Consider the following 224126-nt stretch of genomic DNA (forward strand, 5'->3'; position numbering starts at 1 on the left):
TTCGAGCGCAACAAGCCGCATGTGAACATCGGCACGATCGGTCACGTCGATCACGGCAAGACGAGCCTGACGGCGGCGATCACCAAGTATTTCGGCGAGTACAAGGCCTACGACCAGATCGACGCGGCGCCCGAGGAGAAGGCCCGCGGCATCACGATCTCGACCGCCCACGTCGAGTACGAGACGACGGCCCGCCACTACGCGCACGTCGACTGCCCCGGCCACGCCGACTACGTGAAGAACATGATCACGGGCGCGGCGCAGATGGACGGCGCGATCCTCGTCTGCTCGGCGGCCGACGGCCCGATGCCGCAGACCCGCGAGCACATCCTTCTCGCCCGCCAGGTCGGCGTTCCCGCGATCGTGGTCTTCCTGAACAAGGTCGATCAGGTCGACGACGCCGAGCTTCTCGAGCTCGTCGAGCTGGAGGTCCGCGAGCTTCTGTCGATGTACGARTATCCGGGCGACGACATTCCGATCGTCAAGGGCTCGGCTCTGGCCGCTCTCGAGGATAGCGACAAGAAGATCGGCGAGGACGCCGTGCGCGAGCTGATGGCCGCCGTCGACGCCTACATCCCGACGCCCGAGCGTCCGATCGACCAGCCCTTCCTGATGCCGATCGAAGACGTGTTCTCGATCTCGGGCCGCGGCACGGTCGTGACCGGCCGCGTCGAGCGCGGCATCGTGAAGGTCGGCGAGGAAGTCGAGATCGTCGGCATCCGCGACACCAAGAAGACGACGGTGACGGGCGTCGAGATGTTCCGCAAGCTGCTCGACCAGGGCCAGGCGGGCGACAACATCGGCGCGCTGGTTCGCGGCGTGGACCGCGAGGGCGTGGAGCGCGGTCAGGTTCTGTGCAAGCCCGGCACGGTGAAGCCGCACACGCGCTTCATGGCCGAGGCCTACATTCTGACGAAGGAGGAGGGCGGCCGCCACACGCCGTTCTTCACGAACTACCGGCCGCAGTTCTACTTCCGCACGACGGACGTGACGGGCGTCGTCACGCTGCCCGAGGGCACGGAGATGGTCATGCCCGGCGACAACGTCACGATGGACGTCAAGCTGATCGTGCCGATCGCGATGGAAGAGAAGCTGCGCTTCGCCATCCGCGAAGGCGGCCGCACCGTCGGCGCCGGCATCGTGAGCTCCATCGTCGAGTAAGCTGATCGTGCCGATCGCGATGGAAGAGAAGCTGCGCTTCGCCATCCGCGAAGGCGGCCGCACCGTCGGCGCCGGCATCGTGAGCTCCATCGTCGAGTAAGACGAGACGTACTACACCGCCTGCCGGTTCAGGCAGGCGGTGTGTTGCCCGGAAGGGCGGTGTGCCGATGTCGGCATGCTCACTGAATTGGCTGAAGACTGCTTAGGCGCTCGGAACTCCGGCGGCCCCAACCCGCGATTCCGACGAGAGGACGATTTCCATGAACGGCCAGAATATCCGTATCCGCCTGAAGGCGTTCGATCATCGGGTTCTCGACGCTTCGACGCGTGAGATCGTGTCGACCGCCAAGCGGACGGGTGCGAATGTACGCGGTCCCATTCCGCTTCCGACTCGCATCGAGAAGTTTACCGTGAACCGCTCGCCGCACATCGACAAGAAGTCGCGCGAGCAGTTCGAAATGCGCACGCACAAGCGGCTCCTCGACATCGTCGACCCGACCCCGCAGACGGTCGATGCGCTCATGAAACTCGACCTCGCCGCCGGCGTCGACGTCGAGATCAAGCTCTGATCGACGAGCTCGGGAAGGATAACGCCCCATGCGTTCAGGTGTGATTGCACAGAAGATCGGCATGACCCGCGTCTATAATGACGCCGGCGAGCATGTTCCGGTCACCGTTCTCCGCGTTGAGAACTGCCAGGTCATCGCGCAGCGGACCGAAGATCAGCACGGCTACACCGCCGTGCAGCTCGGTGCCGGCCTCGCGAAGGTCAAGAACACGTCGAAGTCCATGCGCGGCGTGTTCGCGCAGGTCTCCGTCGAGCCCAAGAAGAAGCTGGTCGAGTTTCGCGTCTCCGCCGATCAGATGATCGACGTCGGTGCCGAGCTGACCGCCGAACACTTCGTCCCCGGCCAGAAGGTCGACGTGACGGGCACTTCGGTCGGCAAGGGCTTCCAGGGTGTCATGAAGCGCCACAACTTCGGTGGTGGCCGCGCGACCCACGGTAACTCCGTCTCGCACCGTTCGCACGGTTCGACCGGTCAGCGCCAGGACCCCGGCAAGGTGTTCAAGGGCAAGAAGATGGCCGGCCACATGGGCGCGGTCCGCGTGACGACCCAGAACCTCGAGATCGTGCGCACCGACGCCGACAAGGGTCTGATCCTCGTCCGTGGCGCCGTCCCCGGCTCGAAGGGCGGCTGGATCATGATCCGCGACGCCGTAAAGGTCGCGGTTCACAAGGATGCCCCGATGCCCGCCGGTCTGCGCGCCAAGGGCGGTGCAGAGACCGCTGCAGCTTCCGAGGGAGCGGAGTAATGGACGTCACGATCAAATCCCTCGACGGCAAGGATGCCGGCAGCCTCACGCTTGCCGACGACATCTTCGGCCTGGAGCCGCGCGAGGACATCCTTCAGCGCATGGTCCGCTGGCAGCTCGCCAAGCGCCAGCAGGGCACGCACCAGTCGCTCGGCCGCGCCGAGATCGCCCGCACCGGCGCCAAGCTCTACAAGCAGAAGGGCACCGGTCGCGCTCGTCACGGCTCCGCCCGCGCCCCGCAGTTCCGTGGCGGCGGCAAGGCTCACGGCCCGGTCTCGCGCAGCCATGCGCATGACCTGCCGAAGAAGGTGAGGGCGCTCGCGCTTCGTCACGCTCTCTCGGCTAAGGCCAAGACCTCCTCGATCGTCGTCATCGACGATCTGTCCTCCTCCGAGGGCAAGACCAAGACGATGGTGACGACGCTGGAAGGTCTCGGCCTGACCAACGCGCTCTTCATCGGCGGCGCGGAGCTGGATGCGAACTTCTCGCGTTCGGCCCGCAACATCCCGAACATCGACGTGCTGCCCATCCAGGGCATCAACGTCTACGACATTCTGCGCCGTCACACCCTCGTTCTGTCGAAGGCCGCGGTCGAGGCTCTCGAGGAGCGTTTCAAATGAGCGACCTTCGCCACTACGACGTCATCACCTCGCCGGTGATCACCGAGAAGTCGACCCTGTTGTCGGAAAACAACCAGGTCGTCTTCAATGTCCCGAACAAGGCGACCAAGCCGCAGATCAAGGCGGCGGTCGAGTCGCTGTTCGGGGTCAAGGTCACCGCGGTCAACACCCTGAACCGCAAGGGCAAGGTCAAGCGCTTCCGCGGCCGGATCGGTCGCCAGAGCGACCAGAAGAAGGCCATCGTGACGCTCGCCGAAGGCCAGTCGATCGACGTGTCGACCGGTCTCTGATAGCGCGCGGAGGATATCAGTCATGGCATTGAAGAACTTTAAGCCGAACACGCCGAGCCAGCGCCAGCTGGTCATCGTCGATCGTTCGGGCCTCTGGAACGGCAAGCCGGTCAAGATGCTGACCGAGGGCCTCAGCCAGAAGGGCGGACGCAACAACACGGGCCGCGTGACGGCCCGCTACCAGGGCGGCGGTCACAAGCGCTCCTACCGCATCATCGACTTCAAGCGTCGCAAGTTCGACGCCGTCGGTACGGTCGAGCGTCTGGAGTACGATCCGAACCGCACCGCGTTCATCGCCCTCATCAAGTATGAGGACGGCGAGCTGGCCTACATCCTGGCGCCGCAGCGCCTGGCCGCCGGCGACAAGGTCGTCTCGGGTCTTTCCGGGATCGACGTCAAGCCGGGCAATGCGATGCCGCTGGCCTCGATGCCGGTCGGCACCATCATCCACAATGTGGAGATGAAGCCGGAGAAGGGTGGCCAGATCGCCCGCTCCGCCGGCACCTACGCACAGCTGGTCGGCCGCGATGCCGGCATGGCGATCCTGCGCCTCAACTCGGGTGAGCAGCGTCTGGTCTCCGGCCAGTGCTTCGCCACGGTCGGCGCGGTGTCGAATGCCGATCACGGCAACATCAATCTCGGCAAGGCGGGTCGTTCTCGCTGGCTCGGCAAGCGCCCGCACGTTCGCGGTGTCGCCATGAACCCGGTCGATCACCCGCACGGCGGCGGCGAAGGCCGCACCTCCGGCGGTCGTCACCCGGTTTCGCCTTGGGGCCAGCCGACGAAGGGCAAGCGGACGCGTCAGAACAAGTCCACGGACAAGTTCATCATGCGCTCGCGCCATCAGCGTAAGAAGTAAGAGAGGGTTTCTTCATGACACGTTCCGTCTGGAAGGGTCCGTTCGTCGATGGCTACCTGCTGAAGAAGGCCGACAAGGTTCGCGAAGGCGGCCGCAACGAGGTGATCAAGATCTGGAGCCGTCGCTCCACGATCCTGCCCCAGTTCGTCGGCCTGACCTTCGGTGTCTACAACGGCTCGAAGCACATCCCGGTCTCCGTCAACGAGGACATGATCGGTCACAAGTTCGGTGAGTTCTCTCCGACCCGGACCTATTACGGCCATGGCGCCGATAAGAAGTCGAAGAGGAAGTAACGATGGGCAAGCCGAAGCTCGAACGTCAGCTCAAGGACAACGAGGCTCGCGCGGTCGCCCGCACGATCCGCGTCAGCCCGCAGAAGCTGAACCTCGTGGCCGCGATGATCCGCGGCAAGAAGGTCGGAGCGGCCGTCGCCGATCTCACCTTCTCGCGCAAGCGCATCTCGGAAACGGTTCTGAAGACGCTGCAGAGCGCCATCGCCAATGCCGAGAACAACCACGATCTCGACGTCGACTCGCTCGTCGTCGCCGAGGCCTACGTGGGCAAGTCGATCACCATGAAGCGCTTCCACGCTCGCGGCCGTGGCCGTGCGAGCCGCATCGAGAAGCCGTTCGCGCACCTGACCATCGTCGTGCGCGAAGTCGCGGAAGCCGAGGAGGCCGCCTGATGGGTCAGAAAATCAATCCGACCGGCTTCCGGCTCGGCATCAATCAGACCTGGGATTCGCGCTGGTATGCGAACACCGGCGAATACGGCAAGCTGCTCCACGAGGATCTCGCGATCCGCAAGTACCTCATGGACGAGCTGAAGCAGGCGGCGATCTCCAAGGTAGTCATCGAGCGCCCGCACAAGAAGTGCCGCATCACGATCCACTCGGCTCGCCCGGGCATCGTGATCGGCAAGAAGGGCGCCGACATCGAGAAGCTCCGCAAGAAGCTGACCTCGATGACTGCGGCCGAGACGCACATCAACATCGTCGAGGTGCGCAAGCCCGAGACGGACGCGACCCTCGTCGCGCAGTCGATCGCTCAGCAGCTCGAGCGTCGCGTCGCCTTCCGTCGCGCCATGAAGCGCGCCGTCCAGTCCGCCATGCGCCTCGGCGCGGAAGGCATCCGCATCAACTGCGGCGGTCGTCTCGGCGGTGCCGAGATCGCGCGTATGGAGTGGTACCGCGAAGGCCGCGTTCCGCTGCACACGCTGCGCGCGGACATCGACTACGGCGTTGCCGAGGCCCATACGGCCTATGGCGTATGCGGCGTTAAGGTCTGGATCTTCAAGGGCGAGATCCTCGAGCACGATCCGATGGCGTCCGAACGCCGGGCGATCGAGGGCGATGCGTCGGGCGGCAATCAGCGCCGTCGCGAACACGCCTGAACCTAGGGTTTCGGAGTCAATTCAATGTTGCAGCCAAAGCGCACGAAATTCCGGAAGGCGTTCAAGGGACGCATTCACGGAAATGCGAAGGGCGGTACCAATCTCGACTATGGGACCTTCGGCCTGAAGGCCCTGGAGCCCGAGCGCGTCACGGCGCGGCAGATCGAGGCGGCCCGCCGCGCGATCACCCGCCAGATGAAGCGTCAGGGTCGTGTCTGGATCCGCATCTTCCCCGACGTTCCGGTGACGGCGAAGCCGACCGAAGTCCGAATGGGCAAGGGCAAGGGTTCCGTCGAGTATTGGGCGGCCCGCGTCCATCCCGGCCGTATCATGTTCGAGATCGACGGCGTATCCGAGGAACTGGCGCGCGAGGCTCTTCGCCTCGGAGCCGCCAAGCTTCCGATCCGCACGCGCTTCATCCAGCGCATCGCCGAGTAAGGAGACATTCCGATGAAAGCCTCCGACGTCATTTCGATGACCCCCGACCAGCTCACCGACGAGCTGGGCAAGCTGAAGAAGGAGCAGTTCAACCTGCGCTTCCAGGGTGCGACGGGCCAGATCGAGAACACCGCTCGCATCCGCCAGGTTCGCCGGGCCATCGCGCGCATCAAGACAATCGCCCGCCAGAAGGCGGCTACGGCCAAGGCCTGAGGTAGAACACCATGCCGAAACGCGTTTTGCAGGGGACTGTGGTCTCCGACAAGAACGACAAGACCGTCGTCGTGCTCGTCGAGCGTCGCTTCACGCATCCTCTCTTCAAGAAGACCGTGCGGCGTTCGAAGAAGTACAAGGCCCATGACGAGGGCAACCTTTGCAAGGTCGGCGACGTCGTCTCCATCGAGGAGACCCGTCCGATCTCGAAGGACAAGACTTGGATCGTCCTCCGGGACGGCGAAGCAGCCCATTGATATAGGTGCCGGAAGACGCTAATCCCCGCGTCTTCCGGGTAAGAGTTTGAAGGCGGCCTGACATGATTCAGATGCAAACAAACCTCGACGTGGCCGACAATTCGGGCGCTCGTCGTGTCATGTGCATCAAAGTGCTCGGCGGCTCGAAGCGGAAGTATGCCTCGGTCGGCGACATTATCGTCGTTTCGATCAAAGAGGCGATCCCGCGCGGCCGCGTGAAGAAGGGCGACGTGATGAAAGCCGTGGTGGTGCGCACCGCGAAGGACATCCGTCGCGCCGACGGTTCGGTGATCCGGTTCGACCGGAACGCCGCCGTTCTCATCGACAACAAGAAAGAGCCGGTCGGCACGCGCATCTTCGGACCGGTCCCCCGCGAGCTTCGTGGCCGTAACCACATGAAGATCATCTCGCTGGCGCCTGAAGTGCTGTAAGGAACCGGACGATGCAGAAGATCAAGAAGGGCGACAAGGTCGTCGTTTTGGCCGGTAAGGACAAGGGTCTTTCCGGCGAAGTGCTCCAGGTCATGCCCAAGGACGACAAGGCTGTCGTGCGCGGCGTGAACATGGTCAAGCGCCACACCCGCCAGACGGCGAGCCAGGAAGCGGGCATCATCTCCAAGGAAGCCCCGATCCACCTGTCGAACCTGTCGGTCGCCGATCCCAAGGACGGCAAGCCGACCCGCGTCGGGTTCAAGGTTGTCGGAGAAGGCGAGACCGCCCGCAAGGTGCGCGTCGCCAAGCGTTCGGGAGAACAGATCGATGTCTGAGACGTCCTATACCCCGCGGCTGAAGACGGTCTACCAGACCGACATCCGCAAGGCGATGCAGGAGCAGTTCTCCTACGACAACGTCATGATGGTGCCTCGTATCGACAAGGTCGTCATCAACATGGGCGTCGGTGAGGCCACCGGCGATTCCAAGAAGCCGACCGTCGCTGCGGACGACCTCGCCAAGATCGCCGGCCAGAAGCCGGTCATCACCAAGGCCCGCACCTCGATCGCCGGCTTCAAGGTTCGCGAGAACATGCCGATCGGCGCGAAGGTCACGCTTCGCAAGGACAAGATGTACGAGTTCCTGGATCGTCTGATCCAGATCGCTCTGCCGCGCGTCCGCGATTTCCGCGGCCTCAACCCCAAGAGCTTCGATGGCAATGGCAACTTCGCCATGGGCATCAAGGAACATATCGTTTTCCCCGAGATCAACTACGACAAGGTCGATCAGATGTGGGGCATGGACATCATCGTCTGCACGACGGCGAAGACGGACGACGAAGCACGGGCGCTCCTGAAGGCGTTCAACTTCCCGTTCCGCCAGTAACGACAGGCGAGCAAAGGACAATTTAGATGGCCAAGAAAAGCTCGATCGAGAAGAACAATCGTCGCGTGAAGCTGGTGGAGAAGTTCGCCGCCAAGCGTGCCGCTCTCAAGGTCGTGACGAAGGACCAGGATGCCAGCATGGAAGAGCGCTTCCGCGCTCAGCTGGAACTGGCCGAACTGCCGCGCAACAGCTCGAAGGTGCGCATCCGCAACCGCTGCGAAGTGACCGGGCGCCCGCGCGCCTACTATCGCAAGCTGAAGATGTCGCGTATCGCGCTCCGGGACCTTGGCAATAACGGCCAGATCCCCGGTATCGTGAAGTCGAGCTGGTAAGGAGAGACCGCCATGGCACTGTCAGATCCGCTCGGCGATATGCTGACCCGCATCCGCAACGCGATCATGCGCAACAAGTCGTCGGTCATGACCCCGGCTTCGAAGCTTCGTGGCCGCGTGCTCGACGTCCTCAAGGACGAGGGCTACATCCGCGGCTACACCGAGACCGCCTTCGAGAACGGCAAGTCCGAGTTCGAGATCGAGCTGAAGTACTACGAGGGCGCTCCGGTCATCCGCGAGATCGCCCGCGTGTCCAAGCCCGGCCGCCGCGTGTACGTGTCCGCCAAGACCATTCCGCACATCGCGAACGGTCTCGGCATTTCGGTCCTCTCCACGCCCAAGGGCGTGATGGCCGATCACAATGCTCGCGAACAGAACGTCGGCGGCGAGATCCTCTGCCGCGTCGTCTGACGCGCAGAGTGGTCTCACCCGAATAGAAACGGACAGGTTGCACGATGTCTCGTATTGGTAAGAAGCCGGTGTCGCTGCCGGACGGCGTGACCGCTTCCGTCGACGGGCAGACCGTCACCGCGAAGGGTCCGAAGGGCGAACTCAAGTTCGTCGTGAACGACGAGGTTCTCGTCAAGATGGAAGACGGCGCGATCGCCGTCGATCCTCGTGACGAGACCAAGACCGCGCGCTCCAAGTGGGGCATGTCGCGGACGATGATCTCGAACATCCTGACGGGTGTTAAGGGTGGCTTCGAGAAGAAGCTCGAGATCTCCGGCGTCGGCTATCGCGCCTCGCTTCAGGGCAAGAACCTGCAGCTGGCCCTTGGCTACAGCCACGAGGTGCTTTATCCGATCCCGGAAGGCATCCAGATCACGGTTCCCAAGCCGACCGAGATCCTGATCTCGGGCATCGACAAGCAGCGCGTCGGCCAGGTCGCCGCGGAGATCCGCGAGTATCGCGGCCCCGAGCCCTACAAGGGCAAGGGTGTGAAGTACGCGGGCGAAGCGATCGTCCGTAAGGAAGGCAAGAAGAAGTAAGGACGGACCATGGCTACCCAGAAAGAGACTCTGCGGCGCCGCGCCTCGCGCGTCCGTCGTTCGCTGAAGAAGATCGCCAATGGCCGCCCGCGGCTTTCGGTGCATCGCTCGTCGAAGAACATCTACGCTCAGGTCATCGACGACGCGGAAGGCCGGACGCTCGCCGCCGCCTCCACGCTCGACACGGGTCTGCGCGGAGAGCTGAAGACGGGTGCCGACAAGGACGCTGCGGCGGCCGTTGGCAAGCTGGTCGCCGAGCGTGCGCTCGCTGCCGGCGTGAAGGACGTCGTGTTCGATCGCGGCTCGTTCATCTACCACGGCCGCGTCAAGGCGCTGGCCGAGTCCGCCCGTGAAGGCGGCCTGAACTTCTAAACTGGTCCCGCTTTACGCGGGTCCCCACTCTCGGACGCCTCCGGAAAAAAATAAGGATAGGATCATGGCGCCAAGAAACGATCGCAACGATCGCAACAACCGCGAAGAGCGCGACGACGGCTTCGTCGACAAGCTCGTTCACATCAACCGCGTCGCCAAGGTCGTGAAGGGCGGACGCCGGTTCGGTTTCGCCGCTCTCGTCGTCGTCGGCGATCTCAAGGGCCGCGTCGGCTTCGGCCATGGCAAGGCCCGCGAAGTGCCGGAAGCCATCCGCAAGGCGACGGAAGCCGCCAAGCGCGACCTGATCTTCGTGCCGCTGCGCGAAGCCCGCACGCTGCATCACGACGTCGAAGGCCGTCACGGCGCTGGCCGTGTTTTGCTGCGTTCGGCCGAGGCTGGTACCGGCATCATCGCTGGCGGCCCGATGCGCGCCGTGTTCGAGGCTGTCGGAATGCACGACGTCGTGGCCAAGTCCCTCGGTTCCTCGAACCCCTACAACATGGTGCGTGCGACATTCGACGCGCTCAAGGGTTCGATGCATCCCAAGGACGTCGCGTCCCGTCGTGGCATCAAGTACTCGACGCTCCAGGCCCGTCGCCGCGATCTCGTCGGCGCCGAAGATTGATGGGGCAGGGCGGGCGGCCATATGGGTCCGCCTGCCTGCTGATTGAGGAGTTTTCCCATGTCCGCCACCCCTTCCACGGGCAAGTACGTCACGGTCGAGCAGGTCGGTAGCCCGATCCGCCGCCCCGTCGAGCAGCGCCAGACCCTCATCGGTCTCGGCCTCAACAAGATGCACCGCCGCAGCACGCTTCTGGACACCCCGTCCGTGCGTGGCATGATCGCCAAGGTCGCCCACCTCGTCCGCGTCGTGGACGAGGTCTGATCCGGGCCGTCGAGGAGTCACACCTATGAAACTCAACGAACTCTCCGATCTGCCGGGCGCCCGTCATTCGAAGAAGCGTCTCGGACGCGGCATCGGTTCCGGCTCGGGCAAGACCGCCGGTCGCGGCGTCAAGGGTCAGAAGTCCCGTTCGGGCGTCGCGATCAACGGCTTCGAGGGCGGCCAGATGCCGCTCTACCGTCGCCTGCCGAAGCGCGGCTTCACGAACATCTTCGCCAAGGACTTCAACGTCGTTTCCGTCGGCCGCATCCAGGCCGCGATCGACGCCGGCAAGCTCGACGCCGCCGCAACGATCGATTCGGCCGCTCTGAAGGCCTCCGGCATCCTGCGCCGCTCCAAGGACGGCGTTCGTCTGCTCGGCGACGGCGAGCTGACCGTTAAACTTTCGATTTCTGTGGATGGCGCTTCCAAGTCTGCCATCGAGAAGGTCGAGAAGGCGGGCGGCACGGTAACGCTACCTGTCAAGGCAGAGGCTCCGGCAGACGCCGAAGCCTGAACCTGACCGATCTCGAAGGGCCGCTTTGCGGCCCTTCGGCATGATGGCGCCCCTTTTTTCCCAGACGGTTCCCGACACTAAGCTTTGCTTGATCGGAGAGGCCGCGGCGCCTATCTCTCGGGCTCCTTCGGGGGAGGGGGCTGACCTCCAAGACCCTAGGGGCAACCCGGAGATTTCTGATCTATGGCATCGGCTGCGGAACAACTCGCCGCTAATCTGAACTTCGCGTCCTTTTCCAAGGCCGAAGATCTCAAGAAGCGCATCTGGTTCACTCTTGGCGCGCTTCTCGTCTATCGCCTGGGGACGTACATCCCCATGCCGGGCATCAACCCGGAGGCGCTTGCGCAGGCCTTCGCGCAGCAGTCGACCGGTATTCTCGGCCTCTTCAACATGTTTGCGGGCGGCGCCGTCGGGCGCATGGCGATCTTCGCCCTCGGCATCATGCCGTACATCTCCGCGTCGATCATCATCCAGCTCATGACCTCCGTCGTGCCCTCGCTCGAGGCGCTGAAGAAGGAGGGCGAGCAGGGTCGCAAGGTCATCAACCAGTACACGCGCTACGGCACGGTGCTTCTCGCTCTGATCCAGGCCTACGGCATCGCCGTCGGTCTCGAATCGTCGGGCAACATCGTCTCCGACCCCGGCCTCTTCTTCCGCATCTCAACCATCCTGACGCTGACCGGCGGCACGATGTTCCTCATGTGGCTCGGCGAGCAGATCACCTCGCGCGGCATCGGCAACGGCATCTCGCTGATCATCTTCGCCGGCATCGTCGCCAATCTCCCCCATGCGATCGCCAACCTCCTCGAGCTCGGCCGCACCGGCGCCCTGTCGGCGACCATCATCCTTCTGGTCGTCGTCGTCGCCATTGCCTGCATCGCCGGCATCGTGTTCTTCGAGCGCGCGCAGCGCCGCCTTCTGATCCAGTATCCGAAGCGCCAGGTCGGCAACCGCATGTTCCAGGGCGACACGTCGCATCTGCCGCTGAAGCTGAACACGGCAGGCGTCATCCCGCCGATCTTCGCGTCCTCGCTCCTCCTGCTGCCGGTGACGGTCGCGAACTTCGCGAACACGTCGGAGCTTCCGGGCTGGGCCACGGCGATCGTTGCCTCGCTCGGCCATGGCCGTCCGCTCTACATGATCCTCTATGCCGCGATGATCGGCTTCTTCGCCTTCTTCTACACGGCGGTCGTCTTCAATCCGAAGGACACGGCCGACAATCTGAAGAAGCACGGCGGCTTCGTGCCGGGCATTCGTCCGGGCGACCGCACGGCGGAGTACATCGACTACGTGCTGACCCGCATAACGGTCATCGGCGCTATCTATCTTGTGATCATCTGTCTATTGCCCGAATTCCTTATTTCGTGGGCAGGCGTGCCGTTCTATCTCGGCGGTACCTCGCTGTTGATCGTCGTCAGCGTGACGATGGACACGGTCGCTCAGGTCCAGGGTCATCTTCTGGCGCATCAATACGAAGGGCTCGTCAAAAAGGCGAAGCTCCGTGGGGGGAAACGGGGAACTCGATGAGGCTGATACTGCTGGGGCCGCCAGGGGCGGGTAAGGGCACACAGGCCAAGCGCCTCATCGACCGACACGGCATTCCGCAACTCTCGACCGGCGACATGCTGCGTGCGGCGGTCGCCGCGGAGACCGAAGTCGGTCTTCAGGCGAAGGCCGTCATGGCATCGGGCGGTCTCGTCTCCGACGAGATCGTCAACCGGATCGTCTCGGACCGGATCGAAGCCGAGGATTGTGCGAAGGGGTTCATCCTCGACGGCTATCCGCGGACGCTCGTCCAGGCGGATTCGGTCGAGGCGATGCTCGCCGAGAAGGGCCTGAAGCTCGATCATGTGATCGAGATGCGGGTCGACGACGACGTCCTGGTCCATCGCGTCTCCGGTCGCTTCACCTGTGGCGACTGCGGCGCCGTCTATCACGACGAGGATATGAAGCCGAAGGTCGAGGGCGTCTGCGACGTCTGCGGCCATTCGAACTTCAAGCGTCGCGCGGACGACAATGCCGAGACGATGCGCACGCGGCTTCGCGCCTACTACAAGGAGACCTCGCCGCTGGTGGGCTACTACCACTGCAAGGGCATCCTCTCCTTCGTCGACGGCATGAACTCCATGGACGAGGTCTCCGCCGACATCGAGCGGATCATCTCTTGACGATGGCGCCATAGGCGCGAATCGCACTTGTCAAGCCGCCCGTTGACTTCGGGCGGCCTCAACTTTATACCTCGCACCACTTCGCGAATCCTCAGCGATCGGCGCGGGCTCCCTGAAACGGGGCGCGGACCGGTCGCTTTGACATATCGGTCCAGCCCTTCGACTTCGACGGGCCCCTGGGCCCCACCTAACAGGAGCACGGCTTTGGCCCGTATCGCTGGCGTCAACATTCCGACCAACAAGCGCGTGATCATCGCGCTTCAGTACATTCACGGCATCGGCGCGTCCTACGCGCAGGAGATCGTGGAGAAGGTTCACCTCGGCCCCGAGCGTCGCGTCAACGACCTGACGGATTCCGAGGTTCTTCAGATCCGCGAGATCATCGATCGCGACTATCAGGTCGAGGGCGATCTTCGCCGCGAGACCGCGATGAACATCAAGCGTCTCATGGATCTCGGCTGCTACCGTGGCCTTCGCCATCGTCGTGGCCTCCCGGTCCGCGGCCAGCGCACGCACACGAACGCCCGCACCCGCAAGGGTCCGGCCAAGGCGATCGCCGGCAAGAAGAAGTAAGATCCGCGGCGCCGTTCTGGCGCCGAGATCGAAACCTGCCGCGATGTCGCGGCAGGGGTGGAGCCGCTGGAATTACGGCGGTGTGGATATCTAGGAAAGTCGAGTTATGGCCAAGGAACAGCGCATTCGCCGTCGCGAGCGCAAGAACATCTCGTCGGGCGTCGCGCACGTCCAGTCGTCGTTCAACAACACGCTGATCACCATCACGGATGCCCAGGGCAACACGATTGCCTGGTCTTCGGCTGGCGCGCAGGGCTTCAAGGGTTCGCGTAAGTCGACCCCCTTCGCCGCGCAGATCGCCGCCGAGGATTGCGCCAAGAAGGCGCAGGAGCATGGCATGCGGACCCTGGAAGTCGAGGTCTCCGGACCCGGCTCGGGCCGCGAGTCGGCTCTTCGCGCGCTTCAGGCCGCTGGCTTCGTGATCACCTCGATCCGCGACGTGACGCCGATTCCGCACAACGGTGTTCGCCCGCGCAAGCGTCGCCGCGTCTAAGGCCGGTTTTGCGATGCGCCGTGGCCTCTCTCCTCCGGGTGGGCGGCCGCGGCGCATGTGCCGTTTTTGAGGGGAGGGTCCACCCTCCTCGAATCAGACCTATCGCCACGATTGGATGGTGGCGAGGTAACTGAAGGGCAAGTGCCATGATTTCCAGCAATTGGCAGGACCTGACCAAGCCGAACCAGGTCGTCTTCAAGAGCGGCGGAAGCCGCACGAAGGCGTCGCTGACGGCTGAGCCGCTGGAGCGCGGCTTCGGCCTGACGCTCGGCAACGCGCTCCGCCGCGTGCTTCTCTCCTCGCTCCAGGGCGCGGCCGTCACCGCGATCCAGATCGACGGCGTTCTGCACGAGTTCTCCTCGATCGCGGGCGTGCGCGAAGACGTCACGGACATCGTCCTCAACGTCAAGGAAATCGCGATCGGCATGCAGGGCGAAGGCCCCAAGCGCATGGTGCTTCGCAAGTCGGGCCCCGGCGTCGTCAAGGCCGGCGACATTCAGACGGTCGGGGATATCGAGATCCTGAACCCCGATCACGAGATCTGCACGCTCGACGAGGGCGCCGAGATCCGCATGGAGTTCACGGTCAACACCGGCAAGGGCTACGTCCCGGCCGACCAGAACCGCGCCGAAGACGCGCCGATCGGGCTGATCCCGGTCGACTCGCTTTTCTCGCCGGTGAAGAAGGTGTCCTACAAGGTCGAGAACACCCGCGAGGGTCAGGACCTGAACAAGGACAAGCTGACCATGCAGATCGAGACCGACGGCTCGATCACGGGTGAGGACGCGGTCGCCTATGCCGCCCGCATCCTGCAGGACCAGCTTTCGATCTTCGTCAACTTCGAGGAGCCGCAGCGCGAGACGCGCGGTGCCGAGGAGCACATCGCGGAGCTGGCGTTCAACCCGGCGCTTCTCAAGAAGGTCGACGAGCTGGAGCTTTCGGTCCGTTCGGCGAACTGCCTGAAGAACGACAACATCGTCTATATCGGCGACCTCATCCAGAAGACCGAGGCGGAAATGCTCCGCACCCCGAACTTCGGACGCAAGTCGTTGAACGAGATCAAGGAGGTCCTCGCGTCGATGGGCCTGCATCTCGGCATGGAAGTCAGTGCCTGGCCGCCGGAGAACATCGACGATCTGGCCAAGCGCTACGAAGACCAGTACTAAACCGACAAGGGCCGTCGCCTCCGGGCGGCGGCCTTCGCATGCCAATTGTTCGAAGGCTTCGATCCTTCGAAACCCAATCATTCAAAGGCACATGCGCCCGTTCTACGGATCGGGATAGCGAGGATGCCGACCCCCGGCAAAGTCCGGCGATTTCAAGAGGAACGAACCCATGCGTCACGGCAATCGCGGCCGCAAGCTGAACCGCACCCACGAACACCGCAAGGCGATGTTCGCCAACATGGTGGCGTCGCTGATTGTGCATGAGCAGATCGTCACCACGCTCCCGAAGGCGAAGGATCTTCGCCCGATCATGGAGAAGATGATCACGCTCGGTAAGCGCGGCGATCTCCATGCCCGTCGTCAGGCCATCAGCCAGGTGCGCGACGAGACCTGCATCAAGAAGCTCTTCGACACGCTCGCGCCGCGCTACGCCGAGCGCCAGGGTGGATATTGCCGCGTGCTCAAGGCCGGCTTCCGGCGCGGCGACAACGCTCCGATGGCCGTCATCGAGTTCGTCGATCGCGACCCCAACGCCCGCGGCCAGATCGACCGCGACCGCGTTGCCGCCGAGGGTGGCGACGAGGCGTAATCGCTTCTTCTCAGAGATTAATGCGCGAAGGGCCCCTCGGGGCCCTTTTTGCGTTTGGGTGCCTGTTCGATGTCGGCACTTTGGAACATATGGCCCGTCGAGGTCGAGGGAGAGGCGGCATGGCGAAGGATCGCGTCCTGGTCACGGGTGTGTCGGGCTTCATCGCCAAGCATGTCGCAGGGCTCCTTCTTGACTCCGGTTTCGCCGTTCGCGGAACGGTGCGGTCGCGGGATCGCGCGGACGAGGCGCGGGCGGTGCTGATAGACGGCGCGCGCGATCCGTCAGGGCTGGAGATCGTGGATGCGGATCTCGACCGGGACGACGGTTGGGACGAGGCGATGCGCTGTGTTCGCTACGTCCTCCACACGGCGTCGCCCTTTCCGGCGGGCACACCGAGGGATCGTCATGCGCTGGTGCCGACCGCGAAGGGCGGGGCGCTGCGTGTGGTCGCGGCGGCCGATCGCGCGGGCGTCGAGCGGCTGGTGCTGACCTCCTCGGTCGCAGCCGTCTATTATGGGCACGAGGGACGGCTGGACCCGCGTTACACCGAGGCCAACGTCTCGAACGTCGAGAGTCCCTCGATCTCCGCCTATGCGATTTCGAAGACGCTCGCCGAGCGAGCGGCCTGGGATGCGGTTTCGGATTCGCGCCTCGAACTGGCGACCGTCAACCCGGCGCTGGTGCTGGGGCCGCTGGCCGACCAACGGGTGGGATCGTCGATCAGCCTCCTAAGGATGATGATGCAGGGGCGCCTGCCGGTCGTCCCTGACGTCAATATTGGCATCGTGGATGTCCGGGACGTGGCAGAGGCTCATCTGCGGGCGATGCTCGTGCCAGAAGCGGCAGGGCGACGCTTTCTTCTTTCGGCGGGTTCGCGAAGCCTCCGCGAGATCGGGAGGGCCGTCGCGAAGGATTTTCCTGACTTTCGCCGGCGCATGCCGAGGGCCACGATTCCTGACGGGCTCGTTCGCATCGCCGCGCGATTCGTGCCGCTGGCGGCGAGCGTCGCGCCCGAGCTCGGGGTGACGAAGATCCTCGATACGACGCCGGCGGAGGAGCTTCTCGGTCTTCGTTTCCACTCCCCGGAGGAGGCGATCCGGGCGACGGGCGAGGACCTGATCCGGTTCGGTCTCGTCAGACGTTGAAGGGGAAAGGGTGAGGGACCGGAGCTTTCCTGTGGGTGTTGCGCAGGCGCGATAGCGGTCAATCTGCAACACATGCGATAGGCATCGCATCGAAGCGGTTATTCGTGGTCGAGCAGCGCAACCTTCGGCGCCTGATGGCATTTCCATGGCGATGAGGGGACGCGTCGCCGGGAATTGTGGCGTGATTTACGTGGATGAAATGAATCAAATGCAAGATGCTGCCACCGACAACAACACGAGCAAGCTCTCCATGCGCCGCACCCTGCTGACCCTTCTCGGAGCCCTCGGCGCCTTCGGCGTTCTGACGGCGAGCTATGCCACGGCCGAGCTGCCGAACGGCTCGATGCAGCCGCTGGCGCCCGTGTCGTCCACGGTGGATGCCCGCTGAGGCGAGGCCTCTTTTCCACCGATCTGATTTCGAAGAGGGGTCGCGTCGGCGGCCCCTTTTTCGTTGGCGGTTTCAGGGACGCTTCTGGCGTCGGACGCCGTCGAGGCCTATGTCGGGGCGGAAATCGCAATCGATCAAGGCTTCCTTCCATGATCCGGAAATCCTTTCTCTTCGGCACGGCGGCCATCGCGCTGCTCGCCGGGGCGCCTCTCGCGACGACGTTCTTCGGCGCAGCTCCGGGCGCCGTCGCTCAGGCCCAGACTGCTCCCGTCCCGATCGCCCCCGCGACTTCGCCGACGGCGGTCCCGCAGGATGCCGCCGAGATCAAGCTTTCCTTCGCGCCGCTCGTGAAGACGAGCGCGCCGGCCGTGGTCAACGTCTATGCCGCGCGCAAGCTCGTCGCCCGGTCGCCCTTCGAGGGCGATCCCTTCTTCGAGCAGTTCTTCGGCCAGCGCTTTCGTCAGCAGCCGCGAATCGAATCCTCGCTCGGCTCCGGGGTGGTCGTCGATGCGAGCGGCCTGATCGTGACGAACAACCACGTCATCAAGGATGCCGACGAGGTGAAGGTCGCGCTGTCCGATGGGCGCGAGTTCACCTCTCGCATCCTCATGAAGGACGAGCGCGCCGATCTCGCCGTTCTCAAGATCGACGGCGACGAGCCGTTTCCGGCGCTGAAGCTGGCCGACTCCGACGAGGTGGATATCGGCGATCTCGTGCTCGCCATCGGCAACCCTTTCGGCATCGGCCAGACCGTGACGAACGGCATCGTTTCGGCGCTTGCGCGGACCCATATCGGCGTCAATGATTTCGGCTACTTCATCCAGACCGATGCCGCGATCAATCCCGGCAATTCCGGCGGCGCGCTGATTGACATGCGTGGCGAGCTGCTCGGCGTGAACACGGCGATCTATTCGCGCTCGGGCGGTTCGAACGGCATCGGCTTCGCCATCCCGTCCAATATGGTGCGCGTCTTCGTCGAGGCGGCGCGCAACGGCGGGCGCTTCGAGCGGCCCTTCATCGGCGCGACCTTCGCGCCCGTGACGTCCGACATCGCGGAGGCCGTGGGGTTGGAGCGCCCGGCGGGATCGCTCGTCGAATCGCTCTATCCGGGCGGCCCGGCGGAGAAGGCGGGCGTCGAGCCCGGCGACGTCGTCATGTCGATCGATGGGTTCGCCATCGGCAATCCCGATACGCTGGGCTACCGTCTGGCGACCGCCGGAATCGGCAAGTCGGTGCAGCTCGAGGTGAACCGCAACGGCGCCTCGAAGACCCTGACGCTTTCGCTGGCCGCGCCGCCGGAGGTCCCGGCGCGGGAGGCCAAGCATATCGGGGGCGAGACGCCCTTCTCGGGCGCCACCGTCGCCAACCTGTCGCCACGGCTTGCCGATGAACTCGACATGACGCAGACGCTGAAGGGCGTCGTCGTCACCGAGGTCGAGCCGCGGTCCTTCGCCGCCCGCTTCGGCCTGCAGGCGAAGGACATCGTCGTTTCGGTGAACGGGCGCGCGGTGGACACGACGGCGGCGCTGGACAAGCTGGCGGCCGACGGGCGCCGAGGCTGGGTCTTCGAGATCGAGCGTGACGGCAAGCGTCTGACGCAGCGCGTGCGCTGAGCGGAAGGGCAGGGCGATGGCGGACCTTTTCGGCGAAGCGCCGCCGACCGAGCGCCGGGATCGGAATGCCGCGCCGGATGCGTCCCGCCCGCTCGCCGACCGGCTGCGGCCGCGGCTTCTGTCCGAGGTCGTCGGGCAGGAGCATCTGACCGGCGAGAACGGCGTGCTCTCGCGGATGCTGGCGAGCGGCACGCTCGGTTCGATGATCTTCTGGGGCCCGCCCGGCACGGGCAAGACGACCGTGGCGCGGCTTCTCGCCAACGAGGTCGACTTCGCCTTCGAGCAGATTTCCGCGATCTTCTCCGGCGTCGCGGACCTGAAGAAGGTGTTCGAGACGGCCCGGATGCGGCGCGGGAACGGGCGACAGACGCTGCTCTTCGTCGACGAGATCCACCGCTTCAACCGCGCGCAGCAGGACAGTTTCCTGCCCGTGATGGAAGACGGGACCGTCGTGCTCGTCGGCGCGACGACGGAGAATCCGTCGTTCGAGCTGAACGCCGCTCTCCTGTCGCGTGCGCGCGTTCTCACCTTCCACCCGCATCAGGCCGAAAGCCTCGGCCGACTCGTCGTTCGGGCGGAGGAGGTGGAAGGCAAGCCGCTGCCGCTCGACGAGGAGGCGCGCGCCGTTCTGCTTCGGCTGGCCGACGGGGACGGGCGGGCCGTTCTGACGCTGGCCGAGGAGGTCTGGCGCGCGGCCAAGCCCGGCGAGACCTTCGACGCCGTGGAGCTTCAGACGATCGTCCAGCGCCGGGCGCCGGTCTACGACAAGGGCCAGGACGGCCACTACAATCTGATCTCGGCGCTCCACAAGTCGGTGCGCGGATCGGACCCGGACGCGGCGCTCTACTACCTCTGCCGCATGCTCGATGCGGGCGAGGACCCGCTCTATCTCGGGCGCCGGCTGGTGCGCATGGCGAGCGAGGATATCGGCCTCGCCGATCCGCAGGCGCTCGTCGTCGCCTCCGCCGCCAAGGACGCCTACGATTACCTCGGCTCTCCCGAAGGCGAACTCGCGCTGGCCGAAGCGACGGTCTATCTCGCCACCGCACCGAAATCGAACGCGCTCTACACCGCCTACAAGGCCGCGATGCGGGCGGCCAAGGAGAACGGCTCGCTCCTGCCGCCCAAGCACATTCTCAATGCGCCGACGAAGCTGATGAAGGGCGAAGGATACGGCACGGGCTATCGCTACGACCACGACCAGCCCGACGCTTTTTCCGGCCAGGACTATTTTCCGACCGAGCTCGGCCGCCAGAGCTTCTATCGCCCGGTCGAACGGGGCCTCGAGGCGACGCTCGCCAAGCGCATGCGCCATTGGCAGGCGCTGCGCGAGGAGCGGGCGGCGGAGGCGGACGAGCCATGATGCGGCAGATCGCCCTCGTCGCCTTCGGCGGTGCGGTCGGGTCGGTGCTCCGCCATCTCGTCGGTCTCGGCGCCGCGAGACTTTTCGGCCCCGCCTTTCCCGCGGGAACGCTTGCGGTCAATCTCGCCGGGTCCTTCGCGATGGGTCTGCTGGTCGAGGTTCTCGCGCGCCGGTTCGGCGGGTCGCCGGACCTGCGACTGCTTCTCGCCACCGGGCTCCTCGGCGGCTTCACCACCTTCTCGTCCTTCACGCTCGACGTGGCCGCGCTGGCGGAGCGCGGAGAGCTTGGGCTCGCCTTCATCTACCTTGCCGCATCGATCCTTCTCGGGCTCGGAGCGCTCTTCGCCGGGCTTGCCCTCGCACGTCACCTCGCCTGATGCTATGGCCTTCCCGAGCGAGAAGGGAATGTCGATGTCGGTAGTTGAACAGGTGAAGGTGGAGCCGGACGAGGCGGGATTGCGTCTCGATCGCTGGTTCAAGCTCCATTATCCCGGACTCGGCTTCGGCCACCTCCAGAAGCTGCTGCGCTCCGGGCAGGTTCGCGTCGATGGCGGCCGGGTGAAGTCGGACACGCGGATCGCGCCCGGCCAGATGATCCGCGTGCCGCCGATCGGCACGGATGCGGCGCGCGTGAAGACCGGCCCGCTGACCATGGGCACGATGCGCAACCGCGAAGACGGCGACGTGCTCTCGCAGATGCTTCTCTACGAGGACGAGAAGGTGCTCGTCTTCAACAAGCCGGCGGGCCTTGCCGTGCAGGGGGGCTCCGGCGTCGCGCGTCATGTCGACGACATGCTGGAAGCCTGGCGCAACAAGAAGGGCGAGAAGCCGCGTCTCGTGCACCGGCTGGATCGCGACACGTCCGGCGTTCTCGTCGTCGCCCGCACGCGGCTCGCCGCCGTGTCGTTGACCAAGGCCTTCCGCGAGCGCGACACGAAGAAGACCTATTGGGCGCTGGTGAAGGGCGTTCCCTCGCCGAAGGAAGGCCGGATCTCGACCTATCTGGTGAAGGAGCAGACCGAGGATGGCGACCGCATGCGCATCGCGCGGCATGGGGACGAGGGCGCCGATCATGCGGTGTCGAACTATCGCCTGATCGACCAGCTCGCCCAGCAGTTCGCCTGGATGGAGTTCGAGCCCTATACCGGGCGCACGCACCAGCTGCGCGTCCATGCCGCCCATATCGGCCATCCCATCCTCGGCGATCCGAAGTATTTCGAGCACGACACGAACTGGGACTTCCCGAGCGGCGTCCAGAAGCGGCTGCATCTCCATGCGCGGCGCATCGTCATTCCGCATCCGGCGGGCGGCGTCATCGACCAGACCGCGCCGCTGCCGCCGCACATGGTTCAGACCTGGAACCTCTTCGGCTTCGACGAATCCTTGACGGGCGACTGATGCACCTCATCCTTTTCGACTGCGACGGGACGCTGGCCGACAGTTTCGGCCTGATCTCCGAGACCATGCGCCGAACCTTTCGCCTGAGCGGCTTCGAGCCGCCGGTCGAGGCCGCGATCCATGCCGTGATCGGCCTCTCCCTCGGCGAGGCGATCCAGAGGCTTCGGCCGAGCGTGGACCCGGCGGACCTGCCCGCCATGGTCGAGGACTATCGCACGAGCTTTCGCAGCATTCGCGAGGATCAGGCGTTTCGCGAAACGCTGTTTTCGGGCATTCCGGAGCTGCTCTCGCGGCTGCATGCGGAGCCGTCGATCCAAATCGGCATGGTCACGGGCAAGACGCGGCGCGGGGTCGATGCCGTCGTCGCCACTCACGAGCTGGACGGCGTCTTCTCCGCCATCCGCACCGCCGACGACTGCCCCTCCAAGCCGCATCCGGCCATGGTGCTGGAATGCTGCGCGGAAACCGGCATTCCGCCCGAGCGCACCATCGTCATCGGCGACGCGATCTTCGACATGGCGATGGCCCGCAATGCCGGCGCCGCCGGCCTCGGCGTCGCCTGGGGAGCCGGCTCCGGCCCGGACCTGATCGAGGCGGGCGCCGCGGCGATCGCCGCCGATGTCGCGGAGCTCGGCGGTCTGATCGACCGCTGGATCGCGGCGGCTGCAAATGCAGAACCCGAGCGGACCAGCGCGGTGCTGTCGTGAGTGATCTTCCGCAGCGGGTCGAGCTTCCCAAGCGATTCTATACGGCGGTCGAGGTCGTTCCGGCGGCGGGTGGTTTCACCGTCCATCTCGACGGGCGAGGGGTGAAGACACCGGCTCGCCGCCCGCTCGTCGTGCCCGCCGAGCCAGTGGCGGCCGCGATGGCGGCGGAATGGGAGGCGCAGCGCGAGCGCATCGATCCCGCGACCATGCCAATGACGCGGCTCGTCAACACGGTGATCGACGGCATCGCGGAGACGGCGGAGGAAACGCGGGCCGATCTCGCGCGCTATGTCGAGACCGATCTTCTCTTCTACCGCGTCGGCGAACCCGCGCGCTTTGTGGCGCGGCAGCAGGCGATCTGGGACCCGATCCTGAAGGGCGCGGAAGTCTCGCTCGGGCGACGGTTCGTTCTTGGCGAGGGCGTGATGCATGTCGCGCAGCCGGCGGAATCGATCTCGGCCTTTCGCGAGCGAATCGAGCGCGTGAACGACCCCTTCGCCATCGCGGCGCTTCACCAGATCACGACGCTGACGGGCTCGGCGCTGATCGCGCTCGCACTGCTCGAGGGCCGGCTCGACGCGGAAGCCGCCTGGGCTGCGGCGCATCTCGACGAAGACTGGAACATCGAACTCTGGGGCGCCGACGCGGAGGCGAGCGCTCGCCGCGCGGCTCGGTTCGTCGATATGGAGACGGCGGCCGAGCTTCTCGCTGCCGTGACCGAGGCGCCGACGCCGCAGGCGATGTGATCGGCGCAGCTGATCGGCGCCGGGACGGCGATCGCCACGGCGCCTTGAGTCTCGATACGCCGCAGGACGCTCCGCAACGCGATTCGCGCCGAATGTGTCAGATTCCGGCGAACCAGTCGTAGCCGTTGTCTTCCCAATAGCCGCCCCGGCCGCCGCCGAAGCGATCGAGGCTGTCCGTCAGTTCGATGCCGGCGATGTATTTGGCCATCTTGTAGCCGAGCTGCCGCTCGATCCGGACGCGCAGCGGCGCGCCGTTGGCGACGGGCAGCGCCTCGTCGTTGCAGCCATAGGCGAGGATGGTCTGGGCATGCCGGGCGTCCACGAGATCGATCGATTCGTAGTACTTCACCGGAGCGGTGAAGCCGCCGCCGTAGGAATCCATGCAGGAGAAGACGGCGAAGCGGGCGCCCGAGCGCACCCGGGCCCGATCCAGCACGAAGGCCAGCGGCACGCCCGTCCATTTCGCGATGCAGCTCCAGCCCTCCACGCAGTCGTGCCGCGTGATCTGCGTGCGCGAGGGCATGGCCTGAAGCTCCGCCAGCGAGAGCGAGAGCGGCGTCTCGACGAGGCCCGTGACCTGCAGCCGCCAGTCGGCGAAGCCGTTCGCGGCGAGTTTCAGATAGTCGGCATCCTGCGGATCGATCGTGCCGTTGGGGCGTGCGCCCTGGCGGATCTCGGTCGCAGAGAACTCCTTGGCGAGACTGTCCGTGCCGAGCAGCATGCGCTGGACGCGGTAGGTCAGCGAGTTCGCGGTCTCGAGCACGCTGCGCACGGCGCTCGTGCGATCTCCCGCGGCGTCGAAACAGCCGGTGAGGGAGAGGCCGGCCGCGGTCACGGCGGAACCAGTAAGGAAGCGGCGCCGGGAGAGTTCGATTTTCGCCATCACTCGGTCTCCGCATCGGTGCGATACCAGCCGGTGACGATCGAGCGCAGCTCGTTCAACGGCCCGGCCGCGAGCACCATGACGATGTGCACCACGAAGAAGCCGACGAGCGCCAGCATGGTGATGAAGTGGATCGTGCGCGCCGTCTGGCGTCCGCCGAAGACGTCCGTGATCCAGGGGACGAGCGCATTCGTGCCCGGCGACATGGCGAGGCCCGTCGCGATCATCAGCGGCAGCGCGACGCAGAGGATCGAGAAATAGCTGAGCTTCTGCAAGACGTTGTAGTCGCGCTTTCGATCGAATTCCAAGCGGGCATGCGCCCGGACATCGGTGCCGAACTCGCGGAGATCCTCGCGTCCAGGAAGGATGTCGCGTTTCAGGTGCCCGTTGGCGAGGCTGGCGACGAGCCAGACGAGAAGCGTAGCGGCCAGCGCCCAGGCGAAGAAGAAGTGGACGACGCGGCCGGAGCCGAGATCGCGATAGCTCGGGATGGTCATCCAGGTCGGGAAGGTGCGCGGCTGGAGGGTGCCGTTCACCCAGATCGCGCCGAGCCAGCCCGTCGTGTCGAAACGCCACCCGAAAAGGTCCACGAAGCCCCGCCGCGCGCCGTCGGTGATGGCGGAGCCGATCGTCAGGACCGCATTGTCGAACTCGAAGCCGGACTGATGGCCGATATAGAGATCGGGCCGCGCCATGAAGATCTGCAGCCCGGACAGGAGCAGGAAGAACAGGCATATCGCCCAGGCCCAATGCGTCACGCGCGTCGCAAGGCGCTGCTTGTAGATCAAAGCGCCGCCGCGCTCCGCGTCCGTCGTCATGGATCGCCTCCTCCCGCGCCGACCGGCCTACCGGCAGCGTGATATGGGACCCGTTCTACCATGCCGTTTGCCGGGCAGGAGGCCCGCCGTCGTCGCGGTCATCAAGGCTTCGTGCAGTGAAGGTTATTCCGCGGCACGCACCGCCTTGCGCAATGCGATGTCGAGCCGCTGGCGAAAGCGGGAGCGGTCGGCGGGCGTGTAGCTCTTGTTGTAGCCCTTGCTCTCGCCGGTCTCGCGCAGGTGCTGTTTGAACGCGCGCATGGAAAGCGCGGTGCCGATCGACTCCGGCGTGAAGTCGCGTCCGTCGGAGTTGAGGACGAGCGCCTGCTTCTCCAGCGCCCGGGCGGCCAGGGGAATGTCGGCGGTCACGACGACGTCGCCGGCCTCGAGCGCCTCCACGATCCAGTTGTCGGCGACATCGGCGCCTTCCGAGACCGTGACGATCCGCGCGCCGGGATAGCGCGAGGGGCGCATGCCGCCGTTGGAGACGAGGACGCAAGGCGTGTCGTGGCGGCCGGCGATCTCGATCGCCTCGTCTTTGACGGGGCAGGCATCGGCGTCGATGTAGAGCGTGGTCAAATCGTTTCCCTCCAAGCGTGCGGCGTCATAGCGCGGCCATGGTCGATCTGCCATGTCGGGTCATGAGCACAACGGCCCGTTTCGGAATCGCGTCTTCGCAGTCCCCGGCGCGGGGCGTCTCGCTGATGGTGGCCGGCTCGCTGCTCGTGCCGCTTCTGGACACGGCCGCAAAACTGCTCGGCGAGAATCACGGAATGCCGGCCGGGCAGATTTCCTTTGCGCGATTCGCGCTCCAGACGATCATGGTCCTGCCGGTGCTTCTGGCCCTTCAGGGGCGGGCGGGACTGCGGACGGTCCAGCCGGTGCTGAACCTTCTTCGCGGCGTTCTGCTCGCGGGCGGCACGATCGCCTTCTTCATCGCCCTCAAGGCGATGCCGCTGGCCGATGCGATCGCCATCTTCTTCGTCGAGCCGATGATGGTGACGGTTCTCTCCGTCCTGTTCCTGCGCGAGCGAATGGATGCTCGGCGCATCGCCGCAGTCGTCGTCGGGTTCGGCGGAGCGCTTCTGGTGATTCGGCCGAATTTCGTGGCGCTCGGTCCCGTCGCGCTTCTGCCGCTTCTCACCGCCGTCGTCGTCTCGATCTATCTCGTGCTCGGGCGGCACCTCTCGAAGACCACGTCTTCTTTGACGTTGCACTTCTACACCGGCCTCGGCGGAATGCTGACGATCACGGCGGTGCTGGCGGCGGCGTCGGGAACGGGCGTCCGGGAGCTGCAGCTGATCGAGCCAATCGGCTGGACCGTCTGGGGGCTCCTCATGGTGATCGGACTGATCGCCACCGTCGCGCATCTCATGTTCATCCAGGCCTACAGCCTTGCGCCCGCGTCGCTTCTGGCGCCCTTCGGCTATATGGAGATTGTGTCCGCGACCCTCTTCGGCTTCCTGTTCTTCGGCGACTTTCCCGATCCGATGAAGTGGCTTGGAATCGGCGTCATCGTCGCCTCGGGAATCGCGCTTGTCTGGACGGATCGGCCGGCGCGCCGCGAAGAGCTGCCGCCGACCGATCCGATCTGAAGCCAGCAGGCGCTAAGCGGCGAGCTTGGCCGCGTGGTAGCGCAGGTGGTCGTCCATGAAGGTCTGGATGAAATAGTAGGAGTGGTCGTAACCCTCCCGCCGGTTCAGAACCAGTCCGATGCCCGCCTTGGCGCAGGCTGCCTCCAGCCGCTCCGGCTGAAGCTGCGCTTCGAGGAAGCTGTCGCCGAGACCCTGGTCGACCAGGAATTCGGGGAAGCGCGCGCCATCCTCGATGAGGGCGCAGGCGTCGTAGCGGCGCCACGCAGCCTTGTCCTCGCCGAGGTACTTCGGAAGAGCCTTCTGGCCCCAGGGAACTTCGATCGGCGCGACGATCGGCGCGAAGGCCGATGCCGAGCGGTAGAGGTCCGGGTTCTTCAGCGCCAGCGTCAAGGCGCCGTGGCCGCCCATCGAATGGCCGAAGATCGAGTGCTGGTCGATGTTTACGGGGAAGTTCTCGGAGACGAGGCGAGGCAGCTCGTCTCGAATGTAGGTCTCCATCCGGAAGTGCGGAGCCCAGGGGGCCTCGGTGGCATCGAGGTAGAACCCCGCGCCCTGGCCCATGTCCCAGCCTTCCTCGTTTGCCACGCCTTCGCCGCGCGGGCTCGTGTCGGGGCAGACGACGACGAGGCCGAGCTCGGCGGCCATGCGCCGATACTCGCCCTTGTCCATGACATTGGCATGCGTGCAGGTCAGGCCCGACAGGTAGGTCACGACCGGGCAGGGCGCGGACGCGGCATGCGGAGGCACGAAGACCGCGAAGGTCATCTCCGTGCCCGTCGCCTCGGAGGCGTGGGCGTAGACGCCCTGCACGCCGCCGTGGGACTTCGTTTCCGAAATCGTCTTCATCGTCACGTCCTAGAACAGCACGACGGAGCGGATCGACTCGCCGGAATGCATGAGGTCGAAGGCCTTGTTGATGTCTTCGAGCGGCATCGTGTGCGTGATCATCGGGTCGATCTGGATGTGGCCCTGCATGTACCAGTCGACGATCTTGGGAACGTCCGTGCGGCCGCGCGCGCCGCCGAAGGCCGAGCCGCGCCAGACGCGGCCGGTCACGAGCTGGAAGGGACGGATGGAGATTTCCTGGCCGGCACCGGCGACGCCGATGATGATCGATTCGCCCCAGCCCTTGTGGCAGCATTCCAGCGCCTGGCGCATGACCTTCGTGTTGCCGATGCACTCGAAGGAATAGTCCGCGCCGCCGCCGGTCAGCTCGACGAGATGGTTGGTGAGGTTCTCCATGCCGACCGTCGCGGGATTGACGAAATGCGTCATCCCGAAGCGCTCGCCCCATTCCTTCTTGTCGTCGTTGAGATCGACGCCGACGATCATCTCGGCGCCGACCATCTTGAGGCCCTGGATGACGTTGAGGCCGATTCCGCCGAGGCCGAAGACGACGCCCTTGCAGCCGGGTTCGGCCTTGGCCGTTTTGATGACGGCGCCGATGCCCGTCGTCACGCCGCAGCCGATGTAGCAGACCTTGTCGAAGGGCGCGTCGGGCCGGATCTTGGCGAGAGCGATCTCGGGCAGGACCGTGTGGTTCGAGAAGGTCGAGCAGCCCATGTAGTGATGGATCGCCTGGCCCTTGTAGGAGAAGCGGCTCGTGCCGTCCGGCATCACGCCGCGCCCCTGCGTCGAGCGGATGGCCTGGCAGAGGTTCGTCTTCGGGTGGAGGCAGTACTCGCACTCGCGGCATTCCGGCGTGTAGAGCGGAATGACGTGGTCGCCCTTCTTCAGATGCTTCACGCCAGGGCCGACGTCGACCACGATGCCCGCGCCCTCATGGCCGAGAATGGCGGGGAAAAGCCCCTCGGGGTCGGCACCCGAGCGGGTGAACTCGTCGGTGTGGCAGACGCCCGTCGCCTTGATCTCGACGAGAACCTCGCCCTCCTTCGGACCTTCGAGGTCGACCTCGACGATCTCGAGAGGTTTTCCGGCTTCGAAGACGACGGCTGCTCTGGTTTTCATGGGGAATGGCTCCAAGGGCTGACGGTGCTCCGCCCCGTCCTTTCCATCCTTCGCGCCGGCCCGCAAGCCGTCCAGGCGTCACGCCTGCGTCTTTCGCGGCGCCTGCCGGCGCGGAAAGCGCGGGGCGGGACCGGCGGGCGAGAGGCCGACGATGCAGTCCGTCCCGGCCGAGCCACACCGCTCATCGTGGGATGGCAGGCGTCCGCCCGATGGCTCAGAGCCCGCTTCACCTAAGTCCCGTAACGCCCTGGTCCCAAAGGCTTCAGTCGTCGATCGTCTTGCCGAAGATCGCCTCGAATCGCTCGCGCAGCATCGTGTCGACCTCCGGCATGGAGACGGGAATGCCGAGATCGACGAGGCTGGTGACGCCATAGGCGCTGATTCCGCACGGGACGATGCCCGAGAAATGGCCGAGATCGGGATCGACGTTGAGGCTCACGCCATGGAACGTAACCCAGCGGCGTAGGCGGATGCCGATGGCGGCGATCTTGTCCTCGGCGGGCGAGCCGTCCGGCAGCGCGGGACGATCCGGGCGTCGAACCCAGACGCCGACACGGTCCTCCCGCCGCTCGCCGCGCACCTGCATCTCGTCGAGCGTGCCGATGATCCAGGCTTCGAGCGCCGCCACGAAGGCGCGCACGTCCGGCCGCCGGCGCTTGAGGTCGAGCAGGACGTAGGCCACGCGCTGGCCGGGCCCGTGATAGGTGTATTCGCCGCCGCGCCCGCTCGCATGGACGGGAAAGCGCGACGCATCCACCAGATCCTCCGGCCGCGCGCTGGTGCCGGCCGTATAGAGCGGCGGGTGTTCGACGAGGAGCACGCGCTCCGGCGCGATGCCGTCCGCGATCTCGCCGACCGTCCGCTCCATCAAGGCCACCGCTTCGTCATAGGGCGTCAGCCCCGGCAGGATCGTCCAGGCCACGGGCGGCGATTCCTCGCCGGGCAGGAAGGTCTCGGCACGGACCGACAGGCGTGGCGGCGACGGCGTGGGGGCAGGGGCGTTAGACATGGTTCCGATGTAGGCCGCCGGCACGCGCGGCGAAAGCTTTATGCGCCGAGTTCGTTTTGCGTGGTCGAAAGGGCTTGTGCGCTTCGAGAAGTCTTGTTACATCGCCGCCACCGGTCGAGAGAGACCGGCACACGGCGTGCGGTCGTGGCGGAATTGGTAGACGCGCAGCGTTGAGGTCGCTGTGGGGCAACCCGTGGAAGTTCGAGTCTTCTCGACCGCACCAGCCTTGTTTCAGAGGCTGGGTTCATCTTTGGATCTTCTCTGAAACCCACGCCTTCTACCAGGGCGCGGTGTTCAACTTCTCTCCCATTGACGTGCTTGTCTTCGTTCGGCCGGTGCTCTTTGCGCTGTGCCGCCGGATGATTGTGGTGCGCGCCCGGCCTTTGACGCCAGCGGGTCTGCAGGACGCAGAGCCTCACCGTCGGCTCTACGGGCCGCCCGACGCATCGAATTTCAGCTCATCCTCCCATGGACTCGCCATGCTTCATCCGAAGCATTGGGGCGCTTGCGAGTCGCTGCGTTCGGCGGTTCAGTCGGGAGCGGGCGCAGCCCTCGGGGTGGCTGCTCGCCAACGATGCTTCGAGTCACGAATCGCGGGATGCTCGGATGACGGATCAGCCGGTGCTGGAGGACGTGGCGCTCGAGGAGAGCCAATTGCGGTGGCCGGCCTTCGATGCCGACACGGCTTGGCGGCTCGGCAGCTGGATTCACGATCGCGCCAAGCGGGACGGCCTCGTCATTGCGATCGAGATCAGTCTGGCCGGCCATGTGCTCTTCGTCTCCGCGCTGCCGGGCGCGACGCCGGACAATGCGGAATGGATTCGCCGCAAGCGGAACACCGTCATGCGCTTCCACCGCTCCTCCCTCGCCATGCGCCTTCTCTGCGAGGCGAAGGGCGTTCCGCTCGCCCAGCGCTATGGGCTCGCTGAGGCCGACTATGTCGCGAGCGGCGGCGGGGTGCCGATTCTGATCGAGGGAACCGGCTGCGTCGGCGCGGTGGTGGTCAGCGGTCTGCCCGACGTTCGGGATCACCGGCTCGTCGTGGAGGCGATGCGCAGCCTGATCGGCCCGCAGCCGACGTGATTCTGAGGCTTCGGGGGCAGCGATTCCGGTAGAAAAGCGTCGTCCGTGCGCCACCGAATCGAGGCTTTCGGGCGAACTTCTTTGCGCTTTCATGTAACCGTCTGAAATCGAACGGTGAAATACGGGCGCTCGGCGTCGTCCGGATTTGCTCGCGCTGCCCTTGGCGACTATACACGGGCAACGGTTTTGGAACTTTCAGGGTCCTTCTTTGGCAGACGACGATATCGGCACACCGCCGCCGGAGCGCTCGCGCGGCATCGAAACCATTTCGATCGTCGAGGAGATGCAGCGCTCCTATCTCGATTACGCGATGAGCGTGATCGTCAGCCGTGCGCTTCCCGACGTGCGCGACGGACTGAAGCCGGTTCACCGGCGCGTGCTCTATGCGATGCACGAGATGGGCCTCGTCTGGAACCGGCCTTTCCGCAAGTCGGCCGGCGTCGTCGGCGAGGTCATGGGCAAGTTCCACCCGCATGGCGACGCATCGATCTACGATGCCCTCGTGCGCATGGCGCAGGACTGGTCGCTTCGCGCGCCGCTGATCAACGGACAGGGCAATTTCGGCTCGATCGACGGCGATCCGCCGGCGGCCATGCGCTACACCGAAGCCCGTCTCCAGAAGGTGTCCGACGCGATTCTCGCTGACATCGACAAGGAGACGGTGAACTTCCAGGAGAACTACGACGGCCGCGAGATGGAGCCGGTCGTGCTTCCCGCGCGCTTTCCGAACCTCCTCGTCAACGGCTCCGGCGGCATCGCCGTCGGCATGGCGACCAACATCCCGCCGCACAATCTCGGCGAGATCGTCGACGGCTGCATCGCCATGGTCGACAATCCGGCGATCACGCTGGAGGAGATGATGGAGTTCGTGCCCGGGCCGGACTTCCCGACGGGCGCGATCGTGCTCGGACGCGCCGGCATTCTCAGCGCCTACTCGACCGGTCGCGGATCGATCCTCATGCGCGGCAAGGTGCATGTCGAGCCGATGCGAGGAGATCGCGAAGCGATCGTCGTCACCGAGGTTCCCTATCAGGTGAACAAGGCCTCGATGATCGAGAAGATGGCCGAGCTCGTGCGCGACAAGCGCGTCGAGGGCGTCTCCGACATCCGCGACGAGAGCGATCGCGACGGCTATCGCGTCGTCGTCGAGCTGAAGCGCGACGCGCAGTCCGACGTCGTGCTCAACCAGCTCTATCGCCTGACGCCGCTCCAGACCTCGTTCGGCGCCAATATGGTGGCGCTGAACGGCGGCAAGCCTGAACAGCTGACGCTGCTCGACATGCTGGGCGCCTTCATCGCCTTCCGCGAGGAGGTGATCAACCGGCGCACCAAGTATCTCCTGCGCAAGGCGCGCGAGCGGGCCCACGTCCTCGTCGGCCTAGCCATCGCCGTCGCCAATATCGACGAGATCATCAAGCTCATCCGGCAGGCGCCGGACCCGCAGACCGCGCGCGACCAGCTGATGGAGCGCGAATGGGAGGCCAAGGACGTCGCGCCGCTGATCCGGCTCATCGACGACCCGCGCCATCGCATCAGCGAGGCCGGTACCTATCGCCTGTCCGAAGTGCAGGCCCGCGCGATCCTCGATCTCCGCCTTCAGCGCCTCACGGCGCTCGGGCGCGACGAAATCGCCGACGAGCTGAACAAGATCGGCGTCGAGATCGCCGACTATCTCGACATTCTCTCCTCGCGAATCCGCGTCCGCGAGATCATCAAGGCCGAGCTGGCCGCGGTGAAGGACGAGTTCGCGACGCCGCGCCGGACCGAGCTCGTCGAGGGCGCGGCCGACATGGACGACGAGGACCTGATTCCTCGCGAGGACATGGTCGTCACCGTCAGCCATGGCGGCTACATCAAGCGCGTTCCGCTCGGCACTTATCGGGCGCAGCGCCGGGGCGGCAAGGGCCGCTCGGGCATGAGCCTGAAGGACGACGAGGATTCGGTGACGCGCCTGTTCGTGGCCAACACGCACACGCCGATCCTGTTCTTCTCCTCGCGCGGTATCGTCTACAAGGAGAAGGTCTGGCGCCTCCCGCTGGCGACGCCGCAGTCGCGCGGCAAGGCGCTGGTCAATCTCCTGCCGCTGGAGAAGGGCGAGCGGATCACCTCGATCATGCCGCTGCCGAACGACGAGGCGCAGGCCGCCGAGCTGAACGTCATGTTCGCGACCACCAAGGGCACGGTCCGCCGCAACAAGCTCGCCGACTTCCTGCAGGTAAACCGCAACGGCAAGATCGCGATGAAGCTGGAGGAGGCGGAGGATGAGATTCTCGCCGTCGCCACCTGCAGCGAGAGCGACGACGTGCTGCTCGTCGCGTCCTCCGGCCTCTGCATCCGCTTCCCCGCGACCGACGTGCGCGTCTTTGCCGGCCGAAACTCGGTCGGCGTGCGCGGCATGGCGCTCGGAGCCGACGACAAGCTGATCTCGATGGCGATCCTGCGCCATGTGGATGCGACGCCGGCGGAGCGGTCCGAATACATTCGCCGAAGCCGAGCCGTCGAGGGAGAGGCCGTCGAGGACGTCGCGGTGGACGAGGATGCTGCGAGCGGGGAGAGCGTCGCGCTCGACGTCGAGCGCTACGGCTATCTCAGCGCCAACGAGGAGTTCGTCCTGACGCTCTCCGAATACGGTTACGGCAAGCGCTCCTCGTCCTACGACTTCCGCGTCAGCGGCCGAGGCGGCAAGGGTATTCGGGCAACGGATATTTCGCGGGCGTCCGAAATCGGCCAGCTCGTCGCGGGCTTCCCCGTGGAGACCGGCGACCAGATCCTGTTGATCTCCGATCGCGGTCAGATGATCCGCGTGCCGGTCGAGGGCATCCGCATGGCGAGCCGCGCGACGAAGGGCGTGACGATCTTCAAGACGGCCGGCGGCGAACGGGTCGTTTCCGTGGAGCGCATTCCGGATCAAGGCGCCGAGGAGATCGAGGTCGACAGTCCCGAAGGACCCGCGCCCGACTCGACCGGCAACGCGGACGAGTAGACATGAGAAAGCCCCGCCTGCAGGTGCGGACGGGGCTCGTGGACGGTTTCGATAGCGCAGTACGCCGTCGAAATGGTCAGTGCATGATGCGGCTTTTCTTTGCCACGACCCGCACGCGGGATGCTTCGGCTTCCGCGTGAAGCGTTACTGCCGTTGCCGTCACGAGGCCGGCGACCATGGCAAGGGACAGCGCTAGAATCATCATAGAAGCGTCTCCAAGTGTTGCCATATCAATCGCCTAGCGGTTTCTTCGTTCCAGGCTGCGCTCAAATATCTTGCGATTCCATAAACTCTGCCGAACGGACGGGAGGCGAACTCTCTTCCGCAAGGGTAAGTCTCTCAGCCTGAAACGTCGGAGCGGACGACATGCGCATCGCCCTCTATCCCGGCTCGTTCGATCCGATGACGCTCGGGCACCGCGATATCCTGCGCCAGGCCATGGCGCTGTTCGACCGCGTCACGGTCGCGATCGGCATTCATCCCGGCAAGGTGCCGCTCTTCGACTTCGACGAACGGGCGCGCATGATCCGGGAGGAGACCGAAGGGCTCGTCGCATCCAGCGGCTGCGAGGTTCGGGTCATCGCCTTCGAGGGCCTGGTCGTAGCGGCCGCGAAGCGGGAGGGGGCATCGGCGCTCGTGCGCGGCCTGCGCGACGGCACCGATCTCGACTACGAGATGCAGATGGCCGGCATGAACGGCACGCTCGAGCCCGGCATCGTCACGCTGTTTCTGCCGTCGAGCCCCGCGGTCAGGCCCATAACCGCCACATTGGTTCGCCAGATCGCGGCCATGGGCGGGGATGTCTCGCCCTTCGTTCCACCCGGCGTCGCGAAGGCTCTTCGCGAGCGTCTGGCCCAGGCTTGAGGCCCCGCCCGGGACCTGGCAACGGCCACCCCCGTCTTCTTCGGAGATCTTCATGATTGCCCTGAAACGCTTCGCCCTCGCGGCCTTCATCGGTGCATCCGCTCTCGCCGGATCGCTCGCGGCGGCCGAGGCGGCCGACACGATGGTGATCACGACCAAGGACGGCGACATCGAGATCGCGCTCCGCCCGGACCTCGCTCCCAATCACGTCAAGCAGATCGAGGCGCTCGCCAAGAAGGGCTTTTACGACGGCGTCGTCTTCCACCGCGTGATCGACGGCTTCATGGCCCAGACCGGCGATCCGACCGGCACCGGCATGGGCGGCTCCGACCTGCCCGACCTGAAGGCCGAGTTCTCCAAGGAGACCTTCGACCGCGGGACGATCGGCATGGCGCGCTCGTCCGATCCGAACTCGGCCAACTCGCAGTTCTTCATCATGCTTGCCGACGGCGACTTCCTCGACGGCCAGTACACGGTCGTCGGCGACGTCGTGAAGGGCATGGACGTGGTCGACAAGATCAAGAAGGGCGACTCGGCCGCGAACGGCGAGGTGAAGAACCCCGACAAGATGGTGAAGGTCGTCATCAAGGACGGCGCTTCCTGACATCCAGCTGGTTTTCGGGCTCCGGTCTTGTTTCCCGGGGCCCGATCGTCCATGTGCAGGCCATCGCGACGGTCCGCCGGGAGGCAGGACCGTTTTTCGTACCGGGCGGCTCGGCCGTCCATTCCCGATCAGAGGAGGCTGACTTGGCCTACGAGAATCCCGAAGACACGCTCGTCCTGGAAACCACGAAGGGCACGGTCGTCATCAAGCTGCGGCCGGATCTGGCGCCGAACCACGTCGCCCGCATCAAGGAGCTCGCCCGCGAGTCCTTCTACGACGGCGTCGTCTTCCACCGCGTGATCGACGGCTTCATGGCCCAGACGGGCGACCCGACGGGCACCGGTGCCGGCGGCTCCGACAAGCCGGACCTCAAGGCCGAGTTCTCCGCCGAGCCGCACAAGCGCGGCACGGTCTCGGCCGCGCGCACGGGCAACCCGAACTCGGCCAACTCGCAGTTCTTCATCTGTTTCGAGCGCGCACCCTGGCTGGACAAGCAGTATTCGGTCTGGGGCGAGGTCATCGAGGGCATGGACGTCGTCGACAAGATCAAGAAGGGTGAGCCCGTTCGCGACCCCGACAAGATCACCACGCTGCGCGTCGCCGCTGATCTCTGAGCGACCGTTCGTCGAACGAGGATATGTCCGCCCGGCCCGCAACGGCCGGGCGGTTTCATGATGGGGTGGTCGCGATGCGGGTCGACGATTTCGATTTCGAGCTGCCGGAGGAGCGGATCGCGCTGCGGCCCGTCGTTCCGCGCGAGGCCGCGCGCCTGCTCCGCGTCGGTCCCGACGCCGGCTTCGGCGATCTCCATGTCGCCGATCTCGTGGCCGAGCTTTCGCCGGGCGATCTCCTCGTCTTCAACGACACCAAGGTCATTCCCGCGCAGCTGCAGGGGCTGAGGATCCGGCCGAACAACGCGCCGGGCGAAGGCACCGCGAGGATCGACGCGACGCTCCACATGCGCATTTCGCCGGAGCGCTGGAAGGCCTTCGTCCGGCCGGCGAAGCGTGTCGCCGCCGGAGACCGCATCGCCTTCGGCCATACGGGCGGCGCCTGTCTTCAGGGCGTGCTCGATGCGACGGTCGAGGAAAAGGGCGAGGCCGGAGAGGTGACGCTCCTCTTCGATCTGGCTGGGCCCGCGCTCGACGAGGCGATCGCCGCCGCCGGGTCGATCCCGCTGCCGCCCTACATCGCCTCGAAGCGGCCGCAGGATGCGCAGGACCGGGCGGACTATCAGACGATCTATGCGCGGGAGGAAGGCGCCGTCGCCGCGCCGACCGCCGGCCTGCACTGGACACCGGACCTTATCGCCGCCATCGAGGCGAAGGGCGTCGGCACGGCCTTCGTGACGCTTCATGTCGGGGCCGGCACGTTTCTGCCAGTGAAGGCGGAGACGACGGAGGAGCACCGGATGCATGCCGAGATCGGCACGCTGGACGCCGAGACCGCCGAGACGATCAACGCCGTGCGCCGGGCCGGCGGGCGCATCGTCGCGGTGGGCACGACCTCGCTGCGGCTTCTCGAAAGCGCGGCCGGCGAAGACGGGGTGCTGCAGCCCTATCGGGATGCGACGGATATCTTCATCACGCCGGGCTACCGGTTTCGCGTGGTCGACCGCCTCATGACCAATTTCCATCTGCCGCGCTCGACGCTCTTCATGCTCGTCTGCGCCTTTTCCGGGACGGAGCGCATGAAGGCCGCCTACCGACACGCGATCGACACGGGCTATCGCTTCTATTCCTACGGGGACGCCTGCCTTCTCGACCGGGCGGAGCCGAGCCGATGAGCGAGAGCTTCGCATTCAAGGTTCTGGCGACGGACGGCCTTGCCCGGCGCGGCGAGATCACCATGCCGCGAGGCACGATCCGCACGCCGGCCTTCATGCCGGTCGGCACGGCGGGCACGGTCAAGGCCATGTATCCCGATCAGGTTCGCGCGCTCGGGGCGGACGTTATTCTCGGCAATGTCTACCACCTGATGCTGCGGCCGGGCGCCGAGCGCGTCGCGCGGCTGGGCGGGCTTCATGAATTCGCGCGCTGGCCGCATCCGATCCTGACCGATTCCGGCGGGTTCCAGGTCATGTCGCTCGCGAACCTTCGCAAGCTGGACGAAAAGGGCGTCACCTTCCGCTCCCATGTCGACGGTGCCGCGCATTCGCTGACGCCGGAGCGTTCGATCGAGATCCAGGGCCTGCTCGACAGCGACATCCAGATGCAGCTCGACGAGTGCATTCGGCTGCCGGCCGAGCGCGCGGAGGTCGAGCGCGCCATGGAGCTTTCGCTGCGCTGGGCCGAGCGCTCGGCGAAGGCCTTCGGCGAGCAGAAGGGCAAGGCCATGTTCGGCATCGTGCAGGGAGGCGACCAGCCGGACCTGCGCGTGCGGTCGGCCGAGCGGCTGGCGGCGATGGATCTCAAGGGCTATTCGGTCGGCGGTCTGGCCGTCGGCGAGCCGCAGGCGGTCATGCTGCAGATCCTCGGCGAGACGTTGCCTGCCCTGCCGGTCGAGAAGCCGCGCTATCTCATGGGCGTCGGCACGCCCGACGACCTCCTGAAATCGGTCGCGCTCGGCATCGACATGTTCGACTGCGTCATGCCGACGCGGGCCGGGCGCCACGGGCTCGCCTTCACCCGTTTCGGCCGCATCAATCTCAAGAACGCGCGCCACGCCGACGACCATCGGCCGCTCGACGAGGAGAGCGACTGCCCGGCCTCGCGGGACTACACCCGCGCCTATCTCCACCACCTCGTCCGCTCCGACGAGCTGCTCGCGGCGATGCTGCTGACCTGGAACAACCTCGCCTACTACCAGAGCCTCATGGCCGGCATGCGCGGCGCCATCGAGGCCGGGCGCTTCGACGACCATTCGACCGAGGTGCAGGACAGCTGGGCGCGCGGCGATCTGCCTCCGCTCTAAGCAGAGATGTCGTTGCCCTTGCGGATCGAGCATCCGGTGATCTTCAGCGATCCGTCCGGCTGACGCTCCAGCGTGTAGCTCGCGATGTGGCTCTGTCCGTTCGGATCGGTCAGGAAGACCTCCTGGCGGAAACTGGCGCCTTCCTCCTTCATCTCGCCGAAGACGGCGTTGGATGAGCGGAAGACCGGCGCATAGCCGCCTTCGACCATCGTCATGAACATCTGCGCGCTGGGAAACATCTGCCGGATGTTCGGCGCGGCGTAGGAATAGGCGGCGACGCCGTCGTTGCGCTTGAAGGCTTCGAGCTGGGCGGCGACGACCGCCTTGATGTCAGACGAGTCGTCGGCCTGGACCGGCAGAGCGTAGAGGAGCGAGAGGGCGAAGGCGGCGGTCGCGGGAAGACGCATCGGGCGGAAACTCCTTTCGATCTTCGAGAACCGAAGCTTCCGCCCATCGCCGTCGCGCCGCCATTCCGGTAGGCTTCAATCCTGCGTGATCCCGTCACGAAAGCTTATGGGACGCGGCATGGGCGCCCGCTGCGCGGGCCCTAGTTGTGTCAAGAAGAAATTGTTTCTGGAGGAGTAGCAGCGATGAGCAGAACACCGATCTTCCTGACGCTGGGCCTCGCCCTCGCCACGCTCTCGGGCTGCGTCGATGCGGGCGGTCCCGGCTATGTGGAATCGCGTCTCGTCAACGAAGGCCCGGTCGGGTCCCGCGGCTATCGAGCCGCGCCGGTCTATCAGGCCGCGCCATCCTATCGCACCGGCCCGGTCTACCGCACGGCGCCGTCCTATCGGAGCACGGTCGTCGTCAGCGGCGGGCCACGCTATTCGAGCCGCGACGACTACCGGGAGCCCGGCTATCGCGATCCCCGCTATTCGCCGCGCCAGAACCGCTACGATCGCGACCCCTATTACGATCGCAACACCTACAGCCGGTCCGATCGCAGCCGCTACTGCGCCGATGTCGGCTACGACGATCCGCGCTGCGACTGATCAGGGAGCTTTCTGGAGAAAGCGTGAGGGGCTTTCCGATCAAAAGGTTGGCCGGTTTCGCTTCACCGCGACCGGCCGGCCATCGTGAACCAGAGCCTCCCGCATTCGGCGACCATGTCGCACGCAACCTTCCGCCGCCATTTGCCGTTCGTTCAAGAGATGAACATCGGATGAACGGGAGACATGCGATGCCCACAGCGACTCGTACGACACGCATTTTCGACCGCTCCAGCATCGTCGCCTATGCGGGCGCCGGGGCCGCCATCGCCTTTATCGCTGCGATGACCTTTGGTGCGATCGACGCGCCTTCGGAGCATGGCCACTGGGTTGCCGAACGCAATGCACCCGAGGCGACGCAGATGGTGTCGGCAACGCCGTCCGCGGACGGTGCCCAGATCCGCTAAGCTGCCTCAGCGTGTCCCCGCCGCGTCGGCTTCTCGCAGAAGCGTCTCGGCGGGAACGGGCGCGGTGGCAGTATCCCGCCTCCCGCTCGCATCCGGGGCTCGAGCGGCGCCAAGGCGCTGCAGTCGAAGCCATCCGACGACGCCGGTCGCGGACACTTCCACCTTCTTCCAATCCCCTTCGCCGCCGAGAATACGAATGGTCCGGAGATCGCCGACATAGGCGACCGCCGGTGCCGTCGTGAACGGATACCGCCGGATCGCCATGTCGCCGGGACGCGCGGTCGGCGCGCGGGCGGGTACGTCCTTGCGAATGGCGGCGGTCGTGAAGGGAATGGCGGCGGGTACGGGAGGCGGCGGCAGAAGGGCCGGCTCCGCTCCCGCCGGAGCGGTTCTCACCTGAGGCTTTGGAATCGCCAAGCTGGGCTTCGCCTCGGCCTTGCGTACGATCTCGGAGATCGTGTCGGCCTTGATCGGCGGCAGAAGCGGCTTCTTCGGCGCGGCGGTCGCGGTGGCTGCAGGAGGCGACGCGGTGCGGGTTTCCACCTTCTCGGGCAAAACGGGCGGAACGCGGGGCGGCACGTCGGCCCGCCGCGGGGGGGCGCTGTCCTCCCGCGACGCCATCTGGCGGAGTTGCTGCAGAGAGGGGACGCGGTCGAAGACGTCGTCGGACCAGAGGCCGAACTGCGGTCCGGCCCATGCGGCGCCGAAGCCTGCCGCGACGATCCATCCCGAGAGCGCGAGACCGGAAACGGATCGGGCCGGGGCCTTCCGCTTCGGGGGACTCCTGCGCTTTGTCGCCTTCGCCATGAACCGCATCTCCCGTCTGGATCGCACTGGCGACCCTGGATGGGAACTATTCGACGAGTCGTTTTGACAATTCGTTCACGCTGGCCTCTCGTTCACAGCGTGAACGCGGATCGCTGTCGATCGCAGATCGTCGCCCTCAACGGGCGACGCTTCGTCCACGACGCTCGGGACCCTGCTCCGGGGCATCCACGCCCTCGATCTCACGCGACGCCTGAGCCCAGAATTCGTGCTCGCGCCCGCTCGGACGGCCCGCTTCTTCCCAGAGAAGATAGGCGCGGTCCCTGACCTCTTCATCGCGATCCGGCTTCGTCATGTCGTTGTCTCCTTCAATCGGAAACATCATCCATTACAATTAATTTTCTAGTACTGCGCGAAACGAGACGCGAAAAATGAACGCAGGGACCCTTTGCCAGCAAAATAATGTCAGCTGTGGGTTGTGTCCGCCCGCCGGATCGGCGGCAGGCCCCGATTGGCCTCTTCGGGGTCCGGCTCGATCGCCGGATGGTCCCCGTCGGGTTCGCGGATGGAGTCGTCGCCCACGCCGCCGTCCTCGGGATCGATCTCCGGGACGATGACATCGGGGGACGGCGGAATGCCGGTGGGATCGATGATGTTCGGCTCGATGTTCGACATGTCGTCTTCCTCTCGCTGACGGAGTTCAGACCTGCGGCGTGATGCGGTCGAAGGCGCGGTCGGGCAGGTCGGGCTGATCGGCGGCCTGCCGGCGCGCGCGGTCCTCTTCGAGGCGTTCGGCCTCCGCCAGATCGGACGTGTCGCCGATGTCGGCCGGCGCGTCCGTGACGTCCGGCACGGCACCGTCGGACGCTGCGGTCTTCGGATCTCCGGCTGGGCTTCGATGTCCGCTCATGATCAGGTCTCCCGATACGCTCCGGTATCGGGAGACAAGGCGAAGGCCGGGGACATCGTTCCCGTCGGCCGAGCCTTTGCAGCTCAGTGCAGCGGAAGCGTCGCGCCGTCCTTGTCGTGGGCGGCGAAGCGCTCGACCATGGTGGCGCTCGCCTCGTTCAGGCCGGAGACTTCGACGGTCCGCCCGTTGCGCCGCGCCTTCATCACCACGCGATCCAGCGCTCCGATCGCCGAGATATCCCAGAAATGGGCCGCGCCGACATCGATGACGAGATGGTCCACCGGCTCGGTGACGTCGATCGCGTCGGCGAAGGTCCCGGCCGATGCGAAGAAGACCTGGCCCTCGACGCGGTAGGTTCGCGTGCGCCCGTCCGCCGAGAGGCTGGAGGAAACGCGGCTGAGCCGCGCCACCTTGCCCGCGAAGAAGACGCCGGAAAGGAGGACGCCGACGAGGACGCCTTTGGCGAGGTCGGCCGTCGCGACCGTCGTGGCGACCGTCGCCAGCATCACCGCCGAGGAGGCGACGGGATTCGAGCGCAGCTTGACGAGAGAGGACCAGGAGAAGGTGTTGACCGACACCATGATCATCACGGCCGTCAGCGCCGCGACCGGCACGACCGCCAGAAGATCCTGAAGCGCGACGAGGAGGACGAGAAGGAAGGCGCCGGCGACGAGCGTCGAAAGCCGTCCGCGCCCGCCGGAGGAGACGTTGATCACCGACTGGCCGATCATCGCGCAGCCGCCCATGCCGCCGAAGGCGGCCGAGGCCATGTTGGCGACGCCCTGGCCGACGCATTCGCGGCTCTTGTTGCTCGGCGTATCCGTCATGTCGTCGACGATCTGCGCCGTCAGGAGCGATTCCAGAAGGCCGACCGCGGCGAGCGTGAGGGCGACGGGGAGGAGAATGCGCAGCGTCTCGAACGTGTAGGGCACGTCGGGCAGTCCGAGCGTCGGCAGCGCGGAGGGAAGCTCGCCGAGATCCGACACGGTCCGCACATCTATGCCTAGCGCCCAGACGAGTGTCGTCAGAACCGCGATCGCGACGAGCGGCGAGGGCACGACCTTGGTGATGCGGGGCAGGCCGTAGATGATGACGAGGCCACCGGCGATCAGGGCGTAGGTGGCAGGGGGAACATTGATCAGCTCGGGCAACTGCGCGGCGAAGATCAGGATCGCCAGCGCGTTGACGAAGCCCGTCATCACCGACTGGGAGACGAAGCGCATGAGGCGCCCGAGCTTCAGGATGCCGGCGAGGATCTGGACGATCCCCATCAGGATCGTCGCCGCGAAGAGATACTGGATGCCGTGATCGCGCACGAGATCGGTCATCAGGACGGCGGTCGCCGCCGTCGCGGCCGAGATCATGGCGGGGCGGCCGCCGACGAAGGCGATGACGCAGGCGATGACGACGGAGGCGTAGAGGCCGACCTTCGGATCGACGCCGGCGATGACCGAGAAGCCGATCGCTTCGGGAATGAGCGCCATGGCGACGACCATGCCGGATAGAATATCGCCGCGCAGGTTCGAGACCCAGTCGCGGCGGATCGTGGACGAGATTGTCATGGAGAGGTCCGCAAGACATGACGGCCCGGCGGCCTTCGCGGCCGCGGTTCGGTGAGGCTTCGTCATTTGCGTTGTCCGGCGGATCGGCGGCCGGAAGAGCCACCCGGGATCTCACCGGGTCCTGTCGAATGCGTCCCTCATAGACCGTCCGGCCCCGGCAGTGCAACCGCGGCACGGCGGCCCGTCCAGCGGGGATAGAGGATGCCGAAGGCAAGGCCCGAAAGAACCAGCACGGCCGCGGCGATCTTCCAGCCGGGCAGCGGCTCGCCGAGAAGAAGCGCGGAGGTCGTCATGCCGAAGACCGGCACGAGCAGCGCCATCGGCGTGATCGTCGCGGCGGGATGGCGCGACAGGAGCCAGCCCCAGACGGCATAGCCGAAGAGCGTGTTTCCGACCGTCTGCCAGACCACCGCGGCCCAGGTCGCCAGATCGGCTCTCGCGATGCCGCCCGCGATCGCGTCCCACCCTTCCACGAGGAAGGACAGGACCAGAAGCGGCGGCGCGGAGAAGAGGCTGCCCCAGACGATGTAGGGGAGAAGGCTGGTCACGCCGCTCTTCTTCGCCGCCATGTTGCCGCCGGCCCAGCACAAGGCGGCCGAGAGCACCATGACGAGGCCGAGCGGGGTCGTCGTCGTGTCCGTGTTCGCTGCGATCACCACGATGCCGGAGACGGCGAGGGCCAGGGCGAACCACTGAAACGGCCGGACGCGCTCGCCCGTCAGCCAGATGGACAGGCCGATCGTGAAGAAGACCTGCATCTGCAGAACGAGGGAGGCGAGCCCCGGCGAGATCTCGCTGCGCATCGCCATGAGGAGAAGGCTGAACTGGCCCGAGCCGATCAGAAGGCCGTAAGCCGCGAGGTTGCCGAAGGAAACCGCAGGGCGGGGGACGAAGAAGACGGCGGGCAGGCAGACGAGAAAGAACCGCAGCGCGCCGAAAAGAAGCGGCGGCAGATGGTCCAGACCAATGCGAATCACGACGAAATTCGTGCCCCAGACCGCGACGACGGCGAGTGCGAGGAGCATATGGCGAACTGGAAGGACCGCGTTCATGCCGCGGCTTGTTCCAGATCGTCGCGATCCTGCCAAGTCCCGACAATCGAGGATAGTCGGAATTCCGCCTTGAGTTGTCGATTCGCGTGTGTCTGGCTCTTCGAACGGGCTCTTCTTCCGGATGCTTGTCGATAGCGTCGATACAACCCATCTATTTCAGAAAAGATGTAGTCATGCGTTGCCAAGCCGCAGTCGAAGTGGTGTAAGGATGTGATACTGAATGAAATGAACTCTCAACCCATGGCGGATCGAAGACCAAGATGAAATCTGACGCTGAAACATTGCCGGTTCCCATCGAGCACGCGGCGACCATCGTCGCAGCCTATGTGGGGAACAACCATGTTGCTTCCACGAACCTGCCAGCCCTGATCGAGTCGGTTTTCCAGGCCCTGACGTCCCTGACCTCGGTCGAGCCGAAGGCCGTCGAGCCGCCGCCGCTGGTGCCGGCCGTTCCGGTCAAGAAGTCGGTGACGGACGATTACATCATCTGTCTCGAGGACGGCAAAAGCTTCAAGTCGCTGAAGCGCCATCTGATGACCCATTACGATCTGACGCCCGAAGCCTACCGCGCCAAGTGGAAGCTGCCGGCGGACTATCCGATGGTCGCTCCTAATTATGCCGCCGCACGGTCCGCGCTTGCCAAGACGATGGGCCTTGGCCGCAAGGCGGCCCCGGCCGACGAAACCCCGGTCGCCCAGGACGAAGCGCCCAAGCGCCGCGGTCCCCGCAAGGCGAAGGAACAGGACGCGGTCTGAGAACCGCCGTCTGAGGTTTCGGAAAGGTCTGCGAGGTCTGTAACCCCTCTTGGAGCCCCGGCCGCTGCGAAAGCTGCGGCCGGCTGACGGCGATGGGCGGAGCCGCCATGGTGGCCGGTTGCGATCGTCCGAAGTGGAGGATCGCTCGCCACCGAGATGCTCGGCGGCCCGAGACCGTTCGTATCGGTCGCGGACAAGCTTCGCGTATTGTTTCGGGACGATCGTACTCGTAGGCGAGCATGTAGATATGCTCCGCGCCGCTAAAGATGTTTTGACTGCCGGTTCTGGTGGGTGTTTCGCGGACCGGTGGCACTCGACAAGATCGGCGGTCTCGCCGGTCTATCGTGTCCGTTGAAGCCGGGGTGGCAGCACTCCGGCTTTTTTCATGTCCGCCGAAAGACGACGACGTCGAAAGCCGCGGACTTGCCGCGCTGGGCAGGAAGCCGAGCCGAGGACGGCGAGGCGCATTGCCTTATCGTCGGCCGCCGTCACCACTGAAGCGGACGACGTCGCGTCGGCCGGAGGGGCGGCGATTTGGATCGTCTGCGAAAAGCGGGAGCCGGTCTCGTCGATAATGAAACCGCGGCTCGCCGGAGAGGCCCGCAACGGCGACCCGAGAGCCTGCGCTCCATCGGATCGTTCGGTCTCTGTCCCCGTGCACAGCGGGTCGGCAGATGGGCCAAGTCATGCAGACCGGACCCTTAAAATGAAAAGGCCCCGTGGAAGCGGGGCCAAATCGATCTCGAAGTCGAAAAACTGCAGAAGCCTTAGACGGCGCGCAGGTTGACGGCCTTGGGGCCCTTGCCGCGCGGGTCAGGCTGGGTCTCGAAGGAGACCTTCTGGTTATCCGACAGGGTCGACATGCCAGACTGCTCGACGGAAGAGATGTGGACGAAGACATCCGGGCCGCCGTTGTCGGGCGAGATAAAGCCGAAGCCCTTGTCGGAATTGAAGAATTTCACGGTACCAGTAGGCATGGAGAACCTGTTCGTTTGTGCTGCCGGACACCCCGGAGGGTGTGAGCAACCATTGTCCGCATCGCATTCGAATGCAAGCCGCTCGATGTTTCAGTGACACAAGTTAGAGGCTTTGTCGCCTAATTCTTTGAGTTCGGCCCGAGAAAGATCGCGCTGCCTATGAATGGACCGTTGTGCCTGAAAGAGTTGCGGCGACATTCTACCGCTTCGCTGCCTGTAAACCTGCCGCGGATGCGATCGACTCCGGCGGTTTCAGCGTTGATCTTCGAGGCGCTTGCGAAGATCGCCGGCGAAGGCCCGCAGTGCAGCATCGACATCGGCGAGATGGCGATCCTCCCCCTCGTATCCGACCCGCTCCAAGCCCTCCAAAGACGTCGCCAGAGCCAGGATCTCTTCTTCCGCCTCGACGGGAAAGGTCTCGCGCTGCGTGGCGCGCTCGACGTAGAGCGCCTTCAGAAGAAGATCCTGGGCGTCGGTGCGGGCCTGCAGCTTCATGATGGCGCCGGCCATCATGCGCAGGGGTTTGTCGGTGGAGGACATGGCTTCGATCCTTCGCGGGCCGCGAGGCCGGGAGCGGCTCGGCGGCCTTTTCAACGCGGTCCGGGTGAACCGCCTTCGATGGGACAAAGCCATGCCGAACGGCGCGATCCCTGTCCATGCCGGCCGCCGCCTCCCGTTTCGCCATGTCGTCGGGAATCCGTTGCCTCCTCGGTCGAGGAGCTTAGACTGGATGGCAAGTTCAAGATCAACGGAGACGAATCGATGCGGTCTTTCCGAGCAAGCCGGCTGGCGACCTTCCTTTCGGCGACGGCGATCCTGGCCGTGACGGGGTTGACGGCCCTTCCGGCCTTCGCCGAGACCGTTCTTCGTCGCGGCAATGCCGGCGAGCCGCAGACCTTCGATCAGGCGCATACGAGCATCAACATCGAGACGTTCGTGCTGAAGGACCTCTACGAGGGCCTGACGATCTACGATGCGACCGGCACGATCGTGCCCGGCGCCGCCGAGAGCTGGACGGTCTCCGACGACGGCACCGTCTATACGTTCAAGATCAGGGACGCCGCCAAGTGGTCTGATGGTTCGGACGTGACGGCCGAGGACTTCGTCTTCTCGTATCGCCGCGTGGAGAACCCGGCGGAGGCGGCGAACTATGCCAACATCCTCTATCCGATCAAAAATGCCGAGAAGGTCAACAAGGGGAGCCTTCCTCTCGACCAGCTCGGCATGCGCGCCGTCGATGCCAAGACGCTGGAGATCACCCTGGAGCGGCCGACGCCGTTCTTCCTCGAACTCCTCGCCCATCAGACCGCGCTCCCGATCTCCAAGGCGAGCTTCGAGACGAACGGCGCCGAGTTCATCAAGCCGGGCAAGCTCGTGTCGAACGGCGGCTACATGCTGACCGAGCATGTCGCCAACGACCACCTGACGATGGCGAAGAATCCCAACCACTGGGACGCCGCGAACACGAAGATCGACAAGGTCATCTTCTATCCGCTCGAGGACCAGGCCGCGGCCGTTCGCCGCTACGAGGCCGGCGAGCTCGACGTGAACTACAACTTCTCGGCCGACCAGATCAAACGCCTGCAGGAGCAGTATGGGTCGGAGGTCCACATCTCGCCGGCGCTCGCCACCTATTACTACGTGTTCGACACGCGCACTGCGCCGATGGACGATGTGCGCGTGCGCCGGGCGCTCTCCATGGCGATCGATCGCGACTTCCTCGGCCGCGAGATCTATGCCGGCTCGCAGCAGCCGAGCTACTCCTTCGTGCCGCCGGATCTTCCCGGCTATGGCGAGCCTTCGAAGGCCGATTTCGCCGCGAAGGACCAACTCGACCGCGAGGACGACGCGCTCGCGCTGATGAAGGACGCCGGTTTCGGGGAGGGCGGGAAGCCGCTGTCGATCGAGATCCGCTACAACACCAACCCGAACCACGAGCGGGTCGCCACCGCCGTCGCCGATATGTGGAAGACGGTGTTCGGGGCGAGCGTCAGCCTCGTCAATCTCGACGTCTCCTCCCACTACGCCTACCTGCAGGAGGGCGGCGCCTTCCAGGTGGCGCGCGCAGGCTGGACGGCCGACTACGGCGATGCCGAGAACTTCCTCGCGATGAACACGACGGCGAACAAGAGCTTCAACTACGCCAAGTGGAGCAATGCCGATTTCGACGCGCTGATGGCGAAATCCTACGACGAGCGGGACCCGGCCGCCCGCGCCAAGCTCCTCCACGAGGCCGAGGCGATCCTGATGCAAGAACAGCCGGTCGCGCCGCTTCTGGCGCAGAACGAACTCTGGCTCGTGTCGAAACGCGTGCAGGGATGGCAGGACAATGCCAACAACGCGCATCTGTCGCGCTTTCTCAGCATCGCCGAGTAGAAGCTCCGATCCTCCCGAGGCCCGTCCCTTCTTGGAGCGAGCCGCTTCGGAGCCATGCCCATGTTGCGATTCGTCTTGAAGCGGCTGGCGAGCGCGGTGCCGACGCTCTTCATCGTCGTCACGCTCTCCTTCTTCCTGATGCGCTTTGCGCCGGGCGGGCCCTTCAATCTGGAGCGCCCGCTGCCGCCGCAGACGATGGAGGCCATGATGCGGGCCTACGGGCTCGATCTGCCGCTCTGGCGGCAATACGTCGTCTATCTCGGAAATGTCGTCACGGGCGATTTCGGGCCGAGCTACGTCTATCGCGACAACACGGTCGCCCAGCTGATCGGCGCGGGTCTGCCCTATTCGCTGAAGCTCGGCGGGCTGGCGCTGCTCTTCGCGCTCGTCGGCGGCGTTGCGGCTGGAACGATCGCGGCGCTGCGCCAGAACGGATGGATCGACATTCTCGTCATGTCGATCTCCACGATCGGCGTCACCGTGCCGAACTTCGTCGTCGGGCCGGTCGTGACGCTGGTCTTCGCCGTCTTCCTGGCCCTCCTGCCAGCCGGCGGCTGGGGCGACGGGTCCTGGCGCTTTCTTCTCCTGCCGGTGATCGCGCTCGCGCTGCCGCAGCTCGCCGTCTTCGCCCGGCTGACGCGCGGCTCCATGATCGAGGCGCTGAGAGCCGACCATGTGCGGACGGCGCGAGCCTACGGCCTTCCCAGCCGCACGGTGGTCGGCACGCACGCCATGCGCGCGGCCCTCCTGCCTGTCGTCTCCTATCTCGGCCCCTGCGCGGCCGGCCTGCTCACGGGTTCGGCCGTCATCGAGAGCCTCTTCACCATTCCCGGCATCGGCCGCTACTTCGTCCTCGGAGCGCTGAACCGCGACTATACGCTGGTCATGGGCACGGTCGTTCTCGTCGCCGTCTTCGTGATCCTCTTCAATCTCATCGTCGACATCCTCTACGGGCTGCTCGATCCGAGGGTTCGCTACGAATGACGATCGCCAAGACCGAGCCCGCGTCATGAGTGACCTTGCAGCTCCCGGCTCCGCCGATCCCGGCCCGCTTCCCGGGACCCGTCCGCTGAAGCCGGGCGAGACCCGCGGCCGCAGCCTCCTTCAGCTCGCCATGCTGCGGCTCAAGCGAAACCGCGCCGCCATGGCCGGGCTTGCCGTGCTTCTGCTCGTCACGCTCTTCTCGTTCCTCGGGCCGCTCTTCAGTCCCCATCGCTACGACGAGGTCTTTCCCGCCTATGTCTCGGTGCCGCCCAGCCTGGAGGCGCGGCCGGGCGCCGGCGAACTCCAGGGCGCCGCCGAGTCGGCGGCCTCCCGAGCCCGCGTGACGCTCCGGACGTTCGAGGTGGACGGCCAGAGGTTCACCGCGACGCTTGGCGCCGAGACCCCCATCGATCCGCGCGTTCTGCGCTACTTCGACCGGGGCGGCGCCTTCAGCGGAACGGTGGTTGACGAGACGCGCGACGAGGGGCGCTCGATCGCCATTTCGGGCACGGTCGATCGAACCTACTTTCCCTTCGGCACGGATGCGAACGGGCGCGATCTCCTGGTGCGCATCATGCTGGGCGGGCAGATCTCTCTGGCCGTCGGCGTTCTGGCGAGCCTCGTCTCGCTCGTCGTCGGCGTCGCCTACGGGGCAGTGGCCGGCTATCTCGGCGGGCGGGTCGACGGGGTCATGATGCGCCTTGTCGAGATCCTCTATTCGCTGCCCTTCGTGTTTCTCGTCGTCATGCTGGTCGTCTTCTTCGGCCGCAGCTTCATCCTGATCTTCCTCGTCATCGGCGCGGTCGAGTGGCTGGACATGGCGCGCATCGTGCGCGGGCAGACGTTGGCGCTGAAGCGGCGCGAGTTCGTCGCGGCGGCCGAGGCGATGGGCCTGACCGACCTCCAGATCGTGCGCCGCCACATCATCCCGAACACGATCGGCCCGGTCATCGTCTACGTCACGATCGTGGTGCCGAAGGTCATCCTTCTCGAGAGCTTCCTGTCCTTTCTCGGCCTCGGCGTCCAGGCGCCGCTGACGAGCTGGGGCGCGCTGATCTCGGACGGCGCGGCCCGCATGCAGTCGGCGCCCTGGATGCTGATCGCGCCCGCGATCTTCTTCGTCGTCACGCTCTTCGCGCTGAACTTCGTCGGCGACGGCCTGCGCGATGCGCTCGATCCGAAGGACCGCTGACATGGAGCGCATCGGCGATACGAAGCCCGACGAGACGCCCGGTCCGATCCTCTCCGTGCGCGGGCTGAAGGTCGGGTTCGACACGCCGGACGGGGCGGTCGAGGCGGTGCGCGGCATCGACTTCGACGTCGCCGCCCACGAGACGCTCGCGATCGTCGGCGAGTCCGGCTCCGGCAAGAGCCAGACGGTGATGGCGATGATGGGGCTTCTGGCCGGCAACGGGCAGGCGTCCGGCTCCGCGCGCTACCGCGGCACGGAGCTTCTCGGCCTGCCCGCCAAGGCGCTGAACGAGATCCGGGGCGATCGCATCGCCATGATCTTTCAGGAGCCGATGACCTCGCTCGATCCGCTCTATCGGATCGGCCGCCAGATCGCCGAGCCTCTGCGCCATCACCGCGGCCTCACGGGCAAGGCGGCGCGAGCGCGCGTGCTGGAGCTTCTGACGCTGGTCGGCATACCCGAGCCCGAGCGGCGGATCGATTCCTTCCCGCACGAGCTTTCCGGCGGCCAGCGCCAGCGCGCCATGATCGCCATGGCGCTCGCCAACGAGCCGGACATCCTGATCGCGGACGAGCCGACGACGGCGCTTGACGTCACCGTCCAGGCCCAGATCCTGGAACTGCTCTCGTCGCTTCAGGCACGGTTCGGCATGGCGATCGTGCTGATCACGCACGATCTCGGACTGGTGCGGCACGTCGCCGATCGCGTCGCCGTCATGCGGCGGGGCGAGATCGTGGAGACCGGACCGGTCGCGAGCGTCTTCACCGCGCCCGCCGCCGACTACACGCGCATGCTTCTCGAAGCCGAGCCGAAGGGTCGCAAGAGCGCCCCGCAGATGACGGCCGAGACCGTTTTGGAGGCGAAGCGCGTCACGGTGGATTTCCGTTACGGCGGAGGGTTCTTTGCGGGTGCGGCGAAGACGTTTCGCGCGGTGGACGGCGTCTCGCTTCGGCTGCGCGAAGGGCAGACGATCGGGATCGTCGGCGAATCCGGCTCGGGAAAATCGACGCTCGGACGGGCGCTGCTACGCCTCCAGGAGAGCGGCGGGGAGATTCGCCTCGAAGGGGCCGACGTCACCGGAGCGGACCGGGCGCGGATGCGCCCGCTGCGCCGACGCTTCCAGCTCGTCTTCCAGGACCCCTACGGCTCGCTCTCGCCGCGGCTGACGGTCGGCGGCATCATCACCGAGGGTCTCGCGATCCACGAGCCGCATCTCTCACGAGCCGAACGCGACCGGCGCGCGATCCGGGCTCTCGAAGAGGTCGGTCTCGATCCCGGGAGCCGCAACCGCTATCCGCACGAGTTCTCGGGCGGTCAGCGGCAGCGCGTCGCCATCGCCCGCGCGCTGATCCTGAAGCCCCGCGTCATCGTCCTCGACGAGCCGACCTCCGCCCTCGACCGCTCGGTCCAAGGCCAGGTGATCGATCTCCTGCGCAAGCTGCAGAACGAGCATGGCCTGTCCTACATCTTCATCAGCCACGACCTCTCGGTCATCCGCGCCGTCGCCGATCATGTGCTCGTCATGAAGAACGGCCGCATCGTCGAGGAAGGTCCGACCGACGCCATCTTTGACTCACCCCGCGAGCCCTACACGAAAGCCCTCATCGGCGCCGCCTGGGGCGCAGCGGATGCGGTTTGACGGGCGAGGCGGATAGATGGGAAGGCGATGATGTGGTGAGCGCGTCGGGGCTCGAACCCGAGACCTACAGATTAAAAGTCCGTTGCTCTACCAACTGAGCTACGCGCTCGTTTCGCGGCGGCGAGCGCCTTGCGAAATCGGGCGGACCATAGAAATCGAACCGCGCGGGGTCAATGCTGAATCGGGCGCGGGGCGGTGCGCAATTCGACGCGAGAGGAAGATTGCCGGTTTGCGGCTGTCGGGGCGAGGGAGTAAGCGGACGGCTCGATGATGGGGAAGGGGCGGATTTTGGGTCGGGACCGGGGCGGGCAGGGCGAGGAAGCGGTGCGATGATCGGGGAATTGTCCTATCCGGCGGCGGTCCTGGCGGGTGCGCTCTCCTTTCTGTCCCCTTGCGTCCTGCCGCTCGTGCCGCCCTATCTCTGCTACATGGCCGGCGTTTCCGTCGAGGAGCTTCGCGCGGGCCGCCAAGTGGATGCGGGGCGGGCGGGATCTAGGCGGGTGCTCCTCAGTGCCGCGATCTTCGTTCTCGGCTTTTCCACCGTCTTCGTGCTGCTCGGCGCGGGCGCGAGTTCGGCGGGCCGCCTGTTGCGGCAGAATCTCGACTGGCTCGGCATCGTGGCCGGCCTTGCAATCATCGTGATGGGCCTCAATTTTCTCGGCGTCTTCCGGATCGCGCTTCTGTCGCGCGAGGCGCGGTTCCGGGCGCCGGACCGGCCGCGCAGCCTCGTCGGCGCCTATCTGATGGGTCTCGCCTTCGCCTTCGGATGGACGCCCTGCATCGGGCCGGTGCTCGGCGCGATCCTCGGCCTTGCCGGCACGCGGGACACGGTGGGCGAGGGCGCGACGATGCTGGCCTTCTATTCGGCCGGGCTCGGCATCCCGTTTCTTCTCGCTGCCGGCTTTTCCGGGGCGTTCCTCTCGGCGATGTCGCGGTTTCGCCGGCATTACGGGCGGATCGAGAAGGCGATGGGCGGGCTTCTCGTCGTGACCGGCATCCTGTTCCTGACGGGGGGCATGCAGAGCCTGTCCTTCTGGCTGCTGGAAACCTTTCCGGCGCTTCAGATGATCGGCTGAGCCGCGGGTCCTTCGCTGCGAACCCTTCATTGAATGCTCAGCACTCGGTGGTAAAAGGCACGCTCGATTTCAAGCTGCCACAAGGCCCATCCATGTCCCGATCCTGCCTCTCGATCATTCTCGCGGCCGGTGAAGGCACCCGAATGAAATCGGGCAAGGCGAAGGTTCTGCACGAGGTGGCGGGCCTGTCCATGGTCGGCCATGTCGCGAAGACGGCGGCGGCGGCGGGCTCGACGCGCACGGCGCTCGTCGTCGGTCGCGAGGCGGGCGCGGTCGAGGCAGCCGTCCGCGCGGTCGCGGGCGAGGTCACCGTCCATCTCCAGGTCGAGCGGCTCGGGACGGGCCATGCGGTTCTGGCGGCCCGCGAGGCGATCGCGGAAGGCTTCGACGACCTCATCGTCCTCTTCGGCGACACGCCGCTCGTGCGGGTCGAGACGCTGGCGCGAGCCAGGGCCGCGCTATCGGCGGGGGCAGAGATCTGCGTCGTCGGTTTCCGCACGCCGAATCCTGCGGGCTACGGGCGGCTTCTGGAAGAGGGTGGCGAGCTGATCGCCATTCGCGAGGAGAAGGAGGCGAGCGAGGTGGAGAAGCTCGTCGACTTCTGCAACGGCGGCGTCATGGCGATCCGGGGCGAGCATGCGCTGGAGATGCTGGAGGCGATCGGCAATGCCAACGCCAAGGGCGAATACTATCTGACCGATCTCGTCGAGATCGCGCGCCGCGCCGGACGCAGCGTGCGGGCGATCGAGGCGGATGCGTCCGAGGTGCTCGGCGTCAACACGCGCGTCGAACTCGCGGCCGTCGAAGCCATCTGGCAATCGCGCCGGCGGCGGGAGGCGATGCTCTCCGGCGTGACGCTGCAGGCGCCCGAAACGGTGTTCTTCGCGCATGACACCGAGATCGACAGCGATGTCGTGATCGAGCCGAACGTCGTCTTCGGGCCGAAGGTCCGGGTCGCCGGCGGCACCACGATCCACGCCTTTTGCCACATCGAAGGCGCGACGATCGGTGCGGATGCGGCGATCGGTCCTTTCGCACGGCTGCGGCCGGGAACGGAGATCGCCGAGGAGGGGAAGGTCGGCAATTTCTGCGAGACGAAGAACGCGAGGCTCGGGCCGGGCGCCAAGCTCAATCATCTCAGCTATATCGGCGATGCCGCGATCGGCGCCCACACCAATATCGGCGCCGGCACCATCACCTGCAATTACGACGGCGCCTTGAAGCACCACACCGAGATCGGCGCCAATGCCTTCATCGGTTCGAACACCTCGCTCGTCGCGCCGATCACGGTCGGCGCGGGCGCCTATGTCGGCTCGGGCAGCGTGCTGACCGACGACGTGCCGGCGGATGCGCTGGCGATCGCGCGGGGGCGGCAGGTGGTGAAGGAAGGGCGCGGACGCGAGATCGCGGATCGCAACCGGGCGGCCAAGGCGGCGAAGGCGGCTGCTCGGGGTGGCAACGGCCACTGAGGCCGAAGGCCCGGGCTTTCATTTCATATCCGCCGGCCATCAACCGTGTCTCGCATCCGGGGGCTTCGCCCGCTATGCGAGGCCGTCACGAGTTTCGACCAGGGAACGCTTTCCATGTGCGGCATTATCGGAATCGTCAGCAACGAACCCGTCGCGGGCCGCCTCGTCGACTCGCTGAAGCGGCTGGAATATCGCGGCTACGACTCCGCCGGCATCGCCACGATCGAGGATGGACACCTCGCCCGCCGGCGGGCCGAGGGCAAGCTCGTCAACCTCGAACGGGTGCTTGCCGCCGATCCGCTGCCCGGAACGGTCGGCATCGGGCACACGCGCTGGGCGACGCATGGCGTTCCCAACGAGACCAACGCCCATCCCCATTTCGTTGACGGCGTGGCGGTCGTGCACAACGGCATCATCGAGAATTTCGCGGAGCTGAAGGCCGAGCTGATCGCGGGTGGGGCCGTCTTCGCCAGCCAGACCGACACGGAAGTGGTGGCCCATCTCCTCGCCCGGCATCGTCGCGCCGGCCTCTCCGGCCGCGAGGCCATGCAGGCGATGCTCGGCGAGGTTCGGGGCGCCTATGCGCTAGCCGTGATCTTCGAGGACGAGCCGGCGACCATCCTCGGCGCCCGCAACGGACCGCCGCTCGCGATCGGCCATGGCACCGGCGAGATGTTCCTCGGCTCGGACGCGATCGCGCTTTCGCCCTTCACGGATGCGGTCTCCTATCTGGAGGACGGCGACTGGGTCGTCCTCGCGCATGACGGCGTGGAGATCTTCGATGCGTCGGGGGCCCCGGTCCGGCGCGCTATCAGGCGCTCGGTCGGCAAGGCTTTCTATGTGGACAAGGGCAATCATCGCCACTTCATGCAGAAGGAGATCTACGAACAGCCCGAGGTCATCGGACACACGCTTGGCGCCTTCGTGGACATGACGGTCGGGCGCACGCGCATTCCAAACGGGCAGGTGCTCGATTTCGCCAAGGTCCGCCGTATGTCGATCTCGGCCTGCGGGACGGGCTATCTCGCGGGGCTCACGGGCCGCTACTACTTCGAGCGCTACGCGCGCCTTCCCTGCGACATCGATGTCGCCTCCGAGTTCCGCTATCGCGAGATGCCGCTCGGCGACAGCGATCTGGCGCTCTTCGTCTCCCAGTCGGGCGAGACCGCCGACACGCTGGCCTCGCTGCGCTATGCCAAGGAGCAGGGGCTGCGGACGGCCTCCGTCGTCAACGTGCAGGAATCGACGATCGCGCGGGAAAGCGACGTCGTCCTGCCGACGCTGGCGGGACCGGAGATCGGCGTCGCCTCCACCAAGGCCTTCACCTGCCAGCTGACGGCGCTTGCCGCCTTGTCCGTACGGGCGGGAGTCGATCGCGGCGTGATCTCGCCCGACGAGGAGCTTGCCTTCACGCGCGCGCTGGCGGAGGCGCCGCGCCTCATGAACGAGGCCTTCAAGCTGGAGGCCCGGATCGAGGCGATCGCGCGCGAGCTTTCGACGCACAAGCATGCCCTCTATCTCGGCCGCGGCTTCTCCTATCCGCTCGCGCTCGAGGGCGCGTTGAAGCTGAAGGAAATCAGCTACATCCACGCTGAAGGTTATGCGGCGGGCGAACTGAAGCACGGGCCGATCGCGCTGATCGACGAGACGATGCCGGTCGTCGTGATCGCTCCGCACGATCGCGTCTTCGAAAAGACGGTCTCGAACATGCAGGAGGTTGCCGCACGCGGCGGCCGGATCATCCTCATCACCGACGAGACAGGCGCGAGGGCCGGCGCGATCTCGGCGGCCGAGACGATCGTCCTGCCCGACATGCCGGAGATCCTGACGCCGATCGTCTACGCCGTGCCGCTGCAGATGCTGGCCTATCATACGGCCGTCCACATGGGCACCGATGTCGACCAGCCGCGCAACCTCGCCAAATCCGTCACCGTGGAATAGGCGGAACGCCTTTTCGCAGCGCAATAAATAACGCTGCCGGCCGTCGATTTCGCTCGCGCGCGCGTGCTAGGATCGCGGCTGCTCTGAGGCTTCGTTCGGAAGCGGAGCGGCAGGCAGGGTGATGACGCGGCTTCGAAACTACTTCCTCACCGGCTTCGTGATCTGTGCGCCCCTGGCCATAACCGCTTGGCTCACCTGGAGTTTCGTCCGTTGGGTGGACGGCTGGGTCAAGCCCTACATTCCGCTGCGCTATACGCCGGACGCCTATCTGCCCTTCGCCATTCCGGGCTTCGGCCTCGTCGTGGCACTGCTCCTGATCACGCTCGTCGGCTTTCTCACCGCCAACCTCATCGGGCGGACGGTGGTCGGCTGGGGCGAGCGGCTTCTGGGGCGCACGCCGCTGGTGCGTTCGCTCTATCAAGCGCTGAAACAGATCTTCGAGACGGTCTTCTCCAGCCAGTCCTCGTTCAAGCAGGCCGCGCTGATCGAGTATCCGCGGCGTGGCATCTGGTCGATCGTCTTGATCGCGACGACCGCCAAGGGCGAGATCGCCTCGATCTTCGAGCCCGAAGGCCAGGAGATGATCGCGGTCTTCCTGCCGCCGACGCCGAACCCGACATCCGGCTTCCTCCTCTACGTTCCGCGCGAGGACGTGAAGATCCTGAACATGGGCGTCGAGGATGCGATGAAGCTCGTCGTCTCGGCGGGCATCGTCGGACCCGAGTCCGATCGTCCGGTGAACCAAGCCGAGGCGACGCGGATCGTGGAGGAGCGGGCGAGGCGGGCCGAGGTCGCCTGAAGGAACTGAGACGGTGAAGCTGTTTCTTCGCCCCTTTGGGGAGAAGTGGCCGGCAGGCCGATGAGGGGTTCGCAAGTGTTCAGAACGCCACGCCAAACCTGACGCGCAAGCGCATGCCCCTCATCCGGCTGCCGCCACCTTCTCCCCGGAAGGGGAGACGAAGACTGTCCTGACTCGTCGATAGTCCTCAGCCCGACCGGAGAAGCCGGATCGCATCGTCCTTGCCGAAGAGGTAGAGCAGCGTGCGGAGGGCCTCGCCTCGGGGCGTGCGCAGGTCCGGGTCGGTCGCGAGGATCAGGCGGGCATCGTCCCGGGCGGTCTCCAGGAGATCGGCATGCTTGTCCGTCTGCGCGATGCGAAAGCCGGGCAGGCCGGATTGCTTGGTGCCGAGAAGATCGCCTTCGCCGCGCAGCTTCAGGTCTTCCTCCGCGATGCGGAAGCCGTCCTCGGTCTCGCGCATCACCGCGATGCGCGCCTTGGCGACCTCGCCGAGCGGCGCTCGATAGAGAAGCACGCAGGACGAGGCCTTCGACCCGCGCCCGACGCGGCCGCGCAGCTGGTGAAGCTGGGCGAGGCCGAAGCGCTCGGCATGTTCGATGACGATGATCGAGGCATCGGGCACGTCGACGCCGACCTCGATGACCGTGGTCGCGACGATGAGGCGGGTGCGGCCGGACTTGAAGTCGGCCATCGCGGCGTCCTTCTCCTCGCCCGACATGCGGCCATGGACGAGGCCGACCTTGTCGCCGAAGAACTGCTGCAGCACCCGGTGGCGCTCGTCGACGGCCATGAGGTCGCTCTTCTCGGACTCCTCCACCAGAGGGCAAACCCAATAGAGCTTGTCGCCCTCGGCGATGGCGCGCCCCGCCCGGTCGACGATTTCCGACAGCCGGTCCATCGGCACGGCGACGGTCGTGATCGGCTTGCGGCCGGCGGGTTTCCCTTCGAGGCGCGAGACGTCCATGTCGCCGAAGGCCGCGAGCACCAGCGTTCGGGGAATCGGCGTCGCCGTCATGACGAGAAGATCGGGCGCGCGGCCCTTGGCGGTGAGGCTGAGGCGCTGGTGGACGCCGAACCGGTGCTGCTCGTCCACCACGACGAGGCCGAGGTCGTGATAGACGACGCTGTCCTGAAACAGCGCATGGGTGCCGACGACGATGTCGGTCGTGCCGGAGGCGATGGCCTCCTGCTTCTCGGCCCGCGCCCGGCCCGTGTCCCGTCCTGTCAGCAGCGTCAGCTTCAGGCCGACCGCCTCGCAGAGCGGGGCGAGGGTCGCCGCGTGCTGGCGGGCAAGGATTTCCGTCGGCGCCAGAAGCGCGGACTGGGCTCCGGCTTCCGCCGCGGCCGCCATCGCCATCAGCGCGACGACCGTCTTGCCCGCCCCGACATCGCCTTGGAGAAGCCGGAGCATCCGGTCGTCCTCGGCCATGTCGGCGAGGATTTCGGCGACGGCCTTCGCCTGGCCTTCCGTCAGGTCGAAGGGCAGGACCGCCTTCACCCGGGCGCGAATGCGGCCGTCGCCGGCGAGCGGGCGACCCTTCGTCTTCTTGATCGTCTGCCGCGAGAGCGCGAGCGCGAGCTGGCCGGCCAGGAATTCATCATAGGCGAGCCGCCGCCAGGAAACGCCGAGCGGGTCGAGATCGAGCGCATCGGTCGGCCCGTGCAGCCGGACGAGCGCATCCCGGAACGGCGGAAACTGCAGCTTGCCGACGACGCCCGGCTCGATCCATTCGGGAAAGACTGGCACCTCGGCCAAGGCGGCGGCGATGCCCTTGCGCAGAACCTTGACGGACAGGCCCGCCGTCAGCGGATAGACCGGTTCGACCAGCGGCAGGGCCGCGGCATCTTCGACCGTCGCCACGAAGTCGGGATGGACCATCGCCGGCCGCCCGTTGAACCACTCGACGCGGCCGGACACGATCATCGTCTCGCCGACGGGCAGGAGCTTTTCCATCCAGGCGGACTGAGCCCGGAAGTAGGTGAGGGCGATCTCGCCGGTCTCGTCCTGGCCGAAGACGCGGTAGGGCGCGGAACTCGCTCGCCCCGGCGCCTGATGCCGGTCGATGCGCAGCGTCAGCGTCGCGATCTCGCCCTCGGGCGCACCGATGATCTCCACCCGGCGCCGCCGGTCGACGAGCCCGCTCGGCAGATGGAACAGAAGGTCGCGCACCCGCAGCGCCGCGTCCGATCCCGACGGCAGAAGCAGGGTCTTCAGGAAGCCCGCGACCTTGGGGCCGACGCCATCGAGGGTCGTGACGGCGGCGAAGAGCGGATCGAGGACGGAAGGGCGCATCGCTCCCCTTTATCGCCTCCGCCGCGGCCGGCAAAGGCTGACACCGCAGGATGTTCCCTATATAGACCCGTAATACCGACGAGCCCTTGAATCGACCTGTTTCGCCGGAGCGGCCTTCGTCGTGGATGAGGAAGGCGACGGGAGCGGCCTGTCGGCCGTGACCCGAGCCTGACGACGTCCACGGCGGAGGAGGCCCGGCCCTGCGGGTGGGCCTTGGCGGACTTTCGGAGTGCGTCGCCGCGCTTGGACGTGCCCCCCCCCGGCACGCCCGGCGCACGGCTCCTACCCGAAAGACCGCCAAGGCCCACGAAACAGGTCAATTCAAGGGCTCGTCGGTATAACAATCGAACACGGATCTGACATGACTGGCACGAGCCGCTCCTCGCACGATCTCGACGTCCGGCGCCGCAAGGCCCTGTTCCGGTCCTGGCACCGGGGTACGCGCGAGATGGACCTCGTCCTCGGTCGTTTCGCCGATGCGCAGATCCACGATCTCGACGATGCCGAGATGGACGACTACGAGATCCTGATGGAGGCGCAGGATCGCGACCTCTTCCAATGGATGACCGGCGAGGTGCCGACCCCCGGCAATTACGACACGTCTGTCTTCCGGCGCATCCTCGCCTTCTATGCGAATGGAGCGGGAGTGGCTCCGTGAGTTCGCCCGAGCGCATGAAGAAGCTTCTTTCGGGCGGCGGCGGCTTCTCGATCGGCAACGTGATCGACGGCTACGAACCCTTTCTCCTTGCCGAGATCGCGCGCGGCCGGGCCAAGGATCGCCCGCTCGTGTTCGTCATGCGCAACGGCAACCGGATGGGCGAGTTCGAGGACGCGCTGCGCTTCGTCGCGCCCGAGCTTCCCGTTTTGACGCTTCCCGCCTGGGACTGCCTGCCTTACGACCGCGTCGGGCCGTCCAGCGAGGCGGGCGCCATGCGCCTTGCCGCGATGACGTCGATCGCCGCGCTCAGAAAGACCCCGCACCGGGCGCTGATCCTCACCACCGCCAACGCGCTGCTGCAGAAGATGCCGCCGGCGAAGGTGCTGGAGGAGGAGACGATCTCGGCCAAGGCGTCTGGCCGCATCTCGATGGACCATATCGTGCGCGTGCTCCAGCGCGGCGGCTTCGAGCGCGTGGCGACGGTTCGCGACCATGGCGAGTTCGCCGTTCGCGGCGGCATCCTCGATCTCTTCGCGCCCGGCGACGAGGAGCCGATCCGGCTCGATTTCTTCGGCGACACGCTGGAATCGATCCGCGCCTTCGATCCCGCGACGCAGCGCACCAGCGGCCAACGCAAGAGTTTCGAGCTTGCTCCGATCAGCGAAGTCACGCTGAAGGACGAGACGATCAGCCGTTTCAGGACCAACTACATCAAGCGCTTCGGCGCGCCCTCCCGCAATGACGGGCTCTATACCGCGATCAGCGAGGGGCGCCGCTTCTCCGGCATGGAGCATTGGCTTCCGCTCTTCTACGAGAATCTCGACACGCTCTTCGACTATGTCGCGGGCTTTCCCGTCGTGCTCGACCATCTCGTGCTCGAAGCCGTCGCCGAACGGCGCAAGACGATCGAGGACCATTACGACAGCCGCAAGCGCGGCGCCTCGGGCGGCGAGGGCATGGGCGACGCGGTGCCTTACCATCCCGTCCCGGCGGACGAGCTATACCTGTCGCCCGACGAGCTGATGGGCGGGATCGCCAGCATCGATCCGATCCGGCTGTCCTCCTATGGGCTGACGGATGCGACGGGGCGCGAGATCGTCAATCTCGACGTGAAGCGCGGCCACAATTTCGCGGCCGAGCGCGCGGTCGCCGAGGTCAACGTCTTCGAGAAGGCCGTCGAGCACATCTCGAACATGCGGGCCGGCGGCCGGCAGGTGATCCTCGCCGCCTGGAGCGAGGGCTCGCGCGAGCGGCTGGCGCAGGTCGTCGAGGAGCACGGGCTCGGCGGCATCAAGCCGGCGGGCAGCCTGAAGCAGGCGCTGGAGTTCGGCAAAAACACGGTCGCCTCCGTCGTGCTCGGCATCGAATCGGGTTTCGAGACGGACCGGCTCGTCGTCATCGGCGAGCAGGACATTCTCGGCGATCGCCTGATCCGGCGCGGCCGGCGCAAGAAGAAGGGCTCGGACTTCATCTCCGAGGTCACGGGGCTGGATGCCGGCGACATCGTCGTCCATGTCGATCACGGCATCGGCCGCTTCGTCGGCCTGCGCACGATCGAGGCGGCGGGCGCGCCGCGCGACTGCCTGGAAATCCGCTATTCCGGCGACGACCGTCTGTTCCTGCCGGTCGAGAACATCGAGCTCCTGTCGCGCTATGGCGGCGAGGGGTCCGAGGCCATGCTCGACAAGCTCGGCGGCGGCGCCTGGCAGGCGCGCAAGGCCAAGCTGAAGAAGCGCCTTCTCGACATGGCGGAAGGCCTCATCCGCCTCGCCGCCGAGCGCCAGACGCGCGGGGCGCCGAAGCTGCTGCCGCCGGAAGGCCTCTGGGGCGAGTTCGCCGCGCGGTTTCCCTATGAGGAGACCGAGGACCAGATGTCGGCGATCGAAGCCGTGGCCGACGATCTGGCGCTCGGCCGCCCGATGGACCGTCTCGTCTGCGGCGACGTCGGCTTCGGAAAGACGGAGGTCGCCCTGCGCGCCGCCTTCATCGCGGCGATGAACGGGCTGCAGGTCGCCGTCGTCGTGCCGACGACGCTGCTCGCGCGCCAGCATTTCAAGACCTTCTCCGAGCGCTTCCACGGGCTGCCGCTGAACGTCGCGCAAGCTTCGCGCCTGGTGACGACGAAGGACATCAACGAGACGAAGAAGGGTCTGACGAACGGCACGGTCGACATCGTCGTCGGCACGCATGCGCTGCTCGGCAAGGGCGTTTCCTTCAAGAATCTCGGCCTTCTCATCATCGACGAGGAGCAGCATTTCGGCGTGCGCCACAAGGAGCGGCTGAAGGAGCTGAAGAGCGACGTCCATGTTCTGACGCTCTCGGCAACGCCCATCCCGCGCACGCTGCAGCTGGCGCTGACGGGCGTTCGCGAGCTGTCGCTGATCACCACCGCGCCGGTCGACCGCATGGCGGTGCGCACCTTCATCGCGCCTTTCGACGCTTTGGTCGTGCGCGAGACGCTGCTGCGCGAGCGCTATCGCGGCGGGCAGAGCTTCTACGTGGCGCCGCGCCTGTCCGACCTCGCCGGCATCCAGGACTTCCTCGCCGATCAGGTGCCGGAGCTGAAGGTGGCCGTCGCCCATGGTCAGATGCCGGCCGGCGAGCTCGAAGACATCATGAACGCCTTCTACGAAGGCCAGTACGACGTGCTTCTCTCGACGACGATCGTGGAATCCGGCCTCGACATCCCGGCTGCCAACACGATGATCGTGCACCGCGCGGATATGTTCGGCCTGGCGCAGCTCTACCAGCTTCGCGGCCGCGTCGGGCGCTCGAAGGTTCGTGCCTATGCCCTGCTGACGATCCCGGCCAACAAGACGCCGACCGCCGGGGCCGACAGGCGTCTGAAGGTCCTGCAATCGCTGGACACGCTCGGCGCCGGCTTCCAGCTCGCCAGCCACGATCTCGACCAGCGCGGTGCCGGCAATCTGCTCGGCGACGAGCAGAGCGGCCATGTGAAGGAGGTCGGCTTCGAGCTCTATCAGCAGATGCTGGAAGAGGCCGTCGCGGAGATGAAGGGCGTTCCCGGCGAGACGGACGGCCAATGGTCTCCCAACATCACGCTCGGAACGGCCGTGATGATCCCGGAGGCCTACGTGCCGGATCTCCAGCTGCGCATGGGCCTCTATCGCCGTCTCGCCGATTTCACGGAGGCGCGCGAGATCGACGCCTTCGGCGCCGAGCTGATCGACCGTTTCGGCCCGATGCCGGACGAGGTGGAGCATCTTCTGAAGGTCGTCTTCATCAAGGCGCTGTGCCGGCGAGCCAATATCGAGAAGCTCGATGCGGGGCCGAAGGGCGTCGTCGTGCAGTTCCGCGACAAGACCTTCCAGAACCCCGCGGCCCTCGTGCGCTACATCGGCGAGCAGGGCTCGGCCGCGAAGATCCGGCCGGACCAGTCCATCGTCCTCATCCGCGACTGGCCGAAGCCGGAACAGCGCCTGAACGGTGCCGCGACCATCGCGACGCAACTCGCGCGCTTCGCAGACGAGGCACAGAAGAGGGCGGCTTGAACGAAAGTTGGCGCCGGGACAATGTCCGGGCGCCTTCGTTTCGAATGGCGATGAGCGACGCTTCAGCGCTTGTCGTACTTGCGGTCGAACTCGCGGGCCTGATGGCGTAGCCACAGGTAGCCGCCGCCGGCGAAGCTGGCGATGAGCGCCATGCTGATGAGGAAATCGGAGGTCATTCTAGTCCTCGCTTCGGAACAGGCTCAGGAGCGTCTGTGCCATCAAATGTATGCCGAAAGCCGAACAAAGCAAAATCCAGGGCTTGATGGTCAGGAGGAAGCCCGGTTCGTTGATGGCCGGCAGGATGACCGCCGCACCGGCCACCGCGATGCCGAGCGCATTGAGCGCGCCGGCGGCGAGCTTGACGCGTTCGTTGCTCCTCTTGGCCGCAAGCCCCCTCGCACGGTCTTCCTCGGTGAGGCTCATTCCCGATCCAGCCAGAAGGCCGGCAGGTAGTAGCCCGTCAGCGGCAGCGTTGCCGGATGCTTCACGAAGGACCAGCGGGCGAGGCGCTGTTCGCCGATGTAGAAGAGCGGCACGAGATACTGGCCGGAGATGAGGACGCGGTCGTAAGCCCTTGCGGCCGCGACGAACTCCTCGCGGGTTCGGGCCGATGTCATCGCATCGATCATCGCATCGGCGGCCGGATTGGCGACGCCCGCATAGTTGAACGAGCCGGGTGCGTTGGCGGAGACCGAGCCCCACCGGCCGCGCTGTTCGGCGCCCGGCGAGAGGGTGCCGTTGAAGGGCGCGATCAGCATGTCGTAGTCGAAGGCCTGCTTGCGTGATTGATACTGCGCGTCGTCGACCTGCCGCACCTCCGCGTCCACGCCGACCCGCTGCAGCGTTCGCGAGAAGCCGAGCGCGATGCGGCCCTGGTCGGCGTTCTGCACGAGGATCTCGAAGGCGAGCGGTCGTCCGTCCGGTCCGACCATCCGGCTGCCGGAAAAGGTGTAGCCCGCCGCCTTCAGGGCGGTGACGGCCTTCAGCATGAGGCCGCGGTCCGATCCCGATGCGTCGCTGACCGGCGGCGCCCATGTGCCGGCGAGGACATCCGGCGTTACGGCTTCCGGGAAGCGCGCGAGCAGGGCCTTCTCGGCGTCGGTCGCGGGCCGGCCGACGCTGGACAGCTCGGAATTCTCGAAATAGCCCCGGATGCGCTTGTAGGACCCGTAGTAGAGGTTGGCGTTCGCCCATTCGAAGTCGAAGAGTAGGCTCAGCGCGGCCCGCACCTCCCGGTTCTGAAAGACGGGCCGCCGCGTGTTGAAGAAGAAGCCGTAGGTTCCGGCGGGCTTGCCCGTCTGGAAGACCTCTTTGACGACGCGCCCGTCCCGGACGGCGGGGAAGTCGTAGGAGGTCTGCCAGTTGCGCGGATTGCCCTCGCCGTAGACGTAGAAGAGGCCCTTCTGAAAGGCCTCGAACTGGGCGTTGGCATCGCGGAAATACTCGACGCTGATGGCGTCGTAATTGTCGACGCCGCGCTTCAGCGGCAGGTCCTTGGCCCAGTAGTCCGGGTTCTTGCGATAGCCGATGCGCCGACCGGGCTCGACCGCGTCGATGATGTACGGGCCGGAGCCGATGACCGGCTTCAGCGTCGAGCGCTCGAAGGTCGCGCGGTCGAAGCCGTGTTCGGGAAGCACCGGCAGACCCGCAAGGAGCAGCGGCAGCTCGCGGTCAGCCTTCTCGTTGAAGGTGAAGCGGATGCCGCGCTCGCCGACCCTGTCGATCCGGGCGACCTTGGAGAGCCAGTCGGTGTATTGCGGCCGAACGACGCCGGGTATCTTCATCATGTCGGTGGTGAAGATCACGTCCTCCACCCGAACCGGCTTGCCGTCGGAGAAGCGGGCCTTGGGGTTCAGCGTGAACTCGACGAAGCTCCGCGCGTCGTCCGTCTCGACCGTTTCGGCGAGGAGCCCGTAGAGCGTGAAGGGCTCGTCGGGAGAGCGCTGCATCAGCGGCTCGAAGACGAGGTTGCCGAATTCGGGATCGAACCAGATGCCCCGGGCCGTCGTCGCCGCGCCGCGCACGATGACGGGATTGAGATTGTCGAACGTGCCGTAGACGCCGTAGCGCATCGCGCCGCCCGTCTTGGCCGCGGGATCGACATAGGGAAGGCGGTCGAAGCCCTCGGGCAGCTTCGGCTCGCCCTGCATGGCGATGGCGTGCATCGGACGCGCGAAGGACGGCGAGGACAGGCAGGCGAGACCGAGGACGAGCGGAATCGAGAACGCCCGGGCAAGCCGGAGGGCGATATCGCGAGGGGGCATGAAGGCTGGGTCTCCGAGGCATCGTCGAAGCCGGATTCTTAACGGCATCCGGCCGCCTTGCCCATAGCTGGATCGTCCGTTCCCGGCCTGGAGGAGGGTCTTCAAACGGCCTCATTTGCGAAAGAGTTCCACACCGTCTAAGGGAACCCGAACCCCCGGCAGAGCCAATCTTGAAGGATGCAAGGCCCGTGAAGAATCGTTCGCTCCATGTCACCAGGAACGTCATCCGGTCGGGGATGGCCGGCTTGGCGGCTCTCGGCGCGCTGACCGGGTCGGTCCTGGCTCAGGAGGCGCCTGCCAAGGCTCCGGCCAAGCCCGCCGCCAAGGCGCAGGCCGCCAAGCCCCAGGCGGCGGCGCAGCCCGCGGTCGCCGGCCAGCCCACCTGGTTCAAGGTCTGCACCACCCAGGGCGACAACACGATCTGCAACACGCAGTACACGATGATCGCCGACACCCGCCAGCTGATCACGGCGCTTAACCTGATCGACGTGAAGGGCAAGGTGAACCAGAAGGTTCTCCAGGTCGTCGTGCCGACCGGCCGCGTCATTCCCGCCGGCGTCCAGATGCAGGTCGATCAGAACGCGCCGGCCGCCATCGGCTATTCCGTCTGCTTCCCCGATCGCTGCATCGCCGAGGCGCAGCTGACCGACGCGATCATCGCCTCGATGAAGAAGGGGAACGGGCTGACCGTCACCTCGATCAACTTCCAGCGTCAGGCGAACCCGATCAAGATCACGTTGTCGGGATTCACCGGCGCCTTCGACGGCCCGCCGGCCGCCCAGCCGGAGCTGGCCCAGCGCCAGGAGGAGCTCGACAAGGCCCTTCAGAAGCAGGCCGAGACCCGTCGCAAGAAGTTCGAGGACGCGCAGTCCGCCGCCAAGGGTGGCGCGGCAGCTCCCGCGCAGTAAGCGCTTCCCGGCGTTTCGAGTTCGAGAAAAAGGCGGCGGATCAAGGGATCCGCCGCCTTTTTCGTTCGACATGGACTTCAGTTCCGGTGCTGGCCCTTCAGGCGATAGGCGCCGTCGACCGGCCCGTCGAAAATCTCCGGCACCTGCGGATGGCGGACGGGCGTGCCCGTCTCGTCCGGCACGAGGTTCTGCTCGGAAACATAGGCGACGTACTCGCTGTCCGAGTTCTCGGCGAAGAGGTGGTAGAAAGGTTGGTCCTTGCGGGGGCGCACCTCTTCGGGGATCGACATGTACCATTCTTCGGTGTTGTCGAAGACGGGGTCCACGTCGAAGATCACGCCCCGGAAGGGGAAGACCCGGTGGCGAACCACCTGGCCGATGAAGAAGCGCGCAGTCTGCATGGTGTCGTCGGTCTCATCGTTCGAGCATCCTGCGACGGCCCGGCCGTCACGCGCTCGACATATGTTCACGATGACGTTGCCGTAAAAGACCGTCGCAGCGCAATCGCAAACTCGCACGAGGGTCGGGCGAGTCCGGATGATCCTTAACTCAACGGGTCGTCGACGGTCGCCAGACGCCCCGTGCCGAGACGCTCGTTCAGCCCCTTGGACAGGCCGCGGAACCCCGAGCCCGGCGACAGGCCTTCGCGGATGGCGAAGCGGCGCAGGAAGGGCAGGCCGGACAGGGCGGCAAGTCCCGCCGCGCGCCCGGCCTGGGCGGGCAGGAAACCGGCGAGCAGCGAGCGGTTGAGAAGGTCGACGCCGACCGTTCGCGACACGACGTCGACGCGGCGCGCGCGCTCGTAGGCGCCGAGTGCGCGCTTCGACCCCGGATCGTCGCGGGACGCGGAGACGGCGGAGACGAGAGCCGCCGCGTCGCGAAGGCCGAGATTGAGACCCTGGGCGCCGATCGGCGGAAAGACATGCGCCGCCTCTCCGACGAGGGCCGTCCGCTCGCCGGCCATGCGCGCGGCGCTGGCGCCGCTGAGCGGAAAGCTCTGAACCTCGCTCGTGACCTCGACGGCGCCGAGGATCGAATGCATCCGCCGCTCGATTCGCTCCGCCAGCTTCTCCGTCCGCAAGTCCTTGGCATTGGCCGCGGCATCGGGCGTGTCGACCCAGACGAGCGAGGAGTTGCGGCCGGGGAGAGGAACCTGCGTGAACGGGCCGTTCGGCGTGTGGAACTCCGTCGAGATGCGGTCGTGCGGCTGCGCATGCGAAAAATTGAGGACGATCGCGCTCTGCGGATAGGTCCAGTCGCGCAGCGCGATGCCTGAATAGCGCCGGACGATGGAGTTGCGACCATCTGCCCCGACGATGAGATCGACGCGGAAGGCCCGCCCGTCCGCCAGGGTCACGGACGCGCCGTCCGCATCGGCCGAAATGTCGCGGACGGGCTCGGTCTCGATCGTCAGACGGTCGGAAAGCGTGCCGGCTCTTTCCTTCAGAAGAGTCAGAAGATCGGCGTTCAAGATGTTGATGCCGAAAGCGAAAAGGCCAACCTCCGCGGCCTTGAACTCGGTCGTCGGCGCCCGCAGGAGGCGACCGGTATCGTCGACGATCCGCATCGTCGCCAGCCGTTCGCCCTTGGCTTCGATCGCCTCGGCCAGCCCGAGCCGCGCGAGGAAAGCGATCGATTCTCCGATGAGGGCGGTGGAGCGGCCGTCGGTGCGCTCGGCCTGCGGGGCGACGAGCAGCGTGTCGAAACCCTCCAGGGCGAGCCCGATCGCGGTGGCATAGCCGGAAAGGCCGCCGCCGACGACCGCGATGTCCCGTCTCGTCATGATGCTCGGTCTCCACATTCGCAGTCGGGCCCATGCTCGGAGAGATCGGCCGGTCTTGGTTTTCAGAGATACGGACGATACACCTGAAGGCAATGGCGGATCGCACGGCAGCACGCCGTGCGACAACAGGCATCGGACGACATGGCGGATATCGCACCCAGACCGGAACGTTGGCGTGCGTTCGCCGTCCATCTCCTGACAGCAAGCGGGGCCTTCTGGGCCTTCATGGCGATCATCGCGGCGGCCGAACATGCCTGGGTGCAGATGTTCGGCTGGCTGGGCCTCGCGCTCTTCGTCGATGCGATCGACGGCCCGCTTGCCCGCCGCGTCGACATCCAGCGCGTCTTGCCGAACTGGTCGGGCGAGGTTCTCGATCAGATCATCGACTACGCGACCTATGTCATCATTCCTGCCTTCGCGCTCTACGAGTCCGGCATCATCGGCCGGCCGCTCTCCTTCGTCGCCGCCGGCCTGATCGTGATATCGAGCGCGATCTACTATGCGGACATGCGCATGAAGACGAAGGACTATTTCTTCCGCGGCTTCCCCGTTGCCTGGAACATGGTCATCTTCACCTTCTTCGCCATGCAGCCCAACGGGGCGACGGCCTTCGCCTTCGTCGTGTTCTGCGCGCTGGCCACCTTCCTGCCCGTGAAGTTCGTCCACCCGGTCCGCGTGACCAAGCTTCGGCCGCTGAACCTCGCGGTCTCCGCGCTCTGGGCCGTCTTCGGCTTAGCCGCGCTCTTCTACGCATCCGACCGGCCGGACGAGGTGTTCGACAGCCCGTGGTGGCTGAAGGCGGGCATCCTGGCGACGGGGCTCTATCTGTTCTGCATCGGCGGCATCCTGCAGCTCGCGGGACGGGCCGGACCGCCCAAACCGGAGTTGAACGCATGACGAAGGCCATTCTCGTCCGCCGGATCGGCGGCCCCGAGGTTCTCGAATATGTCGATCACGACCCCGGCCGGCCCGGCCCCGGCCAGATCCGGGTGGAGCAGGTCGCCGCGGGCATCAACTTCATCGACGTCTATTTCCGCACCGGGCTCTACAAGTCCGAGACCATGCCCTTCGTGCTCGGCAAGGAGGGCGCCGGCACGGTGTCGGAGGTCGGCGAGGGGGTCGACGACGTCAAGGTCGGCGATCGGGTCGCCTATTACGGGGCGTCCGGCAGCTATGCCGAGGCGGTCGTCATCGAGGCCGCCAAGGTCGTGAAGCTGCCGGAGGGCGTCGCGAGCGAGGTCGCCGCCGCTTCGATGCTGAAGGGCATGACGGCCGAGTACCTTCTGCGCCGCACCTTCAAGGTGGGGCCGGAAACGGTCCTGCTCTTCCATGCGGCCGCCGGCGGCGTCGGCCTCATCGCCGGCCAATGGGCCAAGCATCTCGGGGCGACCGTCATCGGCACGGCCGGGTCGGCGGAGAAGTGCGAGCTCGCTCTGGAAAACGGGTTCGACCACGTCATCAACTACCGCGACGAGGATTTCGCGGCGCGGGTGCTGGAGATCACGGACGGGCGCAAATGCGACGTGGTCTATGATTCGGTCGGCCGGGATACTTTCCCGAAAAGCCTCGATTGCCTGAAACCGAGGGGTCTGTGGGCCAGCTTCGGCCAATCCTCCGGCAAGTTGCCGGAAATCGATCTTGCCATCCTGAATCAAAAGGGTTCACTCTTCGCCACGCGGCCCAGCCTCTTCGGCTACACGCAGACCCGCGCCGAGGTCGAAGAGTCCTCCGGCGCACTCTTCGACGTCATCGCCAGCGGCGCGGTGAAGGTTCGAATCGACCAACGCTTTCCGCTGCAGCAGGCTGCGGATGCACATCGCGCGCTGGAATCGCGCCAGACGACGGGGGCGACGATCCTGACCATCTGACCGGCGGGGAGGCCGGGCGGATTTCTCAACCAGACTTTGGGAGGAGTACGACATGCCGAGCACACGTTACGTGATCGAGACGGGGACCATCGAAGGCGATGCCTGGAAGACGGGCGGTTTTCACGAGGCGATCAACGCGACCGACAGCCATGTCGCCCTCGACTGCGTCAGACCGGCGCTCAGCACCTTCGGCTATCGCGACGAGGACGGAAACTACGTCCGCGTGCTCGATCCCGAAAAGCACGAGATCGCACGGCTTCCGCTGAACGAAGCCTTCTGGAGCGCCTGACGCTTCCATCCCGAGCATGGGTGGCCGACATCCCTCGGCCCCCGGCTTCCTAGTTCAATTAAAAATCCACGACGAAACATCCGTCACCCGCGACCGCCTTGCGTGGTGGCGGGTGATCGGCTTTCGTCGGACCTGGATCGGAGGAGGCGGGGTCGTAAGGCGCCGGTCCGATCGCCAGCTAGAGAGAGGAGCGGCCTTTGGACCGTCGTACATTCATCACCAAGGCGGGTCTCGCCGCAGGGGCCGCAGCCGCATCGACGACGCTCGCCGCGCCGGCGATCGCGCAGGACATGCCGCAGATTCGCTGGCGCCTGACCTCCAGCTTTCCCAACACGCTGGACACGATCTTCGGCGGCGCCGAGGTGATGACCAAGGCCGTGTCGGACATGACGGGCGGCAAGTTCACCATCGACGTCTTTCCGGCCGGCGAACTCGTTCCCGGCCTTCAGGCACTCGACGCCGTGCAGGACGGCACCGTCGAGGCCGCGCATACGGTCTGCTACTACTATGTCGGCAAGGACCCGACCTTCGCCATTCCCTCCTCGATCCCGTTCGGCCTCAACGCCCGCCAGCAGAACGCCTGGCTCTATCACGGCGGCGGCAACGAGCTGATCGACGCGTTTCTCGGCCAGAGCGGCGTCGTCGGCCGGCCCGGCGGCAACACCGGCACGCAGATGGGCGGCTGGTTCCGCAAGGAGGTGAACAGCCTCGCCGATCTCAATGGCCTGAAGATGCGCATCGCCGGTCTTGCCGGCCGCGTCATGCAGCCGCTCGGCGTGGTGCCGCAGCAGCTGGCCGGAGGCGACATCTACCCGGCGCTGGAGCGGGGAACGATCGACGCGACGGAATGGGTCGGGCCCTACGACGACGAGAAACTCGGCTTCTATCAGGTCGCCAAATTCTACTATTATCCAGCCTTCTGGGAGGCCGGGCCGACCGTCCACTTCCTCTTCGGAAAAGAGAAATACGACGCTCTTCCCGAGGCTTACAAGGCTGTTCTCGACTCGGCCACGAAGGTCGCGAACCTCAACATGCTGGCGCTCTACGACGTGCGCAACATGCAGGCGATCCGCAGCCTCGTGGGCAAGGGCGTGCAGCTTCGGCCGCTGCCGCGCGACGTGCTCGACGCGTCCTACGATTCGGCGATGAAGCTCTATGGCGAGCTGTCCGCCTCCAACGCGAACTGGAAGGCGATGTACGAGCCCTGGAGCGTCTTCCGCAGCCAGACCTACGAGTGGTTCCGCGTGGCGGAATATTCGAACGATTCCTACAACTACGCTCAGCAGGCGGCCGGCAAGTAAGCCTCGTCGCCAGCGCTGCCATCTGAAAGCGCCGGTGCCTCCACGAGGCGCCGGCGCTTTTGCGTCTGCAGGCGGCGGCCCGCCGCGTCAGGGCTGGGCGGGGGCCGGCGCGCCGAAGCTGGGCGCTGGCGTCGCGCCGAAGGTCGGGGCTGGAAGCGGCGCCGGTGCGGAGGGCGCTGCCGGTGCCGGTGCCGGTGCCGGGCTGCCGAAGCTCGGCGCGGCGGGTTGGCCGAAGGAAGGCGGCGCGGGCGGCGTCGCGCCCGGAGCGGGGGCGGGGCCGCCGAAGCTCGGTGCGGGGGATGCGCCGAAGCCGGGCGCTGCCGGCTGGCCGAAGCTCGGCGCCGCCGGCTGGCCGAAGCTCGGGGCCGCGCCGAACGGGTTCTCGCCGCCAGCGCCCGGCATCGGCACGTTGAGGTGGATCGTCGAGGGATCGACGACAGCCTCCTTGGTCAGGAAATACGTCACCGACTGCGGCCAAGCGATGAGGATGACGACCAGCACGAGCTGAAGCCCGAGCCAGGGAACGGCGCCCCAATAGATGTCCGAACTCTTCACCTCGGCCGGCGCGATGCCGCGCAGGTAGAAGAGCGCGAAGCCGAAGGGCGGGTGCATGAAGCTCGTCTGCATGTTCACGCAGAGGAGCACGCCGAACCAGACGAGATCGATGCCGAGCGACTCCGCTACGGGCGCGAGCAGCGGGATGACGATGAAGGCGATCTCGAAGAAGTCGAGGAAGAAGGCCAGGAAAAAGATGAAGATGTTGACGAAGATCAGGAATCCGAGCGCGCCGCCGGGCAGGCTGGTCAGGAGATGCTCGATCCAGTGGCCGCCGTCCATGCCCTGGAACACGAAGGAGAAGACCGTCGAGCCGATGAGGATGAAGATGACCATGGCGGTCAGGCGGGAGGTCGTCGCCATCGCCTGACGCAGGAGAGACCAGCTGAGGCGCCCGTGAAGCGCGGCGAGCAGGATGGCGCCCACCGAGCCCATGGCGCCCGCGACCGTCGGCGTGGCGACGCCGAGCAGCATGGTTCCGAGGACGAGGAAGATCAGGAAGAGCGAGGGCACCATGCTCTTGGCGACCTTCCAGAGAAGCTTGCCCCCGCTCATCGTGCGCGCTTCGGGCGGCAGAGGCGGCATCAGGTGCGGCTTCATCTTCGAGACGGCGAAGATGAAGAGGAGGAAGAGCGCGATCTGCAGGAGCGAGGGGCCGATCGCGCCGGCATACATGTCGCCGACCGGACGACCCAGCTGGTCCGCGATGATGATGAGCACCAGCGAGGGCGGGATGACCTGCGTGATCGTGCCGGAGGCGGCGATGACGCCCGTGGCGAGCCGCATGTTGTAGCCGTAGCGCATCATGATCGGCAGCGAGACGACGCCCATGGCGATGACGGAGGCCGCGACCGTTCCCGTGATGGCGCCGAGCACCGCGCCGACGAGCACGACCGCATAGGCGAGACCGCCCGGCAGCGGGCCGAAGAGCTGGCCGGAGCCCTCCAGCAGATCCTCGGCAAGGCCGCAGCGCTCCAGGATCGCGCCCATGAAGGTGAAGAACGGGATGGCGAGCAGCAGCTCGTTCGACAGGATGCCGAAGAAGCGGGAGGGCAGGCCGTTGAGGAAGACCAGCTCGAACTGGTCGATCGCCACGCCGATGATCGCGAAGAAGATGCCGACGGCCGCCAGCGAGAAGGCGACGGGAAAGCCGATGAGGAGGAACACAATCAGGCCGCCGAACATCAGCGGCGGCATCACGCCATATTCGAACATGCCGAGCGTTTCCGTCCCGTATCTGATCGCCGCCTTATTGCAGCGGCTTGTCGTACTTGGTTTCGAGCCGGATCAGCCCCTTGAGGGCCGCCACGCGCTTGATGAGTTCGGATAGGCCCTGCAGCCAGAGAAGCGCGAAGCCGAGCGGCAGAACGAGCTTGGCCGGCCAGAGGATCAGCCCGCCCGCATTGTTCGACATCTCGCCGGAGACGAAGGAGCGCCAGAAGAAGGGCCAGGAGAGCCAGACGAAATAGCCGATGATCGGCAGCAGGAAGAGGAGGATGCCGAAGAGATCGACCATCAGCCGACCCCTGTCGCCAAGCGAGGAATAGACGATGTCCACCCGAACATGCTCGTTCAGCTTCAGCGTATAGCTCGCGCCGAGCATCACGATGGCGGCGAAGAGATACCACTGGATCTCGAGGAAGCTGTTGGAAAAGTTGTTGAGCACGCCGTTCGGGATCGGGTTCAGCCAGGTCGGCAGCCGGCCGACGAGCCAGAGCACGGTCGCGTTGGCCGCGCTGATCAGAACGGCGACGAGGACGAAATAGTCGGCGAAGATCGCGATGCCCGCGTTCAAGCGGTCGATGGCGCGGCTGAGAGCGAGGAGAGGCTGCATCGGCGGGACGATCGGATCGGGATGACGGCGGCTGCGCGGATGTGCGTCCGGCACGCACGGGGTGGGCGATTCCTTAACGAGAGCGGCCTGCCTTGGAAAGCACCGACTTTCGCCGCATCCGGCCGAACCTCGTTTCGATCCCCTTATCGACCGAAATCGGAGTGAGGTGGCGATCCGGCGGGATTGAAGACGAGGGCCGGTTCGCATCGCGATGCAGCAAAGACCGTCCGCTTCGACTGAGGGGCCGTCGCCACCGCAACGCTAATGCCGACCGGTGCGTGCACTTGCCATCTAACAGCCTGATTTCGGCGGCTGCGGTGTGTGGGTTCGGCTCGGTCGGATGGCTCGGCAACAATCCTTCGCAAGCCCGTTTCCATTCGGCTTCGTCCTGGTCTAGACCCTCCCGCATGGCAGCATGAAACGGGAGGCGAGAATGGCCGACGAAGAGCTCGGAACAGGTCTCGCGACACCGCAGGCGCCCATCGACGGCCACGAGCCCGAGGAACAGGAGCGCCAGGCCGTCTACGACGCCGAGGGCGAGTTCGACGCCGCTTTCCTCGCCCATATCCGGACCGCCATCGAGGCGGGCGATGCGGAGACGCTGAAGCAGGACGTCGGCGAGCTGCACGAGTCCGAACTCGGCGATCTTCTGGCGCACCTCAACCAGGACGATCGCCAGTCGCTCGTGCGCCTTCTCGGCGACAGCTTCGACTATGCGGCGCTCACCGAGGTCGACGAGGCGATCCGCCTCCAGATCGTCGATGCCATGCCGAACGCGCAGATCGCCGAGGCGGTGCGCGAGCTGGATTCCGACGATGCGGTCTACATTCTCGAAGACCTCGACGAGGCCGACCGAAAGGAAATCCTCGACAGCCTGCCGTTTCGCGAGCGCGTGCGGCTACGCCGAGCCTTCGAATATCCCGACGAATCCGCCGGCCGACGGATGCAGACGGAATTCGTCGCCGTGCCCGCCTTCTGGACGGTCGGCCAGACCATCGACTACATGCGCGACGAGGAGGCTCTGCCCGATCGCTTCAGCCAGATCTTCGTCGTCGATCCGAGCTTCAAGCTCGAAGGCTCGATCGATCTCGACCGCATCCTGCGTGCCCGCCGCGTGGAGAAGGTCGAGGACGTCATGCACGAGACGCGCCATGCCATCCCGGCCGTCATGGACCAGGAGGAGGCGGCGCAGGTCTTCGAGCAGTACAATCTCCTCTCCGCCGCCGTCGTCGACGAGAACGAGCGTCTGGTCGGCGTTCTGACGATCGACGACGTGGTCGACGTGATCCAGGCCGAGGCGGAAGAGGACATCCGGCGCCTCGGCGGCGTCGGCGACGAGGAACTGTCCGACACGGTCATCGCCACCTCGCGCTCGCGCGTGCCCTGGCTCCTCATCAATCTCGTCACCGCCATCGCGGCGGCTTCGGTCATCGGCCTCTTCGACGCAACGATCGAGAAGGTGGTGGCGCTTGCCGTTCTGATGCCGATCGTCGCCGGCATGGGCGGCAATGCGGGCTCGCAGACCATGACGGTGACGGTGCGCGCGCTCGCGACGCGCGATCTCGACATCTACAATGCCGGCCGCATCATCCGCCGCGAATGCGGCGTCGGCTTCATCAACGGCCTGATCTTCGCCGTGCTCATCGGGCTCGTCGCCGGATTGTGGTTTCAGCCCGATATCGGCGGCATCATCGCCTGCGCCATGATCATCAACATGATGGTGGCGGCGCTCGGCGGAATTCTCGTGCCGCTGCTTCTCGACAGGATCGGCGCCGATCCGGCGGTCGCATCGGCCGTTTTCGTCACCACGCTCACCGATATAGTGGGGTTCTTCTCGTTTCTGGGGCTTGCAACATGGTGGTTCGGCGTTCACTGAAGAGGGTGTTGACTTTTACGTAAGTCAGCCTGCCTTAAAGGGGCGAGGCGGGAACGACGATGCGCGATTATTATACCATTACGGAGCTCACACGAGAGTTCGACATTTCGACTCGCACGATCCGATTCTATGAGGACGAAGGCCTCATCGCGCCGATCCGGCGCGGGCGCACACGCCTCTTTAGAAACTCCGATCGCACGCTTCTGAAGATGATCCTGCGCGGCAAGCGTCTCGGCTTCTCCATCGCCGAGATCCGCGAGATCATGCAGATGTACAAGACGCCGCCGGGCGAAGCGGGCCAGCTGCGCGCCATCGTCAAGCGCGTCAGCCAGAAACGCGCCGAGCTGGAGCAGAAGCGGCGCGACATCGACGATCTTCTCGCCGAGCTCGACACGGCCGAGGAGGCCTGCCTCGCGCGCATGGCCGAGCTCGGCATTCCCACGACCAGCTGAAATCCGCCCGTCCGAGCGCCGAGCGTTTGGATCAGAAGCCGAGTTCGGTCAGGCCGGGATGCTCGTCCGGCCGGCGACCCAAGGGCCAGTGGAACGCGCGCTCGGCCTCCGCGATCGGAGCGTCGTTGATGCTGGCGATCCGCCGGGACATCAGTCCGTTGGGTGCGAACTCCCAGTTCTCGTTTCCGTAGGACCGGAACCAGTTGCCGCTGTCATCGTGCCATTCGTAGGCGAAGCGAACGGCGATGCGATTGCCATGGAAGGCCCAAAGCTCCTTGATCAGCCGGTAGTCCAGCTCGCGCTGCCACTTGCGCGTCAGGAAGGCCGCGATGGCGGCGCGCCCCTGCAGAAATTCCGACCGGTTCCGCCAGGGACAATCCGGCGTATAGGCGAGCGCCACGCGCTCGGGGCTTCGCCCGTTCCAGGCGTCTTCCGCCATCCGCACCTTTCGGGCGGCGTCCTCGGCGGTGGCGAAGGGCGGCAGCGGCGGTCGTTCGGCTTCCATGGTCTCGTCCCTTGCTGATCACTTACTCTACCCCGGCAACGGTGCGACGCGGCGAGCCTCGTTTCATTCACATGTCTGCGACGTCCGTGAGACCGCAGCGGTCACGGTCGCGTCTGGCACATCTGGACCACGGACTGGATCTTCTCGTCCTCCTCGGGCGACGCGTTACCGGCGAAGGCGAGGTCCAAGAGGCCGACCGCATCGAGTTCGGACACGGTGCAGGCGGCGAAGGGCGCGCATCGGGCCGGGCTCTCCTCGCCGAAATAGAGGCTTCTCTTGCAGTCGGATTCCAGGATCACCGCGCGGTCGGGCGGCACGAAATGCGTCGCCAGCATGACGAGCCCGAAGAGGAGCGGCTGGTGGAGGAGGTAGAAGACGAGCGAGTGCCGGCCGAGAAAGGCGAGGGGCCGTGCGCGCGCGAAGCCCGGATTGGCCGCCCGGAGCCGATCGAAGGCGCCGGTGCGAAGGCCGAGTTGCGCCAGGGCCATCCCCGCAAGAACGGCGCCGAACCAGGGAAAGACCGGCACGAAGTCGTTCGTCACCGGAATTTTGGCGGCAAAGCCGATCCAGGCGAGCGCTGCCGGCTCCGTCCAGGTCGTCGAGACCGCGAAGGGCAGGGCGACGACGAGCGCCGCGAGGAGGGCGGTCGCGAACCAGGGCAGGCGGAGGGCGGCGAGCCCGAGAAGGCTTGCGAGCGCGATGTGATGCAGGATGCCGAAGAAGACGTAGCTCTCCGGCGTGGCGAAGTAGGTGACGACGGTGATGGCGAGCGCACCCGCCGCGACCTGCCCGAGCCGCAGGAGGAACGGGCGCCAGCGGATGCCGCGCGAATGGGCGAGGACGAGACCGATGCCGACGAGGACGAGGAAGCTCGATGCGATGCAGCGGGCGAAGATCTTCCATCCGCCCGTCGTCGCGAGTCCGCGCTCGACATAGCCGAAATTGTCGAGATCCCAGGTGAAGTGGTAGAGCGCCATGGCCAGCAAGGCGAGGCCGCGCGCCACATCCAGAGCCTCGATACGTCCGCCGGCTCGCGCGGCGCGTGAAGGGGTCGTCGTATCGCTCAAGCGCCATCCTCGATTGCCGGCGGGCCGGAACCTCGACGGGTCCGGCCTCGTATTGCACCCGTGCCAGCACGGGCGGCGCACCGCTGCCCCGGCGCGACCATCCCATCGCATGCAAAGGACCGCGTATGAAGATCATCGAGGCGAACGGCGCCCGGATTCCCGCGATCGGCTTCGGCACCTACACCCTGAAGGGCGAGGCGGCGACCGATATGGTGGCGAAGGCCATCGAAGCCGGCTACCGCCACATCGACACGGCGCGCATGTACGAGAACGAGGCGGAGGTTGGCGCGGGCATCCGGGCTGCGGGGCTGCCCCGCGACGAGCTCTTCGTGACGACGAAGATCTGGCGCGACGATCTGGCTGCGGACCGCTTCGCCGAATCCGCCGATCGCGCGATCGAAGCCCTCGGTATCGGCCCGGTCGATCTCCTGCTGATCCACTGGCCGAATGCGGATATCCCGCTGGAGGAGACGATCGAGGCCCTGAACGCTGCGAAGGCGAGGGGGCTGACGCGCCATATCGGCGTCGCCAACTTCCCAAGTCCGCTTCTCGACGAGGCGGCGGCGCTCTCGCCGTCGCCCCTCGTCTGCAATCAGGTGGAGTACCATCCCTTTCTCGCGCAGGAAGCGGTCCTCGGGGCTTGCGAGCGGCACGGCATGGCCCTCGTCGCCTATTCTCCGCTCGGCCAGGGCGGCGACATCCTGGAGCATCCGCTGATCGTCGGCATCGCGTCCAAGCATGGCAAAACGCCCTCGCAGGTGATTCTCAACTGGGAGGTCTCCCAGGACCGCGTCGCCGCCATTCCGCGCACGAAGAACCCCGACCGTCTGGCGATCAATCTCGACGTCTTCGGCTTCGAACTCGACGCCGAGGAGAAGCGCAGCCTCGACGAGTTGAGCCGCCAACGGCGACGCCTCATCGATCCGCAGTTCGCGCCGGTCTGGGACCGGGTCTGATCCGGCCGTCGACTTGACCGCACCGGCGGTCTAAGGGCTCGGGCTCCCCCTGTCGGAGCCCGAGCCCTTGTTCTTCGTCCTCTCCAAGATCGGCTGGTTTCTGCTCCAGCCCCTGGCCCTCGTCTTCGTGCTGGCCGTGACCGGCCTCGTCGCCATGCTCCTGCGCTGGCGGCGTCTCGGAGCCGGTCTCCTCGCCTTCTCGCTTGCGATCTTCGGCATCGCGGCGTTCAGCCCGGCCGGTCTCCTGATGACGGCCGTGCTCGAGGATCGCTTTCCCGTCCCACCCCTGCCGGACAATATTGCCGGGATCGTCGTTCTCGGCGGCGCACTCGACACGCGCGTCGCCCGCTTTCGCGGCGGCTACGAACTGAACGAGGCGGCGGACCGCATGACGGCAGGCGTCGCCCTGTCCCGGCGCTATCCGAACGCCAAGCTGGTCTTCACCGGCGGGGTCGCGGCCGTCTTCGAGGACGACGCTTCGGAGAGCCAGTCGGCGGCGGCCTTCTTCGCGGACATGGGCGTTCCAGCCGAACGGGTCATGTTCGAGGGGCGGGCGCGCAACACGGTGGAGAACGCGGTCTTCACGAAGGCGCTGGTGGAGCCGAAGCCCGGCGAGGTCTGGCTGCTCGTGACCTCGGCCTATCACATGCCCCGCTCGGTCGGCTGCTTCCGGCGGGCGGGATTCGAGGTGCTGCCCTATCCTGTCGACCATCGAACGCCGTCCGGTCCCGCCAACTGGCGTCCCTCGTCGGATACGACGCGCAACGTCGAGAAGGTCCATTACGCGATCCGCGAGTATCTCGGCCTTGCCGCCTATTGGGCGAGCGGCAAGACGGACGCGCTGCTGCCCGGTCCTCGTTGACTCAGTCCTCCCCTTCCACACGCACCGCGTAGCGCGCGGCCGAGAAGAACTGCCGGTGCAGGAGAATCGCGCTGACGAGGACGGTGGTCAGCATGAGCACGAAGGGGCCGAGGAACCAGCCGAGATAGGCGAGGCCGAAGAAGATGCCGCGCAGGCCGGCGTTGAAATGGCTGGCGGCGATCTGGTTCATGGTCGCCGCCCGTTTCACGGCCAGTTCGGCTGCGGCCGGATCGCGCTCGGCGTCGCTGCGCATCGGAATCGCGCCGATCAGGATCGTGCAATAGTTGAAGAGCCGGTAGGACCAGCCGAACTTGAAGAAGGCATAGGCGAAGATCGTGACGAGCCCGAGGAGCTTGGCCTCCACGAGCGGCTGGTCGAGGCGGCCGTAGAAGGGCAGGTCGGCCGCGATCTGGGCGATGAGATCGGCCGAACCCAGAAGCGCGAAGCAGCCGCCGATGGCGAAGATGCAGGAGGAGGCAAAGAAGGCCGTTCCCTGCTGCAGGCCGGCCATGATGGCCGTGTCGATCATGCGCAGGTCGCGCCCGAGCAGGACCTTCATCCAGCGCCGCCGCTGGAGGTTCATCGAAGCGCTCAGTCCATGACGGGACCAGCCGCTCTTCTCCGTCACCCAGTTGTAGAGGAACCAGCCGCCGAGGAAGACGATCAGCGCGAAGCCGTCGCGAAGTTCGAACGTTGCCATCCGGCGGACCTCCTGAAGCGGCGATGCAGAGCGGAGCGTTCTGTCGCAAATCCCTGGGGGCGCGGCAATGCCGCCGGTTGACGAGCAGCCTTGCGTGGAGCGAGAAGCCCCGATGCCACTTCACATGATCAAGCTCTGCGTCGGCGCCGAATCGGTCGAGGACCTCCAGTCCTGGGTCGCCCATCGTCTGGGCGAGGCTGCGCGGGAAGGCCGCGTGCGGGAGCAGTTCCACCAGACGCGGATGATCCCGAAGCGGGTCGACGAGGTTCTCGACGGCGGCTCGCTCTATTGGGTGATCAAGGGGCGGGTGCAGGTGCGCCAGCCGATCCTGGCGCTGCGTCCGATCGTGGACGGCGAGGGCATCAAGCGCTGTCACATCGTGCTGGAGCCGCGCTTCGTGCTGACGGACCCTCAGCCCAGGCGGCCGTTCCAGGGCTGGCGCTATCTCGTGCCGGAGGAGGCGCCGGCCGATCTCGATTCCGAGCTGGGTGCGGCGTTGCCGGCGGATCTGCGCAACGAACTCGCCGAACTCGGTCTGCTCTGAAGCCCTGCTTCAGATATGAGTTTTGTCCCGTCCGGCGCTCCGGCTCAGCGGAAGCGGATGCGAACGGCGGGCTGTCCGGACGGGGAGGCGACCTTGATCCGCGAGCGCACGACCGGCTGCGAGGCGCGCCAGGCGCGGGCGCCGTGGCTGAGCAGGAGCCCGACGAGGTCCCTCGCCTTCAGCGTCGAGCGGCCCTCGCGAAATTCCGCCATCCGCAGCGAGGCCTGCTTCAGCGGATGCATCGAGGCGATCGACGCGGCGGAAGCGCGGTCGGTGGGATCGATGAAGCCGAGGCTTTCCTGATCGACGTTCATCTTTGTGGTCCTCGAACTCTCGTGGGCGACGTCAGTGCCGGTCGGCGGCGCGCGACCTGTCTCCGGGACACGGCGCGCTCGGCTCGGCAGATAAGGTGAACTCTTGCGAAGGACGCGGCGCCGTCAGTTGGCGACGGCGTAGCAGCTGTAGGCATTCTTCTTCAGCGCCACGCAGGCCTTGTTCGCGGCTTCCTTCGAGGAGAAGCCGGAAAAGCGAGCGCGGTAGAGCGTCTGCGAGCCGCTTGCGACGGACTGGGTCACGCCCTCGGCGCCGCGAAGCGCGGGCCCGACCTTGGCCTTGGCCTCGCTCAGCATGCTGAGCGCCTGGGCCTTGTTCGGCGTCGCCGCGATCTGCACGACCCAGCCGGAGCCGGCGGAGGCCGAGATCTGGTCGTCCGAGATCGAGCCGGTCGTGCCGGGATCGCCGTCGGTGCCGCCCGGGATGGAGCCGGGAGGAACGAGGCGCTGGCGCGTGCTGGAGCGCGTCGAGGCGAGAGCGTTCGCCACGGGAACCTCGAGCTGCTGACGATCGGGACGCGGGGTCACGAGAGCGGCGCGAAGCGCCTCGCGGCCGACCAGCGGATGGTCCGGCGAGCCGGTGATCCGCGCGATGGCGCCGCCGGCGTCCGAGCCGTAGGCCGCCGCGATCCGGTCGTTGACCGAGGCGCGGTTGGAGAAGACCGGCACCGGCACGCGGGCGGGCTTGGCAGAGGCGGCTGCGACTTCGACTGCCTCGACATGGACGCGGGGCTGACGACCGCCGCTGACATCGGCAATGAGGGGGCCGCCGCCGCGGGTGCTGGCCTGCGGAATGGCCTGGTTGATGAGCTTGGCCATCTCGTTGTCGCGCGAGGCGCCGGTGCGACCGCCGAACACGACGCCGACGAGCTTTTTGCCGTCCATGGCGAAGGAGGTCACGAGGTTGAAGCCGGAGGCGTTGATATAGCCGGTCTTGATGCCGTCGACGCCCTTGATGCGGCCGACGAGGCGATTGTGGCTGCCGATGGTGCGGCCGCGAAAGTTGAAGGCCTTGGTCTTGAAGTAGCCGAACTGCTTGGGGAAATGCTCGCGAAGCGCCATTCCGAGCGTCGCCATGTCGCGCGCCGTCGTCACCTGTCCCTCGTTGGGCAGGCCGTTGGCATTGCGGAAGGTCGTGCGGCTCATGCCGAGGCGGCGGGCCTTGCTGGTCATCTGCTCGGCGAACTTGGCTTCCGAGCCCGCCAGATGCTCGGCGATCACGACGGAGGCGTCGTTGGCCGACAGGGTGACGAGGCCGAGAATGGCCTCCTCGACCGTGATCGTGGAGCCCGGCTTCAGGCGCAGCTTCGTCGGGGGACGGGCCGCGGCATAGGCCGAGACCTTCATCGGCGTCTTCAACGTGGTGCGCCCGGCCTCCATCGCGTCGAACAGCATGTAGAGCGTCATCATCTTCGTCAGCGACGCGGGATAACGCGGGTCGTCGGCGAACTTCGAATAGAGAACCTTGCCATTGTTGGCATCGATGACGAAGGCGGCGGCCCGCTCGGCCGCGGAGGCCAGGACACTCGACTGCGCCAGGATCGCGGCGGTCACAGCGACGACGCCGACCGCCTTCGCAAGACCCGAGGCGACACCTTTCAAACGCGGAACGGCTAGGGACACGAAGCTACTCTCTCGGTTCGATCGGACGTCACCACGAGGGATCTGTTCCACCGTCTCTTTGGGAGCGGCCTCGACACGTCGTGCCGGGCTGCTCTGCGATGGGTGGAGCCTAGGGCGCGCGCCTTACCAATCCGTTTATGGTTGCTGAGACGTTCAGAATTTGACGTCGAATCGAAGGGTTCGAGCCTGGAACCGCCGAGAGGCCGAAATGCGGCCCCGCCTGACGGAGCTACGAATTTTGCACTGCAACTTGACTATTTTGTGCAGTGCAATATATTGAGCTTCGTTAACGGACGACCGCGGGGCATCGCGGCGCGCACACGAGGGACACGAGATGAGCAACTTCGACACCGCAGGCGTCATCGGCAAGGACCTGATGGAGTCCACCACCAAGTCGATTTCCGTCGTGACGAAGGGTCTCCAGCAGGTCGCCACCGAGACGACCGAGTTCACGAAGGCGTCCTACGAGCAGTCCACCAAGGCGGTCGAGCAGCTGTTCCAGACGCGCAGCCTGGAGAAGGTCATCGAGGTTCAGACCGAATACGCCAAGTCGGCCTATCAGGCCTGGGTCTCGCAGGCGACCAAGCTCGGCGAAATCTATTCGGACATCGCCCGCGAGTCCTACAAGCCCTTCGAGTCCGCCTTCTCGGCCGCCGCCGCCAAGGGCAGCGAAGCGTTCCGCCGCACCGCCTGAGACCACGTTCTTCGGCCAGGTCGCCGCAAGGCCGACCGCCCGTCCGACCCGAAAAGCCCGGCCTCGCGCCGGGCTTTTTGCGTTTGCGCACGAGGGGCTATGCCGCGGAGGTCCGCCGTCTTAAAATCCGGTTACGGCACATTACATACGGACGGAACGGCAGAGGTGGATGCAGTGAACGACGATACGACAGGACGGCGTCGAAGCGCCCCACCTGCGACTCTTCAGGCCGGGAAACCCGGCGGACAGGGGCCGGACCGGGGCACCTCCGTCATCACTCGAACCAAACCGCAGACGAAGAAGCCGAGCCTTTACAGGGTGCTGCTTCTGAACGACGATTACACTCCGATGGAGTTCGTGATCCACGTCCTGGAGCGTTTCTTCCAGAAGGATCGCGAGGGGGCCACCCGGGTCATGCTGCATGTGCATAATCACGGCGTGGGCGAGTGCGGGGTCTATACCTATGAGGTCGCCGAGACCAAGGTGACGCAGGTGATGGATTTTGCGCGCCAGCATCAGCATCCGCTGCAATGCGTGATGGAAAAGAATTGAGGTGAAGCTTGCCGACATTTTCGCAAAGTCTTGAAAAGTCGCTGCATCAGGCGCTGACCCTGGCGAACGAGCGGCAGCAGGAATTCGCGACGCTCGAGCATTTGCTCCTGGCGTTGCTGGAAGACAAGGACGCGGCCGCCGTCATGAAGGGCTGCAGCGTCGATCTCGACGTGCTGCGCGCCAGTCTCACCGAATACATCGACTCCGAACTCGCCAACCTCGTCACCGGGCACGAGGAGGATTCCAAGCCGACCGCCGGCTTCCACCGCGTGATCCAGCGCGCGGTGATTCACGTCCAGTCGTCGGGTCGCGAAGAAGTGACCGGCGCCAATGTGCTCGTCGCCATCTTCGCCGAGCGTGAAAGCCATGCCGCTTATTTCCTGCAGGAACAGGAGATGACGCGCTACGATGCCGTGAACTTCATCGCGCATGGCATTGCGAAGCGTCCCGGCGGCTCCGAAAGTCGGCCTCTGCGTGGGGCCGAAGAGGACCAGTCAACTTTGGGACCGGACGAGGAAGGCAGGCGCAAGACGACCCAGGATGCTTTGACGGCCTACTGTGTCAACCTGAACGAGAAGGCCCGTTCGGGCCGGATCGATCCGTTGATCGGCCGCACCGACGAGATCAACCGAACGATCCAGGTCCTCTGCCGTCGCTCGAAGAACAATCCGCTTTATGTCGGCGATCCCGGCGTGGGCAAGACGGCGATCGCCGAGGGGCTCGCCAAGCGCATCGTCGAGAACGACGTGCCTGAAGTGCTCGCCGACGCCACGATCTTCTCGCTCGACATGGGCACGCTTCTGGCCGGCACGCGCTATCGCGGCGACTTCGAGGAGCGGCTGAAACAGGTCGTCAAGGAGCTCGAGGAGTTCCCGGGCGCGGTTCTCTTCATCGACGAGATCCACACGGTCATCGGTGCCGGCGCCACCTCCGGCGGCGCGATGGACGCGTCGAACCTCCTGAAGCCCGCGCTTTCTTCGGGCGCCATTCGTTGTATCGGATCAACGACCTACAAGGAGTATCGCCAGTTCTTCGAGAAGGACCGGGCGCTCGTGCGTCGGTTCCAGAAGATCGACGTCAAGGAGCCGTCCATCGACGACGCCGTCGCGATCATGAAGGGGCTGAAGCCTTACTTCGAGGAGTTTCACCATGTGAAGTTCTCGAACGAGGCGATCCGTGCGGCGGTCGAACTCTCGGCCCGCTACATCAACGACCGCAAGCTGCCGGACAAGGCGATCGACGTGATCGACGAGACGGGCGCGTCGCAGATGCTGCTGCCGGAGCCCCAGCGCAAGAAGAAGATCGGCATCAAGGAGATCGAGGCGACCGTCGCCACGATGGCCCGCATTCCCCCCAAATCCATCTCCAAGGACGACGAGGAGGTGCTCGCCCATCTCGACGAGCAGCTGAAGCGCGTCGTCTACGGGCAGGACGCGGCGATCGAGGCTCTCGCCTCGACGATCAAGCTGGCCCGTGCCGGCCTTCGCGAGCCGGATAAGCCGATCGGCAGCTACCTCTTCTCCGGCCCGACCGGCGTCGGCAAGACGGAGGTCGCCAAGCAACTGGCCTCGACGCTCGGCGTGGAACTCCTGCGCTTCGACATGTCGGAATACATGGAGCGCCACACGGTCTCGCGGCTCATCGGCGCGCCTCCCGGCTATGTCGGCTTCGACCAGGGCGGTCTGCTCACCGACGGCGTCGATCAGCATCCGCATTGCGTGCTGCTGCTGGACGAGATCGAGAAGGCCCATCCGGACCTCTTCAACATCCTGTTGCAGGTCATGGATCACGGCCGGCTGACCGATCACAACGGCAAGAAGATCGACTTCCGCAACGTGATCCTGATCATGACGACGAATGCGGGCGCGGCGGAAGGCGCGCGTGCGGCCATCGGCTTCGGCTCGACCAAGCGGACGGGCGACGACGTGGAGGCGATCAACAAGCTCTTCACGCCGGAGTTCCGCAACCGGCTCGACGCGATCATCCCCTTCGCCGGCCTGACGACGAAAGAGATCAACCGGGTCGTCGAGAAGTTCGTCATGCAGTTGGAAGCCCAGCTTTCGGAGCGTGGCGTCACCTTCGAGCTCTCGCCGGAATCGGTCTCCTGGCTCGCCGAGAAGGGTTACGACGAGCACATGGGTGCGCGGCCTCTGGCCCGCGTCATCCAGGAATACGTCAAGAAGCCGCTCGCCGACGAGGTTCTCTTCGGCAAGCTCAAGCGCGGCGGCACGGTCAAGGTGACGGTGGTCGAAGACGAGGCAGGCAAGAAGGTCCTGAAGCTCGACCCGATCGCCGACGAGCTGCCGGCCAAGGCCCGCAAGGGCGGCAAGGGTCGCGGCAAGGCGGAGGCCGATGGGTCCGACGAGCCCGAGGACAACGAGACCTATGACGACGACGTGCCGGACGTGCCGGCCGAGGGCGACGGCGAACTCGCCGTCCGCGCGGCCAAGCGCCCGGTGACGGGACCCAAGGTTCCGCGCAAGCCGGCCTAATCGCCGAGAACCTCCAGGGCCGCCCGATCCTCTCGGGCGGCCTTTTCGCGTGTATCGAAATCGTCGGGCAGCCCGGATGACAGTTCTCGCAGAAGCCGGAGGGTCGCACTGGCCCTGGATCCGCCGCGGCATGCTCGGCATGTTCAGCCCGCCGGCCCTGATCCTGACGACGGCCCATATCGGCTTTGCGGGCCTCGCGCGGGACGCCGGCATCTCCTGGCCGGAAGCGACCTTCATGGTCTTCACGATCTGGGCGCTGCCGGCCAACATCATCCTCGTCGGCGCCATCACCTCCGGCCTGTCGCTCGCGGCGACGGCCTTCGCGGTGGGCCTGTCCTCGCTGCGGCTGATGCCGATGGTCGTATCGCTGATGCCGGAGATCCGGGGCCCTGGAACGCGGCGCTGGACGACCTTCCTCCTCTCGCACTTCATCGCGATCACGGCGTGGGTCTTCGCCATGCAGTCCCTGCGCGAGGTCCCCCGGGAGCATCGGCTCGCCTATTTCGGCGGGTTTGGCGCGACGCTCTGCACGGTGAACACGCTCGTCGTCGCGCTGGCCTTCAACCTGATGGGCCAGCTGCCGGCGCTCGCCACCGGTGCGCTGGCTTTCCTGACGCCGGTGTACTTCCTCACCTCGCTCTACGGCTCGGCGCGCGAACTCTCGGGCAAGCTCGGCCTTCTCACGGGCATGCTGGCGCTGCCGATCGGCCATGCGATCGACCCCGAGCTCGACATCCTGATCGCAGGCATCGGCGGCGGGCTGATCGCCTATTTCGTCGGCGAGGCCGCCCGGCGGAAGGGCAAGGCCCAGCCGGTCGAGGCTGGAGAGGGCCCATGAGCGCGCTCGGATATCACGACGTCGCCGCCGCCTGGTGGCCCTACGCGTTCATCCTTCTGGCCGGCTGGCTGCCGACGGACATGTGGCGCTGGATCGGCGTCGCGTCGGCCGGGCGGATCGACGAAAACTCGCGGCTGATCGCGCTGGCGCGCGCGGTCGCGACCGCGCTCGTCGCCGCCGTTATCGCCCGCCTTGTCTTCTATCCGACGGGCTCGCTGGCGGCCGTGCCGGACGCCGTGCGCGTCGGAGCCCTTGCGGCCGGTTTCCTCAGCTACATCCTGCTCGGCAGGCATATTCTCCTCGGCTGTTTCGTCGCCGAGGCCATCCTTCTCGGCGTGCCCTACCTGATGGGTTAGGGCACGGCCCGCGGGGTCTTTCGCTCTACGCGTTCTCGAGCGCCGCCCGGATCGCGGCGGCGTGCTCCGCGAGAACTGAAGGATCTGCCATGCCGCCCGAATGGCGCTCGAGTTCAAGGCCTTCGTAGCGGGGGATGACGTGGATATGCAGGTGGAAGACGGTCTGTCCCGCCGGCGCCTCGTTGAACTGCGCGATGGACACGCCGTCCGCCGAGAACGCCGTCTTCACCGCGCGTGCGAGTCGGGCGACGAGAGGAATGATCGCCTGGAGCGTCGCGTCGGACGCGTCGAGAAGGTTGCGCGAGGCCGCCTTTGGAATGACGAGGCAATGCCCCTTCGACTGCGGCATCACGTCCATGATCGCGATGGCCGCGTCGGTTTCGATCAGCTTCTGGCTCGGAATTTCGCCGCGCAGGATCTTGGCGAAGATGTTGTTGGGATCGTAGCCCTCGGTCATGTCGCATCCTCCGCTCGTTGCCGGAGGAGGCCTAGTCGGGCAAGGCGCTCGCGTCCAGTCTCAGTCCTGTTCCTGCTGCCGATCGCCCTTTCGGAAGGGCGTGTGCTCGCTCAGCGCCTCCTGTGCCTGCTCCACATACGCGCGCTCATGTTCGAGATGATCTTCGATCGCCCGGCGCAGGCCGGGATGGGCGATGTAGTGGGCCGAATGCGTCGTCACGGGTTCGTAGCCCCGCGCCAGCTTGTGCTCGCCCTGGGCGCCTGCCTCGACGAGCGAGAGCTTGTGCCGGATCGCGTAGTCGATGGCCTGATGATAGCAGACCTCGAAATGCAGGAACGGGTGCTCCTCGACGCAGCCCCAGTATCGGCCATAGAGCGTGTCCGGCCCGATGAAGTTCAGCGCGCCCGCGATGTAGCGTCCGCCGCGCCTTGCCATGACGAGAAGGATGCTCTCTCCCATCCGCTCGCCGATCAGATCGAAGAAGCGACGGTTGAGGTAGGGTCGGCCCCATTTCCGGCTGCCGGTGTCCATGTAGAAGGCGAAGAAGGCATCCCAGGCCTCCGTCGTGAGGCTCGGTCCCGTCAGCCATTCGATCTCAATGCCCTCCGCCAGGGCTTGGGCGCGCTCCTTGCGAAGGCCCTTGCGCTTGCGTGAGGCGAGGGTCGCGAGAAAGTCCTCGTAGGTCGCGTAACCCCGGTTGCGGAAGTGGAATTGCTGGTCGGTACGATGGAGGAAGTCGGATGCTTCCATCGCGGCGAGATCGGGGTCGGTCAGGAAGGTCGCATGAGCGGAGGAGACGCCCGTCTGCTCGACGAAGGTCTTGATGCCCTCGCAGAGCGCGAGCCGCCGCACCTCGGCGCCCGGACCTTGGCCGACCAGAAGCCGCGGTCCCGTCGCGGGCGTGAAGGGCGCGGAGATCTGGAGCTTCGGGTAATAGCGCCCGCCCGCCCGCTGGAAGGCGTCGGCCCAGCCGTGGTCGAAGACGTATTCGCCCTGGCTGTGGCTCTTCACATAGGCGGCCGCCACCGCCAGCGGCGCCGTCCCCGGGCCTTCCAGCACGAGATGCTGCGGCAGCCAGCCGGCCTTGCGCCCGACGCAGCCCGATTCCTCCAGCGCCAGAAGAAACGCGTGACGGGAGAAGGGATTGCCCGGCTCGCCCGCGGACACGGCGCCGAGCGCATCCCAAGCGGAGGCCTCGACCTCCGAAACGCTGTTGACGACCCGCAGGGTGAAGCTGTCTTCGTCCGCGACGAGATTGTTGCCCATCATGTCTGGCATCTTGGCTCCGGGATGTGGCAGCGCAATGCATCAGGGCTGCGGCAGAAAGCCCTCGAAGGTCATCTGGTCCGCGTGGCGCACCGTCTGCTCGACCTCGACCGGCGTGCGCACCGTCCAGGTGATGACGGGATCGCCTCTGACGTTTCGCACCCAGTCCACGAAGGAATTGGGCAGATGGTGGACGTTGTAGGAGACGAAGCGGCAGCCGCGCTCGTAGACCGCGCGATGCTCGGCCAGGGTTTCCGGCTTCAGGCTTTCCGCCGTCAGCCCCACGGGGAGCGTCGTGGCCTCGAGCGCCTGATCGATCAGCCAGGGATCGAAGGACATGAGCGCGAGCGGGCCGTCATAGGCTTCCACCAGCGGCTTCAGCGCGGCGAAGACGTCCCCGTCCTCCGCTTCGCTGAGGCCCTTCATCTCCATGACGATCGGCACGCGGCCCGCCACGAGGTCGAAAAGCTGGCGGACCGTCGGGATCGTATCCTGCGTCGCTCCGAGGCGCAGGCGGCCGAGATCCGCGGCGGTCTTGTCGGCGAGGCGCCCGGCGATGCCGGCGACGCGCTGGAGCGAGGTGTCGTGGAAGACGACGGGAACGCGGTCCTTCGACAGCATCACGTCGCATTCGATCGCGTATCCGGCTTCAACGGCGGCGGAGAAGGCCGAGAGCGAGTTCTCCATAACGGCCACGTTGCCGTCATGGAGCCCGCGATGGGCGATGGGCCGGGCCGTCAGCCAGGCGAGCGGGGAGGCCGCCTCCGCAGGGTTCGACAGCGTCATCTCAGGCGATCTCGAAGAGCGCCTCGATCTCGACCGCCGCCCCGAGCGGCAGGCAGGGCACGCCGACGGCCGAACGGGCGTGGCGGCCGGCATCGCCGAGAATCTCGACCAGGAAGTCGGAGGCGCCGTTTGCAACCTTGTGCTGATCGGTGAAGCCGGGGTCGCTCGCTACGAAGACGGTGATCTTCAGAAGCCGCCGGATGCGCTCGAGATCGCCGCCGAGCGCGGCCTTGGCCTGGGCCAGAATGTTGATCGCGCAGAAGCGCGCGGCCTTCTGCCCGTCCTCCAACGAGACGCCGGATCCCAGTTTTCCCGTGACGGCGAGCTTTCCCTCGTCTAGCGGAAGTTGTCCCGACGTCTGCAGGCTGTTGCCGAACAGGACAAACGGGACATAGTTGGCGGCCGGAGCGGCGGCCTCGGGCAGGGTGACGCCGGCGGCGGCGAGACGGTCCGAGATCGTGGCTGCTGTCATCGATGGGTCCTTGTCGTTCTTCGAAGCGTCTCGCGCAGGCGCGGCGAGAGGCGCCAGACCATGGAATGATGGAAGGGTCGCCGACAGTAATGCCATGCGCCATGTGATTGCCGACAGGACCTTAAGCCGATGCCGCTCCGTTTTATAGCCGCTTTCGCGGCCGGAATGACAACCGTCGCGAGCCTCGCTGACACGCCCCGGACCATCGTTCCGCTGGCGCCCCATCAGGCCATCTACGAGCTGCGGCTCGCCGACCGCACCGACGACATCGCGAGCGCCGACGGGCGAATCGCCATGGCGCTGAAGAGCGAGACCTGCGGCGTCTACAAGCTCGACTATCGATTCGTGGCGCGATTCCAGCAGGAGCAGGAGATCACGCAGACCGATCAGCAGACGGTTTCGACGGAAAACGTGGCCGGCACCGAGTTCGATTTCTCGACCAAGACCTTCGTGGACGGCACGGCCGAAAAGGAGGTCGTGGGCGAGGCGCGGCAGGACGGCAATGCCACGAAGGTCGTGATGACGGAGCCGGAGGAGCGCAGCTTCGCCCTGCCGCTCTCGCGCTTTCCCATGCAGCACACGCGCGAACTGATCGAGAAGGCCAAGGCCGGCCAGCAGATCGTGGAGGCGCGGCTCTTCGACGGAGACGACGACAGCGAGAAGCTCCTGACGAGCACCGCCATCATCTCCGCGCACGAGCCTGCCGCCGCAACGCCCGAGGCGGCCAAGCCGGAGGACGCAGCGGCCGCGGCCCGACAGGCGCTTCAGGCCGGCATCCGCAGCGCGCTGGCGGGGCTTCGCTCCTGGCGCGTCAGCGAGGCTTATTACAACAGCGACAGCGACCCCGACGGCCTGCCCGTCTTCCGCACGAGCTACGTGCTCTACGAGAACGGCGTTTCGGACGAGCTGAAGCTCGATTTCGGCGACTATGTCTTCGCGGGGAGCCTCAGCAAGCTGGATCTTCTCGATCTGCCGAAGTGCCCCTGAGCGCCGCTTCCGAACGGTCGCGGCCGGCGAGGGGGCTTACACCCGGACCGGCATGATCCCATATGGTTTCGTGGCGCGCGCTTGCCCGGGACCACCAAATCGTGTATGCGCGCCGCTATTCCACACACGGAATTCGGGACGATCGTTCGAATCTTCGAAGGATCAGCCCACCGGTTGCAGCCATGAGGCTGCTTCGTTCCGTGGAGGCTAAACCGGTAAAAGGAACGTTTACCATGGCACTGCCCGACTACTCCATGCGCCAGCTCCTCGAGGCTGGTGTCCACTTCGGCCACCAGACCCACCGCTGGAACCCGAAGATGGCGCCGTACATCTTCGGCTCGCGCAACAACATCCACATCCTGGATCTCGCCCAGACCGTGCCGCTGCTGCACACGGCGCTGAAGGCCGTGTCCGACACCGTCGCCAAGGGCGGCCGCGTCCTCTTCGTCGGCACCAAGCGCCAGGCTTCCGACATCGTCGCCGATGCCGCGCAGCGCTCGGCCCAGTACTACGTGAACTCCCGCTGGCTCGGCGGCATGCTCACCAACTGGAAGACGATTTCGCACTCGATCCAGCGCCTCCGCAAGCTCGACGAGCTGCTCGCCGGCGAGGCCCACGGTTTCACCAAGAAGGAGCGCCTGACGCTTCAGCGCGAGCGCGACAAGCTCGACCGCGCCCTCGGCGGCATTCGCGACATGGGCGGCGTGCCCGACATGATCTTCATTATCGACACCAACAAGGAAGCGATCGCGATCGAGGAAGCTAAGCGCCTCCACATCCCGGTCGTCGCCGTGGTCGATTCCAACTGCAACCCGAACCCGATCGACTTCCCGATCCCGGGCAATGACGACGCGGCCCGCGCCATCACGCTCTATTGCGACCTGATCGCCAAGGCCGCGCTCGACGGCATCGGCCGTCAGGCCGGCGCCATGGGCGTCGACATCGGCGCTATGGAAGAGGCTCCGATCGAGACTCTCGACGAAGAGCCGGCTCTGGCCGAAGCCGAGGCGCCCGCCGCCGAAGCGCCGGTCGCCGAGGAAGCTTCGGCGGCTTAAGGCTCCAAGCGATCCAAGGCTTGCCGTCCGGCCCAGAGCCGGACGGTTCCACCGACCCCATTCATACAGATGTGACAAGACCGGCTCATTTCCGCGCGACACGCCGGAGGTGAGCCGGTGCTTTTGGCAAGAGGCTGAACCATGACCATTACCGCCGCGATGGTGAAGGAACTGCGCGAGAAGTCAGGCGCAGGCATGATGGACTGCAAGACCGCGCTGGCCGAGACCAACGGCGACATGGAAGCCGCGATCGACTGGCTGCGCGCCAAGGGCATTTCCAAGGCGGACAAGAAGTCCGGGCGCACCGCCGCCGAAGGCCTCGTGGCCGCCGCTTCCGAGGGCACCAAGGCGATCGTCGTCGAGGTGAATTCCGAGACCGACTTCGTCGCCCGCAACGATGCCTTCCAGGCCATCGTCAAGAACATCGCCAAGGTCGGCCTGTCGACCGACGGCAGCGTCGAGGCCGTCGCGGCCGCTTCCTATCCCGGCAACGGCAAGACCGTCTCCGAGACGGTGACCGAGGCCGTCGGCACGATCGGCGAGAACATGAACCTCCGCCGCTCGGCCACCCTGTCGGTCGGCGAGGGCGTCGTCGCCTCCTACATCCACAACCAGGTCGTCGAAGGCCTCGGCAAGATGGGCGTGCTCGTTGCGATCGAGTCGACCGGCGACAAGGCCGCGCTGACCCAGTTCGGCCGTCAGGTCGCCATGCACGTCGCCGCGACCAACCCGCTTGCGCTCACCTCGGCCGAAGTCGATCAGGCGACGGCCGAGCGCGAGAAGGCGATCTTCGTCGAGCAGGCCCGCGAATCGGGCAAGCCCGAAGCCATCATCGAGAAGATGGTCGAAGGCCGCATGCGCAAGTTCTACGAGGAGGTCGTTCTTCTCAGCCAGGCTTTCGTCATCAATCCCGACCTCACCGTCGAGAAGGCGCTGAAGGAGGCCGAGAAGGACTTCGGTGCGCCCGCCAAGATCACGGGCTTCGTGCGCTTCGCTCTCGGCGAGGGCATCGAGCGCGAGAAGTCGGACTTCGCAGCGGAAGTCGCCGCGGCTGCCGGCAAGAAGTAATCAAGTTACCTTAGAGTGACGAGATGCTGGGCGTCCGCGTGACAAGCGGGCGCCCTTATTGTATCGCAGGCCGGCATCGAAAACGGGTGGTTTTGAATATGGCGGACATCCGTTTCAAGCGTGTGCTCCTGAAGGTATCCGGCGAGGCCCTGATGGGCGGCCAGGGCTTCGGGATCGATGTCACGGTCGTCGACCGCATCGCCGGCGACATCGCCGAGGCGCGCGCGCTCGGCGTCGACATCTCCATCGTCATCGGCGGCGGCAACATCTTCCGCGGCGTCGCCGTCGCGTCGAAGGGCGGCGACCGGGTGACCGGCGACCACATGGGCATGCTCGCCACCGTCATCAACGCGCTGGCGCTGCGCACCTCGCTTCTGAAGATCGGCGTCGATGCCGTCGTCCTGTCGGCGATCGCCATGCCGGAAATCTGCGAGAGCTTCTCGCAGCGCGTCGCCCTCGCGCATGCGGCGGCCGGGCGCGTCGTCATCTTCGCGGGCGGCACGGGCAACCCGTTCTTCACCACCGATTCCGCCGCGGCCCTGCGGGCGGCCGAGATGGGCGCCGAGGCGCTCTTCAAGGGCACGCAGGTCGACGGCATCTACACGGCCGATCCTAAGCTCCATCCCGACGCGACCCGTTTCGAGAGCCTCACCCATGACGAGTTGCTCCTGCGCGGGCTTGCCGTCATGGATGTCGCCGCCGTCGCGCTGACGCGCGAGAACCACATCCCGATCCTCGTCTTCTCGATCCACGAGAAGGGCGAGTTCGGCCGTATCCTCACCGGCGGCGGACGATCGACGATCGTCACCGAGTAGGATCGCATCCACCGGGGCATCCGACGATGGCCCCTGTGTCCCGTTTGCGATGATCCGAGGCCTTCGTGTCTTCGAGAGCGTCGCAAAAACCTCGACGGCCGGTGCGAAAGCATTCGGGCCGTTGGTATCAGAGGCAGAACCATCATGGCGGAATTCGATTTCAACGGTTTGAAGCGGCGCATGGACGGGGCGATCGCCGCCCTGCAGCACGACCTGTCCGGCCTGCGCACGGGCCGCGCCTCCGCGAACCTTCTCGATCCCATCACGGTCGATGCCTACGGCTCGCCGACGCCGCTCAATCAGGTGGCGAACGTCTCCGTGCCCGAGCCGCGTATGCTCGCGGTCTCGGTCTGGGACAAGACGCTGGTCGGCAAGGTGGAGCGCGCGATCCGCGATTCCAGCCTCGGCCTCAACCCCATCACCGACGGCACGACGCTGCGCATTCCGCTTCCCGAGCTGAACGAGCAGCGCCGCAAGGAACTCGTCAAGGTCGCCCATACCTACGGCGAGAACGCCCGGGTCGCCGCGCGCCATGTCCGCCGCGACGGCATGGATACCTTGAAAAAGCTGGAGAAGGACGGCGACATCGGACAAGATGATTCGCGGCAGATGTCGGACCGGGTCCAGAAGATGACGGATGAAACGATCACCGACATCGACCGAACCCTGGCGGCAAAGGAAGCCGAAATCCTTCAGGTCTAGGATGATCCCGGTGCCCTCTCGGCAAACGGTCTCAGGGAAGGTTATGTCCGTGCGGTCACCTGAACACGTCGCCATCATCATGGACGGCAATGGCCGCTGGGCGAAGGCGAGGGGACTGCCTCGCTCGATCGGTCATCGTCGCGGCGTCGAGGCGGTTCGCGAGGCCGTTCGCACGGCGGGTGCCCTCGGCATCCGGTATCTGACCCTCTTCGCCTTCTCCTCGGAGAACTGGAGCCGTCCCGCCGAGGAGGTCGGCGAGCTGATGGGGCTGCTGAAGCTCTTCATCCGGCGCGATCTGGCGGACCTTCACAAGGAAGGCGTTCGCGTCCGCGTCATCGGCGCGCGGAACAACCTGTCGCCGGACATCCGCTCTCTTCTCGAGGAGGCGGAGAATCTGACGCGCAACAACACGTCCACCAATCTCGTCATCGCCTTCAACTACGGCGCGCGGGACGAGGTGACGCGCGCCATGCAGCGTATCGGCGAGAAGATCGTTCTCGGCGAGCTCGAGCCGAAGGCCCTGACCGCCGAGCTGATCGACGCGCATATGGACACGGCCGGCATCCCCGATCCAGACCTCATCATCCGCACGAGTGGCGAGCTGCGCCTTTCGAACTTCCTGCTCTGGCAGGCCGCCTATTCCGAGTTCGTCTTCATGCCCTGCCTCTGGCCGGACTTCGACCGGAAGGCGTTCGAGGAAGCGCTGAAGGACTTCGCGAGCCGCGAGCGCCGGTTCGGCAGCGTGTCCTCCTGCGAGATCGCGTCCTGACCGGATGGGCTTGGGGATCGGCAGGCTCGTCGCAACCGCATCCTGGATCGATCTGCGATCCCGCCTGATCTCGGCTCTGGTGCTGGGTGCCTTCGTCATTCTGGTGACGCTCGCCGGCGGCTTCGCCTTCAAGCTTCTCTGCTGCGCCACCGGCGTCATCGTCTTCGACGAATGGTCCAAGATGACCCGCGCCAAGCGCGCGGGCGCGAGCTACAAGCTTCTGCGCCGGGCGCTCTTCTTCGGCCTCTTCGCCTTCCTGATCGGCGAGGAGGAGGCGGCCGTCGCGCTGATTCTTGGCGCCGGCCTCTTCGTCGCCCTCGTCGACAGAGGCGAGCGCAAGGCGGACTGGGCGCTGGGCGGGCTCGCCTATGCCGCCTTCGCGGCGCTGGCGCCGGGCTTCCTGCGCGGCGACGATGCCGAGGGCCTCGCCATGCTCGGCCTCGTCATCTGCGTCGTCTGGCCGAGCGACATCTTCGCCTATTTCACGGGCCGGACCTTCGGCGGACCGAAGATCCTGCCGGCGGTCTCGCCGAAGAAGACGGTTTCGGGTTCGGTCGGCGGCCTCGTCGCAGGCGTCGCCTTCGGGACGGCCTTCCACATCGCCGTCACCGGCGGCTTCCATCCGCTGATCATCCCGTTCACGGCGGCGCTGTCCATTCTCGGGCAGGCGGGCGATCTCTTCGAATCCTGGGTGAAGCGGCGCTTCGGCGTGAAGGATTCCGGTCGCATCATTCCCGGCCATGGCGGACTGATGGACCGGATCGACGCGCTCATCGTGGCGCTCGGTTTCGCTTGGCTCGTCGGAATCGCCGTCCAGGGCTTCGATCATCCGGCGCGCGCCATATTCGATCTGTAGACACGGCCTCGGCAAACGAGATTTTCCCCGCCGGAACAGGGCGCTGTCCCCGGCGGACGACCACGCGACGCAAGAGAAGACGAAGACCTCGTACCCCGGCGAACGGCGGGAGGTCTGTTCGGGACGGGATCAGGACATGGACGTTTCATCCGGCTTGGGAGTGCTTTGGGACTCGGCGCTGATCAAGGTCGTGCCGTTTCTCTTCGTTCTCACCGTCATTGTCTTCTTCCACGAACTCGGACATTTCCTGATCGGCCGTCTCTGCGGCATCAAGGTCCTCGCCTTTTCCGTCGGCTTCGGGCCCGAGATCGTCGGCTTCAATGATCGCCGCGGCACGCGCTGGAAGCTCTGCGCCATCCCGCTCGGCGGCTACGTGAAGTTCCTGGGCGACGAGAACGCCGCGAGCACGCCGGACAACGCGGCCGTCGCCCGCATGTCGGACGCGGAGCGGGCGATGGCCTTTCCGGCGAAAAGCGTCGGACGCAGAGCCGCCACCGTCGCCGCCGGACCGATCGCGAATTTCATCCTGGCAATCGTCCTCTTCGCCGCCGTCGCCTTCACGGGCGGGCGGGTCGTCGGCGACCCCGTCGTCTCGGACGTGCGCGCGGGCTCTCCGGCCGCGGCCGCCGGCTTTGCCCCGGGCGACCGAGTGAAGAAACTCGACGGCGAGGAGATCGCCTATTTCAGCGATCTCCAGCGCTATGTCTCCAGCCGACCGGGCACGCCGATCGCCGTCGAGATCGAGCGCGCCGGGCAGAGCCTCACCTTGACGGTGACGCCGCGCGAGGAGGAGCAGGACGACGGCTTCGGCAACAAGGTGCGCGTTCCCGTCATCGGCCTGATCGCGAGCAACGAATCCGCCGCCTTCCGCATGGAGGACGTCTCGGCCGTCGAGGCGGTGAAATACGGCGTCTCGCAGACCTGGTTCGTGACCGAACGGACGGTCTCCTTCATCGGCGGGATCGTCACGGGCCATCAGGGCTCCGAGCAGATCGGCGGCCCCATCCGCATCGCGCAGGTCTCCAGCCAGGTCGCGACCCTCGGCTTCGGCGCGCTGCTCAATCTGGCGGCGCTCCTGTCGGTCTCGATCGGCCTTCTGAACCTCCTGCCGATTCCCATGCTCGACGGCGGACACCTGCTTTTCTACGCCTACGAGGCGCTGCGCGGAAAACCTCTAAGCGAGCGCGTGCAGGAGGTCGGCTTCAAGGTTGGCCTATTTCTTGTGCTTTCCCTGATGGTGTTTGCCTTCTGGAACGACATTTCGGGACTGAGTTGAGACACTTAGCGACCCGCCTCGGCATGCTAACCATTTGTTAACCATGTCTGAGGTGCGCGTGGCCGGGGTGCAACGGTTTTCCGATTCCTAAACAGGTTCCGTCCAGTTTGCTTGAACGCCCGGTCAAAGCCGGTAAAAGGCAAGAGACGCAGGATGCCGTTTCGGTTTCCGTGCGAATGAGTATGTAAAAGGTGGTGAGGCCTATGTCGGCTGGATCAAAGCTTCTTCGGGCCGCATCGGCGATCGCTCTCTCCTCCACGGTCATGGCGACCGCGCTCGGAGTTCAGTTCGTCGGTACGACGACGGCCCAGGCGGCGCCGGTAAGCCGAATCGAGGTTCGGGGTAATCAGCGGGTCGAGGCCGACACGATCCGCGGCCTTCTCGCCATTCGCGCCGGACAGAACATCTCGGATGCCGATATCGACGAGGGCGTTCGCAAGCTCTACTCGACCGGCCTCTTCTCCGACGTTCGCATCAGCCAGAACGGCAGCACGGTCACGGTCGAGGTCGACGAGAACCAGATCGTCAACCAGGTCCTGTTCCAGGGCAATTCCAAGCTGAAGGACGAGCAGCTGAACGCGGTCGTGCAGACCGCCTCGCGCTCGCCCTACGCCGCCGCCCAGGCGCAGACGGACGTGGAGTCGATCCGAGAGGCCTATGTTCGCATCGGCCGCAGCGACGCCGTCGTTTCCGTCCGCACGCAGCCCGTCGACAACAATCGCGTCAACGTCATCTTCGACGTCCAAGAAGGGGACCGCACGAAGATCGGCTCGATCACCTTCGTCGGCAACAACGCCTTCGGCGACGGCCGCCTGAAAGAGGTCATCGCCCTTCGCGAGACCGGCATCCTCTCCTTCATCCAGCGCAACGACATCTACGACGAGGATCGCCTGCGCTCCGACGAGGAGACGCTGCGCCGGTTCTACTACAATCGTGGCTATGCCGATTTCCGCATCGTCTCCGCTGTCGCCGAACTCGACGAGACGCAGAACAAGTACTTCATCACGATCACCCTCGACGAGGGCGAGCGCTACACCTACGGCGCCATCAACATCGACTCCACCATCCCGGGCGTCGATGCCGAGTCTCTGCGCAGCGAACTCGAGACCTCGACCGGCGACGTCTACAGCGCCCAGAAGGTCGAGGACACGCTGGTCGGCATCACGAATGCCGTCGCCTCGAAGGGCTATGCCTTCGCTCAGGTCACGCCGCGCGGCGATCGCGACTTCAACAACCGGACGATCTCGATCAACTACGTGATCGATCAGGGTCCGCGCGCCTATATCGAGCGTCTCGAAGTTCGCGGCAACACCAAGACCCGCGACTACGTCATCCGCCGCGAGTTCGACGTTTCCGAAGGCGACGCCTTCAATCAGGTTCTCGTGCAGCGCGCCAAGCAGCGGCTGGAGAATCTCGGCTTCTTCGAGAAGGTCAGCATCTCGACCGCGCCCGGCTCCGAGCCCGACCGCGTCATCGTGATCGTCGACGTGCAGGAGAAGTCGACCGGTGAGTTCTCGATCGGCGGCGGCTACACGACGGGCGGCGAAAGCGAAGGCCCGGTCGCCGAAATCGGCATCACCGAGCGCAACTTCCTCGGCCGCGGCCAGTTCGTGAAGGTCTCGGCCGGCTTCGGCGAGGACACGCGCAACTACCAGCTCTCCTTCACCGAGCCCTACTTCCTCGGGCGGCGTCTGGCGGCCGGCTTCGACATCTATACGAGCGAGAACAAGTCGGAGTCCTACGATGTCGAGCGTGTCGGCGGATCGCTCCGCTTGGCCGCGCCGATCACCGAGGATCTGACGGCCCAGGTCGCCTACAACTTCAAGCAGGAAGAGTTCGGCGACAATATCGGCCTCAACCTCGGCTCCTACGCCTTCAACCCGACGACCAACCTCTATCAGCAGGTGACGCAGGGCACGGCCGGTTCGTCCGCGCTGTTCGCGACCTGCGACGCGCCGAACCCGCTCGGCGTCGTCTCCTCCGGTGCCGCAGGCCTCGGAATCGGTTTCGACAACGCGCCGAAGTACACGCGCTCCGCCATCATCAACCAGGCGATCTGCGACAGCCCCTACACGACCTCGTCGATCTCCTACGCGCTGGCCTACAACACGCTCGACTCCAACAAGGACCCGCGCAACGGCATCGCCGCGACGATCGGGCAGGAGGTCGCGGGCCTGGGCGGCGACGCGAACTTCGTGAAGACCACGGCGAAGGCGGCCTACTTCAAGCAGCTGCAGGAAGAGTACGATATCGTCGGCCAGCTCAGCGCCGGCGGCGGAAACGTCACGGGCCTTGGCGACGACCTTCGCGTCTTCGACAACTTCTTCAAGGGCCAGGACATCGTTCGCGGCTTCGAGACCAAGGGCATCGGCCCGCGTCAGTTCGAGCTGGACGCTCTCGGCAACCGCATCGGCGACGGCGTCGCGATCGGCGGCGAGAACTACCTGAACGCATCGGCCGAGGCGACCTTCCCGCTGCCGGGCATCTCGCGCGATCTCGGCTTCCGCGGCGCGGTCTTCGCGGATGCCGGTACGCTTTGGGGTTCCGAATATGCCGGCGCCCGTGGCGTGGTCGGCGACGATCTGTCGGTGCGCGCTTCGGTCGGTATCGGCCTCAGCTGGGCCTCGCCGTTCGGCCCGCTGCGCGTCAACTACGCCTATCCGCTGGCCAAGGAAGAGTACGACGAGACGCAGGAGTTCTCGTTCGGCTTCTCCTCGCGCTTCTGACGGGAAGGGAAGGCGCTTCGGCGCCTTCCGCCATCATGTCGGACGATCGTTTTTTTCCCAAGGGAGCGGGTCTCTCGCTATCGCGCCTCGCCGACCTCGTCGGCGGGGCTTTGCGTGATGGCGCCGACGGATCGGCGGAGATCGACGGGCTGGCCCCGCTCGACGAGGCCGGTTCGCGAGACGTCAGCTTTTTCGACAACCTGCGATACACGGCGGACCTCGCCGCGACCAAAGCCGGCTGCGTCCTCGTCGCCAAGCGCAGCGTCGCGCTGGTGCCCGATGAGATCGCGGCCATCGTCGTGTCGCAGCCGGCATCGGCCTTCGCCGTAGTCGGGCGTGCGCTGTTTCCGGCCGCTCTCCAGCCTGTCTCCTTCTCCGGGTTCACGGGCGTCTCGCCGCTCGCATCGGTTCATCCGACGGCGGCTCTGGAAGACGACGTGACGATCGAGGCGGGTGCCGTGGTCGGGGCGAATGCCGCGATTGGCCGGGGAACGATCGTCGGGCCGGGCGCAGTGGTCGGGCCGGGCTGCCAGATCGGGCGCGAGAGCCGCATCGGCGCGCACACGACGATCCAGCACGCCTTGATCGGAAATCGCGTGATCCTGCATTCCGGCGTCTGCCTCGGGCAGGACGGTTTCGGCTATGCCGCGGGTCCGAAGGGCATCTTGAAGGTCGTTCAGGTCGGCCGCGTCATCGTCCAGGACGATGTCGAGATCGGCGCAGGCACGACCATCGATCGCGGCGCGATCCGCGATACGGTGATCGGCGAAGGCACGAAGATCGATAATCAGGTCCAGATCGGCCACAACGTTCGGATCGGACGGAACTGTTTGATCGTGGCGCAGGTTGGGATCGCCGGAAGCGCCACGCTGGGCGACGGCGTCTCGATCGGCGGAAAGAGCGGCGTGAACGGTCATGTGACCATCGGCGACGGCGCTCAGATCGCCGGCGCGAGCATCGTGGCGAGCGATATGCCGGCCAAGGCACGATGGGGCGGCACGCCCGCCAAGCCCGTGAGGGACTGGTTCCGGGAGATCACCTGGATCAGCATGGCGGCTAAGTCCGGACGAGCGACTGGAGGACAGGATGAACGACGCGACGACGACGCTTGAGAGCCTTGATATCCTGAAGATTCTCGAGCTTTTGCCGCATCGCTATCCTTTCCTGATGGTGGATCGGATCATCGAGATCGACGCTGATCGCAGCGCCGTCGGCATCAAGAACGTGACGGCGAACGAGCCGCATTTCCTCGGCCATTTTCCGGGTGCGCCGGTCATGCCGGGTGTTCTCATCATCGAGGGCATGGCGCAGACGGCCGGAGCCATCTGCACGCGCTCGATGGGGAAGGGCGTGCCGCAGCTCGTCTATTTCATGACGATCGACAATGCCAAGTTCCGCCGCCCCGTCGTGCCGGGCGATCGGCTCGAATATCACGTCAAGCAGACCAAGAAGCGCGGCAATATCTGGAAGTTCGACTGCGTCGGTCTCGTCGACGGCACGAAGGTCGCGGAGGCGACGGTGAGTGCCATGCTCGTCCCGCGCGATCCCGCTGCGCCGGACGCCGAAGCATGACCATTCACCCCTCCGCCATCATCGAGGATGGCGCCACGCTCGGCGACGATGTCGAGATCGGCCCGTTCTGCCATATCGGGCCGCAGGTGACGCTGGGGACAGGGGCTCGCCTGCGGTCGCACGTCGTCATTTCCGGCAACACGACGATCGGCGTGAACGCCAACATCTACCCCTTCGCGTCGCTTGGTCATGCGCCGCAGCACCTGAAGTACAAGGGCGAGGACACGCGCCTGATCATCGGCGACAACTGCCTGATCCGCGAATCCGTCACGATGAATCCCGGCACGGTGCAGGGTCACTCCGAGACGAAGATCGGGAACGACTGCGCCTTTCTGACCGGCGCCCATGTCGCCCACGACTGCGTGGTCGGGGACCGGGTGACGCTGATCAACAACGTGATGCTGGCCGGCCATTGCGTCGTCGGCGATTTCGCGACGATCGCCGGCGGGTCGGGCATCCACCAGTTCACCCGCATCGGCCACCACGCCTATATCGGCGGCATGGCGGCCGTCGAAGGCGACGTGATCCCGTTCGGGATGGTGCTCGGCAACCGCGCCTATCTTTCCGGCCTGAACGTCATCGGCATGAAGCGCGCGGGCTTCAACCGAGATGCCGTGCGCAATGTGCGCAAAGCCTACCGCATGCTCTTTTCCGACGATCTCACCTTTCGCGAGAACATGGACGAGGTGCAGAGCGAGTATCCGGAGGACCCGCTCGTTCAGGATCTCCTCGGCTTCATTCGCTCCGGCGGCGACCGCGCCATCTGCTTCCCGCGGCACAGCCGCCCGGCGTGACCGCGCTGGACCAGCCGGGCGTCGCGCCCGCGCGAGACGGTGAACCGCTCGCGGTCATCGCCGGCGGCGGCGATCTCCCCCGGATCGTCGCGGACATGGCGAGGCAGCGCGGGTTCGCGCCTCGCATCCTGGCGGTCGGCGACGGCATCGGGCTGGACTGGGCACCCTATCCGGCCTCCGACATGGCCTGGGGCCGTCTCGGCGACGCTTTCGGACATCTCAAATCGAGCGGCGTCCGGCGGATGGTTCTTTGTGGCACCGTATCGGTGCGGCCGGACTTTCGCGCGATCTGGCCGAGTCTCAAGACCCTGACGCTTCTGCCGCAGATTTTCCAGGTGATCCGGGGCGGGGACGATTCGCTTCTGCGCGCGGCGGCCAAGGCTTTCGAGAAGCGCGGTTTCGAGCTTTTAGCGGTTCAGGAAGTGGCGCCGGAACTGATCATGCCGCTTGGTCTCATCTCGCGTCGTGGTTATTCCTCGGCCCATGAAGCCGCGATCCGGCGTGGTTTCGAGGCCGCCCATGCGCTCGGTGCTCTCGATGTCGGGCAGGCGGTCGTCGCCTCGAAGGATCGGGTGATCGCGCTCGAGGGCATCGAGGGAACGCGCGAAATGCTCGGCCGGGTCGCCGATCTGCGCCGTCGCGGCCGCATCGGCAGTGCCGAGCACATGGTCCTGGTAAAGGGCGTGAAGCCGACGCAGGATCTTCGCTTCGATCTGCCGAGCGTCGGGCGCGCGACGATCGAGGAGGCCGCTGCGGCCGGAATCGCAGGTATCGCGCTCAGCGCGGGCCGTGCCCTCGTGATCGGTTTCGACGATGTCGTCCGCGAGGCCGATCGGAACGGCATCTTCGTGACGGGCGTCGCAAGCGGAGAGGTCCGGGCATGACGAAGGTCGCATTCATCGTCGGCGAGCATTCGGGCGACCGCATCGGCGCCGATCTCATTCGCGGCCTCAGAAACCGCCTGGGCTCAGAGCTTGAGGTCATCGGGCTCGCGGGCGATGCGATGGAGGCCGAGGGACTCCGGTCGCTGTTCAACATCGACGAGCTGTCGATCATCGGGGCCGGGGCGATCGTCGCGCGCCTGCCGCAGCTTCTGTGGCGGCTCGACCAGACGACGCGCCATCTTCTCCGCGAGAATCCCGACGTGCTCGTCGTGATCGACAGCTTCGCTTTTTCCCACCGGATCGCTCGCCGCGTGCGCAAGGCTCGGCCGGACATTCCGATCGTCAACTACGTGCCGCCCGCCGTCTGGGCCTACCGGCCGGAACGGGCCGGGGACATGACGGCCTATATCGACCGGGCCATTTCCGCCTTTCCGTTCGAGCCGGATGTCTACCGGGCGCTCGGCGGCCCGCCCTCGACCTATGTCGGCCATCCGCTGATGGGCGACCGCCATTTGACGGCGATCCGCGAGCGGCTGGAGGGCGAGCCGGTGCGCCGCTTGCCGGGAACCCCGCCGACGCTGCTCGTCCTGCCGGGTTCGCGCCGTGGAGAGGTTGCCCGGCTCGGTGCCGATTTCGGGCGGACGCTGGCCGTTCTGGCCGAGCGCCTGCCGGGGTTGGAGGCCGTGCTGCCCGCCGTGCCGCGCCTGCGTGAGACGATCGAGGCGGAGGTGCGCGGCTGGGCGGTGAAGCCCGAGATCGTGCACGGCGACGAAGCGAAGTGGGAAGCCTTCGGCCGGGCCGATGCGGCGCTGGCGGCCTCCGGCACGGTCAGCCTCGAACTCGCCCTCGCCGGTGTTCCGATGGCGCTTGCCTATCGCCTGGACCCACTCGCCTATCGGCTGCGCCATCTCATCTCCGGCTGGACCGCCGCACTGCCGAACTACATCGTGGATCACGCGCTCGTCCCCGAGCACTTCCACGAGTTCGTTCGCCCGGAGCTTCTGTCGCGCAAGCTGGAGCGGCTCCTGACGGACACGCCGGAGCGGCACGCTCAGTTGGAGGGCTTCGCCGAAATCCGCCGGCGCATGGCGATCGACCGGCCGCCGGGCGAAGCGGCGGCGGAGATCGTGCTCGGCGCCATCCAATCCAGAATCTGACAGGCGCCCGGATCAGGCGAATGTCTCCAAATGCAAACGGGCGCCGAGGCGCCCGTTTCGTTATCTGGCTGCGGTCGTTCGTCAGCCGCGCGCGGCGACGGGCTTGTAGTCGCGAAGCGTCGCGCCGGTGTAGAGCTGACGCGGACGACCGATGCGCTGATGCGGGTCCTCGATCATTTCCTTCCACTGCGCGATCCAGCCGACGGTGCGGGCGACCGCGAAGAGCACGGTGAACATGGTCGTGGGGAAGCCCAGCGCCTTCAGCGTGATGCCGGAATAGAAGTCGACGTTCGGATAGAGCTTCTTTTCGACGAAGTAGGGGTCGTGAAGCGCGATCTGCTCGAGCTCCATCGCGACTTCCAGAAGCGGATCGTCCTTGATGCCGAGCTCGTCCAGAACCTCGTGGCAGGTCTGCTGCATGATCTTCGCGCGGGGATCGTAGTTCTTGTAGACGCGATGCCCGAAGCCCATCAGGCGGAACGGGTCGTTCTTGTCCTTGGCGCGGGCGATGTATTCGGGAATGCGGTCCTTCGTGCCGATCTCCGTCAGCATGTTCAGCGCCGCCTCGTTCGCGCCGCCATGCGCGGGGCCCCAGAGACAGGCGATGCCGGCGGCGACGCAGGCGAAGGGGTTGGCGCCCGACGAGCCGGCCAGTCGGACGGTCGAGGTCGAGGCGTTCTGCTCGTGATCGGCATGGAGGATGAAGATCCGATCCATGGCGCGGGCGAGAACCGGGTTGATCTTGTAGGGTTCGCAGGGAACCGCGAAGCACATGTGCAGGAAGTTTTCCGCGTAGGAGAGATCGTTGCGCGGATAAACGAAGGGCTGGCCCACATGGTACTTGTAGGCCATGGCGGCGAGCGTCGGCGTCTTGGCGACCATGCGGATCGAGGCGACCATGCGCTGGTGCGGATCGGCGATGTCAGTGGAATCGTGATAGAAGGCGGAGAGCGCGCCGACCGAGCCGACCATGACGGCCATCGGATGCGCGTCGCGGCGGAAGCCGGAGTAGAAGCGCGACATCTGCTCGTGCACCATCGTGTGGCGCGTCACGCGATAGATGAAGTCGCTCTTTTCGCGGGCCGAGGGCAGCTCGCCATAGAGAAGGAGATAGCAGGTCTCCAGGAAATCGCCCTGCTCGGCGAGCTGGTCGATCGGGTAGCCACGATGCAGAAGAACGCCTTCGTCGCCGTCGATATAGGTGATCTTCGATTCGCAGGAAGCGGTCGAGGAGAACCCGGGATCGTAGGTAAAAACGCCGGTATCCTTATAAAGGGCCGTGACGTCGACGACGTCCGGTCCCATCGTGCCGCTGCGCATTTCGAGGCTCGCGTTCTTCTCGCCCACCGCTATGCTTGCCGCGCGCTTCGTCATGCGTTTCCCCTTCTTCGAAAGCCGGTTGAGCGCGGGCTTTTGCACTGCACCCACCTGCGCAGCATTGCGTAGCGCAAAGCCGCAACGCCAGCAAGTTGGCCACGCAACTCTGGCGCAAGCCTCTGCTTCACTCAGAAAAACAAACGATTAGACCGCCTGGTCTTCCAATCTCGCCAGCGACTCTTCCCGGCCGAGAACGGCGAGAACGTCGAAGACGCCCGGCGATGTGGTCCGGCCGGTCAGAGCGGCGCGAAGCGGCTGGGCGGCCTTTCCGAGCTTCAGTCCTTCCGCTTCGGCGAACTCGCGGACCACCGCTTCGAGCGCTGCCGGCGTCCACTCGGATGCGGCTGCGAGGCGCGGCGTCAGCTCCGCGACGATCCGGCGACCCTCGCCGTCGAGCAGCGCCTTGGCCGCGTCTTCCACGGCGAGGGGCCGCTCGGCGAAGAGATAGGCCGAGCTCTCGCAGAGCTCGACGAGCGTCTTCGCCCGCTCCTTCAGGCCCGGCATGGCGGCGGTCAGCTTCTCTCGGATTTCGGCATCCGGCCGACCTTTGAGAATCGATCCGTTGGAAAGATGGTCGCGCTCGACCATCAGGGTTTCGACAAGTTCCTCGTCGGAACTGCCGCGGATGTGATGGCCGCTGAGGGCGTTCAGCTTGGCGAAGTCGAAGCGGGAGGCGCCCTTGTTGATGTCGGCGGTGTCGAACCAGGAGATCATGTTCTCCATCGACATGATCTCGTCGTCGCCGTGGCTCCAGCCGAGGCGGGCGAGATAGTTGAGGAGGGCTTTGGGCATATAGCCCATCTCGCGATAGGCCTCGACGCCGAGCGCCCCGTGGCGCTTGGAGAGCTTGGCGCCGTCGGCGCCGTGGATCAGCGGGATATGCGCCATGACGGGAATGTCCCAGCCCATGGCCTGATAGATGAGCGTCTGGCGCCCCGCATTTGTCAGATGGTCGTCGCCGCGAACGATGTGGGTGACGCCCATGTCGTGGTCGTCGACGACGACGGCATGCATGTAGGTGGGCGTGCCGTCGGAGCGCAGCAGCACGAAATCGTCGAGGTCGCGGTTGGGGAAGCGCACATCCCCCTGCACCACGTCGCGAACCAGGGTCTCGCCGTTCTGCGGCGCGCGGATGCGGATCACGTAGGGTGCGCCTTCCGGCGCCTCCGCGGGATCGCGATCCCGCCAGCGGCCGTCATAGCGCGGCGGGCGCTTCTCGGCCTTGGCCTTCTCGCGCATCTCCTCCAGCTCCGCCTGCGTGGCGAAGCACTTGTAGGCTTTGCCCTCCGCCACCAGCGCCTCGGCGACCTCGCGGTGCCGCGGGGCGCGCTCGAACTGCGAGATCGGCGGCTCGTCCGCCTCGAGCCCGAGCCAGGAGAGGCCCTCGATGATCGCCGTAACCGCGGCCTCGCTGGAGCGCTCCCGATCGGTGTCCTCGATGCGCAGCAGCATGCGCCCGCCCGTGTGGCGGGCGTAGAGCCAGTTGAAGAGGGCCGTTCGCGCGCCGCCGATATGGAGATAGCCGGTCGGGGAGGGTGCGAAGCGGGTGACGACGCGATCCGTCATGGAGATGTCCGTGATTGGGTGAACGGGCCGGTCTTGCCGGGTGCGGCCGACGATTTCCATCGGCTTTCGATCGGCGGTGTGTAGCATAGGGCCGAAGAGAGACAAGCAGCGGCCGGAGGGCGAGAGGGTTGCACGCCGCCGGCGAGGACGAAGCAAGGCAACGGGAGCGGCTCGCTGCCCCGCAGATCGGCATGCGCGTTCGCCGGCTGCGCCGTCGCGTCTCGGCCTTGCGAAGGCCGACGCTCGCGGACCTCGCCGAAGGGTGGGCCGACGCCCTGGAAGCCGAGGCCAAGGCGCGCTCGGCCTTCTTCCTCATTCCCATCGGCCTGATGATCGGCATCGCCATCACGGACGGCGCCGGCTTTCGCATGGGCCTTCCTCCCGCGCTGGCCATCGCCTTGCCGATGCTGGCATGGGCGCGCCATCTCGGCGGGCGCGGGTTGCTCGGCGCCTTCGTTCTGGTGCTCGCCTTCACGTTCGCGGGCATGGTGCTGGCGCTCGGCGAACTCGCTCTGACGAAGACGACCACCTTCTCCGGCGAGGCGACCGTTCGCATCGATGGCCGCGTCGCCTGGCGGGATCGGGACGAGCGCGAGCGCATGCGCTATCTCGTTCGCATCGAGGAGACGGAGCGGCCGCAGCTTTCGCACCCGCCGGAGATCGCCTCGATCCTCGTCTCCAGCCGCCACGAGCCGATTCCCGTCGGCGGGCGTTTCGAGGGGCTCGTGCGCCTGCGCGCGCCTTCCGGACCAGCCTATCCCGGCGCCTACGATTTCGCCTTCGCTCCCTATTTCCAGGGGCGCGGCGCCAACGGCTTCGCCCTCGGTCCGCCCGAACCCGTCGAGGCTTCGACCATCGAGGCGACGCTCGGCGAGCGTCTCGTGCGACTGCGTCTCGCGATGAGCGATCGTATTCGCGCGGTTATCGGCGGCGGGGCGGGCGCCGTCGCGTCAGCCCTCATCACGGGCGAAAGGAGCGGCATCCCGGACGACATCAACGACTGGCTTCGCGCGACGGGGCTGTCGCATGTCCTTTCCATTTCGGGGCTGCACATGGCTCTCGTGGCGGGCTTCGCCATGGTTCTGGTGCGCGGGCTTCTCGCCGCCATTCCCAGCGTGGCGCTGACATGGCCGACCAAGAAGATCGCGGCCGTCGCGGCGCTTCTGGTGGCGACGGCCTATCTCGTCATTTCGGGCAGCGACGTTGCGACCGACCGGTCCTACGTGATGCTCTCGATCATGCTCGCGGCGATCCTCGTCGACCGTCCCGCGCTCACCCTGCGCAATGTCGCAATCGCCGCGATCGTCGTCATGCTGACGACGCCCCATGCGGTCGTCACCGCCAGCTTTCAGATGTCCTTCTCCGCGACGGCGGCCCTCGTCGGCGTCTACGGGGCGTTTTCCCGGCACCGGGCGCAAAGCTCCGGCGGCAGACGCGAGCGACACGCCGCGATCGCGATTCTCGTCTTCCTTCTCGGCCTCGCTGCCTCGTCGACCATCGCCGGGCTCGCGACGGCGCCTTACGCGGCCTATCATTTCCAGCGGATCGCGCCGTATGGCGTCATCGCCAATCTGATCGCCGTTCCCATCTTCTCCTTCTGGATCATGCCTCTGGCGCTGATCGCGGCGCTCGCCATGCCCTTCGGGCTCGATGCGCCATTCCTCATCCTGATCGGCTGGGCCCTCGATCTCGTCTTCGCAATGGCCGAGGTGCTGGCGTCCCATTTGCCGGACGCGCCGAGCGGGCGCCTGACGACGACCGGTCTTCTCGTCGTCACCGCCGCGCTCCTGCTCGCCTGCCTTTCGGCCAGCCGTCTGCGGTGGGGCGCCGCGCCCCTGGCGGCGCTGGGACTAATCCTGCTTCCCGAACGCGGCGCGCCGCCGGACCTCCTCGTCTACGAAGACGGTCGCGAACTCGCCCTCATCGACGCCGCCGGCGACCTTCAGCCGCTCCGACGACGCCCGAACGATTTCGTCTTCGATCAATGGTTCCGCGCCTTTTCAAACCAGACGCCACTGGATCGGAAGCCGGTGACGGAGGTTCGATCGGCGGTATCCGATCCCGGTGAGCGGGCTCCGCGACCGGACCGGCTTGAAGCGTCGAATGCATCGACGCAGGGAGCAGAGCCATCGCAGGCCGTGCAACTGGCCAAGGATTTGGAGAAGCCTTCGCAGACGAGCGAGCTGGAGCCACGCTTGTCAAGCGCATCGATCGAAGGGGAACTCGTCCAGCAAGAGGAGAACGGCTCGTCCGGCGACTCGCCGTCCATGACGGCCGGCTTTACGTGCGAGCCCAGTCCGATACCCGACGAGGAACGCGGCATGTCCCGGCTGAAATCTGAACGGGCCGGCACGGGTGTCCGCGACGCTTCGGCCACCCTGGCCCCCGCTGTGAGCAGCGAGATGTCGCCCCCCGTCTCAACAGACGGGAACCAGACTCCGGACACTGAGCCGAAGACTGCGACATCCCTGACCTCGCGTCTCGGTTCCGAACACCGGACATCGAACGGAGCGGATGTTAACAGCCGCTTGACCGATTCATTGGAGACGTCGCCGGACGCTGCATCAAGTTCGGCGCAAGTGATCCACCGTCGGAGCGGAAAGGCCTCCCGTTCCGGGAGCGCTCCGACCCGAAAGCCGCCCCCGCCGCGGCAGATTTGCCGTGCAACGACTCGTAGCGGACTTCGTGTCGCCTGGACCGACGATTATCGGCTCCTCGGCACCGTCTGCGACACGGCCGATATCGCCATCGTCGCACGGGCGGTCGCCCGACGCGAATGCCGGTCCGGCGCCCGGCTCGTGACGCTGCGCACCCTTCGAGAGACCGGGTCGCTCGCGATCTCCCGCGACGCCGAAAGCGGTCGCCCCGTCATCGAAGTCTCGATCAAGGACCCCGACGAGCCCTGGAACCTCCATCGAAAGGCCGCTTGGCCGGAACACTGGAAAAATCCGAACCGCGAAGCGGAGCCTGCACGACCACCGGAACCCGGTCCGTCCCTCCAGACCCGTTGAGCACAAAGACCATCCAGCCATGCAGCGCTCAAAACCCGCTTCCGGCGCTCGAACACCCTTGACTGGGCGAACTGAACGTCCGCTCGAGCCTTTCGGCGGCCGGCACCCAGCGTCTTATCAATCAGGGGAGGCGGGATCATCAGCCGCCGCCATGACGCGCACACAGCGCTTGCCGAGCGAGTCGAGGTGCCACGCCGGAAGCCAGCGGACCCTCTCATCGGGGCCGCCGGTATCGGCCATCCATCAAGGTTCCAAAGACCGCGCGCAGCAGCGAGTGTCAGTTGACTGACGTCGATGAGATCGAACGCACTCGCATCGGCGTCGCCGCCTGTTCAAGGCCGACAGCCCTCGACGCATCGCGTTCGACGCCCTCCCAGGGTTCAGTACTTGCGGATCAGCCCGACCAGACGCCCCTGAACCTTGACGCGATCCGATTCGAAGACGCGCGTCTCGTAGGCGGGATTGGCGGCCTCCAGGGCGATGGTCGTGCCCTTGCGGCGGAATCGCTTCAGGGTCGCTTCCTCGTCGTCCACGAGGGCGACGATGATGTCGCCCTGGGTCGCCGTCTCGGACTTGCGGATGACGACCGTGTCGCCGTCCAGAATGCCGGCCTCGATCATCGAATCGCCACGGACCTCCAGCGCGTAATGCTCGCCGGCACCGATCATGTCCGGCGGCAGGGTCAGCGAATGCGTGTTGGTCTGGATCGCGGAAATCGGGACGCCGGCGGCGATCCGGCCCATGACGGGGATGGTGATCGACCCTTCGCCGCGAAGAGGCGAGCGACCCGATTTCGGGATGGGTTCCACCTGGGGCTGGGCGACCGGCTCGCGGTCCGGCTTCGATCCTTCGATCACGACCGGCTTGAAGCCTGTCTGCGCGCGTGCGCCGGAGCCCATCGAGTCCGGCAGCTTCAGGATTTCCAACGCTCGCGCGCGGTTGGGAAGCCGCCGGATGAAGCCGCGCTCCTCGAGCGCCGTGATCAGGCGGTGGATGCCGGACTTCGACTTCAGATCCAACGCATCCTTCATCTCGTCGAAGGAGGGGGGCACTCCCGCTTCCCGAAGACGCTCATGAATGAACATGAGGAGATCGTGCTGCTTGCGCGTCAGCATTGCGGCGAATCCTGCTAAAACAAAACCTGAACAAACCTATCTGTTCTAGTTGTGTTCCGCAAGCATGCGGGCAATCCCCGACGACAGTTCGACAGCCTTCATTAACGTGGGTTCAATCCAGCCGAACGAAGCGACAGGCATCGCCGGCCTTCGCGGCGGGCGCGTGGGGAGGGCGGAGGAGGAGCACGTCGGCGCGCGCGTAGACCGAGAGAAGCGAGGAATCCTGTCGTCCGGCGGGATTGACGATCGGGCGGACGGCGGAGGCCTCGTCGATCGTCGAGCGGATGAAGTCGGCGCGAAGATCGTTTTCGGGCATGTCGGCACCGAGAATGCCGTCGCGATAGATCGTGCGCTCGGGCCGTCCGGCGAGAGCGGCGACGAGCGGCTTCAGGAACAGCGTCGCCGCGACCATGCTGGAGGCCGGGTTGCCAGGCAGTCCGATCAGGCGCATCGGCCCGAGCCGCCCGGCCATCAGCGGCTTGCCCGGCCGCATCGCGACCTTCCAGAAGTCGAGTTCGACATTCTTGGCCGCGAAGACCTTGCCGACGAGATCGTGGTCGCCGACGGAGGCGCCGCCGATCGTGACCAGAATGTCGGCCCCATCGGCGATGGCTCTGTCGATCCGGCCGGCGATCTCCGCCTCGTCGTCGCGCGCGATTCCGTAGTCGAGCACCTCTGCGCCGGCATCCTCGACCATGGCCGCGACGCCGAACGTATTGGACGCGACGATCTGCGACGGTCCGACCGGGCTGCCGGGGAGGACGAGTTCGTCTCCGGTCGCAAGGATCGCGACGCGAGGCCGCGCGATGACATCGAGGCGCGGATGCCCTCCGCTCGCGGCGAGCGCGATGGCGCCGGAGGTCAGACGCTTGCCCTTGAGGACGAGAGTATCGCCGCGCGAGAAATCCGCTCCGGCCCTTCGGATATGGCGACCCGCAAGGACGGGTTCGGTGGGGAGGACGAGGCCCGGCGCCGGCCGCTCCGCATTCTCCTGGATGAGAATCGCATCGGCTCCGGGTGGGACGGGAGCGCCGGTGAAGATGCGGACGGCTTCCCCCGCTCCGATACGGCCTTCGAACGCGCGGCCCGCGGCCGATTCGCCGATGAGGCGAAGCGGCTGGAAGGGCGCCCGGACGTCTTCGGCGCGCAGCGCGTAGCCATCCATGGCGGAGGCGTCGAAATCGGGCTGGGTGCGCGTCGCCAGGAGATCGGCGGCCAGGACGCGCCCATGGGCGGAGCGCAGTTCGACGCTCTGCGTGCGGCCGACGGGCTCCACGCCGTGCGTCAGCCGCTCGAAGGCGTCCTCGACGGAAAGGAGGCTCACGCCGGCCCGCCCGATGTCCAGTCGCCGGACTTTCCGCCGGTCTTCTCGACGAGGCGGACGGCGGTGATCTCCATGCCGCGATCGACCGCCTTCGCCATGTCGTAGATGGTGAGGCATGCGACCGTGACGGCCGTCAGCGCCTCCATCTCCACGCCCGTGCGGCCGGTCAGTTGCGCCGTCGCGGAAACGCGCAGGCCGGGAAGGGCGGGTTCGGCCTCGATCTCGACGGCGACCTTGTCGAGCGCGAGCGGGTGGCAGAGCGGAATGAGGTCCGAGGTGCGCTTGGCGGCCATGATGCCGGCGATCCGGGCGACGGCGATGACGTCGCCCTTCTTGGCGCTGCCCGAGCGGATCAGCTCCAGCGTTTCCGGCGCCATCAGCACGAGGCCTTCCGCACGGGCGAAGCGCTTGGTCTCGTCCTTGCCGCCGACATCGACCATCGCCGCCGCGCCGGTGGCATCGAGATGGGTGAGGCGCGGTCCGCCTGTCTCGCTCATGCCGCGGCCACGGACAGGGCGGAGCGATCGAGGAGGGCGCGGGTCGCGGCTTCGACATCCGCCTGCCGCATGAGGCTCTCCCCGACCAGGAAGGTCTCAATGCCCGTCCGGGATAAGCGCGCGCAGTCGGCCGGCGTGAAGATGCCGCTCTCGCCGACGAGAATGCGATCGGCAGGAACCAGCGGGGCGAGGCGCTCGGACGTGGCGAGATCGGTCTCGAAGGTGCGAAGGTTCCGATTGTTGATGCCGAGCAGAGGCGAGGCCAGGCGGAGCGCCCGCTCGGTTTCCGCCTCGTCGTGGACCTCGATGAGCACGTCGAGCCCATAGGCGATGGCGGCCGCTTCCAGATCGACAGCGGTCGCGTCGTCGATCGCGGCCATGATGATGAGGATCGCATCCGCGCCCCAGGCCCGCGCCTCGGCCACCTGATAGGTCTCGAAGAGGAAATCCTTGCGCAGGGCAGGCAGGTTCGTCGCGTTCCGGCCGGCGGCGAGGAAGGTCGGATCGCCCTGGAACGAGGGTTTGTCGGTGAGGATGCTGAGACAGGCCGCGCCGCCGCTCTCGTAGGCAGACGCCAGCGAGGCCGGATCGAAATCGGCCCGGATGAGGCCCTTGGACGGGCTCGCCTTCTTGATCTCCGCGATCAACGCATAGGCGCCCGCCTCGTGCTTGCGGCGGATGGCGGCCGCGAAGCCGCGCGGCTTTTCCACGCCGGATGCGATGCCTTCGAGATCGGCCAGCGAGCAGCGGTTCTTCGCCTCCCGGATTTCCTCGCGCTTGTAGGCCTCGATCGACTTCAGGATATCGGTCATGACGGGTCTCCCGAATGGCTGACGGCGACGAGCGTTTCGAGCGCCGTGCGAGCGCGTCCCGACGCGATGGAGTCGCGCGCCCGCTCGACGCCCTCTTTCAGATGGGCCGCATGCCCGGCCATGACGAGGGCGCCTGCCGTGTTGAGAAGCACGATGTCGCGATAGCCGCCCTCGGCCCCGTCGAGCACGCCGCGCAGCGCGACCGCGTTCTCATCGGCATTGCCGCCCTTGATCGCCTCGATCGGCCAACGGCTTAGGCCGGCCTCTTCGGGCGTCACCTCGAACTCGGAAATGGCGCCGCCCGAGAGCGCGGCCACCCGTGTCGTGCCGGAAACGCTCATTTCGTCCAGTCCGTCGCCATGGACGACCCAGGCCTCTGCCGTGCCCAGCGCCTTCAGCGTCTCGGCGATCGGGCGCACCCATTCGTTCGAGAAGACGCCGACGAGGAGGCGCCCGACTCCGGCCGGATTGGCGAGCGGGCCGAGGAGATTGAAGATGGTGCGCGTGCCGAGTTCGACGCGGCTCGGGCCGACGAAGCGCATGGCCGCGTGATGCGACGGCGCGAACATGAAGCCGAGGCCGGCCTCGTCGATCGTGCGCGAAATCTCGGCCGGCGAGAGATCGACCTTGACGCCGAGCGCCATCAGAACGTCGGCCGAGCCGGACTTGGAGGAGAGCGCCCGATTGCCGTGCTTGGCGACCTTCACGCCGCAGCCCGCCAGCACGAAGGCCGAGCAGGTCGAGACGTTGAGGGTGCCGGCGTGATCGCCGCCGGTGCCGACGATGTCGACGGCGCCCTCCGGCGCCCGCACCGGCAGCATGTTCGCCCGCATCACCGAGACCGCGCCCGCGATCTCGTCCACGGTCTCGCCGCGCACGCGCAGCGCCATGAGGAAGCCGCCGATCTGCGACGGTGTCGCCTCGCCGGACATCATGACGCCGAAGGCGGCTTCCGCTTCGGCGCGGGACAGCGCCTCGCCGGCGGCGACCTTGGCGAGGAAGGGTTTCAGGGTCTGGCTCATCGGATCTGCGTGCGCACCTGCTCCAGCGCCTGCGGGTTGCGCCGCACTGGATAGGTGGCCTCGAGCTCGGAAATGTAGGTTTCGAAGAAGTCGTTGCGAAGAAGTGCGTCGAGCTGATCCGACTGCTCCTTGGCGACATTGGCGAGAGGATCGGCGGCGGTCGCCACCTCCGTCACCTTCAGGAGGAGCTTCGAGCGCCCGTCCGCCGCCGGGGCGACGGCGATATGTCCGGACTTTCCGCCGAAGGCCGCGATGGCGCCCTCGCGGCCAATTTCGCCGGGTGCCGTCTGGCGGCTGATCGAGGCGGCAGTGCTCTTTTCCAGCTTTTCCGAAGCGGCGATCTGGTCGATCGTCTCGCCGCCTTCCAGGCGCTTCTGCAAGGGCGCGATCCGCTCGCTCAGGAGTCTTTCCGTCTCGTCGGCCTTCCAGTCGGCGAGGACGCGCTCGCGTGCCTCGTCCAGCGTCCGCTCGCGGGCCTGGTCGATCTTCGCCACCTCGTAGAAGAGGCTTCCGCCCGCCGGAAGATTGAGCGGCAGGTTCTCGGTCTCGGCCTCGGTCGTGAAGACCGAGCGCAGGAACTCCTGCGAAGCGGGCAGGTCCGCGACCGGTTTGTCCGACGCATCGAGGCCCGACAGGCTGATGGCGGGGATCGTCTTGACCTCGAGCCCAGCCGCCTTCGCGGCTTCCTCGAAGGTCTGGCCGCCGGCGCGCGCATCCTCGAAGGCGTCGTAGACCTGGCGGGTCGCCCCGGCGGCCGTCTCGAGCGCGAGGGCGGTGCGGATCTCGTCGCGCACGTCCTCCAGCGGCCTGCGGCTTTCCGGCTGAACCTCCGTGACGCGCAGGATGGCAGGCCCGAAGGCGCCTTCGACGACGGCGGACACCGTGTTCGGCGCCAGCGCGAAGGCGGCGTCGGCAATGGCGGGATCGGGGATCTCGGACTTGGCAAGAAGGCCGAGCTGCGTATCCTCGACGCTGCGGCCGCTCTTCACGACCGCCTGCTCGAAGAGCTCGCCACCGTCGAGCGCCGTCTTGGCGGCGTCTGCGGCAGCGCTGTCGGCATAGACGATCTGCTGCACGCGGCGCTTCTCGGGCGTCACGTAGCGCGCGCCGCTCTTTTCGTAGTCGGCGGCGATCTGCTCCTCCGTGACGGCAGCGGGATCGGAGATCGATTCGGGCGTCAGGACCGCATAGGCGACCGAGCGATACTCGGGCGCGCGATAGCGCGACGTGTGCTCCTCGAAATACTTGGCCAGCACGTCCGCCGCCGGGTCGGCGATCGGCTCGACGAGGGCCGGCGCGAAGGTGAGATATTCCACCGTCCGCCTCTCGCCATTGTAGAGGCCGAAGGCCGTCTTCACGACGGCCGGGGAGGTGACGCCGTCCGTGATCGCCTCGGTGATCTGGCTGCGCACGGCCGCCTTCTCGCGATTGCGGATGAACTCGGCCTCGCGCATTCCGATGTCGCGCATGATGTTGGCGAAGGCGGCGCGCGAGAAGCCGCCGCCCGCGTCCTGAAAGGACGGATCGTCCGCGATCAGACGGGCCAGCCGCTCTTCGGACAGGCCGAGGCCCAGCTTGCGGCCCTGTTCGTCGAGCACCGCGTCGGAGGTCAACTTGAGCAGGACCTGCGCATCGAGGTCGGCGCGCTGCATGTCCTCCTGCGTCGGCCGGCGCTGCAGGCGCTGTATCAGCGCATTCTCCGAAAGGCGAAAGGCGAGGCGATAGTCGGACTGCGAGATTTCCGTGTCGCCTGCCGACAGCACCGTGCCGGACGTGGTGCCGGTGAAGAAGCTGGAGAAGCCGGTCACGACGAAGGCGACGACGACGAAGCCGAGCAGCAGCTTGACGCCGAGACCCGAAGCGCTCTTGCGCAGTTGTTTCATCATGGTGATCACTCCTCGTGAGCCGGCGCTGCGGTCGCGCCGCGCATCCTGGCGACACCTCGGCATCGCGGGGGCCGAACACCGCTGAAGACAGCGGCGTCGGACGTTGCGCCTTTCTAGGAAACTGTCGGCAGGGTAGGCAAGCCGGCCGGCCGATTGATTTCAGGCCGTTGCCATCTGCAACGTGCCTGCGCTACCTCAGGGCCGAACTCCGGGCGCCGCGATCAAAAGGAAAAGAAGCATGGCACGACAGCCCCTGATCGCCGGGAACTGGAAGATGAACGGCTCGCTCGCCGCGCTGGCCGAGCTCGAAGCCATGGTGGAAGCGGCCGAGGCGGGCCTCGGGGCACGCCTTCTGATCTGCCCCCCCGCAACGCTTCTCTCGGGCGCCGCGGAGATCGCGAACGGCGTCGTCGCGATCGGCGGGCAGGACTGCCACACGGGCACGAGCGGCGCCCATACCGGCGACGTCTCGGCGGAGATGCTGAAGGATATCGGTGCGTCCCATGTGATTCTCGGCCATTCCGAGCGTCGCGCGGACCATGGGGAGACCGACGCCCTGGTGCGCGCCAAGACGGAAGCGGCCTGGAAAGCCGGCCTCGTCGCCGTCGTCTGCATCGGCGAGACGCAAGGGCAGCGCGACGCCGGCGAGACGTTGGACGTGCTCGGCACCCAGCTTGCCGGCTCGCTTCCGGACGGCGTGAGCGAAGCGACGACGGTCGTCGCCTACGAGCCCGTCTGGGCCATCGGCACGGGGCGGACGCCGACCGCGGGCGATGTCGCCGAGGTCCATGCCTTCCTTCGCAAGACGATCGTCGAGCGCTTCGGCGAGGCGGTGGGGCAGGGGGTTGCGCTTCTCTACGGCGGGTCGGTGAAGCCGTCCAACGCGGCCGAACTCCTCGGCGTCGCGAATGTCGACGGCGCGCTCGTCGGCGGCGCGAGCTTGAAGGCGGACGATTTCATTGCGATATGCCGGGCTGCCAGCCCGTCCTGATCGACCCTCCTTTCCGCGAAAGCATTTGGATTTAGCGGAACCCTCCTATAGAAGGCGCGCGTCTTACCCATTCGGGCGCGTGCGAAGAAGTCTATGGCTCATATCCTCATCGTCATCCACCTTTTGATCGTCGTCGCGCTGATCGTCGTGGTCCTGCTCCAGCGGTCGGAGGGCGGCGCGCTCGGCATCGGCGGTGGCGGCGGCGGCCTGATGAGCGCGCGCGGCGCTGCGAACGCGCTGACGCGAACGACCGCGATTCTGGCCGCGGCCTTCTTCGTGACGTCGCTGGCACTCGGACTTCTCGCCCGCTACGGCGGCCAGCCGACAGACATTCTGCAGCAGATCGAGCGGAACCAGGGCGCGCCCGGCGCGGCGACGGGTTCGGCACCGGCCGGCAACCTGCTCGACCAGATCGGCGGCGCTCCCGCGCCCGAGACGACCACGGCTCCGGCGACGACCGCTCCTGCGGCTACGGCACCGGCCGCGACGGCTCCGGCCGAACCGGCGACGACGCCCGCACCGGCGACGGATGCCGCGCCTGCAACGCCGGCGGCTCCGGCCGACAGCGCTCCGGCGACCGGTACGCCGGCGCCTTCGACGAAAACGACGACGCCGGCCACTCCGGCACAGTAACCACCGAACGTCCCATCCTGCGACGACGGGGCGCGAACGCGCCCCGTTTCGTTTTGCGGTCCCGTTTCGCTTTACGGGAAAGATGGGACTGGCAGAATCGAACCTCGAAGCGTATCGAGAGGGCCCATGGCGCGATACATATTCATCACCGGCGGCGTGGTCTCATCTCTAGGCAAGGGCATCGCATCCGCGGCGCTTGGAGCCTTGCTCCAGGCTCGCGGCTACCGCGTGCGGCTGCGCAAGCTCGATCCCTACCTCAACGTCGATCCGGGCACGATGAGCCCGACGCAGCACGGCGAGGTCTTCGTGACCGACGACGGCGCTGAGACCGATCTCGATCTCGGCCATTACGAGCGCTTCACCGGACGTCCCGCCAACAAGCAGGACAACATCACGACCGGGCGCATCTACAAGGACATCATCGCCAAGGAGCGGCGCGGCGACTATCTCGGCGCGACCGTGCAGGTGATCCCGCACGTCACCGACGCGATCAAGGAGTTCGTGCTGGAGGGCAACGAGGAGGTCGATTTCGTTCTGTGCGAGATCGGCGGCACGGTCGGCGACATCGAGGCCATGCCCTTCATGGAGGCCATCCGCCAGCTCGGCAACGACCTGCCGCGCAACGGCGCGATTTACATCCACCTCACGCTAATGCCCTACATCGCCACCGCCGGCGAGCTGAAGACCAAGCCGACGCAGCATTCCGTCAAGGAACTGCGCTCGATCGGCATCCAGCCCGACATCCTGCTCGTGCGCGCCGACCGTCAGATCCCGAAGGAGGAGCGTCGCAAGATGAGCCTCTTCTGCAATGTGCGCGAGACGGCCGTGATCCAGGCGCTGGACGTCGCGACGATCTACGACGTGCCCATCGCCTATCACCAGGAAGGTCTCGACACGGAGGTCCTCGCGGCCTTCGGGATCGATCCCGCGCCGAAGCCGAAGCTGGAGCGCTGGAAGGCGATCTCGAACGGCATCCGCCATCCCGAGGGCGAGGTCACGATCGCCATCGTCGGCAAGTATACCGGCCTGAAGGACGCCTATAAGTCGCTGATCGAGGCGCTGCAGCATGGCGGCATGGCGAACCATGTGCGTGTGAAGCTCGACTGGATCGAATCGGAGGTCTTCGAGCAGGAGGACCCCGCGCCCTATCTCGACCGCGTCAACGGCATTCTGGTTCCCGGCGGGTTCGGCGAACGCGGCTCGGAAGGCAAGATCTTCGCGGCCCGCTTCGCGCGGGAGCGGAACGTGCCCTATTTCGGCATCTGCTTCGGCATGCAGATGGCGGTCATCGAGGCGGCCCGGTCGCTCGCCGGAATCGCGGATGCCGGCTCGACCGAGTTCGGCCCGACGTCGGAGCCCGTGGTCGGCCTGATGACGGAGTGGATGAAGGGCAACGAGCTGGAGCAGCGGGGCGCCGCGGGCGATCTCGGCGGCACGATGCGGCTCGGCGCCTATCAGGCGCATCTGAAGGCCGGCTCGCGCATCGCGGAGATCTACGGCGGCACCGAGATCAGCGAGCGCCACCGCCATCGCTACGAGGTCAACCGGGCCTATCGCGAGCGGCTGGAGGAGAAGGGCCTGATCTTCGCGGGCATGTCGCCGGACGGCCTGCTGCCCGAAACGGTCGAGCTGCCGAACCATCCCTGGTTCATCGGCGTGCAGTATCACCCGGAGCTGAAGTCCCGGCCCTTCGAGCCGCATCCGCTCTTCTCCTCCTTCGTCGCGGCGGCGTTGGAACAGGCGAGACTGGTGTGATCGGAGTGGAAAGGCGCCGGCTCGACCATGTCGTCATGCCGGTTCCGCATCTCGAAACGGCGCGCGCCTCGCTCGCGAGCCTCGGCTTCACCGTCGCGCCCGATGCCGTGCATCCGTTCGGCACCGAGAATGCCTGCATCTTCTTTTCGGACGGCACCTATATCGAGCCGCTCGGCATCGCGGAGCGGGAGGTCTGCGAGGTGCAGGCGATCGCGGGCAACGTGTTCGTCGCGCATGATCAGGCCTATCGCTTTCGGCGGGGCGTGCCGGGATTTGAAGGGCTCGCCTTCGCTTCCGACGACGCCCTTGCTGATCGCGGGCGCTTCGAGCGGGCCGGCATCGCCGACGGGGAGATTTTGGAGTTTCGCCGTCTGGCGCGCTCGCCCGATGGCAGCGAGGCCGAGCTCGGATTTCGGCTCGCCTTCGCGCGCGACCGGCGCGCGCCGGACCTCTCGCTCTTCGCCTGCGAGCCGATTCATCGCTTCAAGCCGGATCGATCGGCCCTGACGGGCCATCCGAACGGGACGACGGGAATTCGTCGCGTGGTCATGTCCGAGCCCAATCCGACGGACTTCCAGTACCTTCTGCAGGAGGTCGTCGGCGAGCGGTCGATCCTCGCCGATGGGTTCGGCTTCTCCATCGAGACGGGAAACGTCACGATCGAGGTCGCTTCGCCGGACGCGCTCGGGCTTCGCTACGGCGCCGCGCGCGATGGCGAACGAGGCCTTCGCATCGAAGGGCTCGTGCTCGGCACCCGTGACCTCTCCGCCGTCGAGGACCATTGCCGGAGGGCGGGAGCTCCCGCGACGCGGCTCGGCGAGCGGCTCGTCGTGCGCCTTGGCTCAGCAAGCGGTGCTTTTCTCGCTTTCGAACGGGTTTGAACGCGTGCGGGAGGAGCTTCCCGTCCAAATCGCGGTTCAAACCGTCATCGCCTTCCTATAGAGGCTTTCGCGAGCCATCGAGAAGGAGTGGGCATGACTGCGATCATCGACATCATCGGACGTGAGATCCTCGACAGCCGGGGCAACCCGACCGTGGAAGTGGACGTCGTCCTCGAAGACGGCACCATGGGCCGTGCGGCCGTTCCCTCCGGCGCCTCGACGGGCGCGCACGAGGCGGTCGAGCTGCGCGACGGCGGCGAGCGCTATCTCGGCAAGGGCGTTCTGAACGCCGTCGAAGCGGTGAACGGCGAAATCTTCGAGGCGCTCTGCGGCCTCGAGGCCGAAAACCAGATGCGCATCGACCAGATCCTTCTCGAGCTCGATGGGACCGAGAACAAGAGCCGTCTCGGCGCCAACGCGATCCTCGGCGTCTCGCTGGCCGTCGCGAAGGCCGCGGCCGACGCTTCGGGCCTGCCGCTCTACCGCTATGTCGGCGGTGCCAGCGCCCATGTCCTGCCCGTGCCGATGATGAACATCATCAACGGCGGCGCGCATGCCGACAACCCGATCGACTTCCAGGAATTCATGATCATGCCCTATGGGGCGGAGACCTTCGCCGAGGGTCTGCGCATGGGCGCGGAAGTCTTCCACACGCTGAAGACCATGCTGAAGAAGGCCGGCCACAACACCAATGTCGGCGACGAGGGCGGCTTCGCGCCGAATCTCGAATCGGCCAAGGCGGGTCTCGACTTCGTGATGCAGGCGATCGAGAAGGCCGGCTACAAGCCGGGCGAGGAGATCGGTCTCGCGCTCGACTGCGCCTCCACCGAGTTCTTCAAGGGCGGCGTCTACGACCTCGAAGGCGAAGGCCGCAAGCTCTCGCCGGACGAGATGGCCGGCTACCTCGCCGAGCTGGCGGGCGCCTACCCGATCGTCTCGATCGAGGACGGCATGTCCGAGGACGACTGGAGCGGCTGGAAGAGCCTCACCGACAAGATCGGCAAGACCTGCCAGCTCGTCGGCGACGATCTCTTCGTCACCAACTCCAAGCGCCTGCGCGAGGGCATCGAGAAGGGCGTCGCCAACTCGATCCTCGTCAAGGTGAACCAGATCGGTTCGCTGACGGAGACGCTCGACGCGGTGAGCGTCGCGCACCGTGCCGGCTACACGGCCGTCATGTCGCACCGCTCGGGTGAGACCGAGGATTCCACGATCGCCGATCTCGCGGTCGCCACGAATTGCGGACAGATCAAGACCGGCTCGCTCGCGCGTTCCGACCGGCTCGCCAAGTACAACCAGCTTCTCCGCATCGAAGAAGAATTGGGCGACCAGGCGGTCTATGCCGGCCGCTCCATCCTGCGCCGCTAACACCGTTCGACCATAGAAGGGGCGCGCGGTCGCAAGGCCGCGCGCCCCTTTTCCGTTTGCGGCTGCTAGGAATGCGCGGCGCATGCCGAACGGCTCTGCCTCCATCGATCCTTCGTCAAGCTTAACCGGCCTTTAAAGCCGATCGGGCAGGATGATCGCATGGAGACGACGATGCGCACCAAACAACACCGCAAATCGCGAATGGGACGGCTGATCGTGCCGGCCATCACCGGCAGCTTCCTCGCCTACTTCGCCTTCCACGCGCAGAGCGGCCGCTTCGGGCTGGAGGCGAAGAGCGTGCTGGCGACCGAGCTCGTCCAGAGCGAGGCGCGTTACGCCAAGCTTCTGCAGGAGCGCCAGTCCCTGGAGCGCCGGGTGCAGCTTCTCCACGACGGGACGCTCGAACGCGACATGATCGACGAGCGGGCGCGAGAGTCGCTCGGATATGTCGCCCCGGACGAGATCGCCATCCTGCGCTGAATCCTTCATCAGACAATAACCAGATTTCGGTTTAGAATGCTGCCGTGCAGCAATATAACCGAAATCCGGTTCATACCGATGTGTCGCTTGCGTGGCTCGTTTCTGACCGTATAGTCCGCCCCAACGCATCCTATGGATGCTGGCGGCGCGGGAGTTACGGATATGGCGGGCAACAAGCCGAAGAAGCTTTCGGTCGATGGAACGGACGAGCAGCCGCAGGATGGCGCCGCCGAGATCGTCCGGACGCTTCAGACCTTCGAGGCTCCGGCCCCGGTCGAGTTCACCAAGGAACAGGAGCTGCGTGCCTATGGCGACATGCTCCTCATTCGCCGCTTCGAGGAAAAGGCCGGCCAGCTCTATGGCATGGGCTTCATCGGCGGCTTCTGCCACCTCTATATCGGCCAGGAAGCGGTCGTCGTGGGCATGCAGCTCGCGATGAAGGAGGGCGACCAGGTCGTCACCGGCTATCGCGACCACGGGCACATGCTCGCCACCGGCATGGAGCCGCGCGGCGTGATGGCGGAGCTGACCGGACGCCGTGGAGGCTACTCCAAGGGCAAGGGCGGCTCGATGCACATGTTCTCGAAGGAGAAGAAGTTCTTCGGCGGGCACGGCATCGTCGGCGCGCAGGTCTCGATCGGCACGGGCCTCGGCTTCTCCAACGTCTACAATGGCACGGACTCGATCGCGCTGACCTATTTCGGCGACGGCGCCTCCAACCAGGGGCAGGTCTACGAGAGCTTCAACATGGCGTCGCTGTGGAAGCTGCCGGTGGTCTACATCATCGAGAACAACCGCTACGCCATGGGCACGTCGGTCAGCCGCGCCAGCGCGGAGACGAACTTCGCCCATCGCGGCATCTCCTTCAAGATCCCGGGCATCCAGGTCGACGGCATGGACGTGCGCGCCGTGAAGGCCGCCGGCGATCTGGCGGCCGCACACTGCCGCTCGGGCGCCGGACCGATCATCCTCGAAATGATGACCTATCGCTATCGCGGCCACTCCATGTCGGACCCGGCCAAGTACCGGTCGCGCGACGAGGTGCAGAAGATGCGGTCGGATCACGATCCGATCGAGCAGGTGAAGCAGCGGCTGATCGAGGCGCACGGCGTCTCGGAAGACGAGCTGAAGGACATCGACAAGAAGGTGCGCGACACGGTCGCCGACTCGGCCGATTTTGCGCAGAACGACCGCGAGCCCGACGTCTCGGAACTGTGGACCGACATCTATGCGGACGAAGTTCCGCAGGCGGCCGAGTAAGGGGGAGCGACAGACATGCCCATCAATATCCTGATGCCCGCCCTCTCTCCGACCATGGAGGAGGGCACGCTCTCCAAGTGGATCAAGAACGAAGGCGACAAGGTCTCCTCGGGCGACGTGATCGCCGAGATCGAGACCGACAAGGCCACGATGGAAGTCGAGGCCGTCGATGAAGGCACGCTCGGCAAGATCCTCGTCGCCGCCGGCACCGAAGGCGTGAAGGTCAATGCGGCCATCGCGATCCTTCTCTCCGAGGGCGAGGACGCTTCCGCCCTGGAAGGCGGCGCCAAGGCCGAGGCTCCGGCCGCTCCCAAGCCCGCCGACGACGCCGGCGAGAAGGCGACCTCCGAGACGGTCGCCGGATCGAAGAGCGTTCCGGCCGAGGGCATGAAGCATCCCGAGCCCGACGACAAGGAAGGGGATGTCGAGCAGTTCCCCGCCGGCGTCGAGCTGGTACCGACCACGGTGCGCGAGGCGCTTCGCGACGCGATGGCCGAAGAGATGCGCCGCGACGGTTCGGTCTTCCTGATGGGCGAAGAGGTCGCCGAGTATCAGGGCGCCTACAAGATCAGCCAGGGCCTCCTCGAAGAGTTCGGCGCGCGCCGCGTCGTGGACACGCCGATCACGGAGCACGGCTTTGCCGGTCTCGGCGTCGGCGCGGCCTTCGGCGGCCTGAAGCCGATCATCGAGTTCATGACGTTCAACTTCGCCATGCAGGCGATCGACCACATCATCAACTCGGCGGCGAAGACGCTCTACATGGCCGGCGGCCAGATGGGCTGCCCGATCGTCTTCCGCGGCCCGAACGGCGCGGCGGCCCGCGTCGGCGCGCAGCACAGCCAGGACTATGCCGCTTGGTACGGCCAGATCCCGGGCCTCAAGGTCGTCATGCCCTACACGGCGGCGGACGCGAAGGGCCTGATGAAGGCGGCGATCCGCGATCCGAACCCGGTCGTCTTCCTCGAGAACGAGATTCTCTACGGCCAGACGTTCGACGTGCCGAAGGGCGATGACTGGCTCGTTCCGATCGGCAAGGCGCGCATCCACAAGAAGGGACGCGACGTCACCATCGTCTCCTTCGGCATCGGCATGACCTACACGGTCAAGGCTGCCGAGGAACTGGCGAAGGAGGGCATCGACGTCGAGATCATCGATCTGCGGACCATCCGCCCGCTCGACATCGAGACGGTCGTGCGCTCGGTGAAGAAGACGAACCGCTGCGTCACCGTCGAGGAAGGCTGGCCGCAGAGCTCGATCGGCTCGCACATCGCCTCCGAGCTGATGGAGCGCGCCTTCGATCATCTCGATGCGCCGGTCCTGAAGGTCACGGGCAAGGACGTGCCCATGCCCTATGCCGCCAACCTCGAAAAGCTGGCGCTTCCGACGGTCAAGGACGTGATCGACGCGGTCAAGTCCGTCTGCTACCGCGCATAAGGGAGGCACCGCGATGCCCATCAACATCACGATGCCCGCTCTCTCCCCCACGATGGAAGAGGGCAACCTCGCCAAGTGGCTGGTGAAGGAGGGCGACAAGGTCTCCTCCGGCGACGTCATTGCCGAAATCGAGACCGACAAGGCCACGATGGAGGTCGAGGCCGTCGACGAGGGCACGATCGCCAAGATCGTGGTTCCCGCCGGCACGGAAGGCGTGAAGGTCAACGCCGTGATCGCGATTCTCGCGGCCGAGGGCGAGGATGCGTCGGCTCCCGCCGATGCCGCGCCGAAGGGCGGCGCCATCGCGGCCGATCCGAAGGCGGACAATGCCGTCGTCGGCTCGACCGCCGATGCCAAGGATGCCGATGCGCGGGGCGACGCCAAGCCCGCCGAGACGAGCACCGCCAAGGGCGGCTCGCCTGCTTCTTCTCAAGGCACGGGCGGCCGCGTCTTCGCCTCGCCGCTCGCCCGCCGCATCGCCAAGGACAGCGGTGTCGATCTCTCCGCCGTGACGGGCTCCGGTCCGAATGGCCGCATTGTTCGCGCCGACGTGGAAGCCGCCGCCAAGGCTGGCCCCGCCCCGAAGGCGGCCCCTGCCGCCGAGGCTTCCGTCGCGAAGGCCGAGGCGCCCGCCGCTGCCGCCAGCGCTCCGAAGGGGCAGAGCGACGAGCAGGTTCGCAAGCTCTTCGCGGAAGGCTCCTACGAGGCCGTGCCGCATGACGGCATGCGCAAGACGATCGCGCGCCGCCTGCAGGAATCCAAGCAGAACGTTCCGCACTTCTACCTGACGGTCGATATCGAGCTCGACGCGCTGCTGGCGCTGCGCAGCCAGCTGAATGCGGCCGCTCCGACGGTGAAGACCGAAAAGGGCGACGCGCCGGCCTACAAGCTTTCCGTAAACGACATGGTCATCAAGGCCATGGCGCTGGCTCTGAAGGCGGTGCCGGAGGCGAACGTGTCCTGGACGGATTCGGCCATGCTCAAGCACAAGCATGCCGATGTCGGCGTCGCCGTCTCCATCGAGGGCGGCCTCATCACGCCGATCATCCGGCGCGCGGAGGAGAAGACGCTGTCCACCATCTCCAACGAGATGAAGGATCTGGCCCGGCGCGCCCGCTCGCGCAAGCTGAAGCCCGACGAGTACAATGGTGGCACGACGGCGGTCTCGAACCTCGGCATGTTCGGTGTCAAGGACTTCGCCGCCATCGTGAACCCGCCGCATGCGACCATCCTCGCCGTCGGCGCGGGCGAGCCGCGCGCGGTGGTGAAGTCGGGTGCCGTCGTCGTTGCGACCGTCATGTCCGTGACGCTCTCGACCGATCACCGGGCCGTCGACGGCGCGCTCGGCGCTGAGCTGATCCAGGCGTTCAAGGGCTTCATCGAGAGCCCCATGTCGATGCTGGTCTGAGGAGAGGGGTCTTGAAGACCATCCTTTGCTTCGGCGATTCTCTGACCTGGGGCTACGACGCCGCGTCGGCGGGGCGGCACGCGATCGAGGATCGCTGGCCGACCCGTCTGGCGGCGGGCCTCGGCGCGGGGCACGTCGTCATTCCGGAAGGATTGAACGGACGCACCACCGCCTATGACGACAACACCTCGGCGGCCGAGCGCAACGGCGCCAAGATCCTGCCGACGCTGCTCGGGACGCACCAGCCGATCGATCTCGTCGTGGTGCTGCTCGGCACCAACGACCTCAAGCGCCACACGGGCGGCGGTCGCGCCTTCGAGGCGCGGATCGGGATGGAGCGGATCGTCGAGATCATCAAGACGTATCCCTACCATCGCGGCATGGCGGCGCCGAAGATCCTGATCGTCGCGCCGCCATCCTTCGTGGCGACCGACGATCCCGACTTCACGCTGCTCTTCTCGCACGGCATCGAGGAGTCCCAGGGGCTGCCGGTGGCCTTGGCGATGGTCGCGGACGAATACGGCTGCGACATTTTCGATGCGTCCGAAGTCTGCGAGACGACGCCGCTGGACGGCATCCATCTCGACGCGGAAAACACCCGGCGGTTGGGCGATGCCCTGGTCGAGCCGGTCCGAACGATCCTCGCGCGGGCTTGAAGCCACGGCGCCACACCTCCCATCAAGGACCTTGTGATGGCTGAAACCTATGACGTCCTGATCATCGGCGGCGGACCCGGCGGCTATGTCGCGGCGATTCGCGCCGCCCAGCTCGGCTTTCGCACCGCCGTCGTGGAGCGCGAACATCTCGGCGGTATCTGCCTCAACTGGGGCTGCATCCCGACGAAGGCATTGCTGCGCTCGGCCGAGATCTTCCACTATGCCGAACATGGCGCGAACTACGGGCTGAACATTCAGAAGCCCAGCTTCGACATGGCGGCCGTCGTCAAGCGCTCGCGCGGCGTCTCGGCGCAGCTGAACGGCGGCGTCGCCTATCTGATGAAGAAGAACAAGATCGACGTCATCTGGGGCGAGGCGCGAATCGAGAAGGCGGGGAAGGGCGGTCCCATCGAGGTCTCCGTCGGCAAGATGAAGAAGCCGGTCGTCGAGCCGCAGAACCCGGTTCCGAAGGGGGTTCTCGGCGAAGGCACGTACAAGGCCAAGCATGTGATCGTCGCGACGGGCGCCCGTCCGCGCGTCCTGCCCGGCATCGAGCCGGATGGCGACCGCATCTGGACCTACTTCGAGGCGATGAAGCCCAAAGCCATGCCGAAATCCCTGATCGTCATGGGATCGGGCGCGATCGGCATCGAGTTCGCGAGCTTCTACCTCACCATGGGCGCCGACGTGACCGTGGTCGAGCTGCTGCCGCAGATCATGCCGGTCGAGGATGCCGAGATCGCCGCCGTCGCGCGCAAGCAGCTGGAGAAGCAGGGCCTGAAGGTCCTGACGGATGCCAAGGTCGCCAAGGTCACGAAGACGTCCGACGGCGTCTCCGTCGTCGTCGAGACCAAGGACGGCAAGGCTCAGACGCTGACCGCAGAACGCCTCATCTCCGCCGTCGGCGTCCAGGGCAACACCGAGAACCTCAACCTCGAAGGCGTCGGCGTCGCGGTGGAGCGCGGCACGATCAAGATCGACGGCGTCGGCCGCACCAATGTCGAAGGCATCTACGCGATCGGCGACGTGGCGGGCGCCCCGATGCTTGCGCACAAGGCCGAGCACGAGGGCACGATCTGCGTCGAGGCGATCAAGGGCCTTCATCCGCACGCGATGAAGAAGACGGAGATTCCCGGCTGCACCTACTGCCAGCCTCAGGTCGCCTCCGTCGGCCTGACCGAGGCCAAGGCGAAGGAGAGCGGGCGCGAGGTCAAGGTCGGCCGCTTCAAGTTCCAAGGCAACGGTAAGGCCATCGCGCTCGGCGAGCCGGAGGGCATGGTGAAGACGGTGTTCGACGCCAAGACCGGCGAACTCCTGGGCGCCCACATGGTCGGCGCGGAGGTGACCGAGCTGATCCAGGGCTTTGTCATCGCCATGGGATTGGAGACGACCGAGGAAGACCTCATGCACACCTGCTTCCCGCATCCGACCCTTTCGGAGATGATGCACGAGAGCGTCCTCGACGCCTATGGCAAGGTCATCCACCAGTAGGCGGGTGGCGAGACCGAAAGCGTCTCGGATCAACGAGGAAGAGGCACCGGCCGGCGCATTCCGCGCTACCGGTGCCTTTTTTTATTGCCGGCATCAGGATCGGACGATCCGTGTCTTGAGCAACGGCAGCCGCGACGCACCCGCTCCAAAAGTTCCGCTCTCGACGGAAAGTTTTTAATTGCGGCGACATCTTGCCGCCGGCTCTCCGCACACAATTTTGAACGCAGACGAAGTTGTCTGGTCAGGAGAGTAAACATGGATACCAACGGCGTAGGCTGGATCGGCGCGATCATCATCGGCGGCATTGCAGGATTTCTCGCCGAGCAGTTCATGAAGAGCAACATGGGGCTCCTCATGAACATCATTCTCGGCATCATCGGCGCGGTGGTGCTCAACGCCATTCTCGCGGCCCTCGGCTTCAGCTTCGGCGTAGGCTGGATTCCGTATCTGATCACCGGCTTTATCGGCGCTTGCCTGCTGATTGCTGTGGCCCGGCTGTTTCAAGGCCGCACGGTCCGGTAACGGAAGGCTTTCGAACGCCGTCAAGTGATGGACAGGATCGCGCCGCGCCCGTAAGATCGGGCCATGGTCACGATCTTGGATACACGGAGCGCAGCCGGGGCCGAGCCTCGGCTGCGCCACCCCGAAAAAGCAAACCGGCCGGACTCCATTTCCGCGCCGAAGCCGGACTGGATCCGGGTCAAGGCGCCCGTATCGCCGGGCTATTACGAAACCCGCGAGATCGTCAAATCGAACAATCTCGTGACCGTCTGCGAAGAGGCGGGGTGCCCCAATATCGGCGGATGTTGGGAGAAGAAGCACGCGACCTTCATGATCATGGGCGGCATCTGCACGCGGGCCTGCGCCTTCTGCAACGTCGCCACCGGCAAGCCGCATGCCTTGAACGCCGAGGAGCCCTTGAGCGTCGGCCGCGCGGTCGCCAAGATGGGCCTCAACCACGTCGTCATCACGTCCGTGGACCGCGACGATCTTCCCGATGGCGGCGCCGAACATTTCGCCGAGACCATTCGCGCCATTCGCGCGGCAGCCCCCGGAACGACGATCGAAATCCTGACGCCCGACTTCCTGCGCAAGCCCGGCGCGCTGGAAACCGTTGTCGCGGCCAAGCCCGACGTCTTCAACCACAATCTCGAGACCGTTCCCTCCAACTATCTGACGGTTCGCCCCGGCGCGCGCTACTTCCACTCCATCCGCCTTCTCCAGCGCGTGAAGGAGCTGGACCCGACAATGTTCACCAAGTCCGGCATCATGGTCGGGCTCGGCGAGGAGCGGAACGAGGTGCTTCAGCTGATGGACGACCTGCGCACGGCGGACGTCGACTTCATCACGATCGGCCAGTATCTCCAGCCGACCAAGAAGCATCATGCTGTCATCAAGTTCGTGACGCCGGACGAGTTCAAGTCCTACGAGACGGTCGCCTATTCGAAGGGGTTCCTGGTCGTCGCGTCCAGCCCGCTGACGCGGTCGTCGCACCATGCCGGCGAGGATTTCGAGCGGCTGAAGCAGGCGCGTCTCGACAGGCCTGCAGCGGCCTGACCTCTGCCCGCGCGCGGCGACGTTCAAAAGGGCAACGACGTTCAAAAGGCGGGGGTGGATCGATTCCGTTTCCGTTTTTCAGTCAATGTGACGATGCCGCCGCAGCCTCGTGCCGTGGTCGCGCGTTCGAGCGTCTGGAGCGCCCGGCAGGAGCGCTCGGAAATCCGATGAGATCGTAACGACATGCCGAAATTCCAGACGACCCGACCGGTTCGGCACGCGCCGGAGCAGATGTTCGATCTCGTGGCGGACGTCGCGAAGTACCCCGAGTTTCTGCCGCTCTGCCAACGGCTGGAAATCCGCTCCACCCGGGAGCGGGAGGGCAAGACGCTGCTGATCGCCGATATGACGGTCGCCTATAAGATGGTCCGCGAGACCTTCACCTCGCAGGTTCTCCTGAATCGCGAGGATCGGCAGATCGACGTGAAATATGTCGACGGCCCGTTCCGCTATCTCGACAACCGCTGGAGCTTCGAGCCGAAGGCGGGCGGCGGGTGCGACGTGACGTTCGACATCGACTACGAGTTCAAGAGCCGGACGCTCGGCCTCCTGATGGGCTCGATGTTCGACTACGCCTTCCGCCGATTCGCGGTCGCTTTCGAGACGCGGGCCGACGCGATCTACGGGGCGGCGGCGCCTTCGGTCGCCGCGCGCTGAGCGGCCCAGTCGTTCAGTATCTCCAGGGCCAGCGCCACCGTCGCGGCGCGGACGCCCGATCGCCCGAGATCGCCGAAGCGCCGGACCTCGTGGCGCGTGCCCTCCGCGGTCGCCAGCGCGAAATGGACGAGGCCGACGGGCTTCTCGCCCGATCCGCCGCCGGGACCGGCAATGCCCGTGACGGCCACGGCGGCATCCGCCCCCGATCTGAGGCGCCCGCCCTCCGCCATCGCACAGGCAACCTCCCGCGACACCGCGCCGACACGGTCGAGAAGGTCTTCCGGCACCCCGACGAGAGCGGTCTTCGCCGCGTTCGAATAGGTGACGAAGCCCATGTCGAAGACCGCCGACGAGCCCGCGACATCCGTGATCGCGGCGGCGATCAAGCCGCCCGTGCAGCTTTCCACCGTCGTGACGCGTAGCGAGAGAGCGCGGAGGCGCTCGACGAGCCCGGCGGCCGGAAGCGTCATGGGGCTTCTCCATAGGAGACGCTGGCGGTCGCAATGGCCGCGATGCCCTCGCGTCGGCCGACGAAGCCGATCGTCTCGTTCGTCGTCGCTTTGACGGACACGCGGGTGAGATCGAGCCCGGTCATCTCCGCGACGGCGCGGCGCATGGCCTCGCGATGCGGTGCGATCTTGGGCGCTTCGCAGATGAGGGAAATGTCGGCGTTCATGATGCGCCCGCCTGCGGCGGCGACGAGCTCGACGGCGCGCCGCACGAAGATATGCGAGGCCGCGCCGCGCCACTGCATGTCGCTCGGCGGGAAGTGATCGCCGATATCGCCGGCGCCGCAGGTCGCCAGAAGCGCGTCGGTGAGGGCGTGAAGGCCGACATCGGCGTCGGAATGGCCGGACAGCGCCTGATCGTGCGGGATGCGGACGCCGCAGAGGGTGACGTGATCGCCGGCGACGAGCTGGTGAACGTCGTAGCCATTGCCCGTGCGCACATCGATCATGGGGGCTCCTTGCGAAAGCATGGCCGCGGCCCGAACGAAATCGTCGGGGCGGGTGAGTTTGATGTTGGCGACGGTGCCCTCGACGAGCGTGACGCGAAGGCCGCGCCATTCGGCGATGGCGGCATCGTCCGTAAAGTCTCGACGGCCCGCCGATGCCGCTTGGCGATGCGCTTCGAGAATCGCGGCGAAGGGAAAACCCTGCGGGGTCTGCGCCGCGAACAGGCCCTCGCGCGGAACGGTTTCGGCGACATGGAGCCCGGACGAGCCGGCGCGTTTCAGCGTGTCGGTCAAGGCGAGGCCGGGCAGGGCGCCGCCGTCGGTCTCCCGAACGGCGTCGATCACGCCCTTGATGGTCCAGGGCGAGACGAAGGGGCGGGCGGCGTCGTGGATGAGAACGATGTCGGGCGCGTCGGCGGCCAGGGCCTCGAGGCCGAGGCGCACCGAATCCTGCCGCGTCGCGCCGCCGGTGACGACCCGAGGGCGCGGCAGGTCGTCGAGAGCCTCGGCGAAGAGAAGATCGTCATCGCGGTGTATTGCGACGATCATATCCGTCAGCCCGGCCTCCGCGAAGGCTTCGAGCGTGCGGCGCAGGACGCTTCGGCCGGCGAGGCGCCGGTACTGCTTCGGCCCGAGGCCAGGATCGCCCGCTCGCTCGCCGCGGCCCGCCGCGACGATGAGCACGGCAATCGATGATGCCGACATTGCGCTGCACCCTTGTCCCCATATTTCGCGCGATGGGAACCACAACGGCGCCTGCTTCTCAAGCGGACATGCTTGTCATTTGGGCATGCCTCGGTAAATTAGCCGGTGATGACGAAAGATTCGACAGAAGTTAAGGGTGCCCAACCTCTAGGCGGTTCAGCGTCGGCCGGTGTCGGGGAGCTGCGCCTTTCCGGACTGACGCTGCCCAACCGCGTCTTCCTGGCGCCGCTGTCCGGCATTTCGGATGTGCCTTTCCGGCGCCTGGCCCGCCGTTTCGGAGCGGGATTGGTCGTGTCGGAAATGGTCGCGAGCGCCGAGTTCGTCGCGGGCGACGCCGAGAGTGCGCTGCGGGCGATGCGCGACGGATCGGGGCCTCATGTCGTCCAGCTGGCCGGTCGCGATCCCGTCTGGATGAAGGCGGCCGCCGCGAAGCTCGCGGATCTTGGAGCGGACCTCATCGACATCAACATGGGCTGCCCCGCCAAGAAGGTCGTCGGCGGCCTGTCGGGCTCGGCGCTGATGCGCGAGCCCGAGCTGGCGCTCTCCATCGTCGAGGCGACGGTGGCAGGAGCCGGCTCGGTTCCGGTGACGTTGAAGATGCGCCTCGGTTGGGACGAGCGCTCGCTGAACGCGGCCGAGATCGCCGTGCGGGCGGAAAGCGCCGGCGTGCGCATGATCACCGTGCACGGGCGCACGCGGTGCCAGTTCTACGAGGGCCGCGCCGACTGGGCGGCCATCGCAGCGGTGAAGCGGGCGGTCTCCGTTCCGGTCGTCGCGAACGGCGACCTGACCGCGGCCGCGGACCGGCCCGACATGCTTCGGCAAAGCGGGGCGGATGCGGTGATGATCGGGCGCGGTGCCTGCGGGCGCCCCTGGTTCCCGGGCCGCATCGCGGGCGCGACGGGCGCCGATGGTCTCGACCGCATCGTCTTCGCCGATCTCGTCTGCGAGCATTACGAGGCGATGCTGGACCATTACGGCGCGCGCACCGGCATTCGCCATGCGCGCAAGCATCTCGGCTGGTATCTCGACACGTTCGAGGCCGCAGCCGGCACCGTCGCGAAAGCCGACCGCGCTTCCGTCATGACCTCGACGGAGCCGAAGGACGTGCTGGCACGGCTCCGTTCGCTTCTCGGACGGCTCAGCATCGCCGATATCGACCGTCCAGCACTTGCATTCGGAAAGGCGGCCTGACGTGAGCCCATCCGACCTCGGCACGCCCGGAACCGGCCTCGAAACGCGCATCCTGAACGCCTTGCCTCATCCGGTCATCGTGATCGATGCGGAAGGTTTGTTCGTCTTCGCCAATTCCGATGCGGAACAGTTTTTTTCGGCCGGCTTCTCCTACCTCGCCAAGCGAAAGCTGAACGATTTCATCGCGGCCGACAGCCCGCTCTTCGGCCTGATCGACCAGGTGCGGGCGGAGCGTTCGCGCATCAGCGAGTACCGGGTCGACGTCTCGTCGCCCCGCCTCGGCTCCGACCGGATGGTGGATCTCTACGTGTCCGGCCTGCCCGATCGCCCCGACCATGTCGTGGTGATGATCCAGCTCCGGTCGATCGCCGACAAGATGGATCGGCAGCTGACGCATCGCTCGGCGGCGCGGTCCGTCACCGGCCTCGCCGCGATGCTCGCGCACGAGATTCGCAATCCGCTGTCCGGCATCAAGGGGGCGGCGCAGCTTCTCGAGACGAATGCGACCGACGACGACCGGGCGCTGACGCGGCTGATCCAGGAGGAGAGCGACCGGATCGTGAAGCTCGTCGATCGGATGGAGATCTTCTCCGATCAGCGGCCGATCGAGCGCTCCGGCGTCAACATCCACTCGGTGCTGGAGCATGTGAAGACGTTGGCCCGCAGCGGCTTTGCGCGCGGCGTCAAGTTCAGCGAGATCTACGATCCCTCGCTTCCGCCGGTCTTCGCCAATCGCGACCAGCTCGTTCAGGTCTTCCTGAACCTCGTGAAGAACGCGAGCGAGGCGATCGCGGGACGCGAGGACGGCGAGATCAAGCTGTCCACCGCCTTCCGCCCCGGCGTCCGCCTCTCCGTGCCCGGCACGAAGACGCGGATGACGCTGCCGCTGGAGTTCATCGTCGAGGACAACGGTCCGGGCGTGCCGGAGGACATCCGCCAGCACATCTTCGATCCGTTCGTGACGACCAAGCCGAGCGGATCGGGACTTGGACTCGCGCTCGTCGCCAAGATCATCGGGGATCATGGCGGCGTCATCGAATGCGAATCGCAGCCGGGCCACACGATCTTCCGCGTGCTGATGCCCGCCTGGCGCGAGGGGATGGACCAGCGTCCAGGCTTCCTCTCGCGCGACCTGTAAAGGACAGAACCGATGGCTGCCGCTCAAATCCTGGTCGCCGACGACGACGCCGCGATCAGGACCGTCATCTCCCAGGCCCTGATGCGGGCCGGATACGAGGTGCGCGTGACCTCGAACATCGCGACGCTGTGGCGCTGGATCTCGGCCGGCGAGGGCGACCTCGTCATCACCGACGTCCTCATGCCCGACGGCAACGCCTTCGACGTCCTGCCGAAGATCAAGAACAGCCGGCCCGACCTTCCGGTCGTGGTCATGAGCGCGCAGAACACGTTCATGACCGCGATCAAGGCGTCGGAGAAGGGCGCCTACGACTATATCCCGAAGCCCTTCGACCTGACCGAACTCGTCTCGATCGTGCGCCGCGCGCTCGCCGAGCCGAAGGCCGCCGCCAAGAACGAGGCCGACGACGGGCAGGACAACATGCCCCTCGTCGGGCGCTCGCCCGCCATGCAGGACATCTACCGCGCGCTCGCCCGGATGATGCAGACGGACCTGACCGTGACGATCACCGGCGAATCCGGAACGGGCAAGGAACTCGTCGCGCGCGCGCTGCACGATTACGGCCGCAGGCGGAAGGGGCCCTTCGTCGCCATCAACATGGCCGCCATCCCGCGCGATCTGATCGAATCGGAACTGTTCGGCCACGAGAAGGGCGCCTTCACGGGCGCGCAGAGCCGCTCCAGCGGGCGCTTCGAGCAGGCCGAGGGCGGGACGCTCTTTCTCGACGAGATCGGCGACATGCCGATGGAGGCCCAGACGCGACTTCTGCGCGTGCTCCAGCAGGGAGAGTACACCGTCGTCGGCGGACGCACGCCGATCGCGACGGATGTGCGGATCGTCTCGGCGACCAACAAGGATCTGCGCCAGCTGATCGGGCGAGGGCTCTTCCGCGAGGATCTTTTCTATCGCCTGAACGTCGTGCCGCTGCGCCTTCCCCCGCTTCGCGAACGCATCGAGGATCTGCCCGATCTCGCGCGTCACTTCTTCGCCGAGGTCATGAAGGAGGGGCTGCCCCGCAAGACGCTGAGCCAGGGGGCGCTCGACGTCATGCGGCGCTACTCCTGGCCGGGGAATGTCCGCGAGCTCGAGAACCTCGTCCGCCGGCTGTCGGCGCTCTATCCGCAGGACGAGATTTCGGCGGAACTAGTGGAGCACGAACTCTCCAACGAGTATTCGCGCACCCTCGACGGCGAGCCGGATCACAGCCGCCCGATCGATCTCAGTGCGGCGGTCGAGCGCTATCTTTCGGAGTATTTCGCGTCCTTCTCCGACGACCTGCCGCCGCCCGGTCTCCATGGCCGCATCCTGCGGGAGGTCGAGTATCCGCTGATCGCCGCGGCCCTCGCCGCCACACGCGGAAACCAGGTGAAGGCAGCCGATCTTCTCGGCGTGAACCGCAACACGCTGCGCAAGAAGATCCGGGATCTCGATATTTCCGTGGTGCGCTCCATCAGGTAGGCGTCGTTTTTTCTCCGCGGCTCGTTGCATTTTGAACACATTGCGTTGCAATCTCGCAACGACAAGCAGCTGTTCGAAGTGACTCGATGAGCCTGAATATGATCTCCTCGGAGGCGATGCCCGAGCGCGTGATCCGCCCGGATCGCCGGCGCTTCATGCTGGTGCCCGGCCTGATCGGCGTCGCAGGCGCGCTCGTCACGGGCGCGGTGTCCTTCGTCGTCCTGATGGGCCTGACGCCCATCAATCCGACCGAGACGGTCGTGACCGTCGCGTCGATCGTCAACGGCGCCTTCGTCCTTCTTCTCTGCGGGCTGATCTTCCTCGAAGTCCTGCGCATGGCGCGGGCGCGCCGACAGGGCAAGGCGGCGTCGCGGCTGCACGTTCGGATCGTCGTCCTCTTCGCGATCGTCGCAGCGCTTCCGGCTCTCTTGGTGGCTGTCGTCGCGGGCATCACGCTCGACCTCGGCCTCGACCGCTGGTTCGAGATCCGAACCCGCGCCATCGTCGATTCCTCCGTCAGCGTCGCGCGAGCCTATGTGAACGAGAACGCCCGCAACCTGCAGGGCTCGACCTCCTCCATGGCCTACGATCTCGATTCGCAGCGCCGGCTCTACGATCTCGACCGGACCGGTTTCGAACAGCTCGTGACGGAACAGGCGAGGGGACGCTCGCTTCTGGGAGCACAGCTCCTGCGGATGGACGGCTCGCCGATCATGCGGGCCGATATCTCGACCGACAAGCCGCTTCCCGCTCCGCCGCAGGATGCGCTGGATCAGGCGAAGGCGGGCAATCTCGTCTTCATTCCGCCGGGCATCACCAATCTCGTCGGCGCGATCGTGAAGTTGCGCACGCTCGGCGACATCTATCTCTACACCGTCCGCGTGGTGGACCCGGAGGTCATCTCGGCCCTCAGGCTGATGGAAGAGCGCACCGCCGAATATCGCAGCCTCCAGAACAACCGCATCGGCACGCAGATCGCGTTCGCGCTCCTCTATCTCGGCATCACGCTGATCGTGCTTCTCTCGGCCATCTGGACCGGCATCGGCGTCGCAGATCGACTCGTTCGGCCGATCCGTCTCCTGATTTCAGCGGCCGACGAGGTCAGCGAGGGAAATCTTGCCGTCTCCGTTCCCGTGCGCGCTTCGGACGGCGATGTCGGCTCGCTTTCCAACACGTTCAACAACATGATCCGCCAGCTCGGGTCGCAGCGGGCCGAACTGGTCCACGCCAAGGACGTGATCGACGAACGGAGGCGCTTCACCGAGGCGGTTCTGTCCGGCGTCACGGTCGGCGTGATGGGCATCGAGGGCGACGGCACGATCTCGATGCTGAACCCGTCGGCCGAGCGCATCCTCGCCATCCCGGCGGAGCAGGCGGTCGGGCAGACGCTCGTCGATCTCTTCCCCATGATCGCGGCGATCCATCGCGCGGCCGGCCAGTCGCGCCGCGCCGAGTTCCAGGAAGAGATCAAGCTGAAGACGCGCGACCGCGACCGCGTGCTGGCCGTCCGCGTCACGTCGTCGGAAGAGGCGACCGACGGCGGCCATGCGAGCGTCGTCACGATCGACGACATCACCGATCTCGTCGACGCGCAGCGCTCCTCGGCCTGGGCCGACGTCGCGCGGCGCATCGCTCACGAGATCAAGAACCCGCTGACCCCGATCCAGCTCTCGGCCGAGCGCATCCGCCGGCGCTACGGGAAGCTCATCGAAGGCGACCGTGAGGTCTTCGACCGCTGCATCGACACGATCATCCGTCAGGTCTCCGACATCGGCCGCATGGTCGACGAGTTCTCGACCTTCGCGCGCATGCCGAAGCCGAAGATGGAAGTGCGCGACCTGCGCGAGGCGCTGAAGGAAGCGGTCTTCATGCGCGAGATGGGCGATCACGGCATCGCCTTCACCGCCGATTTCGGCGACGTACCGCTGGCGGGCGACTTCGACATCCGGCTCCTCAGCCAGGCCTTCGGCAATCTGGTGAAGAACGCCGTGGAGTCCCTCGAGACCTCCGAGGTGGAAGCTCCCCGCATCGCGCTCACCGCGCGGCGCGACGGGACCGACCATCTCGTCGAAATCACCGACAACGGCCGCGGTTTTCCCAAGGAAGATCGAGATCGGCTGCTGGAGCCCTACATGACGACGCGAGAGAAAGGCACGGGCCTCGGCCTCGCGATCGTCCGCAAGATCATCGAGGAGCATGGCGGCTCGATCGAGCTCGACGATGCGCCGGGAGAGACCTCCGGTGCGCTCGTGCGAGTCAGGCTGCCCGCCTCCCTCGAAGGCCAGACCCAAGAAAGGACTGATGACTGATGGCGTCCGATATCCTGATCGTCGATGACGAAGCCGATATTCGCGAACTCGTCGCCGGAATCCTGGAGGACGAGGGACACGAGACGCGCATCGCCGCGAACTCCGACGCCGCGCTCCAGTCGATCGCCGATCGCGTTCCCCGGCTCGTCTTCCTCGACATCTGGCTGCAGGGGAGCCGGCTCGACGGGCTGGATCTTCTGGAGGCGATCAAGACGCAGCACCCGGAAGTGCCGGTCGTCATGATCTCGGGCCACGGCAATATCGAGACCGCCGTCTCCGCCATCCGTCGTGGGGCCTACGACTATATCGAGAAGCCATTCAAGGCCGATCGCCTGATCCTTGTGGCGGAGCGGGCGCTGGAGACGTCCAAGCTGAAGCGCGAGGTCTCCGATCTGCGTCGCCGTTCGGCCGACTTTTCCGAACTCATCGGCCGCTCGCACCCGATGAACCAGCTGCGGACCACGATCGAGCGGGTCGCGCCGACGAACAGCCGCGTCATGATTCTCGGCCCGTCCGGCTCGGGCAAGGAAATGGTGGCGCGTGCGATCCATGCGGGATCGACGCGGGCGCAGGGGCCCTTCGTGGCGCTGAACGCGGCCGCGATCACGCCCGAGCGCATGGAGGTCGAACTCTTCGGCACGGAGACGCCGCCCGGCGTCGAGCGCAAGGTCGGTGCCTTCGAGGAGGCGCATGGCGGCGTGCTCTTCCTCGACGAGGTCGGCGACATGCCGCGCGAGACACAGAACAAGATCCTGCGCGTCCTCACCGAACAGACCTTCGAGCGCGTCGGCGGCACCAAGCGAGTGAAAGTGGATGTGCGCATCCTCTCCTCGACGGCGCAGAACCTGGAATCGATGATCGTCGACGGGCTCTTCCGCGAGGATCTCTACCACCGGCTCTCCGTCGTCCCGATCTCGGTGCCGCCGCTGTCGGACCGGCGCAGCGACATTCCGCTGCTGATCGAGGCCTTCATGAACCAGATCGGCGAGCAGACCGGCATCAAGCCCCGCGAGATCAGCCCGGAGGCGATGGCCGTTCTTCAGTCGAGCGACTGGCCCGGCAATATCCGCCAGCTCCGCAACAACGTGGAGCGGTTGATGATCCTGGCGCGCGAGGGCGATGCGGGGGAGCCGATCTCCGCCGACATGCTGCCGCACGAGGTCGGCGACATGCTGCCGAGAACGCCCAGCCAGTCAGACGGGCGCATCCTCGCTCTGCCGCTGCGCGACGCGCGCGAGGTGTTCGAGAAAGAGTATCTGATGGCGCAGATCAACCGTTTCGGCGGCAATATCTCGCGCACGGCGGAGTTCGTCGGCATGGAGCGCTCGGCTCTGCATCGCAAGCTGAAGTCGCTCGGAATCTGAACCCTTTCGCTCCTTTCCGCGGTGGGCTCAGAGAATAGTTCGCAAGCGGGATCGATTTGGCGCGAGCCGGCTCTAGGATGAAGCTCGGGCCGCATTTCGGCGCCGGGATATGTCGTTCATGATCGGGTCGAGTGCCTCTCTCTTCGTCTGGGTGATCTCCGCCCTGGCGGTTGCCGGCGTCATCACGCGGCCGTTCGGCCTGCCGGAATGGATCTTCGCCGTCGTCGGCGCAGCGGCTCTCGCCGCGCTCGGCCTCCTGCCGCTGGCGGAGGTCTGGCGTGGCATCGCGTCCGGCACGGATGTCTACCTCTTCCTCGCCGGCATGATGCTCCTGGCCGAGATCGCCCGGCGCGAGGGTCTCTTCGACTATCTCGCCGCCTTCGCCGCGAGGTCCGCCAGGGGCTCGCCGCGGCGGCTCTTCGGCCTCGTCTACCTCATCGGAACGCTCGTCACCGTCTTCCTATCCAACGACGCGACGGCGGTCGTCCTGACGCCAGCGGTCGCCGCCGTGGCACGGGCGGCGGAGGCGAAGAGCCCGATGCCCTATCTCCTCGTCTGCGCCTTCGTGGCGAACGCCGCCTCCTTTGTCCTCCCGATCTCGAACCCGGCCAATCTCGTCGTCTTCGGCTCGGACATGCCGCCGCTCGGCGACTGGCTCGCCCGCTTCTCGCTGGCCTCCATCCTGTCGATCGGGGCGACGTTCCTCATCCTGCGATGGACGCAGAGGCACGATCTCGTCGGCACGACCCGCACCGACATCGCCATTCCGGCACTCTCTCGGGGCGGACGCATCGCGGCGGCCGGCATCGCGATCGCCGCCCTCGTTCTTCTCGGCGCCTCGGCCATCGGGGCAGAACTCGGCTGGCCGACGGCGCTGGCCGGCACGGCGACGCTTCTCGCCGTCATGCTGGCCGAACGGTCGAGCCCCATCGCCGTCGTCCGCGAGGTTTCCTGGGACACGCTGCTTCTCGTCGCCGGCCTCTTCGTCATCGTCCGGGCGCTCGAGTTGAGCGGGCTGGAGCGACTCCTCGTCGGCGAGCTGGAGGCCTTCGTCGCGAGCGCCCCGTCGCTGGCCGCTGCTGCCACGGGCGCGCTGGTGGCCTTTGGAACCAACGTCACGAACAACCTGCCGCTCGGCCTCATCTCCGGCGCGGTCGTCGGCGGCGCCGAGGTGCCGTCCAAGGTGGTCGATGCCATCCTCGTCGGCATCGACATCGGCCCCAATCTCTCCGTCACGGGGTCTCTGGCGACCATTCTCTGGCTGACGGCACTTCGGCGGGAGGGGCTTTCCTTCGGCGCGATCCGGTTTCTGAAGCTCGGTCTTCTCGTCATGCCGCCGGCGCTGATCCTCGCCCTCGCGGCGGTGATCTTCCAGCCGTGGTGAGACGTCTTCGACGCCGAGCGGCGGCACGGCGATGTTGCCGCCGGCGGGGAGAAAATGGTATCCGAAAGGATCGGCTCGGGACCGCGAGGGCGCAACGCCTCGAAGGACCCGGACGGCACCTTTCCGGCGCTCGATCTTGAAGCACCGGACCACCGCGCATGCGGGATGACCCTGTTCGCGCAAGGTCGATTCCGCCAAAAACGAGAAAAGTCTAAGGAACCGACATGGCCGAACGCGCGCAGAATCTGCAGGACCTCTTTCTCAATACGGTCCGCAAGCAAAAGATATCCCTCACCATCTTTCTCGTGAACGGCGTGAAGCTGACGGGCGTCGTGACGTCCTTCGACAATTTCTGCGTTCTCCTGCGCCGCGATGGCCACTCGCAACTTGTCTACAAGCACGCCATATCCACGATCATGCCCTCGCAGCCCGTGCACATGTACGAAGGCGCCGACGAGGATGGGGCCAGCTGATTGACTGAATTCGACGAGACGAAACCGCGCGGGCCGATCGAGCACAAGCCGGTTGCCACGCGGGCAGGGGTGTTCGTACCGGTGCTTCGAGAGTTCGAAGGACGCGGCGAGGACCCTGCGACGGCGGTCGTGCGCCGCGGCGATGAACAGCGGCTGGCGGAGGCCGTCGGCCTTGCCGCCGCCATCGACCTCGAGATCGCCGCCACCGGCATCATCCAGGTCTCCAAGGCCCGCCCTGCGACCCTCATCGGGTCCGGCAAGGTCGAGGAGATGAAGGCGATCGTGGAGGCCGAGGAGATCGGGCTCGTGATCTTCGACCATCCGCTGACGCCCGTGCAGCAGCGCAATCTGGAAAAGGAACTCGGCGCCAAGGTGCTGGACCGGACCGGCCTGATCCTCGAGATCTTCGGCCGGCGCGCCCGCACCAAGGAAGGCCGCCTCCAGGTCGAGCTTGCGCATCTGAACTATCAGAAGGGCCGGCTGGTCCGTTCCTGGACCCACCTCGAACGGCAGCGCGGCGGCGCGGGCTTCCTCGGCGGTCCCGGCGAAACGCAGATCGAATCCGATCGCCGTCAGCTTCAGGAGAAGATCAAGCGCCTGGAGAAGGAGCTGGAGGCCGTGCGCCGCACGCGCACGCTCCATCGCGCCAAGCGCAAGAAGGCGCCCCATCCCATCATCGCGCTTGTCGGCTATACCAATGCCGGCAAGTCCACCCTGTTCAACACGATCACGGGCGCCGGCGTGCTCGCGCAGGACCTGCTCTTCGCCACGCTCGATCCGACCCTTCGCCGCATTTCGCTGCCGCACGGCACGGACGTGATCATGTCGGATACGGTCGGTTTCATCTCGGACCTGCCGACGCATCTCGTCGCGTCCTTCCGCGCGACGCTTGAAGAGGTCATCGAGGCCGAGATCATCCTGCACATCCGCGACATGTCCGATCCCGACGCTTCGGCGCAGGCGGCCGACGTGAACAAGATCCTGCGCGATCTCGACATCGACACGGGCGACGCGGACCATGTGATCGAGGTCTGGAACAAGGTCGACAAGCTGGACGAAGCGGGCCGCGAGGTGCTGCGCACGGCGGCCGAGACGCACACCGGCGGGCAGGGCGTCTTCCTGGTCTCGGCGCTGACGGGCGAAGGCATCCCGGCCCTTCTGACGGATATCGAGAAGCGGATCGCGGGCCAGCTCGGCGGCGTCACGCTGCTCGTGCCGCCGGAGGATCTCAGCCTCCTGTCGTGGCTCTACGAGAACGCCAATGTGCGCTCGCGCGTCGATCAGGACGACGGCGCGGTCGAACTCGTCGCGGACATGACGGTGCAGGCCAAGGACGAGCTACGCCGCCTCGTCGAGCGCCATCCCGGCCTGACGCTCAGCTGACAGCCGGTTGGACCTGAACGGCGGCGTCATTGCGCGCCGCCGTCTTCGCCTCGATCCAGAGAGCCTCCATCGTTTCCAGGTCGGCCGCTTCGAGGCTCGATCCGCGCCGCTGGAGTTCGGTTTCGATATGGCCGAAGCGCTGGCGGAACTTCGCGACGGTGCGACGGAGCGCGGCCTCGGCGTCGATCTCGTGAAACCGTGCCACGTTGACGAGCGTGAAGAGCACGTCGCCGAACTCGTCCTCCATGTGGTCGGTATCGCCGGCCGCCAAGGCTTCGTCGAACTCGTCGAGTTCCTCGATCAGCTTCCGGCGGATGTCGCTCGCATCGTCCCAATCGAACCCTACCTTCGCGGCCTTCTGCTGGACCTTCAAGGCGAGCGTCAGCGCCGGAAAGGCCGGCGAGACGCCGCCGAGCAGGCCGCTCGGCTCGGCACCGCCGCCCCAGCTATCTCGCGCGCCGCGCAGGCGACGGCGCTCCGCGCGCTCGGCCTTTTCCTCCGCCTTGATGCGCTCCCACTGGTCTTTCGCCGAGCGTGCCGAACGCGCGGTCTCGTCGCCGAAGACATGTGGGTGTCGCCGGACCATCTTGGTGGTGATGCGCTCGACGACGTCGCCGAAGGCGAAGAGCCCGGCTTCTTCGGCCAGCTGCGCGTGATAGACGACCTGCAGCAGGAGATCGCCGAGCTCCTCGCAGAGATCCTCGGCATCCCGGCGCTCGATCGCGTCGGCGACCTCGTAGGCTTCCTCGACCGTGTAAGGCGCGATCGTCTGGAAGGACTGCTCGATATCCCAGGGACAGCCTGTCTCGGGATCGCGCAGCGCGGCCATGATCTCGATCAGCCGCTCGACGTTTCGCGAGGCTTCCATCCGCAGGCTCCGTTCCGTTCGCATCCGCACGCCATCGCTTAAGCCCGGGCATGGCGAGCCGCAACGTTCATCTCGGCGGACGTCGCGCAATCGAGCCCGACGGCGCTCGCACGCCCATCGCGCGCTGTGTGTCGCCGAACGCACAAAGGCAGAGGCACGTCGCCGACATTGGGGAGATCGAAACACATCGTCGGCACAAAGAGGGACAGTGCCTCCGCATCTTTGATGCGGTGACCAGACAGGAACGAACACGAGACCCTCTTCTCCAACCTCACCCCATATGTTCCATAATGTATATTATGCAACTGTCTCTCGTGTGATCCTGATCCAGTCCCCTGCTTAGTTGGCAAAGAAGGCCATTTCGAGCGGCTCTCCATGGGTTCGATCGATTGGGCTTGTTGGAATGCGCACTGGAAGAAACTGGAGAGCCGTGCGGAGGTGCCCGCTCCGTCCTTCGCCGTCCGCTGCGGAGTGTCGCTCTTGCCGGATATGGCGAACTGCATGTCATGCCGACGAGCTCAGCTCGATGAGATGGGAGCTTTTCGAACGATCAGGCCATCCGTCTGCCGGCCGACGCTTTCAGCTCGCTTGCTGCCCTCGAACACGCTCGGGCACGCCATCGCAGCGTTCGGCGGTGTTTCGCCTCAGTCGATCGGAAACTCGATTTCCAGGCCGTCATAGGCTGGCCGGATGTGGCTCGGCAGATCGCGGCAGAGCGTCTCGTAATCCAGCGGCGTATGCATATGGGTCAGCGTCGCTTCGGGCACGCCGAGCCGCTCGATCCAGTCCAGCGCCTGCTCGACCGACAGATGGCTCGGATGGCGCTTGTACTGGAGCGCATCGATGACGATGTGCCGGGCGCCCGAAATGGCCGAAATCGCCGGATCGGGAAAATGGCTGACATCGCTCGCATAGACGATCGGACCGCAGCGCAGGCCGAGCGAGGTGATCGAGCCATGGATCTGGCGGAACGGCAGAATCTCCAGCGGCCCGCCCGGCCCGTCCACGCGAACCGGAATATATTCCTCCATCGGAACATGCCGGACGATCGATGGGTAGTCGCTTTTTTCAGGCCTGTGAAAACAGTATCGGAAGGCTTCGACCACGCGTTCATAGGTCGGCGTGTCCGCGTGAACGGGAATGCGCTCGTGCTGTTCGAGCATGAAGCCGCGCAGATCGTCGAGGCCGTGGGTGTGGTCTGCATGGGGATGGGTCAGGATGACCGCGTCGATGCGCGAGACCCGCCCGGCCAGCATCTGCTCGCGGAAATCCGGGCCGCAATCGTAGACGACGGTCGTCGTGCCGCTCATCGAGATCCGCTGCAGCATGGCGGAGGCGCGCCTGCGCCGGTTGCGCGGGTTCGTGGGGTCGCAGGCGCCCCAGTCGCCCGTGATGCGGGGCACGCCCGGCGACGAGGAGCAGCCGAGAATCGTCAGCCGCAGGAGGTCGCTCACGCCGCGGCCTTCGTCCGGCGCGGATCGGGCACCTTGGAAAAGAGGCGGAAGAAGTTGTCCGACGTGGCGGCCGCCAGCGTGTCCAAATCGACGCCTTTCACGGCCGCGAGAACCTCGGCGGTCTGGCGGACATAGGCGGGCTCGTTGCGCTTGCCGCGGTTCGGCATCGGCGCGAGGTACGGCGCGTCGGTCTCGACGAGCAGCCGGTCGAGGGGCACGGATGCCGCGATCTCGCGCAGCGCATCCGACTTCTTGAAGGTGAGAATGCCGGAAAAGGACACGGTGCCGCCGAGCGCGATGCCGGTCTCGGCCAGCGCCGGTCCGGAGGAGAAACAGTGGAGAATGAACGGGAAGGCGCCCTTCTCCGTCTCGGCCTCCAGAATGCGCCGCATGTCGTCGTCGGCATCGCGAGCATGGATGACCAGCGGCAGGCCCGTCTCGCGGGCGGCCGCGATATGGCGCAGGAAGACGGATGTCTGCACCTCGGGCGAGGCCTTGTCGTAGAAATAGTCGAGCCCGGCCTCGCCGATCCCGACGATCTTGCTCCGCTCCGCCCAGCGAACGAGCTCCGCAGTCAGCACGTCGGGCTCTTCGGCGGCGCTGTTCGGATGGGTCCCGACGGTCGCATAGACGCCGGGATAGGCCTCGGTCAGAGCGATCAGGCTCTCGATCCGGGCGACGCGGGTCGAGATCGTGAGAATCGTCCCGATGCCGGCGGCGCCCGCCCGCTCCACGATCGCGTCGCGCTCTTCCGAAAAATCGGGAAAATCGAGATGGCAATGGCTGTCGACGAGGAAGAGGCTCATGGGAGATCGATCCATGAGAGCGCCGTGGGTCCTGAGGGACTCACGAGGGACGCTCTGTCGTTTGGGTTCGGGAGCATCGGTCTCCGATGGGGCGGGTCCGCCCGATCGGAGCATGCTCTCATGCGATGGCTCGCGGCGACCGGATGGCGCGGCGCCGCGAACCCTCATCTCGTTTCGCCGGAGATAGCGCATCGCAGCGCGGCGAACCAGTGCGGCGCCCCCTGCCCGCGTTCCTCTGCAGCGGCTTTCTCCCGCGAGGCGGTTACGGGGCGCTTGCCTCCGGTTCGACGATGCGCGGGAAGATCGCGCTCGGCGCGGGCATGGCGCGGCCGGGCACGAGCGCGATGTCGGGCGTCAGCTCCGTGAAGCTGCGCTCGGTCTCGGCGACGCCGAGAATGTCGAGCAGCTTGCCCGTCGCCGCCGGCATGATCGGCTGGAGCAGGATCGCGACCCGGCGCAGGGTCTCGGCCGTCACGTAGAGGACGGTGCCCATGCGTGCCATGTCGGTCTTGCGCAGCGCCCAGGGCTCCTGCGCCGCGAAATAGCGGTTGGCGTCGGCGACGGAGGCCATGATCGGCGCGAGCATGGCATGCAGCTCCTGCCGGTCGATCGCCTCGCGGGCGCGGCGCAAAAGATCGGCCGTCGTCGCCAGCATCGTGGCATCTGCCTCCGTGAAGGCGCCGGGCTGCGGCACCACGCCGTCCAGATGCTTGGCGATCATCGAGAGCGAGCGCTGCGCGAGATTGCCGAGATCGTTGGCGAGTTCGGAATTGGCGCGGTTGACGATCGCCTCGTGCGAATAGTTGCCGTCCTGGCCGAAGGGCACCTCGCGCAGAAGGAAGTAGCGCAGGGGATCGAGCCCGTAGGTCTCGACCAGCGAGAACGGATCGATGACGTTGCCGACCGATTTCGACATCTTCTCTCCGCGATTGAAGAGAAAGCCGTGGGCGAAGACGCGCTTGGGCAGCGGCAGTCCAGCCGACATGAGGAAGGCCGGCCAGTAGACGGCGTGGAAGCGGACGATGTCCTTGCCGATGACGTGGAGATCCGCCGGCCAGAAGGCGCTGCGCTCGCCGCCGTCGAGATAGCCGGTCGCCGTCAGATAGTTCGTGAGCGCGTCGACCCAGACGTACATGACGTGCCGCTCGTCGCCGGGCACGGGAATGCCCCAGTCGAAGGTCGTGCGCGACACGGAGAGATCGCGCAGGCCCGATTTGACGAAGGAGACGATCTCGTTGCGCCGTTCGGCCGGGCCGACGAAATCCGCCTCGGCCTCGTAGAGCGCGAGCAGCCGATCCTGAAAGGCGGAGAGACGGAAGAAGTAGCTCTCCTCCTCCATCCAGGTCACGGGCGCCCCCTGCGGGCCATAGCGAATGCCGTCCGGGCGAAGCTCCGTCTCGTCCTCGGCGAAATAGGCCTCGTCCCGCACGGAGTACCAGCCGGCGTAGGAATCCTTGTAGATGTCCCCCGCCTCCAGCATCCGCGTCCAGATGGCCTGGCTCGCGGCGTGATGGCGCGGCTCGGTGGTGCGGATGAAGTCGTCGTTGGAACTGCCGAGCACCTTGCCCATCTCGCGGAAGACCTCGGCATTGCGGTCCGCGAGCTCGCGAACCTCGATGCCCTGGTCGCGCGCCGTCTGCAGCATCTTGATGCCGTGCTCGTCGGTGCCCGTCAGGAAGAACACGTCGTATCCGTCGAGCCGCTTGAACCGGGCGATCGCGTCGGTCGCGATCAGCTCGTAGGCGTGGCCGATATGCGGCCGACCGTTCGGATAGGAGATGGCAGTGGTGATGTAGAAACGTTCGGCCATGCTGGCTTTCGACAAGGGTTCGCGTTCGGGAGCGTGACCGCCTTCGCCGAGATAAAGCATCGCGCGCAACGGCTCAATCCGTTCGCTGACCTCACGGGCCTTCGGATCACGCCGCGCGGCAGGGTCAACCCGCCGCCCGCTCCTCGTAGAGCCGTGCGAAGAAGGTCAGCAGCATCTGCTTGCGGTCGAGATTGAAGGCTGCGCCCTCGCGGAGCCTTGAACTTTCCGCGCTCCAGAGGCGCGAGAGGCCGGCCGCGCGGTCGAGGTCGCCGGCCGCCAAGTGAGCTTCCGCCTCAGCCCCGAGCCGGCGGAAGAGACCCGCCAGCGAAAGCTCCAGCGCGGTCTCCCGCCCCTTCTGCGTCAGCCCGTCGGCCAAGGCGTGGATGGCGGGCCAGTCCGCCTCGGGGCGGCTCCAGATCGTCTCGATGCGAGCCTCGAAATCGAGCCCGCCGCTCGCCAGGAGCGAGGCGGCGGTTCGCACGCTGCCCGCGGCGAGCGGCAGGACGGAGCGGATTTCCGTCTCGGTCACATCGAGGCCGAGCCCGAGAAGCACTTGTTCGAGCGCATCCGGCGCCAGCGGGTCGAAGCGCAGGAGCCGACAGCGCGAGCGGATGGTCGGCAGAAGCCGCCCCGGCAAGTGGTTCGTTATGAGGAAGAGCGACCGGGCCGGCGGTTCTTCCAAAATCTTCAGAAGCGCGTTCGCGGCATTCCGGTTCATGTCGTCGGCGGGATCGACGATGGCGATGCGCCATTGCCCGCCGGAGGTCGTGGCCTGGAAGAAGCGGTTCAGCCGCCGGATCTCCTCCACGGTGATCTGGGTCTTGAAGCCCGGCGTGCGCTCGTTGGCGGGACGCGTCAGATGAATGAGGTTGGGGTGGCTCCCCTGCGCCACCTGCCGGTCCACACCGTCCCCACCGGGCACGAGGTCCGCCTCGGAATCGTAGCCGAGAAGCCGGCGGGCGAAGGCGAAGGCGGCGGTCGCCTTGCCGATGCCGCGCGGGCCCTGGAACAGCCAGGCGTGATGAACCCGCCCGCTGGCCTCAGCCGCCAGAAGCTCGCCCCAGGCCGTGTCCTGCCCCAGCACACGACGCGCCGAGGACGGCGGCGCGACGCCCTCGATCGTGTCGTGCTCCTCGGCGACCTCGATCGCGCTCAAGGCGTGGCCGGCGCGCTGGCGCTGGTCTGGCGGCCCTTCGTCTCCAGCCGGCGGCATTCCAGCCGCTCGCCGACGATGAAGCGGATCTCGCGCGCGATCTCGTCCGCCGGCCGGGCGGCATCGACGACGACGCAGCGGCCGGGTTCGGAAACGGCGATGGCGAGGAAGGCCCGCCGGCGCTCGGTGTGCAGCGCCAGCCCCTCCGCCTCGAACCGATCGGCAACCTCCGCGCCGCGCCGCTTGGCCGCGCGCGCGAGGCCTTCGACGGGATCGATATCGAGAAGGATCGTCAGATCGGGATAGAGCCCGGCGATCGTCGCGGCCTCCAGCGTTTCGATCAGGGCCTCGTCCCGGCCGCCGAGACCCTGGTAGACGCGCGTCGAATCGTGGAACCGGTCGCAGAGGACGATGCGGCCGGCCTCGAGCGCGGGACGGATCAGCGTCTCCACATGGTCCGAGCGGGCGGCGGCGAACAGCAGCGTTTCGATCTCTTCGCCCAGAGCCTTGGCGGCGCCGGAGAGAATGACGTGCCGGAGCGCGTCGGCGCCCGGCGTGCCGCCGGGCTCGCGGGTCGTCACGACCGTCGAGCCATCCGCGCGAAGCGCCTCCGCCAGCCGGGCGATCTGCGTGGTCTTGCCGCTGCCCTCGCCGCCTTCGAAGGTGATGAAGAAGCCGATCATGGCCGCACCTGAAGCGCCGTCAAAGCGCGCGAATCCAGCCGAAGGCCAGTTCGCGCGCCGCGCCCATGGCGCGCGATGCGAACGTGCCCTGCTCCACCGCGGTCGCGGCGAAGAGATCGGCGGAGAGACTCTCGCGCCCGTCGATGAGGATGGACAGGCGGCCGATCTTCTGGCCGGCCTCGACCGGCGCCAGAAGCGGCCCGTCATAGACGAATTCGGCCTTCACGGCGTCCTCTCGCTCCTTCGGCACATAGACGACGATCGGTTCGTGCGTCTCCACGGGAACGTTCGAGACGACGCCGCCATAGACGCTCGCCGCGCCGAACGGCGTCTTGGCGGCGAAGAGTTCGGCGCGCTCGAACGTGTCGTTCGACCAGTCGAGCAGCCGGCGCGCCTCCTCGGTGCGATCCTTGATGCTGTCGAGACCGCCGAGCGCGAGGAAGGTCTTGCGCCCTGCCCGGTCCGTCACGCCCATCAGCGAATAGCCGGATGCCTCGGTGTAGCCCGTGCCCATGCCGGTCGCGCCGATCCCCATGGCCAGGAGCGGATTGCGGTTGCGCTGGAAGATCTTGTTCCACTCGAAGGAAGGCTCGGCGTAGATCGCGTAGAAATTCGGGTGATGCTCCTCGATATGGCGCGCGAGCGTCACGAGATCGCGGGCGGTGACGCTCTGCCCCTCCGCCGGAAGCCCGGACGGATTGACGAAGTGCGAACCGGCAAGGCCAAGCGTTTTCGCCGCCTCGTTCATCAGCCCGGCGAACCCCGGCTCCGACCCGGCCATTCCCTCCGCGATGATGATCGTTGCATCGTTCGCGGCCTGGACGATCGTGCCGCGGATCAGCGCATCGAGCGGAACGCTGGAGTTCAGCCCGGCGAACATGGTGGAGGTGCCGGAGGGCGCGCCGCCCGTGCGCCAGGCGTGTTCGCTGACGGGAAAGGTCTGGTCGAGCGACAGCTTGCCCGCTTCGAGCGCCTCGAAGACGACCTCCATGGTCATGAGCTTGGCGAGAGAGGCCGGCGGAAACGGCGCGGCGGCATCCTTCTCGAAGAGAACGGCCCCGGTCTCGCCGTCGACGATCAGCGCCTGACGCGCCTTGGTCTCCACCGGCGCGGAGGCACGGTCGGCCGCAGCGGCAGCCGAGACGAGCGCCGCGGGCGAAAGCGAGAGGCAGATCGCAGCGGCCAGCGCCGTCGTCACACGCCGCATCGAAGACCCCTGCCCCTTCGAAGCCGGTTCGAAACCAGACGTTCTTGGATAACCGACCATGTCATGGAGATAGCCGCACCGATGAAGCGCCGCAACGGCCGAAGGCCTCGCTGCACCGGCATTTGCAGGCGCCGAGACCCCACCGGCTGCGATGCGGCCGGTCGGTCGTCAGTCGCGCAGAACGAAGGCGTCGGAAGCGCCGGCCTGCCAGAGCTGGGCGAGAAGCGCGTCGGCGTCTTCGGAGGGCTTCAGGTCGAGCGCGAGGGTGGCGGCGCCACCGGCCGGATCGGCATCGGCGACGAGCTTGCCGTGTCCCTTGGCGAGATCGCGGATCGCGGCGACGAGAGCGGCATCCGTTATCGCGCCGATCTCGATACGCTCGCCCTTGCGCAGCGTCGCCGTGGCGCGGGAGGCCAGCGTGTCGAGCGCGCCGGCGGCGCCGCCGAACTTCGGCGCTTCGGCGAAGGAGCTGACGACCAGAGGCTGGATGCGCTGGCGGGCGGCGGGCTTGGGCACGATCGCGCCGATGCCTGGCTCCGAGCGGGCGGCCTGTCCGATGATCGAGCCGACGGTGACCTCGTCGATCGTCGCGGGCTGGGTCTGGAGGACCGCGTCGGGGCGCACGCCCGGCAGGTCCGGCGAGGCGACCTTGCGGGTCATGGCGGGGAAGCGCGGGGCACGCTCCTCGTTCATCGCGACCATCACGCCGGAGGGAAGGCCGCTATCGATGGCGCGCACGTTGCCGGGGTGGTAGCTCGCCATCAGCATCTTGGTGTCGTCGCCTTCGAGGGGCGCCCGACCGGCATACTCGACCTTGATCTCGCCGATGCCGTCCTGCTTGTAGCCGAGAAGTTCGGCGGCCTTGGAGGAGAGGTCCATCACGCGGCCTTCGTGATAGGGGCCGCGATCGTTGACGCGAACCGTGATCTCGCTGCCGTTCTTGAGGTTCGTCACCTTGGCATAGGACGGGAGCGGAAAGGTCGGGTGCGCGGCGGAGAGGCCGAACATGTCGTAGACCTCACCGTTGGCGGTGAGCCGGCCGTGGAAGCTGGAGCCGTACCAGGAGGCCTCGCCGGTCTTCACGTAGCCCGGCTCTTCCTTGGGATAGTACCACTTGCCGCGCACCTTGTAGGGCTTGCCCACCTGATCGCGCCCGCCGCCCTTGCGGACGATGCGCTTGTTGGTAACGCGCGGGCTGGCGGAAACGCCGAACTCCTTGGACGAGAACGACTCGTTGGGATCGGAATGAATGATGTCGTCGGCGCCGCCCCCGTGGGTCGAGGAGCCCGACTGGCAACCGGAAACCGAAACGCCGGCAATGACGAGCATCGACAGAGCGATGCGGCGGCCGACTTTTCCTCCGGCAGTCATCATGCGTTTCATTCCCCGGCTTCGGAAACGGCGCCCTGCGGCCGCTCCTCCCCATCCCTGTCGCCTCTAAAGGTAAACAGTCTCTTAATTCACGGGCAATGCGCCCTTCCCGGCCTGGACGCCCGCCACATTGCGGTCGAATGATTGACTGTGTCGTCGATGCAACAAAGAGGGGCCGGCGAGGAAGGGGGAAGCAGTCGTCCGGTTGGGACAGGCGCCAGGACGGTCGATCGAAGCCCTAAACCGCCTAGACTTCGGCGAATCTATCGCCGACGGCAGCTCAGTCGAGGATGTGGCAAATACCGTTCGGATCGGTCGAAGCACTGTGGCGCGATCACATTCTGGCCTTATTTCGACCGCGAGATCGCCGTAAGATTTTCGTCGATCACGTTTTGTTACAAGCACCCTTTCGGGGCCGGCACGCGGGTCAAATTGCAAGACTCGTGCTTCGTCCCCTCCGTGGGTGCCTATTGGACACGGACGGGCGGTGTATAGGGCCGCGGGCCTGCGCTCGGGGCCGGAGCTGGCGGGAGGGTCTTCGGCGTCTCCACACGCGGGCGCGTGCCCTCCTCCGAGATCCGGCCTCGTCCGGCGGCGGGAGCCGCGTCCCGCCGGCTCGCGACGTCCGCACGCCGGTCGGTTTGGCGCGGCTCCGATCGTCTCTCCTCCGACCGCCGGATGTCGCCGCGCTGCCGATCGACGCGATCGTAGCGCGATGGTCCCCGATAGCGGTCGCCGTAGACGGGACGATCGTCCCGGTAGATCGGGCGCGGACGGTACTCGTCGCGATAAACCGCCCCCGGCCGCGGCTCGTAGCCGTCCCAGTAGGGATCGTAGCCGCGGAGATAGCGGGGATTGTCCGCCACGCAGCCCGACAAAGCGACGGCGATCGCGCCCAGCAATAAAATTCGCTTCATGAAGCCTCCCGTTTCCCCTGACTTGGGACGCTTCGTGGGCTCGTCGAGAGGGCGCCGCCTCGGGAGGCCTACATCGGGCCGACGCCGATCGCGGGAAAGCCCCCGCTACGGGCGCTTAATGGCCGGGTCGTCCGCGCCGCCAATAGGCGACGACGAGATGCCGGTCGCGCGACATGCGCAGCTCGCCCCGCAGATGGGCGCGGATGGCCTTGAAGTCCTGAAACTCGCAAGCCGCCCAGACGAAGGGATCGGGGCCGATCGCCTGCCAGTCCAGATCGCGCAAGGCGCGCGGCAAGGCCCCGAAGGTTCCGGGTTCGGCGCCCTGGCGATGGTGGAAGCGGATGTCGAGATCGGCTTTCGAGACGAGGTTCACCTCGTCGGCAGGCCCGTCCACTTCCACGATCACGGTTGCGCGCGTGCCAGCGGGCAGATCTTCGAGGATGCGGGCGATGGCGGGCAAGGCGGTGTCGTCGCCCATCAGAACGAGGTTCTCGCCCTGCGGCGCCTCGCCCCCGCCGGGCCCGGTAATGCCGACGAGATCGCCCGGTCGGGCCCCGAGGGCGAAGTCGGAGCCGGGCGTTTCGTCGCCGGGATGAACGACGATATCGACGACGAGTTCGCCCCGGGCGGCATCGATGCTGCGGATCGTATAGACGCGCCGGGTCAAGGCATCCTCGCCCTGCGGCCAGACCGGCAGGCCGCTGTCTCCCATGACCGGCCAGATCGGAGATCGATCCTTCGGAGGGAAGATCAGGTAGACGTGGTAGCCACCCTGCGCGAAGCGCCCGATATCCTCCCCGCGCAGATGCACCCGCCGCATATGCGGCGTGAGCGCCTCCGAGCGGACGACCTCAAGCTCGCGGAACCAGGGAAGCGGGGAGCCGGCCGGTAAGCCGTCGCCCTGCCAGGAGATCTCCGGCAGTTCGCCCTCGTGGAACTCGGCCAGATGCTCTGCGATGCCGATCTTCAGATAGCTGAGCTGGATCGGATCGACCGATGCGACGTCGACCCGAAGCGTGTCGTCGTCGGAGGCGAGGACGGCGGTTCCGTACTCGAACGAGACCCGCCCTCGACCGACCTCCGACACGACCTCGCCATGCTCGGCGAAGTGCTCGCAGAGAAGGGTCAGGAGGCGCTCGGCGCCCGTCACGCGGATGGTGGAGTGAGCCTGCAGCATGGAGGACCTTCCCGGCCGTCTGAACCGTCACGCGCCGTTCGGGACGAATCCGTCCAAGCGCTCGCGACAGGAGGCATAGGATTGTTGAACTCAGCATTCAAGTTTTCGATGAAAGGCCGGCCGTCGCCGCTAGCGAGGGAGAAAACTCGAGCGCTTCGGCATCCGGTTGAAAGACGACAGGACCATCATCCCGCGTGATAAAATCGACACACCCATCGAACCGAGACCGCCGAGCATTTCGGAAGTGTTCCTAACAGTCAGGAAATATGAGTAGAAAACTCAGGTTGAGTCCCAGCCGAGAGTTCGTTCCATGTCGCTTCCCACCCCGCGCAAACGGTCGTCCCGCCATGTCCGGAACGGTCTCTGGTTTTCGTCCACGGCGATCCTCGCGGGGCTGTTCGCCGTCGGCGCGGCCGCGGCTCAGGACGTGATCGAGCTTGAGACCGTCACCCTTTCCGGCACCCGGAGCGGCGACGGCACGGGCCCCGGCGAGGCGAACGAGCAGACGGGCTTCGTCGCCAAGCGGAGCGCGGGTGCGACCAAGACCAACACGCCGCTGATCGAGACGCCGCAGGCCATCACCGTGGTCACGGACGAACAGATCGAGCGCCAGGAGGTCCGCTCCATCCGGGCCGCCACCCGCTATTCCGCCGGCGTGACGCCCGAGACGACGGGCGGCGGCGACACGCGCTTCGGAGGCTTCGCCATTCGCGGCTTCGACGCGACGGCCAATTCCACGTTTCTCGACGGCCTGCGCTTGCCATCGAGCTCGGTCATCAACTTCCTCGGCCTCGATCCCTATGGCGCCGAGCGGGTCGAGATCCTGAAGGGCCCCTCCTCCGTCCTCTACGGGCAGAACGGCCCGGGCGGGCTCATCAACTACGTCTCCAAGAAGCCGACCGACGCGCCGCTGCGCGAGATCGAGGTCAATGGCGGCAGCTTCGGTCTGCTCGAAGGGCGCTTCGATGTTTCCGGTCCGCTCTCTGAGGACAGCCCCTTCGGCTACCGGCTGACGGGCGTGGCGCGCAAGGCCGGCAATCAGGTGGATCACGTCGACGACGACCGCCTCTTCATAGCGCCTGTCATCGACTGGAAGCCGGATGCGGACACGACGCTGACGGTCCAGGGCAACTACCAGCGCGACCGCGCGGGCTGGGGCCTCCAGTTCCTCCCCGCCTCCGGCACGGTCTTCGAGAACAACGGGCGCCGCATCCCGAACAGCCGCTTCCTCGGAGAGCCCGATTTCGACCGCTACGACACGGATCTCGGTTCGATCGGCTACCAGTTCGACCACCGCATCGACGAGATCTTCACCGTCCGCCAGAACGCGCGCTACTCCTTCCTCCAGCATGAGGAGGCGAGCATCTATGGCGGGGGCTATGCCGACGAGGCGCTCGGCCTTCTCAACCGCAGCGGCGGAACCGGCGACACCGACCTCGACAGCTTCTCCATCGACAACCAGGTCCAGGCGGAGTTCGCCACCGGCCCGCTCGCTCATACGCTCCTCGGCGGGCTAGACTATCGCACGACCGGCTATTCCGACCGCGTCGACCTCTACGGCGCGGACCCGATCAACGTGTTCGATCCGATCTACGGAAGCCCGATCACGGCCTTCGGCACCTACTACGACAACGACGTCGACCAGGATCAGACGGGCCTCTACCTTCAGGACCAGATCAAGATCGAGAAGCTCTCGGTGGTTCTGAGCGGCCGCTACGACTGGGCGACGACCGAGCTGCAGCGCCCCGACAGCGTGTTTCTGACGGCGGTGGACGCCGACAAGGATGCCAGCGCCATCACCGGACGCGTCGGCCTCATCTACAATTTCGACAGCGGTTTCGCGCCCTACGTCACCTATTCGGAATCCTTCCTGCCGCCGCTCGACGTCAGCACGACGGGCGGCCTGTTCGAGCCCGAGACCGGGCGCCTCTACGAGGCCGGCGTGAAGTACCAGCCGCCCGGCTGGGACGCGACGCTGACGGCCTCCGTGTTCGACATCGTCCGCGACGATGCGATCCGCTTCGGCTTCGACCCGGTCGCCAACCGCTCGCTCGTCGAGCAGACGGGCCAGATCACCTCGCAGGGCTTCGAGCTGGAGGGCGTCGCGAGCGTGACCGAGGATCTGAACCTGCGCCTCGCCTATACCTATCTCGACGTCGAGATCACGGAGGATCTGGAAGGCGGGTTCGAGGGCAAGACGCCGACCACGGTCCCCGAGCACACGATCGCGGCCTGGGCGGACTACACGATCCACAACGACTCGCTCTTCGACGGATTGGGCGCCGGCCTCGGCGTCCGCTATGTCGGCTCCAGCTTCGGCGACGATGCCAACACGTTCAAGGTGCCGGGCGCCACGGTCTTCGATGCCGTCGTCAGCTACGAGAAGGACAATTACGAACTCTCGGTGAACGCCAGCAACCTCTTCGACAAGGAATACGTCGCCTCCTGCGGAAACCGCGACTTCTACTGCTTCGCCGGCGAAGGCCGCCGCATCACGGGCAAGGCGACCTTCCGCTGGTAGCAACCGACGCGGAGGGGCCCAGCCCCTCTCCCGCCGAGATGCTGGAGGCAGAACGTTCTACCGCCGGACGGGCCGGGCTTCCTGGCTCGGCCCGTCGGCGCAGTGGCCGGTTAGCCTATCAGAGCAATGGCAAACCCGCGCGGGAGATGCGCCTGCAGGAAGGACAACTCCCCCGCAGCCAGTCTGCCGCCACGCAATTGCCAGCGACCTTGCGACCCCACGCCTTGCCCCGCGCCATCGCACGGTGCGGCGGAACAGGTTGACGCGGCGAACCGCCGAGCGGTAAAGCCCAAACGAAACGACCGTTCGGTAGCAGACTGGAAGTAGCGGCCCTCCCATTGAGGCTCTGCCCGGCCAAATCTCGCTAGCGATCACAGCCTCCGGATGGGTGGCCGAGCGGTTGAAGGCACCGGTCTTGAAATTCGGTTGCGGCGGTGTCGGTTCGTCACGCCGAATATTGGAACATCCTATATCGTAAGGCTTTACGCCTCGCCTCGTCTCCTTTTGTCGTGCTGCATTCGTTCTCGTGCTACCGTGTTGGGTAGCAAAATGGTAGCAGCGTGTTCGGCGAACGTTCCGGTCTCCAGAGTGCTCCAATGTGCGTTCTCACTTCGTGGCATTGCAGGCGGCGCAGACTGGAGCTGCGGATGTCGCTTCTATGACGAGGCCGCGTAATCCCTGCGGCGATAGTTTGCTCCGTTATCTGGATCGCGGCTCTTGGAAGGTACCATGAGAACATACATAAACTGGACTGCCGCCATCATTCTGGCAGAAGCCGTAACATGGAGCGGCTTAGCGGTTGCAGCCGGTGATAGTGAGATATTAAGTTGTCGAGCGGAAACCGATTCGCTTCAAAGACTTACCTGCTACGATAAGATTACAGTTGCTGAGCCAGAACCATCAGCATCTACGCGCTCGCCGCACTCGGTCTCGTTTGTGTCAGGCGATCTGCGGATACAGTCAAAAGACTTCGAGAAGACGATATATAACGAGCGGGTTGAATTCATACCGACTTTTCGAAATGCTGGAGAAAAGACCGTCGTCGCACTTATGTTTGATTTCACTTTCAGTGATGCCTTTGACGAAGAGATAATCAAGCAATCTAGCAAGGTTGATGTGCGCATAGCCCCAGGAAAAACCGTTCAGAGTAGTTCGTTCTTCTATTGGGAGGACAATCCTTTCATTGCTCGTGAACCATTTGACCTACTGTCAGGCCCGATTTCTGCAGGGACAACCAAGATTTCGGGTACCGTGACGAAGGTAGTGTATTCCGATGGGACTGCCGGTTGATGTGTATCGATACGGTTATGCGGCGCAAACAGTAAGCGACCGTCGCACTCGATACGTTGGTCGCTGAAATAGAGGTAGCGCGTCGTCTAGGGCCGCTGAACTGATTGTTGGCGTTCCGGTATACCACCCACCCATAGGCGGAGAGCGTATGCGTCCGCTGGCACTGGCACTCCGGCGATCAGTGGGACATGATTTGCAACATGATGGGGGCACAGCCGGCAGCTTGACCTGGTGCCTGAAACCCACCTCGAAGGGATCCCTACCATGAGCATCGAGACTCTGATCGATACGGTGGCCAAGCAGACCGCATTCTACACCGAACAAGCGGACAAGTGTGCAAAGGACGCGAGAGACACGCCGCTGGAAAGCGTCCGCGGTAAGAACCTCGGCTCTGAGACGTCATGGCGCGGTATGGCCGACTTGAGCGCAACACGTGAGGCGACACTGCGTGAGGACGCGGCGAAGCTCGTGCTCGCCGCAGAGGTGAAGGCGAGCTTGAAAGAATGACCGCCCTTACCGCTCTCACGCCATGGGAAAATCAGATGCTCAAGCGTGTGATCGCTGGATCGCGAGATGGCGGTTTCGGCTTGAGCGCTAAGGCGGTAACAGGCGGTGATATGACGGTGATGTTTGAGCTGATGCGGCTCGGCTTTGTGGAAGTCACCTACCGCGGGCGCAGCCATCGTTGGTACAGTCTGACGCCGGAGGGGCAGCGCGTGCGGGAGAACGGCTTGGCCGAGGCTGCATCATGATCCTCCTCTCGTGCAAATCAGTCACCCGGGTTTGAGAGCACAGTGCGCTCATCGTTTCCTTGGAGAAAGTTCACCCCTGCGCAGATCAGCCTCATGGAGCGTCTCTCCGGCTCCGGGGGCGCCCTCCCCTATGAGGATCTCGCCTATCGGGAGATTGTCGCCTCCGAAGAGCTGCGAAAGCTGAGGCTTGTGGACCTTAAACCGAGCGGGCGCTCTAAGCTGGCGATCATCGTCACCGAAAAAGGCCAGACATTGATTGCCGACGGCTACCGCACCGATCAGATCGTCGTCCGCGTGACAGCTCCGCAGATTGACCTACTGCGCCACCTCAATAATGCTCCTTCGGAAGACAGCGTTGGCCAGCCGATCAACGAACTCCAAGGCGTGACGCTTGACGTCTGCCGGCGGATGTCTCTGCGGGGCTGGGTCGAGTGGTATGACGGGTATTACGGCTCGCGCTGGGCTCGCCTTACAGCTGCCGGCCGAGAGGTGCTAGAGGCGATCGACGCGCTGGATGAGGCAATAGCTGAGATGAACGAAGCGCGCCGTCTAGGTCCGCTGCACTAGCTGATCTCGTCGGCGAAAGAGTTTTTGACTTCGAGCCGACGACGCCAAGCCGACCAGCCAGCCCGACATGCGCGATACGTCTTGGGCCGAAGGGCAGAACGAGATGCGGCGCAGGCGGGCGGCAGCTGGATAAACCGTGGAAGCCGCTGCGCCACACCTTTTGGACCCGAGGCCCTATAGCCGCTCGTCGGTGCAAGGGCGGGCCTCCCAGCGGACAGCCAGGCGGGAGACTGGCACGACTTTCAGCAGAGTGAAGAAGCCCGGTATCTCGTCTGGCTCATAACCAGAAGGCCGCACGTTCGAATCGTGCCTCTGCAACCAGCTTCCCGTCCGGCAGAGGCGGGATAGGCCCACGACGCTTCCCGGCTTCGATCGTGGCAACCGAACAGAGGAAAAAGCCGGCGCGCACGGTCAGTCCAAGACGGCCAGAAGCGCGACAATTCAGGATGGCTTGAACGCGTCGATCCACGTGGCAACGGCCATGATGATCACGGTGAGCGCCACCGCCACGGTTGATACTCGAGTCCAGTTCGCGGTGGTCCTGCCAGCCTTCGCGCTGTCGATCGCCGCTTCGGCTGCGAGGCGAGCATACCGAGCCGCTTCGATCTGCGCTTCGGCCGCAGCGACCATTTTTGCATCGACCACCTGCTGGGATAGTTCACGCCGCCGCTGCAGTTCACGATCCACCCAGTATGCAGCCTGTGAACCTGGCTGCTCTCCTGCGGTGAAAAGGTCTTCGAAGTCCTTATCGGTGAACGGATTCGCCACTGGCTGCTGCGCCTTCTCTGATCATGACGGGGAAGCAATCCCACGCCCTGCCGATCATGTGAAGAGCGCCGGCGCTAAGCCAGCGTCGCTTCCCTGATCCCGTGCAGCATCGCCAGCGTCATGTCGGACAGATCACGTCGGCCGCTTTCCATCGCCATGTGCAGGGCATCAGCATACTGGCCGGGTCGCAGGGATCCGTTCTCCTCCAGGCACCGCACTAGCGCCAAGAGGGCGACGAGATGGGCTGTCATGTGGGCGTCGAGGACTTCGCCGTCGTGGCTGAGGTTCGCCATGAGTTCCTCCGCTGATTGTCTGACGTGAGCATGGCGGCTCACCCTGTAAAGGGCGCCGCCTTACATGCGACGGTAATCGTCCCGGGTCGCCTTTCGCAGCTCGCTCTTCTGGTTCACCGGCGTAGAGCCGTAGACGCTGCTCTCGAAGTAGCCGCGCGGCCCGGCTTCGAGACATCCAGTGCATACGAAGCCAACCAGCCCGACTAGAGCGACGCGAACGATGGTGATTCTCGACATGATTTCCTCCTCATGAGGAGTAACGCTCGCACGTGATGCTGAATCTGGGAAGAGCGTCGGATCTATGCCGCTTCGGACATCCTCATGGCTAATGTGTTGGATCGGTCCATGAGCCTCTCCATGATCAGATACAGCCACGCTCGCATGGTGCCGCGTACCGGCCACGGTCGCAGCCTTAGGGCACGCTCGCGAAGCGCCTCGAGGTCGATCCGGTCGAAGATGGCGAGGAGCTCGTCAGTTCTCTCATGCCAGTCCGGTCGCTGCGCCAAGACATCGGACACCGCGGCGATTGTCTCTGACGACAGGGCCTCAGCGTTCGGCGCGGACTCGCGGATGCACCGGAGGGTGAGAAGTAGGTGCGCCTCGCCTTCCTCTTTCAGGATCTTCTCCATGGTGCCGCGAGCATGCGTCTCTCCGGGCCTTCGACGCTGCCTGGTCGGGACGGCTTGTACGGAGAAGAAGTCGAGAAGGATCAGCAATCTGCCAGCAGATCCAGCCATGTGGCGGTCGCTTCCTACGATAAATCGAGCCCCTTAGGACCTCAGCGGCTGAGGACATACACTGTTTCGTCCACCCACTTCATACGATACCCTCCGCAATCGCCACAGCGACAGCATGAGTGGGGTGCTGTGCTCCGAGCTTTCTGTAAATCGCTACCAAATTGGAAGACGCGGCCGTAGAGCTTATGCCGAAACGCCTAGCGACATCGGCCTCCGCTTCACCAGACAACAGCAGTTGGAGGATGTGAATCTCATGCTCTGAAAGACCCCGCTTCCTTTCGGCGGCCCGCTCGTCCATGGATCACCTCACGGCTGTTTTTCAACTTCAGCCTGTAATATTCTGAGAGCCTTCTCGAAAACGTCAACCGTTGCCAGATCGTTAATTTCAGAAGCGTATTTGATGGCGGCTTGCGCTTGCTCGATCGCTTCATCTCCATGTTCGTTCTTAAAGTAGCGAACCGCTCTCAACGTTTGCTCATCGAATTCATCCTCTGGCTGAAAGTCCATGTTGCCTAGTCCTGATCCTGTGCAGCGCAGCACGCTTTGTAGTGCTGATAAATTACGATCGATCGATGCGGTTCCGCGTTAAATGCTCAAAGAGTAGACAATCGATTGTTTTCGATGGACGTCGCCAGATTTCACGGCCGGCGCGATGCGGAAGGGATACAGCTCCTGCGTTCCCGAACTGAGGGCAGGCGTGACCTATGCCGGCTGAAGCTTCTGGCCCCGCAAAGCAGCATAAGCCGCGGCCCGCTCGTCGCAGATTCGCTTGACGTCGGCCGTCTCCTTCGGCGTGGGGATCATCACGTCCCCTTGCACGTCGTCGTAGCGGTAGAGGACATGCGTCTGGCTGGTGTTCCGCCTGATGGTCGTCTCCTGGATGAAGCCGCCAGCGATAGCCCCGCCCTCCTCGATGTCGGACAGGCGAGCCGCATGGATGAACTTCGGCAAGGCCGAAGGGGTGAGGTCGAAGTTTCCGTCGTCGAGGACCAAGCCAAGGCTGGCGAGGATCTCGCGCGGCGCCGCGGGCGCGATGACGCACCATTCGATCGGGGTGACGACGAAGGCCTTGCGGGCCTCGCCGCCCTCATTCGTCTTTCGGTCGGTGGCCGAGATCGCATAGAGCTCGAAGCGCTCCCGGTCCTCCGACCATCCGCCGATGTAGATCGTGAAGTCGGGAAGCTGGCCCCGGATCGTGCTGACGAACTGCGCCGCTTGATGGGTGAGAACGTCCGCGCTCTCAACGATCTCATCGAAGCTGGTGAACCGATCATCCAGCGCTGCCTCGAAGATCGGCATGATGGCTGCGACGCCGCGATAGGTGAGGAAGCCGCTATAGACCGGCAGGAGCGCGACCTTGTGCGCGAGGCCGGCAAGTTCGAGCGTCTCCGGTCGATAGCTGGCGCCATCGCTGCAGATGTCGAACCCATGGTCGTGCATCGTGATGACGATCGCGGTCATGCTGCCTTCGGCCTTTCGAGAATGAGTTCTTCGCCGTCCTCGCCGGTGCCGGCGCCGATCGCGTCCGCCATGCTGGCGAAGCCGCCATGCGCCAAGGTCTTGACGCCACCGCCGTTGATCGCCTCGAGGACGCCCCGATGCTTGGCTGTTGATGCGGCGTTGACGACGAACTCACCGTTGGAAAGCATGGCGTGTATGGAGTCTGACGTTCCCGTGCCGGGGCCGTAGACGCCGCCACCGCCGGCGAGGCGAAGCCCAGCCCAAGCGTCGCCGCCACCGGGCGCGCCCGTCATGCCGCCGGTGATGTTGCCGGCCAGTGCGGATATCCACGAACCGCTGAACCCACCCTTGTTGCCGAGCCCCGAAGCGAAGGCGTCGAGGACCGACTGCAGGACACCGCTCATCCGTGGCGTGAAGTCGTTCGCGATCTTCAGCATCTCCTGATCGAGCCCGCTGAAGGTGCCGGCGAGGCCGTCCGTCAGGCTCCTCGCGTTCGATGCGAAGGCAGAGACCGTGCTGTCGGTCGAGGAAGCCATCTTCTCGGCCGAGGCGTTGATGCGCTCGAAGGACTTCTCCGCGGCCGAGAGCCGGCCCCCGAAGTTGTGCGCGCCTTCCGGGTTGGCGAGGCTGAATCCCTGCGGACGCTCGAAGCCGGCGAAGGCTGCGGTGGCGCCGCGCACGTCCTTCGACGCGAGGAGGCGTCGGAACGCCGGGTTCTCCGTCGTCTGGAGTTCCTTCCAGGCGAAGTCGAGCTGGCTCTGGACGTTGCCGAGGTTCTGCTTCCCCCCGATCGACGCGAAGAGGTTGTTCTTCCGGTCGTTGTGCTGGAACAGGCCGAATGCCTGCCCTGCATCACCGACGGCCGTCGGGTTGAAGGCGCTCTCTGCCGACACGTTGCCGAGGATGCCGGCCACCTGATGCGGCGCGAGGCCCTTGGCCGTGAAGTAGTTGGCGATCTGCGCTTCGACGGAGCCGCCCGCCATCTTCGCGCCGGCGCTGTTGCCGTTGGCCGGGTTGAGGAGCTTGTCGAGCGCGTTGGCAGCTCCGCCCTTCTCTCCGCCGCCTAGGAGCGGTGCGATTCCGCCCGCTCCGTTCAGATTCACGACCGCCGCCGTCATCGTCACCGTACCGAGAGCGGAGGCACCGGCCCCGGCGGAGGACAGCGAAGGCGACTTCGTCCCGCCCATGAGATCGCCGAGCGTGCCGAGCGAGGTCCCAAGGAGCATGTTCTTCAGCGGGTTCGAAACCGCGAGCTGCAGGAAGGTGGAGGTGGTATCCTTCGCGACGCCCTTTAGGAGGTCTTTGACGTCCGCGGTGCCAGAGGCCAGGCCGTCCACGAGCGTGTCGATGGCATCGTCGCCGGCGCCCTTCAGCTCGCCCCACGCATCGGCCTGCCGACGGATCGCGTCGCCATAGTCGGACAGCGCGCGGGTGTTCGCGATCTGCCCGCGGGCGAACTCGCTGTTGAGGTCGATCCCCTGCTCCCGGAGCTTCCGCTGCATGTCGTAGACGACGCCAGCCTGCCGGGCGAAATCCTCGCTCTGCCCGATCGTGCTGGCCTGCATGTCGAGGCCGCGGAGGTCCTCCATCTGCGACCGCACCATGCGCAGCCGGTCGAGCTGGTCCGTCAGCGCGCCGGCGGCGGCCGTCGTGTCCCGGATGGCCTGCACTTCGGATGGATCGACCACTCGGCCCGCGTCCTCGGCTTCGCGGTAGAGCTGGAGGATCATCGTCTGTTGCTGGCGATAGGCCTCGGCCGCGCCGCGCGTCATGTCGAGGGTGGCCGCCTCGTCCTGGAGCGATCGGATCATGTCGCCGCGGGCGCGGGCGCGGTCGCGGAGGTCGTCGGCTTGCTGCCTTGCGTCGGCCTCGTAGACCATGGCGGACGCATGGGAGATGCGAGCCTCGCGCTCCGATGCCTCCATGACCTGCCCGGAGAGGGCGAGCCGCTCCTGCTCGGCCGCGATGCCGGCGCGCTCGGCCGTCGTTCGGGCGTTGATGGACCGGATGTCGAGATCCCGTCCGGCCCGGATGACGCCTTCCCGCCGCTCGATCTCCTGGAGCCCGGCGAGGTGCGTGGCGCGGGCGCTGCGCTCATCTGCTTCGGTGCGAGCCTTGCCGAGCGCGACCTGAAGGCTCTGGTCGAGACGGGACCGATCCGTGCGATTGTCCGGCACGAAGCCCCGGAGATCGCCCATGGCCTCCTTGAACTGTGTGCCCGCCAGGCGTGACCGAGCGGAGGCGAAGGCGTCGAGCTGTTGCTTCGCTGCCGCGGCCTCTTTGGCGAGTTCGATCAGCTTGTTGGCCGTGTCTCGAAGCGTCTCGTTGGTCGGATCTAGGTTGGCGATCTTCGCCACCTCGTCGACGAAGGCCCGCGCGTCCTCGGTCCCGGCCTTCAGGCCTTCCGCCAGCTTGACGAGCGGACCTTCGAACGCCTCGAAGCCGCGACGAGCTTCATACGTTCGGCCGCCGCTCTCTGTGCTGCGGGCTCGCGTCATGTCGCCACCGCCGGCGAAGCCGCTGTCGAGAAGCGACGTGCGAGAGGACAACTGCAGCTCCTCCGCACTCCGGCGAAGCTGGAAGGTCCGCGTGGCGCCAGAGGCATAGGCCGACTGCGCATCGATCGCGAGACCGTAGGACTTCCCGATCTCGCCGATGATCTTCTTGTGGTCCTCCATCGCCTCGCTGAGGGGCTTGATGGAGCGCATGCCCTGGACGCCGTAGTAGATCGCGGCGCCCGCTATCGCGGTCAGCCCGACCACCGCAAGGCGCCCGGGAGTGATCAGGGAGGCAATCCCCTCGCCCACGGCTTTAAGCGAGCCAGCGAGGCCGCCAGGGCCCGACTGGAGGGCATCCACCACCTGCCCGATCTGGGAGGCGAAGATCTGCATGGGCGGGGCGCCGAGCGCCCACATGGTCGCGACGTCGTTGCCCTGCCGGCTGAGGTTCAGGAGCTGGTTGCTGGTCAGCTTCGCCTTGTCGCCCACCACGACCAAGGCAGCGGACTGCCTCTCGGCCGCCTGTGTCGCCTGAGCCCGGTAGGATGCCGCCTCGCGAGCGCTGAGGCCACCGGCGGCTTCGGCCTTCGTGATCGCGTCAAGGCTCGCCTGATAGCGCTGGGTGACCGCCAGGAGCGGGTTGAACTCCGCACGGAGCGACGCGACGGAGCGGGCGAGGTTGTCGTTCTCGGCCTGCGCCTTCTTTGCCGCTGCGGCCGTAGCGGACAGGCCATCGAATGCCTTCTTGCTTGCGTTGTTCAACCCCGCGGCCGCAGCCTCGGTTTTGCCCGCTGCGGCCGTCAGCTTGTCGAGCTGTGCAGCCGCGTCGAGGGCAGGCTTCGAATTGATCTCGAAACCAAGGGATGCGTACTGCGTCATCAGCTCTCTCCTGCCTGATCAGGCGGCCTTCGCCGCCAGCTCGACGGCAGCCGCTTCCGCTTCGGCCGCACGGCGTCCGGCTGGCTGGTACGGGAGACGGCTGGCAGCGTGGACGTCGACCTGGATGCGGAGCCACGGCACCGTCTGGAGCATCTTCACGACGTTCTCGTGCGTACATTCGAAGGGCGCGTCGCCGTCCTCGAGCCCCTTCCAGTCGATGACGCTCCGGGCGAGGAGGTCGATCGTCATCGCTTCGTTGTCCTCGGCCGCCATGTTGCCGCGCCGATCAACCTTGTTCGCGAAGCGCTCGATGGTTTGGAAACGACCCTTGCGCTGGCGCTCGCTGTCGGGCCCCGCGACGAGGAACTCGATGTCGGTCAGCTCGCCGTCGGGCTGGTAGATTTTCAGCCAGGAGCCCTCCTCCTGGAGCGCGATCGGTGCGATGAGTTCGTTGATGTCCATGGTCGGTCAGCTCCGAATGGCGAGAGAAAGGGGCGAGCGGACCTGCCGGACCAACAACCGACAGGCCCGCCTAAGCACCGGCTGGCGGACGAGACCACCGGCGCTATCGGGATGGGTGAAAAGGGCGCGCATCAGTCGATCACCCGCGTCTGAGCGCCGTGATGATTGGTGACGGCTGAGGCTTGGCTGCTCCAAAGGATGGGCAGGATCGGCTTGCGGTTGTTCAGGTCGCCGATGGCGTCGAGGCGAGCGCTTCGGAAGTTGCCGAGCTGCGGCATGCCGGCCTTCGTCTCGTGCGCGAGGTTGGAGGCCTGCGTCGTGAGGGCGAACGCCTCATCCTGAAGCTTTTCGAAGCGCTGCGTGGCGTTGACGAAGGCGTTCCAGCTCTCGACCATCTCATCGATCACGCCGTCGACCTCGGTGGCCGCCTCGTCGTGGCGCAGCTTGATCCGCACCATGGCCTCGGCGCCTTCGCGGAGGATCGCTTCCGGCAAGAGGCCTTCCAGGGCAATGCGTTCCGCACGCAACCGGCGCGCAACGCGCTCGGCCTCCTGTTGCGCCGCTTCGGTCGCGTCGGCATCGCCGCCGTTGCGCATCACGGTCGCCAGCTCGGCGTCGAGGTCACGGGCCGCAAAGGCTCGCTCGTCTCGGCCGATCGCCGCGAGCCGGTCGCGGATGGCCTGGACGGACATGGTGTTGATCGCGCTCATCAGACGAGCACTCCCGGGAAGAGGTTCGGATTGACCGGCGCCTTGCTCCAGCCGGGATGCGCGGCGGCAAGGGCGTCCCGCTCCTGTTGCGCGAGGATCGCCTGATAGGGCCGCACCGCGTCCTCGATGGCCTTCGTCACCGCGACCGGGACGCTTCCAGCTGCCGTCATCATGGCCGCCTGCGCTTCGTGGATGACGGTCTCCATCCGGGCGAAGGCCACGTCTTCCGCATCGGGCTTGGCGCCCTTGAGCCGCCTCCGCTTGCCCATCAGTCGGTGGCCTTCGGAAGAGCGAAGCCGTTGCCGCGGTTCTGTCCGAACGGCTGACGATCGGCGCCATCGGCCGCCGGCAGACGGAAGCTGCTGCTCTGCCGTTTGTCGCCGCCCTGGAGCCGGTTCACGACGGCCTGCGCTTGGTTGAGCTCGATCTTGTCGAGCGTGGCCGAGACGTTCGTGAAGGCATCGGCGACGGCGGTGTTGAGCTTGGCCTTCTCGACATCGGAGAGGCCTTCCTCGATCTTCTTGAGGCGCTTCATCAGCTCCGGGATGGAACCTTCCTTCAGCTTCGTCGCCTCTCCGACGTTCTGCAGAAACGATATATTGCTCATAGGTTTATCCTCTGTTGAGCGGGTCATCCCGCGGCCCTGGAAAGCCGGTGGCGGGAGGTGAGAAACATGGCGGCCGAGGCGGGTTGCGTTCCGACGAGCGAGACGAGGACACCCGCCGCGGCGTTGGCGACGTCGTCATGGGCTTTCGGCGCATGGTCGATGCTGTCCCGCCCGCCGCGGCTGGTGCGGCGCTCCAGGCCGACGAGCTGGGCGATGAGGCGGGGATGGTCGAGAAGATCGACGTTGCCGCTGTTCACGGCCGGGAGAAGGTCCCGATAGAGATCGGACTTCGGCTTGGCCGACTGCTCGAAGGTGATCTCGTGACGCCGGAATGCCTCTGGAGGCCACTCGCCAGCGTATCGATCGCCCGTCACCTTGTGGACGCCGTAGCTCTTTAGAAGCGCGGCATACTCCGCGACGACGTTCTCCGGGCTGAGGGGCGGCTTCGCTTCCCGGATCACGTCCAGGATGCCCTTGCCGCCCTCTTCGTGCGCGATGGCGAGCGTGAAGCTGTCGGAGGCGCCGCCGGACGGATCGACGAAGCCGGCATATTCCACGCCGCTGATGCGCTTGCGCTCGAGGACGCCCGGCGACACCACGGCATCCACTGCCTCGCGCGTCAGGAAGGCCTCCACGTCCGTTCGGAACTGTCCGAGGTATTCCGCGCGGGCCGAAGCCTCATCGCGCTCCATGGCCCGGTCGACGACGCGCTGCTTCAAGGTCGGGTTGAGAAGCCGGGACGCACCCTGCGCCACGAGGATCAAAGGATCGCCCGCCGTCCCAAAATGCCGCTTCCATGTCGTGTAGACCTCGCCGCGCCGAGCATACGGGCTGGAAATCACGACCAAGGGGCCGCCCGTCGTCGCAAGGCCAGGCCGAACGGCGTTCAGGATGTCGGTGTCCGGGTTCGCGCTGTCGTCCGATCGCCAGAAGGCCGCCTCGTCCGCGATCACTGCCGCATAGGTCGGGCCGCGCGAGGTCCGCTTGCTGGCAGGCCGGATCTGGAGGTCGATCCGGTTGGACAGGGCCAGAAGGCTCGCAGTCTCGTTCTGGATCATGCGCTTCAGCACGGGCGCGTTGTGGATGATGCCGTGCGCGTAGCCGAAGGCGACCTCCGCCTGATCTTGGCTCGCGGCCATGAAGGCCACCATCGCCCGCTCGCCGACGGAAAGGATGTCGGAATAGTCGATCAGCGTGCCGAAGTAGACCGCCAGGACGGCCATGGCGCGCGTCTTGCCTCCACGGCGCCCGATGATGCCCCAGAACTCTTCGACGCGCTCTCCGGGCTCCTGTGGCCGCCCTGTCAGCGTCTCAAAGACGACGCGCTCCTCATCCGTCAGCTTCTCGCCCATGGCCGCGATCAGAAGGGACCGCCAGCCAAGCCAGCTATCGCCGGGCATGACGCGGCCGAATAGCTCCGGCTCGGCAAGGGCATCGCGCATCGGGAGGAGAGCCCGCATCAGGCAGGCTCACGCGAAGCGAGGAGCGAGGCGAGCGTCGGGCCCTCCTCCGCGGCCGCGCCAGCCTTCAAGCCGAGCTGACGCTGAAGGCGGGCCTGGAGGTTCGAGAGGCGCACGAACTGCTCGTGGTCGACCTTCTCGCCCTTGACGATAGCGGCCTGGATCTTCTCGCTCTCGACCAAGTTGGCGGCGAGCTGCCGGATCGTGGCGGACTGCGAAGTGGAGAGCTTGTCGGCCCCGCCAAGATCATCGGCGAAGGCCATGCACAGGTCACGGTAGCGACGCCCCGCGGCAGTGCGGTTGTCCACGCCCTCCAAGCGCCACGAACTGTTCGTGATCGCAGCCCGATTGCGCTTCGAAGTGGCGACGGAGTCGTGTGCAAGTGCGCTCATACGGAGCAACTTGGACGGGGTTCGTCAGCGGATCAATGGCACTTACAAGGCCAGACCAAGCACGCGCGAGACCTCTGCAAGTCATCGCAACCGGTCGCATTTGGTCGCATGGTTGGTAATGCTGATATTTATTTTCGATGCCCTGTGGATAAGCCTTCAGGATCGCGATGGGATGGAGAACTGGCAATTAGTCCAGAGCTCCTCCGCGTTCCGACGAGACTGACCTTTGGCTTCGTCCCAATCGAAGGAGGTGCTGTTGATCGCCTTGTTCAGCTCCTCAACCAGCTCGATAGTTTCGCTTAGGAGATCAGTCTCACCGCCGTAGCGCCATCGGTCCGACTCGGTCTCTTCGCCCTCTGCCGGCTCCGGCAGATCTAGATTGTGCGCAATCGCTCGATCACGAAGATCCCTCAGCGCTTCCACTTTGGCGGACGCAGCGATCTCTCGGCATCGCTGTATGGCCCTCTGCATACCGGCTCTCGCAGCCTCGACGCGTTCCTCGGAAATGCGCTTCTGGCCGTGCCCGAAGAGTTCGCGAATTTCCTGTGCCGTAGCGGGGTCGAGATCCTCTTCGCCAACGATGTGCAGATGCGGAGGCTGTGCTTCCCGCTCTCTCATTCGGTTCAAGACAGCTTCGATGACGGCACGGTCGTCGATCAACTTCACCACAGTCGGGATGCTCTCTCGATCGCTGCCGTAGCCGTCCCACATGGCGGCAAGGCGTATGAGCTCGAAGAGATACATGCTCCGCTGAAACTGCCGGAAGGCGTGACCAGCATGGGACCGCGGGATCTGAGCAGTCAGCGTGGTGGAGTAGAGCACGATCTCGTTGGATGCATGCATGGCGACGAGGGCGCGTGCAAGATCGACCATCCTATCAGTCCGCACCATCGCTTGCTCTAGTCTTTCAGCGACAGAGAGCGCTGCGAGCTTCTTCTCCCACCTGCTCACAGGCTATGCTGCCTGCGCTAAGACTCGGGACACCTGCCCTGCCGTCCACGATGTTCCCCCGCGAGCCGTCGGAATGCCTCGCTCTGTCAGGGCCCGGGCGATACCTCCGAGGCTCGTCGTGCCAGCGGCCTTCAGTTCGGTGATGATGGGCAGGAGATCGGACGCTCGCGCCCTGGCCTTGGCTGTCGCGGCTGCTCTGCCGGCCATACGAGCCTCAGGGCTGATGATGGAGCCCCGGTTGCCGCCAAGCTTGGTCCCACGCGCTTTCGCTGCCTGGAGAGCCGCCTTAGTCCGCTGAGAGATCATGCGCCGCTCGGCCTGCGCCACCACGGCCATGATGCCGACGACCATCTCGTTCGCTTCCGGCATGTCGGCCGCTACGAACTTCACAGCGCCCTTCTGGAGGCCGAGGAGGAAGGCCGCGTCACGGGATAGGCGATCCAGCTTCGCAATGACCAGCGTGGCCTTGTGGAGCCGGCAGAGCGCCATGGCTTCGGCGAGCTTCGGGCGATCGTCCTTTCCGCCGCTCTCGATCTCGACGACCTCCTGGACGAGCTTCCAGCGGCCACCGTTCAGATAATCCGCGACGGCTTGGCGCTGCGCCTCTAGGCCGAGACCGGACTTGCCCTGCCGTTCGGTGGAGACCCGGAGATACGAGATGAAGCGCCCGTCTGCCATCGCCCTATGCCCTCACGTTTCTGTCTACCTTCGTAGACTGTGAGGGGAACATGGGTGGAATGGCAAGCGCTTTCAACGTTCTGACGGGGAGAAAAATCAGCGGGATCAATGCGTTCGAACGTCAGGCTCTAGAAGCTGTTTCGCCCCATCTTCATGCTGCCACCGTTCCAGACGGGAACGCTGCCTCCCTCAACCTTTCGGCATGATCGAACGGTTGGCTTCAAGGTTCCGGCTGGGAACGTTGAAGGGGTAACGGCTGGTTACACCACTGCCGGGGCTTCGCCCCTCTATCCGAAGAGGGCGCGCACAGCGTCTTGCTTCCGAGCGAAGAAGAAGCATCGCCGTGCGTGCCCTATCTGGATCCTGCGCACTGACGTACGCGAGATGCTCTACTAGACGTGACGATTGCATCAGGCACCTCCACTCGCTCCTATGGTGGACACCGGATGGACATGTTCGATGATTCGTCGGGTCAGGGGTGGGGTCAAAATTGAGTACGACTGCAAATGAAGACGCTCCAGGACAGAGCAATATCATTGGCTCAGCGTTGCAGGACGCGCGTGATCAGCTATTGAAGGAGATGAAGCGCACCAAAGGCGCGCGTTTCAACGCCTCCAAAAGGTTGGAAGAGAGAGACCGCAAACGCACCGCGATTACGGCTTATGCCTCCGCAGCGGTGATCGTACTGACGCTGCTACCTGTCTTCTTCCCTGTTCCCAGCTTGCTCGCCAGTGCTCTCAATCTCACAACAGTTGCTTTCTCGCTCGTGATCCTTGCGTCATCGCTTTTGCAGTCATCCAGCGCCGACCCTGTGAAGGCTGATCAGTTTCAAAGGTGTGCGCTGGAGATTAATTCCCTCCGGCGGGATCTACGTTCAACGGATCAACTCACAACGCCAGTTCTGCGCGACTACTCTACCCGCTTCGATGACATCCTACGTCGATACAACCTCAATCATGATGAAGTAGATTATGAGAAATTTCGCCTTGAGCATGCCGATGAGTTTCCTCCCGCGTCGACTGGAGAAGCGGCCTCAGCCAGAAAGGACGTCAAGGCGCAACGCGCCGCCTATGAATGGCTGACCGCGGTAATCGCAACTGCTACCGGTGCCCTAGCGGCCGCCGTCTTGGCGGCATCTTCGTTCGGACCCATCGTAAGAACCGTACGTGAATTGATCGGCAACTGAACGCTAAAGACGCAAGCTTGCATCCTCAACAGGTTGATGGTCGCGTTCTACCCTGTCACCCCCTCAGCATCTCCGCTTCAACACGTTCGAGGAAGCCCTCCACCTGCACCTCGATCTCATCCTCGTTGACGCCGGCCACCGTCATGTCGCTCTTGATGAGGTCGGCATAGCTGAGGACCAGCTCGACCACGACTGCCGGCTCGACCGTTCGGTAGGCGTGGATGCAGTGGTGGACGCAGCTCTCGAAGTGCTCGTCGGGAAATTGGTCGGTCACCGCCGCTTCCTCCAGCTTGTCGCGGTGCAAAGGCTGACATCAATGCCGCCGCTTCGTTTGTTAAGGTGAATCGCAAGCCGACAGCACCTTTGAGCTCGTTTAACTATGAGATGCCTAGAAAATCTGCTTAAATCCTTGTTAAGGAAGTGCTTCAACGCAACGGGCTGGGAATGGAATTTCATCATTTCGAATTTCCACTGATGCTCCATACCAAGCATTCTTTTGCCCGGACGATTAGTACCGTTTCCCAAGCTTTGGCCTTCCTGACCATCTGCGAAATGCGTCATCGCAACGCGGAGTTCTATATTGCCTTGGGCGCATGCCATGCTGCAGCGGATCGCGTGGCACCTGCGCAGTGGGCTCGAGAAGCTTTCCGGCAGTTCGCCGCGCAGAGGAACATGCTGATGCTCTCGAACAGGAGAGAGCCCGTCGATCTGGACGCCCTCCTGGGAGAGACAAAGGCTCTTGCGGGCAGGGCGTCCTAGGACGAGCTCGCTTGTCATGCCGCCCTGCCCTCATCGCGCTCTGTGATGCGATCGCGGATCCACCCGTCCACCTCTGCCTCGATCCAAGCGACGGTGCCGCGGGAGGGCCGAACAGGCTTCGGAAACGCGCCCTTCTCGACCAGCGTCAACATCGTCCGTTTGCTGAGACCGACGCGATCGAGCACCGCGGCGATGCGGAGAAGACGTGGAGGGGTTGAGGCGCTCATGCTGCCTGTCTCCGATGAATGATCGCCGCGGCCCGATGCCGGAACCACTCGGCCGTGCTGTACGTCCGGCAGGCGAGGAGGTCCCGCCAGTGAACCGGCATGAAGTCGTCTTGAGAACCCGTCGCCGCGTCGAACGCCTGTTGCGTGAAGCGCTCGATTGCCCCGGCCCCGATCTCGCCATCCCGCATCAGGTCGCGGACGGTCCGGTCGAAAGCGTCGAGGAAGTCGTGATCCCCTCCCCAGGACGGCGGAGGTGAAGGGTCAGGCCGGCGCGTCGCCGATGGGTCAGGTGAAGGGTCAGCTCTCTCCGATTGGTCCCTCGCGTGCGTGTGGTCACCAAGGGTTTTTTCTCCAGAGCGGATCTTAGAGTCAGGGGTAGTTCTGTCAGGTATATTGGGTCCCCCGTATGACCCATCACCTACTCGTTTCTGACCCTTCACTTCGGGCTGACCCTTCACCTCCTGACCCTTCACCTCGACGGCTTTCTGACCCTTCACCTCGGGCATGGTGAGGAAGATGCGGCGAAGCTTGCCGGACGCTTCGCTCTTCTGGTCTCGCTTAACGATCGTATGGCGCTCGATCAGGTCTGCCATCTCCAGATCCTTCAGTCCCCGCTTGATGGTCTCGCGCGAAGCCTGCAGATCGCCGCGCAGATCGTCGTCGGTCGGAAAGGCGTATCCGAACTCGCGGTTGACGTAGGTCGGCAGAACCGTCGCGATGCGCATGGCACTACGGGAAAGAGCGCGGCTTGCGGCCGCGCTCCTCCATTCGTCTCGAAGGGCGTTGAACCGAGCCGCGTCCACCGAGACGAAGTCGATGCGCTGCCCTGTCACTCCGCCCTCCCCGCGATCAACGTAGCCTCGTGCAGCGCCGCGCAGGCCTCCACCGGCGTCAGGCCGAAGGTGCGGGTGAGATACGGCACGATCGGCCGCGGCTGCCGCAGGCGGGGCGTCATGGCCACGTAGCGCGCGGCTTCGTCGATCTTGGCGGAGTGCTCGTGCTCGGGAGGCGTGAGGGGCGCGCTCATGCTGAGCCCTCCGGGTTGCGGATGTCGAGCGGCACGACCCGGCGAAAGTATTCCAGGCCGGCCGGCGTGATCTTCACGAGGTTGCCCTGCCGCAGCTTCCCGTCCGGGTACTCGGCCATGATCGGCACGTTGACCATGTAGCCAAAGCGTACCGGCTCGGCGGCGGCGATGAGGTTCGTATCGTTCCCTTCGGCGTCGATGCCCTTGCGATCGACCTTCACGATGTACGGGGTCGCGTTCATGCCGCCGCCTCGTCGATCGATGCGGAAGCCGCCACCAGCAGGCGCACTTCGGCCGCTTCGAGGAGCGTCACGAACGACCGGAAGAACTCGACGCTATGGCGGCAGTCCTCGGTCAGCCGCATCATCATGTCCTGATGATCGACGAAGCCCTCGACGAGCTTCGCCTTGGTCGAGAACATCGTGATCCAGGCGAGCCGGACGATCGGCAGATGATCCTTGCCGAGAGCCTTCCACTCCTCATTCGAAGGCGGCTCGGCTGTCGTCTCGTCCCGAACCCATGGCTCGAACATCAGGCCGGCGATGCTTTCAGGGGTGGCCGTTGCCGGACCGGCCTCGGCAGTGGTATTCGTCTCGACGTTCATCGAGCTCTCCTGGTTGGGAATTGTTGAACCGTGGTCCGGGGGCGCGCCAACGCCTGCCGGGCCGTTTGCTTTCGGGGTTTGCGCGCCGGATGCGCAAACGGCGCCCATCAGGCGGCCGTCCCGATCGTCGAGCGAAGCCCGAGCTTCTGCGCCAGCGGCGCAACCGGGACTACGATCCGCCCCCCGATCCTGATTGTCGGTATGTCGCCGCGCTTGGCCGCGTCATAGGCAGCCTGCCGGGCAAGCCCAAAAAAGACCGCTCCCGCTTCCGGTACGGAGACCGTCGCCCTTGCCAACGCTTCATCAATCGTCATGATGCACCTCGTTCTGTGAGTAACGTGCTGACGTTATCACGATTTGAATCGAAGGCAATCGTTTCGTACTAACTTTTGTCACGAAACCCAGGAGCGCATCCGTGGCAAGACCCAAGCTCGGTGAAGGCGATACGCAGAGACTTCAGCTGAAGATCAGCGATGAGGAGTTGAAAGCGATCGACGATTGGCGGTTTGCCAATCGTGTGGAGTCACGCTCCGAAGCTGTCCGCCGCCTCTGCCAGATTGGCCTTCAAGTCGATATCAACATCAGTCGTCTTGAAGGCATTATGGATGAAGCAGAGAAATCGCTTGCAGAGGACGCTCAAGATATAATCAAGGGCGCGGGCGCGGCGCCCTCAAAAGAACAGATGCAGACGTTCTTTATGACTTTAATAAAGGCGTACATGCGTTCGAACGATTTCGTGCATGATATATCGCAAACCATAAGAGATAGCTTTCAGAAGGCAACTACTTTCCGCGAACCTGGTCAGATGAATGAACTACTGAACAGGGCCGATGAATTAGAGGAAGCCTTCAGCAAATTCAGAGTTCTTATCGAAAAGGGCCGAGCTAAAAAGGAGGTTCATAAATGAAGGGCTCCATCCGCGAACGCTCCCCCGGCAAGTGGGCCATCATCGTTGACGTCCATGATCCGGAGACTGGCGAACGCCGCCGGAAGTGGCACAGCTTCGCCGGCACGAAGCGCCAAGCGCAGGAGGAATGCGCGCGGATCGTCACGTCGATCAAGCATGGCGGATACACCGAGCCGACGAAGATCACCGTCGGCGAGTTCCTAGAACGCTGGCTTGAACAAGAGGCGTCCAACGTGGCGCCGAAGACGCTCGAGCGCTATGCCGAGATCGCCCGCAAGAACATCGTGCCCCTTCTCGGTAGGACGACGCTGGCGAAGCTGAAGCCGGAGGCGATCGACGGGGCGTGGACGAAGGCACTCGCGTCGGGCAGGCGCGATGGGAAAGGCGGGCTCTCCCCGCGCACCGTCCATCACATGCGGCGCGTGTTGATCAAGGCATTGAACCAGGCTGTCGTTTGGGAGATCCTGGCGAAGAACCCGGCGACGCTCTCCAAGCCACCGAAGGTCGAGCGCAAGGCCATGAAGGCCTATGGAGCCGGAACGACGGCCGAGCTGCTCGACGCCATCCGGGGCTCTCGCATCTTCGTGCCGGTGCTGCTGGCGGTCATGTGTGGCCTCAGACGCGGCGAGATCATCGCCCTCCGCTGGCAGAGCATCGACTTCGCAAATCGAAGAATTGCCGTCACCGAGACCGCGGAGCAAACGCTCGGCGCCGTTCGGAACAAGGAGACGAAGACGGGCCGATCGCGAACCGTCGATCTATCTTCGACCGTCATGGACGAGCTCCGCCGGCACAGGGCTGCGCAGGCCGAGGAGCAGCTGAAGCTCGGCATCCGGCCGGACGAGCGATCCTTCGTTGTCGCACAGATCGACGGTAAGCCTCTACAGCCCCGTTCGCTTAGCCATGAGTGGACCCGCGTCTTGGCGAAGACCTCTCTGGAGCGCATCCGCTTCCACGATCTACGGCACAGCCACGCCACGCAGATGCTCGCTGCCGGCGTCCATCCGAAGGTTGCGCAAGAGCGGCTGGGCCATTCCACGATTGCCATCACGCTCGACACGTATTCGCATGTGATGCCGGGAATGGGTGCTGATGCTGCGGAACAGGTTGACGCCGCGATCCGTCGGGCGGTAAAGCCCCAGGCGTAAGACCGTTCGGTAGCAAAATGGTAGCAACGGCCCAAATTGGGCACATCGCCAATCCAATTTCGCTAACGATATCAAGCCCCGGATGGGTGGCCGAGCGGTTGAAGGCACCGGTCTTGAAAACCGGCGGGCGGGAAACCGTCTCGTGGGTTCGAATCCCACCCCATCCGCCATAAGCCGCTGAAAACGTTAAGATTTTTGCGGCTTTTTCGTTCATACCCGCCAACCAGCCCGCCATCGTTTATGAGACTAATTGCGACGGTAAAACTGGCTTCCGCCCTTCCCTACCGGCCGCTTCCTGCCATGATACGGAGGGACAGCAGCTGATGGATAACAGTTCGCTTTGCTGAAAATCGACCCGTAGCTGCGTTAGAATTTCCGCATTCAATCTCAAAGGCCTGGAAACCAGTGAATACTTCGAAATTAATTGAAGAGCTAGTCGAGAGCACAGAAGATCTAGAAAAAAATAAACAAATCCTACTGGCGGTTATTAGGGAAAAAGAAATTGCCAGGGCGGAAATGATAGATAAAACCCGCGCCGGCAGAATCGAATTAGAGAACGCAGAAAAAACCCTTTCCGAGATGCTTGAGCAAACGGGGGAAACTGCGAAGACGATTGAATTTCGCGAACGGTTGGTGCAGGTTAAAGCGCAATTTGACGTTCTTGCCGAAAAGATGAATAAGCTTATCGACTCTGACACTGAAGAAGATACTAAGTTAGTTCTCCAAAATACGGAGAGACAGCTAGACGCTTCTAAAAAAATGCTCGCTGCTTGGCGTGGAAATCAGAAAGATAAAAGACGATCATTACTATTTGGATGGATAGTCGGAATAATTGCGCTAATATACGCAATATTCACATCAAACTATATAATTAATTTATACGGTTACGATTTATTTAGAGCAATTGATGCCGTATTGAGCAGTATATCAATTATATCACCCGCGTCCGCACAAGGGCTTGATATACTTCCGGGAAAAGAAGCAACGAAGACACTGCTAGTTTTGTTATTTACGGCTGTATTCATCATATTCTTTTTCTCAATGTTGCTTGTCGCTGTTTTGACAAAGAGTGACACAACGCGAGTTTTTGCAGTGGATCTCGTCAAGACCGGTAGCGGTTTCATCATTGGAGCGTTAAGCGGATTTCTAGCTGCATAGTTCAGTTACTGCCTAACCTCACCGCCTCCTTCAGCGCCGACACCGCTCCGTAGTCGAACCCAAATCCGCCATCGATCAGCCATCGCCAGTAAGGCAGCGACGCAAACGGTGCGAGCCGGCGCACGGTCGCGATGTCTGAAGGCGTGACGTCCGCCGGCTGACCGCCGAGCGCTGCCGACGCGCCCCGGAGTGGGATGCTGCCGGCCGCAACCGCGTCGGTCGCCAAGCCGAACGTCGGCCCAAGGAACCCATCCACCACGCCGCGCGTCGCGAACCTCGATGCCGGCTGACGAGCGTCGGCGCCCGGCGCGACCTGCCGCCCCGCCATCGACATGAGCGAGTAGACGCCCGGCGCTCCGGCCTTCTCGAAAGCGTTGTTCACCTCGAAGCCAAGCGCGAAGATGCCGGAGCGGTCGAGCCCTTCCGCGATCTAGGTGCCGGGGTTCGACGAGACATCGCGGCCGGCCTCCATCTGCTTCAGCCAGTAGGTGAAGGCGCCCATGGCTGTCATCGCGACGATCCCACCGACGAGGTTCGACTTGTCCTCCTGCAGGCCGCGCATCAAGACGCGCTGGTTCGAGGCAAGCGAGAACGTCTTGAATTGCAGGAGTGCCCGGCCGATCGGCTTGTGCGCGAACACGGGCACGTCGGCCACGCCCTTCGCAACGATCGTCGAGCGAACGTCCTTCAGCACCGCGGCATAGAAGATCCGCTTGGCGGTCTGGTCCGTCCATGCCTCGGTGTTCGCGACCGGAACGCCGTTCTCGTCGAACCCGTAGCGCTTCACTTGATCCGCAACCCGCGACCACTGCGCTTCGTCGACGCCAACGAAGGACATCCACGCCCGCTCTTTGGCGGCCAATGCCGGCCATCCCTTCTCGACATTCCGAAGAAGCCGCGTCTGTGTGAGCACGGATGCGATCGTGTTCTGGAAATCGGTCCAGTGCGCCAAGCCGGTCAGCACGCCGAGCCTTCACGCGACCGGCATAGGCCCGGCGAGGCGAACAGACGTCTGCCGCCCGTTGCCTCATATCGCCGAAACCCGTCGATGATCTCAAATAGGGAAAATCGATATCATCCTCAAATGATCGTGGTCGTGTCATGGTCGTCTTCGTCGGGCGCGGCCCGACCTGAAACATTGCAAATTTAGACTTCAATTGGACGTCGTCGCCTGCGATCCAGATCGGCACCATTCAAGGCCGAGCCCGTTTCCGTCACTTCACCTGACGCTTTTCCAGCTTTCGGGCGAGCGTTCGGCGGTGCATGCCGAGGCGGCGGGCGGCTTCGGAGATGTTGAAGTCGGTTTCGACGAGCACTTCGTGGATGTGCTCCCATTCCAGCGTCTTGATCGAGGTCGGCCGCTCCGTCAGGGGCACGCGAACGTCGCCCTCGGCCTTAAAGAAGGCCGCTTCGATGTCGTCGGTGTTGGAGGGCTTGGCGAGGTAGTGGCAGGCGCCGAGCTTGATCGCCTCGACCGCTGTCGCAATACTGGCAAAGCCGGTGAGGACGACGATCAGCATGGCCCGGTCATGCGCATGGAGGCGGCGGACGCAGTCGAGCCCGCTGGCATTGGCAAGCTTCAGATCGACGACCGCATAGCCGGGTGTCTGCCGCTCCAGGAGGGCCTCGAGCTCGGCCGGGGAGACCGCAACCTCCACGCGGTAGCCGCGCCGCTCGAAGGAGCGCTTCAGCGAGGCGGCGAAGACCGCGTCGTCGTCGACGACGACGAGGCTTTTCTCAGTCGTCGGTGTCGTCGTCGGCATGGTCATCGATCTCCTCCTCCTCCGCGTCCTCGATCAGCAGCGAGGCGAGCGGCAGACGCATCTCGATCTCGGCGCCGCCGGCCGCCCTGTTTCGCGCCGCGACCGTTCCGCCGAGCTTGCGCACCACGTTGAAGACGAGGAACAGCCCGAGGCCGCTGGCGGGCCGGTCCTTGGTCGAGCGATAGGGCCGGCCGATCTCGGACAGAAGCTCCGGCGCGAAACCCGGCCCCTGGTCCGTCACCCGCAGGACCAGGGTCCCGCTCTCGCAGGAGGCCGTGAAGCGCAGCCAGTGCGGCGAGACCTCGAAGGCGTTGTCGAGGACGTTGAAGACGCCCTGCCGCAGCGTCGATTCCGAGACGATCGGCACATCGTCCTCGCAGAGATTCTCGTAGGCGAGATGGGCCTGCGGGCGCGTGGCTTTCCAATCCGCGGCGAGACCGTCGATGAAGGCGAAGAGCGTCGTGACCGCCGCCGATTCGCCGCGCGCCTCGCCGGCCGCCAGGAGAACGTTCGTCACGATCGCCTTGCAGCGCGCGACCTCCGCCCGCATCGAGGCGATCTCGCCGGAGAGTTCGGGATCTTCGGTCAGCTGCGGCATGCGCTGCCAATCGCCGAGGATGATGGAGAGCGTCGAGAGCGGCGTGCCCAGCTCGTGGGCGGCGCCGGAGGCGAGAAGCCCCATGCGAACGATGTGGTCCTCCTCCGCCGCCCGCTGGCGCAGGAAGGCCAGGCGCTGATCGCGCTCGCGCGCGTTGCGGTTGATTCGCGTGACGAAGACGACGAGGAGGACCGCGTTGATGACGAAGCAGACGAGGAGACCGAGCGACTGCGGGTCGATCACGGCGCCCTCGTCGCCCACAAGGTTCAGCGGGCGATGAAACCGCGTCAGCGCCGCTAAGCAGACGATCGCGAAGCCGAGCAGCGCGGCGGTCGACCAGGCTTCGAGGAGCACCGCGCCGACCGTGACCTGCAGAAGATAGAGCGGCGCGAACGGATTGTCGGCGCCGCCGCTGAGATAGAGCTGCAGGGTGAGCGCCGTGACGTCGAAGACCAGCCCGGCGAACAGCTCGACATTCGTCACCCGGACGCGCCGGTAGAGGCGCAGGAGGCTGACGAGATTGAGCGAGATGAGCGCGCCGATCACGCCGGCCATCTCCATCACCGGCAAAGCGGTCCCCAAACCGTAGCGCACGATCAGGATCGACGCGATCTGCCCGGCCACCGCGATCCAGCGAAGCTGGATGAGGAGGAGAAGGTTCTTGCGGCCCGCATGGTCGATCGGCGCGGCCGGCGCGAAATTCCGCCGCTCGCGGGCGAGGAAACGCACGAGGCTGCCCGGCCAGCCGGGGATGCGCCCCTCCGCCGCCGTCATCGACCGCCCTCCCCGGCGGGCCTCGATATCTTGCCGGATGAAAAGCCGGCGCGGCGTCGCTCGTCGCGCAGGACCCAGATCATCGCGCCGGCGAGGAGAGCGGCAAGACCGTACCAGGTCAGCGCGTAGACGAGATGGTGGTTGCGAAAGGAGACGACCGTCAGGCCGCCGACGGGCAGGCCGCCGGGGTTGGGCGTGGCGTCCGCGTCGACGAAGTAGGGCGCGACGGCCTCGCCGGGCAGACGGGACGCGGCGATGGCGGCGACATCGCGCGAGTACCACCGATCGCCCGCCGGATCGTTCGCCCGCAGGAAACCGCCGCCGGGCTCGCTCATGCGAAGAAGGCCGGACACGGTCTGCGTTCCGCCGAGACTTCCTGCCGTGCGGCCTTCCCGATCGCGCCGATCGAGAGGCACGAAGCCGCGATTGACGAGGAGGATGGAGCCGTCGTCGCGCCGCAGCGGCGTCATCACCCAGTAGCCGGACCCATAGGTCGTCAGCGCCTGGACGAGCGTTTCGCGATCGTTGAGAAAGGTGCCGGTCGCGCGGACTCGGCGGTAGGCGTCGCCGGGCTCCGAAAGCTCGGTCCAGGCGGCCGGGCCCGGCGCCTCGACCGGCTCGGCGGACAACCGCGCATCGACGCGGGCGACGAGGTCGGTCTTCCAGGCGAGCCGCTGGACCTGCCATGTGCCGAGGCCGAGAAGCGCCAGGAACACGACGAGGCTCGCGGAGGCCAGAACCGCGAGCGCCGCGCGGGAGCGCCGCCGCTCGCGGACCGGCGGCGGCGACACGTCCTGCGCGTCGCCCGTCCCGTTCACGGCATCTGGCTCATGTCGTGGCCGGGCATCGTGCCCATCGTCTCGCTGTCCGGCATCAGCATCATGTTGGTGTTGAGGTGGTACATGACCCAGAGCGAGCCCGCGATCGTGATCACGACGAGCACGAGCGTGAAGATCAGGGCGAGCATGTTCCAGCCGCCTTCCGACTTCGTGTTCATGTGCAGGAAGTAGATCATGTGCACGACGATCTGCACGACGGCGAGGCCCATCACGATGAAGACCGTGACGTTCCGGTTCGAGAACACGTCGCCCATGACGACGGCGAACGGGATGACGGTCAGTATCACGGCCAGCACGAAGCCGGTCAGGTAATCCTTCTTCGTGCCGTGGCCGACCTGATGCTCGTTGTGCAGGACGTGGACATCGGCGCTGCCGGCGGCCGTGGTCGCGGTCTGGTGGGACGTAGCCTTGGCGCTCATCACAGGACCCCCAGGAGATAGACGAAGGAGAAGACGCCGATCCAGATGACGTCGAGGAAATGCCAGAAGAGCGAGAGGCACAGGAGGCGCCGCTTGTTCTCGGGACGCAGGCCCTTCGAGGCGACCTGGACCATCAGGACGACGAGCCAGATCATGCCAAAGGTGACGTGAAGCCCGTGCGTGCCGACCAGCGTGAAGAAGGCCGAGAGGAAGGCCGAGCGCTGCGGACCGGCGCCCTCCGCGATGAGGTGCGAGAACTCGTAGAGCTCGATGCAGAGGAAGGCGGCTCCGAAGAGGCCGGTGATCGCCAGCCATTTCAGCACCGCGGCTTTGCGCTCCTTCTCCATCTCCAGCATGGCGAAGCCATAGGTGATGGAGGAGAAGAGCAGCATGGCCGTGTTCAGCGCCACGAGCGGCAGGTCGAAGAGATCGGCCGGCGTCGGGCCTGCCGCGTAGGACCGGCCGTAGACGCCGTAGCAGGCGAAGAGGACCGCGAAGATGAGGCAGTCGCTCATCAGGTAGATCCAGAAGCCGAGCATCGTGCCGCCTTCGGCGTGCCCGTCCTCCTCGGCGACGTAGAACTTCAGCTCCTGATCGGGGGTCGCGGCCACCGCGGCGTGGGATGCGTTCGCCATGGATCAGACCCCCGCCGCGAGGATGGTGCGCGTGCGCCGGTCTTCCGCCGTCGCGACCTCCGCCGCCGGGATGTGGAAGTCCCGGTTGTAGTTGAAGCTGTGGATGATCGCGCCGACGACGATCGCCAGGAACGACAGGGCCGCCAGCCACCAGATGTACCAGATCATGGCGAAGCCGAAGGCGACGCTGAGGGCGGCGAGGACGACGCCGGCGCCGGTGTTCTTCGGCATATGGATGGCCTGGAAGCCCTCCAGCGGCCGCTTGTAGCCCCGCTTCTTCATGTCGGAGAAGGCGTCGAGATCATGGATCATGGGCGTGAAGGCGAAGTTGTAGGCCGGCGGAGGCGAGGAGGTGGACCATTCCAAGGTGCGCCCGTTCCAGGGGTCGCCGGTAAGGTCGGCCAGCTCGTCGCGCTTGATGAAGGCCATGACGATCGACATCAGGAAGGCCGCGATGCCGAGCAGCACCAGGAAGGCGCCGAAGGCCGCGATGACGAAGAAGATCTGCAGCGAGGGATCGTCGAAATGCTGCATGCGGCGCGTCACGCCCATCAGGCCGAGAATGTAGAGCGGCGCGAAGGCGAACCAGAAGCCGGTCAGCCAGAACCAGAAGCTGACCTTGCTCCAGAACGGATCGAGCTTGAAGCCGAAGGCCTTGGGGAACCAGTAGACGGTGCCCGCGAACATGCCGAACAGCACGCCGCCGATGATGACGTTGTGGAAGTGGGCAATGAGGAAGAGCGAATTGTGAAGCACGAAGTCGGCGGGCGGAACGGCGAGCAGGACGCCCGTCATGCCGCCGATGGTGAAGGTCACCATGAACCCGATCGTCCAGAGCATCGGCACTTCGAAGCGGATGCGGCCCCGGTACATCGTGAACAGCCAGTTGAAGATCTTGGCGCCCGTCGGGATCGAGATGATCATCGTCGTGATGCCGAAGAACGAGTTCACGCTCGCGCCCGACCCCATCGTGAAGAAGTGGTGGAGCCAGACGAGGTAGGACAGGATCGTGATGACGACGGTCGCGTAGACCATCGAGGCGTAGCCGAAGAGACGCTTGCCCGAGAAGGTCGACACGACTTCGGAAAAGACGCCGAAGGCGGGCAGGATGAGGATGTAGACCTCGGGATGGCCCCAGATCCAGATGAGGTTCACGTACATCATCGGATTGCCGCCGAGATCGTTCGTGAAGAAGTTCGTGCCGACGTAGCGGTCGAGCGAGAGCAGCGCCATGACGGCGGTGAGGATCGGGAAGGCCGCCACGATGAGCACGTTCGTGCAGAGCGAGGTCCAGGTGAAGACGGGCATCTTCATCATGGACATGCCGGGCGCGCGCATCTTCACGATGGTGACGACGAGATTGATGCCCGACAGAAGCGTGCCGACGCCCGCGATCTGCAGCGCCCAGATGTAGTAGTCGACGCCGACGCCCGGACTATAGGCCGCCCCCGAAAGCGGCGGATAGGCGAGCCAACCCGTGCGCGCGAACTCGCCGACGAAGAGCGACATCATCACCGTCACGGCACCGGCCGCCGTCATCCAGAACGAGAAGTTGTTCAGGAAGGGAAAGGCCACGTCCCGCGCGCCGATCTGCAGCGGCACGACGAAGTTCATCAGGCCGGTGACGAAGGGCATGGCGACGAAGAAGATCATGATCACGCCATGGGCGGTGAAGATCTGGTCGTAGTGGTGCGGCGGAAGAAAGCCCTCGACCTGACCGAAGGCCATGGCCTGCTGGGCGCGCATCATCAGGGCGTCCGCGAAGCCACGCATCAGCATGACGAGCGCCAGAACGATGTACATGATGCCGATCTTCTTGTGATCGACGCTCGTGAACCATTCGGTCCAGAGATAGCCCCAGAGCCGGAAATAGGTGAGCGCACCCAGCACCGCGATGCCGCCGAGGGCGACGACGGCGAAGGTGACCAGGAGGATCGGATCATGAAGGGGGATCGCGTCGAGCGTCAGACGCCCGAAGATGAGCTGCTGGAGATCCGTGTTGGCGAACATATTGCGTCCGTTCTTCTGTCGATGCCGGTTCGGGCGACTTAACGCTGGTTCAGCTGGTCGGGCGCGGGCGAGGATGAGCCCGTTTCCGTCGAGGGCTCGGCGCCTTCGCTCGCTGGCGCTTCGGCCGGCGCGTCGTGGTTCATTCCAGGCATGCTCTCGTGCGACATGCCGGGCATGGTCTCGCCGGAGGGCATGACATGGGTGCCGTTCTGGCCCGAGCCGCCTGCCGGCGCCTTGGCGGGGCCGCCCTCGTCCGGCTGCATGCCCTCGGGTTGCTCGTCCGACCTCGCATCGCGGCCGGAGGCCGGGAAGGTCGCGCCGGGCGCTTCCTCCGACTTGTGGCCGGAGCCATAGCCGAAGCCTTCGTGCGATCCGGTCCGGTCGTGGACCAGCCGCTCGCGATTGGCCTCGTGCCCTTCCGCGACGCCGCCCTTGGCGTCGATCATCATCATCTCGTGCATGCACATCTTGCCGGGCTCGACGCACATGCCGAGGATGGCCTCGTAGAGGCCGTTTTCGACCGAGGCGTAATAATGAACCGGCTCGGCCTCGCTCGGCTTCTCGACCTCGAGATAGCGGGCGCGATCGAGCGGCTGGCCCTCCGCCTTCACCTTGGCGACCCAGGCGTCGAAGCCCGCCGTGTCGAGGCCATGGAACTTGAAGCGCATCTTCGAGAAGCCCGAGCCGCTGTAGTTGGCCGAGAAACCGTCATAGACGCCGGGCTGGTTGATCACGGCATGGAGCTTGGTCTCCATGCCCGGCATCGCGTAGATCTGGCCGGCCAGCGCGGGCACGTAGAAGGAGTTCATGATCGCGGCCGAGGTCAGCTTGAAGGCGATCGGCCGGTCGACGGGCGCGGCGAGCTCGTTGACCGTCGCGATGCCGAGCTCGGGATAGAAGAACATCCACTTCCAATCGAGCGCGACGACCTCGACCGTCAGCGGCTTCATGTCCGCGGTGACCGGACGCGCGGCATCGAGCCGCTCGATCGGACGGTAGGGATCGAGCAGATGCGTCGAAATCCAGGTCAGCGCGCCGAGCGCGATGATGATCATCAGCGGAGCGGTCCAGATCAGGACTTCCAGGCCCGTGGAATGGTGCCAGTCCGGATCATAGGTCGCCGCCTTGTTGGACGCGCGGTAGCGCCAGGCGAAAAGCAGCGTGGCCGCTATTACCGGGATGATGATGATCAGCATCAGGAGCGTGGAGGCGACGATGAGGTCGCGCTGCTGGTCCGCCACGTCGCCCGAAGGGCTCATGACCACCATGTTGCAGCCGCCGAGGAGGCCGAGAAGGGAAAGCATCCCGAGGATGCGCAGGACGTTCGCGCGCAAGACGACCCTCTCTATTGCAGTGCGATATCCGCCATGTACGAGGGCGGGAGCGATAATGGGAGTGGACGTTTTGTCCAACCCATAGGCGTTTGACGCAACCCCGTCCCGCACCTTATTCGATAAACGACAGGATGCCGCGGTGGCGATGCAACATCGGACCCGGCAGGCCGGAACGGCAGAAGGATGCGGGTATGGCCTCGACCACTCAAGAGATGGCCTCGTCGAGCAGCATGGAGGACGATGCCAGGAAGGTCTCGTCCGACGGCCATGTGTCGCCGGCGGAGATCGCGATCGGCGTCGTCATCGGCCGCGCGTCGGAGGCCTTCGACTTCTTCGTCTACGGCATCGCCTGCATTCTCGTGTTTCCCGCGCTCGTCTTCCCCTTCGTCGACCAGCTGACGGGCACGCTCTACTCCTTCGCGATCTTCGGTCTGGCCTTCATCGTGCGGCCGATCGGCACGGTGCTCTTCATGGAGGTGGACCGGCGGCACGGACGCGGCGTGAAGCTGACCATCGCGCTCTTCCTTCTCGGCGGCTCGACCGCGGCGATCGCCTTCCTGCCCGGCTACGAGACGATCGGGGCCTGGTCAATCCTGGCGCTCGTCGTCTTCCGCGCCGGCCAGGGCTTCGCGCTCGGCGGGGCCTGGGACGGTCTGGCGTCCCTTCTCGCGCTGAACGTGCCGGAATCGAAGCGCGGCTGGTACGCCATGCTGCCGCAGATGGGCGGGCCGATCGGCTTCTTCGTCGCGAGCGCCCTCTTCGCCTTCTTCGTCCTCAACCTCTCGACGGCCGACTTCCTCGACTGGGGCTGGCGCTATCCGTTCTTCGTCGCCTTCACGATCAACGTCGTCGCGCTCTTCGCCCGGCTTCGCCTGATCGCGACGGAAGAGTTCGTGCAGCTCTTCGACAGCCGCGACCTGAAGCCGGTGCGCGTCTTCGAACTCCTGCGCGAGCAGGGACGCGCTATCCTTCTCGGCGCCTTCGTGCCGCTGGCGGGATTCGCGCTCTTCCATCTCGTCACGATCTTCCCGCTTTCCTACATCGACATCTTCTCCGACCGTTCCACCGGCGAATTCCTGATCACGCAGATGGGCGGCGCGGCCCTCTGCCTCGTCTGCACGGCGCTGTCGGGCATCGTTGCCGACAAGATCGGCCGCCGCACGCTGCTCGGCATCTGCGCCGTGGCGATCGCGGTCTTCTCGATCGCCACGCCCTTCCTGCTCGGCGGCGGGTCCGAGGGGCAGACGGCCTTCGTCTATATCGGCTTCGCGCTTCTCGGCTTCGCCCATGGACAGGCCGCGGGCTCCGTCGCGTCGAACTTCTCGTCGCAGAACCGCTATACGGGCTCGGCCCTCACCGCCGATCTCGCCTGGCTTCTCGGCGCCGGTTTCGCGCCGCTCGTGGCGCTCGGCTTCTCCTCGCAGTTCGGGCTCGTCGCGGTCGGCGTCTATCTCTTCTCGGGTGCCGCCTGCACGCTGGCCGCCCTCGCCTACAACAAGCGCATGGGACTGCGGGACTCCGGAGCCTCCTGACCGCCCTGCGCGGAACTCAACGGACAAAGAAAAACGGGTTCGGATGGCAACATCCGGACCCGTTGTCGTTTCAGGTGCTCGGCTCGCGAACGCTTGCCGAGCATGGGAGACGGACGTCGTTCGTCAGAACGGAATCTCGTCGTCGAGATCGCGGGACGAGCCGCCGCCGTAATCGTCGCCCGACGGACGCCCGCCGCCGCCGCCGCCACGCGAGCCGCCGCCGCCAAAGCCGCCGGAGCGCGAGCCGCCGGCACCGCCGCCGCCGCCACGCGGGCCGCGATCGTAGTCGTCGCCGCCACCGCTGCCACCGCCCGCACCGCCGCCGTCACCCCGTCCGCCGAGCATCTGAAGCTCGCCGCGGAAGCGCTGGAGAACGACTTCGGTCGTATATTTCTTCTGCCCGGACTGGTCATCCCAGGAGCGCGTCTGGAGCTGGCCCTCGATGTAGACCGTCGAGCCCTTCTTCAGGTACTGCTCGGCCACCTTCACGAGGTTCTCGTTGAAGATGACGACGTTGTGCCACTCGGTCTTCTCCTTGCGCTCGCCGGAGGCCTTGTCGCGCCAGCTTTCCGTCGTGGCGAGCCGGAGATTGACGACCGCGTCGCCAGAATTCAGCCGCCGCACCTCGGGATCGGCTCCGAGATTTCCGACCAGGATCACCTTGTTCACACTGCCAGCCATGGCACCATTCCTTCGATCATCGAGCGCTATCGTGCCCTCGGTCCGGCCCAGCCAGCCTCAGGACACGTCGAAACCGCCGCTTGTGCGGCTCGTCTTGCGGCGACCTTAAAGCATTCACCGGCTCGGCGCCTCCCCGGCCCGCCTTATCCACAGACCTCGCCGATCCGTGGGTTCCAGCGGCGTCGGAAGGCGCTTGCCGCGCCTCCATGTTCCGGTTATGTTCGATTTTGCCGCTGCGTCAAGTCGGCAATCGGCGGATGGACGACCTCGACTTGAGCGAGAGCATCTTTATCTAAGCGGTTGGCGGCGCGGCCTGGACCCGAGAGTCCGGCTCCGGCGGCCGAATACTGGACAAGCTCGATCGACAGGCGGACGATGGCCGAAGCGAAAATGATTTCCATTCGCGGCGCGCGCGAGCACAATCTGAAGAACGTCGATATCGACCTTCCCAGAGACAGCTTGATCGTGATGACCGGACTTTCCGGCTCGGGCAAGTCGTCGCTCGCCTTCGACACGATCTATGCCGAAGGCCAGCGTCGTTATGTCGAGAGTCTCTCGGCCTATGCGCGCCAATTTCTGGAAATGATGCAGAAGCCGGACGTCGATCAGATCGACGGCCTGTCGCCCGCCATTTCCATCGAGCAGAAGACGACCTCGAAGAATCCGCGCTCGACGGTCGGCACCGTCACCGAGATCTACGACTATCTGCGCCTTCTCTTCGCGCGCGTCGGCATTCCCTATTCGCCGGCGACGGGCCTGCCCATCGAGAGCCAGACGATCAGCCAGATGGTCGATCGCATCATGGCGCAGGAGGACGGCACGCGCCTCTATCTCCTCGCGCCCATGGTTCGCGGGCGGAAGGGCGAGTTCAAGAAGGAACTGCTGGAGCTTCAGAAGAAGGGCTTCCAGCGCGTCCGCATCAACGGCGAGTTCCACGACATCGCGGACGCGCCGGTGCTCGACAAGAAGTTCAAGCACGACATCGACGTCGTGGTCGACCGTCTCGTCGTGCGCGCCGATATCGCGCCACGCCTTGCCGACTCGCTGCAGACGGCGCTCGGGCTCGCGGACGGCATCGCGGTCGCGGAGTTCGCGGAAGGGCTCGACGAGAACGGCAAGCCCAAGCAGCTTCTCTTTTCGGAAAAGTTCGCCTGCCCCGTCTCCGGCTTCACGATTTCAGAGATCGAGCCGCGGCTGTTTTCCTTCAACAATCCGTTCGGCGCGTGCCCCACATGCGACGGGCTCGGTTCGCGGCAGTCGATCGATCCAAAGCTCGTCGTCCCCGACGAGGCCCTCACCCTGAAGGCGGGTGCGGTCGCGCCCTGGGCGAAGTCGACCTCGCCCTATTACGGGCAGACGCTCGAAGCGCTCGGGCGCCAATACGGGTTCAAGCAGAGCCAGCGCTGGTCCGACCTGCCGGACAAGGCCAAGGACGCCATTCTGAACGGCACGGGCAGCACGAAGATCGAGTTTCAGTACAATGACGGCCTGCGCGCCTACAAGGCGTCCAAGACGTTCGAGGGCGTCGTGCCGAATCTCGAGCGTCGCTGGAAGGAAACCGATTCCGACTGGATGCGCGAGGAAATCGGGCGCTTCATGTCGGCGACGCCCTGCCCGGCCTGCAGGGGCTATCGGCTGAAGCCGGAGGCGCTTGCCGTCAAGATCGCGGGCCGACACGTCGGCGAGGTCACGGAGCTTTCGATCCGCGCCGCGCTCGAATGGTTCGAGGCTCTGCCGAGCCAGCTGAACGAGAAGCAGAACTCCATCGCCGTCCGCATCCTCAAGGAAATTCGCGACCGGCTGCGGTTCCTGAACGACGTGGGCCTCGAATATCTCACACTGTCCCGCTCCTCGGGAACGCTGTCGGGCGGCGAATCGCAGCGCATTCGCCTCGCTTCCCAGATCGGCTCGGGGCTGACGGGCGTGCTCTACGTGCTGGACGAGCCCTCGATCGGTCTCCACCAGCGCGACAATGCCCGCCTTCTCGTCACGCTGAAGCATCTGCGCGACATCGGGAACACGGTGATCGTCGTCGAGCACGACGAGGACGCGATCCTTCAGGCCGATTTCGTCGTCGATATCGGCCCGGCCGCCGGCATCCATGGCGGCGAGATCATCGCATCGGGCACGCCCGACGACATCAAGGCGCATCCCAGATCGCTGACGGGCCAGTATCTGTCCGGCACGCTCGGCGTTCCCGTGCCGGAAAAGCGCCGCAAGGCGGAGAAGGGCAAGCGGCTGAAGGTCGTCGGCGCGCGGGGCAACAACCTCAAGAACGTGACGGCGGAAATCCCGCTCGGCGTCTTCGCCTGCGTCACCGGCGTGTCCGGCGGCGGCAAGTCGACCTTCCTGATCGAGACGCTCTTCAAGGCGGCCGCGCGCCGCATCGGCAATGCGCGCGACGTTCCCGCCGAGCACGACCGGATCGAGGGTCTGGAGCTGCTCGACAAGGTCATCGACATCGACCAGTCGCCGATCGGGCGAACGCCGCGCTCCAATCCCGCCACCTATACGGGGGCCTTCACGCCGATCCGGGACTGGTTCGCGGGCCTGCCGGAAGCGAAGGCACGCGGCTATCTGCCCGGCCGCTTCTCCTTCAACGTGAAGGGCGGACGCTGCGAGGCCTGCCAGGGCGACGGCGTCATCAAGATCGAAATGCACTTCCTGCCCGACGTCTACGTCACCTGCGACGTCTGCCACGGCAAGCGCTACAATCGCGAGACGCTGGAGGTGACGTTCAAGGAGAAGTCGATCGCGGATGTCTTGGACATGACGGTCGAAGAGGGCGTGTCCTTCTTCTCCGCCGTGCCGCCCGTGCGCGACAAGCTGGCATCGCTGCTCGATGTCGGCCTCGGCTACATCAAGGTCGGACAGCAGGCGACGACGCTTTCCGGCGGCGAGGCCCAGCGCGTGAAGCTGGCCAAGGAACTGTCGCGCAAGGCAACGGGCAAGACGCTCTACATCCTCGACGAGCCGACGACGGGCCTCCACTTCCACGACGTCGCCAAGCTTCTGGAAGTGCTCCACGAACTGGTCGACCAGGGCAATAGCGTCATCGTCATCGAGCACAATCTGGAGGTCATCAAGACGGCCGACTGGGTAGTCGACATCGGTCCCGAGGGCGGTGACGGCGGCGGCGAGATTGTGGCGATCGGCACGCCCGAGGCCATCGTGAAGGTTGATCGCTCCTGGACCGGTCGCTTCCTGAAGGATCTTCTGGACCGTCGGCCCGCGGAAAAGCGGCAGGCGGCGGAATGATGGGCGGGGGCCGTTGCGGCTGGAAGCGGATCAGGGGATGACGATGCCGGCACAGGGGACGATCAGGACGGGTATCGGCGGCTGGACCTTCGAGCCGTGGGAAGGAACCTTCTATCCGGGCGATCTGCCGAAGAAGCGGCAGCTGGAATTCGCGTCGCGGCAACTCGCGACGATCGAGGTGAACGGCACCTATTACCGATCGCAGACGCCGGAAACCTTCGCCAAATGGGCGAGCGAAGCGCCTGACGGCTTCGTGTTCTCGCTGAAGGCGCCGCGCTTTTCGACCAATCGCAAATTGCTCGGCGAAGGCGCGGACTCGGTCGAGCGCTTCGTCGCGTCGGGGATCGCGGAACTCGGCGAGAAATTGGGGCCGATCCTCTGGCAGTTCATGCCGACCAAGCGGTTCGATCCCGACGATTTTGGCGCCTTTCTCGCGCTCTTGCCGGCTAAGGCGGGCGGTATCGCGCTTCGCCATGCCGTGGAGGTTCGGCACGAGAGCTTCCTCGATCCGTCTTTCGTCGCTCTCGCGCGCGAGCATCGGGTCGCGATCGTCCATGCGGAGCACGAGACCTATCCCGAAATCTCGGACGTGACGGCCGACTTCGTCTACAGCAGGCTTCAGCGCGGCAGGGACGAAGAGCCCGAAGCCTATGCGCCCGAGGTTCTCGATACCTGGGCGCAGCGGTTTCGGACCTGGGCCGCGGGCGGGCGCCCGGACGACCTGCCCCTCGTCGCCCCGGACGAGCCCGCGCCGAAGAGCCCGCGCGACGTCTTCGCCTATGTCATCCACGAGGGAAAGCTGCGGGCCCCGCAGGGCGCTATGGGATTGGCGAAACGTCTGGCTGCGGCCGAATAGGCCGACAACGAGCTCGTCGAAGGGCGACCTCGCACGGGACCGTCGAGCTACCGCGCTCCGCTCAGCGGGCGCAGCAGCTCGGCAAGGACTGCCGGGACGAGACCGGGCAGGTCTTCCGCGATGAGGCCTGGACCGAAATGCTCGGCTGCCCGGCCGTGCATCCAGACGCCGGCGCAGGCGGCCTCGAAGGAGGGCATCGCCTGGGACCGCAGGCCTGCGATCAGGCCGGAGAGCACGTCGCCGCTGCCGGCGGTCGCCAGATAGGGCGTGCCGGTCGCGTTGATGGCGGCTCGGCCGTCCGGGGACGCGATCACCGTATCCGATCCCTTGAGCACCACGACCGCCCCGGACCGAAGCGCGGCATGGCGGGCGCGTTCGAGCTTGGAGAGGTCCCGATTTGCCGCGATATCGGGGAAGAGGCGGGAGAACTCGCCGGCATGGGGCGTCAGGAAAACGTCGCCCGCGTTGGCGGCGATCAGGTGGAAGAGCTGTTCGGGCTCGTCCGCGAAGGAGGTGATGCCGTCCGCGTCGAGCACCAGCGCGCGATGCGCCTCGACGATGGCGGCAGCGACGGTTCTTGCCGGCTCGCCGATGCCGAAGCCGGGTCCGAGCACGAACGTGCCGAGACGCGGGTCGGCAAGGAGGTCGCCGAGATCGTCCGGAACGGAACAGCGCTTCAGCATGATCGCGGTCAGATGAGCGGCGTTGACCATGAGGGCGGACGGGGGCGAGGCGAGCGTCACGAGGCCGGCGCCAACCCGCAGAGCCGCCAGCGCCGAAAGGCGGGCGGCGCCGGTCTTCGTCGCCGAGCCCGAGAAGACGACGGCATGACCTCGATCGAACTTGTGGCCGATGTCGGCTGGACGCGGAAAACAGCCCTCCCAAAGCTTCGGCTCGTTCGCAAAGCTCTTGGGCGCGATGACGTCGAGGACACCCGGATCGATCCCGATATCGACGACGGCGACGCGCCCGCAATGGGATCGCCCGGATTGGAGGAGATGGCCCGGCTTGCGGCGGAAGAAGGTGACGGTGAGAGCGGCCGAGATGGCGGGGCCGAGCGCGGCGCCGCTCGAACCCGATATGCCGCTCGGCAGATCGATCGCGACGATCGGAAGGCCGGAAGCGTTCGCCGCCTCGATCGCCCTTGCCTCCGGGCCTTCGACGGCTCGGGACAGACCGGCGCCGTAGAGACCGTCGAGCACGAGGTCGAAGCCCGCAGCATCGAAATCCTCGATCGGTCGGCGCGGGCCACCGAAGCTGCGGGCCGCCAAGGCAGCATCGCCGGAGAGGTTTTCGACGGGAACGGCGGTGAAAATCTGCGTCTCGCGCCCGGCGGCTGCGAGGAGACCGGCCGCGACATAGGCGTCGCCGCCGTTGTTGCCGGGGCCGGCGAGGATCGCGATGCGCCGGGCGTCCGCGAAGGCGAGCTTCAGATGGTCGAAGATCCCCTGCCCCGCGCGCTGCATGAGCGTCCATCCGCTCGTTCGCGTTGCGATCGTTAGGCGGTCGGCTTCTGCCATCTCGCGGGGCGTCAGGAGGGCGGTCATGTTCGCATCCATTTTCATCATCCGACTCCGGCGCTGCCGATTGTTTGTTCAGGGAGCGTCCATGAACGCAGGCGATCGATAAAAACCGAAGGTCTTCGCACGATTTCTAGCCAACCCCGCTTGCTCATCCCGTCGCGAAACGGGCACATGACACGGGTAAGGTCGGGTGTTCGCGAAGCGGACGCGGGAGGCAGCTCGTCGCATCGATATGCCGGGGTGGGGCCATTGGTCCTCTATCCGGCAAGACGTAGGTTGCATCGTGCGACGGGACAGCGTCAGAAGGAATTTCGATGAAGAAGGTCGAAGCGATCATCAAGCCCTTCAAGCTCGATGAGGTGAAGGAAGCGCTTCAGGAGGTCGGGCTCCAGGGTATCACCGTGACGGAAGCCAAGGGCTTCGGCCGGCAGAAGGGTCACACGGAGCTCTATCGCGGCGCGGAATATGTCGTCGATTTCCTGCCGAAGGTGAAGGTCGAGATCGTCCTCACCGACGAGGCGGTCCCCGCGGCCGTGGAGGCCATCCGCAAGGCCGCCCAGACCGGGCGCATCGGCGACGGCAAGATCTTCGTTTCGAACGTCGAGGAAGCGATCCGCATCCGGACGGGCGAAGCGGGCAACGACGCCATCTGACGGCGTCGGACCCAAAGACAACCATCAGCATCCCAACGAAAGGACCGTCATGACGTCGGCCAACGATATCCTGAAGCAGATCAAGGACAACGACGTAAAGTTCGTCGACCTGCGCTTCACCGACCCCCGCGGCAAGCTGCAGCATGTCACCATGGACCAGACTATGGTGGACGAGGACCTGTTCGCCGAAGGCACGATGTTCGACGGCTCGTCCATCGCCGGCTGGAAGGCGATCAACGAGTCCGACATGGTGCTCATGCCGGACCCCGAAACGGTCCACATGGACCCGTTCTTCGCGCAGTCGACGATGGTTCTCGTCTGCGACATCCTCGATCCGATTTCCGGCGAGGCCTACAATCGCGACCCGCGCGGCACCGCCAAGAAGGCCGAGGCCTATCTGAAGCAGTCCGGCGTCGGCGACACCGCCTATTTCGGCCCCGAGGCCGAGTTCTTCATCTTCGACGACGTCCGCTACAAGTCCGACCCTTACAACACGGGCTTCAAGCTGGATTCGACCGAGCTTCCCTCCAACGACGACGCCGAATACGAGACCGGCAATCTCGGCCATCGGCCGCGCGTCAAGGGCGGCTACTTCCCGGTTCCCCCGATCGACAGCTGCCAGGACATCCGTTCGGAAATGCTGACGGTCATGGCCGAGATGGGCGTGACGGTCGAGAAGCACCACCACGAAGTGGCGGCGGCGCAGCACGAGCTCGGCGTGAAGTTCGACACGCTCGTGAAGAACGCCGACAACATGCAGATCTACAAGTACGTGACGCATCAGGTCGCCAATGCCTACGGCAAGACCGCGACCTTCATGCCAAAGCCGATCTTCGGCGACAACGGCTCGGGCATGCATGTGCACCAGTCGATCTGGAAGGGCGGCAAGCCGACCTTCGCGGGCAACGAATATGCCGGCCTTTCGGAGAGCGCGCTCTTCTACATCGGCGGCATCATCAAGCACGCCAAGGCGCTGAACGCCTTCACCAATCCCTCGACCAACTCGTTCAAGCGCCTGGTCCCGGGCTACGAGGCTCCGGTCCTGCTCGCCTATTCCGCGCGCAACCGCTCGGCTTCCTGCCGCATCCCGATCGGCCAGTCGCCGAAGGCCAAGCGCGTCGAGGTCCGCTTCCCCGATGCGATGGCGAACCCCTACCTCGCCTTCGCCGCCATGCTGATGGCCGGCCTCGACGGCATCAAGAACAAGATCCACCCGGGCGAAGCCATGGACAAGGATCTCTACGACCTGCCGCCGGAAGAGCTGAAGCAGATCCCGACCGTCTGCCGCTCGCTGCGCGAAGCGCTGGAGCAGCTCGACGCGGACCGCGAGTTCCTGAAGGCCGGCGGCGTCTTCGACGACGACCAGATCGACTCGTTCATCGACCTGAAGATGACCGAGGTGCTGCGCTTCGAAATGACGCCGCATCCGGTCGAGTTCGACATGTACTACTCGTCCTGAGCCTTCCGCTCTCGACCTGACATGGAGACCCCCGCGCAAGCGGGGGTTTTCGTTTGTGGGCCCAACACATACGAGAGCGGCCCTTACCTTCGACGCATCGATGGTCAGAGCGTCACCGCGGCATCAGCCGCCGCCGCGCCGGTTGCAGCGAGATACCATCGGGCCTTTGCCAGAACCGCTGGTATCAGTGCGTCAGAAGCCAGTTCAGCTCCGTGCGCCAGTCGATCATCCGGATCGGCGTCCCGTGGTTTCCGTCGTTGAACGAGACGAAGCGGACGGGATAACCCGCCTCTTGCAGGCGCTCGTAAAGCGAGTGGGCCTGATCCCAGCCGAAGACCTTGTCGCGCGTACCATGACCGAGCAGGAGCGGAATGCGGCGCTCGCCGCCCGCTCGCCGCATCGCCTCCACCTTCGCGGCGGGACTGTTCGCCGAGAGCATGACCACGGCCCGCACGGCGTTTGCGACCTCCGGCTTTCCGAGGAGGCCCCAGCAAAACTCGCCGCCCATGGAGGCACAGGCGAGGATGACGGACGGCCCCCGGCGATGGCGGCCGAGCGCTTCGACCAAGGCGGCGATTCGGGCCGCGTTCGCGTCTCCGAAGGCGCCGGCATCGGCGGTGACATAGAGACCGTCCGACAGCCGCATCAGGTTCTTCAGCCGATTGAAGTTTCCGCCGAAGCTCCGGTCGTTCATGCCGAGACGGCGGTCGCCGTTGCGTCCATGGATGAAGAGGACGATCGGACCGCCGCCAGTCGCCGCGCCGGTCGACATGATCTTCAACGGGCCCGCCGGCGTCTCCACCACCTGCTCGCCTTGGCTGCGCAAGGGTTTGAGATCGACATAGGTCGACTTCACCCGCCGCTCCGGCACCTCGTCGCGCTGGTCGATGTCGCGCGCTTCCGAATAGTCGACCTCGACGGACGTGCCGTCCGCGCTTTCGACGGACCGCCCTGGATAGGCGAAGAGATCGTCCTTGAAGGGCGGGATCGGCCCCTCGGCCCGGACGCCGGAGGATGCCAGCAGCAGAATCAGAAGCGTCGCGAAAAAGGGGCGAAACGGCATGGGCGCCGGTCTCCGATCGATCTCTTCGGCGCGGCGGCATCGTTGCCGGATCGCGTCAGCATGGGGAAAATGCGGCAGCCAGCCCGCTTTAGCCGGCGTTTCGCCGAACGGTCCGCTTGAAGAACATTTCGTGAAAGTATAGTCCAGAGCCATGGCGATATTCGGCTGGATGACAGGCACCACGACGGGCAAAACGCGGACGGGCGGCGGAGCGCCGCGCGCCCGATGAGCGATTCCGACCTCTTCGCCCCCGCATCGCCGGCCCCTCGCCCGGCAGGCCGCGCGGCCAAGGCCACGGCGCGCGCAGCACCCGCTCCCTTCGTTCCGGCCTCCGACTATACGGCGGCCGACATCGAGGTTCTGGAGGGTCTCGAACCCGTTCGCCGGCGCCCGGGCATGTATATCGGCGGCACGGACGAAAAGGCCATGCACCACCTCTTCGCCGAGGTGATCGACAATTCGATGGACGAGGCCGTCGCCGGACACGCCAATTTCATCGAGGTCTCGCTGGAGGCCGACGGATCGCTGTCCGTCACCGACAACGGACGCGGCATCCCCGTCGATGCGCATCCGAAGTACCGGGACAAGTCGGCGCTCGAGGTCATCATGACCACGCTGCATGCGGGCGGCAAGTTCGACTCGAAGGTCTACGAGACCTCGGGCGGCCTGCACGGCGTCGGCGTCTCCGTGGTCAACGCCCTCTCCTCGCGGCTGGAGGTCGAGGTCGCCCGCAATCGTCGCCTCTATCGCCAGGTCTACGAGCGCGGTCATGCCCAGGGCCCGATCCAGGAGGTCGGCGAGGTGCAGAACCGGCGGGGCACGAAGGTGCGCTTCTGGCCGGACACGCAGATCTTCGGCGAGACGGCCCGCTTCGAGCCGGCCCGCCTTCTCTCCATGGCGCGGTCGAAGGCCTATCTCTTCGGCGGCGTCGAAATCCGCTGGATGTGCGATCCCTCGCTGATCGAGGCGGATGGACCGGTGCCCGCGCGCGCCACCTTCCACTTTCCCGGTGGGCTGAAGGACTATCTGGAAGGCTCCCTCGGCTCCGAACAGCGCGTGACTTCGCAAACCTTCGCCGGGCGCACGGAGAAGGTCTCGGGCCACGGCGCCGTGGAGTGGGCCGTGAGCTGGACCGGCGGCGACGGGTTCGTGCGGTCCTACTGCAACACGATCCCGACGCCTGAGGGCGGCACACACGAAGCGGGCCTGCGCAACGTTCTTCTGCGCGGCTTGAAAGCCTTCGCCGAGGTCTCGGGCAACAAGAAGGCGAGTGTCGTCACCGCCGAAGACATCATGATCACGGCCTCCGCCATGCTCTCGGTCTTCATTCGCGAGCCGGAATTCGTGGGGCAGACCAAGGATCGGCTGGCGACGGCGGAGGCGCAGCGGATCGTCGAGACCTCGATCCGCGACAGTTTCGACATCTGGCTCGCCTCCTCGCCGCAGGATGCCGCGCGCCTGATCGACTGGGTGGTGGACCGCGCCGACGAGCGGCTCCGTCGCCGTCAGGAGAAAGAGGTCAACCGCAAGAGCGCGACGCGCAAGCTGCGGCTGCCGGGCAAGCTGGCGGACTGTTCGCAGACGGGCGCTGCGGGCGCCGAACTCTTCATCGTAGAGGGCGACTCCGCCGGCGGCTCGGCCAAGCAGGCGCGCGATCGCGCCCGGCAGGCCATTCTCCCGCTGCGCGGCAAGATCCTCAACGTCGCCTCGGCGGGCCGCGAGAAGCTCGGCGCCAACCAGCAAATTTCCGACCTTATCCAGGCGCTCGGATGCGGCACACGGAACCGATACCGGGAGGAGGATCTGCGCTACGAGCGCGTGATCATCATGACCGACGCCGATGTCGACGGTGCCCACATCGCCTCGCTGCTCATCACCTTCTTCTTCCAGGAGATGCCCGACCTCATCCGCCAAGGCCATCTCCACCTCGCCGTGCCGCCGCTCTACCGGCTGAGCCAGGGCGGCAAGGTGGCCTATGCGCGCGACGACAAGGATCGCGAACGCCTGATGGCGCGAGACTTCAAGGGCAAGGGGAAGGTCGAGGTCAGCCGCTTCAAGGGCCTCGGCGAGATGCTGCCCTCGCAGCTCAAGGAAACGACCATGGACCCGAAGAAGCGGACGCTTCTGAAGGTCGCCATCGACGATGCCGCCGATGCGGGAACCGCCGGCGCGGTGGACGCGCTGATGGGCAACAGGCCGGAACTGCGCTTCCGCTTCATCCAGGAACGCGCGGCCTTCGCCGACAATCTCGACGTCTGACCCTTCGCCGAAGCGCCAAGGGCGGTCCAGACAGGAGTTGAACTGATGATCCGATCGACCGTGCTCAGCCTCGCCTTGGCGACGGCGGCTCTGCAGGCCAGCGTCGCCTTCGCGCAGACGCCAGCCCCGCCCGCACCCTACACGCCGCCGGCGGCCGCAGCGCCCGAGGCGCCCGCCGCCAGCCCCGCCCCCGCGGCGCCTGCGGACGCTCCGGCTGCCGGTCCCGACGAGGCCGCGAAGTCGCTGGAGACTCTCGCCGTCGAAATCGAGGACGTGCAGGTCGTGGCGCCCTGGACGGAAGGCCAGCGCAGCGGCGTCTGGCGCACCGTGATGATGCAGGTGAAGGGCAAGGACGAGGTCTACCGCTTCTTCATCCAGCAGCTCGAGCGCACCGGCGCCGGGCAGACGATTCTCGGGACGACCGAGATCAAGGAGATCCAGACGATCAACGGTGCGGTCGTCGGCTATCGCGCGGACGAGCCGACCGAGGGCGAGACGAACGGGCTCACGCTGTTCTTCGACATCGTCCCGCGCGACGGCGAGATCGCCGAGACCTACGAGCTGCATTTTACGAAAGATGCGCCTTACGTCTTCGGTCCCGCGACGAATTGAGAGAACGATCCGAGGGTTTTCTTCGGCATGATCTTGAGGAGGCCGGCGCAGATCGGCCCCTCGACCCTGGGAATCGAAAGTATCCGGACCATATTAGCTTGCGTGAAGGTTGACTCGAAAAAGTCTAGCCCTTATCGCCCATGGCAGGACTTGGGCTGACAACGGTCGTAGCCTCACTTTCCGTCATCCACGAGATAATCGAGCTCTATGCTTTTTTCCGAACTCGGCCTCAGCGCTAAAGTTCTCGCGGCTGTCGAAGCCGCCGGCTATTCCGAGCCGACTCCGATCCAGGAAGAGGCGATCCCGCACGCGCTGCAGCGCCGGGACGTGCTCGGCATCGCGCAGACCGGGACCGGCAAGACCGCCTCCTTCGTCCTGCCCATGCTGACGCTTCTCGAGAAGGGCCGAGCAAGGGCTCGCATGCCCCGCACCCTGATCGTCGAGCCGACCCGCGAGCTCGCCGCGCAGGTGGCCGAGAACTTCGTGAAATACGGCAAGGACCAGCGCATCAACGTCGCGCTCCTGATCGGCGGCATGTCCTTCGACGAGCAGGACAAGAAGATCGACCGCGGCGTCGACGTCCTGATCGCGACGCCGGGGCGGCTCCTCGATCATTTCGAGCGCGGCAAGCTCCTGATGACCGGCGTCGAGATCCTCGTGATCGACGAAGCCGACCGGATGCTCGACATGGGGTTCATCCCCGACATCGAACGCATCTGCAAGCTCCTTCCCTTCACCCGCCAGACGCTGTTCTTCTCCGCCACCATGCCGCCGGAGATCACCCGCCTCACCGAACAGTTCCTGCAGAATCCCGTCCGCGTCGAGGTCGCCAAGGCCTCGTCCACCGCGCTGACGATCGAGCAGAAGCTCGTCGCGACGCAGAAGGAGGACTACGCCAAGCGCGAGGTCCTTCGCGGCCTCATCCGCTCGCAGGACGATCTCACCAATGCGATCATCTTCTGCAATCGCAAGATCGACGTCGCGTCGCTCTTCCGTTCGCTGGAAAAGCATGGCTTCTCCGCCGGCGCGCTCCATGGCGACATGGACCAGCGGGCGCGCATGACGATGCTTCACAATTTCCGCGAGAACAAGCTGACGCTGCTCGTCGCCTCCGACGTGGCGGCGCGCGGTCTCGACATTCCGGCGGTCAGCCACGTCTTCAACTTCGACGTCCCGATCCATGCCGAGGACTACGTCCACCGCATCGGCCGCACGGGCCGCGCCGGACGGTCCGGCAAGGCCTTCACGCTCGTCTCGCGGAACGACAAGAAGTATCTCGACGCGATCGAGAAAATGCTCGGCAAGCAGCTCGACTGGCTCGCGGGAACTCCCGAGGATCTGCCGGCGCCCGAGCCGAGCGCCGAACCCCGCGACGAGAAGCGCGGCGGCCGCAAGACGGCCAGCGGCGGGTCGCGACGGGGCTCCTCGCGTACGAGCACGCGACGCGACGGCGAGACGCGCGAGCCGCGCAGCGTCGAGGCCGAGATCGCCGCGCTGTCCGACGAGCAGCCGGACGTGCCGGAGCCGGTCTTCGTTCAGAAGCTCGACGAGGCGCCTGCGGCACCCGAGCCGGTCGCGGCTGCCGTGGCGGCGGAGCCGGACGCGGCATCGAGCCGTCGTCCTGCGCCCTCTCGCAACCGTGGCTTCGAAGGCAATGGCCGCGGCGGACGCGGCTCGTCGTCGGGCGGAGACGACCGCTCGCCCGTCGGGTTCGGCGAGGAAATTCCGGCTTTCATGCTGATCGGCACCGGTTTCTGAAACGTCGCGGGCTTCGGCCCGCGTCCGTTCGGCCGGGCGATGTCCGACCGCCGGTATCGAGCCTCGGCTCCCACGCTGTCGCAGCTCAGTCCGAAACGATGCGCTTGCGGTTCGGCGTTTTCGGCGCCGCTGTGCGATGGCCCGCCGCGCGGGCAAGTCGGGCCCAGTCGGCCATCAGATCGGGATCGTCGAGCGCTTCGTCCGGCACCGTGAAATAGGGCATCGCGACTGGTGCCTTTCCGGTTCGCGCATAGGACCAGCGCCTGGCGCCGGCGGCATCGAAGACCGGCGCCGTTTCCTCGTCCACCTTCAGAAGCAGTTCGCCGCGCACGACGAGGGCGACGATGCAGCCCTCGCTGTATATACCCTTGCCGCCGAACATGCGCCGTATCGTGACGCGGCCGATGGCCTGAAGCCGCTCCTCGATCTCGTCGTCGTCCATCGCGCCGCGAGGCCTCAGGCGCTCTGCGCGTCCGCCATGGCCTTGAGGTCTGCCGCCTTCAGCTCGACGGACTCGCCGCAGCCGCAGGCGGACGTCTGGTTCGGATTGCGAAAGGTGAAGCCGGACCGGAGCTTGGTCTCCTCGTAGTCCATCTCCGTGCCGAGCAGGAAGAGAACCGCTTCCGGGGCGACGAAGACGCGGGCGCCGTCGCGTTCGACCTGGTCCTCACGGGGCTGGGCATCCTTCGCCAGCTCGACCGTGTACTCCATGCCCGCGCAGCCGCCCTTCTTGATGCCGACGCGAAGGCCGAGAGCGTCGCCGCCCTTGGAGGCCACGATGTCACGCACGCGGGAAGCCGCCGCGTCGGTCATGGTCATGACGGTAAAGCGGCCCATCAGGCGCTCCTTTCGAAATCGACAGCCCGAAAATGGACCTTCGTTGGCACCCGCGCAAGTCGGGCACCGTCACAGCTCCCGCCCGGCGCAAGCCGGAGGCGGGTGCCGGTCAGAACCAGCCGACGGCGACCTGAGCTTCCTCGCTCATGCGGTCGGGCGTCCAGGGCGGGTCGAAGACGAGGTTGACGTTCGTATGCGACACGCCCTCGACCGACGACACGGCGTTCTCGACCCAGATCGGCATCTCGCCAGCGACGGGACAGCCCGGCGCCGTCAGCGTCATCTCGATCGCGACGCTGCGGTCGTCCTCGATATCGATCTTGTAGATGAGGCCGAGTTCGTAGATGTCGGCCGGGATTTCCGGGTCGTAGACGGTCTTCAGCGCCGAGACGATGTCGTCGGTCAGCCGCGTCAATTCCTCGGCGGGAATGGTGGAGGCCGGTTTGTCGGCGCTCGCCAGGGCGATGTTGGCCGCAGCCGTCTCGTCCTGAACCGGCGCCTCGGCCTCAAGTTTTACGTCCGCTTGATCCATCATCGTCTTCATCTTTCAGGCGAAAAAACGCCTCGCCTTGTCCAGAGCTTCCGCAAGGATATCGATTTCCGCCGTCGTGTTATAGAGCCCGAACGAGGCTCGGCATGTGGATGTCGCGCCGAAGCGCTTCAAGAGCGGCTGAGCGCAATGCGTGCCCGCCCGAACCGCAACGCCCTCCCGGTCTATCACCATCGCCACGTCATGGGCATGGATGCCTTCCAGATCGAAGGAAACGATAGCGCCCTTGCCCGGCGCCGTTCCGTAGATCCGCAGCGAGTTCACCGCGCCGAGACGCTCGTGCGCGTAGTCCCGCAGCATTTCCTCATGCGCCAGAATCGCGGGGCGGCCGAGGCTTTCCATGTAGCGCAGCGACGCGGCGAGGCCGATCGCCTGGGCGATCTGCGGCGTGCCGGCTTCGAAGCGATGGGGCGGCGCATTGTAGGTGACGTTGCCCTCCGTCACCTCGACGATCATCTCGCCGCCGCCGTTGAACGGCTGCATGCGCTCCAGCATAGCCGCCTTGCCATAGAGGACGCCGATGCCGGTCGGACCATAGAGCTTGTGGCCCGTGACGACGTAGAAGTCGCAGTCGAGATCCTGCACGTCCACGGGAAGATGCACGGCACCCTGGCTCCCGTCGACGAGGACGGGAATTCCCTGCGCGTGGGCGAGTGCCACGACGGCCTTCACCGGCGTCACCGTGCCGAGCACGTTCGACATATGCGTCATGGCGACGAGCTTGGTGCGGGGCGTAATCGCCCGCCCGAAAGCCTCGACCGAGATCGATCCATCGTCCTCGACCGGGACGAAGACCAGCTTGGCGCCCTTGCGCTCGCGCAGGAAGTGCCAGGGCACGATGTTGGAATGGTGCTCCATGATCGTGAGCACGATCTCGTCGCCCTCGCCGATCTCCTGCATGCCGTAGCCATAGGCGACGAGATTGATCGCCTCGGTCGCAGACGACGTGAAGACGACCTCGTCGACGCTTCCGGCATTCAGGAAGCGTCGGACCGTTTCGCGTGAGTTCTCATACTCTTCCGTCGCCTTGTTCGACAGGAAGTGAAGCCCGCGATGGACGTTGGCATAGTCTTCGGAATAGGCCTTCTGGATAGCGTCCAGCATGGCCTTGGGCTTTTGCGCGGAGGCGCCGTTGTCGAGATAGACGAGCGGCTTGCCGTAGACCTGTTTCGAGAGGATCGGAAAGTCGCGCCGAATGGCTTCGACGTCGTATCCGGCGCGGATCTGGGTCTCTGCGTTCATGGCGTCGTCCTTTCGGGCCGGCGGTCGCGCGGCCGGTCTCGTCAGCGGTCGGCCGCCAGCCAGGCGTCGATGCGGGCTTCGAGCGCCGCGATGGCGTCCTCGTGCTCCAGCTCCTCCACGACCTCGTCCACGAAGGCCTTCACGAGCAGAGCCCGCGACTCGCGCTCGGGGATGCCGCGCGACATGAGGTAGAAGAGATGGTTGGAGTCGATCTCGCCCGCCGTCGCGCCATGGCCGCACTGCACGTCGTCGGCGAAGATTTCCAGCTCGGGCTTGGCGGAGAAGTCACCCTCGTCCGACAGGAGCAACGTGTTGCAGGCCATGCGGGCATCTGTCTTCTGCGCGCCGCGCGAGACCTTGATCATGCCCTGGAAGACGCCGTGTCCGCCCGTGACGACGTTTCGGAACGTCTCGGTCGAGGTCGTGTGGGCGACCGTGTGGTTCAGCGTCGTGGTCACGTCAATATGCTGGCCGGGGCCGAGCAGATTGACGCCGCGCATCTGGATGTCGGCGCCCTCGCCCGCCGTCTCGGCATGGACCTCCAGCCGCACGAGCGCACCGCCGGCGTTCAGCACGAAGAGCTTGAAGCGGGCGTTCGCGCCGATCGAGACGTTGAGCTGGCCGAGATAGGTCTCGGCCTCGCCCTTGGCCTGATCAATGATCCAAAGCACTTCGGCGCCCTCGCCGATCGTGAGATCGGTAATGCCGGAGGAAAGCGTGCCGGCATGGCCGGCGGACAGGCGCTCGACGATCGTCGCCTTGGAGCGGGCCCCGAGCCTGCAGAGCGTGAAGCCCCGGGCGCCGGTGGAGCCCGGCTCCGGCCGCAGCTCGATCGCATGCGCCAGATCGGCATCGGCCGCGATCTCGATCTCCGTCGCCGTCGCGCCGAAGGCGGCGCCGATCAGGCGGATCGTGTCGAACTCGCGGTCGAGATGGTTGACCGGCTTGCGCCAGTCCGGCGTCGCGTTGCTACGGGTAAAGCTGGCACCCTCCGGCGCTGCCGGCAGAGGCGCGGACGCGGCGAGATCGACGACCGTCGAACCCGGCAGGAGCGGCGACAAAAGCTCGGGCGCGGGACTGGCGGAGGTCGTCGCGGGAACGCGACCGATCAGCGAGCGCAGGTCCGTGTAGTGCCAAGCCTCGATCCGGCGATGGGGGAGACCTTCACGACGCAGAAGCGCGATCGCGTCCTGGCGCGTCTGGTCGGATGCGACGAGACCCGTCTCGGCGCTCGCGATCACCGCCTCCTCGGCCGGCGTCAGGCGCCGGAGCTGATGGACGTTCATCTCAGGCGGCCTCGCCGATGATCTGGCTGTAGCCCTGATCCTCGAGCTGCAGAGCCAGTTCCTTGCCGCCGGTCTTGATGATCTGCCCCTTGTAGAGGACGTGGACCGTATCGGGCACGATGTGGTCGAGCAGGCGCTGGTAGTGGGTGATGACGAGGAACGCGCGGTTTTCAGAGCGCAGCGCGTTCACGCCGTCGGAGACGATGCGCAGCGCATCGATGTCGAGGCCCGAATCGGTCTCGTCCATGACGCAGAGCTTGGGCTCCAGCAGCGCCATCTGCAGGATCTCGGCGCGCTTCTTCTCGCCGCCGGAAAAGCCGACATTCAGCGGGCGCTTCAGCATGGCCGGATCGATCTTCAGATCGGCGGCCGCGGCCTTCACGCGCCGGATGAAGTCCGGCGTCGTCAGAACGTCCTCGCCCCGCGCCTTGCGCTGGGCGTTGAGGGCGGCCTTCAGGAAGGTCATGGTCGCGACGCCCGGGATCTCCAGAGGATACTGGAAGGCCAGGAAGACGCCGGCGGCGGCGCGCTCGGCCGGGTCCATCTCCAGGATGGACTCGCCGTTGTAGAGGATCTCGCCCTCCGTCACCTCGTAGTCGTCGCGGCCGGCGAGGATGTAGGAAAGGGTCGACTTGCCCGAGCCGTTCGGGCCCATGATCGCCGCCACCTCGCCGGCGCGAACCGAAAGGTTCAGCCCGCGAAGAATTTCGGTGTCGGTGTCCGCGACGCGCGCGTGAAGGTTCTTGATTTCCAGCATGTCCGTTTTCTATCGGTCGGTGCCCGGCAGCCGGCCGGGACAGAGAAGACTATAAACCGTGCGCGTCGAGGCCGTCAGCCGTCAGCCGACGCTGCCCTCGAGCGAGATGCTGATCAGCTTCTGCGCCTCCACCGCAAACTCCATCGGGAGCTGCTGGATGACGTCGCGCACGAAGCCGTTGACGATCAGCGCGACCGCCTCCTCCTGCGGGATGCCGCGCTGCATGCAGTAGAAGAGCTGGTCCTCGGAGATCTTCGACGTGGTCGCCTCGTGCTCGAACTGCGCCGTCGCGTTCTTCGCCTCGATATAGGGCACGGTGTGCGCACCGCACTCCTCGCCGATGAGCAGGCTGTCGCACTGGGTGAAGTTGCGCGCGTTCGACGCCTTGCGGTGGGTCGTGACCTGGCCGCGATAGGTGTTGTTCGAGCGGCCCGCCGAAATGCCCTTGGAGATGATGCGGCTCGACGTGTTCTTGCCGAGATGGATCATCTTCGTTCCGCTATCGACCTGCTGGCGGCCGTTCGACACGGCGATCGAATAGAACTCGCCGCGTGAATTGTCGCCGCGCAGGATGCAGGACGGGTATTTCCAGGTGATGGCCGAGCCGGTCTCGACCTGCGTCCAGGAGATCTTGGCGTTGTTGCCCCGGCAGTCGCCGCGCTTGGTGACGAAGTTGTAGATGCCGCCCTTCCCGTCCTTGTCGCCGGGATACCAGTTCTGGACGGTCGAGTATTTGATCTCCGCGTCGTCGAGCGCGATCAGTTCCACGACGGCTGCGTGAAGCTGGTTCTCGTCGCGCTGGGGCGCCGTGCAGCCCTCGAGATAGGAGACGTAGGAGCCCTTGTCCGCGATGATGAGCGTGCGCTCGAACTGGCCGGTGTTCTTCTCGTTGATGCGGAAATAGGTCGAGAGCTCCATCGGGCAGCGGACGCCCGGCGGAACGTAGACGAAGGACCCGTCGGTGAAGACGGCCGAGTTCATGGTGGCGAAGAAGTTGTCGGAAACCGGCACGACGGTGCCGAGATACTGCTTCACCAGATCAGGGTGCTCGCGGATGGCCTCCGAGATCGGCATGAATATCACGCCGGCCTTCTTCAGCTCGGCCTGGAAGGTCGTCGCCACCGACACGCTGTCGAAGACGGCATCGACGGCGACGCGCCGGTCGGAGACCTCGATCAGATCGCCGTTCTCGTCATATTGCGGCAAGGCCGGAACATCGGTCGGCTTCACGACGCCGGCCAGAATCTCCTGCTCGCGCAACGGAATGCCGAGCTTCTCGTAGGTGCGCAGCAGCTCGGGATCGACCTCGTCAAGCGAGGCCGGGCCGCTCATGGACTTCGGCGCGGAGTAGTAGTGGATGTCCTGGTAGTCGATCGGCGGATAGTCGAGGCGCGCCCAGGAGGGGCTCTCCAGCGTCTTCCAGCGGGCGAAGGCCTCCAGGCGCCAGTCCAGCATCCATTGCGGCTCGCCCTTCTTGGCGGAGATGAAGGCGATCGTCGACTCGTCCAGGCCCTTCGGCGCGGTGTCGGACTCGATGATCGTCTCGAAGCCGTATTTGTACTGGTCGACGTCGATCCGGCGGACCTGGTCGATGGTTTCCTGAACTGCTGCCATGTCGTTTCTCCACACTCGCCGGAGTCAAGGTCCGGTGGTTGGTCACGTCGTATGCTCGGAGCCTACCTTGGATGCGCTCTAAGTGGCCCTTTTGGTGCCGGAAATGAAGGGCCACCGACAAGGAAAGGCCTGATATCCGCGTTATTCAAGCCGCCTTCGGGTCGATAAGCCGCATCGCGGCACGGCCGGCCAAGCCGGCCAGCGCATCCGCGAAGGCGTCGATCTCGTCCAGGCCCGTCTCGTAGCCGAAACTGACGCGGATCGCACCCATCCGCGAATCGATGCCGGAGCCCGCCTCCTCCATCGCCTTCAGGACGGCGCTGGCGCCGACCTTTCCCGACGAGCAGGCCGATCCCGCCGAGACGGCGATGCCCTGAAGGTCGAAGGCGATCTGCGCCGTCTCGGCCGCGAGGGCCGGAATGGACAGCAGGACCGTGTTCGGAAGCCGCTCCGCATTCCGCGCGACGATGCGCGGCCCCGCCATCGCATCGATGCGCGCTTCGAGATGGCGGCGGATGAGGAGGAGCCTTTCGGCCTCGCCGGACGCAAGCCGGGCCCGCGCCACCGTCGCGGCGGCGCCGAAGCTCGCGATGGCGGCGACGGCCTCGGTGCCGGATCGCCGGCCCTTCTCCTGCCCACCGCCGACGAGGAGCGGCATCGGCCGGCGCTGGGGATCGCCGAGCACATAGGCGCCGACGCCCTGCGCCGCGCCGATCTTGTGGCCGGAGAGGATCAGCGCCGTGCAGCCGAGACGCTTCATGTCGAGCGGCAGGCGTCCGGCGCCCTGCACGGCATCGACCACGAGACGCCCGGCCTCGGCGAAGCGGCGGACCTCCGGGCGACTGAGATCGGCGACGACGCCCGTTTCGCTATTGGCGAGCGTGACGGCCAGAAGCGGCAGGTCGTCCGGATCGGAAGCCTCGATCAGTTCGGCCAAAGCACGGGAATCGAGGCGGCCATCGGCATCGAGCGGCAGATGCGTGACGCGGCCGGGAAAGAGCCGGCCGGCCTCGCGCAAGGCGGCGTGATCGCCACGCCCGACCGCCAGATCGCGGATCGTCACCTCGCTCTCACCCTGCAGCCAGGCAGGCGCGAGGCAGGTTGCGGCGGCTTCGCTCGCGCCTGAGGTGAAGACGACCGCTTCGGGATCGGCGCCGACGAGCGCCGCGACCTCGACCCGGGCGCGCTCCACGATCGCGCGGGCCCGCCGCCCCTCGGCGTGGACGGAAGAGGGATTGCCTGCCGTCTCCAGCGCATCCATCATCGCGGCGCGGGCTTCGGCAAGAAGCGGCGCACCGGCATTGTGGTCGAGATAGATGCGACGGGCAGCCACGGCGATCGTCCTGTCCTTTGCTCGGCAAAGCCGCAAAGTCTGGCGCTCAAGGCGCCGAGCTCCCAAATTCCTTGAAAGCCAGTCACCTTCTAGACTACATAGCGCCTTCGGTGGAAGCGTGTAGTTTTGAACCGTTCTAAACTGGAACCTAAGAGCCCGCGTGTTCTGCGTCAAGCCGCGCCGCCCCGCGCCTCCTGCCGCATAGGATTTTACATCATGCCTGAAGTCATCTTCAATGGTCCCGCCGGTCGCCTCGAGGGGCGCTATCAGGCGGGCAAGGAGAAGAACGCGCCGATCGCGATCGTGCTGCATCCCCATCCCCGCTTCGGCGGCACGATGAACAATCAGATCGTTTATCAGCTTTTCTACATGTTCGTGGAACGCGGTTTCACGACGCTGCGCTTCAATTTTCGCGGCATCGGCCGCAGCCAGGGCGAGTTCGACCACGGATCGGGCGAGCTTTCGGATGCGGCGGCCGCGCTCGACTGGGTGCAGAGCCTGCACCCGGATTCCAAGCATTGCTGGGTCGCGGGCTATTCCTTCGGCGCCTGGATCGGCATGCAGCTCCTGATGCGCCGGCCGGAGATCGAGGGCTTCATCTCGATCTCGCCCCAGCCGAACTCCTACGACTTCTCCTTCCTGGCGCCCTGCCCTTCGTCGGGCCTCATCATCCACGGCGACAAGGACAAGGTCGGCCCGCCGAAGGACGTTCAGGGGCTGGTCGACAAGCTGAAGACGCAGAAGGGCATTCTGATCACGCAGAAGACGCTCGTCGGCGCCAACCACTTCTACACCAAGCACTTCGAAGAGCTGATGGCCGAGACCACGGACTATCTCGACCGGCGCCTCGCCGGCGAGCTGGTGGATGTCCGGCCGAAGCGTCTGCGCTGATCGTCTAACTCCAAGATCAAAAACGGCCCGGATCGCGTCCGGGCCGTTTTCGTTTCAGGGCCAGGCGATCAGGCCTCCGGTCATTGCGACGGGCGCGCCGGTCGTCGTCGGAAAGGTCAGGGCGAGGCCGCGCGCGGAGCGCACCGCGAGATAGGCCCAGGCCTCGGCCTCCATCGCATCCCCGTCAAAGCCCGCCTCCTCGGCGGTCATCACCCGAGCGTCCGAGCCCGCACCCTCGACGAGATCGCCGAGAATGGCGGGGTGCTTGCGCCCGCCGCCGCAGATGATCCAGAGCTTCGGCGCCTTCGGCATATGCTCGGCCGATTTGAGGATCGCCTGCGCGGCGACGAAGCAAAGCGTCCGTGCGACGTCCTCCAGCGAGCCCGAGCCCGCCGGCGGCATCGGAAAGTCGAATCGGTCGAGAGACTTCGGCGCGGGCTTTGCGAAGAAGGGCGAGCCGAGATAGGCGGCGGCGAGTTCGTCGAGAATGCCGCCTTCGGCCGCGATCGCACCGCCCTGGTCGTAGGAAATGCCGACCTCGTTCTGCACCCAGCGATCGAGAAGAGCATTGCCCGGCCCGCTGTCGAAGGCGATCGGATCTCCCGCACCATCGATATAGGTGACGTTCGAGATGCCGCCGATATTGACGAAGACCACGGGCTCACGGCGCAGATCCTGCGCAAGTCCCGCCGCCAGCGCCGCATGATAGGCCGGCACGAGGGGCGCGCCCTGCCCGCCCGCCGCGACATCGGCGGCGCGCATGTCGTGGACGACCGGCCGGCCGAGCGCGGCGGCAAGGCGCGGTCCGTCGCCGAGCTGGACCGTCAGGCGCTCGGCGGGGCGATGCAGCACCGTCTGTCCATGAAAGCCGACGAGATCGACGGTACCGAGATCGATGCCGGTCTCGCGCGCGAAGGCGCGCACGGCGTCGGCATGGAGGTCGGTGATCTCGCGCTCGAGGTTTGCGAGGTCGCCCGGCCGCTCGCCGCGGCGGACGATCGCCTTGGCGTCTTCGAGCCCGGCCTCCAGCCGCCGCCGAAACGCCGCGTCCAGCGGATAGGCCGCGGAGGGACCGCGCTCCACGATGCTTTCGCCGTCCGTCTTCACGAGGGCGACGTCGATGCCGTCCATGGAGGTTCCGCTCATCAGGCCGATGGCGGTCAGGAGAGGTGACAAGGCTCTTCGCCTCCGGTCTGAGTTCTGGGCACCCGCTCTGGAGTTCTCCGCGTTTGACGGATAAATCGATCGGCGGCTTGTCGTTAGACCAAGTCGGGCCGAGGGCGACAACCCCGGCTCTCCGCTTCCCGCACCGTCTTCCGCCGGCCCTGCCTCGCGCGGCCCGCAACAGGACCTCGATCCCATGACCGCCTTCAAGTCCGACTTCCTGGCAACGCTCGCCGAGCGCGGCTTCATCCACCAGACCTCGGACGATGCCGGGCTCGACAAGCTGTTCCAGACCGAGACCGTGACGGGCTATATCGGGTTCGATCCGACGGCGAAGAGCCTGCATGTCGGCTCGCTCATGCAGATCATGATGCTGCACTGGATGCAGCAGACGGGCCACCGGCCGATCGCGCTGATGGGCGGCGGCACCGGCATGATCGGCGATCCCTCGTTCAAGGACGAGGCGCGCAAGCTGCAGACGGTCGCCGACATCGCCGACAATCTGGCCGGCATCCGCCGCTCCTTCTCGCAGTACCTGCGCTTCGGCGAGGGGCCGACGGATGCGCTGATGCTCGACAATGCCGAATGGCTGCTGGAGCTGAACTACGTCTCGTTCCTGCGCGACGTGGGGCGGCATTTCTCGGTCAACCGCATGCTGTCCTTCGATTCGGTGAAGCTGCGGCTCGACCGGGAGCAGTCGCTCTCCTTCCTCGAATTCAACTACATGATCCTCCAGGCCTACGATTTCTCGGAGCTGTTCCGCCGAACCGGCTGCAAGCTCCAGATGGGCGGCTCGGACCAGTGGGGCAACATCGTCAACGGCATCGATCTCGGCCGGCGGATGGACGGCGCGGAGCTCTACGCGCTGACCTCGCCGCTGCTCACCACCTCCTCCGGCGCCAAGATGGGCAAGACCGCGTCCGGCGCGATCTGGCTGAACCCGGACATGCTCTCCCCTTACGACTTCTGGCAGTACTGGCGGAACACCGAGGACGCCGATGTCGGCCGCTTCCTCAAGCTCTACACGGTCCTGCCGATGGCCGAGATCGCCAAGCTCGAGGCGCTCGGCGGCAGCGAGATCAACGAGGCGAAGAAGGTGCTCGCCGGCGCCGTCACCGCGCTCCTGCACGGGCAGGAGGCCGCTGATCTCGCGGCCGAGACCGCGCGCCAGACCTTCGAGTCGGGTCAGGTTTCGGCCAGCCTGCCGACGATCGAGGTGCCCGCCATGGAGTTCGAAGCGGGCATCGGCATTCTCGCGCTCTGCGTGACGGCGGGCCTCGCCGCGTCCAACGGCGAGGCGAGGCGTCACCTGAAGGGCGGTGCCGTGAAGATCAACGACCGGACGATCGACGACGAGCGCCGCGCCGTCGGCCCGTCCGACCTTCTCGAAGGCGACGTCGTGAAGCTGTCGCTCGGCAAGAAGAAGCACATCCTCGTTCGCCCCGCCGGCTGACGGGGGACGCTGGATTTCACCGCCAGGACGAACGTCCGGCGGTGAAGCCGGCCCGATCAGGGACCGTAGGCGAAGATGTTCCGGAAGATGCCGGGGGCGATGGCGGAGATAGGGTTCACCTCCAGCGTCGGCGATTCGAAGGCGCCGGCGAGACGGTAGGTGATGCCGATCAGGCCGCCCTCGTTGCCATTGCCGAGGATGAGGCCGAGCACCGGGATCTTGCCGAACATGCCGTTCAGCCCATAGGCCGGCATGAAGGAGCCGGTCACGTCGATGCGGTTCTTGGCATCGTAGATCGTGCCGGCGAAGCTCGACCCGAAGACGGGCCCGCGAATGATCCCGTCCTTCACGCGCAAGCCGTCGCGCCCATAGGCGATGCCGGCGGAGGCGTGGTCGAAATCCGCGCGCTCGGTGCGCAAGGGGGCGCCGACGGCCTGCGACAGGCTCGTCGAGTTCGGCCCGGTCGGCGCCCCGACGAGGCGCGACAGGCGGGGCTCGTCGACGAGCGTGAAGTTTTCCGCGATCATCTTTCCGGCGTAGCCGTCGTCGCTGGAGCCGAGGAGGCTGAGCGCCATCGCGCCGCCCTCCATGCGCCCGTAGACGCCGCCGAAATCGATGAGCCGGCCGGCATTGGCGGCGCGGATCTCGATCGAGCGATTCTTGCCGCGCGGCGAGACCTCGACGGTGAAGCGACCTCCTCCGCCGTCGACGCCGGCAATGGAGAGAGCCGCCACCGCGCCGGCGCTTCCGGCATAGTTCAGCGAGACGTTGCGCAGTTCCTGCCCGCCGAAGCCCGAGACGCTGTCGAGCGAGACGGTCGCGTCGATCTGCCTCGCCTGCTTGGGCGGGCCTTTCGCCGCCCGCTCGCCGAGCGAGGCGCGAAGATCGGCGAGGAACGGCCGCGCATCGAAGCGCGAGCCGCTCAGCTCGAAACTATAGCCGTTGTCGGCGCGCCGGACCTTCAGCGTCGCGTCGTCGCCGGGATTGAAGGCGACGCTGGAGAGATTGGCCGAGACGAGACCGTTCTTGTCGGCCGAGACCTCGCCGGTCGCGGAGAACCCGGCGCCCTTCAGGCTGAGATCGCGCAGCTTCGTCGCGCCGTCGCCGGTGACGAGATCGAAGTCGAGCTTGGCCGCGACGCCGCGGCCCTTGCTCCAGCCGAGAACGGGAAGCGCGATCGTGCTGGCGCCGAGATCGACCGAGGCACGGAAGCCGTCGCCGGGGCCGCCCTTGGCCGTCAGCGTGGCCGCGATCTTGCCGTCCACGACGCCGTCGAGCGCCGGTATGATCCGGGCGGCCTCTTCGCCGTCGAGATCGACATCGACGACAAGGCGGCGATCGACGGCGGGCGTCGGGCCGAAGGGCTGGCCGAAACGGATGGTGGACGTGAGCCCGTCCACCTCGCCCTTCAGCTCGCCCTCGACCGCGCCGGGCACGATGGAGAGAGGGCCACTGAGCCCTGTGAGCTTGCGCCCCTCGAAGGGCTTGGCGAGCGAGGCGTCCTTCAGGGCGACGTCCACGGCGTAGGATGCCAGCTCCTTGCCCTTGGCGACATCGTCGCCGAGGATGAAGTCGACATTGGCCGTGACGGTCGCCGTGCCCGATACGTCCTCGGGCTTAAGGTCGAGGGTTCTCAGCGCATTGATCGGCGGCCGCGCGGCCACCGCGAGAAGATCCTTGGCATCGCCGGTCAGGCCGAGGGCGATGGTGAACTCGACATCGTGGATCGAATCGGTCGGCATCTTCGCAAAGCGCAGGAGGCTCGGCGTCGCCGATATGGAGGGAAGGCCCTGCACCTTCGCCTGATCGACGCGGATCGTCGTGTCGCCGCCCAAAACCTCCAGCCGACCCGAAGCGCCCTCGATCTCCGCCATGTCCTGCACCGTCGAGAGCCCGACATCCGAAAAGTCGAGTGTCAGCCTCATCTCCTCCGGGGTCGGATGGTGCCGCGGGCGGAACGCTTCGCCGAGGCGTGCGCGCGTGAGATCGAGGGCGAAGACGGCGCTCCGCGCGCCGCCGGCATCGCGAATGTGCTCCATGACCCAGCGCCGGGTGTTCGGCGCGAGGTTGAACGGCCAGAAGGCCTTGACGTCCCGCGTCGACAGGCCGTCGCTGGACAGATGGACGTGGTTGGCGGCCTCCGGCGTGCTGGTGTCGAACTTCGCATCGCCGACGATGCTGCCGGAAGCGGTGCGGATCGCGATCGTCGGCACGACGAGGTCGAAGGGCGAGAGCCCGACGGAACCTTCGAGGGCGAGCGAGGCGGTCAGGGGCTCCGACGTTTCCAAGGCCATTCCGACGGTCGAGCGCATGTCGCGGGCATCGAGCCTGAAGGCCAGACGGTCGTCCGGCGTCAGGGCGACGCGGCCGCCGAGCTGCATGGAGACGCCGTCGAAGACGACGAGGCTTGGCTGAAGCACGGCTTCCTGCGAGCCCTCGCGATAGGCGAGATCGACGGTCGCCGCCTCGACGCGCGCATGGCCGCGCCCGGCCTGCACCGCGCCGGGACCGACGGCGGTGGACAGGATCAGCGTGCGGGCCTCCTCGCCGGGCGTCGAGGACAGATCGACGCGCAAGGACAGCTTGGTGTCGGCGGCGAAGGGGCGCGTGTCCAGCCGGTCCGCCTCGTCGCCGGGCGGCACGATGCGGCCGATGTCGAGCGGGCCGAGCACGAGGTCGAGACGGGAGAGGCGCTGGGCATCCCCGTCGAAGGCCGCCTCGCCGTTCAGCGCAAGCGTCAGGTCGTCCACGCCGAACCGGGCGGCCAGCCGAAGCGCGGACGGGTCGGACAGGTCGAGCGAGGCCGAATCGACGCGGGAAAGGAAGGGGCCGCCCGCCGCGCCGATGGGCGCGACGATGGTGATGCCCGAGAGAGAGACGCGATCGAGCCTGGAGCGCAGGAGCGCGTCCATGCGCACGTCGGCAAGCTTCAGGGCGGCGTCGATGCTCGCCGGTCCGGCTCCGCCGGAACCCAGGGAGAAGCCGCCCTTCGTGAGGTCGATCGTCGCGCCCGACATGGACAGGCTGCGAATGGCAAGGCGCCCGCGCAGGAGCTGCATCGGGCGCAGGCCGACCGTCAGCCGCGCGACCTTCGTCGCCGTCACGCCCGTCGCCGCATCGCCGAGACGGATATCGCGCCAGCGGATCTCGATCGAACCGTCGCTTCCGATGCCGAAGGACTGGCGGCCGAGTTCGGCCACCATGCCTTTGCCGAGCAGCCCCGTCGCGATCGCCTCGGACCGCTTGCGCAGCGCATCGCGACCGGCGCCCGTGCCGACGACCATGAACAGGATCGTGGCGAGGATCAGAAAGATCGTGAGAAGACGGCTGACCAGCCCGCCGCAGACCCGGAAGACTGGCTTCATGCGAAAGATGCGGTCCGAGACGGCGTGCGGCCCTTGCAAGGCGACGCGAAACGGGGCGCATCGGGTCTTCTCACCATCGACATCCCGAGCAACCACTCCCCGACCGAACGCGACCCGGCTCGCCGTTCGCACAAGGATTCGTCCCTATGCGGCCCGACGGTCGCCAAAGGCGGCTGATGGCGCTATCTCACGGCTCGCGCGCGGCTGGAAGCCCCCGTCGCGAGCCCCGTTCATTCCAGTCCAATTGGCCGAAAGGAAGGCGTCATGTCCACGATCGAAGAAGGGGCTGCCTGCCCGGATTTCGCGCTGCCCGACGATCACGGCGAAACCGTCGCGCGAGACGCTCTCGCGGGCTCGCCTTTCGTCCTCTACTTCTACCCCAAGGACGACACGTCCGGCTGCACGCAGGAGGCGATCGACTTCACCAAGCTCGCGCCCGACTTCGAGGCGCTCGGCATCCCGGTCCTCGGCGTCTCGCCCGATCCGGTGAAGAAGCACGGGAAGTTCCGCGACAAGCACGAACTCGCCGTCCGGCTTCTCTCCGACGAGGATAAGGTGCTTCTCTCCGCCTTCGGCGTCTGGACCGAGAAGAGCATGTACGGCCGCAAATACATGGGCGTCGAGCGCACGACGGCGCTCGTCGGCGCGGACGGGCGGATCGTCCGGCTCTGGCCGAAGGTCAAGGTGCCGGGTCATGCCGACGAGGTTCTGGCGGCGGCCAGAGCCCTGCCCAGGGCGGGCTGAAAGCCTTGAGTGCCGTGGAGACCATCGCGGTCGCGAGCCTTCGGGAGGGCGCCATCCGCGCCCTGTCGGAAGCCGATCTCGCGCAGAAGGTGGCGCTGACCGAGGAGGTGGGGCGGCGCTGGTTCGCCCGCACGCTTGGGCTCCACTCGCCGCTCGACCCGCCGCTGCCCACCCGGCCCGGACGGCCGGCCAAGCCCGACCTCGTTTCGCCGCGTTCGGTGAAGCGCCGCTCCGTCCACACGGAGGCCGGGCGGATCGCCATGATCCACGCCCTCGCCCATATCGAGCTGAACGCCATCGATCTGGCGCTCGACATCGTCGCGCGCTTCACCTCCGAGCGCGTGCCGCGATCCTTCTTCGACGGCTGGATGACGGTCGCCATGGAGGAGGCCAAGCATTTCGGGCTCCTGTCCCGGCGCCTCGCCTCGCTCGGCTCCTTCTACGGCGCCCTGCCCGCCCATGACGGGCTCTGGCAAGCGGTGGAGGTGACGGCGCACGATCTCGGCGCGCGCCTCGCCATCGTTCCGCTGATCCTGGAAGCCCGCGGGCTCGACGTGACGCCCTCGCTTCTGGAGAAGCTGGAGGCGACGGGCGACGAGGAGACCGCCGCGATCCTGACGATCATCTACAACGACGAGAAGAAGCACGTCGCGATCGGCGCCAAGTGGTTCCGCTTCCTCTGCGCGCGCGAGGGCCGCAATCCGGCCGAGCGCTTCCAGCATCTCGTCCGCCAATGCTTCCGCGGCGAGGTGAAGCCGCCCTTCAACGACAGGGCGCGAGCGGAGGCCGGGCTGACGCCGACCTTTTACCGGGCGCTCTCGCCGCTTTCGAGCTGAACCGCGCCGTCATCTTTTCGGATTGTCCAATCGGATCAAACGGTAAGCCGGCGAAATCCCGCTTGGAAAGGTTTGATTAACCTTAACGATGTCTAATCGCGTCTGAGAACCGGCGCCGTCGCGCCGCCTTTTCCGATTCGGGATCGCGCGAATGAGTTCGGGCCAGCATCACGGCGCCTTCGGCCGACCGGCGCTTCCCCACACGGTCGTCATCGCCCGCGGCGAGACGATCCGCCACTTCACCGTTCGGCCCGCGATGCTCGCGCTGACGACGGCTCTGGTCTCGGCGGCGATGCTCGGGGCTTTCGGCTCGGCCGCCTACGTTCTTCTGCACGAGGACCTGCAGACGGCCGGCGTCGCGCGGCAGGCGCGGCTGGCCCAGGCCTACGAGGACCGGATCGCGACGCTGCGCGCGCAGCTCGACCGGTCCGTCAGCCGCCAGCTGCTCGATCGCGAGAAGGTGGAGACCAAGGTCGCCGTGCTCCTCGACCAGCAGGTCGAGCTCGAAGCGCGCTACGACAAGCTGGCGCCGCTGCTCGACCGCGCCCGATCCAGCGGGCTGATCGAGGCGGGCGCCGAGGTGCCCGTTCCCGTCGCCAATCCGCGGTCGCTGGACAGCGTCGGCGCCGAAGGGCAACCCCTGGCCTACTCCGCGACCGGCGCATCGCAGGCCTTCGACCGCTTCAAGCTGGTGGATCACCTCGCGGGCGACGGTCTCTCCGCCCCGATCGCGGGCTCCAAGCCGCAGATATCGCCGGACCTCATCCGCAGCATCGGCGAAGCGGTGGAGACCCACGAGGCGCGGCAGATCGAGAAGCTCGATGCGCTGGCCGAGGGCGCGCGCGCGAAAGCGGCGGGAATCACGGACGCGCTGCGCTCCGAGGGCATTCGCCTTCCCCTGCCGGAGGCGGAACAGACCGGCGGCCAGGGCGGGCCCTTCGAGCCGGTGCCGGAAGGCTACCGCTTCGAGGCGAGCCTCGGCGATCTCGACACGGCCCTCACCCGCCTCGACGCGGTGCAGACCGGCATCCGGCATCTGCCGCTGGAGCGGCCGGTCGCCACCACGGCGATCAGCTCGACCTTCGGCGTCCGCTCCGACCCGTTTCTGGGCCAGGCGGCCATGCACACGGGGCTCGACTTCGTCGCCGAAAGCGGCACGCGCGTCGCCGCGACGGCGCCGGGCACGGTCGTCTCGGCCGGGCTGACCGGCGGCTACGGACAGATGGTGGAGGTGGATCACGGCGACGGCTACGCGACCCGCTACGCGCATCTGTCGCGGATCCTGATCGGCGTCGGGGACAAGGTTGCGGCGGGCGACATCGTCGGCGAGGTCGGATCGACCGGCCGGAGCACGGGACCGCATCTTCATTACGAGGTGCGCCATTCGGGGATCGCGGTCGATCCCGCCGGCTATCTGCGCGCCGGAAAGAAGATCGACCGGCTGGGCTGAAGCGCCGAGCCGGCCGCAGGATCGTCAGTCGACGTCGCTGACCTCGATGTCGCCGCCATGGACGCGATGCGCCAGCGCGGCCTCCATGAAGAGGTCGATCTTGCCGTCCAGCACGTCGCCGGGCGCCGTGCTCTGCACGCCCGTGCGAAGGTCCTTCACCATCTGATACGGCTGAAGGACATAGGACCGGATCTGGTGACCCCAGCCGATATCGGTCTTCGACGCGGCCTCGGCATTGGCCGCCTCTTCCCGCTTCTGCAGCTCGGCCTCGTAGAGGCGGGCGCGCAGCATGTCCCAGGCGATGGCCCGGTTCTGATGCTGGGAGCGACCCTGCTGGCAGGCGACCGCGATGCCGGTCGGAATGTGCGTGATGCGCACCGCTGAATCCGTCGTGTTGACGTGCTGTCCGCCCGCGCCGGACGAGCGATAGGTGTCGATCCGGCAATCGGACTCGTTGATCACGATGTTGATCGTGTCGTCGACGACCGGATAGACCCAGACCGAGGCGAAAGACGTGTGGCGCTTGGCCTGGCTGTCGTAGGGCGAGATCCGCACGAGGCGGTGGACGCCCGATTCGGTCTTCATCCAGCCATAGGCGTTGCGGCCCTTGAGGAGCAGCGTCGCCGACTTGATGCCGGCCTCCTCGCCCGAGTGCTGTTCCAGCAGCTCGACCTTGTAGCCCGCCCGCTCCGCCCAGCGCATATACATGCGCAGGAGCATCGAGGCCCAGTCCTGGCTCTCCGTGCCGCCCGCGCCCGAATGCACCTCGACATAGGTGTCGAAGCCGTCGGCCTCGCCGGACAAAAGCATCTCGATCGAGCGCTTGTCGACATCGGCCTTGATCGCCCGAATGGCGGCCTCGGCCTCCTCGACGATGGAAGGGTCGCCCTCTTCCTCGCCCATCTCGATCAGTTCGACATTGTCGGCAATGCCCTGTTCGAGCGCGCGGATGCCGTCGATCGAGCTTTCCAGATACTGGCGCTCGCGCATCTGCTTCTGCGCCTCGGCGGCGTCGTTCCAGAAGTTCGGATCTTCGGACTTGGCGTTCAGAACCTGGAGTCGTTTAAGGGAAGCATCCCAGTCAAAGATGCCTCCTCAGCAGGCTTACGGCCTGCTTGATTTCGTCGACCATCGTTTCGATCTCGGCACGCATGCCGCTACCCCCGTCGTTCATGAGGAATGGGAAGTCTCGACCATAAGGTCCGAACCGCGCCTTGAACAGGTGCGGCGCTCGTTTTCACGCGAGGTACGGGCGCACTTCGTGCAGCGCGCCTCGCCGGGCGGCGGTCAGAAGAGTCCGCCCGCCCCCTGCACGATCGCCTGCTCGGCCTCCGGCGAGATGACGGCCGGCGGGGAGGACGCCATTTCGTCCTTGCCGATGATCGAATAGCTGTCGGCCGGGCCCGTGCCGGGCTTGAAGGCCTCGACGATCGTGCCGTCGCCCTTGGCGGCCATGCCGGTCTTGCGGTCGATCGAGACGAGCGTCATGCCCTCGGGAACGCGGAAGTCCACCGGCGGCTTGCCGGCCAGCGCGACCTTCATGAACTCGGTGAAGATCGGCGCGGCAAGGCCGCCGCCGGTCTGGCCGTGGCCGAGCGGCGCGGGATTGTCGTAGCCGATATAGAGGCCGGTCACGAGATCCGGCGTGTAGCCGACGAACCAGGCGTCCTTCTCGTCGTTGGTCGTGCCGGTCTTGCCGGCCACGGGAACGCCGAGTTCCTTGACGCTCATGGCCGTGCCCCGCTGGACGACGCCCTCCATCATCGAGGTGATCTGGTAGGCCGTCATCGGGTCGAGAACCTGATCGCGATCGTCGACGAGTTCGGGCTCCTGCTGATCGTTCCAGGTCGGCTGGTTGCAGCCCTCGCATTT

Annotated in this window: 231 protein-coding genes, 4 tRNA genes, 1 pseudogene and 1 other annotated feature (1 of these 237 running past the window's edge); of the genes and pseudogenes, 136 read left to right on the top strand and 100 right to left on the bottom strand. The window is 65.9% G+C overall.

What is annotated here, in order from left to right; all coding sequences use genetic code 11:
* The 37 genes from tuf to ASG62_RS13435 all read left to right on the top strand — a co-directional run.
* Positions 1–1161, top strand: a 1161-nt coding sequence (gene tuf / locus ASG62_RS13260; RefSeq protein ID WP_056697847.1) for an elongation factor Tu, incomplete at its 5' end; no start/stop codon positions are given.
* A 7-nt stretch (positions 1162–1168) separates the two neighbouring features.
* Positions 1169–1261 (top strand): hypothetical protein, encoded by a 93-nt coding sequence (locus tag ASG62_RS27850; protein ID WP_082538602.1) that lies wholly within the window; start codon positions 1169–1171, stop codon positions 1259–1261.
* Positions 1262–1421: 160 nt separating this feature from the next.
* A complete protein-coding gene (gene rpsJ / locus ASG62_RS13265; RefSeq protein WP_007066362.1) occupies positions 1422–1730 on the top strand; it encodes a 30S ribosomal protein S10 in 309 nt (102 codons plus the stop codon).
* Positions 1731–1758: 28 nt separating this feature from the next.
* Positions 1759–2475 carry a 50S ribosomal protein L3 gene (gene rplC, locus ASG62_RS13270; RefSeq protein ID WP_056691032.1) on the top strand — a complete coding sequence of 239 codons (717 nt, stop codon included), beginning with the start codon at positions 1759–1761 and terminating at the stop codon, positions 2473–2475.
* Positions 2475–3095, top strand: a complete 621-nt coding sequence (rplD, locus tag ASG62_RS13275; protein WP_056691035.1) for a 50S ribosomal protein L4 — start codon at positions 2475–2477, stop codon at positions 3093–3095. Before rplC ends, rplD begins: the two co-directional genes overlap by 1 nt.
* On the top strand, positions 3092–3385 hold the full coding sequence (locus ASG62_RS13280; RefSeq protein WP_056691038.1) for a 50S ribosomal protein L23: 294 nt from the start codon (positions 3092–3094) through the stop codon (positions 3383–3385). Before rplD ends, ASG62_RS13280 begins: the two co-directional genes overlap by 4 nt.
* 22 nt (positions 3386–3407) lie before the next feature.
* Positions 3408–4244 (top strand): 50S ribosomal protein L2, encoded by an 837-nt coding sequence (gene rplB / locus ASG62_RS13285; protein ID WP_056691041.1) that lies wholly within the window; start codon positions 3408–3410, stop codon positions 4242–4244.
* 14 nt (positions 4245–4258) lie between these two features.
* Positions 4259–4537: a 30S ribosomal protein S19 gene (gene rpsS / locus ASG62_RS13290; RefSeq protein WP_056691044.1), complete on the top strand. Its 279-nt coding sequence runs from the start codon at positions 4259–4261 to the stop codon at positions 4535–4537.
* A gap of 2 nt (positions 4538–4539) precedes the next feature.
* A complete protein-coding gene (gene rplV, locus ASG62_RS13295; protein ID WP_056691047.1) occupies positions 4540–4929 on the top strand; it encodes a 50S ribosomal protein L22 in 390 nt (129 codons plus the stop codon).
* Positions 4929–5636 carry a 30S ribosomal protein S3 gene (rpsC, locus tag ASG62_RS13300; protein ID WP_056691051.1) on the top strand — a complete coding sequence of 236 codons (708 nt, stop codon included), beginning with the start codon at positions 4929–4931 and terminating at the stop codon, positions 5634–5636. Before rplV ends, rpsC begins: the two co-directional genes overlap by 1 nt.
* Before the next feature lie 24 nt (positions 5637–5660).
* Positions 5661–6074 (top strand): 50S ribosomal protein L16, encoded by a 414-nt coding sequence (gene rplP / locus ASG62_RS13305; RefSeq protein ID WP_056691055.1) that lies wholly within the window; start codon positions 5661–5663, stop codon positions 6072–6074.
* Between the two features lie 12 nt (positions 6075–6086).
* Positions 6087–6287 carry a 50S ribosomal protein L29 gene (gene rpmC / locus ASG62_RS13310; protein WP_056691058.1) on the top strand — a complete coding sequence of 67 codons (201 nt, stop codon included), beginning with the start codon at positions 6087–6089 and terminating at the stop codon, positions 6285–6287.
* Positions 6288–6298: 11 nt separating this feature from the next.
* Positions 6299–6544, top strand: coding sequence for a 30S ribosomal protein S17 (rpsQ, locus tag ASG62_RS13315; protein ID WP_056691061.1), 246 nt, complete (start codon positions 6299–6301; stop codon positions 6542–6544).
* A 62-nt stretch (positions 6545–6606) separates the two neighbouring features.
* The gene (gene rplN, locus ASG62_RS13320; RefSeq protein ID WP_056504767.1) at positions 6607–6975 is read left to right on the top strand and encodes a 50S ribosomal protein L14; all 369 of its coding nucleotides are present in this window, start codon (positions 6607–6609) and stop codon (positions 6973–6975) included.
* A gap of 11 nt (positions 6976–6986) precedes the next feature.
* The gene (gene rplX / locus ASG62_RS13325) at positions 6987–7310 is read left to right on the top strand and encodes a 50S ribosomal protein L24 (RefSeq protein WP_056691064.1); all 324 of its coding nucleotides are present in this window, start codon (positions 6987–6989) and stop codon (positions 7308–7310) included.
* The gene (gene rplE, locus ASG62_RS13330; RefSeq protein ID WP_056691067.1) at positions 7303–7860 is read left to right on the top strand and encodes a 50S ribosomal protein L5; all 558 of its coding nucleotides are present in this window, start codon (positions 7303–7305) and stop codon (positions 7858–7860) included. The genes rplX and rplE overlap by 8 nt, the downstream gene beginning before the upstream one ends.
* Positions 7861–7886: 26 nt before the next feature.
* Entirely contained in the window at positions 7887–8192 is a 306-nt protein-coding gene (gene rpsN, locus ASG62_RS13335; protein ID WP_056691070.1) for a 30S ribosomal protein S14, read from the top strand.
* Positions 8193–8204: 12 nt separating this feature from the next.
* Entirely contained in the window at positions 8205–8603 is a 399-nt protein-coding gene (gene rpsH / locus ASG62_RS13340; RefSeq protein WP_056504778.1) for a 30S ribosomal protein S8, read from the top strand.
* 44 nt (positions 8604–8647) lie between these two features.
* Complete coding sequence (gene rplF, locus ASG62_RS13345; protein ID WP_056691073.1) at positions 8648–9181, top strand: 50S ribosomal protein L6; 534 nt, start codon at positions 8648–8650, stop codon at positions 9179–9181.
* A gap of 9 nt (positions 9182–9190) precedes the next feature.
* Positions 9191–9553, top strand: a complete 363-nt coding sequence (gene rplR, locus ASG62_RS13350; protein WP_056691076.1) for a 50S ribosomal protein L18 — start codon at positions 9191–9193, stop codon at positions 9551–9553.
* Between the two features lie 64 nt (positions 9554–9617).
* Positions 9618–10178: a 30S ribosomal protein S5 gene (rpsE, locus tag ASG62_RS13355; protein ID WP_056691079.1), complete on the top strand. Its 561-nt coding sequence runs from the start codon at positions 9618–9620 to the stop codon at positions 10176–10178.
* Positions 10179–10235: 57 nt separating this feature from the next.
* Positions 10236–10439, top strand: coding sequence for a 50S ribosomal protein L30 (gene rpmD / locus ASG62_RS13360; RefSeq protein WP_056691086.1), 204 nt, complete (start codon positions 10236–10238; stop codon positions 10437–10439).
* Between the two features lie 25 nt (positions 10440–10464).
* Positions 10465–10953: a 50S ribosomal protein L15 gene (rplO, locus tag ASG62_RS13365; protein ID WP_056691089.1), complete on the top strand. Its 489-nt coding sequence runs from the start codon at positions 10465–10467 to the stop codon at positions 10951–10953.
* A gap of 183 nt (positions 10954–11136) precedes the next feature.
* A complete protein-coding gene (secY, locus tag ASG62_RS13370) occupies positions 11137–12480 on the top strand; it encodes a preprotein translocase subunit SecY (RefSeq protein WP_056691091.1) in 1344 nt (447 codons plus the stop codon).
* Positions 12477–13121: an adenylate kinase gene (locus ASG62_RS13375; RefSeq protein WP_056691094.1), complete on the top strand. Its 645-nt coding sequence runs from the start codon at positions 12477–12479 to the stop codon at positions 13119–13121. The genes secY and ASG62_RS13375 overlap by 4 nt, the downstream gene beginning before the upstream one ends.
* Positions 13122–13325: 204 nt before the next feature.
* Entirely contained in the window at positions 13326–13694 is a 369-nt protein-coding gene (gene rpsM / locus ASG62_RS13380) for a 30S ribosomal protein S13 (RefSeq protein ID WP_056691097.1), read from the top strand.
* A gap of 106 nt (positions 13695–13800) precedes the next feature.
* A complete protein-coding gene (rpsK, locus tag ASG62_RS13385; RefSeq protein WP_056691100.1) occupies positions 13801–14187 on the top strand; it encodes a 30S ribosomal protein S11 in 387 nt (128 codons plus the stop codon).
* A 146-nt stretch (positions 14188–14333) separates the two neighbouring features.
* Complete coding sequence (locus ASG62_RS13390) at positions 14334–15353, top strand: DNA-directed RNA polymerase subunit alpha (protein WP_056691104.1); 1020 nt, start codon at positions 14334–14336, stop codon at positions 15351–15353.
* A gap of 169 nt (positions 15354–15522) precedes the next feature.
* Positions 15523–15942, top strand: coding sequence for a 50S ribosomal protein L17 (gene rplQ / locus ASG62_RS13395; RefSeq protein ID WP_056691107.1), 420 nt, complete (start codon positions 15523–15525; stop codon positions 15940–15942).
* Between the two features lie 119 nt (positions 15943–16061).
* Positions 16062–17087, top strand: coding sequence for an NAD-dependent epimerase/dehydratase family protein (locus ASG62_RS13400; RefSeq protein ID WP_056691110.1), 1026 nt, complete (start codon positions 16062–16064; stop codon positions 17085–17087).
* Between the two features lie 208 nt (positions 17088–17295).
* On the top strand, positions 17296–17475 hold the full coding sequence (locus tag ASG62_RS13405; RefSeq protein WP_056691113.1) for a hypothetical protein: 180 nt from the start codon (positions 17296–17298) through the stop codon (positions 17473–17475).
* Between the two features lie 149 nt (positions 17476–17624).
* Positions 17625–19088: a DegQ family serine endoprotease gene (locus ASG62_RS13410; RefSeq protein ID WP_082537020.1), complete on the top strand. Its 1464-nt coding sequence runs from the start codon at positions 17625–17627 to the stop codon at positions 19086–19088.
* Positions 19089–19104: 16 nt separating this feature from the next.
* Entirely contained in the window at positions 19105–20451 is a 1347-nt protein-coding gene (locus ASG62_RS13415) for a replication-associated recombination protein A (protein ID WP_056691118.1), read from the top strand.
* Positions 20451–20828: a fluoride efflux transporter CrcB gene (gene crcB, locus ASG62_RS13420; RefSeq protein ID WP_056692104.1), complete on the top strand. Its 378-nt coding sequence runs from the start codon at positions 20451–20453 to the stop codon at positions 20826–20828. The genes ASG62_RS13415 and crcB overlap by 1 nt, the downstream gene beginning before the upstream one ends.
* Positions 20829–20862: 34 nt before the next feature.
* A complete protein-coding gene (locus tag ASG62_RS13425; protein WP_056692107.1) occupies positions 20863–21849 on the top strand; it encodes an RluA family pseudouridine synthase in 987 nt (328 codons plus the stop codon).
* The gene (locus tag ASG62_RS13430) at positions 21849–22556 is read left to right on the top strand and encodes an HAD-IA family hydrolase (RefSeq protein ID WP_056691121.1); all 708 of its coding nucleotides are present in this window, start codon (positions 21849–21851) and stop codon (positions 22554–22556) included. Before ASG62_RS13425 ends, ASG62_RS13430 begins: the two co-directional genes overlap by 1 nt.
* Positions 22553–23302, top strand: coding sequence for an ATP12 family chaperone protein (locus ASG62_RS13435; RefSeq protein ID WP_056691124.1), 750 nt, complete (start codon positions 22553–22555; stop codon positions 23300–23302). Before ASG62_RS13430 ends, ASG62_RS13435 begins: the two co-directional genes overlap by 4 nt.
* 97 nt (positions 23303–23399) lie before the next feature.
* On the opposite strand, the gene ASG62_RS13440 is transcribed toward ASG62_RS13435, so the two are convergent.
* From ASG62_RS13440 to ASG62_RS13450, 3 genes are all read right to left on the bottom strand, one after another.
* Positions 23400–24185, bottom strand: a complete 786-nt coding sequence (locus tag ASG62_RS13440; protein ID WP_056691127.1) for a molybdopterin-dependent oxidoreductase — start codon at positions 24183–24185, stop codon at positions 23400–23402.
* Complete coding sequence (locus tag ASG62_RS13445; protein WP_056691131.1) at positions 24185–25003, bottom strand: cytochrome b/b6 domain-containing protein; 819 nt, start codon at positions 25001–25003, stop codon at positions 24185–24187. Before ASG62_RS13445 ends, ASG62_RS13440 begins: the two co-directional genes overlap by 1 nt.
* Positions 25004–25126: 123 nt before the next feature.
* Positions 25127–25636 carry a YaiI/YqxD family protein gene (locus tag ASG62_RS13450; protein ID WP_082537064.1) on the bottom strand — a complete coding sequence of 170 codons (510 nt, stop codon included), beginning with the start codon at positions 25634–25636 and terminating at the stop codon, positions 25127–25129.
* Positions 25637–25644: 8 nt separating this feature from the next.
* Between ASG62_RS13450 and ASG62_RS13455 the strand changes: the two genes are divergently transcribed.
* Positions 25645–26598 carry a DMT family transporter gene (locus ASG62_RS13455; protein WP_056691137.1) on the top strand — a complete coding sequence of 318 codons (954 nt, stop codon included), beginning with the start codon at positions 25645–25647 and terminating at the stop codon, positions 26596–26598.
* 12 nt (positions 26599–26610) lie between these two features.
* Here ASG62_RS13455 and fghA read toward each other — a convergent pair whose 3' ends face one another.
* From fghA to lipB, 3 genes are all read right to left on the bottom strand, one after another.
* The gene (gene fghA / locus ASG62_RS13460) at positions 26611–27444 is read right to left on the bottom strand and encodes an S-formylglutathione hydrolase (protein ID WP_056691140.1); all 834 of its coding nucleotides are present in this window, start codon (positions 27442–27444) and stop codon (positions 26611–26613) included.
* 9 nt (positions 27445–27453) lie between these two features.
* Entirely contained in the window at positions 27454–28566 is a 1113-nt protein-coding gene (locus tag ASG62_RS13465; protein ID WP_056691143.1) for an S-(hydroxymethyl)glutathione dehydrogenase/class III alcohol dehydrogenase, read from the bottom strand.
* A 262-nt stretch (positions 28567–28828) separates the two neighbouring features.
* Entirely contained in the window at positions 28829–29575 is a 747-nt protein-coding gene (lipB, locus tag ASG62_RS13470) for a lipoyl(octanoyl) transferase LipB (RefSeq protein WP_056692110.1), read from the bottom strand.
* A gap of 138 nt (positions 29576–29713) precedes the next feature.
* Between lipB and ASG62_RS13475 the strand changes: the two genes are divergently transcribed.
* The 8 genes from ASG62_RS13475 (at position 29714) to tgt (ending at position 38022) form a co-directional block, all read left to right on the top strand.
* Positions 29714–29798: transfer RNA gene (locus ASG62_RS13475), tRNA-Leu, on the top strand.
* Positions 29799–30181: 383 nt separating this feature from the next.
* The gene (locus ASG62_RS13480) at positions 30182–30658 is read left to right on the top strand and encodes a heme-degrading domain-containing protein (protein ID WP_056691146.1); all 477 of its coding nucleotides are present in this window, start codon (positions 30182–30184) and stop codon (positions 30656–30658) included.
* Positions 30659–30941: 283 nt separating this feature from the next.
* Positions 30942–33641 carry a DNA gyrase subunit A gene (gene gyrA, locus ASG62_RS13485; protein WP_056692114.1) on the top strand — a complete coding sequence of 900 codons (2700 nt, stop codon included), beginning with the start codon at positions 30942–30944 and terminating at the stop codon, positions 33639–33641.
* Positions 33642–34007: 366 nt separating this feature from the next.
* Positions 34008–34505 (top strand): pantetheine-phosphate adenylyltransferase, encoded by a 498-nt coding sequence (gene coaD / locus ASG62_RS13490; protein ID WP_056691149.1) that lies wholly within the window; start codon positions 34008–34010, stop codon positions 34503–34505.
* A 52-nt stretch (positions 34506–34557) separates the two neighbouring features.
* Entirely contained in the window at positions 34558–35109 is a 552-nt protein-coding gene (locus tag ASG62_RS13495) for a peptidylprolyl isomerase (RefSeq protein WP_056691153.1), read from the top strand.
* Between the two features lie 143 nt (positions 35110–35252).
* The gene (locus tag ASG62_RS13500) at positions 35253–35723 is read left to right on the top strand and encodes a peptidylprolyl isomerase (protein WP_056691156.1); all 471 of its coding nucleotides are present in this window, start codon (positions 35253–35255) and stop codon (positions 35721–35723) included.
* Positions 35724–35797: 74 nt separating this feature from the next.
* Complete coding sequence (gene queA / locus ASG62_RS13505) at positions 35798–36895, top strand: tRNA preQ1(34) S-adenosylmethionine ribosyltransferase-isomerase QueA (RefSeq protein ID WP_056691162.1); 1098 nt, start codon at positions 35798–35800, stop codon at positions 36893–36895.
* Positions 36892–38022, top strand: a complete 1131-nt coding sequence (gene tgt / locus ASG62_RS13510) for a tRNA guanosine(34) transglycosylase Tgt (RefSeq protein WP_056691164.1) — start codon at positions 36892–36894, stop codon at positions 38020–38022. Before queA ends, tgt begins: the two co-directional genes overlap by 4 nt.
* Here tgt and ASG62_RS13515 read toward each other — a convergent pair.
* The gene (locus ASG62_RS13515) at positions 38019–38429 is read right to left on the bottom strand and encodes a DUF4864 domain-containing protein (RefSeq protein ID WP_056691167.1); all 411 of its coding nucleotides are present in this window, start codon (positions 38427–38429) and stop codon (positions 38019–38021) included. The two genes, tgt and ASG62_RS13515, sit on opposite strands and share 4 nt — an antisense overlap.
* Positions 38430–38612: 183 nt before the next feature.
* Here ASG62_RS13515 and ASG62_RS13520 point away from each other — a divergent pair, with 183 nt between their 5' ends.
* Together ASG62_RS13520 and ASG62_RS13525 are read left to right on the top strand one after the other, a co-directional pair.
* The gene (locus ASG62_RS13520; protein ID WP_056691169.1) at positions 38613–39017 is read left to right on the top strand and encodes a hypothetical protein; all 405 of its coding nucleotides are present in this window, start codon (positions 38613–38615) and stop codon (positions 39015–39017) included.
* 188 nt (positions 39018–39205) lie between these two features.
* A complete protein-coding gene (locus ASG62_RS13525; protein WP_056691173.1) occupies positions 39206–39421 on the top strand; it encodes a hypothetical protein in 216 nt (71 codons plus the stop codon).
* A gap of 6 nt (positions 39422–39427) precedes the next feature.
* Here ASG62_RS13525 and ASG62_RS13530 read toward each other — a convergent pair whose 3' ends face one another.
* From ASG62_RS13530 to ASG62_RS13550, 6 genes are all read right to left on the bottom strand, one after another.
* The gene (locus ASG62_RS13530) at positions 39428–40228 is read right to left on the bottom strand and encodes a hypothetical protein (protein ID WP_156382134.1); all 801 of its coding nucleotides are present in this window, start codon (positions 40226–40228) and stop codon (positions 39428–39430) included.
* Between the two features lie 136 nt (positions 40229–40364).
* The gene (locus ASG62_RS13535) at positions 40365–40541 is read right to left on the bottom strand and encodes a DUF2934 domain-containing protein (RefSeq protein WP_082537065.1); all 177 of its coding nucleotides are present in this window, start codon (positions 40539–40541) and stop codon (positions 40365–40367) included.
* Positions 40542–40651: 110 nt separating this feature from the next.
* Complete coding sequence (locus ASG62_RS13540; RefSeq protein ID WP_056691181.1) at positions 40652–40861, bottom strand: hypothetical protein; 210 nt, start codon at positions 40859–40861, stop codon at positions 40652–40654.
* A 25-nt stretch (positions 40862–40886) separates the two neighbouring features.
* A complete protein-coding gene (locus ASG62_RS26495; RefSeq protein WP_156382135.1) occupies positions 40887–41096 on the bottom strand; it encodes a hypothetical protein in 210 nt (69 codons plus the stop codon).
* Positions 41097–41179: 83 nt separating this feature from the next.
* Complete coding sequence (locus tag ASG62_RS13545) at positions 41180–42658, bottom strand: SulP family inorganic anion transporter (protein WP_056691183.1); 1479 nt, start codon at positions 42656–42658, stop codon at positions 41180–41182.
* Positions 42659–42727: 69 nt separating this feature from the next.
* Positions 42728–42783, bottom strand: a sequence feature (sul1 is cis-regulatory element that is thought to sense ions involved in sulfur or methionine metabolism; They are found in Alphaproteobacteria).
* Between the two features lie 12 nt (positions 42784–42795).
* Positions 42796–43710 carry an EamA family transporter gene (locus tag ASG62_RS13550; protein ID WP_056691186.1) on the bottom strand — a complete coding sequence of 305 codons (915 nt, stop codon included), beginning with the start codon at positions 43708–43710 and terminating at the stop codon, positions 42796–42798.
* A gap of 260 nt (positions 43711–43970) precedes the next feature.
* Here ASG62_RS13550 and ASG62_RS13555 point away from each other — a divergent pair, with 260 nt between their 5' ends.
* Positions 43971–44465 (top strand): MucR family transcriptional regulator, encoded by a 495-nt coding sequence (locus ASG62_RS13555; protein WP_056691189.1) that lies wholly within the window; start codon positions 43971–43973, stop codon positions 44463–44465.
* Between the two features lie 767 nt (positions 44466–45232).
* On the opposite strand, the gene ASG62_RS13560 is transcribed toward ASG62_RS13555, so the two are convergent.
* Positions 45233–45442 carry a cold-shock protein gene (locus ASG62_RS13560; RefSeq protein ID WP_056691191.1) on the bottom strand — a complete coding sequence of 70 codons (210 nt, stop codon included), beginning with the start codon at positions 45440–45442 and terminating at the stop codon, positions 45233–45235.
* A 252-nt stretch (positions 45443–45694) separates the two neighbouring features.
* Positions 45695–45982 (bottom strand): hypothetical protein, encoded by a 288-nt coding sequence (locus ASG62_RS13565; RefSeq protein WP_056691194.1) that lies wholly within the window; start codon positions 45980–45982, stop codon positions 45695–45697.
* 222 nt (positions 45983–46204) lie between these two features.
* On the opposite strand from ASG62_RS13565, the gene ASG62_RS13570 reads away from it, so the two are divergent.
* From ASG62_RS13570 to ASG62_RS13585, 4 genes are read left to right on the top strand one after another with little or no spacing between them, the layout of a single operon-like run.
* On the top strand, positions 46205–47818 hold the full coding sequence (locus ASG62_RS13570) for a peptide ABC transporter substrate-binding protein (protein ID WP_082537023.1): 1614 nt from the start codon (positions 46205–46207) through the stop codon (positions 47816–47818).
* Between the two features lie 60 nt (positions 47819–47878).
* Positions 47879–48802, top strand: coding sequence for an oligopeptide ABC transporter permease OppB (gene oppB, locus ASG62_RS13575; protein ID WP_056691197.1), 924 nt, complete (start codon positions 47879–47881; stop codon positions 48800–48802).
* A gap of 25 nt (positions 48803–48827) precedes the next feature.
* A complete protein-coding gene (locus ASG62_RS13580; protein ID WP_056691200.1) occupies positions 48828–49994 on the top strand; it encodes an ABC transporter permease subunit in 1167 nt (388 codons plus the stop codon).
* A gap of 1 nt (position 49995) precedes the next feature.
* Complete coding sequence (locus ASG62_RS13585; protein ID WP_056691204.1) at positions 49996–51633, top strand: ABC transporter ATP-binding protein; 1638 nt, start codon at positions 49996–49998, stop codon at positions 51631–51633.
* Between the two features lie 33 nt (positions 51634–51666).
* On the opposite strand, the gene ASG62_RS13590 is transcribed toward ASG62_RS13585, so the two are convergent.
* Positions 51667–51742 (bottom strand) — tRNA-Lys (locus ASG62_RS13590).
* A 223-nt stretch (positions 51743–51965) separates the two neighbouring features.
* On the opposite strand from ASG62_RS13590, the gene ASG62_RS13595 reads away from it, so the two are divergent.
* The 4 genes from ASG62_RS13595 to ASG62_RS13610 all read left to right on the top strand — a co-directional run bounded on the left by ASG62_RS13595 (position 51966) and on the right by ASG62_RS13610 (position 56918).
* Entirely contained in the window at positions 51966–52709 is a 744-nt protein-coding gene (locus tag ASG62_RS13595) for a cytochrome c biogenesis CcdA family protein (RefSeq protein ID WP_056692121.1), read from the top strand.
* 92 nt (positions 52710–52801) lie between these two features.
* A complete protein-coding gene (glmU, locus tag ASG62_RS13600; protein ID WP_056691207.1) occupies positions 52802–54178 on the top strand; it encodes a bifunctional UDP-N-acetylglucosamine diphosphorylase/glucosamine-1-phosphate N-acetyltransferase GlmU in 1377 nt (458 codons plus the stop codon).
* A 114-nt stretch (positions 54179–54292) separates the two neighbouring features.
* Positions 54293–56119 (top strand): glutamine--fructose-6-phosphate transaminase (isomerizing), encoded by a 1827-nt coding sequence (glmS, locus tag ASG62_RS13605; protein WP_056691210.1) that lies wholly within the window; start codon positions 54293–54295, stop codon positions 56117–56119.
* 121 nt (positions 56120–56240) lie between these two features.
* Positions 56241–56918, top strand: a complete 678-nt coding sequence (locus ASG62_RS13610; protein ID WP_056691212.1) for a DUF502 domain-containing protein — start codon at positions 56241–56243, stop codon at positions 56916–56918.
* A 187-nt stretch (positions 56919–57105) separates the two neighbouring features.
* Here the strand turns inward: ASG62_RS13610 and recG are convergent, their stop codons facing one another.
* The gene (gene recG / locus ASG62_RS13615) at positions 57106–59211 is read right to left on the bottom strand and encodes an ATP-dependent DNA helicase RecG (protein ID WP_056691217.1); all 2106 of its coding nucleotides are present in this window, start codon (positions 59209–59211) and stop codon (positions 57106–57108) included.
* 361 nt (positions 59212–59572) lie between these two features.
* On the opposite strand from recG, the gene ASG62_RS13620 reads away from it, so the two are divergent.
* Together ASG62_RS13620 and mfd are read left to right on the top strand one after the other, a co-directional pair.
* Entirely contained in the window at positions 59573–59869 is a 297-nt protein-coding gene (locus ASG62_RS13620; RefSeq protein ID WP_056691220.1) for a succinate dehydrogenase assembly factor 2, read from the top strand.
* Between the two features lie 137 nt (positions 59870–60006).
* The gene (mfd, locus tag ASG62_RS13625) at positions 60007–63381 is read left to right on the top strand and encodes a transcription-repair coupling factor (protein WP_244487509.1); all 3375 of its coding nucleotides are present in this window, start codon (positions 60007–60009) and stop codon (positions 63379–63381) included.
* A gap of 177 nt (positions 63382–63558) precedes the next feature.
* Here the strand turns inward: mfd and ASG62_RS13630 are convergent, their stop codons facing one another.
* Together ASG62_RS13630 and ASG62_RS13635 are read right to left on the bottom strand one after the other, a co-directional pair.
* Positions 63559–63804 (bottom strand): hypothetical protein, encoded by a 246-nt coding sequence (locus ASG62_RS13630; RefSeq protein ID WP_056691231.1) that lies wholly within the window; start codon positions 63802–63804, stop codon positions 63559–63561.
* Positions 63801–65645, bottom strand: a complete 1845-nt coding sequence (locus ASG62_RS13635; RefSeq protein WP_056691233.1) for an extracellular solute-binding protein — start codon at positions 65643–65645, stop codon at positions 63801–63803. The genes ASG62_RS13630 and ASG62_RS13635 overlap by 4 nt, the downstream gene beginning before the upstream one ends.
* A 236-nt stretch (positions 65646–65881) precedes the next feature.
* Here ASG62_RS13635 and ASG62_RS13640 point away from each other — a divergent pair, with 236 nt between their 5' ends.
* A complete protein-coding gene (locus tag ASG62_RS13640) occupies positions 65882–66553 on the top strand; it encodes an invasion associated locus B family protein (RefSeq protein WP_056691236.1) in 672 nt (223 codons plus the stop codon).
* A gap of 77 nt (positions 66554–66630) precedes the next feature.
* Here ASG62_RS13640 and hspQ read toward each other — a convergent pair whose 3' ends face one another.
* Together hspQ and ASG62_RS13650 are read right to left on the bottom strand one after the other, a co-directional pair.
* Positions 66631–66954: a heat shock protein HspQ gene (hspQ, locus tag ASG62_RS13645; RefSeq protein WP_056691240.1), complete on the bottom strand. Its 324-nt coding sequence runs from the start codon at positions 66952–66954 to the stop codon at positions 66631–66633.
* Between the two features lie 143 nt (positions 66955–67097).
* Positions 67098–68336, bottom strand: coding sequence for a UbiH/UbiF family hydroxylase (locus ASG62_RS13650; RefSeq protein ID WP_056691242.1), 1239 nt, complete (start codon positions 68334–68336; stop codon positions 67098–67100).
* A gap of 141 nt (positions 68337–68477) precedes the next feature.
* On the opposite strand from ASG62_RS13650, the gene pcsA reads away from it, so the two are divergent.
* The 4 genes from pcsA (at position 68478) to ASG62_RS13670 (ending at position 71794) form a co-directional block, all read left to right on the top strand.
* Positions 68478–69233 (top strand): phosphatidylcholine synthase, encoded by a 756-nt coding sequence (gene pcsA / locus ASG62_RS13655; protein WP_056691244.1) that lies wholly within the window; start codon positions 68478–68480, stop codon positions 69231–69233.
* On the top strand, positions 69230–70204 hold the full coding sequence (locus ASG62_RS13660; RefSeq protein WP_056691247.1) for a quinone oxidoreductase family protein: 975 nt from the start codon (positions 69230–69232) through the stop codon (positions 70202–70204). The genes pcsA and ASG62_RS13660 overlap by 4 nt, the downstream gene beginning before the upstream one ends.
* 52 nt (positions 70205–70256) lie before the next feature.
* Positions 70257–70493 carry a hypothetical protein gene (locus ASG62_RS13665; protein WP_056691250.1) on the top strand — a complete coding sequence of 79 codons (237 nt, stop codon included), beginning with the start codon at positions 70257–70259 and terminating at the stop codon, positions 70491–70493.
* 197 nt (positions 70494–70690) lie between these two features.
* Positions 70691–71794 carry a TRAP transporter substrate-binding protein gene (locus ASG62_RS13670; protein ID WP_056691251.1) on the top strand — a complete coding sequence of 368 codons (1104 nt, stop codon included), beginning with the start codon at positions 70691–70693 and terminating at the stop codon, positions 71792–71794.
* 288 nt (positions 71795–72082) lie between these two features.
* On the opposite strand, the pseudogene ASG62_RS13675 reads toward ASG62_RS13670, so the two are convergent.
* Both ASG62_RS13675 and ASG62_RS13680 read right to left on the bottom strand, forming a co-directional pair.
* Positions 72083–73564: pseudogene (locus tag ASG62_RS13675) on the bottom strand (TRAP transporter large permease); the annotation flags it as partial.
* A gap of 34 nt (positions 73565–73598) precedes the next feature.
* The gene (locus ASG62_RS13680) at positions 73599–74183 is read right to left on the bottom strand and encodes a TRAP transporter small permease subunit (RefSeq protein ID WP_056691254.1); all 585 of its coding nucleotides are present in this window, start codon (positions 74181–74183) and stop codon (positions 73599–73601) included.
* 433 nt (positions 74184–74616) lie between these two features.
* Here ASG62_RS13680 and mgtE point away from each other — a divergent pair, with 433 nt between their 5' ends.
* Both mgtE and ASG62_RS13690 read left to right on the top strand, forming a co-directional pair.
* Positions 74617–76059 carry a magnesium transporter gene (mgtE, locus tag ASG62_RS13685; protein WP_082537026.1) on the top strand — a complete coding sequence of 481 codons (1443 nt, stop codon included), beginning with the start codon at positions 74617–74619 and terminating at the stop codon, positions 76057–76059.
* Positions 76060–76118: 59 nt separating this feature from the next.
* Entirely contained in the window at positions 76119–76511 is a 393-nt protein-coding gene (locus ASG62_RS13690) for a MerR family transcriptional regulator (RefSeq protein WP_056691256.1), read from the top strand.
* Between the two features lie 31 nt (positions 76512–76542).
* On the opposite strand, the gene ASG62_RS13695 is transcribed toward ASG62_RS13690, so the two are convergent.
* Both ASG62_RS13695 and ASG62_RS13700 read right to left on the bottom strand, forming a co-directional pair.
* Positions 76543–77016 (bottom strand): DUF1348 family protein, encoded by a 474-nt coding sequence (locus tag ASG62_RS13695; protein WP_056691259.1) that lies wholly within the window; start codon positions 77014–77016, stop codon positions 76543–76545.
* 101 nt (positions 77017–77117) lie between these two features.
* Complete coding sequence (locus ASG62_RS13700; RefSeq protein WP_244487493.1) at positions 77118–78083, bottom strand: heparan-alpha-glucosaminide N-acetyltransferase; 966 nt, start codon at positions 78081–78083, stop codon at positions 77118–77120.
* A 125-nt stretch (positions 78084–78208) separates the two neighbouring features.
* Here ASG62_RS13700 and ASG62_RS13705 point away from each other — a divergent pair, with 125 nt between their 5' ends.
* Together ASG62_RS13705 and ASG62_RS13710 are read left to right on the top strand one after the other, a co-directional pair.
* Entirely contained in the window at positions 78209–79039 is an 831-nt protein-coding gene (locus tag ASG62_RS13705) for an aldo/keto reductase (protein ID WP_056691266.1), read from the top strand.
* Between the two features lie 67 nt (positions 79040–79106).
* Complete coding sequence (locus ASG62_RS13710; protein ID WP_056691268.1) at positions 79107–79901, top strand: YdcF family protein; 795 nt, start codon at positions 79107–79109, stop codon at positions 79899–79901.
* Between the two features lies 1 nt (position 79902).
* Here the strand turns inward: ASG62_RS13710 and ASG62_RS13715 are convergent, their stop codons facing one another.
* Positions 79903–80601: a DUF599 domain-containing protein gene (locus ASG62_RS13715; RefSeq protein ID WP_056691270.1), complete on the bottom strand. Its 699-nt coding sequence runs from the start codon at positions 80599–80601 to the stop codon at positions 79903–79905.
* Positions 80602–80713: 112 nt separating this feature from the next.
* On the opposite strand from ASG62_RS13715, the gene ASG62_RS13720 reads away from it, so the two are divergent.
* A complete protein-coding gene (locus ASG62_RS13720; RefSeq protein WP_056691273.1) occupies positions 80714–81145 on the top strand; it encodes a DUF1489 family protein in 432 nt (143 codons plus the stop codon).
* 44 nt (positions 81146–81189) lie between these two features.
* On the opposite strand, the gene ASG62_RS13725 is transcribed toward ASG62_RS13720, so the two are convergent.
* Both ASG62_RS13725 and ASG62_RS13730 read right to left on the bottom strand, forming a co-directional pair.
* Positions 81190–81459 (bottom strand): hypothetical protein, encoded by a 270-nt coding sequence (locus ASG62_RS13725; RefSeq protein WP_056691275.1) that lies wholly within the window; start codon positions 81457–81459, stop codon positions 81190–81192.
* 123 nt (positions 81460–81582) lie between these two features.
* Positions 81583–83100: a D-alanyl-D-alanine carboxypeptidase gene (locus tag ASG62_RS13730; protein ID WP_056691277.1), complete on the bottom strand. Its 1518-nt coding sequence runs from the start codon at positions 83098–83100 to the stop codon at positions 81583–81585.
* Positions 83101–83434: 334 nt separating this feature from the next.
* On the opposite strand from ASG62_RS13730, the gene ASG62_RS13735 reads away from it, so the two are divergent.
* The 5 genes from ASG62_RS13735 (at position 83435) to ASG62_RS13755 (ending at position 88032) form a co-directional block, all read left to right on the top strand.
* Entirely contained in the window at positions 83435–83794 is a 360-nt protein-coding gene (locus ASG62_RS13735) for a phasin family protein (protein ID WP_056691280.1), read from the top strand.
* 273 nt (positions 83795–84067) lie between these two features.
* Positions 84068–84346, top strand: coding sequence for an ATP-dependent Clp protease adapter ClpS (clpS, locus tag ASG62_RS13740; protein ID WP_244487510.1), 279 nt, complete (start codon positions 84068–84070; stop codon positions 84344–84346).
* An 8-nt stretch (positions 84347–84354) separates the two neighbouring features.
* Positions 84355–86838, top strand: a complete 2484-nt coding sequence (gene clpA / locus ASG62_RS13745; RefSeq protein WP_056691283.1) for an ATP-dependent Clp protease ATP-binding subunit ClpA — start codon at positions 84355–84357, stop codon at positions 86836–86838.
* 76 nt (positions 86839–86914) lie between these two features.
* A complete protein-coding gene (locus ASG62_RS13750; protein ID WP_056691286.1) occupies positions 86915–87676 on the top strand; it encodes an AzlC family ABC transporter permease in 762 nt (253 codons plus the stop codon).
* Positions 87673–88032 (top strand): AzlD domain-containing protein, encoded by a 360-nt coding sequence (locus ASG62_RS13755; protein WP_056691290.1) that lies wholly within the window; start codon positions 87673–87675, stop codon positions 88030–88032. Before ASG62_RS13750 ends, ASG62_RS13755 begins: the two co-directional genes overlap by 4 nt.
* A 25-nt stretch (positions 88033–88057) precedes the next feature.
* Here ASG62_RS13755 and ASG62_RS13760 read toward each other — a convergent pair whose 3' ends face one another.
* The 4 genes from ASG62_RS13760 to ASG62_RS13775 are packed head-to-tail and all read right to left on the bottom strand — an operon-like array spanning position 88058 to position 91013.
* Positions 88058–88489, bottom strand: a complete 432-nt coding sequence (locus ASG62_RS13760; protein WP_056691293.1) for an HIT family protein — start codon at positions 88487–88489, stop codon at positions 88058–88060.
* Positions 88490–88549: 60 nt separating this feature from the next.
* A complete protein-coding gene (locus ASG62_RS13765; protein ID WP_244487494.1) occupies positions 88550–89767 on the bottom strand; it encodes a GNAT family N-acetyltransferase in 1218 nt (405 codons plus the stop codon).
* A gap of 30 nt (positions 89768–89797) precedes the next feature.
* Complete coding sequence (locus tag ASG62_RS13770) at positions 89798–90541, bottom strand: glycerophosphodiester phosphodiesterase family protein (RefSeq protein WP_056691295.1); 744 nt, start codon at positions 90539–90541, stop codon at positions 89798–89800.
* A gap of 1 nt (position 90542) precedes the next feature.
* Entirely contained in the window at positions 90543–91013 is a 471-nt protein-coding gene (locus ASG62_RS13775; protein ID WP_056691298.1) for a RidA family protein, read from the bottom strand.
* A 165-nt stretch (positions 91014–91178) separates the two neighbouring features.
* On the opposite strand from ASG62_RS13775, the gene ASG62_RS13780 reads away from it, so the two are divergent.
* The 14 genes from ASG62_RS13780 (at position 91179) to lpxB (ending at position 105674) form a co-directional block, all read left to right on the top strand.
* The gene (locus tag ASG62_RS13780) at positions 91179–92000 is read left to right on the top strand and encodes an EipB family protein (protein WP_056691301.1); all 822 of its coding nucleotides are present in this window, start codon (positions 91179–91181) and stop codon (positions 91998–92000) included.
* A 233-nt stretch (positions 92001–92233) separates the two neighbouring features.
* Positions 92234–93055 carry a 30S ribosomal protein S2 gene (gene rpsB / locus ASG62_RS13785; RefSeq protein ID WP_056691304.1) on the top strand — a complete coding sequence of 274 codons (822 nt, stop codon included), beginning with the start codon at positions 92234–92236 and terminating at the stop codon, positions 93053–93055.
* A gap of 141 nt (positions 93056–93196) precedes the next feature.
* On the top strand, positions 93197–94123 hold the full coding sequence (gene tsf, locus ASG62_RS13790) for a translation elongation factor Ts (protein ID WP_056691307.1): 927 nt from the start codon (positions 93197–93199) through the stop codon (positions 94121–94123).
* 98 nt (positions 94124–94221) lie between these two features.
* The gene (gene pyrH, locus ASG62_RS13795) at positions 94222–94938 is read left to right on the top strand and encodes a UMP kinase (RefSeq protein ID WP_156382136.1); all 717 of its coding nucleotides are present in this window, start codon (positions 94222–94224) and stop codon (positions 94936–94938) included.
* A 144-nt stretch (positions 94939–95082) separates the two neighbouring features.
* Positions 95083–95640, top strand: a complete 558-nt coding sequence (gene frr / locus ASG62_RS13800; RefSeq protein WP_056691315.1) for a ribosome recycling factor — start codon at positions 95083–95085, stop codon at positions 95638–95640.
* A gap of 43 nt (positions 95641–95683) precedes the next feature.
* Positions 95684–96409, top strand: coding sequence for an isoprenyl transferase (locus ASG62_RS13805; protein WP_056691317.1), 726 nt, complete (start codon positions 95684–95686; stop codon positions 96407–96409).
* Between the two features lie 4 nt (positions 96410–96413).
* On the top strand, positions 96414–97265 hold the full coding sequence (locus ASG62_RS13810) for a phosphatidate cytidylyltransferase (RefSeq protein ID WP_056691320.1): 852 nt from the start codon (positions 96414–96416) through the stop codon (positions 97263–97265).
* Positions 97266–97401: 136 nt separating this feature from the next.
* Positions 97402–98541, top strand: a complete 1140-nt coding sequence (gene rseP, locus ASG62_RS13815; RefSeq protein WP_056691322.1) for an RIP metalloprotease RseP — start codon at positions 97402–97404, stop codon at positions 98539–98541.
* 203 nt (positions 98542–98744) lie between these two features.
* Positions 98745–101267, top strand: coding sequence for an outer membrane protein assembly factor BamA (gene bamA, locus ASG62_RS13820; RefSeq protein ID WP_056691327.1), 2523 nt, complete (start codon positions 98745–98747; stop codon positions 101265–101267).
* A gap of 35 nt (positions 101268–101302) precedes the next feature.
* Positions 101303–102379 (top strand): UDP-3-O-(3-hydroxymyristoyl)glucosamine N-acyltransferase, encoded by a 1077-nt coding sequence (lpxD, locus tag ASG62_RS13825; RefSeq protein ID WP_056691329.1) that lies wholly within the window; start codon positions 101303–101305, stop codon positions 102377–102379.
* Entirely contained in the window at positions 102354–102839 is a 486-nt protein-coding gene (gene fabZ / locus ASG62_RS13830; RefSeq protein WP_056691331.1) for a 3-hydroxyacyl-ACP dehydratase FabZ, read from the top strand. Before lpxD ends, fabZ begins: the two co-directional genes overlap by 26 nt.
* Positions 102836–103633, top strand: coding sequence for an acyl-ACP--UDP-N-acetylglucosamine O-acyltransferase (gene lpxA, locus ASG62_RS13835; RefSeq protein ID WP_056691334.1), 798 nt, complete (start codon positions 102836–102838; stop codon positions 103631–103633). The genes fabZ and lpxA overlap by 4 nt, the downstream gene beginning before the upstream one ends.
* Positions 103630–104517 (top strand): LpxI family protein, encoded by an 888-nt coding sequence (locus tag ASG62_RS13840; protein ID WP_244487495.1) that lies wholly within the window; start codon positions 103630–103632, stop codon positions 104515–104517. The genes lpxA and ASG62_RS13840 overlap by 4 nt, the downstream gene beginning before the upstream one ends.
* Positions 104514–105674: a lipid-A-disaccharide synthase gene (gene lpxB, locus ASG62_RS13845; RefSeq protein ID WP_056691337.1), complete on the top strand. Its 1161-nt coding sequence runs from the start codon at positions 104514–104516 to the stop codon at positions 105672–105674. Before ASG62_RS13840 ends, lpxB begins: the two co-directional genes overlap by 4 nt.
* Positions 105675–105755: 81 nt before the next feature.
* Here lpxB and gltA read toward each other — a convergent pair whose 3' ends face one another.
* Together gltA and gltX are read right to left on the bottom strand one after the other, a co-directional pair.
* Entirely contained in the window at positions 105756–107048 is a 1293-nt protein-coding gene (gltA, locus tag ASG62_RS13850) for a citrate synthase (protein WP_056691341.1), read from the bottom strand.
* A 147-nt stretch (positions 107049–107195) separates the two neighbouring features.
* Positions 107196–108677: a glutamate--tRNA ligase gene (gene gltX / locus ASG62_RS13855; RefSeq protein WP_413814207.1), complete on the bottom strand. Its 1482-nt coding sequence runs from the start codon at positions 108675–108677 to the stop codon at positions 107196–107198.
* Positions 108678–108808: 131 nt separating this feature from the next.
* Between gltX and ASG62_RS13860 the strand changes: the two genes are divergently transcribed.
* Positions 108809–111628 carry a ComEC/Rec2 family competence protein gene (locus tag ASG62_RS13860; RefSeq protein WP_156382137.1) on the top strand — a complete coding sequence of 940 codons (2820 nt, stop codon included), beginning with the start codon at positions 108809–108811 and terminating at the stop codon, positions 111626–111628.
* Positions 111629–112008: 380 nt separating this feature from the next.
* Here ASG62_RS13860 and lexA read toward each other — a convergent pair whose 3' ends face one another.
* The 6 genes from lexA to ASG62_RS13890 all read right to left on the bottom strand — a co-directional run bounded on the left by lexA (position 112009) and on the right by ASG62_RS13890 (position 118284).
* Positions 112009–112743, bottom strand: a complete 735-nt coding sequence (gene lexA, locus ASG62_RS13865) for a transcriptional repressor LexA (RefSeq protein WP_056691346.1) — start codon at positions 112741–112743, stop codon at positions 112009–112011.
* A gap of 112 nt (positions 112744–112855) precedes the next feature.
* Entirely contained in the window at positions 112856–114067 is a 1212-nt protein-coding gene (gene glp / locus ASG62_RS13870) for a gephyrin-like molybdotransferase Glp (RefSeq protein WP_056691348.1), read from the bottom strand.
* Entirely contained in the window at positions 114064–114564 is a 501-nt protein-coding gene (gene moaC, locus ASG62_RS13875) for a cyclic pyranopterin monophosphate synthase MoaC (protein ID WP_056691351.1), read from the bottom strand. The genes glp and moaC overlap by 4 nt, the downstream gene beginning before the upstream one ends.
* A complete protein-coding gene (gene trpC, locus ASG62_RS13880) occupies positions 114561–115376 on the bottom strand; it encodes an indole-3-glycerol phosphate synthase TrpC (RefSeq protein ID WP_056691354.1) in 816 nt (271 codons plus the stop codon). The genes moaC and trpC overlap by 4 nt, the downstream gene beginning before the upstream one ends.
* Complete coding sequence (gene trpD / locus ASG62_RS13885) at positions 115373–116398, bottom strand: anthranilate phosphoribosyltransferase (RefSeq protein ID WP_056691358.1); 1026 nt, start codon at positions 116396–116398, stop codon at positions 115373–115375. The genes trpC and trpD overlap by 4 nt, the downstream gene beginning before the upstream one ends.
* A complete protein-coding gene (locus ASG62_RS13890) occupies positions 116395–118284 on the bottom strand; it encodes a peptidylprolyl isomerase (RefSeq protein WP_056691360.1) in 1890 nt (629 codons plus the stop codon). The genes trpD and ASG62_RS13890 overlap by 4 nt, the downstream gene beginning before the upstream one ends.
* Before the next feature lie 238 nt (positions 118285–118522).
* Here ASG62_RS13890 and tpiA point away from each other — a divergent pair, with 238 nt between their 5' ends.
* The 14 genes from tpiA (at position 118523) to ASG62_RS13960 (ending at position 132855) form a co-directional block, all read left to right on the top strand.
* Positions 118523–119275: a triose-phosphate isomerase gene (gene tpiA / locus ASG62_RS13895; protein ID WP_056691362.1), complete on the top strand. Its 753-nt coding sequence runs from the start codon at positions 118523–118525 to the stop codon at positions 119273–119275.
* Between the two features lie 93 nt (positions 119276–119368).
* A complete protein-coding gene (secG, locus tag ASG62_RS13900) occupies positions 119369–119908 on the top strand; it encodes a preprotein translocase subunit SecG (protein WP_056691365.1) in 540 nt (179 codons plus the stop codon).
* A 126-nt stretch (positions 119909–120034) separates the two neighbouring features.
* Positions 120035–121663: a CTP synthase gene (locus tag ASG62_RS13905; protein WP_056691368.1), complete on the top strand. Its 1629-nt coding sequence runs from the start codon at positions 120035–120037 to the stop codon at positions 121661–121663.
* Positions 121660–122544, top strand: coding sequence for a VOC family protein (locus tag ASG62_RS13910; protein WP_244487496.1), 885 nt, complete (start codon positions 121660–121662; stop codon positions 122542–122544). The genes ASG62_RS13905 and ASG62_RS13910 overlap by 4 nt, the downstream gene beginning before the upstream one ends.
* A 93-nt stretch (positions 122545–122637) precedes the next feature.
* A complete protein-coding gene (eno, locus tag ASG62_RS13915; protein ID WP_056691372.1) occupies positions 122638–123912 on the top strand; it encodes a phosphopyruvate hydratase in 1275 nt (424 codons plus the stop codon).
* Positions 123913–124071: 159 nt separating this feature from the next.
* The gene (locus tag ASG62_RS13920) at positions 124072–124392 is read left to right on the top strand and encodes an FtsB family cell division protein (RefSeq protein WP_244487497.1); all 321 of its coding nucleotides are present in this window, start codon (positions 124072–124074) and stop codon (positions 124390–124392) included.
* Between the two features lie 162 nt (positions 124393–124554).
* Positions 124555–125652 carry a pyruvate dehydrogenase (acetyl-transferring) E1 component subunit alpha gene (gene pdhA / locus ASG62_RS13925; protein ID WP_156382139.1) on the top strand — a complete coding sequence of 366 codons (1098 nt, stop codon included), beginning with the start codon at positions 124555–124557 and terminating at the stop codon, positions 125650–125652.
* A 15-nt stretch (positions 125653–125667) separates the two neighbouring features.
* A complete protein-coding gene (locus ASG62_RS13930; protein ID WP_056691376.1) occupies positions 125668–127086 on the top strand; it encodes a pyruvate dehydrogenase complex E1 component subunit beta in 1419 nt (472 codons plus the stop codon).
* 13 nt (positions 127087–127099) lie between these two features.
* Positions 127100–128494, top strand: coding sequence for a pyruvate dehydrogenase complex dihydrolipoamide acetyltransferase (locus tag ASG62_RS13935; RefSeq protein WP_056691379.1), 1395 nt, complete (start codon positions 127100–127102; stop codon positions 128492–128494).
* Positions 128495–128505: 11 nt separating this feature from the next.
* Positions 128506–129150 carry an SGNH/GDSL hydrolase family protein gene (locus ASG62_RS13940; protein WP_056691383.1) on the top strand — a complete coding sequence of 215 codons (645 nt, stop codon included), beginning with the start codon at positions 128506–128508 and terminating at the stop codon, positions 129148–129150.
* A 36-nt stretch (positions 129151–129186) separates the two neighbouring features.
* A complete protein-coding gene (gene lpdA, locus ASG62_RS13945; protein ID WP_056691386.1) occupies positions 129187–130641 on the top strand; it encodes a dihydrolipoyl dehydrogenase in 1455 nt (484 codons plus the stop codon).
* 255 nt (positions 130642–130896) lie between these two features.
* Positions 130897–131163, top strand: coding sequence for a GlsB/YeaQ/YmgE family stress response membrane protein (locus tag ASG62_RS13950; RefSeq protein WP_056691389.1), 267 nt, complete (start codon positions 130897–130899; stop codon positions 131161–131163).
* A gap of 63 nt (positions 131164–131226) precedes the next feature.
* Positions 131227–132198, top strand: coding sequence for a lipoyl synthase (lipA, locus tag ASG62_RS13955; protein ID WP_056691392.1), 972 nt, complete (start codon positions 131227–131229; stop codon positions 132196–132198).
* A 183-nt stretch (positions 132199–132381) separates the two neighbouring features.
* On the top strand, positions 132382–132855 hold the full coding sequence (locus tag ASG62_RS13960; protein WP_056691395.1) for a type II toxin-antitoxin system RatA family toxin: 474 nt from the start codon (positions 132382–132384) through the stop codon (positions 132853–132855).
* Here ASG62_RS13960 and ASG62_RS13965 read toward each other — a convergent pair.
* The gene (locus ASG62_RS13965) at positions 132819–133325 is read right to left on the bottom strand and encodes a CinA family protein (RefSeq protein ID WP_056691397.1); all 507 of its coding nucleotides are present in this window, start codon (positions 133323–133325) and stop codon (positions 132819–132821) included. The two genes, ASG62_RS13960 and ASG62_RS13965, sit on opposite strands and share 37 nt — an antisense overlap.
* The gene (locus ASG62_RS13970; RefSeq protein WP_056691400.1) at positions 133322–134515 is read right to left on the bottom strand and encodes a bifunctional 2-C-methyl-D-erythritol 4-phosphate cytidylyltransferase/2-C-methyl-D-erythritol 2,4-cyclodiphosphate synthase; all 1194 of its coding nucleotides are present in this window, start codon (positions 134513–134515) and stop codon (positions 133322–133324) included. Before ASG62_RS13970 ends, ASG62_RS13965 begins: the two co-directional genes overlap by 4 nt.
* A gap of 180 nt (positions 134516–134695) precedes the next feature.
* Between ASG62_RS13970 and dusB the strand changes: the two genes are divergently transcribed.
* From dusB to hflX, 8 genes are all read left to right on the top strand, one after another.
* Positions 134696–135709, top strand: coding sequence for a tRNA dihydrouridine synthase DusB (gene dusB, locus ASG62_RS13975; protein ID WP_056692149.1), 1014 nt, complete (start codon positions 134696–134698; stop codon positions 135707–135709).
* 1 nt (position 135710) lies between these two features.
* Positions 135711–136847 (top strand): two-component system sensor histidine kinase NtrB, encoded by a 1137-nt coding sequence (locus tag ASG62_RS13980; protein ID WP_056691403.1) that lies wholly within the window; start codon positions 135711–135713, stop codon positions 136845–136847.
* 12 nt (positions 136848–136859) lie between these two features.
* Positions 136860–138305, top strand: a complete 1446-nt coding sequence (gene ntrC / locus ASG62_RS13985; protein WP_056691405.1) for a nitrogen regulation protein NR(I) — start codon at positions 136860–136862, stop codon at positions 138303–138305.
* Between the two features lie 86 nt (positions 138306–138391).
* Positions 138392–140614, top strand: a complete 2223-nt coding sequence (locus ASG62_RS13990) for a sensor histidine kinase NtrY-like (protein WP_164470468.1) — start codon at positions 138392–138394, stop codon at positions 140612–140614.
* Positions 140614–141978 carry a sigma-54-dependent transcriptional regulator gene (locus ASG62_RS13995; RefSeq protein WP_056691408.1) on the top strand — a complete coding sequence of 455 codons (1365 nt, stop codon included), beginning with the start codon at positions 140614–140616 and terminating at the stop codon, positions 141976–141978. Before ASG62_RS13990 ends, ASG62_RS13995 begins: the two co-directional genes overlap by 1 nt.
* 118 nt (positions 141979–142096) lie before the next feature.
* Positions 142097–143362, top strand: coding sequence for an arsenic transporter (locus ASG62_RS14000; protein WP_156382140.1), 1266 nt, complete (start codon positions 142097–142099; stop codon positions 143360–143362).
* A 224-nt stretch (positions 143363–143586) separates the two neighbouring features.
* The gene (hfq, locus tag ASG62_RS14005) at positions 143587–143835 is read left to right on the top strand and encodes an RNA chaperone Hfq (RefSeq protein WP_056691412.1); all 249 of its coding nucleotides are present in this window, start codon (positions 143587–143589) and stop codon (positions 143833–143835) included.
* Positions 143836–145218: a GTPase HflX gene (hflX, locus tag ASG62_RS14010; RefSeq protein ID WP_156382141.1), complete on the top strand. Its 1383-nt coding sequence runs from the start codon at positions 143836–143838 to the stop codon at positions 145216–145218.
* Here the strand turns inward: hflX and mazG are convergent.
* The 10 genes from mazG to ASG62_RS14060 all read right to left on the bottom strand — a co-directional run bounded on the left by mazG (position 145211) and on the right by ASG62_RS14060 (position 156664).
* Complete coding sequence (mazG, locus tag ASG62_RS14015; RefSeq protein ID WP_056691415.1) at positions 145211–146086, bottom strand: nucleoside triphosphate pyrophosphohydrolase; 876 nt, start codon at positions 146084–146086, stop codon at positions 145211–145213. The two genes, hflX and mazG, sit on opposite strands and share 8 nt — an antisense overlap.
* A gap of 644 nt (positions 146087–146730) precedes the next feature.
* Positions 146731–147540: an MBL fold metallo-hydrolase gene (locus tag ASG62_RS14020; RefSeq protein ID WP_056691418.1), complete on the bottom strand. Its 810-nt coding sequence runs from the start codon at positions 147538–147540 to the stop codon at positions 146731–146733.
* Positions 147537–148346: a TatD family hydrolase gene (locus ASG62_RS14025; protein WP_056691421.1), complete on the bottom strand. Its 810-nt coding sequence runs from the start codon at positions 148344–148346 to the stop codon at positions 147537–147539. Before ASG62_RS14025 ends, ASG62_RS14020 begins: the two co-directional genes overlap by 4 nt.
* 262 nt (positions 148347–148608) lie before the next feature.
* Complete coding sequence (metG, locus tag ASG62_RS14030; RefSeq protein ID WP_056692158.1) at positions 148609–150156, bottom strand: methionine--tRNA ligase; 1548 nt, start codon at positions 150154–150156, stop codon at positions 148609–148611.
* A gap of 124 nt (positions 150157–150280) precedes the next feature.
* Entirely contained in the window at positions 150281–151312 is a 1032-nt protein-coding gene (locus tag ASG62_RS14035; protein WP_244487498.1) for a DNA polymerase III subunit delta', read from the bottom strand.
* A complete protein-coding gene (gene tmk / locus ASG62_RS14040; protein ID WP_056691423.1) occupies positions 151309–151992 on the bottom strand; it encodes a dTMP kinase in 684 nt (227 codons plus the stop codon). The genes ASG62_RS14035 and tmk overlap by 4 nt, the downstream gene beginning before the upstream one ends.
* A 19-nt stretch (positions 151993–152011) precedes the next feature.
* Positions 152012–153199, bottom strand: coding sequence for a D-alanyl-D-alanine carboxypeptidase family protein (locus ASG62_RS14045; RefSeq protein WP_056691427.1), 1188 nt, complete (start codon positions 153197–153199; stop codon positions 152012–152014).
* A 168-nt stretch (positions 153200–153367) separates the two neighbouring features.
* The gene (locus ASG62_RS14050; protein ID WP_244487499.1) at positions 153368–154573 is read right to left on the bottom strand and encodes a septal ring lytic transglycosylase RlpA family protein; all 1206 of its coding nucleotides are present in this window, start codon (positions 154571–154573) and stop codon (positions 153368–153370) included.
* 464 nt (positions 154574–155037) lie between these two features.
* Entirely contained in the window at positions 155038–155487 is a 450-nt protein-coding gene (locus tag ASG62_RS14055) for a hypothetical protein (RefSeq protein ID WP_156382142.1), read from the bottom strand.
* A 115-nt stretch (positions 155488–155602) separates the two neighbouring features.
* Positions 155603–156664, bottom strand: a complete 1062-nt coding sequence (locus tag ASG62_RS14060; RefSeq protein ID WP_056691436.1) for a siderophore-interacting protein — start codon at positions 156662–156664, stop codon at positions 155603–155605.
* A 310-nt stretch (positions 156665–156974) separates the two neighbouring features.
* On the opposite strand from ASG62_RS14060, the gene ASG62_RS14065 reads away from it, so the two are divergent.
* The 6 genes from ASG62_RS14065 to ASG62_RS14085 all read left to right on the top strand — a co-directional run bounded on the left by ASG62_RS14065 (position 156975) and on the right by ASG62_RS14085 (position 162115).
* Entirely contained in the window at positions 156975–159185 is a 2211-nt protein-coding gene (locus ASG62_RS14065; protein ID WP_082537032.1) for a TonB-dependent siderophore receptor, read from the top strand.
* 729 nt (positions 159186–159914) lie between these two features.
* Positions 159915–160475: a hypothetical protein gene (locus ASG62_RS26500; RefSeq protein WP_156382143.1), complete on the top strand. Its 561-nt coding sequence runs from the start codon at positions 159915–159917 to the stop codon at positions 160473–160475.
* A gap of 264 nt (positions 160476–160739) precedes the next feature.
* On the top strand, positions 160740–160982 hold the full coding sequence (locus ASG62_RS14070; RefSeq protein ID WP_056691439.1) for a hypothetical protein: 243 nt from the start codon (positions 160740–160742) through the stop codon (positions 160980–160982).
* On the top strand, positions 160979–161227 hold the full coding sequence (locus ASG62_RS14075) for a hypothetical protein (RefSeq protein WP_057180449.1): 249 nt from the start codon (positions 160979–160981) through the stop codon (positions 161225–161227). The genes ASG62_RS14070 and ASG62_RS14075 overlap by 4 nt, the downstream gene beginning before the upstream one ends.
* A gap of 93 nt (positions 161228–161320) precedes the next feature.
* Positions 161321–161794, top strand: coding sequence for a hypothetical protein (locus ASG62_RS14080; protein ID WP_056691444.1), 474 nt, complete (start codon positions 161321–161323; stop codon positions 161792–161794).
* A gap of 244 nt (positions 161795–162038) precedes the next feature.
* A tRNA-Met gene (locus ASG62_RS14085) sits at positions 162039–162115 on the top strand.
* 120 nt (positions 162116–162235) lie between these two features.
* Here ASG62_RS14085 and ASG62_RS26505 read toward each other — a convergent pair.
* From ASG62_RS26505 to ASG62_RS14155, 16 genes are all read right to left on the bottom strand, one after another.
* A complete protein-coding gene (locus tag ASG62_RS26505; RefSeq protein ID WP_156382144.1) occupies positions 162236–162562 on the bottom strand; it encodes a hypothetical protein in 327 nt (108 codons plus the stop codon).
* Between the two features lie 74 nt (positions 162563–162636).
* Positions 162637–162855 (bottom strand): hypothetical protein, encoded by a 219-nt coding sequence (locus tag ASG62_RS14095; RefSeq protein ID WP_056691449.1) that lies wholly within the window; start codon positions 162853–162855, stop codon positions 162637–162639.
* A 60-nt stretch (positions 162856–162915) separates the two neighbouring features.
* Positions 162916–163092, bottom strand: coding sequence for a hypothetical protein (locus ASG62_RS27395; RefSeq protein WP_210168397.1), 177 nt, complete (start codon positions 163090–163092; stop codon positions 162916–162918).
* 62 nt (positions 163093–163154) lie between these two features.
* Positions 163155–163592: a hypothetical protein gene (locus tag ASG62_RS14100; protein WP_156382145.1), complete on the bottom strand. Its 438-nt coding sequence runs from the start codon at positions 163590–163592 to the stop codon at positions 163155–163157.
* 79 nt (positions 163593–163671) lie between these two features.
* Positions 163672–163890, bottom strand: a complete 219-nt coding sequence (locus ASG62_RS28045) for a LuxR C-terminal-related transcriptional regulator (protein ID WP_082537033.1) — start codon at positions 163888–163890, stop codon at positions 163672–163674.
* An 8-nt stretch (positions 163891–163898) separates the two neighbouring features.
* Entirely contained in the window at positions 163899–164099 is a 201-nt protein-coding gene (locus ASG62_RS14105) for a hypothetical protein (RefSeq protein ID WP_056691454.1), read from the bottom strand.
* 195 nt (positions 164100–164294) lie between these two features.
* Positions 164295–165053, bottom strand: a complete 759-nt coding sequence (locus ASG62_RS14110) for a hypothetical protein (protein ID WP_056691457.1) — start codon at positions 165051–165053, stop codon at positions 164295–164297.
* Positions 165050–168430, bottom strand: coding sequence for a phage tail tip lysozyme (locus tag ASG62_RS14115; RefSeq protein ID WP_056691461.1), 3381 nt, complete (start codon positions 168428–168430; stop codon positions 165050–165052). The genes ASG62_RS14110 and ASG62_RS14115 overlap by 4 nt, the downstream gene beginning before the upstream one ends.
* An 18-nt stretch (positions 168431–168448) precedes the next feature.
* The gene (locus ASG62_RS14120; RefSeq protein ID WP_056691464.1) at positions 168449–168892 is read right to left on the bottom strand and encodes a hypothetical protein; all 444 of its coding nucleotides are present in this window, start codon (positions 168890–168892) and stop codon (positions 168449–168451) included.
* A gap of 131 nt (positions 168893–169023) precedes the next feature.
* Positions 169024–169602 (bottom strand): hypothetical protein, encoded by a 579-nt coding sequence (locus ASG62_RS14125; protein ID WP_056691467.1) that lies wholly within the window; start codon positions 169600–169602, stop codon positions 169024–169026.
* Positions 169602–169871, bottom strand: a complete 270-nt coding sequence (locus ASG62_RS14130) for a hypothetical protein (RefSeq protein ID WP_056691470.1) — start codon at positions 169869–169871, stop codon at positions 169602–169604. The genes ASG62_RS14125 and ASG62_RS14130 overlap by 1 nt, the downstream gene beginning before the upstream one ends.
* Entirely contained in the window at positions 169871–170209 is a 339-nt protein-coding gene (locus ASG62_RS14135) for a hypothetical protein (RefSeq protein ID WP_056691474.1), read from the bottom strand. Before ASG62_RS14135 ends, ASG62_RS14130 begins: the two co-directional genes overlap by 1 nt.
* A 23-nt stretch (positions 170210–170232) precedes the next feature.
* On the bottom strand, positions 170233–171669 hold the full coding sequence (locus ASG62_RS14140; protein ID WP_056691477.1) for a hypothetical protein: 1437 nt from the start codon (positions 171667–171669) through the stop codon (positions 170233–170235).
* Positions 171669–171932 carry a hypothetical protein gene (locus ASG62_RS27595; RefSeq protein ID WP_244487500.1) on the bottom strand — a complete coding sequence of 88 codons (264 nt, stop codon included), beginning with the start codon at positions 171930–171932 and terminating at the stop codon, positions 171669–171671. Before ASG62_RS27595 ends, ASG62_RS14140 begins: the two co-directional genes overlap by 1 nt.
* Before the next feature lie 285 nt (positions 171933–172217).
* Complete coding sequence (locus ASG62_RS14150; RefSeq protein ID WP_057180453.1) at positions 172218–172934, bottom strand: hypothetical protein; 717 nt, start codon at positions 172932–172934, stop codon at positions 172218–172220.
* A gap of 81 nt (positions 172935–173015) precedes the next feature.
* On the bottom strand, positions 173016–173690 hold the full coding sequence (locus tag ASG62_RS14155) for a recombinase family protein (RefSeq protein ID WP_056691485.1): 675 nt from the start codon (positions 173688–173690) through the stop codon (positions 173016–173018).
* Between the two features lie 478 nt (positions 173691–174168).
* Between ASG62_RS14155 and ASG62_RS25615 the strand changes: the two genes are divergently transcribed.
* Positions 174169–174876, top strand: a complete 708-nt coding sequence (locus tag ASG62_RS25615; protein ID WP_413814208.1) for an SLATT domain-containing protein — start codon at positions 174169–174171, stop codon at positions 174874–174876.
* Positions 174877–174931: 55 nt separating this feature from the next.
* Here the strand turns inward: ASG62_RS25615 and ASG62_RS14160 are convergent, their stop codons facing one another.
* Positions 174932–175150 (bottom strand): hypothetical protein, encoded by a 219-nt coding sequence (locus ASG62_RS14160; RefSeq protein ID WP_156382148.1) that lies wholly within the window; start codon positions 175148–175150, stop codon positions 174932–174934.
* Positions 175151–175320: 170 nt separating this feature from the next.
* On the opposite strand from ASG62_RS14160, the gene ASG62_RS14165 reads away from it, so the two are divergent.
* On the top strand, positions 175321–175635 hold the full coding sequence (locus tag ASG62_RS14165) for a DUF982 domain-containing protein (protein ID WP_056691491.1): 315 nt from the start codon (positions 175321–175323) through the stop codon (positions 175633–175635).
* Positions 175636–175649: 14 nt separating this feature from the next.
* Here the strand turns inward: ASG62_RS14165 and ASG62_RS14170 are convergent, their stop codons facing one another.
* From ASG62_RS14170 to ASG62_RS14195, 6 genes are read right to left on the bottom strand one after another with little or no spacing between them, the layout of a single operon-like run.
* Complete coding sequence (locus ASG62_RS14170) at positions 175650–175862, bottom strand: helix-turn-helix transcriptional regulator (RefSeq protein ID WP_056691494.1); 213 nt, start codon at positions 175860–175862, stop codon at positions 175650–175652.
* Positions 175859–176695, bottom strand: coding sequence for a hypothetical protein (locus tag ASG62_RS14175; RefSeq protein ID WP_056691497.1), 837 nt, complete (start codon positions 176693–176695; stop codon positions 175859–175861). The genes ASG62_RS14170 and ASG62_RS14175 overlap by 4 nt, the downstream gene beginning before the upstream one ends.
* Positions 176692–176889, bottom strand: a complete 198-nt coding sequence (locus ASG62_RS14180) for a hypothetical protein (RefSeq protein WP_056691500.1) — start codon at positions 176887–176889, stop codon at positions 176692–176694. Before ASG62_RS14180 ends, ASG62_RS14175 begins: the two co-directional genes overlap by 4 nt.
* Positions 176886–177131: a hypothetical protein gene (locus ASG62_RS14185; RefSeq protein ID WP_056691502.1), complete on the bottom strand. Its 246-nt coding sequence runs from the start codon at positions 177129–177131 to the stop codon at positions 176886–176888. The genes ASG62_RS14180 and ASG62_RS14185 overlap by 4 nt, the downstream gene beginning before the upstream one ends.
* Positions 177128–177601, bottom strand: coding sequence for a hypothetical protein (locus tag ASG62_RS14190; protein WP_156382149.1), 474 nt, complete (start codon positions 177599–177601; stop codon positions 177128–177130). Before ASG62_RS14190 ends, ASG62_RS14185 begins: the two co-directional genes overlap by 4 nt.
* Positions 177601–177807 (bottom strand): DNA-binding protein, encoded by a 207-nt coding sequence (locus ASG62_RS14195; RefSeq protein ID WP_056691505.1) that lies wholly within the window; start codon positions 177805–177807, stop codon positions 177601–177603. Before ASG62_RS14195 ends, ASG62_RS14190 begins: the two co-directional genes overlap by 1 nt.
* A gap of 101 nt (positions 177808–177908) precedes the next feature.
* Here ASG62_RS14195 and ASG62_RS14200 point away from each other — a divergent pair, with 101 nt between their 5' ends.
* From ASG62_RS14200 to ASG62_RS26510, 4 genes are all read left to right on the top strand, one after another.
* Positions 177909–178400 carry a hypothetical protein gene (locus ASG62_RS14200; protein ID WP_056691508.1) on the top strand — a complete coding sequence of 164 codons (492 nt, stop codon included), beginning with the start codon at positions 177909–177911 and terminating at the stop codon, positions 178398–178400.
* Positions 178397–179548 (top strand): tyrosine-type recombinase/integrase, encoded by a 1152-nt coding sequence (locus ASG62_RS14205; protein WP_056691511.1) that lies wholly within the window; start codon positions 178397–178399, stop codon positions 179546–179548. The genes ASG62_RS14200 and ASG62_RS14205 overlap by 4 nt, the downstream gene beginning before the upstream one ends.
* 80 nt (positions 179549–179628) lie before the next feature.
* A tRNA-Ser gene (locus ASG62_RS14210) sits at positions 179629–179718 on the top strand.
* A 235-nt stretch (positions 179719–179953) separates the two neighbouring features.
* Positions 179954–180706 (top strand): hypothetical protein, encoded by a 753-nt coding sequence (locus ASG62_RS26510; protein WP_156382150.1) that lies wholly within the window; start codon positions 179954–179956, stop codon positions 180704–180706.
* A 1-nt stretch (position 180707) separates the two neighbouring features.
* Here ASG62_RS26510 and ASG62_RS14215 read toward each other — a convergent pair whose 3' ends face one another.
* From ASG62_RS14215 to cyoA, 9 genes are all read right to left on the bottom strand, one after another.
* Positions 180708–181088 (bottom strand): hypothetical protein, encoded by a 381-nt coding sequence (locus ASG62_RS14215; RefSeq protein WP_057180455.1) that lies wholly within the window; start codon positions 181086–181088, stop codon positions 180708–180710.
* Positions 181089–181136: 48 nt separating this feature from the next.
* A complete protein-coding gene (locus ASG62_RS14220) occupies positions 181137–181544 on the bottom strand; it encodes a hypothetical protein (protein WP_156385343.1) in 408 nt (135 codons plus the stop codon).
* 376 nt (positions 181545–181920) lie between these two features.
* Complete coding sequence (locus ASG62_RS14225) at positions 181921–182469, bottom strand: response regulator transcription factor (protein ID WP_056692166.1); 549 nt, start codon at positions 182467–182469, stop codon at positions 181921–181923.
* Positions 182444–183841 carry an ATP-binding protein gene (locus ASG62_RS14230; protein ID WP_082537036.1) on the bottom strand — a complete coding sequence of 466 codons (1398 nt, stop codon included), beginning with the start codon at positions 183839–183841 and terminating at the stop codon, positions 182444–182446. Before ASG62_RS14230 ends, ASG62_RS14225 begins: the two co-directional genes overlap by 26 nt.
* Positions 183838–184659 (bottom strand): SURF1 family protein, encoded by an 822-nt coding sequence (locus ASG62_RS14235; RefSeq protein WP_413814209.1) that lies wholly within the window; start codon positions 184657–184659, stop codon positions 183838–183840. Before ASG62_RS14235 ends, ASG62_RS14230 begins: the two co-directional genes overlap by 4 nt.
* Positions 184656–185099 carry a cytochrome o ubiquinol oxidase subunit IV gene (gene cyoD, locus ASG62_RS14240; protein WP_056692174.1) on the bottom strand — a complete coding sequence of 148 codons (444 nt, stop codon included), beginning with the start codon at positions 185097–185099 and terminating at the stop codon, positions 184656–184658. Before cyoD ends, ASG62_RS14235 begins: the two co-directional genes overlap by 4 nt.
* Entirely contained in the window at positions 185099–185734 is a 636-nt protein-coding gene (cyoC, locus tag ASG62_RS14245) for a cytochrome o ubiquinol oxidase subunit III (protein ID WP_056691519.1), read from the bottom strand. Before cyoC ends, cyoD begins: the two co-directional genes overlap by 1 nt.
* A 3-nt stretch (positions 185735–185737) precedes the next feature.
* Entirely contained in the window at positions 185738–187744 is a 2007-nt protein-coding gene (cyoB, locus tag ASG62_RS14250; protein WP_056691523.1) for a cytochrome o ubiquinol oxidase subunit I, read from the bottom strand.
* A 38-nt stretch (positions 187745–187782) separates the two neighbouring features.
* Positions 187783–189048 carry a ubiquinol oxidase subunit II gene (gene cyoA, locus ASG62_RS14255; protein ID WP_056692177.1) on the bottom strand — a complete coding sequence of 422 codons (1266 nt, stop codon included), beginning with the start codon at positions 189046–189048 and terminating at the stop codon, positions 187783–187785.
* A 221-nt stretch (positions 189049–189269) separates the two neighbouring features.
* Here cyoA and ASG62_RS14260 point away from each other — a divergent pair, with 221 nt between their 5' ends.
* Complete coding sequence (locus tag ASG62_RS14260; RefSeq protein ID WP_056691526.1) at positions 189270–190610, top strand: MFS transporter; 1341 nt, start codon at positions 189270–189272, stop codon at positions 190608–190610.
* A gap of 123 nt (positions 190611–190733) precedes the next feature.
* On the opposite strand, the gene ssb is transcribed toward ASG62_RS14260, so the two are convergent.
* Both ssb and ASG62_RS27400 read right to left on the bottom strand, forming a co-directional pair.
* Complete coding sequence (ssb, locus tag ASG62_RS14265) at positions 190734–191291, bottom strand: single-stranded DNA-binding protein (protein WP_056691529.1); 558 nt, start codon at positions 191289–191291, stop codon at positions 190734–190736.
* 215 nt (positions 191292–191506) lie between these two features.
* Entirely contained in the window at positions 191507–191692 is a 186-nt protein-coding gene (locus tag ASG62_RS27400; RefSeq protein ID WP_210168398.1) for a hypothetical protein, read from the bottom strand.
* Here ASG62_RS27400 and uvrA point away from each other — a divergent pair.
* The gene (gene uvrA / locus ASG62_RS14270; protein ID WP_056691531.1) at positions 191667–194549 is read left to right on the top strand and encodes an excinuclease ABC subunit UvrA; all 2883 of its coding nucleotides are present in this window, start codon (positions 191667–191669) and stop codon (positions 194547–194549) included. The genes ASG62_RS27400 and uvrA overlap by 26 nt on opposite strands.
* Positions 194550–194592: 43 nt before the next feature.
* Positions 194593–195405, top strand: a complete 813-nt coding sequence (locus ASG62_RS14275; protein ID WP_056692180.1) for a DUF72 domain-containing protein — start codon at positions 194593–194595, stop codon at positions 195403–195405.
* Between the two features lie 47 nt (positions 195406–195452).
* On the opposite strand, the gene ASG62_RS14280 is transcribed toward ASG62_RS14275, so the two are convergent.
* Positions 195453–196952, bottom strand: a complete 1500-nt coding sequence (locus ASG62_RS14280; protein ID WP_056692183.1) for a bifunctional ADP-dependent NAD(P)H-hydrate dehydratase/NAD(P)H-hydrate epimerase — start codon at positions 196950–196952, stop codon at positions 195453–195455.
* Positions 196953–197242: 290 nt separating this feature from the next.
* Between ASG62_RS14280 and ASG62_RS14285 the strand changes: the two genes are divergently transcribed.
* Positions 197243–197581, top strand: a complete 339-nt coding sequence (locus ASG62_RS14285; protein ID WP_056691534.1) for a P-II family nitrogen regulator — start codon at positions 197243–197245, stop codon at positions 197579–197581.
* A 49-nt stretch (positions 197582–197630) separates the two neighbouring features.
* Positions 197631–199040: a type I glutamate--ammonia ligase gene (gene glnA, locus ASG62_RS14290; protein ID WP_056691537.1), complete on the top strand. Its 1410-nt coding sequence runs from the start codon at positions 197631–197633 to the stop codon at positions 199038–199040.
* A gap of 184 nt (positions 199041–199224) precedes the next feature.
* Here the strand turns inward: glnA and ASG62_RS14295 are convergent, their stop codons facing one another.
* The gene (locus ASG62_RS14295; protein ID WP_056691541.1) at positions 199225–200103 is read right to left on the bottom strand and encodes an alpha/beta hydrolase family protein; all 879 of its coding nucleotides are present in this window, start codon (positions 200101–200103) and stop codon (positions 199225–199227) included.
* Positions 200104–200328: 225 nt separating this feature from the next.
* Here ASG62_RS14295 and parE point away from each other — a divergent pair, with 225 nt between their 5' ends.
* The 3 genes from parE (at position 200329) to ASG62_RS14310 (ending at position 204732) form a co-directional block, all read left to right on the top strand.
* Positions 200329–202362, top strand: coding sequence for a DNA topoisomerase IV subunit B (parE, locus tag ASG62_RS14300; protein ID WP_056691544.1), 2034 nt, complete (start codon positions 200329–200331; stop codon positions 202360–202362).
* A gap of 45 nt (positions 202363–202407) precedes the next feature.
* Positions 202408–202974, top strand: coding sequence for a hypothetical protein (locus tag ASG62_RS27225; RefSeq protein ID WP_056691547.1), 567 nt, complete (start codon positions 202408–202410; stop codon positions 202972–202974).
* Between the two features lie 207 nt (positions 202975–203181).
* Positions 203182–204732: a DEAD/DEAH box helicase gene (locus tag ASG62_RS14310; RefSeq protein WP_056691551.1), complete on the top strand. Its 1551-nt coding sequence runs from the start codon at positions 203182–203184 to the stop codon at positions 204730–204732.
* 85 nt (positions 204733–204817) lie between these two features.
* Here the strand turns inward: ASG62_RS14310 and ASG62_RS14315 are convergent, their stop codons facing one another.
* From ASG62_RS14315 to ASG62_RS14350, 8 genes are all read right to left on the bottom strand, one after another.
* Positions 204818–205174, bottom strand: coding sequence for a TfoX/Sxy family protein (locus ASG62_RS14315; protein ID WP_056691552.1), 357 nt, complete (start codon positions 205172–205174; stop codon positions 204818–204820).
* A gap of 14 nt (positions 205175–205188) precedes the next feature.
* On the bottom strand, positions 205189–205569 hold the full coding sequence (sufA, locus tag ASG62_RS14320) for a Fe-S cluster assembly scaffold SufA (protein ID WP_056691554.1): 381 nt from the start codon (positions 205567–205569) through the stop codon (positions 205189–205191).
* Between the two features lie 109 nt (positions 205570–205678).
* Positions 205679–206104: an SUF system Fe-S cluster assembly protein gene (locus tag ASG62_RS14325; protein ID WP_413814210.1), complete on the bottom strand. Its 426-nt coding sequence runs from the start codon at positions 206102–206104 to the stop codon at positions 205679–205681.
* Between the two features lie 12 nt (positions 206105–206116).
* Positions 206117–207361 carry a cysteine desulfurase gene (locus tag ASG62_RS14330; protein WP_056691560.1) on the bottom strand — a complete coding sequence of 415 codons (1245 nt, stop codon included), beginning with the start codon at positions 207359–207361 and terminating at the stop codon, positions 206117–206119.
* A 41-nt stretch (positions 207362–207402) separates the two neighbouring features.
* A complete protein-coding gene (gene sufD / locus ASG62_RS14335) occupies positions 207403–208647 on the bottom strand; it encodes a Fe-S cluster assembly protein SufD (protein ID WP_056691563.1) in 1245 nt (414 codons plus the stop codon).
* A gap of 1 nt (position 208648) precedes the next feature.
* Positions 208649–209404: a Fe-S cluster assembly ATPase SufC gene (gene sufC, locus ASG62_RS14340; RefSeq protein WP_056691566.1), complete on the bottom strand. Its 756-nt coding sequence runs from the start codon at positions 209402–209404 to the stop codon at positions 208649–208651.
* Between the two features lie 81 nt (positions 209405–209485).
* A complete protein-coding gene (sufB, locus tag ASG62_RS14345) occupies positions 209486–211018 on the bottom strand; it encodes a Fe-S cluster assembly protein SufB (protein ID WP_056691572.1) in 1533 nt (510 codons plus the stop codon).
* A gap of 145 nt (positions 211019–211163) precedes the next feature.
* Positions 211164–212351 carry a cysteine desulfurase family protein gene (locus tag ASG62_RS14350; RefSeq protein ID WP_056691575.1) on the bottom strand — a complete coding sequence of 396 codons (1188 nt, stop codon included), beginning with the start codon at positions 212349–212351 and terminating at the stop codon, positions 211164–211166.
* Positions 212352–212567: 216 nt separating this feature from the next.
* Here ASG62_RS14350 and ASG62_RS14355 point away from each other — a divergent pair, with 216 nt between their 5' ends.
* Entirely contained in the window at positions 212568–213242 is a 675-nt protein-coding gene (locus ASG62_RS14355; RefSeq protein ID WP_056691579.1) for an alpha/beta hydrolase, read from the top strand.
* Positions 213243–213296: 54 nt separating this feature from the next.
* Here ASG62_RS14355 and ASG62_RS14360 read toward each other — a convergent pair whose 3' ends face one another.
* Positions 213297–214418 (bottom strand): anhydro-N-acetylmuramic acid kinase, encoded by a 1122-nt coding sequence (locus ASG62_RS14360; protein ID WP_156382151.1) that lies wholly within the window; start codon positions 214416–214418, stop codon positions 213297–213299.
* A gap of 184 nt (positions 214419–214602) precedes the next feature.
* Between ASG62_RS14360 and tyrS the strand changes: the two genes are divergently transcribed.
* Complete coding sequence (tyrS, locus tag ASG62_RS14365) at positions 214603–215859, top strand: tyrosine--tRNA ligase (protein WP_056691582.1); 1257 nt, start codon at positions 214603–214605, stop codon at positions 215857–215859.
* A gap of 56 nt (positions 215860–215915) precedes the next feature.
* On the opposite strand, the gene ASG62_RS14370 is transcribed toward tyrS, so the two are convergent.
* Positions 215916–219224: a hypothetical protein gene (locus ASG62_RS14370; RefSeq protein ID WP_156382152.1), complete on the bottom strand. Its 3309-nt coding sequence runs from the start codon at positions 219222–219224 to the stop codon at positions 215916–215918.
* Between the two features lie 264 nt (positions 219225–219488).
* Here ASG62_RS14370 and ASG62_RS14375 point away from each other — a divergent pair, with 264 nt between their 5' ends.
* From ASG62_RS14375 to ASG62_RS14385, 3 genes are all read left to right on the top strand, one after another.
* Complete coding sequence (locus ASG62_RS14375) at positions 219489–219968, top strand: peroxiredoxin (protein ID WP_056691588.1); 480 nt, start codon at positions 219489–219491, stop codon at positions 219966–219968.
* A 14-nt stretch (positions 219969–219982) separates the two neighbouring features.
* Entirely contained in the window at positions 219983–220804 is an 822-nt protein-coding gene (locus tag ASG62_RS14380; protein WP_082537039.1) for a ferritin-like domain-containing protein, read from the top strand.
* Positions 220805–220955: 151 nt separating this feature from the next.
* Entirely contained in the window at positions 220956–222254 is a 1299-nt protein-coding gene (locus ASG62_RS14385; RefSeq protein WP_056691593.1) for a M23 family metallopeptidase, read from the top strand.
* A 24-nt stretch (positions 222255–222278) separates the two neighbouring features.
* Here ASG62_RS14385 and prfB read toward each other — a convergent pair.
* Together prfB and ASG62_RS14400 are read right to left on the bottom strand one after the other, a co-directional pair.
* Positions 222279–223407 (bottom strand): peptide chain release factor 2 gene (gene prfB, locus ASG62_RS14390; protein WP_156382153.1). Its coding sequence is split into 2 segments (ribosomal slippage): positions 222279–223337 and positions 223339–223407, totalling 1128 coding nucleotides; the frame shifts between segments, so codons are not numbered across the junction.
* 134 nt (positions 223408–223541) lie between these two features.
* Positions 223542–224126, bottom strand: partial view of a penicillin-binding protein 1A gene (locus ASG62_RS14400; RefSeq protein WP_056691600.1) — the final stretch only. Its footprint extends 1848 nt past the window's final position; 585 of the gene's 2433 nt are visible here — the last part of the coding sequence; its start codon lies beyond the right edge, outside the window — the gene reads right to left on this strand; the stop codon is at positions 223542–223544.

Origin of the sequence: Aureimonas sp. Leaf427 (genome assembly GCF_001425485.1) — a bacterium.
GTDB lineage: Bacteria > Pseudomonadota > Alphaproteobacteria > Rhizobiales > Rhizobiaceae > Plantimonas.

Bases quoted from the DNA above. Each gene is read 5' to 3' on its own strand.
- trpC (WP_056691354.1), bottom strand. From the start codon at position 115,376: ATGACCGATATCCTGAAGTCGATCGAGGCCTACAAGCGCGAGGAAATC.
- ASG62_RS13860 (WP_156382137.1), top strand. From the start codon at position 108,809: ATGCGCGTTCGCCGGCTGCGCCGTCGCGTCTCGGCCTTGCGAAGGCCG.
- tmk (WP_056691423.1), bottom strand. From the start codon at position 151,992: ATGATCGGCTTCTTCATCACCTTCGAAGGCGGCGAGGGCAGCGGCAAG.
- ASG62_RS13990 (WP_164470468.1), top strand. From the start codon at position 138,392: ATGAGCCTGAATATGATCTCCTCGGAGGCGATGCCCGAGCGCGTGATC.
- tyrS (WP_056691582.1), top strand. From the start codon at position 214,603: ATGACCGCCTTCAAGTCCGACTTCCTGGCAACGCTCGCCGAGCGCGGC.
- lexA (WP_056691346.1), bottom strand. From the start codon at position 112,743: ATGCTGACGCGCAAGCAGCACGATCTCCTCATGTTCATTCATGAGCGT.
- ASG62_RS14055 (WP_156382142.1), bottom strand. From the start codon at position 155,487: ATGAAGCGAATTTTATTGCTGGGCGCGATCGCCGTCGCTTTGTCGGGC.
- ASG62_RS13530 (WP_156382134.1), bottom strand. From the start codon at position 40,228: ATGGCGAAGGCGACAAAGCGCAGGAGTCCCCCGAAGCGGAAGGCCCCG.
- ASG62_RS13520 (WP_056691169.1), top strand. From the start codon at position 38,613: ATGAGCAGAACACCGATCTTCCTGACGCTGGGCCTCGCCCTCGCCACG.
- ASG62_RS13760 (WP_056691293.1), bottom strand. From the start codon at position 88,489: ATGACCGAGGGCTACGATCCCAACAACATCTTCGCCAAGATCCTGCGC.
- moaC (WP_056691351.1), bottom strand. From the start codon at position 114,564: ATGAGCGAGACAGGCGGACCGCGCCTCACCCATCTCGATGCCACCGGC.
- sufC (WP_056691566.1), bottom strand. From the start codon at position 209,404: ATGCTGGAAATCAAGAACCTTCACGCGCGCGTCGCGGACACCGACACC.
- rplP (WP_056691055.1), top strand. From the start codon at position 5,661: ATGTTGCAGCCAAAGCGCACGAAATTCCGGAAGGCGTTCAAGGGACGC.
- rpsC (WP_056691051.1), top strand. From the start codon at position 4,929: ATGGGTCAGAAAATCAATCCGACCGGCTTCCGGCTCGGCATCAATCAG.
- ASG62_RS13630 (WP_056691231.1), bottom strand. From the start codon at position 63,804: ATGAGCCTCACCGAGGAAGACCGTGCGAGGGGGCTTGCGGCCAAGAGG.
- glnA (WP_056691537.1), top strand. From the start codon at position 197,631: ATGACGTCGGCCAACGATATCCTGAAGCAGATCAAGGACAACGACGTA.
- ASG62_RS14025 (WP_056691421.1), bottom strand. From the start codon at position 148,346: ATGAGCCTCTTCCTCGTCGACAGCCATTGCCATCTCGATTTTCCCGAT.
- secY (WP_056691091.1), top strand. From the start codon at position 11,137: ATGGCATCGGCTGCGGAACAACTCGCCGCTAATCTGAACTTCGCGTCC.
- ASG62_RS13695 (WP_056691259.1), bottom strand. From the start codon at position 77,016: ATGGAAGCCGAACGACCGCCGCTGCCGCCCTTCGCCACCGCCGAGGAC.
- ASG62_RS13405 (WP_056691113.1), top strand. From the start codon at position 17,296: ATGCAAGATGCTGCCACCGACAACAACACGAGCAAGCTCTCCATGCGC.
- ASG62_RS13390 (WP_056691104.1), top strand. From the start codon at position 14,334: ATGATTTCCAGCAATTGGCAGGACCTGACCAAGCCGAACCAGGTCGTC.
- lpxA (WP_056691334.1), top strand. From the start codon at position 102,836: ATGACCATTCACCCCTCCGCCATCATCGAGGATGGCGCCACGCTCGGC.
- ASG62_RS14095 (WP_056691449.1), bottom strand. From the start codon at position 162,855: ATGGCGAACCTCAGCCACGACGGCGAAGTCCTCGACGCCCACATGACA.
- rpmC (WP_056691058.1), top strand. From the start codon at position 6,087: ATGAAAGCCTCCGACGTCATTTCGATGACCCCCGACCAGCTCACCGAC.
- cyoB (WP_056691523.1), bottom strand. From the start codon at position 187,744: ATGTTCGCCAACACGGATCTCCAGCAGCTCATCTTCGGGCGTCTGACG.
- ASG62_RS14130 (WP_056691470.1), bottom strand. From the start codon at position 169,871: ATGGGCAAGCGGAGGCGGCTCAAGGGCGCCAAGCCCGATGCGGAAGAC.
- ASG62_RS14080 (WP_056691444.1), top strand. From the start codon at position 161,321: ATGGAGCGTCTCTCCGGCTCCGGGGGCGCCCTCCCCTATGAGGATCTC.
- pcsA (WP_056691244.1), top strand. From the start codon at position 68,478: ATGGCGGATATCGCACCCAGACCGGAACGTTGGCGTGCGTTCGCCGTC.
- rpsB (WP_056691304.1), top strand. From the start codon at position 92,234: ATGGCACTGCCCGACTACTCCATGCGCCAGCTCCTCGAGGCTGGTGTC.
- ASG62_RS14150 (WP_057180453.1), bottom strand. From the start codon at position 172,934: ATGGTCGATCTTGCACGCGCCCTCGTCGCCATGCATGCATCCAACGAG.
- queA (WP_056691162.1), top strand. From the start codon at position 35,798: ATGCGGGTCGACGATTTCGATTTCGAGCTGCCGGAGGAGCGGATCGCG.
- ASG62_RS14185 (WP_056691502.1), bottom strand. From the start codon at position 177,131: ATGAACGCGACCCCGTACATCGTGAAGGTCGATCGCAAGGGCATCGAC.
- ASG62_RS14125 (WP_056691467.1), bottom strand. From the start codon at position 169,602: ATGAGCGCGATCAACACCATGTCCGTCCAGGCCATCCGCGACCGGCTC.
- mgtE (WP_082537026.1), top strand. From the start codon at position 74,617: ATGGCCGACGAAGAGCTCGGAACAGGTCTCGCGACACCGCAGGCGCCC.
- cyoD (WP_056692174.1), bottom strand. From the start codon at position 185,099: ATGAGCGCCAAGGCTACGTCCCACCAGACCGCGACCACGGCCGCCGGC.
- tsf (WP_056691307.1), top strand. From the start codon at position 93,197: ATGACCATTACCGCCGCGATGGTGAAGGAACTGCGCGAGAAGTCAGGC.
- ASG62_RS26500 (WP_156382143.1), top strand. From the start codon at position 159,915: ATGAGAACATACATAAACTGGACTGCCGCCATCATTCTGGCAGAAGCC.
- mazG (WP_056691415.1), bottom strand. From the start codon at position 146,086: ATGGAAGCCTCGCGAAACGTCGAGCGGCTGATCGAGATCATGGCCGCG.
- ASG62_RS14075 (WP_057180449.1), top strand. From the start codon at position 160,979: ATGACCGCCCTTACCGCTCTCACGCCATGGGAAAATCAGATGCTCAAG.
- ASG62_RS13920 (WP_244487497.1), top strand. From the start codon at position 124,072: ATGGAGACGACGATGCGCACCAAACAACACCGCAAATCGCGAATGGGA.
- ASG62_RS14070 (WP_056691439.1), top strand. From the start codon at position 160,740: ATGAGCATCGAGACTCTGATCGATACGGTGGCCAAGCAGACCGCATTC.
- ntrC (WP_056691405.1), top strand. From the start codon at position 136,860: ATGGCTGCCGCTCAAATCCTGGTCGCCGACGACGACGCCGCGATCAGG.
- rplQ (WP_056691107.1), top strand. From the start codon at position 15,523: ATGCGTCACGGCAATCGCGGCCGCAAGCTGAACCGCACCCACGAACAC.
- ASG62_RS14000 (WP_156382140.1), top strand. From the start codon at position 142,097: ATGATCGGGTCGAGTGCCTCTCTCTTCGTCTGGGTGATCTCCGCCCTG.
- ASG62_RS13545 (WP_056691183.1), bottom strand. From the start codon at position 42,658: ATGACAATCTCGTCCACGATCCGCCGCGACTGGGTCTCGAACCTGCGC.
- ASG62_RS13650 (WP_056691242.1), bottom strand. From the start codon at position 68,336: ATGACGAGACGGGACATCGCGGTCGTCGGCGGCGGCCTTTCCGGCTAT.
- ASG62_RS14105 (WP_056691454.1), bottom strand. From the start codon at position 164,099: ATGGACTTTCAGCCAGAGGATGAATTCGATGAGCAAACGTTGAGAGCG.
- ASG62_RS13805 (WP_056691317.1), top strand. From the start codon at position 95,684: ATGTCCGTGCGGTCACCTGAACACGTCGCCATCATCATGGACGGCAAT.
- rplR (WP_056691076.1), top strand. From the start codon at position 9,191: ATGGCTACCCAGAAAGAGACTCTGCGGCGCCGCGCCTCGCGCGTCCGT.
- ASG62_RS13410 (WP_082537020.1), top strand. From the start codon at position 17,625: ATGATCCGGAAATCCTTTCTCTTCGGCACGGCGGCCATCGCGCTGCTC.
- ASG62_RS13560 (WP_056691191.1), bottom strand. From the start codon at position 45,442: ATGCCTACTGGTACCGTGAAATTCTTCAATTCCGACAAGGGCTTCGGC.
- ASG62_RS27595 (WP_244487500.1), bottom strand. From the start codon at position 171,932: ATGGCCTTCGCCGATGATCTTGGCGGGGCCGACAAGCTCTCCACTTCG.
- ASG62_RS13570 (WP_082537023.1), top strand. From the start codon at position 46,205: ATGCGGTCTTTCCGAGCAAGCCGGCTGGCGACCTTCCTTTCGGCGACG.
- ASG62_RS13580 (WP_056691200.1), top strand. From the start codon at position 48,828: ATGAGTGACCTTGCAGCTCCCGGCTCCGCCGATCCCGGCCCGCTTCCC.
- ASG62_RS13425 (WP_056692107.1), top strand. From the start codon at position 20,863: ATGTCGGTAGTTGAACAGGTGAAGGTGGAGCCGGACGAGGCGGGATTG.
- ASG62_RS13495 (WP_056691153.1), top strand. From the start codon at position 34,558: ATGATTGCCCTGAAACGCTTCGCCCTCGCGGCCTTCATCGGTGCATCC.
- gltX (WP_413814207.1), bottom strand. From the start codon at position 108,677: ATGGAAATCGTCGGCCGCACCCGGCAAGACCGGCCCGTTCACCCAATC.
- secG (WP_056691365.1), top strand. From the start codon at position 119,369: ATGGCTCATATCCTCATCGTCATCCACCTTTTGATCGTCGTCGCGCTG.
- ASG62_RS13565 (WP_056691194.1), bottom strand. From the start codon at position 45,982: ATGTCCTCCACCGACAAACCCCTGCGCATGATGGCCGGCGCCATCATG.
- ASG62_RS13905 (WP_056691368.1), top strand. From the start codon at position 120,035: ATGGCGCGATACATATTCATCACCGGCGGCGTGGTCTCATCTCTAGGC.
- rpsE (WP_056691079.1), top strand. From the start codon at position 9,618: ATGGCGCCAAGAAACGATCGCAACGATCGCAACAACCGCGAAGAGCGC.
- ASG62_RS14050 (WP_244487499.1), bottom strand. From the start codon at position 154,573: ATGATGACTGCCGGAGGAAAAGTCGGCCGCCGCATCGCTCTGTCGATG.
- ASG62_RS13690 (WP_056691256.1), top strand. From the start codon at position 76,119: ATGCGCGATTATTATACCATTACGGAGCTCACACGAGAGTTCGACATT.
- rpmD (WP_056691086.1), top strand. From the start codon at position 10,236: ATGTCCGCCACCCCTTCCACGGGCAAGTACGTCACGGTCGAGCAGGTC.
- ASG62_RS13890 (WP_056691360.1), bottom strand. From the start codon at position 118,284: ATGATGAAACAACTGCGCAAGAGCGCTTCGGGTCTCGGCGTCAAGCTG.
- tgt (WP_056691164.1), top strand. From the start codon at position 36,892: ATGAGCGAGAGCTTCGCATTCAAGGTTCTGGCGACGGACGGCCTTGCC.
- trpD (WP_056691358.1), bottom strand. From the start codon at position 116,398: ATGAGCCAGACCCTGAAACCCTTCCTCGCCAAGGTCGCCGCCGGCGAG.
- ASG62_RS13950 (WP_056691389.1), top strand. From the start codon at position 130,897: ATGGATACCAACGGCGTAGGCTGGATCGGCGCGATCATCATCGGCGGC.
- ASG62_RS13680 (WP_056691254.1), bottom strand. From the start codon at position 74,183: ATGCAGCCTCTCCTCGCTCTCAGCCGCGCCATCGACCGCTTGAACGCG.
- ASG62_RS13765 (WP_244487494.1), bottom strand. From the start codon at position 89,767: ATGCCAGACATGATGGGCAACAATCTCGTCGCGGACGAAGACAGCTTC.
- cyoC (WP_056691519.1), bottom strand. From the start codon at position 185,734: ATGGCGAACGCATCCCACGCCGCGGTGGCCGCGACCCCCGATCAGGAG.
- ASG62_RS14310 (WP_056691551.1), top strand. From the start codon at position 203,182: ATGCTTTTTTCCGAACTCGGCCTCAGCGCTAAAGTTCTCGCGGCTGTC.
- ASG62_RS14325 (WP_413814210.1), bottom strand. From the start codon at position 206,104: ATGATGGATCAAGCGGACGTAAAACTTGAGGCCGAGGCGCCGGTTCAG.
- lpxB (WP_056691337.1), top strand. From the start codon at position 104,514: ATGACGAAGGTCGCATTCATCGTCGGCGAGCATTCGGGCGACCGCATC.
- ASG62_RS13715 (WP_056691270.1), bottom strand. From the start codon at position 80,601: ATGGCAACGTTCGAACTTCGCGACGGCTTCGCGCTGATCGTCTTCCTC.
- ASG62_RS14330 (WP_056691560.1), bottom strand. From the start codon at position 207,361: ATGAACGCAGAGACCCAGATCCGCGCCGGATACGACGTCGAAGCCATT.
- ASG62_RS27225 (WP_056691547.1), top strand. From the start codon at position 202,408: ATGATCCGATCGACCGTGCTCAGCCTCGCCTTGGCGACGGCGGCTCTG.
- ASG62_RS14375 (WP_056691588.1), top strand. From the start codon at position 219,489: ATGTCCACGATCGAAGAAGGGGCTGCCTGCCCGGATTTCGCGCTGCCC.
- lipA (WP_056691392.1), top strand. From the start codon at position 131,227: ATGGTCACGATCTTGGATACACGGAGCGCAGCCGGGGCCGAGCCTCGG.
- ASG62_RS13995 (WP_056691408.1), top strand. From the start codon at position 140,614: ATGGCGTCCGATATCCTGATCGTCGATGACGAAGCCGATATTCGCGAA.
- ssb (WP_056691529.1), bottom strand. From the start codon at position 191,291: ATGGCTGGCAGTGTGAACAAGGTGATCCTGGTCGGAAATCTCGGAGCC.
- ASG62_RS13635 (WP_056691233.1), bottom strand. From the start codon at position 65,645: ATGCCCCCTCGCGATATCGCCCTCCGGCTTGCCCGGGCGTTCTCGATT.
- cyoA (WP_056692177.1), bottom strand. From the start codon at position 189,048: ATGCTTTCCCTTCTCGGCCTCCTCGGCGGCTGCAACATGGTGGTCATG.
- ASG62_RS13515 (WP_056691167.1), bottom strand. From the start codon at position 38,429: ATGCGTCTTCCCGCGACCGCCGCCTTCGCCCTCTCGCTCCTCTACGCT.
- frr (WP_056691315.1), top strand. From the start codon at position 95,083: ATGGCGGAATTCGATTTCAACGGTTTGAAGCGGCGCATGGACGGGGCG.
- pyrH (WP_156382136.1), top strand. From the start codon at position 94,222: ATGGCGGACATCCGTTTCAAGCGTGTGCTCCTGAAGGTATCCGGCGAG.
- hfq (WP_056691412.1), top strand. From the start codon at position 143,587: ATGGCCGAACGCGCGCAGAATCTGCAGGACCTCTTTCTCAATACGGTC.
- ASG62_RS14385 (WP_056691593.1), top strand. From the start codon at position 220,956: ATGAGTTCGGGCCAGCATCACGGCGCCTTCGGCCGACCGGCGCTTCCC.
- ASG62_RS13450 (WP_082537064.1), bottom strand. From the start codon at position 25,636: ATGGCAGATCGACCATGGCCGCGCTATGACGCCGCACGCTTGGAGGGA.
- ASG62_RS13930 (WP_056691376.1), top strand. From the start codon at position 125,668: ATGCCCATCAATATCCTGATGCCCGCCCTCTCTCCGACCATGGAGGAG.
- ASG62_RS26495 (WP_156382135.1), bottom strand. From the start codon at position 41,096: ATGAGCGGACATCGAAGCCCAGCCGGAGATCCGAAGACCGCAGCGTCC.
- gyrA (WP_056692114.1), top strand. From the start codon at position 30,942: ATGCAGCGCTCCTATCTCGATTACGCGATGAGCGTGATCGTCAGCCGT.
- ASG62_RS13705 (WP_056691266.1), top strand. From the start codon at position 78,209: ATGAAGATCATCGAGGCGAACGGCGCCCGGATTCCCGCGATCGGCTTC.
- ASG62_RS14065 (WP_082537032.1), top strand. From the start codon at position 156,975: ATGTCGCTTCCCACCCCGCGCAAACGGTCGTCCCGCCATGTCCGGAAC.
- pdhA (WP_156382139.1), top strand. From the start codon at position 124,555: ATGGCGGGCAACAAGCCGAAGAAGCTTTCGGTCGATGGAACGGACGAG.
- ASG62_RS14280 (WP_056692183.1), bottom strand. From the start codon at position 196,952: ATGACCGCCCTCCTGACGCCCCGCGAGATGGCAGAAGCCGACCGCCTA.
- ASG62_RS14220 (WP_156385343.1), bottom strand. From the start codon at position 181,544: ATGTCCTTCGTTGGCGTCGACGAAGCGCAGTGGTCGCGGGTTGCGGAT.
- metG (WP_056692158.1), bottom strand. From the start codon at position 150,156: ATGGCCGAACGTTTCTACATCACCACTGCCATCTCCTATCCGAACGGT.
- coaD (WP_056691149.1), top strand. From the start codon at position 34,008: ATGCGCATCGCCCTCTATCCCGGCTCGTTCGATCCGATGACGCTCGGG.
- ASG62_RS13455 (WP_056691137.1), top strand. From the start codon at position 25,645: ATGAGCACAACGGCCCGTTTCGGAATCGCGTCTTCGCAGTCCCCGGCG.
- ASG62_RS13415 (WP_056691118.1), top strand. From the start codon at position 19,105: ATGGCGGACCTTTTCGGCGAAGCGCCGCCGACCGAGCGCCGGGATCGG.
- ASG62_RS14230 (WP_082537036.1), bottom strand. From the start codon at position 183,841: ATGACGGCGGCGGAGGGGCGCATCCCCGGCTGGCCGGGCAGCCTCGTG.
- ASG62_RS14295 (WP_056691541.1), bottom strand. From the start codon at position 200,103: ATGCCGTTTCGCCCCTTTTTCGCGACGCTTCTGATTCTGCTGCTGGCA.
- rplF (WP_056691073.1), top strand. From the start codon at position 8,648: ATGTCTCGTATTGGTAAGAAGCCGGTGTCGCTGCCGGACGGCGTGACC.
- ASG62_RS13660 (WP_056691247.1), top strand. From the start codon at position 69,230: ATGACGAAGGCCATTCTCGTCCGCCGGATCGGCGGCCCCGAGGTTCTC.
- ASG62_RS14190 (WP_156382149.1), bottom strand. From the start codon at position 177,601: ATGGGCGCCGTTTGCGCATCCGGCGCGCAAACCCCGAAAGCAAACGGC.
- ASG62_RS13960 (WP_056691395.1), top strand. From the start codon at position 132,382: ATGCCGAAATTCCAGACGACCCGACCGGTTCGGCACGCGCCGGAGCAG.
- ASG62_RS14205 (WP_056691511.1), top strand. From the start codon at position 178,397: ATGAAGGGCTCCATCCGCGAACGCTCCCCCGGCAAGTGGGCCATCATC.
- ASG62_RS13540 (WP_056691181.1), bottom strand. From the start codon at position 40,861: ATGTCGAACATCGAGCCGAACATCATCGATCCCACCGGCATTCCGCCG.
- ASG62_RS13550 (WP_056691186.1), bottom strand. From the start codon at position 43,710: ATGAACGCGGTCCTTCCAGTTCGCCATATGCTCCTCGCACTCGCCGTC.
- ASG62_RS13585 (WP_056691204.1), top strand. From the start codon at position 49,996: ATGGAGCGCATCGGCGATACGAAGCCCGACGAGACGCCCGGTCCGATC.
- ASG62_RS14045 (WP_056691427.1), bottom strand. From the start codon at position 153,199: ATGCGGCGTGTGACGACGGCGCTGGCCGCTGCGATCTGCCTCTCGCTT.
- ASG62_RS14060 (WP_056691436.1), bottom strand. From the start codon at position 156,664: ATGCTGCAGGCTCACTCCACCATCCGCGTGACGGGCGCCGAGCGCCTC.
- ASG62_RS14225 (WP_056692166.1), bottom strand. From the start codon at position 182,469: ATGCCGACGACGACACCGACGACTGAGAAAAGCCTCGTCGTCGTCGAC.
- ASG62_RS28045 (WP_082537033.1), bottom strand. From the start codon at position 163,890: ATGGACGAGCGGGCCGCCGAAAGGAAGCGGGGTCTTTCAGAGCATGAG.
- ASG62_RS14285 (WP_056691534.1), top strand. From the start codon at position 197,243: ATGAAGAAGGTCGAAGCGATCATCAAGCCCTTCAAGCTCGATGAGGTG.
- ASG62_RS13440 (WP_056691127.1), bottom strand. From the start codon at position 24,185: ATGGCGAAAATCGAACTCTCCCGGCGCCGCTTCCTTACTGGTTCCGCC.
- rplC (WP_056691032.1), top strand. From the start codon at position 1,759: ATGCGTTCAGGTGTGATTGCACAGAAGATCGGCATGACCCGCGTCTAT.
- sufB (WP_056691572.1), bottom strand. From the start codon at position 211,018: ATGGCAGCAGTTCAGGAAACCATCGACCAGGTCCGCCGGATCGACGTC.
- ASG62_RS14120 (WP_056691464.1), bottom strand. From the start codon at position 168,892: ATGGACATCAACGAACTCATCGCACCGATCGCGCTCCAGGAGGAGGGC.
- gltA (WP_056691341.1), bottom strand. From the start codon at position 107,048: ATGACGAAGCGCGCGGCAAGCATAGCGGTGGGCGAGAAGAACGCGAGC.
- ASG62_RS13430 (WP_056691121.1), top strand. From the start codon at position 21,849: ATGCACCTCATCCTTTTCGACTGCGACGGGACGCTGGCCGACAGTTTC.
- uvrA (WP_056691531.1), top strand. From the start codon at position 191,667: ATGGCCGAAGCGAAAATGATTTCCATTCGCGGCGCGCGCGAGCACAAT.
- ASG62_RS14315 (WP_056691552.1), bottom strand. From the start codon at position 205,174: ATGGACGACGACGAGATCGAGGAGCGGCTTCAGGCCATCGGCCGCGTC.
- hspQ (WP_056691240.1), bottom strand. From the start codon at position 66,954: ATGCAGACTGCGCGCTTCTTCATCGGCCAGGTGGTTCGCCACCGGGTC.
- rplE (WP_056691067.1), top strand. From the start codon at position 7,303: ATGTCTGAGACGTCCTATACCCCGCGGCTGAAGACGGTCTACCAGACC.
- sufD (WP_056691563.1), bottom strand. From the start codon at position 208,647: ATGAACGTCCATCAGCTCCGGCGCCTGACGCCGGCCGAGGAGGCGGTG.
- rplX (WP_056691064.1), top strand. From the start codon at position 6,987: ATGCAGAAGATCAAGAAGGGCGACAAGGTCGTCGTTTTGGCCGGTAAG.
- ASG62_RS14135 (WP_056691474.1), bottom strand. From the start codon at position 170,209: ATGAGCAATATATCGTTTCTGCAGAACGTCGGAGAGGCGACGAAGCTG.
- rpsH (WP_056504778.1), top strand. From the start codon at position 8,205: ATGGCACTGTCAGATCCGCTCGGCGATATGCTGACCCGCATCCGCAAC.
- ASG62_RS13555 (WP_056691189.1), top strand. From the start codon at position 43,971: ATGAAATCTGACGCTGAAACATTGCCGGTTCCCATCGAGCACGCGGCG.
- rplB (WP_056691041.1), top strand. From the start codon at position 3,408: ATGGCATTGAAGAACTTTAAGCCGAACACGCCGAGCCAGCGCCAGCTG.
- rplV (WP_056691047.1), top strand. From the start codon at position 4,540: ATGGGCAAGCCGAAGCTCGAACGTCAGCTCAAGGACAACGAGGCTCGC.
- fabZ (WP_056691331.1), top strand. From the start codon at position 102,354: ATGAACGACGCGACGACGACGCTTGAGAGCCTTGATATCCTGAAGATT.
- ASG62_RS14260 (WP_056691526.1), top strand. From the start codon at position 189,270: ATGGCCTCGACCACTCAAGAGATGGCCTCGTCGAGCAGCATGGAGGAC.
- ASG62_RS14355 (WP_056691579.1), top strand. From the start codon at position 212,568: ATGCCTGAAGTCATCTTCAATGGTCCCGCCGGTCGCCTCGAGGGGCGC.
- ASG62_RS13375 (WP_056691094.1), top strand. From the start codon at position 12,477: ATGAGGCTGATACTGCTGGGGCCGCCAGGGGCGGGTAAGGGCACACAG.
- ASG62_RS13280 (WP_056691038.1), top strand. From the start codon at position 3,092: ATGAGCGACCTTCGCCACTACGACGTCATCACCTCGCCGGTGATCACC.
- ASG62_RS13965 (WP_056691397.1), bottom strand. From the start codon at position 133,325: ATGACGCTTCCGGCCGCCGGGCTCGTCGAGCGCCTCCGCGCTCTCTCG.
- ASG62_RS14155 (WP_056691485.1), bottom strand. From the start codon at position 173,690: ATGGCAGACGGGCGCTTCATCTCGTATCTCCGGGTCTCCACCGAACGG.
- ASG62_RS14170 (WP_056691494.1), bottom strand. From the start codon at position 175,862: ATGAGCGCCTCAACCCCTCCACGTCTTCTCCGCATCGCCGCGGTGCTC.
- rpsN (WP_056691070.1), top strand. From the start codon at position 7,887: ATGGCCAAGAAAAGCTCGATCGAGAAGAACAATCGTCGCGTGAAGCTG.
- oppB (WP_056691197.1), top strand. From the start codon at position 47,879: ATGTTGCGATTCGTCTTGAAGCGGCTGGCGAGCGCGGTGCCGACGCTC.
- sufA (WP_056691554.1), bottom strand. From the start codon at position 205,569: ATGGGCCGCTTTACCGTCATGACCATGACCGACGCGGCGGCTTCCCGC.
- ASG62_RS27400 (WP_210168398.1), bottom strand. From the start codon at position 191,692: ATGGAAATCATTTTCGCTTCGGCCATCGTCCGCCTGTCGATCGAGCTT.
- ASG62_RS14195 (WP_056691505.1), bottom strand. From the start codon at position 177,807: ATGACGATTGATGAAGCGTTGGCAAGGGCGACGGTCTCCGTACCGGAA.
- rpsS (WP_056691044.1), top strand. From the start codon at position 4,259: ATGACACGTTCCGTCTGGAAGGGTCCGTTCGTCGATGGCTACCTGCTG.
- ASG62_RS13755 (WP_056691290.1), top strand. From the start codon at position 87,673: ATGAGCGCGCTCGGATATCACGACGTCGCCGCCGCCTGGTGGCCCTAC.
- ASG62_RS13620 (WP_056691220.1), top strand. From the start codon at position 59,573: ATGACTGGCACGAGCCGCTCCTCGCACGATCTCGACGTCCGGCGCCGC.
- rpsJ (WP_007066362.1), top strand. From the start codon at position 1,422: ATGAACGGCCAGAATATCCGTATCCGCCTGAAGGCGTTCGATCATCGG.
- ASG62_RS14165 (WP_056691491.1), top strand. From the start codon at position 175,321: ATGGAATTTCATCATTTCGAATTTCCACTGATGCTCCATACCAAGCAT.
- ASG62_RS13780 (WP_056691301.1), top strand. From the start codon at position 91,179: ATGACAACCGTCGCGAGCCTCGCTGACACGCCCCGGACCATCGTTCCG.
- ASG62_RS13445 (WP_056691131.1), bottom strand. From the start codon at position 25,003: ATGACGACGGACGCGGAGCGCGGCGGCGCTTTGATCTACAAGCAGCGC.
- ASG62_RS13970 (WP_056691400.1), bottom strand. From the start codon at position 134,515: ATGTCGGCATCATCGATTGCCGTGCTCATCGTCGCGGCGGGCCGCGGC.
- recG (WP_056691217.1), bottom strand. From the start codon at position 59,211: ATGCGCCCTTCCGTCCTCGATCCGCTCTTCGCCGCCGTCACGACCCTC.
- ASG62_RS13720 (WP_056691273.1), top strand. From the start codon at position 80,714: ATGCCACTTCACATGATCAAGCTCTGCGTCGGCGCCGAATCGGTCGAG.
- crcB (WP_056692104.1), top strand. From the start codon at position 20,451: ATGCGGCAGATCGCCCTCGTCGCCTTCGGCGGTGCGGTCGGGTCGGTG.
- ASG62_RS13400 (WP_056691110.1), top strand. From the start codon at position 16,062: ATGGCGAAGGATCGCGTCCTGGTCACGGGTGTGTCGGGCTTCATCGCC.
- rpsK (WP_056691100.1), top strand. From the start codon at position 13,801: ATGGCCAAGGAACAGCGCATTCGCCGTCGCGAGCGCAAGAACATCTCG.
- ASG62_RS13465 (WP_056691143.1), bottom strand. From the start codon at position 28,566: ATGAAAACCAGAGCAGCCGTCGTCTTCGAAGCCGGAAAACCTCTCGAG.
- eno (WP_056691372.1), top strand. From the start codon at position 122,638: ATGACTGCGATCATCGACATCATCGGACGTGAGATCCTCGACAGCCGG.
- lpxD (WP_056691329.1), top strand. From the start codon at position 101,303: ATGTCGGACGATCGTTTTTTTCCCAAGGGAGCGGGTCTCTCGCTATCG.
- tpiA (WP_056691362.1), top strand. From the start codon at position 118,523: ATGGCACGACAGCCCCTGATCGCCGGGAACTGGAAGATGAACGGCTCG.
- ASG62_RS13480 (WP_056691146.1), top strand. From the start codon at position 30,182: ATGACGGATCAGCCGGTGCTGGAGGACGTGGCGCTCGAGGAGAGCCAA.
- mfd (WP_244487509.1), top strand. From the start codon at position 60,007: ATGCGCAACGGCAACCGGATGGGCGAGTTCGAGGACGCGCTGCGCTTC.
- glmS (WP_056691210.1), top strand. From the start codon at position 54,293: ATGTGCGGCATTATCGGAATCGTCAGCAACGAACCCGTCGCGGGCCGC.
- rplO (WP_056691089.1), top strand. From the start codon at position 10,465: ATGAAACTCAACGAACTCTCCGATCTGCCGGGCGCCCGTCATTCGAAG.
- ASG62_RS13640 (WP_056691236.1), top strand. From the start codon at position 65,882: ATGGCCGGCTTGGCGGCTCTCGGCGCGCTGACCGGGTCGGTCCTGGCT.
- ASG62_RS14275 (WP_056692180.1), top strand. From the start codon at position 194,593: ATGCCGGCACAGGGGACGATCAGGACGGGTATCGGCGGCTGGACCTTC.
- ASG62_RS13775 (WP_056691298.1), bottom strand. From the start codon at position 91,013: ATGACAGCAGCCACGATCTCGGACCGTCTCGCCGCCGCCGGCGTCACC.
- ASG62_RS14110 (WP_056691457.1), bottom strand. From the start codon at position 165,053: ATGACCGCGATCGTCATCACGATGCACGACCATGGGTTCGACATCTGC.
- ASG62_RS13750 (WP_056691286.1), top strand. From the start codon at position 86,915: ATGACAGTTCTCGCAGAAGCCGGAGGGTCGCACTGGCCCTGGATCCGC.
- rplD (WP_056691035.1), top strand. From the start codon at position 2,475: ATGGACGTCACGATCAAATCCCTCGACGGCAAGGATGCCGGCAGCCTC.
- ASG62_RS13935 (WP_056691379.1), top strand. From the start codon at position 127,100: ATGCCCATCAACATCACGATGCCCGCTCTCTCCCCCACGATGGAAGAG.
- rplN (WP_056504767.1), top strand. From the start codon at position 6,607: ATGATTCAGATGCAAACAAACCTCGACGTGGCCGACAATTCGGGCGCT.
- ASG62_RS13810 (WP_056691320.1), top strand. From the start codon at position 96,414: ATGGGCTTGGGGATCGGCAGGCTCGTCGCAACCGCATCCTGGATCGAT.
- lipB (WP_056692110.1), bottom strand. From the start codon at position 29,575: ATGTCTAACGCCCCTGCCCCCACGCCGTCGCCGCCACGCCTGTCGGTC.
- rseP (WP_056691322.1), top strand. From the start codon at position 97,402: ATGGACGTTTCATCCGGCTTGGGAGTGCTTTGGGACTCGGCGCTGATC.
- ASG62_RS14180 (WP_056691500.1), bottom strand. From the start codon at position 176,889: ATGAGCGCGCCCCTCACGCCTCCCGAGCACGAGCACTCCGCCAAGATC.
- ASG62_RS14100 (WP_156382145.1), bottom strand. From the start codon at position 163,592: ATGGCTGGATCTGCTGGCAGATTGCTGATCCTTCTCGACTTCTTCTCC.
- ASG62_RS14115 (WP_056691461.1), bottom strand. From the start codon at position 168,430: ATGACGCAGTACGCATCCCTTGGTTTCGAGATCAATTCGAAGCCTGCC.
- ASG62_RS13535 (WP_082537065.1), bottom strand. From the start codon at position 40,541: ATGACGAAGCCGGATCGCGATGAAGAGGTCAGGGACCGCGCCTATCTT.
- ASG62_RS27395 (WP_210168397.1), bottom strand. From the start codon at position 163,092: ATGTCGAGAATCACCATCGTTCGCGTCGCTCTAGTCGGGCTGGTTGGC.
- lpdA (WP_056691386.1), top strand. From the start codon at position 129,187: ATGGCTGAAACCTATGACGTCCTGATCATCGGCGGCGGACCCGGCGGC.
- ASG62_RS13770 (WP_056691295.1), bottom strand. From the start codon at position 90,541: ATGACGCTGTCGAACCCTGCGGAGGCGGCCTCCCCGCTCGCCTGGCTG.
- bamA (WP_056691327.1), top strand. From the start codon at position 98,745: ATGTCGGCTGGATCAAAGCTTCTTCGGGCCGCATCGGCGATCGCTCTC.
- parE (WP_056691544.1), top strand. From the start codon at position 200,329: ATGAGCGATTCCGACCTCTTCGCCCCCGCATCGCCGGCCCCTCGCCCG.
- fghA (WP_056691140.1), bottom strand. From the start codon at position 27,444: ATGAAGACGATTTCGGAAACGAAGTCCCACGGCGGCGTGCAGGGCGTC.
- ASG62_RS13735 (WP_056691280.1), top strand. From the start codon at position 83,435: ATGAGCAACTTCGACACCGCAGGCGTCATCGGCAAGGACCTGATGGAG.
- ASG62_RS14370 (WP_156382152.1), bottom strand. From the start codon at position 219,224: ATGAAGCCAGTCTTCCGGGTCTGCGGCGGGCTGGTCAGCCGTCTTCTC.
- glmU (WP_056691207.1), top strand. From the start codon at position 52,802: ATGTCCCGATCCTGCCTCTCGATCATTCTCGCGGCCGGTGAAGGCACC.
- ASG62_RS13665 (WP_056691250.1), top strand. From the start codon at position 70,257: ATGCCGAGCACACGTTACGTGATCGAGACGGGGACCATCGAAGGCGAT.
- rpsQ (WP_056691061.1), top strand. From the start codon at position 6,299: ATGCCGAAACGCGTTTTGCAGGGGACTGTGGTCTCCGACAAGAACGAC.
- ASG62_RS14140 (WP_056691477.1), bottom strand. From the start codon at position 171,669: ATGCGGGCTCTCCTCCCGATGCGCGATGCCCTTGCCGAGCCGGAGCTA.
- ASG62_RS13525 (WP_056691173.1), top strand. From the start codon at position 39,206: ATGCCCACAGCGACTCGTACGACACGCATTTTCGACCGCTCCAGCATC.
- ASG62_RS13725 (WP_056691275.1), bottom strand. From the start codon at position 81,459: ATGAACGTCGATCAGGAAAGCCTCGGCTTCATCGATCCCACCGACCGC.
- ASG62_RS13610 (WP_056691212.1), top strand. From the start codon at position 56,241: ATGACGCGGCTTCGAAACTACTTCCTCACCGGCTTCGTGATCTGTGCG.